The following is a 230,686-nucleotide window of genomic DNA, read 5'->3' on the forward strand; positions in this document are numbered from 1 at the left end:
CTCCTGGGTTCGTGTCTGCTCCTCCAGCGGAGCGTACCGTGCGGTATGCCCGAAGCCACGCCCCGGGGGCGCGGTAACAGAACTTTGTACGGGACGCACAAAGCCCCGTCCCCCCGGGGTGGGACGGGGCCTGGCCGTGGATGTCAGCCGTACATGCCGGGGGAGGTGCCGTCGCCGTCCTTGATCCCGTGGAGGCCGCCCTTCTCGTCGCGCCACATCCGCCAGCCGTTCTGGCTGCCGGTGAACCAGAGGGGCGGGGCGCCGGAGCCGGACACCCGCTTGCCGTCGGCCAGCCTGTACTCACACAGCGAGGCCACCGAGTAGAAGCCGGAGTTCTGGCCCTTGAGGGGGAGCGGCTTGGGATCGGTCACGCAGAAGGACCAGGCGCGCTCGTTCTTGACGTCGGCGTTGCGGCCGGTGGGCAGGTCGAAGACGTTGCCCGGCTTGTCGTGCCGCAGGAAGCCGACCTTCTCCATGCGGGGCGGGAAGGCGAGCCACCAGCCCGACTCGGGAACCTGCTCGGCGGAGATCTGGCCGAGCACCCGGCCGCTGCCCGCCTCCAGCCGGGCGAACCCGCCGTACCGGCCCTCCTGGTCGACCGGGCGGACCACCGGCGCGAAGCCGGGGCTGCCGCTGGGGTAGACGCGGACCACCGACGGGCGCATCCAGTTGACCGTGCCGTCGGCGAGCTTGACGGAGAACAGGCCGAAGGCGGAGACCTTGCTCGTCTTCGGGTTGGTGTACGGGGCGACGTAACCGACGAGGTTTCCCCCCGACGCGCCGAAGGACCAGCCTCCCGACAGGTCGACCCCGGCGCCGAGGGGTTGCTCGACGGGGACCCGCCAGACGACCTTGCCGGTCTTCAGGTCGTGCGCCTCCAGGACGGGATGGCGGGCCAGGCGGAGGAACACCACGCGCGAGGCGTCGGACCACTCGGCCTCGGCGATGCCGGGGATCTTCCACATGGCCCTGCCGGTGGCCGGGTCGAGGACGACGACGCGGGCGCTCGCGAGCGCGGTGTTCTCGGACACGCACACGAACGCCCCGCACCGCTGCGGGCCGAAGGTGGAGTGCACCGGGCGGCTCCACTTACGCGCCCCGGTCCTGGCGTCCAAGCCGACGAGGGTGGCCTTCCAGCGGCCCCGCCTGGCGGGGTCGAGCGTCACCGCGACGGCCTGGCCCGCGGAGGTCTCGACGATCGCCGGGGCGGGCACCCCCATCCCCGGCAGGCGGCCCGCCATGGTCGAGGGGTGGGCCCACAGCCTCCTGCCCGTGGCGAGGTCGAGGGCCACCGTCTCCAGCGTGCCGTCGGGCTTCATGGAGGTCGTCGTGGCGACGCCACCGGCGGTGGTGGTGCGGCTGACCGCGTTCATCTCGGTGTTGTGCCAGGTGGGATGGTCGGGGGTGGCCGCTTCAGTGCCGGAGCAGCCGCCCAGGGTCAAAGCTCCGGCGAGCACCAGGGCCGGTTTCGCGAGGGGCCGGATCACGGGTATTCCACTCCAATGCGGGCGAGGCGTTACGGCTTCGCAGCGGAGGGTGACCGTGTTCAGGCGTCGTTGGGCCGCATCCACGGCCTTCGGCCGAGCATGGTCACCCACCGTCCGTGAAGTCCGGTCGCTCGTCCGGCGACACGGGTCGCGGAGACCTCGGCGCCGGGCTCCTCCGCGGCCTTGGCCGCCGCGAGGTAGATCGACTCAGCGCGCCGGGCCCGGGGCTCGGGCCAGAGTTCCAACGCACTGCATACGGAAGGTAGCACCGCGTAAGCAATCTGGAGATAACCTTGAGCAGATGGGTGATAACGATCAAGGCCGAACATCTCCGCGGGGTTCGTGTCGAACTCCGGTCCCAGCAGGTCGGCGAAGGCCACTGTCCGCCCGCCCGCCTCGACCACGGCGACGGTCTGCGCGGCGGCCAGCTGACGGCTCCACCGGCGCGTCACCCAGCGCAGGGGCTGCGCGATCGGCCGGACCGTGCCCAGGTCGGGGCAGGTGCCCACGACCACCTCCGCCCCCGCCTCCCGCAGCCGTCTGACCGCCTTCTGCAGGTGCCGTACGGCATGGGCGGGCCTGCTCTGCGAGGTGACGTCGTTGGCCCCGATGAAGACGACCGCGATCTCGGGGCGGGCCTTCAGCGCCTCGTCCACCTGCTCGCCCAGCTCCGCGGAGGTCGCCCCCGACCTGCCCGCCACGGTCAGCCGCACCGGCCGCTCGGCGATCACGGCCAGCCCGTTGGCGATCAGCACGGCGGGCGTCTCGGCGGGGTCGGAGGTGCCCAGGCCGACGGAAGTGGAGTCGCCGAGCATGACCATCCTGACGGGCTCGCCGCCGAAGGCCCCGTACGTGCCGTCCGAGGGTGGTCCCTCCATGCCGTGCGGGCGTCCGACGGCGCGGCGGGCCACCAGCGCCTCGGCCAGCAGCAGGCCGTAGGCCGCCACGCCGAGCGCGGTGAGGCCCCCGCCGCCCAGCGCGGCCGCCGCGGCGATGCGGCGGGCCGCTCTCGCCGCACCCGGTGTCCAGCTCACGTGACGTCGCTCCCTCCGTACGGGGCGGTAGCGTTGCCTTTGGTAACACAGCCGAGTCCCCGCCACCCCATGGGATCACGGTGCTCACGACAACAAGCCGACCGAGCTTTGGTATTTCGAGGTGATATCCCGGTGCGCGTACATGACTCGCTCGTCGAGCTGATGGGCAACACCCCTCTCGTCCGACTGAACAAGGTGACGGAGGGCATTTCCGCCCAAGTGTTGGCGAAGGTGGAGTATTTCAACCCCGGAGGGTCGGTGAAGGACCGCATCGCGGTCCGGATGATCGACGCCGCCGAGCAGTCGGGGGAGCTGCGGCCGGGGGGCACGATCGTGGAGCCCACCTCGGGCAACACCGGAATCGGCCTGGCCATCGTGGCCCAGCAGCGGGGATATCGTTGCCTGTTCGTGGTGCCCGACAAGGTGGCCCAGGACAAGATCTCGGTCCTGCGCGCCTACGGCGCCGAGGTCGTGGTCTGCCCGACGGCGGTCTCTCCCGAACATCCCGACTCCTACTACTCGGTCTCCGACCGGCTGGCCAAGGAGACGCCGAACGCCTGGAAGCCGGACCAGTACTCCAACCCGCGCAACACCGAGAGCCACTACCACTCCACGGGCCCGGAGATCTGGGACCAGACCGAGGGCAGGATCACCCACTTCGTGGCGGGCGTCGGCACCGGGGGCACGATCAGCGGCACCGGCCGCTACCTCAAGGAGGTGTCCGGCGGCCGGGTCAAGGTCATCGGGGCCGACCCCGAGGGCTCCGTCTACTCCGGCGGCACCGGGCGGCCGTACCTGGTGGAGGGCGTCGGCGAGGACATCTGGCCGGCCAACTACGACACCACGATCTGCGACGAGGTCATCGCGATCTCCGACAAGGACTCCTTCAACATGACCCGCCGCCTGGCCCGTGAGGAGGCGCTGCTGGTCGGCGGCTCCTGCGGGATGGCGACGGTCGCGGCGCTGCGCGTGGCCGAGCGGGCCGGGCCCGACGACGTGATCGTGGTGCTGCTGCCCGACGGCGGCCGGGGCTACCTGTCGAAGATCTTCAACGACGAGTGGATGGCCGACTACGGCTTCCTGACCACCTCCAGCGAGGAGGGCCTGGTCAAGGACGTGCTCACCCAGAAGAGCTCCGGCATGCCGGAGTTCGTGCACACCCACCCGCACGAGTCGGTCGACACGGCCATCTCGATCATGCGCGAGTACGGGGTGTCGCAGCTTCCGGTGATGAAGGAGGAGCCGCCGGTCATGGCGGCCGAGGTGGTCGGCTCGATCCTGGAGCGCGACCTGCTCGACGCCCTCTACCGGGGCCGGGTGCGGCCGACCGACCCGCTGGCCGCCCACATGTCGCAGCCGCTGCCGACGATCGGCGCGGGGGAGCCGGTCTCCATCGCCGTCGAGGCGCTGGAGAAGGCCGACGCCGCGGTCGTCCTCGACGACGGCAAGCCCGTGGGCCTGATCACCCGCCAGGACCTGCTGGCCTTCCTCGCCAGCCACTAGCGCCCGCCTTTGTGGCCCCGGAGATCCGAAGGTCGTCGTGACCGGCTCTCCGGGGTCGTGTTCTGGGAGCCTTCGAAGGCGGGCGCGCTTTTTGAGGCCAGGCGAGGCGGAGAGCGGGGTCAGAGAGGAAACTCCGCCATCACCTCCCAGGCCCCGGAGGGCGTGGGCCCGGCCGTGAGCCGGCCGCCGAGGGCCTCGACGCGCTCGGCCATGCCCACCAGGCCGAACCCGCCACCGAGACGGGAGATCCTGGCGTCGGCCACCGAGCCGTAGTTGCGCACCCGCAGCCGTACGGCGCCCACGGAGGTTGGGCCGTCCCCGAAGACGCCTCCGCCGGTCGAGGGACCCGTGGAGGCGTAGGCGGTACGCCGCCCCCGGGGGTTCTGGCCGTTCCTCGCCGCCATGCGGGGGTCCTCGGCCCAGGCGCGCAGGTCGGAGCCGTCGGTGAGTTTCAGGTCCGCCTCGACCCAGTCGGTGCCGGGGGCGTGCCTGCGGACGTTGGTCAGCGACTCCTGGAGGACCCGGTGGAGGGTGGTCATCACCTCCGGGGCCACGGTGCCGTCGGAGATGCCCTGGCCGATGTCGAAGGTGACCTGGGGGCCCGCGGCGGAGAAGCGCTCGACCATCGTGCGCATGTCCATGAGCGTGCTGCCCGGTGAGCGGGCCGCCTCGTCCTCCGCGCGCAGCACGCTGACCAGGCGGCGCATCGAGGTCAGCGCGTCGGCCCCGGCGTTGGCGATCGCCTCCAGGGAGGGGACCACGGCCTCCGGCTTCTGCTCGGCGACGACCTTGGCGGCCTGCGCCTGCACCACGATCCCGGTGATGTGGTGGGCGACCAGGTCGTGCAGCTCCCTGGCCAGCTCCAGGCGCTCGGACCGCCGTACCGTGTCGACGGCCTCTCTGCGGCGCTCCAGCTGGAAGCGGAGGTAGGCGCCGATACCGGCGGCGAAGGACCAGCAGACGAAGAGCAGGAAGCCGAGGACCACCGCGGGCTCCGGGCCCGTGGAGCTCAGGCGGCTGGCGGAGGCTTCGAGCACGACCATCGCGGCCAGGGAGAACAGCGCGGCCCGCCGTACCGGCTCGATCGCGCGCAGCCCTCCGACGGTGAGGACCAGCAGCGACCCGATCTCGGCCGCGCCGAGGCTGCCTTCGCCCTTGGCGATCCCGATGAGCAGGGAGGACACGAACGACACCGTCATCAGGGTGACGAACCCGCGGACCCGCCAGCTGCGGCGCCGTACCACCGCCACGATGCCGACCAGGCCGCACACCGGGCTCAGCAGTGTCGCCGGGACGAGGCCGCTCGCCGTCGTCGCCACCACGTCGACCAGCAGGAGCAGGAGGAGCCAGCCGATCAACGCGATCTCGCTGAGTCGTTTGACCCAGTAGACCAGCCGGCTCGTTTCTCCCACGGTCCCCGAGCCTAAGCCTCGGGGAGGATATGTCATATCGGCCGTTCGGCCGAACCGCTCCCGCCGGAACCGGCCCTTCAGCGGAGGCGGCGACGGGCCCCCGGCACCGATCCTTGAGAGGTCGAAGGGGGAAAGAGATGACCATCATCGGGATCGTGCTGCTGGCCGCCGGGCTCGTGGTCGGCGCGGCACTGACGCTCGCCGACCCGGTCCTGCTCTCGCGGATCAGCGGGGAGTACGACGAGGAGAGGGTGTAGGGCCGCGTGGAGCGGCTCCCTCGACTCTGGAGTCCCCGCTGTTACGAGTAGCGTTGACCCCATGAACCATGGATTCGAGACGTTGGCCATCCACGCAGGTCAGGAGCCCGACCCCTACACCGGGGCCGTGGTGCCCCCGATCTACGCGGTGTCCACCTACAAGCAGGACGGCGTGGGAGGGCTGCGCGCCGGATACGAGTACAGCCGGTCGTCCAACCCGACCAGGAACGCGCTGGAGGAGGCCATGGCCGCCGTCGAGGGCGGCAGCCGTGGCCTGGCCTTCGCCTCGGGGCTGGCGGCCGAGGACACGGTGCTCCGCGCGATGTGCAGGCCGGGCGACCACGCGATCATCCCGAACGACGCCTACGGCGGCACCTACCGCCTGTTCGCGAAGGTCCACGAGCGCTGGGGGCTGCACTACGACCCGGTGCCGCTGGGCGACCTCGACGCGGTGATGGCCGCCGTGACCCAGAAGACGAAGATCATCTGGGTGGAGACGCCCACCAACCCGCTGCTCGGCATCGCGGACATCGCGGCCCTGGCCCAGCTCGCGACCGAGTGCGGCGCGCTGCTGGTGGTGGACAACACCTTCGCCTCCCCGTACCTGCAGCAGCCGCTGGCGCTGGGCGCGGACATCGTCGTGCACTCGACCACCAAGTACGTGGGCGGCCACTCCGACGTGGTCGGCGGCGCGCTCGTCGCGCGGGACGCCGGGGTGGGCGAGGAGCTCGCCTACCACCAGAACGCGATGGGCGCGGTGGCCGGGCCGTTCGACGCCTGGCTGACACTGCGCGGCCTCAAGACGCTCGGGGTGCGGATGGACCGCCACTGCGAGAACGCCGAGCGGGTCGTGGACCTGCTGCTCGCCCATCCGAGGGTGACCTCGGTGCTCTACCCGGGTCTGGCCGACCACCCGGGCCACGAGGTGGCGGCCAAGCAGATGAGGCGTTTCGGCGGCATGGTCTCCTTCCGGGTGGCCGGAGGGGAGGCCGAGGCCGTCGAGCTGTGCTCCAGGACCAAGCTGTTCACCCTGGGCGAGTCGCTCGGCGGGGTGGAGTCGCTGATCGAGCACCCGGGCCGGATGACCCACGCCTCGGTGGCGGGCTCGCCGCTGGAGGTCCCCGGCGACCTGGTGCGCCTGTCGGTCGGCATCGAGTCGATCGACGACCTGCTGGCCGACCTCACCCAGGCACTGGGCTAGGAACGAGCCCCGGCCCGGCCTGTGTACGAACCATGACGGATAGGGGCGGGCCGGTCACAGCCGGGGGTCTCCGGGCGGCTCAGGCCGGGTTGCCCCAGACCATCAGCGCCAGGATGACCACCCAGATCAGCACGATCACACCGGAGAGCGCGGCGATCCGGCCGACCTGCACCTTGGCGTCGTCGTCCGGGCTCTCGCTGGCGAGGACCCGGATGGCGGTGCTCTGGTCCCGGTCCACCATGATCAGCAGCACCGCGGCGACGATGAAAAGCGTCATGGACACCGACAGGTACGGCTTTCCGAGGAATTCGCGGCCCAGCAGTAACCCGAACAGGAAGACCCCGACGGACGCGAAACCGTAGAGACGCGTGGTCTTGTGCAGATAGCGCAGGACATCGACGTTCTTGGCGCGGATGAATCGGGGAGTGGACATCGTGGCGGCGGTGATCGGCCCCAGAGCGAAGATCGCGAAACCGATGTGCAGCCAGAGCAGCAGGTCTGTCATGCGCCAGACATTAGTATCCGGTGATCTCGTCTGGGTACGGCTCGCGCGGTGTCACTCGCCTTCGACGGTGTCGTGCCCGTCGCGGGGGTGTGGCATCACGCACAACTCGAAACAGACGCAGACGATGAGCATCAGCGCCACGAGAATTCCCGCGAGCATCAGGCTCACTTCCTCTCCCTTCGGAAACCGTGTTTTTTCCTTCACTGGGTAGACGGCGCTTGTTTCGCCACGGTTGTTACGAAGGGGTCACGGTTGAGAAAAGGACGGTATTGGCCGTACGGGATTGTCGATCTTCGCATTCCGCTCGGAGCACGTGCGCGGGGTCAGTAGGATCGTGGGCGTGCTCGTTCCCGTGTGAGGAGACCTGCGGCGGTGAAGTCGCGGTCGTGCCGGGCGGGCGTTCCATCGGACAGAGTAAGACGGCACAAGGGAGTGCCCGCCGTGGGTGTCAAACATGTTGAGCCGTACACCGAGGAGTGGCGGGACCAGCCGTCCCGCTACGTCGGCCTCGTCGTCGAGGAGCTGGGGGACCAGGTCGAGAGCTGGTGGCAGGGTCCCTGCGACCCGCGCACCGTCACCGTCCGCCTGACCGGCGGCGACGCGCTGGTCTGGGACGAGGAGAGCGGCTGGCGCCGTGGCCGCTACGCGAGCGGCGACCCCGCCACCCCCACGGTCCTCGCCGACGACCGCTATCTCGGCGGCGGTCTCCTGCTCTCCCCGTCGCGGGTCCCCTCCGCGATCGCCGACGCCCGCGCGGGCGTCGGCAACAGCACGGCGTGGCGGCCCTGCTACCGCTCCTACCGCCACTATCGCGACGGCTTCGACCTGGCGCTCGACGGCTACGTCGCCTACGCCGACGCCTGAGGCTCAGCGGGTGCGGCGGGCCCGCAGGAAGTCGCTGACGACGTACTCTCCCAGGCGGTCGGCGCCGGAGGAGAAGACCCGGCCGCCGTTGCGCCGCCCGACCTCGTTCACGAACTCCTTCAGGCGCTCGTCGTCGGCGAGCATGAAGACGTTGAGCGTCGCCCGGCGCCGGGTCATCTTGTCGACCTCGGCGAGGGTCAGCTCCAGCGTCTCCTGGGTCGGCGGCCACTCGAAGGCCGCCGAGCCGTTGCGCCGCAGGTGGGCGGTGGGCTCACCGTCGGTGACCACGAGCACGACCGGCTCGAAGTCGGGGTGGCGGTCCAGGTGCCGTCCGGCGATCAGCAGGGCGTGGTGCAGGTTCGTCCCCTGCACCATGTCCCACTCCAGCCCCGCCAGCTCGTCGGGCTGCAGCACGCGGGCGTAGTTGGAGAAGCCGATGATCTGCACCGAGTCCTGGGGGAACTTCGAGGCCACCAGCGCCTGCAGCGCCATCGCCGTCTGCTTGGCGGCGGCCCAGGTGCCGCGCAGCGCCATCGAGTAGGAGAGGTCGACCAGCAGGCACACCGCGGCCGCCGTGCGCCGCTCGGTCTCGGCCACCTCGAAGTCGTCGACCGTCAGGGTCACCGTGCCGCCGCTCCCGCCGCGCCGGACCCCGTTGACGACCGTACGGACCACGTCAATTGGCTGCTCGTCGCCGAACCGCCAGGGCCGTGAGGATCCGGTGAGCTCACCGGCCGAGCCCGCGTCCACCTGGTCGTGGTCGCCTCGGCGCCCGCTCTCCAGGGAGGAGAAGACGCGGCGCAGCGCGGTCTCTCCCAGGCGGCGTACGGCCTTGGGGGTGAGCTCCAGCTTGCCGCGCCTGCGAAGGAGGTAGCCCTGCTGCTCCAGCTCGCGCTCGACCTGCTTGAGCGCCTCCAGGTCGTCGACGGCCGACCGGCCCAGGGCGCGCCGGATCGCCGCCTCGTCGATGTCGTCCATCCGGGCGCCGGGGTAGTCCTGGCGGAGCGCGGCCTCCAGCTGGGTCAGGTCGGCGAGTTCGTCCAGCGCGCCCACGGCGTCGGACATCCCCATCGGCTCGTCGCCGCTCAGCCGCTCCGGGGTGTTCCAGGCCAGGTCGGGGCGGCGGGCGTAGAGGGACTCGCCCAGGCGGCGCATCTGCTCGTCGAGCCCGGCCGACCGGAGGGTCTGCTCGATCAGCTGGTCGAGCTCCTCGCGCTGGGCCGGGGTGAGGGAGGCCAGCAGGCGCTGGGTGGCCGCGGCCCGCCGGGCCAGGGCGTCGACCAGCTCCTCCAGGTTTCGTGGCGACTCCGGGAACATGTCTCCATATTTCGACATGAAGTTCTCGAAGTCGGCCTGGGTGTGCTCACCCCGGGAATCCCGGTCGAGCATGTCGTTCAAATCGGACATCATCTCCCTGACCCGCTCCATGGCGGCCGGGTCGGGGTTGGCCAGAGACTGCCGCATGCCGCGGAACTGGCTGTCGAGCACCTCCCTGCGCAGCAGGTCGCGCAGCTCCTCGAAGGTCCGCTGGGCGGCGGCCGAGCGCCACCGGTAGGTGCCCAGCTCCCGGATGGCGCTCGCCGTGTCGTCGGGGAGGGCGGCCAGCTCCGCCTCGCGCAGCCGGGCCTCGTCGGAGGGGTCGGGGAACAGCTCGGCCCGCTCCTGGCCGATCGCCTTGTCCAGCAGCGCCCTGGCCCGCTCCAGCGTGCCGTCGAGACGGCCGCGCTCGCGCACCTCGCGCCGCCTCCGGCGTACCTCCCGGAGGAGATCCTCCAGGCCGCGACGGTCCCGCGCGCCCGGCAGGCCCTCCTTGAGCAGGTCGCGCAGGGCGTGCGCGGGGTTGGAACCGGACAGGATCGCGTCGCCCATCCGGTCCAGCGCCGAACGGACGTCGTACGGCGGGGCGAGCGGGTCGGGCCCGTCCCGGTATTCGCCATAGCGATAGCTCATGCAGACACCTCAGGTGCGGTAGACCGCCATGCCGTCCACCTCGTCCTTGGACAGCCGGCGCAGGAGGTAGAGGCCCTCCATGGCGAATTCCAGCGCGGCGGCGGCGTGCCCGGGGGACTCGTCTCCGATGCCGAGCTGGGACATGATCTTTGCCAGGCCCGGGACCGGGCCGATCCTGCGCAGCAGCTCGGCCGCGGGGACCGTCACCCCCGACTCGACCTGGATGCCCTCGGAGAACTTCTCCAGCAGCGGGTTCAGGTCGATGCCGCCGAGCGTGCCGCGGAACGTCTCGGCCGTCGCCCTGCGCAGCAGGTGCGAGAGCACCTCGGTCTCCCGGCCCTCCTCGCTGACCTCGAACTCCACCTTGCCGCGCAGCGTGTGCACGATCCCCGGCAGGTCGGCGACCCTGGCCACCGCGTGGTCCTCGCCGGTCAGCGCCGCACGCCGTACGGCGGAGGCGGCCGCGGTCTCCGCGGCGGCGATGGAGAAGCGGGCCGAGACCCCCGAGCGCGCGTCCACCGCGGTGGACTCGCGGACCAGCCGGGTGAACCGGGCGATCACCTCGATCAGGTGGTCGGGCAGGTCGGCGCCCACCTCGCCGAGCGAGGCCTCCTGGCGGATCAGGACCAGCTCGGTCTCGATCGACAGCGGGTAGTGGGTGCGGATCTCGGCGCCGAAGCGGTCCTTCAGCGGGGTGATGATCCGGCCGCGGTTGGTGTAGTCCTCGGGGTTGGCGCTCGCGATCAGCAGGATGTCCAGGGGCAGGCGCAGGTTGTAGCCCCTGACCTGGATGTCGCGCTCCTCCAGCACGTTGAGCAGCGAGACCTGGATGCGCTCGGCCAGGTCGGGCAGCTCGTTGACGGAGAACACCCCTCGGTTGCTCCGGGGGACCAGGCCGTAGTGGACGGTCTCCGGGTCGCCGAGCGTGCGCCCTTCGGCGATCTTGATCGGGTCGATGTCGCCGATCAGGTCGCCGACGGAGGTGTCGGGGGTGGCGAGCTTCTCGCCGTACCGCTCGTCCCGGTGCTTCCAGGAGATCGGCAGCTCCTCGCCCGCCTCGTCGGCCAGGCGGCGGCAGCGGACGCAGGAGGGTTCGTAGGGATGGTCGTTGATCTCGCAGCCCTCGACGACGGGGGTCCATTCGTCGAGGAGCCCGGTCACGGTGCGGATCAGCCGGGTCTTGCCCTGACCCCGCTCACCGAGCAGGACCAGGTCGTGCCCGGCGAGCAGCGCTCGCTCCAGGTATGGCAGGACGGTGTCGTCGAAGCCCACGATGCCGGGGAACCGCGGCTCTCCTGCCCGCAGGCGGGTCAGGAGATTCTCACGGATCTCGGCCTTTACCGTACGGTGAATATGGCCGCTCGCGCGCAGCTCGCGCAGAGTACGTGGCTCTGGGATTTGAGGCACGGGATCGAGCCTACGTCCACAACGCCCGATCCGGCACTCTCATCCCTCTTTCGGATCTTGACTATTGCGTGGCGGCCAACGTGAGTGCTTGTGTCGGCAGTGGGGAGAATCGCTCCAAGACAAGACGTCGGACGGCTCCCGGCTCAGGGGGCCGCCACGCGGGGTCTCCGGCGTTCGCGGTTTCACAGGTTTTGCGGATTTCACGGGTTTCGCGGGTTTTGTGGCTCTGACGGGTCTCACGGCCCGGCTCACGGCAGTTCACGATGGTTCATGACAGGCTTCAGGGCTTCAGGGGGATCGGTACGCTCCCCGGCGAGCCACAGCCAGGGGACAAGAGGGAGAGGCGAGACAGGTGGCACTGATGACGAGCCGCTTCGCCGACGGTCTCGCGGTGGGGTCCGACCTGGTCTCCGCGGCCGAGACCGCGGTGCGCCAAGCCCTGTCCGGCCTGTCCGGACCGGCCGACCTGCTCTGCTTCTTCATCTGCGGGGACGATCCCGACGACGTCTCCCGCGCCGGGCTGCGCGCGATGAGCATGGCACCCGGCGCCGCCGTCCTCGGGTGCAGCGCCACCGGGGTCATCGGCGACGGGCAGGGGGTCGAGGTCACCCCCGCGGTGAGCGCCTGGGCCGCTTCCCTCGGCGGGGCCCGGCTGACGACCTTCGCGCTCGACACGCTCAGGACCGACGACCGCTTCGTCGTGGTCGGCCTGCCCGACCGCGCCCCCGACGACCACGCCGCCATCCTGCTCGCCGACCCCTACAGCTTCCCCACCGACGGCTTCGTCGAGCGCTCCGAGGAGGTCATGGGGAACCTCCCGCTGATCGGCGGCCTGGCCAACGCGATCCAGGGCCGCGGCGCGGTCCGGCTGTTCGCCGACGGGGAGATCCACACCGAGGGGGCCGTCGGGGTGCTGCTCAGCGGTGCCCTCAACGTCAGCACCGTGGTCAGCCAGGGCTGCCGCCCGATCGGCCCGACCATGGCCGTCACCTCCGTCGAGGACAACCTCCTGCTCGAACTCGCCGGGCAGCCCGCCCTGGCGCGGCTGGAGGAGATCGTCAGCGCCCTGGACGAGGACGACCGCGACCTGGTCGCCTCGGGGCTGCAGATCGGCATCGCCATGGACGAGTACGCCGAGAAGCACGAGCACGGCGACTTCCTGATCCGGGGGGTGCTCGGCATCGACCCCGAACGGGAGGCCGTGGCCATCGGGGACGTCGTCGAGATCGGCCGTACCGTCCGCTTCCAGGTCCGCGACGCCGCCACCGCCGACGAGGACCTGTACGAGCTGCTGGACGCGCACCGCGAGGAGTTCGGCCGGGTGGACGGCGCCCTGCTGTTCTCCTGCAACGGCCGTGGCTCGGCCATGTTCGGCAGCGCCGACCACGACGCCGTCGCCGTCCGCGACACCCTGGGCCCCATCGGGGTGGCCGGGTTCTTCGCCGCCGGAGAGGTGGGCCCCGTGGGGGGCCACAACCACGTCCACGGCTTCACCGCCTCGGTCCTGGTCTTCTCCTCCCACCAACCGGCCGGGAGCTCGTGACGTCAACCGACCTTGAGCTGTTCGTCGCCGAAGTCGGCGATGAGTTTGAGGGTGCCTCCGAGCGCGGCCACGTACCGGTCCAGAACCTCGCGTGTCGAGACGTCGCCCTTTTCGATCTGTGACACCCGGCCGACCGAGATGCCCATGCTCTCCGCGACCTGGTTCTGGCTAAGCCCCCGCCGCTTGCGCATCTCGGCGAGACGCCATGCCTGGTTCTCGTCTCGCAGGTGCCGGACCTCCGCCTCGAAACGCTCCGGCCCGCCAGCGGTCTCGATCGCCCGCTCCAGATGGCCGCTCTCACGCCACCCGCGATGGCTGCTCACGGGGTCATCTCCTTCTGCCGATCCACCAGGTAGATCTCGTACAAACGCTCGGCTCTCGGGATCGCCTCTCGATACCGGCGTTCCCGGTTTCCTGTCCCGGGCCCACCGGCCCGCCACCCCCACGATGATCGGAAGGCAGACCGCCGTCGTCACCACGAGCCGTTTCATGGGGAGATCATCGCCCGGCCGGCCGAAGGACTTCCACCGATTCCGTTCTCCACGTCCTACGAGCGAAGGCGGGGGCCGGGGCCGGTCACGTCACCAGTTGGTCGGCTTCTTCGGGGTGAAGAGCCAGGTGTCGAAGAGGGGGCCGAGTTTCTTGCCGGAGATCTTCTCGGCCATCGCGACGAATTCCGGGGTCGTGACGCTCCCGTACCGGTGCGTGGCGTTCCACTCCTTCAGGAGCTTGAAGAACGCCGGGTCGCCGATCCGCTGCCTGAGCGCGTGGAGCGTCATGCCGCCCCGGGTGTAGACGGAGTTGTTGAACAGGTCGTCCGGCCTGGCCTGGCCGGGGGCGTAGCTCCACATGGGGTCGTCGGCCCCGGCGCTGTAGTGCCTGCGGAAGAGCTGCTCGGCGGTGCCCTGGCCCTCGTGCTCCGACCAGAGCCACTCGGCGTAGGTCGCGAAGCCCTCGTTGAGCCACAGGTCCTTCCACCGCGTGATGCTGAGGCTGTCGCCGAACCACTGGTGGGCCAGCTCGTGGGCGATGATGGCGTCGTCGGGGGCGAACCCGCCGTACATGGGCTTGGTCTGGTTCTCCAGCGCGTAGCCCGCGGGGAAGTCGTCGACCACGCCCCCGGTGGAGGAGAAGGGGTAGGGGCCGAAGACCGTGCTCCAGTAGTCGGTGACCCTTCCCGAGACGTCGTACACCTTCCGCAGCGAGTCGCGGAACCTCGGGTCGACGGCCGCCAGGTTCTTCAGGCCTCCGGGGGTCTTACCCTGGAGCATCTCGAACTTGCCGAGCGTCATGGTGGCGAGGTAGCTGGCCATCGGATGGCTCTCCCGCCAGCGGAAGGTCGTCTTGCCCCCCGTGGTCTTCGGCGTGCCGACGAGCTCGCCGTTGGCCAGCGCGGTCAGCCCGGCGGGCACGGTGATCTCGAAGTCGTAGCTCGCCTTGTCCGAGGGGTGGTCGTTGCCGGGGAACCAGGTCTTGGCGCCGTTGGGCTGGCACGTGACGAACGCGCCGTCCTTGGTCGGGATGAAGCCGTACGTGCCCAGGTTGGAGGAGCCACGGACCGGTTCGGGCTCACCGGCGTACGCGACCTCGACGGTGAACGCGGCGGCCTTCGGGATGGACGCGGCCGGGGTGATGTTGAGCTCGGTCCCGGCCCTGTCGAACTTCGCGGGCCTGCCGTCCACGGTGATCCGGCTGACGGTGAAGCCGGAGAGGTCGAGGTTGAGGCTCGCCAGGTTCTGGGTGGCCCGCGCCGTGATCAGCGCCACTCCCGACAGGTGCTTGGAGGCCGGTACGTAGCCTAGCTTGAGCCCGTAGTGGTCGACGTCGTAGCCGCCGTTGCCGTCGGTGGGGAAGTCGGAGTCGCCGATCCCCGGGGCGCCGGGCACGGCCTCGCGTCCGGCGGTGACGTCGGAGGCGGAGGCGACCGGCGTCAGGGGGCTCACGTCGGAGGCGTCCGGCTTCACGGAACTCACCGGAGGGACGCTCTCCCCGTTCGACACCGAGCAGGCGACCGTGCCGACTGTACCGAGCGTGCAGAGAAGAGCGGCGGTCGCCGTGGTGGCCAGCCGTTTGGACGCCATACGTTGAAGCCCCTTTCCCGGCCGGACGGCCGAGCTCGTGGAATGGCACACTACGCGAGTGACCTGCGCCGATCAGGCGTCTATGACAAGCGTCCTGGCCGCGATGTCGTGTACGGCCTGCCTGCGCGAGTGGAAAAGGATGAAAGCCACATCTATCCAGCCCAGGCAGCAGGTGGAGTACATCAGCCAGGTGACCAGTTCGCGGAGCGCGACCTGTCCGACACCGGCTCTCTGCCCGTTGGTGTCGGCCACGCGTAGCCGGAAGATCTTCTTGCCGAGCGTCTGACCGTTCCAGAAGGCGGTCAGCAGCCAGTAGTACAGGAAGCCGATGACCGCCACCAGGAGGGTCTCCGCGTAGGGTACCTGCACCGACAGACCACTCTCCGCTCCCGTGACGGTGGTGACGGTCCGGTAGGTGAAGGGCGAGGAGACGAGTCCGACGACGAGAATGTCGAAGATTCCGGCGAAGAGGCGCCGCCAGCGCCCGCCCGGTCGCACGGCTCCCGGCCAGGGAAAACCGCCGGACGACTCTCCCGCGGACGGGTGGGACGGGTGACCGATGACGGGATCGGAGCCCGGCCCGTGGCCGGGGAGGGGATCGTGGCCGGGGCCGGGCCTGTGACCTGGGGCGGGGCCGGGGTCAGGGCCGTGACCGGGGCCTGGCCCCGGCCCCGCGTAGCCCGGTCCGGGCGGTGCGGGATCGGACCACGGGTCCGATCCCCGGTCCTCCGGCGGTGGCGGTACTGATCCCATCCAAGGGTGATCACCACAAGACCGCCATCGCAAAGCCAAGAACGGTTACGGGTTGCTCCCGAGCCGGTGTCCCCGGTCTGGTGTCCCTGAGCCGGTGTTCCCGGGCCGGTGTCCCCGGGCCGGTTGGTCACCGGGCCTCGGCCAGGCTTCGGCCGGGCCCGGTCGCGGGTCGCCTCCCGGGGTGCGGGCCGCCGTCGGCGACGGCCCCGGCCGATCGGCGGGGGCCTCCGGGAACGGCCGCTCCCGAGCGCTTTCAGGGTTCTCACCGGCGGCGGCCCCGGTCGCGGGGAGGCTCCCGGGGCGCGGCCGGTTCTCGGTTACAGGTTGCCCCGCAGGTCCTGCTCGCGCTCGATCGCCTCGAAGAGCGCCTTGAAGTTGCCCTTGCCGAAGCCGAGCGAGCCGTGCCGCTCGATCAGCTCGAAGAACACCGTCGGGCGGTCCTGCACCGGCTTGGTGAAGATCTGCAGCAGGTAGCCGTCCTCGTCCCTGTCGACCAGGATCCCGCGCTTCTTCAGCTCCTCGATCGGCGCGCGGACCTCGCCGATGCGGGCGCGCAGCTCGGGGTCGTCGTAGTAGGAGGCGGGGGTGTCCAGGAAGCTCACCCCGGCCTCGCGCATGTGGTCGACGGTGCCGAGGATGTCGTTGGTGGCCAGCGCGATGTGCTGCACGCCGGGACCGCCGTAGAACTCCAGGTACTCGTCGATCTGCGACTTCTTCTTGGAGATCGCCGGCTCGTTGAGCGGGAACTTCACCTTGCGGGTGCCGTCCGCGACCACCTTGGACATCAGCGCCGAGTACTCGGTGGCGATGTCGTCGCCGATGAACTCCGCCATGTTGGTGAAGCCCATGACCCGCTTGTAGAACTCCACCCACTCGTCCATCTTGCCGAGCTCCACGTTGCCGACGCAGTGGTCGACGGCCTGGAACAGGCGGCCGTTGCGCACGTCGGGGGCCGCCACCATGGGCTCCGCCGCGACGTAGCCGGGCAGGTACGGGCCGCTGTAGTTGGACCTGTCGACCAGGGTGTGCCGGGTCTCGCCGTAGGTCGCGATCGCGGCCATCACCACCTTGCCCAGGTCGTCCTCCACGACGTACGGCTCCGCCAGCCCCCGCGCGCCCTGGGCGAGCGCGTGGGCGTAGGCGGCCTCCACGTCGGGGACCTCGATGGCGAGGTCGATCACGCCGTCGCCGTGCTCGGCCACGTGCCGGGCGACCCCGGTGCCGGGCCGCACCGCCCCGCGGAACTCGAACCTGGCGGAACCCGAGGTGAGGACGTACGCCACCTCGTCGCGGCTGCCGTTCTCCGGGCCCCGGTAGGCCACGAGCCGCATGCCGAACGCGCTGGAGTAGTAGTGGGCGGCCTGCTTGGCGTTGCCCACCGCGAAGACCACGCAGTCCATACCGTTCACAGGAAAGATGTCGCTCATGCGCATACTGTCTGTTTTGCTGGGCTCTTTGTGCAACACTGTCTTCAAAGACTGCACAACATGCACACCTACTCACCGGTCATCGCGGAGTATCTGTACATCATGACGATCGACCAGCTCGACGCCCGGCTCATCGCCCTGCTGGCGGCGGAGCCCCGGCTCGGCGTGCTGGAGTGCTCACGGCGGCTCGGTGTGGCCAGGGGGACCGTGCAGGCGCGCCTCGACCGGCTGGCCTCCCGGGGGGTGGTCACCGGGTTCGGCCCGGACATCGACCCCGCGGCGCTCGGCTACGACGTGACCGCGTTCGTGACCCTGCAGATCCGTCAGGTCAGCGGGCACGATCCGGTCGCCGACCAGCTCGCCGCCATTCCCCAGGTGCTGGAAGTGCACACGATCACCGGCGGTGACGACATGCACTGCCGGGTGGTGGCGCGCAGCAATGCCGACCTTCAGCGGGTAATCGACCTGATCGTTGACGTCCGGGGGGTGGTCAGGACCTCGTCGGTGATCGCCTTGGACACCCCTGTGCCATACCGTGTTCTGCCTTTGGTGGCCGATGTCCCGCGCAAGGGGAAGGGCTAGCCGTAGCATGCCAAGCAGGGGCCAGACACCGTTATCCATCGTTTACCCTTAACGGTCCGCAACCGTCGGGGGTCAGCGGCGGGTCCTATCGGGGGGTCACGCGTGTTAAAGGGCGGGACGGGCAGTCCCAGGAGGAAGCTCCTGAGGATCACACTCATCGTCTTCGGCGTCGGGGTCATCTCGGCGATCGGCCTGCTCGGGGTGGTGTGGGCGATCACCCCCATCCCCGACAGCACACAGCCGAGGGCCACCGCGCAGGGTTCGGTGATCTACTACCGCGACGGCAAGACCGTGCTCGCCAGGCAGGGTGTCAACCGCAAGAGCGTGGCCCTCGACAAGGTGCCGCAGAGCCTGCGGAACGCGGTCATCGCCGCGGAGAACCGCTCCTTCTACGAGGACCAGGGCGTCTCCCTCTCGGGCACCTTCCGCGCCATGTGGTCCACGGTCAGCGGCCAGCAGCTCCAGGGCGGCTCCACGATCACCCAGCAGATGGTCCGCAACTACTACAGCGGCCTCAGCCAGGAACGTTCCATAATCCGGAAGCTCAAGGAGGTCATGATCTCCTTGAAGGTGGACCAGTCGAAGCCGAAGGACTGGGTCCTGGAGCAGTATCTCAACACGATCTACTTCGGCCGGGGCGCCGACGGGGTCCAGGCGGCGGCCGGAGCCTACTTCGGCAAGGACGTGGGCAAACTGACCCTCGCCGAGAGCGCCTACCTCGCCGCGGTGATCCAGCAGCCCTCCAGGTTCGCCGACCCGCGGGGCCCCGACCTCGGCGCGGCCAGGGGCCGCTGGAGGTCGGTGATCGACGGGATGGTCGCCACCGGGGCCATCACCTCCCAGCAGGCCGCCACGGTGAGCTTCCCCGCCCTTCGCAAGCCCAAGGCGATCTTCGCGCCCAAGGGTCAGGAGGGCTACATGCTCGACCAGGTGACGGCCGAGCTGAAGAGCAGGGGCTACACCGACGAGGTCATCAACCAGGGCGGGCTGAAGATCGTCTCGACCTTCGACAAGAACCTGATGGCCGCCGCCGAGCGCGCCGTCACCTCGGTCCTGCCGGACGACACCCCCAGGAAGGTCCGCACCGGGCTGGCCGCCGTCGACCCCGCCACCGGCGAGGTCGTGGCCTTCTACGGCGGTCGCAGCTACATCGCCAACAAGTTCGACAACTCCTTCTCGGCCAAGGTGCAGGCCGGATCGACGTTCAAGGCGTACACGCTGGCCGCGGCCCTGGACAACGGCTTCGGCCTCGACACCAGGGTCGACGGCAACTCCCCGCTCCGGATCGCCTCCGCCGACATCCCCAACTCCGGCGACTACTCCTACGGCGAGGTCAACCTCGTCAAGGCGACCCAGAGCTCGGTGAACACCGCGTTCGTCGACCTCGCGCAGAAGGTCGGCCTGAACAAGGTCGTCCAGGTCGCCGAGAAGGCCGGAATCCCCGCCAAGCAGCTCGACCCGCACCGGGGCGCCGCCACGCTCCCGCTCGGCGTGGCCTCGGTGAGCGCCGTCCAGAACGCCTCCGGCTTCGCCTCCTTCGCCGCCGAGGGCGTCCACCGCGAGGCCCACGTGATCCGCTCGGTCACCAACGCCGAGGGCGAGGTCGTCAAGAGCTCCACCAAGGGGAAGCGCGCCTTCGGCGAGCAGGCCGCCATCGACGCCACCTACGCGCTGTCCCAGGTCGTCGAGGCGGGCACCGGCTCCGGCGCCCGCCTCTACGACCGTCCCGCGGCGGGCAAGACGGGCACCACCGACGAGTCGGCGGCCGTGTGGTTCGCCGGGTTCACCCCGCAGCTGGCCGTGGCGGTCGACATGTTCCGCGACGACAACAAGCCGGTGACGGTGAACGGCAGCGCCCAGTACGGCGGCTCCTACCCCGCGCAGATCTGGCGGTCCTTCATGACCGAGGCGATGGAGGGCAAGCCGGTCAAGGAGTTCAAGGAGCCATCCAACTACGGCTACTCCCCGTACGACTACAACTCCGACGACCGGCACGGCGACGAGGAGGGCGACGGCCAGGAGACGGCCACGCCGGGGCCCGACCCCGACGAGGCGGGCACGCCGGGACCCGACCAGAGCGCCACCCCCGGCCAGGAGACCCCGGGCCCCGACCAGACCTCGGCCCCCGAGGACACCGGCGAGGGGCCGGGCGGCCCCGACGACGGTGGCCCCGGGCCCGGCCAGGACCCCGGCGGGCGCGGTGGCGACGACGGCGGGGGCGACAGAGGCGGCGGCGACTTCGGCGTCGGTGACCTGGGCCGCAGGCTCGGCGACCCCATCCAGGGCAACTGAGTTCAGGGCAACTGAGTTCAGGGCGACCGACGAGAGATCCGGCGCGGGCCCGCGAACGACTGGCCCGGCCGGTCCGTTACGTCTCGCCCGCCAGTTCGGCGCGCAGGGCCGCCGGGGTGGTGACGGGCATCCTGCAGGTGAAGCCGCGGCACACGTAGGCCGCGGGCTCGCCGCCCACCAGGCCCCGGCCGGTCAGGAGCGGAACCCCTCCGGCATCGGCATCCGAACCCGTACCGGCATCGGGCTCGCCGAGCGCCAGGACCAGACCGGGCAGGGGGGACAGCAGGGCGGTCCTGTGCAGGGCGGCCGTCGCCGGATCGCCCGCCGGGCCCACGATCGCGACCTCGATCGGGCCGGACACCGCCGCCTGGGCCGCGGCCAGCCCCCACCCGGCGAACCGCGCGTGCCTGTCGGCCAGTACGGTGACCGTGCCCAGGGCCGCCTCGGCCGCCTCGCGGTGCCGGGCCGAGCCGGTCAGCGCGGCGTACGAGAGCAGCGCGCCCGCGGCGGCGAACTGGCCGGACGGCGTGGCGTTGTCGGTCGCGTCGCGTGGGCGCTGGAAGAGCGGCTCGGCGTCGTCGGCGGTGTCGTAGAACCCGCCTGAGCCGTCGGAGAAGCGCTCCAGGACCGTGTCGAGCAGCGCTTCCGCCCGCCGGAACCAGCGGACCTCCCCGGTCACCCCGTACAGGGCGAGCAGGCCCTCGGCGAGGTCGCCGTAGTCTTCGAGGACTCCGGCGTTGCCGCCGGGCCTGCCGTCGCGGGAGGTGCGCAGCAGCCGGTCGCCGTCCGTGTGGAGTTCGTCGACCAGCACGGCCGCCTCGCGCGCCGCCTCGACGAGGTCCGGCCGCTCGAACAGGGCGCCGGTCTCCGCGAGGGCGGCGATGGCCAGGCCGTTCCAGGCGGCCACCACCTTGTCGTCCCGTCCCGGCCGCACCCGGCGGGCCCGCGCGGCGAGCAGCGCGGAGCGTACCCGGGCGAACCGCTCGGCGTCGCCAGGATCGGGGTCGACGAGGAGCTGCAGCACCGAGGTGCCGTGCTCGAACGTCCCGGTCACCTCGAACAGCTCGATCGCCCAGTGCCCGTCCTCCTCGCCGAGGACCTCGCGGATCTCCTCGCGGGTCCAGGCGTAGAACTTGCCCTCCACGCCCTCGCTGTCGGCGTCCAGGGCGGAGGCGAAGCCCCCCTCCGGGGTGCGCATCTCGGCCAGCAGCCAGTCGGCCGTCTCCAGCGCCACCCGCCTGCCCAGGCCGGAGCCGGTGGAGCGCCACCAGTGCGCGTAGACCCGCAGGAGCAGGGCGTTGTCGTAGAGCATCTTCTCGAAGTGCGGGACCACCCATTCGGCGTCCACGCTGTAGCGGGCGAACCCCCCGGCGAGCTGGTCGTAGATGCCGCCCCTGGCCATGGCCTCCAGTGTCCGCCCGGCCATGGACGTCGCCGTCTCGGCGGTCGCCCGCTCCTCGTCGCCCGTGTCCCCGGTGGCCGCCGCGCCGTACCGCAGCAGGAACTCCAGGGCCATCGACGGCGGGAACTTGGGCGCCCCGCCGAAGCCGCCGCGGACCGGGTCGAAGGACTCGGCCAGGCTGTGTACGGCCCGGGTGAGCGTGTCCGGCGTGGGCAGCGGCCCCGACGGCAGCGCCGACCGCTCGTTCAGCGCCTCCACGATCTTCGAGCCCTGCTCCAGCACGGCCTCCCGCTCGCCGGCCCAGGTGTTCGACACCCCGGTCAGCAGCCGCTGGAACTGCTGCCTGGGGAAGTAGGTGCCGGTGTAGAAGGGGTGGCCCCCAGGGGTGGCGAAGACCGTCATCGGCCATCCGCCCTGACCGGTCATGGCCTGGGTGGCCGCCATGTACACCGCGTCGACGTCCGGCCGCTCCTCACGGTCGACCTTCACGTTGACGAAGTGCTCGTTCATCAGCGCGGCCGTGGCCCGGTCCTCGAAGGACTCGTGGGCCATCACGTGGCACCAGTGGCACGCCGAGTAGCCGACGCTGATCAGCAGCGGCACGTTCCGCCGGGTGGCCTCGGCGAACGCCTCCTCACCCCATTCGAACCAGTCGACGGGATTGTCCGCGTGCTGTAGCAGATAGGGGCTCGTCGCGTCCTTCAAGCGGTTCATCAAGACCCTTTCCCGCGTACGCGGTGCGTGATTCTTCTCGCGAGGCGCGCGAAGGTCGCGCGCCATGATTCTTCCCGCACGATCCTTCTCACACTAAACCGAGAGAGCCTCGCGGCTCCCCGGACGGAGCCGGTATCTCAGGTACGGGAGGTGACACCGGGCGGGAAGGTGTGTTCGCCGCGCTTCGGGCGTAGGCTCACTGGGCGTGGATCTCGACTTCGTCTGTGTGCACGCCGGAAGGGCGGCCTCCGAGCTGACCCGGCGTGATGTTGCCCGCGCGCTGCTCGCGGTGCCGTCCGGGGTGGCGCTGGTGGCGCTGCCAGACCTGAGGCGGGCGCTGCTGACAGCGGGCAACCCGCTGTCGGTGCCCTTCTGGGACTCCGCGAAGGCGACGCTCAGCGCGATCGAGTCCGGCGCCGCGACCGTGGGAGACGTGCAGCGCTGGATGGAGTCCACGGGCACCGAGCCGCTCCTGCTCACCCCGAGCTTCTTCGTCTGGCCCGAGGAGGACGAGCGGGGGCCGGTCGGCGAGGAGATGTTCCACGGGCTCGTCACCTACCTGGAAGAGCGGGTCGCCTCGGGCGAGATCGACCCGGACGCGCTCGCCCGGGGCGACGAGGGGGCCAGGGAGGCCTACGCGGACCTGCAGGAGCGCTGGCTCACCGGCCCGCTGCCCGACGGGCGGGTGCCCGGGACCGCGGTCTCCGACGAGCAGGACGAGGAGCTGTTCGCCGCCTGGGACGAGGAGGAGGCGTTCGCCCTGAGCGAGCTGCGGCGCATCCTGGCCGAGCTGCCCGACCCCGAGCGGCCCGTCAGGGAGCTGCGGGCCGCGGCCACCCGGCTGCGCGAGGTGCTGGGCAGGCCCGGCTATCCCGGCAACGTGCTGCGGGCCTGCGCGGGCTACGAGGGGGAGCCGCTTCCGGCCGACGACGAGGAGCTCTGGCTGACCGTCACGGCGGGCATCGCGGGGCCGATCTCCGACCTGCCCGAGGAGGAGGACCGGCTGGAGGTCTTCTCCGACCTGGACGGGGAGCTCAGCCACGAGGACTCGGTGCTGGCCGCCCTGTGCGCGATCCACCACGCCGACTGGCTGGCCGTGGTCGCCGCCCTGGCCAGGCGCGGCCCCGGGGTGCTGGCGTCGCCCGAGCGGATCGCCAGGCTCATCGCCGAGTCGGAGGACATCGACGTCGACCTGGACGAGCCGGAGGACCTGGAGGCGGCCGAGACGCTCTTCAGCTCGGTCACCCCGCTCTGGGCGTGCCTCGGGATCGTCGACAGGACCGAGGTGCTCACCACGCTGGGCCGGTGGGGGCTGCCCAAGGCGCTGGAGCGCGCCTGGTCCTCGACGGACGCCCTCGGCGACTGACGGCGTCCCCGTACGGCCTGGGAGGCCGGGTCAGGCCTCCTCGTCGAGGAGGTCGAGATAGCCCTCGGGCACCAGATCCCGGTATTCGGCGTGGCGCCGGATGTAGCGGGCGACGAACGGGCAGAGCGGCACGACCGACCGGCCGGACGAGCGGCTCGCGTCGAGGGCCGCGGAGGCCAGCCTGCCCCCCAGGCCCTTGCCCTCGTGCTCGGGGAGGATCTCGGTGTGGGTGAAGATGATCTTCCCGGCGCGCAGGCGGTACGCGGCGAATCCGGCGATCTCGCCGTTCAGCAGGATCTCGAAGCGGGAGGCTCCGGGATTGTCGGAGACCTCGATGTCGTCGGTGGCGTCGGCCATGCTCGTCCTCGCTCGTTCTCGGGGTTTCGGCCCGGCCGGTTCCGTCCCCGCGCGTGTCGCGCGGTGGCCGGTCGGGGCCGTGGGTCCGGCGATATGGGCGATCGCCCCCGGGCGGGCCGGGGGAGTACGCGAGGCCGGTGGGGCTAGGGAGCGGTCGGCGTCGTCGTGGTGGGAGCGGTGGGAGTGGTGGTCGTGTCCTTCCGCTCCCTCAGCTCGGCCTCCGAGGGGACCTCGATCCTGGAGATCTGCTTCCTCATCGACTTGACCAGCAGGTAGAGGGCGAACCCCATGGCGGCCACGACGAGGAAACCCAGGAGGCCCGGGCTGACGTCACCCTTGGTGACGGTGTCAAATGCAATCACATGTCAAGTTTGCCACCGTCACCCCACGGTCGTGTCAGTGGCAGGCGTGCGAGACGGTGTCCGCCGGGACCTCCGTGTGGACGCCCGTGAACAGGTCGTCCTCGGGAGTCTCGACGTCCACGAGCGATCGGGCCAGGTGGTAGTCCTCGGTCGGCCAGACCTCACGCTGCAGGTCGCGCGGGCAGACGAACCAGAAACCGTCCGGGTCGACCTGCGTGGCGTGCGCGAGCAGCGCCTCGTCGCGGAGCTCGAAGTAGTCGCCGCAGGGGATCCGGGTGGTCACCGGCCACTTCTGCGGGCGGTCCTCCCAGCGGGAGATCCACTCGGCGTACGGGGAGCCGATGCCACGGTCGTTCATCGCCTCGTGCAGCGCCTCGAACCGGTCCTTGGTGAAGCCCATGTGGTAGTAGAGCTTCAGGGGCTGCCAGGGCTCGCCGGTGCCCGGGTAGCGGTCGGGGTCTCCGGCCGCCTCGAAGGCCTCGACCGAGACGCGGTTGGTCATGATGTGGTCGGGGTGCGGGTAGCCGCCGTCGTCGTCGTAGGTCAGGATCACGTGCGGCCTGAACTCGCGGACGGCCGCCACCAGCGGCGCCGAGGCGATCTCCAGCGGCTGCAGGGCGAAGCAGCCCTGGGGCAGCGGCTCGCTCTCGTCCTCGGGCAGGCCGGAGTCGACGAACCCCATGAAGCGCTGCCGCACGCCGAGGATCTCGCGGGCGCGCTCCATCTCCAGGCGCCGGACCTCGCCGATGTTCTCAAGGATCTCCGGGCGATCCATCTTGGGGTTCAGAATCGACCCGCGCTCGCCTCCGGTGAGCGTACAGACCAGCACGTCCACGCCCTCCGCCACGTAGCGCGCCATGGTGGCGGCGCCCTTGCTCGACTCGTCGTCGGGGTGCGCGTGAACGGCCATTAGCCTGAGCGGTGCACTCACGGGCTCGGTGTCTCCTTATGTCGGTCGCGCTTCGGATCGTCGTCGGCCGCGTCGCGGACGGCCTGCCTGGCCGGATGTTCCGCTCCGCTCGACGTGTTGTCCCGCGCGCCCTCGGCTTACGTCACTCTAGGGAGAGGTTAGTTTCTCTTGGGCGGTCGCGAGGGCGAGGCCCTCGCAGGGGACAATTGTCTCGGATAACACCGAGGTAGTGCAGGGAGATTCCGTCATGGCCACCAGCGAAGCCGAGAAGGGCCGTCAGGACGGTCCCGTCCTCGGCACCCCGGGCGACTTTCCCGACCGCCCGGAGCGCAGGGGGCGCTTCGTCGTGCACGTCGTGATCGCGATCCTCTGCGCCGTGTGCGCCGGGGGTTGGGGCTACGTGATGTGGGCGGCCAAGGGCAACACGGAGGTCATCGACCAGGTCATCGCGTTCGACGCCACTCGCGGCGATTCTCTGCAGATCACCTTCGAAGTGGTCAAACCATCCGATCGCGCGGCGCTCTGCCGCCTGCGGGCCACCGATGTCAGCCACGTCGAGGTCGGCAGCAAGGAGGTCAATATTCCGGCTGGTGAGGGGTATGTTCGGCTTACCGAACGGCTAGAGACCAGTGCTCCAGCCACTTCCGGCCATGTCCAGTACTGCTATCTCGTATAGTGAGACATTTGGGGAGGCGGTCGAGGGGTTAACTTGTTAGCCTTTCGAAATTCGACCGACCGCAACCCCCCAAGCACCAAGCACGAAGCCCCCGAGGAAGCAAGGAGATCCCGTGGCCGACTCCCGCATCGAGAGCGTCACCTGGCTCACTCAGGAGGCGTACGACCGCCTGAAGGCTGAGTACGAGCACCTCTCGGGGCCCGGGCGCGTCGACATCGCCAAGAAGATCGAGGCGGCACGCGAAGAGGGCGACCTGAAGGAGAACGGCGGCTACCACGCCGCCAAGGACGAGCAGGGCAAGATGGAGGCCCGCATCTTCCACCTTCACCAGATCCTGGACACCGCGAGGGTCGGCGAGGCGCCCCGCACAGAGGGCGTGGTCGGCCCCGGCATGACGGTCACCGTCCGCTTCGAGGGTGACGACGAGGAGGTCGCGTTCCTGCTGGCCTCGCGGGAGGAGAGCGGCGCCCCGATCGACGTCTACTCGCCCAAGTCGCCGCTCGGCGCGGCGATCAACGGCAAGAAGATCGGTGAGAAGGCGACCTACACGATGCCGAACGGCCGTTCCAACACGGTCGAGATCCTTGAGGCCGTGCCGTACATCGGCAACTGACCTCCCCATACTCCGATCCATTCGCTGATCCGCCGGGACGGGCGTCCCGGCGGATTGCCGTATGTCGGAGGATTTGGCAGGGTTTCGTAAGTCTTGCGGTCGCATTGCAGATAGGGCGCTTTTCAGTGGGTTCACGTGCATCGTGGGACGGTCTACGGCACCCTCGTAGGGCTGGAGTCCGTGGGGAAGGGGAGATGTCGTGTTCGAGCGGCGGCCACGTGTCTCCGACCTGATCCGGGAAGCCCGGCAGGACCTCGCCTACCGCCCCCGTCTCCGCTACAGCTACCGCACCGCCCGCCTGATGCGGCGGGCCGTCCCGATCCTGGCCGTTCTGCTCGTCGGCATGCTGGCCACCGGCCTGATGGTCTTCAGCCAGATGCCGAAGGCCGAGACGGACACGGACGCGGAGACGGTGACGATGCGCAAGTCCGTCGCCACCGTGCCGACCCAGGTGGCGAAGCCCACCCAGGGCGGGAGCGCGCCGGAGCCGGTGGCGCCGCTCACCTCGATGCGGCAGCCGCACCTGTTCGTCGTCGCGAACAGGCCGCTCGGCGCGACCGTGGTCGCCAGGATCGCCCAGCTCTCCGGGGTACGGGCGGTCGAGCGCGCCGACGCCGCCGAGGTGATCCTGGACGGCAAACCGGTGCAGACGCTCGGGGTGAACCCCTCGACGTTCCGCGCGTACACCCCCAAACCGACCGCGCGCTCCGACAGGCTCTGGCGGAACGTCTCGGCGGGGGAGGTCGCCGTCTCCTTCGTCCTGGGCAACGACGGTGGCATGCCGCTGGGCAAGAGCTTCACCACCGCCGGGCGCCACCTGCGCGTCGGCGCCTACGCGACGATGGGCATGGGCGCGATCGACGCCGTGGTCTCCCGGCCGACCGCCCGCGCGCTGGGCATCCCGGAGAACAACGCGCTCGTGGTGAGCGCGCCGAAGACCGACTCCGCGAAGCTGCGCCTCACCCTCCTGCGCGTCCTGCCCAAGGGGGCGCAGGTCGCGTTGATCAACCCGGTGCTGACGGCCCCCACCAAGACCACCGGCGAGACCGCGGGCAAACCCACGAGCTGGTCCGCGAGCTCCTTCATGAGCGCCTCCCAGGTCACGACCGCCCTCACCGCCGCGATCGGCAAGCTCGGCCGCCCGTACGTGTGGGGTGCCGAGGGGCCGGACAGCTTCGACTGCTCGGGCCTGGTCCAGTGGGCGTACGCGCAGGCGGGGATCAAGGTGCCCCGGGTGACGCACCAGCAGTTCGTCTCCGGCCCCCAGATCCCGCTCGCGCAGGCGCAGCCCGGTGACCTGCTGTTCTGGCGGCACGACCCCACCAACCCCGGCTACGTCTCGCACGTGGCCATCTACTGGGGGGACGGCAAGATGCTGCACGCCCCCAGGACCGGCGACGTGGTCAAGCTCGTCCCCGTCACCACCCGCAACTTCGCCGGGGTCGTACGGATCAGCCCGGGGGTCGCCGCCCGGGTCCGCTAGCCGGGGTCCCGTTCCTCCGGGGTTCTACGGTGTTCCGGGGTTTCTACGGTGTTCCGGGGAGCGGGAGGCCCGCGGCGAGCTGGGCGAGGGCCGCGTCGAGGAGGTCGGGCAGGCTCTCCGAGGGGTTCGCGGCCCAGCGGCCGACGGCGGGGAGCATGACGCCGATCAGCGCGGCGGCGAAGGTCTCCACGGCGAGGTCGCGGGGGTCGCGGCCGGTGCGGGAGGCGATCTCCGCGCACATCGCCGCGTGCGTCCCGGCGGCGGCCTGGAGCTGCCTGGCCCGCAGCGCGGGCACGGACAGGATGAGCCTGGCCTCGGCGGCGGCCCGCGCGAAGTCCCCGGGGCCGAAGTCCTGGAGCGTCACCCGTACGGCCTGCCGGAACGCGTCGACGGGGGCCGTGCCCGGGGTGATCCCGCGCAGGGCGGAGACGATCAGCGCGTCGTACTCGTTCCGCACGACCACGTCCTCCTTGGCGGGGAAGTAGCGGAAGAACGTGCTCGGTGAGACCTCGGCGGCGTCGGCGATCTGCTCGACGGTCGTCGCCTCGTAGCCCTGTTCGGCGAACAGTCGTAGCGCGTGCTCCTGGATCGCCCAGCGGGTCTTCGCCTTCTTGCGCTCGCGCAGCCCTTCCGGGTGCGGTCCCCGCGGGGACGCTCCTTCGGAGCGTGGCCCTTCTGCTCGCGGTCCTTCGGGGCGTGATCTTTCGGGGCCCGGTTCTCCGGGGCGCGGCGGTGAGATCATGCGCTGATTCTCGCGTCCGGGAGGTCCCGTCGGCACCGTCGCGAACGCCTTCCTCCACTCTCTTCGAAGAAACCCGGCCGGGGCCGTCCTCGGCTCCGTACGCGGAGAGGGTTCGTCGCCCGTGGGCCTCCCTCCGGCTCCGGGGCGTTCCGGCTCGTTGCTGGCTTCGTTCAGCGAAGCGTTGTAATATAAATTACATGGAAAACGATGAAGCAGTGAAGAAGCTGCGCGGCTGGTTCTCCGGAAGGCTGCCCGAGGAGTGGTTCGACGGCGCGGTGGAGATCGTGCTCGACCGTGAGGAGATCGCGGTGGTCGGCAGGCTCCGGGCTCCCGCGCTCGGCGGCGACGTCTCGGAGGCTGAGCGCTCCGCCGCCATGGAGGGCGGCATCCTGCGGTTCCGCGAGGAGACCAGGGAGCGGCGCGTCGAGATCGCGCTGGAGGCCGAGCACCGCTTCCGCAGGAAGGTCTCCTGGGGGGTCGCCGTCGGTGACGAGACAGTGATGTTCACCACACTCTCGGTGCCCGTCATGACCCGGCTCAAGCAGTCGGAGCGTCAGGTGCTCGACACCCTCGTCGCCGCCGGGGTGGCCCGCAGCCGCAGTGACGCGCTCGCCTGGTGCGTGCGCCTCGTGGGCAACCACACCGACACCTGGCTGGCCGATCTGCGGGACGCGCTCCAGCACGTCGACCGCGTGCGGGCGGCCGGCCCGGACGTCAATTCCTGATCCTGGGCAGCGGAAATGGTCAGAAAATTGGTCTGAACCTGTTCGCGGATTGGTTTAGACCTTTCTCATTGGCCTATACCACTGCTGGAACGGCTTTTTTTAGAGTCACTTCTTTTGGGTAGGGGTTTCAAAACCTTGCGTTTCCTGCCAGGCCATACGCCGCCGGAGACGTCGGGACCGGAGCGTCGTGACGCGGTGATCGCGCGAATTCACTGGTCTACGCCAATTGGATTGAGCGCGTCCCGGTCGTTAATGATGTTTTGGCCCCGAGAAGTGTAAAGGAGCCCCAGTAGTGTCCGTTACCGTAGATGTCACCGCCGTCAGCCCGACCAGCCACGAGGAGCTCGCCGGGTGGGTCAACGAGATCGCCGAGCTGACTCGGCCGGACCGGATCGAATGGTGCGACGGCTCCGAGGCCGAATGGACCCGCCTGACGAACCTGCTGGTCGAGCAGGGCACGTTCACGCGTCTGGCCAAGCGGCAGAACAGCTTCCACGCGGCCTCCGACCCCAGCGACGTCGCGAGGGTCGAGGACCGGACCTACATCTGTTCCGAGCGTGAGGAGGACGCGGGGCCGACCAACAACTGGATCGCCCCCGCCGAGATGCGCCGTACCTTCGGAGAGATCTTCGAGGGCAGCATGCGCGGCCGGACGATGTACGTGGTGCCGTTCTGCATGGGGCCCCTGGGCGGCGAGATCTCCCAGCTCGGCGTGGAGATCACCGACTCGCCGTACGTGGTCGTGTCCATGCGCGTCATGACCCGCATGGGCGACGACGCCCTGCGGCTCATCGAGGAGCGCGGCGGCTACGTCAAGGCCGTGCACTCGGTCGGCGCCCCGCTGGAGCCCGGCCAGGACGACGTGCCGTGGCCGTGCAACCCCACCAAGTACATCAGCCACTTCCCCGAGACCCGCGAGATCTGGTCCTACGGTTCCGGGTACGGCGGCAACGCCCTGCTCGGCAAGAAGTGCTACGCCCTGCGCATCGCCAGCACGATGGCCCGCGACGAGGGCTGGCTGGCCGAGCACATGCTCATCCTCAAGATCACCCCACCCGAGGGGGAGACGCGCTACGTCGCGGCGGCCTTCCCGAGCGCCTGCGGGAAGACGAACCTCGCCATGCTCCAGCCGACGCTGCCCGGCTGGAAGGTCGAGACGATCGGCGACGACATCGCCTGGATGCGCTTCGGCGACGACGGGCGGCTGCGCGCGATCAACCCCGAGGCCGGTTTCTTCGGCGTCGCCCCCGGAACCGGCGAGTCCACCAACGCCAACGCGGTCAGGACGCTCTGGGGCAACAGCATCTTCACCAACGTCGCCCTCACCGACGACGGCGACGTGTGGTGGGAGGGCCTCACCGACCGGCCCCCGGCGCACCTGACCGACTGGAAGGGCCGCGACTGGACGCCCGGCTCCGGCGAGCCCGCCGCGCACCCCAACGCCCGCTTCACGGTCCCGGCCGCGCAGTGCCCGACGATCGCCCCCGAGTGGCAGGACCCCGAGGGCGTGCCGATCTCCGCGATCCTGTTCGGCGGGCGCCGGGCCAGCGCGGTTCCGCTGGTGACGGAGTCGTTCAGCTGGCAGCACGGGGTCTTCGTGGGGGCCAACATCGCCTCGGAGAAGACCGCCGCCGCCGAGGGCAAGGTCGGCGAGCTGCGCCGCGACCCGTTCGCGATGCTGCCCTTCTGCGGTTACAACATGGGCGACTACTTCGCCCACTGGCTCAGGATCGGCCGGCGTGAGAACGCGCGGCTGCCGCGCGTCTACTACGTGAACTGGTTCCGCAAGGACGACGAGGGCAAATTCGTCTGGCCGGGCTTCGGAGAGAACACCCGCGTGCTCAAGTGGATCGTCGACCGCCTCAACGGCCGGGCGGAGGCGGTACGGACCCCCATCGGCCTGCTTCCCGCCAAACTCGACACCGAGGGCCTCGACGTCTCCGACGAGGACATGCGGACGCTGCTGAGCGTCGACACGGAGATCTGGAGGCAGGAGGCGTCGCTCATGCCCGCCTTCTTCCAGACCTTCGGCGACCATTTGCCCGGAGAGCTCTGGGAGGAGCACGAGGCCCTCGTCGCCCGCCTGGGCTGAGCCACCCGGGGCTGAACGGGGCCTGTGGCCCCCGCCCGAGGCGTCTGCCTGTGCGGGTGCCACCCGGCCGGATCCGGGCTGAGCGTCAGCCTGAGCGCCGGGACCCGCCCGCCCGCGCCCGAGGCGCCCGCCTGGGCCGGTCTCGCCCGGCCGGATCCGGGCCGGGTGCCCGAGGTCGTTCGCCCGGGTTGGGTGTCCGAGGTGTTCGCCCTGGGGGACCCCGTCCAGCCGGGGCCGAGCGCCCGGGTTCGTTCGCCTGGACGGGGATTCGCCCGGCCGGGTTCGTCCGCTCGCGCCCGAGGGCGCCTCGGGCGGGTTGGCCGCACGCCGTCCGGATGCCGTCCGGGATGGGTGTCCTCTGGGCCCTCCACCTCTGGGCCCCCAGAGGGCGGGAACGGCGCGGACGGGGTGCCGTCCTCGGTCCTGTCCGGGCTGGGGACCCGTGTTTTCCCTGGTGACCGACATATCACCGGGGCGCCGTCGAAGTCGGGTAAAACTTCTGCCAGGCTGTGCGCGTCTATACCTGGGTACACGGGACATCACTCCCGTGGCTCACCTTCCCCCCGAGGAGGCGGACATGGAGTTCTCGCTGTTCGTCATCGCCTGTGTCGTCGGCCTGGTCATCCTCTCCACGGCCCTGGCGGTGCGCCGCGAGCACCGCCGGGTTCGCTCGGCCATGGTCGGCCACTACGGCGGGCCACCGAACCCGTACGAGCTCGCCTATCTCTCCGGAGGGCCGCGCCGCGTGATCAACACCGCGCTCGGCCTGCTGGCCAGGGCCGGGGCGATCCGGGTCTCGCGAGGCGGCCAGGCCAGCCTGGTCGCCGGGGCCAGGCCGTCTCCCGACCCGATCGAGTACGCCGTCATGGAGGCGCTTCACCGGCGCGGAGGCTCGGCCCCCGTGGATGAGGTCCGCCGCGCGGTGGCCGAGGGGCAGAGCGTCGACGGCCTGCGCTACCGGCTGCTGGGGCTCGGCCTGCTCGTGCCCGAGGGCGCGCTCGACCACGCGCAGGCGCTGCTGAGCCGCCTCCAGATCGCCTCGCTCATCGAGGTGGTCGTCGTGGCGGGCATCCTGCTCGCCGGGGCGACCGGGGGGCTGGGCACCTTCGCGCTGCTGGTGGGCATGGTCTCGCTGGTCGGTGGTTTCACCGTCCACTCGCGGCAGAAGCGGGCCCTGCGCGACGTCCTGAGCCACGCCGGTCACCAGGTGCTCGTCTCGGCCCGCGGCACCTACGCGCGCGGCGCCCGCCCTCTCAGCCCCGATCTGGCCTTCGCCGTCGGCATTCCCGTCGCCCTGTACGGCCTGAGCGAGCTCAACGAGCCCGGCCTGGAGGAGGAGCTCCAGCGCCAGACCGCGAGTGCTTCGAGCTGCGCCGGGGCCTGTGGCGGCGGGTCGAGCTCGGGTGACGGCGCTTCCTTCGGCTCTGGAGGCTGGGGCGACTCCGGCGGGTCGAGCGACGGTGGCGGATCGAGTGACGGCGGTGGCGGGTCCAGCTGCGGCGGAGGTTGCGGCGGTGGCGGTTGCGGTGGGTGAGCGGCACCCGGCCCCGGCGCTGACGGCCGCCGGATCCGCCGCCGCGAAAGCCGGAGACGCGGTGGTGGCGGGCCGGGGCGGGGGCGCTTCCGGTGGCGGCTGAGCGTCCGGCGCTGGGGGTGGGCATCGGCTGGCGCCCCGAGATCGACCTGACCGTGGAGCGGCTGCCGGGCGTCGACTTCGTCGAGGTCATCGCCGAGAACGTCAACCCCGCCCGGCTCCCCGAGTCGTTGCGGGTGCTCCGCGCCCGCGGGGTGCCGGTGATCCCGCACGGTGTCGGGCTCGGCGTCGGCGGTGCCGAGTCCCCCGACCCCCGGCGGCTGGCGCACCTGGCGGACTGCGCCCGCGCCCTGGACGCGCCGCTGGTCAGCGAGCACCTCGCCTTCGTACGGGCGGGCGGGATGGAGGCCGGGCACCTGCTTCCCGTCCCGCGCACCCGGGCCGCGCTCTCCGTCGTCGCAGAGAACGTGCGGCGGGCGCAGGAGGCGCTTCCGGTGCCGCTGGCCCTGGAGAACGTCGCGGCCCTGTTCGGCTGGCCGGAGGACGAGATGACCGAGGCCGACTTCCTCGGCGAGCTGGTCGAGATGACCGGCGTCGGGCTCCTGATCGACGTGGCGAACCTCTACACGAACCAGGTCAACCTGGGCCTGTCGGCCACCGCCGCGCTGGACGGCCTTCCGCTGTCCGAGCTGGCCTACGTCCACGTCGCCGGGGGCCACTCCCGCCAGGGGGTGTGGCACGACACCCACACCGCCCACGTCCCGCAGGACGTGCTGGACATCCTCTCCGAGCTGTGCGCCCGGGTCGATCCGCCCGGTGTGCTGCTCGAATGGGACGACGACTACCCCAGCGACGGCGCCCTGGAGGGGGAGCTCGGCCGGATCCGCGGCGCGATGGCCCGTGTCTGACGACGCGGCGCGTGAGGCGCTGGCCAGGGCCCAGGCGGCCCTGGTGGCGGCCCTGGTCGCCGGGGAGGAGGCGCCCCGGGGGTTCGACCGGGAGCGGCTGCGGATCCAGGAGTCCAGCCTGATCTCCAAGCGGCGCAGGACGGTGGCCAGGCTGCGGCCCGACCTGGCCGCGCTGCTCGGCGACGGTTTCGCCGGGGAGTTCGACGCGTACGCGCGAGGCCGCCCCAAGCCGCAGGGCGGCTCCCACGCCGACGCCAGTGACTTCGCCGACCACCTGCGCACGGCGGGACGGCTGCCGGAGGAGCCCCGCCCCGAGCCCGCCCCCGAGCCGGACGCCGGGCCCGGCCGGTGGTGGCTCTTCGGCGGGCGCCGCTGAACCGGGCGCACCGGATCGGGCGCCGCCGAACCGGACTCCGCTGAATCGGGCGCACCGGATCGGGCATCACCGAACCGGGCTCTGCTGAATCGAGCGCTGCCGGGCCTCACCGGATCGGGCTCCGCCGAGCCGGGCTCCGCTGAATCGGGCGCTGCCGAACCGGGCCTCACCGAGCTGGGCTCCGCTGAATCGGGCGTGGCCGAATCGAGTGAGCCGAACCGGACTCTGCCCAACAGACCGGCCGGATCGGGCCCCGTTGAAACTTCCGGTCCTCTCCGTTCGTCCACTGGGTAGTGAACCTCACGCAGGGACGCTATCCCGGAGGCCGTCATGCAGACCGTACAGATCCTCGTCGTGGTGGGTTTCGCTCTTCTGGTGGTGGCGGTGCTGATCGCGCTGCGCCTGGCCGTCCGCCCCTCGCGCGTCTACGAGGGGCCCGAGCTGACGCCGTACGAGCTGGCGCTGCTCGCGGGCGGCCGGTCCCGGGCGGTCGACACCGCCCTGGCGTCGCTGACCGTGGGAGGGCAGGTCCGGGCGCGGCGAGACGGGCGGCTGACCCAGGTGTCCGGCCAGGTCGGCGTGCTGACCCAGCCGATACAGGCCGAGATCCTCGGCCTGCTCGGGGGGAAGGAGGGCGGCGTGCCCGTCTGGGAGGTCAGGAGCGCGGTGTCCAGGGGGCCCGCGGTGACCATGCTGATCGCGCGGTTGAGGGATCTGGCGCTGATCGACGCCCCCGGTTCCGGCCGGGCCGACCCCACCCACCCCAACCGGGCCGGGAAGACCGCGCTGGCCCACCACCGCCTGCGCCACCGCGAGGACAGGTCCCTGCCGCCCCGCGCCGGTGGCCATGTCGCCGGTGACGAGCTGAACATCCTGGGTGTCGCCCTGCACGGCCTGAAGCGGCTGGAGGACGGGCGGCTGGCGGCGGCCCTGGCCCTGAGCGGCCCGCCGCCCTCTCCCGCCCAGCGCCGCCGCGCCTCCCGTTCCGGTGCCTCCGGAGCCTCGGCGAGCTCCTCCTACGGCTTCTACGGGGGCGGGGGTGACGGCGGCTCCGACTCCGGCTCCGGTTCCAGCTGCGGGGGCGGGGGCGGTTGCGGGGGCAGTTCCTGAGGGTCCCCGCCCGGCTCCCGCGCCCTGTGCCGGTCCGAGGCCGACGCCGGGCGCTCAGGGGCCTGCCGTGCTGGCGTGGCCGGACGCTGTGCCGGTCCCAGGCTGAGGACGGGCGGTCCGGGTACGGCTGGGCCGAATGGCAGCAGCCGCCCGGCTGGCGGGGACATGGATGGCGTTGATCATGTTTTGGCGGACTGAGGCGGGGATACCCTCTCTGAGGTGGGGGGACTGCGTTGTCTTGATGGTTCTTATCTGACCGTTACGCCGGTGGCGTGCCGTGACAGTGTCGGCACGCCGTACGAGATCACCCTGCAACTGCACCGCGACGGCGCGCTGTACGGCACGGTGGGCGAGCGGTGCGGCTGGTTCCTCACCCGGCTGGCGCGGGGGGTCGCGGAGGCGCGTGCGGGCCACGAGGCGCGGTGGCCCGACCCCGACGACCGCTTTCCCGACGACACGGAACTGTTCGCCTTTCGTTACCGAGCCAGGAACGGTGTCGTCGGCGGGGGCGAACTCCGCTGCCAACTGCGGACCATCCCGGTCTGGGTCCCCGGGCGGCGCGGGCCCGGCGGAGAGTGGCGGCTCACCAGAAGGGCGTTCCTGGAGGCGTGGGGCGACGGCGGGATGGGGATGCGTGCCGTTCTGACATCCTCTGAGCTGGGCGTTTTCGTGGAGGCACTCCTCGCGGAGGCCGAGGACTGCCTGGGGTCCCACAAGCCGGGCAAGCCCGCCAGATCCCTGTAGAGGGGGCCGAGGGGTCCGCGGGGCGGCGATAATTGCCTGTCAGTGCCCATTCGTGGCAGGTGCTGAGGGAGGGGCTTCAGTGGACGTGCGCGATCTCGTCTACCGGCTGTACGAACGCCGGCTTGAGGCGAAACTGTCCCGTCAGAAGGAGATGGCCCCCCGGCACGTCGGCGTGATCGTCGACGGCAACCGGCGCTGGGCGCGCTCGATGGGCATCGACGACGTGAGCCGCGGGCACCGCAAGGGCGCGGACAAGATCTCGGAGCTGCTCGGCTGGTGCCGCGAGGCCGGTGTCGAGGTCGTCACCGTGTGGCTGCTGTCGAGCGACAACATCAACCGCTCCAAGGACGAGCTGGACCTCCTGATGAAGATCATCGAGGACGTGGTCCAGGAGCTCGTGGCCGACGGGTGGCACATCAAGCCCATGGGGGCGCTCGATCTTCTGCCCGATCACACCGCTCGTGTCCTCAAAAACGCAAAAGAAGCGACATCACATCGTCCGGGTTTGATTGTGAACGTTGCTGTTGGGTATGGAGGAAGGCGTGAGATCGCTGATGCGGTGCGCTCCCTTCTCCAGGAGCACGCGAGCAAGGGCGCGAGCATCGAGGACCTTGTCGAGGTCCTCGATGTCGAGCACATCGCGGAGCATCTCTACACGCGCGGCCAGCCCGACCCGGATCTGGTCATCCGGACCTCGGGAGAGCAGCGGCTCTCCGGCTTCCTGCTCTGGCAGAGCGCTCACTCCGAATTCTACTTCTGCGAGGCCTACTGGCCTGACTTCCGCAGGGTCGACTTCTTGCGGGCTCTCCGCTCCTACGCCGCGCGGCACCGCCGGTACGGTTCCTGAAACTCCATATGAACGACCCCTTTCGGTCAGTCTTAAGCAGTTGGAAGTCGGGCATTCAGGACGTACCGTAAGAAGTAGGAGAGCACAGCTCACCTACGCCGGAGAGGGCCCGCCTTTGCGTCACGACCTGCTGAGGAGGGCCGGTCAACGGTCCCTGCTCGACGTTCTCGTGAGCGGGCCCGGGGCCGGTCCGCATCCCAGCTCATGGCAGGGCGCCGTCCATGGCGCCCGGGGGAGAACGCGTGGCAAACCCTTCGTCCTCACCCACGTCGCCGGCAGTGCAGCGGCGCACGTACGTCCTGGACACCTCGGTGCTCCTGGCGGATCCAACGGCGATGAGCCGTTTCGCCGAGCATGAGGTCGTCCTCCCGATCGTCGTCATCACCGAGTTGGAGGGCAAACGCCATCATCCAGAGCTCGGATACTTCGCGCGCAAGGCGCTAAGGTCCCTCGACGAACTCCGGGTGACACACGGACGGCTGGACGAGCCCATGCCGATCGGCGAGGGCACCATCCGGGTCGAGCTCAACCACAGTGACCCGTCCATCCTGCCCGTCGGGTTCCGGCTCGGCGATAACGACACCCGCATCCTGACCGTGGCGAAGACCCTCGCCGCGGAAGGTAAGGACGTGGTGCTGGTCTCCAAGGATCTGCCGATGCGGGTGAAGGCCGCCTCCATCGGGCTCGCCGCGGACGAGTACCGCGCCGAACTCGTGGTGGAGTCCGGCTGGACCGGCATGGACGAGCTCCAGGTGACGTCGGAGGACGTCGAGACCCTCTTCGAGCACGGTACGGCCGACCTGGCCGACGCCCGTGACCTGCCCACCCACACGGGACTGCGCCTGCTGTCCAGCAGGGGTTCCGCGCTGGGCCGGGTGCTGCCCGACAAGTCGGTGCGGCTGGTGCGCGGCGACCGCGAGGTGTTCGGCCTGCACGGCCGCTCCGCCGAGCAGCGGATCGCGCTCGACCTCCTGATGGACCCCGAGGTCGGCATCGTCTCGCTGGGTGGCCGGGCGGGCACCGGCAAGTCCGCGCTCGCCCTCTGCGCGGGCCTGGAGGCGGTCCTGGAGCGCCGCCAGCACCGCAAGGTCATCGTCTTCCGTCCCCTGTACGCCGTGGGCGGCCAGGAGCTGGGCTACCTGCCCGGTTCCGAGAACGAGAAGATGGGCCCGTGGGCGCAGGCGGTCTACGACACCCTGGGCGCGGTCACCACGCCCGAGGTGATCGAGGAGGTCATGGACCGGGGCATGCTGGAGGTGCTCCCGCTCACCCACATCCGCGGCCGGTCGCTGCACGACGCCTTCGTCATCGTGGACGAGGCGCAGTCGCTGGAGCGCGGGGTGCTGCTCACGGTGCTGAGCCGGATCGGCGCCAACTCCCGGGTCGTGCTCACCCACGACATCGCCCAGCGCGACAACCTGCGGGTGGGCCGTCACGACGGCGTCGTGGCGGTGGTGGAGAAGCTCAAGGGGCACCCGCTGTTCGCGCACGTCACCCTGACCCGCTCGGAGCGCTCGCCGATCGCGGCGCTGGTCACCGAGATGCTGGAGGACATCACGATGTGACGGGCGTCTGAACGCCACCGCCGGAGCGCGGTCGCGGGGCTCGTACCGGCCCCGCGACCGCGCTCCGCGCGTCACGCTTCTCGCGGTTGTAACCAGGGCGCCCGGCGTACGGGACGGCGGCGCGGGGTCGCTCAGGGGGGCAGGCGCACGCCGGGTGCCGCGAGGTTGCGGTACTCGAAGCAGCCCCGGTCGCCCATCGTCTGCGGGGTGCCGGGGAAGAGCCGGGTGACCTCGACGCTCCAGATGCTCTCCTGCTTGTTCTGCCGGATGGTGCAGGTGATCTGGGCGAGAGCCTCCTTGGTGATCTTGCCCTCGCCCGTGATGATCACGTTCAGCCGGTAGCCGAGGTTGTCGTCCGGCTCGTTGCGCTGGTCGGTGTTGTCGGAGTAGCGGGTCGTCTTGGTGTCGTAGTGGCTGAAGTCGTTGAGCGCGCTGGTCAGCCCCGCCTTCGGCGGCTGTTTTCCGGCCCGGAACAGGGTGTCGATGATGTTCTTGGCCGAGTCGGAGACCACCGGGATCTTGACGGGCTCCAGCCGTCCGTCGCGGAGCAGATAGACCGTCACCCACGTGGGGCTGTAGCTGATCACCGGCGGGCGGCCGTAGTCCTGGACGTCGGTGGGGGAGATGCCGCATCCGCAGAGCGCCAGGGTGGCGGCGACCAGGCAGGCGAGCCACCTCACGCCGGGGGCGGCCCAGCCGGTGGGCCGTCCTCCATGAGGGGCGTACGGGCGGGTGGGCCGTCTCATGCCGGGGGGAGCCAGACCGTGAAGAGGGTCCCGGGCCGCTGCGCGCGGACCGAGATCGTGCCGCCGTGCAGCTGGGCGTTGGCCCGCGCGATGGACAGGCCGAGCCCGCTGCCGTCGCCCCGGGCGCCGGCCTTGTAGAAACGGTTGAACACGAAGGGCAGATCCTTCGCCGGGATGCCCTTGCCGTGGTCGCGCACCTTCACCTCCAGGCCGTTCGGGGTGCTGCGGGCGGTGATCATCACCGGGAGCTCACCGTGGCGCAGGGCGTTGCCCACCAGGTTGGCCACGATGACGTCGAAGCGCCTGGGGTCGACGGAGAAGGCGAGTCCCTCGGGGACGTTCACCCGTACCTGGTCCGCCCAGCCGCGCATCTCCAGGCAGTCGCAGACCACGTCCACGATGTTCACGGTGTCCACGTTCAGCGTCGCGGTGCCCGAGTCGAACCGGCTCGCCTCGATGAGCTGCTCGATCAGGGTCCGCAGCCGCGCGATCTCGCGCAGCACCAGCCGTACGGCCGCCGCCGGGTCGGGGGGCAGCCGCTCGGCCTCCTCGGAGAGCATGTCGGTGACCGCGGTCATCGCGGTCAGGGGGGTCCTCAGCTCGTGCGAGACGTCGGCGACGAAGCGGCGGGACATCGCCTCCAGCGAGCGCAGCTCGGTGACGCTCCGCTCCAGCGCGGCGGCGGTGTCGTTGAACGTGGCGGTCAGCTCGGCGAGCTCGTCCTGGCCGTGTACGGGCAGCCGGGTGTCCAGGTGACCGGCGCCGAGCGCGCGGGCCGCCGAGCCGAGCCGCCTGACCGGCAGCAGGAGCTGCCTGGCCGACACCAGGCCCAGGGAGAGCGCGATGATCAGCATGGCGACACCGGCGACGGCGAGCGGCTGCCGCAGGCCGCTCAGGAGCCGCTCCTCCTCGATGAGGGGGGCGAACACGAAGACGGTCATCCCGGTGGGCTGGGCGGTGTGTATGGGCTCGATCCGCCAGACGGGGGTGCCGATGAGCAGCCACATGTCACCGCCGATGGTCATGCGCTTGGCGACCATCCGCTGGGTCGCCCTGGCGGCGAGGTCGCCGGGGACGTCCCCGGTGTCGAAGTCGCCGTCGGCGTAGGGGTAGTCCTCGTAGCGGACCACCACCCTGCCGCCCTGGGGGCGCAGGCTCTTCTGCAGCGTGCTGATCTCCTCGTCGGTCGGCGGGCCGTCTCCCGGCCAGAGCGCGCCGACGGGCAGCGTGATGCCCTCCAGGGTGTTGCGCACGTCGCTCACGGCCACCTGCTCGGCACGCCCGATCATGCGGCTCTTGACGAACTCGTAGCCGATTCCCGCGACGACCGCGGAGGCGGTGACGGCGATCAGGGTGAACGTGATCACCAGGCGCCCGCGCAGGCCGGTGTACATCCGCCGCATCGAGAGAGGGAGGATCCGTCTCACGGCGGGCTGAACCGGTAGCCGAATCCCCGTACCGTGTGGATGAACTCGGGCTCGGCGGGGACCGCCTCGATCTTGGCGCGGACCCGCTGGACGCAGGCGTCGACCAGCCGGGAGTCGGCGACGTGGGTGTGGTCCCAGACGGCCCGCAGCAGATATCTGCGGTTGAGCACCTGGCCGGGGTGGCGGACGAGTTCGAGCAGGAGCCGCAGCTCCGTGGGGGTGAGGTGGACCTCGCGGCCCCCCAGCGCCACCTTGAGCGCGCCCCGGTCGATGACCAGGTCGCCGAAGGTGATGCGGTCGGAGGCGACCGACTCCATCCGGCGCAGGACGGCGCGGATGCGGGCGTCCAGCACGCGGGGCTCGACCGGTTTGACCACGTAGTCGTCGGCCCCGGCCTCCAGCCCCACGACCACGTCGAGGTCGTCGCCCCTGGCGGTGAGGAGGATCACCGGCAGCTGGTCGAGCCTGCGGATGCGGCGGCACACCTCGACGCCGTCGATGCCGGGCAGCATGACGTCCAGGATGGCGATCTCGGGGCGGCGGGACTTGATGTGCTCAAGGGCCTCCTCACCGCTGGCGTAGGCGGTGACGGAGTGGCCCTGCCGGGTGAGCGCGAGCTCCAGCCCGGTCCGGACCGAGGGGTCGTCTTCGACGAGGAGGATGCCTGCCACCGGGTAATCATTCTCCCAAGGCTTGGATGGATCTGCCGGGTCACAAAACCCAGACATAAGGCAAACAGTACCTGAATGAGGTGGTCAGACCACGATTCGGGCACTTTCATGATCACCAAAATGTCCGAAGTGGCCTCGTACGGTAAAATGTGAGCAAAATCACTACCACGCTTTCATTGCCCGGAAAGGGGGCGTGGCCTGGCGGTTAGGTCACGGGAAACCCCCGCGGGCCCGGCGGGGTACGGACCAACTCTCCCGTTCCGGTTGCGGACCACCCCCCTCCCCACGGCAAGCTCATAGGTCGTGAGTCCAGGATCACAGCAACTGAAGGAGCGCTCGGCGCCCCGCGGCCGCCGTACGAACCGCAGGGCGGGCCGGGGGAAGGCCTCCGACGGGCCCGCCGGCCCCAGCTCGAAGCGCGGCATGACCTCCAAGCGCGCGCTGATCCTGGGCGCCGCGCTCGTGGTCCTGGTGGGCGGAGGCGCCTTCACCGCCTACACCGCCGTCCAGAACGCCTCGGCGCCGCCGACGAAGCCGCTCACCCTGGACGAGATGGCGCAGATGCTCGGCTCCGACCCGTTCGGCTCCGACCTGGAGTCCGACATGCTGAAGGCCCAGGCCGCTCAGGCGCTCAAGGCCGACAAGATCGCCGCCGAGCGCGACAACCGCAAGGCCCTCAACCAGGTCAAGATCGTTGACGAGGCGCCGGGCGGTGGCGGCTTCAACCCGCAGCAGCTCCCCCCGGGCACCTCAAACCCGACCGGCAACAGGGCGCTGGGCAAGCAGATGCTGGAGTCCAGGGGCCAGGGCGGCGAGTGGGGCTGCCTGGAGAAGCTCTGGATGAAGGAGAGCGGCTGGAACGAGCGCGCCATGAACACCTCCAGCGGCGCCTACGGCATCCCCCAGTCCCTCCCCGGCCACAAGATGGCGAGCGCCGGAGGCGACTGGCAGACCAACGCGGCCACCCAGATCGAGTGGGGGCTCAGCTACATCAAGGGCCGCTACGGCTCGCCCTGCGGCGCCTGGGCCCATTCCCAGGCCAAAGGCTGGTACTGAGAGACCAGGAGTCGGCAAGTCTGATCGTCTCCCGGCGCCGCGCGCCGCACCCTTGGCCGCATGAACGTGAAGGTCAGCGTGGTGGTGCCGGTGCACAACCCCGGTGATGGCGCCGACGCCTGCATCCGGTCGGTGCTGGAGCAGTCGATGGCCTCCGAGGACTACGAGGTCATCTTCGCCGACGACGGCTCCGACGACGGGATCCAGCAGCGCCTCGACACCCTGGCGGCGGTGCGGTCGAACGTCAAGGTGCTCCATCTTGGGCGGACGGGCTCGCCGATGCGCGGCCGCAACGTCGCCCTCATGGTCGCCAGGGGCGAGTACGTCTACCTGCTGAACCAGGGCGACCGCCTGGAGAGGGACGCTCTTGAGCGGATGTACCTGCGGGCCGTGGAGACCAAGGCCGACATCCTCCTCGGGCGGCTGGCCAGTGACCAGAGACCGCCCTTCACGGTCTTCGACGCCGACCGCGAGAACGCCGACGTCGTCAGGGACCGGCTGCTCACCCAGCTCACGCCGCACAAGCTCCTCCGCAGGGCCTTCCTCGACGCCGAGGCGCTGAACTTCTCCGACCCCGGCGGGTGCCTGTCCGAGCAGGCCTTCGTGGTCCGCGCCTACCTGCGGGCCGGGAACGTCGTCGTCATGGCCGGAGAGGTCTGCTGCCACGTCACCGAGCGGCCCGACCCGCCGGAGGACCCCTACGTCTGGGCCGCGGAGCTGCGCGAGCTGCTCGACATCATCGACGACGAGGTCCCCGAGGGGCGGCGGCGCGACCGGATGTACGCCCAGTGGTTCCGCACCGCGGTGCTGAAACGGCTCGGCGGAGGCAGGTTCGCCACCTCCTCCACGGACCGGGCGGCCACCTTCACGACCCTGCGCGAGCTGGTCGTCCAGCGCTTCCCCCCGCGCCTCGACCTCCTGCTGCCCGTCCCGCTGCGGGCCCGCGCCGCGCTGCTCCGCGCGGGCAGGCTCGACCAGCTCGTCATCCTGGCCGGAGCCATGCGCGGCGCCCGCCTCCAGGCCGACCTCGACGAGCTCACCTGGGACGACGGCACGCTCACCCTGGGGCTCACCGTGGAGATGACGCAGGCCGACGGCACCCCGATGCGCTTCGTCCCCCACGGACCCGACGGCCTGCTCTGGGAGCCTCCCGTACCCCTCGACGGGCTCCGCCTGCCCCCCGAGATGGCCGACGTCAGCCAGACCGCCGCCAGGGCGCGGTTCGAGGTCTACGTCAGGCACGAGGACACCGGGGCCGTCCACTTCCTGCCCTCGGACTGCTCGACGGTCCGCTGCCGTCACCGCAACGGGGTCAGGCTCCAGGTCACGGGCACCGCCCGGCTGAACGTCGACTCGGCGGCGGCGGGCGGACCGCTGCCGCCGGGACTCTGGGAGATACACGTGCGCATGTACGGCGGGGTGCAGCAGGCGAGCACCCGGGTGACGGGGTCGCCGCTGAACTGCACCGGGATGGTCGCCGACTGCTCCAGGCGGCTCACCGTCCCCTGGTGGTCCGACCTGGGGGAGCTGGGGATCTGCGTGGAACCGCGCTCGTTCCCCGAGTCGATCGTCCTGGTCTCACCGGGGACGACGGTCATCGGGCAGCGCAAGCACGTCTTCGTCGTCGTACCCGTCCCGTACGTGCCGCCGAGCGGGGGGCCGCCCGCGGAGCTGGTGTTCCGCCAGATCGCGGGCAGGGAACGCGAGGTCGCCGCCCCCGCGCTGGTCGAGCCCGGCGTCCCCGGGGAACTCGCCGGGCGGTTGATCGCCAAGATCCCGACCCGGCTGGTGTACCGGGAGGGGTTCCTCGCGCCGGGTGTCTGGGCGCCGTTCCTGCGGGTGGACGGCAAGGAGACCGGGCTGCGCTTCAAGGTGGAGATGAACCGCGGCGGCAGGGTGGAGATCCACCGGTCCGCCGCGGCCAGGCCCACCGAGCCCTGGTACCCGCTGCTGAAGCGGGTGGCGCTGCGGATACCGCTGGTCAGGAACGCGGTCCGGGTGACCAGGACCGTCCAGCGGCGCTACATGTTCAACTGACATCCGCCCGGTGCCGTACCGGCCCGTGGGGGCGGTACGGCGCCGGGCGGTGGTGTCACGCGCTCAGACGGCACTCGTTGGGCAGGTCGCCGGTCGAGGGCCTCGGCAGGGTCGCGCTCGGCGGCGGGTTCTTCCCGCGCTCCACCCAGCCCTCCAGGGTCTCGAACGCGCTGCGGAAGCACGGCAGCAGCGGGCGGAGCTTGTCGGGGTAGGAGGCGTAGAGGCTGTCCACGTGGGTGCCGTCGGTGATCCGGTAGTAGCGGAACGGCCGGTGCCCGCCGACCATGTCCGCGTAGACGTCGCCGGAGCGGGAGATCGGCAGCAGCGTGTCCAGCGTGCCGTGGATCGTGATGAGCGGCTTGCCGATCCGGCCGGTGAGCCCGATCTTCCTCACCGCCGCGTACGGCCTGCGCGCGTCGTAGTCGTAGTCGGCGTCGCAGGCCGGGGTGCCCGAGGCGCAGAAGGGGGTGCCCGCCTCGGTGTCGCCGTCGAAGGAGGGGTCGAGTTCCTCACGGTAGAGGCGCTGGGTCAGGTCCCAGTAGTACTGGTAGTGGAACGGCCACAGGAACTCCGAGCCTCGGGCGAAACCCGCGTCGTACATCGCCTGGGTGTCGCCCGCCGGGTAGGCCCGCAGCGCCGGGGGCAGGTAGTTGACCAGGTTGTCGCCCTTGACCCGCCAGAGCGTGCCCTCCCAGTCGATCCCGCCGTCGTACAGCCAGGCCCGGTTCTCCAGCTGCCAGCGGACCAGGTAGCCGCCGTTGGAGATGCCCGCGGCGTAGGTCCGCTTGGGAAGCCTGCCGTAGCGCTGGGCGACGACGGCCTTGGCCGCGATCGCGACCTGCGTCACCCGGTCGTTCCACTCGGCGACCGCGTCACCGGGTTTGCGGCCGTCCTTGTAGAAGGTGACGCCGACGTTGCCCTTGTCCGTCACCGCGTAGGCGTAACCCTTGGCCAGCGCCCAGTCGGAGACGGTGAAGTCGTTGGCGTACTGCTCCCGGTTGCCCGGGGTGCCGGTGACCACCAGCCCGCCGTTCCAGTTGTCGGGCAGGCGCAGCACGAACTGCGAGTCGTGGTTCCAGCCGTGCGTCGTGTTGGAGGTCGAGGTGTCGGGGAAGTAGCCGTCGACCTGGATGCCGGGCACGCCCTTCGGGTTGACCGCCCCCGCGGGGTGCAGGCCCGCCCAGTCGGCCGGGTCGGTGTGCCCGGAGACGGTCGTTCCCGCCGTCGTGAGGTCGTCCAGGCACGCCTTCACCTGGCGCTCGGCACCCGGCACCGCCACCCGGTCCAGCCGGGCGCAGTGCGCCGATGTCGTCCCCGCGCTCGCCACGGGCGCCCCGGCCAGAACCGTCAGGACGGCGAGACCGACGGCGGCGACTTTGATGATCCGTGAGGTCGCGCTGTGAACGCGGGCGGCCGGACCGCGACGCGAGGCGTCGTCATCGATACTGCGCATCGTCAGCTCCGCTTCAGGTGGTCGGAGAGGGCGGCGCGGAACTCGGCGGGCCGCTCGATGTGCGGGCTGTGGCCGGTGTCCAGGACGACCTCGGTGTAGGGGCCGTACCGCTCCAGCGCGGCGCGGGTCTGGGTGACCATCGGCTGCGCCGGGGTGCCCGGCGAGCCGGGGACGGCCCCCAGGGCGCCCAGGTGGGCCAGGTCGAACAGCGAGGTGTCGGAGACGATCACGTCGGCCTCGCCCCTGATCCACAGGATCGGCGGCTTCGGGTCGATCGTGTGCAGGTCGTCGATCCGGAAGTGCGTCGGGGCGAACGAGTTGAGCACGCCCCGCGTACCGGGACGGACCCCCGGCCACTCCTCCGACGTCACCGCGTCACCCGGGTAGTGGTCCTCGCCGACCTTCGTGGACAGCATCGACGCGACCAGGGCGTCCTCGTCCTCGATCACCGTGCCGGGCTTCACGTACGTGGCCCGCATCACGTTTCTCGGCGAGGCCGGAGAGTCGTCGGAGGTGTCCCCCGCCGCGAGCAGCCTCACGAAGTCGGGGTTGGCCGCCCCCGCTCCGGCGCCCGTGCCGTCGGGGTGGTTCAGCGTGCCGTCGGCACCGTGCGTGCCGCCGAAGCCGTACGGGGAGATCGGGTTGACCAGGGTCACGCTCCGCACGGCGGACGGCCGGTCGCGCAGCGCCCGCAGCACGACCCCGCCGCCCATGCTCCAGCCGACCAGGTGCACCCCGTCCAGCCCGAGGGCGTCGAGGAGGGCGAGCACGTCGTCGGAGTAGTCCCGCAGGCCGCGGGTGGCGTCGACCGGGGCGGGCTCGGTGTCGCCGAAGCCCCGCAGGTCCACGGCGAGCGGCCGGTGGCCCTCCTCCGCCAGGGCGAGCAGCGTGCCCCGCCAGAAGGTGGAGCTCGACACGTTTCCGTGCACGAACAGCACCGTCTCGCCGCCCTCCGGGGCGTTCCCCGCCACCGACAGGACGTTCTGGGTGATCCGGCCGGTGGGCACCGGCCGGTTCTCGATGCGCATCAGATGTTCTCCGTACGGTTCAGCGGGTGGTCGACGCCTCGTCGCGGGTGCCGATGGTGACGAGGTCGCGGCCACGGGTCTCGCGCGAGACGTACACGGTGATCAGGGTGAGCACGGCGGCCCCGGCCACGTACAGCATGATCGGGAGCGACGACTTGTAGGTGTCCAGCAGGGCGACCGCGATCAGCGGGGCGAGGGCGCCCGCCACGATCGAGGCGAGCTGCGAGCCGATCGAGACGCCCGAGTAGCGCATCCTCGTGGCGAACAGCTCGGAGAAGAACGCGGCCTGTGGGCCGTACATCGCGCCGTGCAGGATGAGCCCGACGGTCACCGCCAGGGTGACGGCGGCGAAGTTCTTGGTGTCGATCAGCGGGAAGAACGCGAAGGACCACAGGCCCACCCCGGCGGCGCCGAGCAGGTAGACGGGCCGGCGGCCGAGCCGGTCGGACAGCGCCCCCCACAGCGGGATCGAGACGAAGTGGATGGCCGACCCGATCAGCACCGCGTTGAGCACGACGGGCTTCGCCAGCCCGGCCTGCGCCGTCGCGTAGACCAGCACGAACGCGGTGATCACGTAGTAGGAGACGTTTTCCGCGAAGCGGGCGCCGATCGCGATGAGGACGTCCCGCCAGTGGTGCCTGAAGACCTCCACGATCGGCAGGGACGCCGAGGGCTCGGCGTTGGCGACCGCCTGCTGGAAGACCGGAGACTCGCTGATGGAGAGCCGGATCCACATGCCGACCAGCACCAGTACGCCGGACAGCAGGAACGGGATCCGCCAGCCCCAGCTCGTGAACGCCTCGTCCGTCTGGACCGCGGCCAGCACGGCAAGCACCGCGGTGGCCAGCAGGTTGCCGCCGGGGGCGCCCGCCTGCGGCCAGGAGGCCCAGAAGCCTCGGCGCGCGGCGTCGCCGTGCTCGGAGACGATGAGGACCGCGCCGCCCCACTCGCCGCCGAGGGCGAAGCCCTGGACGAGCCGGAGCAGGGTCAGCAGCAGCGGCGCCGCCATGCCGATCGCCGCGTGGGTCGGCAGGCAGCCGATCAGGAAGGTCGCCCCGCCCATCATCAGCAGGCTGACCACCAGCAGCTTCTTGCGGCCGATCCGGTCGCCGAAGTGCCCGAAGACCAGCGCGCCCAGCGGGCGGGCCACGAAGCCCACCGCGTAGGTCAGGAACGCCAGCAGGGTGCCCGTCAGCGGCTCCGACTGGGGGAAGAACAGCTGCGGGAAGACCAGCGCGGCGGCGGAGCCGTACAGGAAGAAGTCATACCACTCGATCGTGGTGCCGACGAGGCTGGCACCGACGATCTTTCCGATGGGGGTACGGGTTTTCTCTGCCATCTCACTCACCAGGGGGAGTCGCTGTTGGGGGGATTTCGGCTACCGTACGTAGTGACCGGCGTCACTCCTATGGGTACGACCCCCATAGCCGACGGGCGCCCTATGTGGGTATGTGAAGGCGCCCGGGTCAGCCGCTGAGGCGGTGCAGGCGCAGGGCGAGCTGGATCTCCAGGGCCCGGTCGGGGGCCTGCCAGTCGTCGCCGAGGAGCTGGCCGATCCGGTCCAGGCGCTGGGTGACCGTGTTGACGTGGATGTGCAGGGCCTCGCTCGTCCGCGACAGCGAACCGCCCGTGCCGAAGTACGCGGTGAGCGTCTGCACCAGCGCGGTGCCTCTGCGGGCGTCGTAGTCGATCACCGGGCCGAGCGCCGTGGCGAGGAACGCCCCGATGTCGCGCCCCTCGCCGACCAGCAGGCCGACGAAGCCCAGCTCCCTGGCCCCGGCGCCCTCCCCGGCCCTCCCCAGGGCCACCAGGGCGTCGGCGCAGCGCTGTGCCTCCCGGTGCGCGGCGGCCACCTCCGCGGCGCCGCGTACCGGCCCTCCCGCGCCCGCCGTGGCCGGGTGGCCGAGCGAGGCGCTCAGCTCGGCCGCCACCCGCTTGGCCAGGGGACCCGGCCGGTCCCCGGGAAGCAGCAGGACCACCTCGTCGCCGCGCTGCGCGGCGAGACCGTGGTGCAACGTCGCCTGGGACGACGCCCAGAACGCGGCCCGCTCCCGCCCGCCGCCGTGGCGCACCACGACCACCACGTGGTCGCGGTCCAGGTTCACCCCGACCCGCCGGGCGCGGTCGGCCAGGCCGTCGAGGGCGGGCCGCGAGATCAGGTCGTCGAGCAGCTCGCCCCTGACCCGGCCCTCCGCCTCGGCCACCGTACGCCTGAACAGCAACAGCAACGCGGTGACCAGCGCGGCCCGCTCCAGGATGCGCTGGTCGGCGTCCGACACCTGGCCGCCGTTGCGCAGCACCAGCGTGCACAGCGGCTCCGCGCCCACGTCCACCGACGCGACCAGCAGGTCTCCCTGCCGTACGGTGCGCCCCAGCGCCCTCGACGACCGCGCGGCGTCCGCGATCACGTCGGCGGCGGTCCGCGTCGCCCGCCTGGGGCTTGGCTTCGATCCCGTTCTTGAGCCTGTGCTCAGGGCACTTCCCGAGCCTCTTCCCTCTGAGCCTGTCCCCGGGCCTCTTCCCGAACCGCTCATTGAGGCCGTCCCGGATCCCGACGTCGCCTGGTCGAACGCGTTCTCGCCCGGCGCGTCCTCCTCCAGCACGCCCGCGTCCCCGGCGATCGGGCGCCCGGCGTCGTCGAGGACCGTCAGCGAGCCGCCGAGCACCTCCGTCACCACCGCCGCCACGTCCTCGACCCCGCCGCCGCGCAGCACCAGGCCGGTCATCCGGTCGTGCGCGAGCGCGGCGCGCTCCACGGCCTGGCTGTGCGCGTTCACCTGCCGGTTGGCCTCGCTGAGCTCCTCAAGCGCGTTCCTGGTCTCCTGCAGCAACCGGGCGTTGTCGATCGCCACCGCCGCGTGCGCGGCCAGCGAGCCCAGCAGCACGACCTCGTCCTGGGTGAAGGGCCGCACGCTCCGGTTGGCCGCGAACAGCACTCCGATCACCCGCGCGCCCAGCTTGAGCGGTACGCCGAGAATGGCGACCAGCCCCTCCTCAAGCACCGCGTCGTCGATGTCGGTCTTGTGGCGGAAACGCTCGTCGGCGAAGTAGTCGGCGGTCGAGTACGGGGTGGCGGTCTGGGCCACCAGCCCGCCGAGCCCCGCCCCCATGGCCAGCCGCAGCGCCCGGAACTTCGCCGACACCGAGCCGTCGGTCACCCGCATCCAGGTGTCGCCCCGCTCGGGGTCGTGCAGCGTCATGTAGGCGGCGTCGGTGCCGAGCAGCTGCCTGGCCCGGTGCACGATGGCCTCCAGGACGGCGTCCAGGTCCCGCAGCCCGGCCAGGTCGCCCGCCGTGTCGAACAGCGCCGACAGCTCCGCCTCGCGCTTCGCCCTGCGCCGCAGCAACGCCCGTACCTTCAGCGCGGCGAGCTTGGCCTCCTCCAGCTCCGCCAGCGCCTCCGCGCCGGTCCCGCCGGTCCTCGCCGCGAGAACGGGCCCCTCGAACTCGACCGCCGAAGCCTCCCTGGCCAGCAGTTCGAGAAAGACCCGTGTGCTCATACCAACCATTCTCCGATGTTCGCGACGCCGCTCAGGTCCGGCTCCTTCCCTCGTCACTCATCCGCTTCGCTCCTGCTTACCTGCGACGCTGCTTAGATCCAGCTCCTTCGTTCCTCAGTCCAGTCCCCGGCGCGGTCTCACGGGTTCATGGCGACGCTGGTACGGCCTCAGCGGGCGGTCCAGCCGCCGTCTATGGGGAGGGAGGTGCCGGTGATGAAGGAGCCGTGCGGGCCGCAGAGGTAGGCGACGAGTTCGGCGACCTCCTCGGGTTCGATCAGCCGTTTGACGGCGGCGGGGGCGAGCATGATCTGCTCGACCACCTCGTCCCTGCCGATGCCATGGGTTCCGGCCTGGGCGCCGATCTGGTTCTCCACCAGGGGGGTGCGGACGTAGGCGGGGCTCACGCAGTTGGAGGTGACGCCGTGCGGGGCGCCCTCCAGGGCGATCGTCTTGGACAGCCCTTCGAGGGCGTGCTTGGCGGTGACGTACGCCGCCTTGTAGGGCGAGGCGCGGAGGCCGTGGACCGAGGAGATGTTGACGATCCGGCCCCAGCCGCGTTCGTACATGCCCGGAAGAACCTCCCTGACCAGCAGGAAGGGGGCCTCGACCATCACTTTGAGGATCTTGGAGAACACCTCGGGAGGGAATTCCTCGATCGGGGCGACGTGCTGGAACCCGGCGTTGTTCACCACGATGTCCGTGCCGGGCGGGATCGCCCGGACGAAGTCCGGTTCCGACAGGTCCGCGACGACGGGTGTCCCCGAGATCTCCGCGGCGACCTTCGCCGCCGCCTCGGCGTCGATGTCGACCACCAGCACGTGGGCCCCGGCCCCGGCCAGCCGGTGCGCGCAGGCGCGCCCGATCCCACTGCCCGCCCCGGTCACCACGGCTCGCCGACCCGCTAGGTCAATCATGCTGCCGAATCTAGGCAATGACCCGAATCCCGGCCCATGTCGCCCGTCCCCACACTCCGTTCCGTGCTTATGTGGCGAGCCTCCTCTCCGGCGGAGCGCCGGTCGTCCCTTCCAGCCCGTTCCCGGAAGCGGCTCGTTTCCGGAAGCGCCTCGCCACCCTCCGGCGTACGAACGCCCGTGGCCGGTCGCCGTCAGGGGACGCGCGGTCCTCAGATGGTGACCGGGTACATGAGCGTGAGCTCGTCGCCGGGGAGGCCCCTGATGCCCCAGTTGACCTTGGGTGCCTCCAGGATCACGATCTCCAGGTCCTCGGGGGGAAGACCGAGCACGTCCCCGGCCCTGGTGAACAGGGCGCGGATCAGCGAGCGCTTGGCCTCGTCGGACCGGCCGCTGAAACAGACGATCTCCACGATGAGGTACCGCTCGCTCCGCTGCGGGCAGACCATGTCCTCGGCGTCCAGCAGCAGGAACCGGTGGAACCGCTTGTCCTCGGGAAGCCGCCAGACGTCCACCAGGCAACCGTGGACGGTGTCGGAGATCTCCCGACGCCGGTCGGACCACACGTCCCTGCGGCCGTAGAACTTGATCTGGGTCATGCTCCGAGTCTCCCAGTCGGCCGATCTACGACGACAACCGGGGCGCCGGTCCACGGCCGACGGCCGGATCCGCCCATCCGGGCGACGGTCCTGCCCGGGAGCGGTGTCTACGAGGGCGGCCGGGTCATGGACAGGACGTCGAGCAGCTCGTCGAGCCGTTCCTCGGTGAGGGTGCCGTTGGCGACGTGGCCGCGCTCGATGACGACCTCGCGGATGGTCTTGCGCTCCGCGAGGGCCTGCTTCGCTATCTTCGCGGCCTCCTCGTACCCGACGTACGGATTGAGCGGTGTGACGATCGACGGCGACGACTCGGCGTACTCGCGCATGCGGTCGACGTTGGCGGTGATGCCGTGTACGCACCGGTCGGCCAGCAGCCGGGAGGCGTTGGCGAGCAGCCGGATGGACTCCAGGATGTTGCGCGCGATGACCGGGAGCATCACGTTGAGCTCGAACGTGCCGGAGGCGCCGGAGAAGGCGATGGCCGCGTCGTTCCCGATCACCTGGGCGGCGACCATGGTCACCGCCTCGGGGACGACCGGGTTGACCTTGCCCGGCATGATCGACGACCCGGGCTGCAGGTCGGGCAGGTTGATCTCGCCCAGTCCGGCCCGGGGGCCAGAACCCATCCAGCGCAGGTCGTTGGCGATCTTGTTGAGGGAGATCGCGACCGTGCGGAGCTGGCCGGAGAGCTCGACGACGGCGTCCCGGGCGCCCTGGGCCTCGAAGTGGTCGGGGGCCTCGGAGAACGGCAGCCCGGTGGCGTCGCGCAACCTCTCGATGACCTTGGCCGCGAAGCCGGGAGGGGTGTTGACGCCGGTGCCGACCGCCGTACCGCCCAGGGGCAGCTGGGCGAGGTGCGGGAGCGCGCTCCGCACCCGCCCGATCGCGTTGTCGATCTGCGTGGCGTACCCGCCGAACTCCTGTCCCAGCGTGACCGGGGTGGCGTCCATCAGGTGGGTACGCCCGGCCTTGACCACGCCGTCGAACTCCAGCGACTTGTCGCGCAGCGCGGTGGCCAGGTGCCGCAGCGAGGGGATCAGGTGGTACGAGACCTCGGTCGTGGCGGCGACGTGGATGGAGGTCGGGAACACGTCGTTGGACGACTGCGAGGCGTTCACGTGGTCGTTCGGGTGGACGGGACGGCCGAGCCGCTCCTCGGCGAGGGTGGCGATCACCTCGTTGGCGTTCATGTTGGAGGAGGTGCCGGAGCCGGTCTGGAAGACGTCGACGGGGAACTCGCCGTCCCAGTCGTTCTCCGCGACGTCGGTGGCGGCCTCGGCGATCGCCGTCGCCAGCTCCTTGTCGAGCACCCCCAGCTCCGCGTTGACCTCGGCGGCGAGTGCCTTGATCAGGCCGAGCGCCGCGATGTGCGGGACCTCCAGCCCGCGCCCCGAGACGGGGAAGTTCTCCACCGCCCGCTGGGTCTGCGCCCGCCACTTGGCCCCCGCGGGAACCCGTACCTCGCCCATCGAGTCATGCTCGATCCGATACTCGCTCATGAACCCAGTCTGCGTCCTGAGGAGAGAATCAAACGGCGGGTACGGGGCTCTCCGCGCGGACCGTCCTCAGAAGAAGGCGGCCACCGACAGGATCATGATCACCACGAGGGCGATCGCCGCCACGCCCATGAGGACGAGGACGCCGATCCGGGTCTTCTGCGACGGCGGCTTCCTCGGCCCGGGGCGGCCGGGGTCGGGCTGGGCGTTCTGGTTCGCGATCGCGAACAGGTCGGTGCCCAGACCGGGGGGGCGGTACGCGCCGTCGGACGCCTCGGGACCCGGCGGACGCCAGGGCTGCGGGGACACCGGCTCCGCCTGGACGGGCGGGCCGCCGACGCCGGGGGAGCGGCTACCGGCGACCGGCCGGTTGTCGGAAACGGGCCGGTTTCCGGGGACGAGCCTCAGCGGAGGGGGCGCCTCGGACCCCGGGCGTCCCTGGCCGGGCGTCCCGAACTCCGGGTCGACCGGCGGGAAGCCGTGCGGCGGGGTGGCGGAGAGGTCGGGGCCGCCGCTCACCGGGAACCCGTGGGGCGGTGTGGCCGCCGACTCGCCTCCCGGTTCGTCGAAGGCCGCCGGGGCGTCCGGCTCCCCGAACGCCCCCCGTCCTCCGAAGGCACCAGGTCCTCGCGCGACGGGGGTCCCGAGGTCGGAAGGGGCCTGCCGTCCCGCGACCGGCCTGCCGGGCTCCGCGAAGGGCGGGCGGTCCGGGTAGGGCGAGGTCGTCGGGCGGCCCGAGGCGGCCGGAGGTGACGGGGAGGCGGACGGTGTGCCGGGGATGCGCAGGCCGTCCTTGGGACGGATGACCACCATGGTCCGGTCGGCGTCGAAACCTCCGGCGCCGTCCTCGGGCTCCCCCGGCTCCTCGGGGTCCTCAGGGTCCTCAGGGTCCTCGTCGTCGAGGTCTTCCTTGGCGTACTCCACGAAGGGCGTCTCGGAGGCCGAGGGGGACGGCGCGGGAGGGGGAGGGGCGACGGCGGGCGCCGGGACCGGGGGGAGGGAGTCCGCGAGATGCGAGGGGGTGTCGGCCACCGCCCGGAGCAGCGCGCCCGCCTGGGCGGCCGTCAGCCGCGCCGTGTGGTCCTTCTCCAGCAGTTGTTCGAGCACCGGGCGCAGCGGTCCCGCCTGGGTCGGCGGGTCGACCTGCTCGCTCATCAGCGCGGCCAGGGTCTCCGCCACCGAGGACCGCTCGTAGGCCGGGCGGCCCTCGACCGCGAAGTACAGCGTGGCACCGAGGGACCACAGGTCCGACTCGGGCCCGGTGTGCTCGCCACGGGCCCGCTCGGGCGCGGTGTATCCGGGGGAGCCGATCACCATGCCGGTCTTGGTGAGGCTCGTGTCGCCCTCCGCCTTGGCGATGCCGAAGTCGGTGAGGACCACCCGGCCGCTCTCGGTGATCAGCACGTTGCCGGGTTTGACGTCGCGGTGCAGAACCCCCTGGGCGTGGGCCGCGCGGAGCGCCCCCAGCAGGTCGGCCCCGATCTCGGCGACAAGGCGGGGTGGAAGGGGACCCTCCTCCTCGATCACCTGCTCCAGGGAACGCGCCTGCACGAGCTCCATGATGATCCAGGGGCTGCCGTCCTCGACGATCGCGTCGTGGATGGTGGCGACCGAGGGGTGGCTGATGCGGGCGGCCGTACGACCCTCGCGGATCATCCGTTCCCGAAGTTCGGCGCGCTGCGCCTCGCTGAGGCCGGGCTCCTGACGGATCTCCTTGATCGCGACCTCACGGCCGAGGGAACGGTCGTGGGCTTTCCAAACGGTGCCCATCGTGCCTCGGCCGAGCGGCGCGATCAGCTCGTAACGGTCCGCGAGCACACGCGTCTGCTGTTCCGGCATGAGAAGAAGATAGCCATTCCACCTTGAGAAGCGCTTTACCCGCGCTTACGGAGTTCCCTCGGCCAGAGAAGACGCGGGAGGACCAACCTTATGAAGGGTGTCATAAAACGGACAATTGGGCGATAGGTTGGCGAAATGTCCGCAGGTTTCCGGTGAACGCCCTCGCCGGGACGCCGGTGCGCCCGAAGCTGGGGCGTCGGCCCCGACGCGGGCCCCGACGGCGGCGGGGGTGTCCCCGGAGACGAGGGCCGCGGTGCCGGTGGCGGCGCCGAGCCGACCCGGTGCATCCCCCGGTGCTGGGAACGGCGTCCGAACGGCGGAGCCGACGCCCCGTCGGACCCGCCCGCGGACGGCCTGCCGCCGGGACGCGCGGGGGGCCTGGAGAAGGACTCCTCGACCATCCCGCCGGCCGCCACCCGGGCGAGCATCATCGAGGCCCGTCCCGCGTCGAGCCGGGAGTTCGGGTCGATCGTGAGCAGGCCGCGCAGCACCGGGGTCAGCGGTCCCGCCCGCTCCATGGGGATCGGCTCGCCGCTGGTCAGCGCGGCGAGCGCCGCCGCCGCCGTACGGCGCCCGTGCAGGCCCCGGCCCTCGACGGCGGTGTAGAGGGTCGCGCCGAGCGACCACAGGTCGCCGGACGGGCTGGCCTTGGCCCCCAGCACGCGCTCTGGGGCGATGTACCCGGCGGAACCCAGCACGATGCCCGCCTGGGTGATCGACACGTCGCCTTCGAGCGCGGCCAGGCCGAAGTCGGTGAGCACGGCCCGGTCGTCGGTCACCAGGACGTTGCTCGGCTTCACGTCGCGGTGCAGGATCCCCTTGGCGTGCACGGCGCGCAGCGCCCCCAGGACCTGGCGGCCGATCTCCGCCACCTGACGCGGCGGCAGCGGGCCGTGGTCCTGGAGGAGCTGCTCCAGCGATCTGGCGCGGAGCAGCTCCATCACGATCCAGGGGCGCTCGTCCTCGGTGACGACGTCGAAGACGGTGATGACGGAGGGGTGGGCGACCATCGCGGTCGCGCGCCCCTCGCGCTCGGTCCTGGCGCACAGCTCGGCGCGGAGCTCCTCGTCGAGGACCAGGGGGAGGCGGACCTCCTTGACGGCCACCTCGCGGTTGAGCAACTCGTCGTGTGCCCGCCAGACAGTGCCCATGCCACCGCGCCCAACCGGTTCTGACAGCCGGTAGCGCGCTGCGAGAAGGTATCCGGGCGGCGCACGCATGTGGTGCAGCTTACCGATTTGCGTAATGCGACCAGTAGAGACCGGGCCGAATCTTCTTGCCAACTTGGGTCAGATTTTCGCGCTTGTAACTGTTGAGAAACGATGCGTGACATCTGCCCAGTTGACCAAGGTCCACAGCTTCTCTACATAGTCGGGGCGGACATTGCGGTACTGGAGGTAATAGGCGTGTTCCCAGGCGTCGAACACCAGCAGCGGGGTGGAGCTCATCCCGACGTTGCCGTGGTGGTCGTAGACCTGCTCGACGACCAGGCGGCGGCCCAGCGGCTCCCAGGCCAGGATGCCCCAGCCGGAGCCCTGCACCCCGGCGGTGGCGGCGGTGAGCTGCCTCTGGAGCGCCTCGAAGGAGCCGAAGTGCTCGTCGATGGCCGAGGCCAGCTCGCCGTCGGGGCGGTCGCCGCCGTCCGGGGAGAGGTTCTCCCAGAAGATCGAGTGCAGCACGTGCCCGGACAGGTTGAAGGCGAAGGTCTTCTCCAGCCCGACGAGCCCGCCGAACTCGTTCTTGTCGCGCGCCTCGGCCAGCCGCTCCAGGGTGTCGTTGGCGCCCTTGACGTAGGCGGCGTGGTGCTTGGAGTGGTGCAGTTCCAGGATCTCTCCGGTGATCGCGGGCTCCAGGGCCGCATAGTCGTAGGGCATGTCGGGAAGGGTGTACTCACCCATGCGGGCTACCTCCTCGTTGATCACCTTTTCCCTGGACACTATTGCAAGCTGTTCGCGTTTACATCAGTCTTGCGACCTAGGTCTCCATCTATTGCGAAGGAGTTGCAGTTGCAGCATGATGGCGAGTGTCAGTTTGGTCCAGGAGGTCTCGTGCCACCGGTCCTCGACGACGCGGAGCCTGATGTCGCGGTGTTGAGGACCGGCGGCACGAGACCCCCGACCGGATCGAGGTCTTCGCCGGACGCCTGCCGTCACAGACGGGCAAACCGGGATTCCGCTGCGTGACCGCCCGCGTCGACGGCGAGCCCGCCGGGTTCGCCTACGGCTTCGAGGCCCCCGGCCCCTGGCCCTCCGACCGCCTCTACCGCCCCATCGCGGACGCCCTCGACGGCGACGCGTCGGTGCCGAGGGCCCGCTTCGAGGTCCACGAGCTCGCGGTCGACCCGCGCTTCACCGGCCGGGGGCTCGGCGCCTCCCTGCTCCGCCGCGTCACCGCGGACGCGGGCCCCTCCTGGCTCGTCACCTCCCCCGAGGCCACCGCCGCCGTACGCCTCTACGAACGGCTCGGCTGGTCCCGGCTCCGCGAGTCTTTCCACACCTTCCGCGTCTACCTCTCGCCCGCGCCCTCCGGAGCCTGAGACCTCTTCCCGGCCGTACGGTCCCAGGCGGTCAGCGGCGGCCGATGGTCAGGACGGGGCCGGTGGTGTCGGTGAAGAAGTCCTCGCCCTTGTCGTCCACGACGATGAAGGCGGGGAAGTCCTCGACCTCGATCTTCCAGACGGCCTCCATGCCCAGCTCGGGGTATTCGAGGACCTCCACCTTCCTGATGCAGTCCTGGGCGAGGCGGGCGGCGGGGCCGCCGATGGAGCCGAGGTAGAAGCCGCCGTGGGCCTTGCACGCGTCGGTGACCTGCTTGGAGCGGTTGCCCTTGGCGAGCATGACCTTGGAGCCTCCGGCCGCCTGGAAGCGTTCGACGTAGGAGTCCATCCGCCCGGCGGTGGTGGGGCCGAAGGAGCCGGAGGCGTAGCCCTCGGGGGTCTTGGCGGGCCCGGCGTAGTAGACCGCGTGGTTCTTGAGGTACTCCGGCATCTCGCCGCCCGCGTCCAGCAGCTCGCCGATCTTGGCGTGGGCGATGTCGCGGGCGACCACGAGCGGCCCGGTCAGCGACAGGCGAGTCTTGACCGGGTATCTGGTCAGCTCGGCGAGGATCTCCGGCATCGGGCGGTTGAGGTCGATCTTGACGACGTCGTCGGAGAGGTGGTCGTCCGTGGTCTCCGGCAGGAACCTCGCCGGGTCGGTCTCCAGCCGCTCCAGGAAGACGCCCTCGGGGGTGATCTTCGCCAGGGCCTGGCGGTCGGCGCTGCAGGAGACCGCGATGGCGACGGGGCAGGAGGCGCCGTGGCGGGGGAGGCGGATGACGCGGACGTCGTGGCAGAAGTACTTGCCGCCGAACTGCGCGCCGATGCCGAGCTTCTGGGTGAGCTCGAAGACCTTGGCCTCCAGCTCGGTGTCGCGGAAGCCGTGGCCGGAGGGGGAGCCCTCGGTGGGGATGGAGTCCAGGTAGCGGGCGCTGGCGTACTTGGCGGTCTTCAGGGCGAACTCGGCGGACGTGCCGCCGACGACGACCGCGAGGTGGTACGGCGGGCAGGCGGCGGTTCCGAGTGAGCGGATCTTCTCCTCCAGGAACTGGAGCATCCGCTTCTCGTTGAGCACCGCCTTCGTCTCCTGGTACAGGAACGACTTGTTGGCGCTGCCGCCGCCCTTGGCCATGAACAGCAGCTTGTACTCGTCGGGGTGGCCGCCCGGGTCCTCGGCGTACAGCTCGATCTGCGCGGGGAGGTTGGAGCCGGTGTTCTTCTCCTCCCACATGGTGATGGGGGCCATCTGGGAGTAGCGCAGGTTCAGCCGGGTGTAGGCGTCGTAGACGCCACGGGAGATGTGCTCGGCGTCGGCGCCGTCGGTGAGCACGTGGCGCCCGCGCTTGCCCATCACGATCGCGGTGCCGGTGTCCTGGCACATCGGGAGCACGCCGCCCGCCGAGATCGACGCGTTCTTCAGCAGGTCGAGGGCGACGAAGCGGTCGTTCCCGCTCGACTCGGGGTCCTCGATGATCTTGCGGAGCTGGGCGAGGTGGGACGACCGCAGGTAGTGGGAGATGTCGTGGATCGCGTTCTCGGTGAGAAGCCGCAGCGCCTCGGGCTCGACCTCCAGGAACCGGCGTCCCGCGGCCTCGACGACCCGTACCCCCTCGGCGGTGATCAGGCGGTACTCCGTCTCGTCCGGGCCCATGGGAAGCAGGTCGGTGTAGTCGAACTCGGGCATCGTCGTCGATCCTCCGTGCGGGCGCTGTTTTCCCTAGAGGGTACGGCCTCGATCCCCGGGGTTGGGCCGCACGCGGGCAGGCGGGCATATGAGATGAAAGCCACATATTTGGGGCAAGTATTGATGGCTTATGCGTCTTTTGTACTCATCTGTCCGAAGACACAGGGGAAGCTGGAAGGAGCCGGGCCGAGCGTTCGGCGGAGGCTGGGAGAGAGCATGAACATCGGAAGCACCGTCATGGCCGGGGACATCGTCCTGCTGGCGATCGTGGCACTCTTCGTGGTGGCCGGTCTCGTCGCGTCGCTGATAGCCATCACGCTCACGAGCATCAAGGAAGCCGGAGGCCGCACTCCGGAGTGGCCGGTGAGCTGGCCGGAACCCCCGCTGACCCTCTCCCGGCAGCGGCTCGACGTCGCCTCCGGGCGGGCGAGCCTGCCCTCGCAGCGGGTCACTTTGCCCCTGCGGCGGGCCGGTGAGCCCGCACGGCAGGTCAGCCTGCCCCAGCGGGTCGAGATCCCCCGGCAGCGGACCGCCCCGCCCGAACCGGCCGACGTACCCTCGCAGCGGGTGAGCCCGCGGAGCTGAGGCCGACGACGATGCCGGTGACCACGAGCGCGGCGCCGAGCAGGTCGGGCCCCGTGGGCGCGCCCACGCCGAGGATCGCGCCGGTGGCGATGGCGCCGACCGGGATCAATCCGGCGAACAGCCCCGCGGTTCCCGGGCCGAGCCGGGGCAGGGCGTCGTACCAGAGGAAGAACGCCACGGTCGTCACGACCAGCGACTGGTAGCCCAGGCCCGCGAGCTCGGGGAGCGTCGGCGCGCGGACCATCGCGGTGCCGTCCGCGAGCAGCCCGGCCACCACCAGCATCGGCACGGCCAGCGTCACCGAGTACGCCGAGACGCGCACCGCGCCCAGCTTCGGCAGCAGCGGGATGGCCAGCATGGAGAAGCAGACCTCGCAGCCCAGCGCGCCCAGCGACCAGAGCAGCCCGGCCGGGTCGCCGCTGCCCAGCCCGGTGGCCACCGTCGCCCCGGCCGCGACCATCGCCGCCGCCCAGAGAAGCCGGGGCGAGGGGCGCCCGCCGAGCAGGGCCAGTGCCAGCGGCGAGGTCCCGAGGACGGTCCCGACCAGCGCCGGGCCGCCGTGCCGGGTGGCCTCGATCACGCACACGTTGAAGAGCACCAGCCCCGTCAGGGACAGCGTCGCCAGCAGGGCCGTCTCGCGGAGGGTGAGCCGGACGAACCGCAGCCCCGCGAGCCGGGCGACGGCGAGCAGGATCACGGCCGCCAGCAGGTAGCGCAGGGCCTGGCCGCCGTGGACCGGGTAGTTCCCGATCACCCCGGAGACCCCCGCCAGGGTGCCCACCAGGAACATCGCGGTCGCGGCCTCGGCCAGGCCGCGCGAGTCCGGCCGGGGGGTGGTGCTGACATCCACGTTCATGTGCGGAATGCTAGGAAGCCAATGGCACCCCTGTCGGGTCCAATGTGGCAGCGGAACAGAGGACCAATTGGCCGATCTGCATCTCGTCGTCGACCGGGCGGCGGGCGGCGTCGCCGCCCAGATCGCCCGCGAACTCCGCGAGGCGGTACGGCGCGGGCGCCTGGCGGCCGGGGTCAGGCTGCCCGCCAGCCGCGAGCTGGCCAGGGATCTCGGGCTCTCCCGCGGGGTGGTGGTCGAGGCGTACGAGCAGCTCGTCGCCGAGGGCTTCCTGATCTCCCGGATCGGGGCGGGAACCATCGTGGCCCCGGCGGCGAGCCGCCCCTCGGTTCTCCCCGCCGGTCCCTCACCGGCGCCGGAGGACCCGCCCGTGGCGCGTGCCGCAGATGTTGCACCTGCCGCAGGCGTTGCGCGTGCCGCAGGCGTTGTACGTGCCGTGGAGGGGGATCGCGAGCCGTACCACGGGCGCCGTTCCACCGCGCCCGACCTGGGGGCGTTCCCCAGGGAGCGGTGGCTGGCCTCGATGCGCAGGACGCTCGCCACGCTGCCCGCCGAGGCCCTCGACTACGGCGACCCCGGCGGCGTCCCGGCGCTGCGCGAGGAGCTGGCCGCCTACCTCAGGAGGGTGAGGGCCGCCGACGTGGAACCGGACAACCTGGTGATCGTGGGCGGGGTGGCCCAGGGGGTCAGCCTCACGATCCAGGCGCTCGCGGGGAGGCTTCCCCGGGCCCGGTCGCCCCACGACCTCGGCTGGTTCGTCCGGCGGGCCGCGCACCCCGCGCCGCCCCCCGGCCGGATCCTGCTCGCGATCGAGGACCCGGCGGGCGGGCGCCAGCTCCCGCTGCTGCACGCCGCGGGCGCCGACGTGGTCGCCGTCCCCGTGGACGGCGAGGGCGTCGACGTCGGGGCCCTGGCCGCGACCGGGGCGCGCGCGGTGCTGCTCACCCCCGCGCACCAGTACCCGACGGGGGTCGTGCTGTCGCCCCGCCGCCGCGCCGAGCTGATCGAGTGGGCCGCCGCGACCGGCGCGGCGATCCTGGAGGACGACTACGACGCGGAGTTCCGCTTCGACCGCGACCCGGTGGGCTGCCTTCAGGGGCTCGCCGCCGACCGGGTGATCCTGATCGGGAGCGTCAGCAAGTCCCTCGCCCCCGGGCTCCGCCTGGGCTGGGTGGCCGCCCCGCCCGAGATCGCCCAATCGCTGCGGCTGGCCCGAGGGGAGCTGGACCTGGGGTCGCCCGTCCTGGAGCAGTACGTACTGGCCGACTTCGTCACGACCGGCGGCTACGACCGGCACCTGAGAAGGATGCGCCGGGAGTACCGCGCCCGCCGCGACGCCTTCGCGCTCGCCCTCGGCGAGCACCTCCCCGAGATCACCGTGCGGGGCGTCTCCGCCGGGCTCCACCTGCTCGCCGAGCTGCCGTACGACTGGGACGAGGCGGCGGTCGCGGAGACGGCCCTGGACCTCGGGCTGGCGGTCGAGCCGGTGGGCCCGATGCGGCACGCCCCGGGCCCGCCCGCGCTGGTGATGGGCTTCGCCCGGCTGCCCGCCCGCCACGCCGACGCGACGATCCGCGCCCTCGCGGACGCCCTGCGCCGCTGACCCGTCCCACGGGCACGTCTCCCACCTGCGGATACGTCCTCCGTGAAACGTCCCGTACGGTATGACGAATCGTCTATATGTCCTGACAAATTCTTGACGGCCTCTGACTCGTCGCCTAGAACTGGAGATCGGCCGCTTTCTTCTCCGGAGGCACGATGCGTGTTGGGCTACTGGGACTCGGCAGGATCGGGGCGTTCCACGCCGCGACCCTGGCGGCGCATCCCGGGGTCGACGAGCTGGTGGTGAGCGACGCGGACGGCGGGCGGGCGGCGGAGGTGGCCGCCAGGCTGGGAGCCCGGGTGGGAGACGCGTTCGACGGCGACGCGGTGGTGGTCGCCACCCCCACGGCGACCCACGCCGAGCTGCTGATGCGCGCCTGCGCCAAGGGGGTGCCGGTGTTCTGCGAGAAACCGGTGGCGCCCGGCGTACGAGACACCCTGCGCGTGCTCGACGCGGTCAGGCGGAGCGGCACGGTCGTGCACATCGGCTTCCAGCGGCGCTTCGACGCCGGTTACGCCGCCGCGAGGAAGGCGCTGGCCGTCGGCGAGCTGGGCACGCTGCACCGGGTGCACATGCTCACCGCCGACCCCCGGCCACCCGACCCCGGATACATCCCGACATCGGGTGGTATTTACCGTGACTGCCACATCCACGACTTCGACATCCTGCGCTGGGTCACCGGCAGGGAGGCCGACACCGTCTACGCGACCGGTTCCAACCGGGGCGAGGCGTTCTTCGCCGAGGCGGGGGACGTCGACACCAGCGCCGCGCTGCTCACCATGGACGACGGCACGCTCGTCACCCTGCAGGGTTCGCGGTACAACGGCGCCGGATACGACGTGCGGATGGAGCTGGCGGGCACCCTGGGGACCCGCGCGGTCGGCCTCGACCCGCGCGTGCCGCTGACCAGCACCGAGGGCCTGCAACCGCCGGGCGAGCCCTGGCCCGACTTCGCGGCCAGGTTCGAGCCCGCCTACGTCGCCGAGCTCGGTGCCTTCCTGGGCGCGGCCCGGGGAGAGACGGAGAGTCCCTGCACCGTCGAGGACGCCCTCGCGGCGCTCTACCTCGCCGAGGCCGCGGAGCTCTCCCGGCGCGAGGGGCGTCCGGTACGCGTCACGGAGGTGGTCGTGTGAACGGAGGTGATCGTGTGAGAGGGGGCGACCCCGCACGCGAGGCCGGATCCGCCACTGGAGGCGCCACCGGAGGCGCTTCGGTGAGCGGTGAGGGTGCCCTGGTGAGCGGTGGAGGTGTTTCGGTGGGTGGTGGAGGTGCTCTGGTGAGCGGTGAAGGTGCTCCGGTGAGCAGGGGAGGCGCTTTGGTGAGCGGTGGAGGTGCTTTGTGAGGACGGCCGGAGCGCCCATTTCCTGGGGGGTCTGCGAGGTTCCCGGCTGGGGGCGGCAGCTGGATCGTTCCCGGGTGCTCGCCGAGATGAGAGAGCTGGGCCTGACGGCCACCGAGCTCGGCCCCGCCGGGTTCCTGCCGCCCTCTCCGGCGCGCTGCCGCTCCCTTCTCGCGGAGTACGGGCTGCGGGCGGTGGGCGGGTTCGTCCCCGTCGTCCTGCACGAGGCCGAGCACGACCCGCTCCCGATCGTCCGGGCCGCGATGCGCGCCTTCATGGACGGCGAGGTGGACGTGGTCGTGCTGGCCGCCTCCACCGGCGGTGAGAGCTACGACGCCAGGCCGGAGCTGGACGCCACCGCCTGGAAGACCCTCATGGGCAACCTGCGCCGGATCCTCAGGAACGCCAAGGAGTTCGGCAGGACCGTCACCCTGCACCCGCACATCGGGACCGTGGTGGAGAACCGCGAGGAGGTCCAGCGGGTGCTCGACGGCAGCCCGGTGTCGCTGTGCCTCGACACCGGCCACCTGCTCGCGGGCGGCACCGACCCGGCCGAGCTGGTCTCCCGCGCCGCGGGGCGGATCGCGCACGTCCACCTCAAGGACGTGGACGCCGCCATGGCCGGGCGGGTGCGGGCGGGCGAGCTGACCTACGGCCGGGCCGTGAAGGACGGCCTCTACCGCCCGCTGGGCCGGGGTGACGTGGACCTCCCCGCCATCGTCGGCGGCCTGACCTCGGCCGGATACGACGGCTGGTACGTCCTGGAGCAGGACGTCGTGCTGGGCCCCACCGACGGCGCGCCCGGGGAGTTCGGGGGGCCCGGGGACTCCGGGGATCCCAAGGAGAACGTCCGCGAGAGCCTGGCGTACCTGAGGAGGCTCACCGGAGACGAGACCGGACCGGGCGAACCGGCCGAAAACGGAGAGCCAGCCGGGAGCGGCGGAGTGGCCGAAAACGGAGGGCCAGCCGAAAGCGGATGGCCAGCCGGGGGCGGCGAGCATGCCGGGAGGGGCGAGCCGACCGGGAGCGGCGGAGTGGCCGAAAACGGAGGACCAGCCGAAAACGGAGGACCAGCCGGGGGCGGCGAGCGCGGGGGCGGCGGGGCGCCTCCCGGTGGGCCGCCCGGCGAGGGACGCGCATGATCGAGGTCCTGACCATGGGCCGGGCCGGGGTCGACATCTACCCGCTGCAGGTGGGGGTGTCGCTGCGCGAGGTCGAGACCTTCGGCAAGTATCTGGGCGGCAGTCCCACCAACGTGGCCGTGGCCGCCGCCCGGCTGGGCCACTCCAGCGCGGTGATCACCAGGACCGGGGACGACCCGTTCGGGCTCTTCGTGCACGACGCGCTGCGTGGGTACGGGGTCGACGACCGCTTCGTCACCCCGGTCGCGCACCTGCCCACCCCGGTGACGTTCTGCGAGATCCGGCCGCCCGACGACTTCCCCCTCTACTTCTACCGTTTCCCCAAGGCCCCGGATCTGGAGATCCTCCCCGAGGAGCTGGACCTGGAGGCCGTCGCGGGAGCCCGGCTGTTCTGGGCGACCGTCACCGGGCTGTCCCAGGAGCCCTCCAGGAGCGCGCATCTCGCGGCCTGGCGGGCCAGGGGGCGCGTGCCGCACACCGTGCTGGACCTCGACTACCGCCCGATGTTCTGGTCCGGCGCCGAGGAGGCCCGCGAGCGGGTGCGCGAGGCCCTGCGCCACGTCACGGTGGCGGTCGGGAACCTGGACGAGGTCGAGGTGGCGACCGGCACCCGCGAGCCGTACGCGGCGGCGGTGGCGCTGCTGGAGGCGGGGGTCGAGCTCGCGATCGTGAAGCGGGGCCCGGAAGGGGTGCTCGGCATGACCGCGGCCGAGACGGTGGAGGTGCCGCCGGTGCCGGTGGAGGTGGTCAACGGCCTCGGCGCGGGAGACGCCTTCGGCGGTGCCCTCTGCCACGGTCTCCTCGAACATCGGCCGCTTGAGGAGATGTTGCGGTTCGCCAACGCGGCCGGGGCCATCGTCGCCGGACGGCTGGCCTGTGCCCCGGCCATGCCCCGGCTCGACGAGGTGATGGACGTGCTCGGCGCGGGCGAGAACGGCCGGACAGGGGTGGGAGGCACATGAACGAGCGAGAGCACCGGATGCTCCTCGACACGCGGGCACGGTTTCCCGGCCGGATCGCGGAGGCGGCGGCGACGCGGAGGCGTGGGATCCCGCTGGAGGAGCGCGACCGGCTCCTGATCATCGCCGCCGACCACACGGCCAGGGGCGTCGTCGGCGTCGGAAGCCGCCCCGGAGCCATGGAGAGCCGCGTCGAGCTGCTGGAACGCCTGTGTGTGGCGCTGGCCAGACCCGGCGTGGACGGGCTGCTCGGCACCCCCGACATCGTGGAGGACCTCCTGCTGCTCGGCGCGCTGGAGGACAAGATCGTGGTCGGGTCGATGAACCGGGGCGGCCTGCACGGGTCGGCCTTCGAGTTCGACGACCGCTTCACCGCCTACGACACCTCCTCGATCGTCCGGGCGGGTCTGGACGGCGGCAAGATGCTCTGCCGGATCGGCATGGACGACCCCACCACCGCCCTCACCCTGGAATCGTGTGGCCGGGCCGTCACCGAGCTGGCCTCGCACGGCCTGGTCGCGATGGTCGAGCCGTTCTGGTCCCGGCGGGCGGGCGGCGCGATCACCCACGACCTGTCACCCGAGGGGGTCATCCGGTCCATGCACGTCGCCCAGGCACTCGGCGCCACCTCCGCGCGCACCTGGCTGAAGATCCCGGTCGTGGACGGCATGGAACGGGTGATGCGGGCCACCACCCTGCCGACGCTGCTCCTGGGGGGCGACCCCGGCGGCGCGCCGGAGCTCACCTACGCGGCCTGGCGCGAGGCCCTGCGGCTTCCCGGCGTACGGGGCCTGGTGGTGGGCCGCGCGCTGCTGTACCCCTCCGACGACGACGTGGCCGCGGCCGTCGACACCGCCGCGGCGATGCTGGAGGCGGCATGAACGCGAGACTCCGCCGGGACGGCGACGGCGAGCACGCGAGACTCCGCTGGGGAAGCCGGGGAAGCCGGGGAAGCGCGAGAAGGAGACTCCGCCGGGACGGCGACGGGGTGGACGTGAACGGGAGACCGGGCCGGGACGGCGCCGGGAAGGAGTGGCCATGACCTTCGTTCCCGCGGGAAGCACCGCGCGGGCGCCGTGGACCCTGTCGATCACCCCGGAGGCGGCCGGGTGGACGTACGCGGGGCTCCGTGTGCTCTGCCTGTCCGGTGAGAGCGTGGAGTTCGAGACCGGCGACGAGGAGATGCTGCTCCTGCCGCTGTCGGGCGCGTGCGTGGTCGAGTGCGACGGGGTGCGGCTCACGCTGAACGGCAGGACCTCGGTCTTCCACGCGGTCACCGACTTCGCGTACCTGCCCGTCGGCACGACCGCGCGGATCACCGGCGAGGGCCGCTTCGCCCTGCCCGCAGCCCGCGCGACCAGGCGTTTTCCCGTACGGTACGGTCCCGCGCACGCGGTCCCCGTCGAGGTGCGCGGGACGGGACCGGCCAGCCGCCAGGTCAACAACTTCTGCGCCCCCGACGCCTTCGACTGCGACAAGCTCGTCGCGGTGGAGGTGCTGACCCCCGGTGGCAACTGGTCGTCGTACCCGCCGCACAAGCACGACACTGCCTCCGAGCACGAGGCCGTGCTGGAGGAGATCTACTACTTCGAGGGCGGCCCCGGCTACCAGCGGGTGTACGGGACCCACGAGGTGCTGGCCGAGGTGTCGGGCGGTGACGTGGTGCTCGTCCCCAGCGGCTACCACGGCCCGTCGATGGCCGCCCCCGGCTACGACCTCTACTACCTGAACGTGCTGGCCGGGCCCGCGCCCGAACGGTCGATGGCCTTCTGCGACGACCCCCGGCACGCCTGGATCCGCGCCTCGTGGGCGGAGCGGCCGATCGACCCGAGACTCCCGATGACGAAGGCCCTGTGAGGGGTTGCGATGAGACTCACCGTGGCACAGGCGCTCCTGCGGTTCCTCGCGAACCAGTGGTCGGAGCGCGACGGCGTCGAACACCGGCTGGTGGCCGGATGCCTGGGCATCTTCGGCCACGGCAACGTCGCAGGGATCGGGCAGGCCCTCGCCGAGCGGGGCGCGGGAACCGGCGGCGACCTCCCGTACTACCTGGCGCGCAACGAGCAGGCCATGGTGCACACCGCCGTCGGCTACGCGCGGGCCCGCGACCGGCTGTCCACCTTCGCCTGCACCAGCTCGATCGGTCCCGGCGCCACCAACATGGTCACCGGCGCGGCGCTGGCCACGATCAACCGGATCCCGGTGCTGCTGCTGCCCGGCGACGTCTTCGCCACCCGCGCCGCCGACCCGGTCCTGCAGCAGTTGGAGGACCCCCGTTTCCCCGACGTGACCGTCAACGACGCGCTGCGTCCCGTCTCCCGGTTCTTCGACAGGATCAACCGGCCCGAGCAGCTTCTCGCGGCCCTTCCGGCCGCGATGCGGGTGCTCGCCGACCCGGCCGAGACGGGCGCGGTCACCCTGGCGCTGCCGCAGGACGTGCAGGCGGAGGCGTACGACTGGCCCGAGGAGCTGTTCGCCCGCAGGGTGTGGCACGTGGCGCGTCCCGTCCCCGAACCCGCCGCGCTGGCGCGGGCGGCGGAGCTGGTCAGGCGGTCGCGGCGGCCGTTGATCGTGGCGGGTGGCGGGGTGGTCTACAGCGGGGCGTGGGAGACGCTGGCCGTGTTCGCCGCTGACCACGGCGTCCCGGTGGGGGAGACCCAGGCGGGCAAGGGGGTGCTGCCGTACGACCACCCCTGCGCGGTCGGCGCGGTCGGGCACACGGGCACCGGCGCCGCCAACGACCTGGCCCGCGACGCCGACCTGGTCATCGGGGTCGGCACCCGCTACACCGACTTCACCACGGCCTCCCGCACCCTGTTCGGCGAGGCCGCGTTCCTCAACGTCAACGTCGCGGCCTTCGACGCCGCAAAGCACTCCGGCGAGATGCTCGTCGCCGACGCCCGCGAGGCGCTGCGCGCCCTGGACCTGGAAGGGTGGAGCGCCGACCCCGGCTGGACCGCGAGGGCGACGCGCCTGACCCACGAGTGGCAGGAGCGGGTCTCCCTCCTGACGGCCGGGGACGCGCTGACCCAGCCGGTGGTGCTCGGCATGGTCAACGAGGTGGCCCGGCCCTCGGACGTGGTGGTCAACGCGGCCGGGTCGATGCCCGGCGACCTGCACAAACTGTGGCGCGCGACCGACCCGAAGTCCTACCACGTCGAGTACGGCTACTCCTGCATGGGCTACGAGATCGCCGGAGGGCTCGGGGTGAAGCTGGCCGCGCCGGAACGCGAGGTGTTCGTGCTGGTCGGTGACGGGTCGTACCTGATGATGGCCCAGGAGATCGCCACCGCCGTGCAGGAGGGCGTCAAGCTCGTCGTGGTGCTGGTCGACAACCGGGGCTTCGCCTCCATCGGCGGCCTGTCGGAGTCGGTCGGGGCGGGACGCCTGGGGACCGCCTACCGGATGCGCGGGGCCGGGGGCGCGCTGGACGGGGCCTTCCTCCCTGTGGACCTCGCCGCCAACGCGGCCAGCCTGGGCGCCGACGTGATCCGCGCCGACGGCCCCGAGTCCCTGCGGGTGGCGCTCACCAAGGCGAGGGAGGCCGTCGGCACCACCGTCGTGTACGTCGAGACGGTGCCGGGCCCGGGTCCCGACACCACGGCCTGGTGGGACGTCCCGGTGGCGGAGGTGTCGGGGCTGCCGGAGGTGCGACGGGCCCGCGCGGCCTACGAGCAGGCCAAGCGGGACCAGCGTCCCTACCTGTGAGCCTGTGAGCCTGTGAGTCTGTGAGGCCCTTCGCGGTCGTGGGTGCTCCTCGCGGTGCGGCCGTGCTTCTCGCGTGGCTACGGTCGTGTGGCGGGTTCCGGGTCCGGCTGGAAGCCCCTGGCGAGGAACACGATCAGGGCCACCAGGACGGCGGCGGGCACGAACGCCACCCGGACGCCCACCGTGTCGTTGAGCGTCCCGACCACGGCGGCGCCGACGAGGAAGCCGACGTAGTTGAACATGTTGACCCGCGCGATCGCGGTCTCCGCCCCGGCACCCAGACGGCCCGCGGCCGAGAACGACTGCGGGGCGATGACGGACAGGCCGACGCCGATCAGGCCGAACGACACGACGGCCACCGCGACACCGGGCGCGACGACGACCCCCAGCGTGCCCACGGCCGCGACCACCGCGCCCACCCGGACCACCGGCGCCGGTCCGTACCTGCGTACGGCGAGGTCGCCGGGGACCCGCGCCAGGAGCATGGTCGCCTGGTAGACGAGGTAGGCGAACGGCACCAGCCAGCCACTCGCCGCCAGTGCCTTCTCCATATAGACCGTGCCGTAGTTGGAGACCGCCGCGTCGCCGACGTACAGGAACGCCATCGCCAGGCAGAGCGGGATGATCGGCCGCCACGGCAGCCGGGCCGCCACGCGGGCGGCCCGCTCGCCGGACCTCTCCTCGTCCCGCTCGTAGAGGCGGGGGAGCATGGTCACCGAGATCGCCGCGCCGATCAGCACCGGGACGGAGAAGGACCAGGCCGGGTCCACGCCGAGCGCGCTGAAGGCGGAGTTGAACCCGGCGCCCAGCATCGAGCCGACGCTCCACACGGCGTGGAAGCCGGTCAGCACGCTCATGCCGTACCGGCGCTCGACCGCGACCGCCTGCATGTTCATCGTCGCGTCCACCGCGCCGAGGAACAGGCCGAACACGGCGCTGAGCGCGTACAGCCCGGTGAGCTGCCCGTTCCAGCCCGACAGGACCACGGCGGTGCAGACGCCGACCTGGGAGATCCGCAGGACCGGGGCGCTGCCGTACCGGCTCGCCAGGAGACCCGCGACCGCGCTGCCGACCCCGGCGATCACCGGTACGAGCAGCAGGACCACGGTGAGGTCGCCGTCGCTGAGCCCGAACTTGTGCTGGAGGTCGATCACATGGGTGAGCAGGGTGGCGAAGCAGAGACCCTGGACGAAGAACGCCGCCCAGGTCGCCACGCGCGCCTGCCTGTCACGTGGGGTCGGCATGACGACCTCCGGGGGAACATGAGTGGGATTCAAGTTCCCGTCAGGCTAGGGGCGCCGACCTCGACGGTCAATGGCCCGGTGACGTGCCGAAGTTTTCCGGGGCTGGCGGGAAACGACGGCTTCGCTCCGCGCATAGGGAGGATGTCCGTCCCGGCGGTGGCGGGATTCGGCACCGTCCGGCCGGTGTCCCGTATCCGCTGTCGGGGACATCCGGGAACGGTCTCCACGAGGTGTCACTTGCCGCCGGTGTCGTTCGGCTCTCCCCACACCGGGCGGCTCGTGTCGGGGGCGGGAAGGGCGGAGAGGATCGCGGTGACGTTGTCCCACTCGGCGTTCTTGACCGTGTGGTTCATCAGGCGGACAAGCGCGGGGATGTCCTCGTGGGCCTTCAGCAGCACCTCCGTGCCCTTGATGGCCTGGCTGGAGACGGACTCGTACCCCGTGCCGCCGCCCTGGCCCTTGAAGAACGCCGTCCCCTCCTTGCCGCCGCCCCAGAAGTTTCCGATGCCGTTCAGCTCCGTGGCCGCCTGGCCGACGGCTTTGGCGAGCTCGGTCCTCTCGACGTCGAAGGCGTCCGCGGCGGACCGGAGAAGTTCCGGGGAGATCTCCATGGGCGGGCGGGAAGCGCCGGAAGGCGGGTCGGGTACGGACATCTGGCATCACTTCCTACAGGTCAGCCCGCTGGTTTGTGGGCCATCGTGAAATAGAGGAGGGCTCTGCCCAGGGTCTCCTTCCACGTGGGGACGAGTTCCCCGTAGCTCTCCCCCTTCATGAGGTCGTACGCGGGGCCGTATCCGATCGAGCCTCCGGCCATCCTGCCCAGGAACGCCTGCACCTCGGCGTTCTTGGTGATCATCTTGATCCCCGGGGCGGCGACGTCGGACACGCCGTAGAAGGCGATCGAGGCGGCGAACTCCTTCAGCGCCTTCTTCGCGTTCTCGTCGAACGACCCCGGGTCCTCGCCCCGCAGGGCGTGAACACCGGCCACCGTGGCCACGTCCCCCACGGCGAAGAACATGCTGCCGATCGTGTACTCGGTGAGTTTGGTCAGCACGGTCTTCGCGATGGCGTGTTCGAGCAGCTTGGCGAAGATCTTCGCCTGCGCCCTTCGCATGAGGAACTGCGCCAGCTGCCCGGCGGCCCCGGCCTGCCAGGGAAAGGTGGTGAGGAAGACGAAGCTGGCGAAGTTCGCCAGCGCCGCCGTGCGGTAGGCGTGCTGCGCCGTCTCGATCAGCTCGGCGTACTCCTCGCACGCCTCGCTGTTCCGACGGCAGACGAGGGCGAGCCGGCCGGGGAAACTCTCCGCCGGAGGCTGCGTGTAGAGCTCGGAGGTCATGGCCCTCTTGAACGCCTCCACCCCCTCGCCCTGGTTCTTCTGCCACACCGTCGCGGCGGCCGGGTAGGTGTTGTCGGGGCTCTCCTCGATGCGGTTCGCGAGCTGGGCCCAGACCTTGGCGGCCCGGCGGGCGCCGTCGGGGTCGCCGTCCGGGTAGTCGACCGCGAGCATCTTGAAGACGAACGCCGCGAGGCCCAGCGTTCCGAAGCCGTATACCGAGACGCGCCCGGGACTGATGTTCATCGGAGGGCGGCCTGTGACCGATCACGCGGAGCGCGAGGCCGTACCGCGCTCACCGGCTGTCCAGGGGCGGCAGGGGCGGCAGGGCGGTTTCGAGCAGGGTGTCGGCGATGAACGGGCTCACCAGTTCCCTCGACCGTTCCCCGGCGTCGCGGGCCGCCTCGGCGGACGCCTGGAGAATGGCCTCGGCCAGTTCGCCGGAGCCGAGCCGCATGGCCCGAGGGTCGATCGTGAGGTGGGTGAGCGCGCCCGTCGTCGACGCCTCGGCGACGACGCGGCCCCGCGCCGCCTCACCCCTGCCGCGGACCTCGGAGATGCGCTCCTGAAGTTTCTCAAGCCCGGTGATCTCGTGGCGGAACTGCCCGAGCAGCCTGTTGAGCTCCTCGTCGCCGCTGCCGCCGAGAATTTCCATGGGTGATCTCACAGCGCTCCTGGACATCGGGATGGTCGGGTGCCTGAGGTGAACGGTTACGACCGGGCCCTTTTCCCGCCGTCGGATCGACGAGGCGACCCCGGCCGTCACCAACGTAGATCACAAACGTGGCGATTATCAATCCAACCGGTAGGTATAGCAGGTTTTCCGGCCTGTCTCCTCGGACGCTCCTGTCGGCCCCGCGGGAATTAGGGTCAAGGGGTGGAGAATCCCCGGCCGCTCGCGAACCGCCGTCACAACCATGAGCCCGCTCCCGCCGACCTGCGCGCGGGCGACGTCGACCGTGAACGGGTGGCCGCCGTGCTGGGCGACGCGCTCGCCGACGGGCGCCTCAACCACGAGGAGCACGACGAGCGCACCGGGGCCCTCTACCGCGCCCGCACGCTGGGAGAGCTGTCCGCGCTCACCGCCGACCTGCTCCCGCCCGAGGCGCAGCCGCTCCGCACCGACGTCCCCCCGGTGGCGGCGCTCTTCCGCTCCGAGGAGCGCTCGGGCCGCTGGGTCGTGCCGACCCGGTTCACGGCCACCGCGATCTGCGCCAACGTCAAGCTCGACCTGTGTGACGCGCTGCTCCAGTCCAGCCACGTGACCCTGCACGTCACCGTGATGGGCGGCACCCTCACCCTGATCGTCCCGGAGGGCGTACGAATCGAGATGCCCGCGTCGGCGTTCATGGGGGGCAAGAAGAACCAGGTTCCCGCCTCGCCCGACGGGCCGGTCATCGAGATCACCGGCCTTGTCACGCTCGGGAGCATCGTGGCCAAGTCTCCCAGGCGGCCCCGCCGCTCCTGGTTCCGCCGCTGACCCCGGCTTCCGGGCGGCGGCCGACGCTCGTCTCCGTTCCCGCGTCGGCCACCGTCGCTCTCCCGCCGGGAGTTCATGAGCCCCTCGCCGGGGGCGGTCCCGGCTCCGGCGCCTGTTCTCAGCTGGCGCTGTCGAAGTTGATCGCGCTGTAGGCCCGCAGCTTCCAGAGCTGGTGCTCGCTCTCGATCTTCCGTATCGTCCCCGAACGGCCACGCATGACCAGGGAGTTGGTGATGGCAGCCCCCGCGCGGTAGCGGACGCCCTGCATCAGCTCGCCGTCGGTGATCCCGGTGGCCGCGAAGAACACGTCGTCGGACCTGACCAGGTCGTCGGTGCTCAGCGTGGCGTCGAGGTCGAGGCCCGCGTCCAGCGCCCGGCGGCGCTCGGCGTCGTCCTGCGGCCAGAGCCTGCCCTGGATGACGCCGCCCAGGCACTTGAGCGCGCACGCGGCGATGATGCCCTCCGGGGTACCGCCGATGCCGAGCATCAGGTCGACGCCCGTACCCACCCGGGCCGCCATGATCGCACCGGCCACGTCGCCGTCGGTGATGAGCCTGATCCGGGCGCCGGTCTCCCGGATCTCCCGGATGATCTTTTCGTGGCGGGGACGGTCGAGAACGACCACGGTCACGTCCGAGGGCACCCCGCCCTTGGCGCGGGCCACCGCGGCGATGTTGTCGGCCACCGGCGCGTTGATGTCGACCGACGAGGCGGCCTCGGGCCCGGTGACCAGCTTGTCCATGTAGAAGACGGCCGACGGGTCGTACATCGAGCCGCGCTCGCTGACCGCGATCACCGAGATGCCGTTGGGCATGCCGAGCGCGGTGAGCCGGGTGCCGTCGATCGGGTCCACGGCCACGTCGCACGCCGCGCCGCTGCCGTCGCCCACGTGCTCGCCGTTGTAGAGCATCGGCGCGTTGTCCTTCTCACCCTCGCCGATCACCACCACGCCGCTCATGGACACCGTGTTGATCAGCTGGCGCATGGCGTTCACCGCGGCGCCGTCGGCACCGTTCTTGTCACCCCGCCCGACCCAGCGGGCACCGGCCATCGCGGCCGCCTCCGTGACCCGGACCAGTTCCAGAGCGAGGTTGCGATCGGGTGCGTGCTCTCCCGCGGCGAGGGCGTCGGGAACGGACGTCTCATCGGACATGGTGGGAAACCCCTCTCGTGGTTAATGCAACGATCGTAGTTGGCCCCCCTCTGACCGGTCGGCGGAGGATAATGTGCCCACCATGAGCAGCGACACGGAACGACTGGTGAAAGGCGTGGGTGCGCGGACCTCCGAGCGGGGTGCCGCCACGCGCGTCGCGCTCCTGTCCGCCGCGAGGGAGATCTTCGTCACGAGTGGTTTCGCGGAGACCGGGGTCACCGACGTGGTCGCCCGCGCGGGAGCGAGTGTCGGAAGTCTTTACCATCATTTTTCCGGCAAAGCCGACCTTTACCTCACGCTTTTCGAGGAGTTCCAGACCCGCCAGACCCAGCGGACCAAGCAGGCGGTCCAGGACGCCAGGGCGGAGGGTGAGGGCGACCCGATGCGGCTGTTCATCGCCGGGGCCCGCGCCTACCTGGAGGGCTGCCTGGCCGAACGGGAGATCTCCGCGCTGTTCCTGCGCGGGGACGGGCCGCCGGGGTTCGAGGTCATCATGCGCGACCGGCTCCGGCAGTGGGCCAAGCGCAACGCCGCCCTGTTCGAGGGGGACGAGGGAGCGCTGGTCGTGGTCCTCACCGGCGCGCTCGCCGCCGCGGTCTCCGAGGTCGCCCTGTCCGACGACGAGGACGCCTCCCGGGCCCTCGCCGAGGACGTGCTGACCATCATCGCCCAGATCCGCCGCGCCTGAGAACCGCCCGGATCCGCCGCCCCCGAGGGCGGACCGCCCTCCCGAACGGATAGTGTCGACAGTCGTGCGAAAGTTCACTCAGGGCTTCTACGGCTATGTGGTCGCGATGGCGGTCTGTCTGGGCGCTGTCGGCCTGTTCCTGCTGATCACGCCGCAGAGCAGGACCGAGCACATCCCGAGGGTCGACTACTCGATCGCCCTCGCCGACCTGCGCCGCACGGCGCCCTTCCAGGTGTGGGCGCCCGAGCCCGTCGCCGCCGGGTGGGTCCCGAACAGCTCCCGGAACACGAACGTGAACGGCGTCACGACCTGGAGGCTCGGCTTCGCCACCGCCAAGCGCTTCCACGCGATGCTCGCCCAGAGCGACGAGAAGCCCGCGGCCGAGTTCGCCAACCGGCTCGCCAACACCTCCACGGTCACCGGCACCGTCCAGATCAACGGCGTGACCTGGGAGCAGCGCGTCCGCGAGGACAAGAACCAGCGTTCCCTCGTACGCTTCCTGCCGGACGTCACGATCGTCGTCACCGGCACCGCCCCGTGGGACGAGCTGTCCTCCCTGGCCGGGTCCCTCAAGCGGCAGCCGAGAAACACGTCCTGACGTTCTGGCGTCCGCTTCGCCGTGAGGGGCGGAGACGCGGACGCCGATCGCGGAGGTGGCGCGGCTCGGGGTCGTCCGGGCCGGGCCGCTCAGAAGGGGGCGTCTCCGGCCGGGTCGGGTTGCCGCCGCTGTGCCATGGCCGCCGCGAGCTTCACCCTGGCCCCCTGGAGCCACTCCTCGCAGACCGCGGCCAGCCTCTCGCCGCGCTCCCAGAGCTCGATCGACTGTTCCAGCGTGAGCCCGCCCGCCTCAAGACTGCGGACCACCTCGGTCAGTTCCTCGCGCGCCTGCTCGTACGACGGTGTCTTCTCATCGGCCACGCACCCCACCTTAGGACGTGCCCCGAGGATCTTCAGCCCGTGCCGCCCACCCGGCGCGGTTCCGTCGAGGTGCCCGCACGCGGATGATCCACAGATGCCTCCCCCGGCCGCTCCACCGGGGCGTACGGCTGGAAGAATGCCCTGGTGAACGTTCGTGAGGCGACCTCAGAGGACATTCCCGAGCTGGTGCGTCTCCGCGAGGTGCTGGCCGACCGGATGGCCCAGGACGGCAGTTACCCGATCGAGGAGGCGTGGCAGAGGAGTTACGCGGAGAGCCTCGAAGAGCGGCTGGGTAGCTCCGACACGGCCGTCTACGTGGTCGACGCCCCCGTGGCAGGGCTGGCGGCCTGCGGGATCGGCCTCATCTTCCAGCGCTTCCCCGGCCCCTCCCTCCCCGACGGCCGCTACGGCTACGTCCAGGGCATGACCACCGACCCCCGCCACCGGCGCAGGGGTCACGGCCGGGCGATCATCGGAGCCCTCATGGAGTGGTACCGCGACAGCGGGGTCCGCAGGGTCGACCTGCACGCGACCTCCGACGCCGAACCCCTCTACCGGCAGTTCGGCTTCGTCGACGACGGCTACCCCTCGCTCACGTGGCGGTCTCGCTCCTGACCGTCACCCGGTCGTCGGGGAAGCGCACCGTCAGCTCGTCACCGGGGGAGACCTCGCTCGCGAGACGTACGACATCGCCCGAGGGACGCTGCACGATCGCGTAGCCCCGCTCCAGCGTGGCGGCGGGAGACAGCGAGACCAGACGGGCGCGCAGGTGCTCCAGCGAATCCTGGGCCCGGTCCAGGGAGGCGGTGAGGGAACGTCTCGCCCGGTCCCTGAGCTGCTCGGCCTGCTCGGCCCTGCGCTCCACCTCGCGTACCGGGTCGGCGAGGGAGGGGCGGGAGCGGGCCGCCGCCAGCCAGGCCGTCTCGCGGTCGAGCCAGCCGCCCGCCACCCTGCGGCCCCGGTCGCGGAGCTGGCGGACCAGCGTCATCTGCTCGCCGACGTCCGGAACGACCTTCTTCGCCGCGTCCGTCGGCGTGGACGCGCGCACGTCGGCGACCAGGTCGAGCAGCGGATTGTCCTGCTCGTGGCCGATCGCGCTCACCACGGGCGTACGGCACGCCGCCACCGCCCGGACGAGGGCCTCGTCCGAGAAGGGCAGCAGGTCCTCCATCGACCCGCCGCCCCGCGCGACCACGATCACGTCGACCTCGCCGTCCGCGTCGAACTTGCGCAGCGCCTCGGTGACCTCGCCGACCGCGTACGGCCCCTGCACGGCCACCGGCTCGACCTTGAACCGCACGGCGGGCCAGCGGCGCCGCGAGTTCTCCAGCACGTCGCGCTCTGCGGCCGAGTCGCGGCCGCAGATCAGCCCGACCGTGCCCGGCAGGAACGGCAGCCGCCGCTTCCTGTCGACACCGAAGAGCCCCTCGGACGCGAGCAGCTGGCGCAGCCGCTCCAGCCGCGCCAGCAGCTCGCCGACCCCGACCGGCCGCAACTCCAGCGCGGTGAACGCGAAGGAACCTTTGTTGACCCAGAAGTCGGGCTTCAGATGGGCCACGATCCTGGCGCCGTCGACCGGCCGGGGGAGGGTCGCCTCGTACACGCCGCGCGGGCAGGTGACCCGGGCCGACACGTTGGCCACCGGGTCACGCAACGTCAGGAACACCGTGCCGCCGCGGGCGGTCAGCTCGGTGATCTGCCCCTCGACCCAGACGGTGCCGAGCTTGCCGATCCAGCCGCCGACCATCTGCAACACCGTGCGAACCGGGAGGGGCTGCTCAGGGGTGGTCTTCGAGCTCATGGCCGGGAGCCTACGCGCCGGGCGTGACTATTCCGCGGTCTCCAGCTTGGCCAGGCGGTTCTCGTACATCCGCACGACGGCCTCGCGGTCGGAGGTCGCCCGCTCGTAGGCGATCAGCTCCCGGATCTGCGTGGCCGTCCTGCCACGCATCCGCGCCCGCAGGGACGCGACCGTCAGCTCCGCGTAGCCGGGCAGGGGCTCGGCGGGGGTCTCCGAGACCACGGTGGTGGCCGTCGCCGCGGGGGCTTCGGCCGTCGCGGTGGTCGTCACGGTGGAGGGCTCGGTCGCCGTGGTGGTCGTCACGGTGGAGGACCCGGCGGCGTCGGCCGCCTCGGGTGCGGCGACCCTGGTCTCCGTCACCTCGACCACCGCGGCGTCCGCGGTCTCGGGCTTCGCGGTGTCGACCTTCGTGACCTCGACCTTCGCCGCAGCGGGGGTCTCGATCGCGGTCTCCGCGGTCTCCGCGGTGTTCGCCGTGGCGCTCGTCAGTGCGCCGCTCTCCGCGCTCTCGGCCACGGCCTCCGCCGGGGCGGCCTTGGCGGTCGTCTTGCGGGTCCTGGTCGCCCTGGCCTTCGGGGCGGCCTTGGCGGCCTCGGGCGCGGTGGCCTCGGACTCCACGGTCTCGGCGACCGGGGGCTTGGCCTTGGCCCGGGTGGCCCTGGGCTTCCTGACGGGGGCCTCGGCGACCGCGCTCGCCTCCGCGGCCTGGGGCTCCGCCGCTTCGGGCTTCACTGCTTCGGGCTGCGCTGCCTCGGGCTTCGCGACGGGAGCCTTGGCCCTGGTGGCCCTGGTGGCCCTGGGCTTCTTGGCGGGAGCCTCGACCGGGGCGGCCTCGGGGGCCGTGGCCTCCGGGGTGACGCTCCCGGCGACCTCGGGCTCGGTGGCCGGGACGTCGGTGGCCGGAGCCTCCGCGACCTTGGCTTCGACGGCTTCCGCGGGCTCGACGGTCTTGACGGGCTCGACAGACTCGACGGCGGCCGGGGCTTCCGTGGTGGCCGGGGCCTGTGCGGCCTTCACCTCCACGGTGGCGGGGGTCTCCGTGGCGGCGGCCTCGGGGGTCACGATGGTCTCGGCGGGCTTCGCCGGGGTGGCTTCGGACTCCTGGGCGGTCTCGGACTCCGGGGCGGCGGCGGGGGCCTCGGTGGTGCGAGGGGCGGCCGGAGCCTCGGTGGTTTCCGCTGTGGCCGAGGCGCCGACCGCCTCGGTGGTTCCGGCGGTGGCCGAGGTGGCGACGGCGTCGGTTCCGGCGGTGGCCGGGGCGTCGACGGTCTCGGGAGTCTCGGGAGCCTTGGCCTCGGGAGTGGAGGGCGCCGCGACGTCGGGCTTGGCGGGGCTGAAGATGACCGGGTCGGGGGCGGTCCTGGTCCCGTTGCTCTCGGCGGCGGGCCTGCTCGCGGCCTTCTCAGGGCGCGGCGCGAAGATGACGGGCTCGCGGCGGGTGGGCTTCCCCGCCTGGTCCGAGGTCTCCTCAACGGTCTTCGCGGGCTGGTCGTCGACCGTCCCGGGGGCCTCGCCCTGGCCGGAGGTGCCCTTGAACCTGGTCCGGACGCGGTCACCGAGGAGCAGGGCCTGGCCGACCCCGCTCAGCGCGCTCTGCAACATGTGCAGCGGCAGGTCTTTTGCCTTTTGTGTGACATTGCGAATCATGTCGGGGACTGACATGTCGTCTCCCTGGGAGGTCTGTATCGAGAAGGCTAGTGTGGCAAGACTTGTGCCGCATGAGCTTGTGGGGCGTGTGGGCTGTCTCGCGGGCGTGTCCACGTAGCATAAGAGCATGACTTCAGACACCCCCGCGACCCGACGCGTACTAGTGGCGAAGCCCCGTGGTTACTGCGCGGGGGTTGATCGTGCGGTGCAGGCCGTGGAGAAGGCACTGGAGCAGTACGGCGCTCCGATCTACGTCCGTAAGCAGATCGTCCACAACACCCACGTGGTCAAGACGCTGGAGCAGCGCGGAGCGATCTTCGTCGAGGAGACCGAGCAGGTGCCCGAGGGCGCGATCGTCGTCTTCTCCGCCCACGGGGTCTCCCCGGCGGTCCACCAGGAGGCCGCCAGGCGCAGCCTCAAGACGATCGACGCCACCTGCCCCCTCGTGACCAAGGTGCACAACGAGGCCAAGCGCTTCGCCTCCCAGGACTACGACATCCTCCTCATCGGCCACGAGGGCCACGAGGAGGTCGAGGGCACCGCGGGCGAGGCGCCCGACCACGTCCAGCTCGTCGACGGCCTGCACTCGGTCGACACCGTGCGGGTCAAGGATCCCGAGCGGCTGGTCTGGCTGTCGCAGACCACGCTGTCGGTGGACGAGACGACCGAGACGGTCTCCCGGCTCAAGGAGCGCTTCCCCAACCTGATCGACCCCCCGAGCGACGACATCTGCTACGCCACCCAGAACCGCCAGGTCGCGGTCAAGGAGATCGCCGCCCAGGCCCAGCTGGTCATCGTCGTCGGCTCGGAGAACTCCTCCAACTCCAAGCGGCTGGTCGAGGTCGCCCTCGACCACGGGGCCGACGCCTCCTACCTGGTCGACGACGCCTCGCTCATCGACGACGCGTGGTTCGACGGCGTCACCACGGTCGGCGTGACGAGCGGCGCCTCGGTGCCCGAGGAACTCGTCGCCGAGGTCCTGGCCCGCCTCGCGCGAAACGGTTTCGGGGACGTCGAGGAGGTCGAGTCCGTCCACGAGAGCGTGCGCTTCGCGCTCCCGCACGAGCTGCGCAGGGACCTGCGCGCCACGGTCTGATCACGCAGATCCGGCCAACCGCCTCCCGGGGGCCCGTCACCTGACCGGGGCCTCTGAGAACCGGGGGCCTCCGAACGTCACCCCGCGAGGGGTGACGTACACGCGGGCCGGACGGGCTTCGGCCGCCCGCGCGTCACTGCCCTTCGCGCGGGGTGCCGTACACCTTGGGCTCGAAGTATCCCTCGGGCTCGGGGGCGAAGGCGGTGCCGTCGCCGCCGCTCCTGGGGCGGGGCACCGACGCCTTGGACGCCCTGAGCTCCTCGCGCAGCTCGCGGACGCAGCGGGTCAGGCCCCGGCGCCAGGCGATGACCAGCACCAGGAACGAGCCGCCGAACAGCCACGGGGCCCCCTGCGACAGCGCGGTGTACATGCCCAGGCCGAAGGCCTGCACGGGCGTGGCCGCGAACAGGGACCTGACCGCCTCGATGAACGCGGTGGTCACGAAGAAGACCAGGGGCGGGGACACCACCAGCGACAGCAGGTCCCTGCGGTTCACGAGTAACGCGGCGGCCACGCAACCGGCCACGAACGCCGCCCCGGTCAGCGCCGCCACCCCGAGCAGCGCCTGCAGCACGCTGCCCACCAGCGTGGACGCCAGCACGAAGGCCAGCGCGCCCCGGACGGTCAGCCGGATGCCCGCGGTCCGGTCAAGCTCACTCATGCGATCACCCCGCCGACCGGCGGCACGCCGCCTCGCTCTTCCACCACTCGCCCCCTGACCCTGCCCCTCGCGGACCCCGCGCCGTCGATCCCGCCGTCTCCAGTGTCCGGCCGCCGGAGCCTTCGGGGAACAGTTTTCAGGGCAGGTCGTTGGCCAACCTACCGTTCAGGCGGGATACGAGAGGCGGGCTTGGCTCCTCTCGCGCGAGCAGTTCCGGTGAGGTCAAGGCGCGCGGCAGGTCCTCGACCGCCTGAGGCGTGTCCAGGTCGGTCTCGACCAGCCCCAGGTCGTTCAGCTTGCGGGCGCTCACCAGCACCCTGGTCTCCAGCGAGCCGACGGTCCTGTTGTACGACTCCACGGCCCGGCTCAGCGAGCGGCCCAGGGCGTCGACGTTGCGTCCCATGCTGCTCAGCCGCTCGTACAGCTCCTTGCCGACCTCGAAGATCGCCCGCGCGTTCTCGCCGAGCGCGGCCTGCTGCCAGGCGTACTGCGCGGTACGGAGCATGGTGATCAGCGTGGTCGGTGTGGCGATGTGGACGCGGCGCCGCATGGCGTACTCCAGCAGGGCGGGGTCGCGTTCCAGCGCCGGGGCGAGGAACGCCTCGCCGGGGATGAACAGGACCATGAACTCCGGCGCCGGGCTGAACGCCTGCCAGTAGGGCTTCGAGGCGAGCCGGTCGACGTGGTCGCGCACGTGCCGGGCGTGGGCGTCGAGCCGGGCCGACTGGTGGTCGGGATCGGCCGACTCGGCGGCCTCCAGGTAGGCGGCGAGCGAGACCTTGGAGTCGACCACGATGTTCTTGCCACCGGCCAGCCGCACGATCATGTCGGGTCGCAGGACGCCGTCCGGCGTGGTGACGCTCACCTGCTCGTCGAAGTCGCAGAACCGCTGCATCCCGGCGATCTCGGCGACCCTGCGGAGCTGGAGCTCTCCCCACCGGCCCCTGGCCTCGGGCCGTTGCAGGGCCCGTACCAGCGAGCTTGTCTGGGCGCGGAGCTGCTCGTTGCTCTCGCGGACGACGTCGATGTGCTTGGCCAGCTCGGCGTGGGCGGCCCGCTGGCCCGTCTGGGTGTCGCGCAGCTGTGTCTCGACGCGGGCCAGGGTGTCCTTCAGCGGCTCGATCAGGTGCTCGACGGCCTGCTTGCGCTGCTCCAGCTCACCGGCCGCCTCGGCCCGGTTGGCGGCCAGCCTCGTCTCCGCCAGCTCCAGGAACCGCAGGTTGTTGACGTCGAGTGCCCGGCTCGACAGGGCCTGAAACCGTTCGGAGAGCTGTCCCTCGATGTAGACGACCTTCTCCTCGGCGATCTTCGCGCGGGCCTCGGCGTCGGCCAGGCGCGCCGTGACATCGGCGGCTCCCGAGGCGGCCCGCGCCCGGCCCAGCAGGAACCCGATCGCGAGTCCCGCGGCGAGGCCCACCGCGAGCTGGAAGGAGAGAGCCATGACATCCACCCCGGCATGATTCCAGGCCCGGCCACTCCTGGCGCGCCGACACGCTTCCGCACCGGAACGGGCTCGGCTCGCCCCCGTGGCTCGTCCGCGCTCCCGGGCCGGAACGGGCTCCGTCCGCACCCCCTCCGGGACCGGAACCGGCTCGGTTCGCACCCCCTCCCGCACCGGAACCGGCTTCGTCCGTACCCGTGACTCCCACCTGTGACCTGTCCGTGGCGGGTAGCAGTGGGTCATTCCGCGTAAACTCGGCTCACGTGAGCCTGAGCATCGGCATCGTCGGATTGCCCAACGTCGGCAAGTCAACGCTTTTCAACGCGCTGACGAAGACCGCCAACGCCCTGGCGGCGAACTATCCGTTCGCCACCATCGAGCCCAACGTGGGCATCGTCGGCGTTCCCGACCCGCGTCTTGAGAAGCTGGCCGAGATCTTCGGGTCCGCGAAGATCCTTCCGGCGAAGGTCGAGTTCGTCGACATCGCCGGTCTGGTCCGCGGCGCCTCGGAGGGACAGGGGCGAGGCAACCAGTTCCTCGCCAACATCCGTGACACCGACGCGATCTGCCAGGTCATCCGGGTCTTCAACGACCCCGACGTGACCCACGTGGACGGCGGCGTCGCCCCCGGGCGCGACATCGAGACGATCAACACCGAGCTGATCCTCGCCGACCTGCAGACGCTGGAGAAGGCGATTCCCCGCCTCCAGAAGGAGTCCAGGACCAACAAGGACCGCAAGGCCGCGCTCGACGCGGCGGAGGCGGCCTTCAAGCTCCTCGACGGCGGCACCACCCTGTACGCCGGGGCCAAGGGCGCGGGCATCGACCCGAAGGACCTGCGCGAGCTGCACCTGCTGACGGCCAAGCCGTTCCTGTACGTCTTCAACCTGGACGCCGACGAGCTGGTGGACGAGAAGCTCAGGGCCCAGCTGTCGGCGCTCGTCGCACCGGCCGAGGCCGTCTTCCTCGACGCGAAGATCGAGTCCGAGCTCGTCGAGCTCGACGACGCCGAGGCGCTGGAGCTCCTGCAGTCCGTCGGCCAGGAGGAGTCGGGCCTGACCCAGCTGGCCAGGGTGGGCTTCGAGACCCTGGGCCTGCAGACCTATCTGACCGCCGGTCCCAAGGAGACCAGGGCCTGGACGATCCGCAAGGGCGCCACCGCTCCCGAGGCGGCCGGGGTCATCCACACCGACTTCCAGCGCGGCTTCATCAAGGCCGAGATCGTCTCCTTCGACGAGCTCATGGAGACCGGCTCCATCGCCTCCGCCCGCCAGGCGGGCAAGGCCCGCATCGAGGGCAAGGAGTACGTCATGCGCGACGGCGACGTGGTGGAGTTCCGCTTCAACGTCTAGTGTCCCGCTGTCCCGCGTCAGAGGTTCGCCGGTGATGTCGGGTGAGTGATTCGAGGATCTCCTCTTTCATGTGAACGCAGGTGGACGGCCGAGGGGTGTCGTTCCACCGGCTGATGTCCCTGGCGAGGGCCTGCCCACTGTGGTGGGCTCCGTGCCTGTTCAGCTGGTCGGTCAGGAAGCCTGAGCATCGCTCGGCCTGATCGGTCCAGGAGGAGCCGGTGGGGATGGCGGGCCGGGTCCTGTGGGTGCCGTGGTTGCCGCAGACCAGGTGGATGTTCAGCCCGGCAGGGACGCCCTTGTCGACCGCGCCGGGCCATCAAGGTCCTTGACCGGTGGGCGGCCCCCTTGGGCGTCTGCTCCAGTGTCGCCACCACGACTCGCTCCACCCGGCCTGGTGTGATCAAGGGTGGGCGCTGTTCGTCCATCACCCCCTCCGTCGCGGTTTCACGAACCGGTCGCGCCACGTGGACACCGTGTCGCGATGTACCCGAGGATCCGCGGAGATCTCCCTGTGGTCCCTGCCGTCCGCGCACGTCAACACGATCTTGGATCGCATCGCCAGCACCCGCGGCGCCTTCGCCCGCTCCTGATCGGTCGGTGTCACCTCGGCCTTCGGTCGTCCCGTCCGCGCCGTGACGGCGGTTCAGGCTCAGCCGACAAATTTCCGCAGGACATCGACGGCCTCACCTCGGGCACAGCCGAGGGCGACATCCGCCGCGTCAAGTGCCCCAAGCGGCAGATGCTCCGAAAGCCCGTCCTCTCTCCGGCCTGGTTCACGGTCTCCGCGCTGGAGCGGGCTTGTCATGACCCGCTGCCGCACCTCTATGATGTTGTAACAAGAATAGTTACAAACTTTGAGGGGCTGCCAGTGGAACACACCTCGGAACCCGACGTGACCGGGGCGGCCACCGCCACGGAAGGAGGCGGGGGACCGGCGTCGTTCGCCGTGGCCGACGTGGCCGAGCTTCGTCGCTACCTGCTCCGGCCGGGCGGCTTCCCCGTGCTCAGGAGGCTGTTCGACGACCACTTCATCGCCGGGCAGCAGGACGCCGGAATGCTCGTCGGCACGATCTACGAGGACCTGGACCAACCCGACCGGTTCGTGTGGTGGCGGGCCTTCGCCGACATGGCGGACCGGCGGCGCGCGCTGGAGGCGTTCTACGGCGGACCGGTGTGGGCGGCACACCGCGACGAGGCGAACGGGACGATGATCGACAGCGATGACGTGCTGCTGTTGCGCCACACCGACCCGCCACACGCGAACAGGCTCGCCTCGGACACCCCGCTGGGCGCCACGACGGCGACGATGATCGTGCGCGGCGCCGTCGACCTGGGCGAGGGGACGTGGCTGCCCGACCTTCTCGAAGCCGTTCTGCGGGTTCCGGTGTCCACCTGGCGGACCGAGCCCGCGGTGAACACGTTCCCTCAGCTGCCGGTGCGCCCGGGATCGGCATTCGTCTGGACGGCCGACTTCGGCGACCCCGCCGAACTGGCGGTGGCACTGGACCGGCTGCACGCCCACCCCGACTGGAGGCGCTGGGCCGATGAACACGTCGGCGATGCCGAGCTCATGCGGCTGCGGCGCGTGACCACAGGAGAGGTCCGGCCGTGATTCGACCGCGGCACTCTGTCGACGACCGCCGCAACCGGGTCATGACCTGGATCCGAGCCGCCGACGTCTGAGCCCCGCGACCCCTTGTGCAACGATGATGGTTACACAAGGAGCCGACGTGTCCGCCAACAGCCAGTTCACCACCGCCGTCCACGCGCTGTGCTGGATCGCGCTGGCGGCACGCCGTGGTGAGTCGCCGATCACCTCGGAGCGCATCGCCGAGAGTCTCGCCAGCCACCCCGTGCTCGTGCGGCGGGTGCTCGCCCCGCTGCGCGAGGCCGGGGTGGTCGGTGTCCGACGCGGGCCGGGGTCGGGCTGGTGGCTGGAGCGGCCCGCTGAGCAGATCACCCTTCGCGAGGTTTACGCGGCGCTCGATCCAGGCACGCCGTTCGCCCTGCACCCGCACGAGCCGAAGCCGGACTGCCCCGTTGGTCACGGCATCCGGCCGGCGCTGACCGAGGTGTACGCGAGTGTGGAGATGGCGATGATGCGTGAGCTCGACGGGCACACGATCGCCGGAGTGCTGGAGCGTCTGCTGCACGCCTATCCGTTGCCGCCCGATCACGGGGTCGACTGAAACCCGGACGGGCCCACCTCGAAGTGCCAGGGGGGTACGGGCGTACTCGCCCCCGATCAAGGTGTCCGGCTAGGGCGAGCAAGTCCATTTCAAGGGGTTGTGACCCTGGGTGACGTATTTCGTGTTAAATGCGCAGGTCGCGACAGTCCGGGAGCCGTCTAGTTAGCAATGGGTGGCGTTTGAGTAATCAGCCCATGCGCTGGCCAGGGGTAATGCGTCTTTCACCGGGCATGGTCGGCATCGGCGGCCTCGCCGGGGTTCCAGACCCGGTTTGCTCAGTCATCACGATGCCTGCAGCATAGGCGTGGCTTTCCTGGAAGAATCGGCTGGGCGGCTAGAGTAAGTGCGTCACCATGGCCAAACGGGATCGGCGGCAATACGACACCGCACCGGCCGGGGATTGACGCGAGCGGAGGCGTGATGGCTCGAAGGTCGACGGTCCAGCGTGATCCCCGGATCGCTGGCGACCCTGAGCTGTCGGCATACCCGGACTTCCCCGACGACCCCGATCTCGATCGCGCTCCGGCGCGCGGGCGGGGGGCGTCACGCGGGCGCTGGTCCGGAGGAGGTGGCCGCTGGCTGGTGTGGACCGGCCGCGCCGTGCTCTGGGCGCTCATCGTCGTCATCGTCGTGAACGGGGTCCGCGCGCCCTTCGAGCGCTTCACCCAGCAGAGCGCCCCCTCCGGCGCGGTGCCCGCCGTGGGGAACGGATTCCCCACCGTCCAGGCCTCCGCCTTCGCGGCCCAGTTCGCCGAGGTCTACCTGAACTTCGACGGCGCCCGCCTCGCGGAGCGGGAGTCGAGGCTCGCCCCCTACCTGCCCGAGGGCACCGAGTCGCAGTTCGGCTGGGACGGTTTCGGCAGGATGAGCGCTGGAGCGGTGCAACCGTACGGGATCGAGGTCGTCGACGCCGACAACGCCGTCGTCACCGTCGCCTACCAGTCGGAGAACCGCCGCCAGCTCCTGTCGGTGCCCGTCTACCGCGACCGGGCCGCGGAGAGGTTCGTCGTCGCCGGGCGTCCGGGCATCCTTCCCGCGCCGAAGGCGGCCGACCTGCCGCCGAAGGCCGCGCCCGAGCGCGACCGCGCCGCGGAGCAGGAGCTGCGCACCCCGCTGGAAGACTTCTTCAAGGCATACGCGGGTGACACCGCCTCGCTGCAGCGCTACGCCGACGCCGGGGTCACCCTGGAGGGCTTCGGGGGCGCGTTCACCTTCCAGCAGCTCAAGGACCTCTCCGTCCCCCTCGCCGGTGGCACCACCCGAGAGGTGACCGCGACGGTCCTGTGGGGCGTGCCCTCGAAGGCGGCGCCGTCCACCGACCCGGAACCCGCCGATCCCGGCCAAATGGGGGGCAAACTAGAACAGGCCTACTTGCTCACCATGGTCAAGCAGGGCGACAAGTGGTTCGTCAAGGACATCCGCGGCGCATACCGATCTGTGGCGGGGTAACGCATGATCGGATGGTGCCGGTTTACGGTGAGCAGACCCCCCCTGATCGATGAGCCGTCGGTCCGGGTTCCCGCGCTTACGCGCCGCGGACCCGTCGCCGCCCGGCGGGCACGATCGTGAGTACGGAGGACAAGAAGTGATTCTCAAGACCATGTTGCTGAGCGCGATAGAGCTCGCTCAGCCCACAGCTCCTCCGGCAGGCGTCAACACCGAGGGCCTGGCCGACTTCCTCCGCAGCTTCTTCGCACCACTCTTCCTGGTCATCGTCTCGGTGGTGGCCCTCTTCTTCCTCTTCACCCGTGAGATCACAAGGTTCGTCCAGTTCATCATCCTGGCGATCGCCATCGGAGTGATCTTCTACGTTCCGAACATCATCGAGGTGACTGCCAAGGCGATCGCGGGCGCGCTGGGCATCTCGGGGGGTTGAGACCGGCTTCGAACGGTCAAACAAGGAGAGGCGGAGAGGAGGATCACGTGGATCTGCCCACGTACACCAATATCTGGAGGATCGAGAAGCGGCTCTACAAGCTGTACGACCTACGGCTGCCGATGCCGCTCCCGATTGTCTGGATCGGTGGGTTCGTGGGAGTGCTGGCCCCGTGGTCGCTCCTGCTCTACCTGCTCGGTCTGCCCTTCGCCGCCCCCTGGCACGTGCTCTACCTGGTGCCGCCCGGTGTCGTCACCTGGCTCTCCACCCGGCCGGTGATCGAGAGCAAGAGGCTCACCGAGCTGCTCCAGTCGCAGGTGCGCTACGTGGGGGAGCCGCGCACCTGGTGCCGGATGGCCCCCCTCTCCGAGCCCGCCGAGGTCGCGCTGAACGGCCGGGTCTGGCGGGCCGCGCCGAGGTACGCTGCCGTCCGGGTCAAGGCGTCGCGCAAGGCCCGGCACGCCCAGGCCAGGCGCGCCGCCGCCCGCTCGCGTGAGGTGCGTCCCGCCGTGGCCGCCGCGGCGGCGGCCGCCGCGACCGCTCCCGTGGCCCGCGAGCGCGTCGCCTGGGCCGAGGCCCACGCCTCCCGCCAGGGTGTCGCCCCGGCCCTCGGTCAGACCCTGGCCCTTGGTCAGACCCCGGCCGTCGAGACGTCCCGGGTCGTCGAGACGCCTCCCGTCGTCGTCCCCGCCGTTCTCCCCGTGTCCTCGGCGCCTTCCGCGCCCTCCCTGCCTGTTGTGCCTCCCGCGCCTTCTGCGCCCCCCGCGACCCTGCCCGTCGTGACCCCGACCCCGGTGCCCCAGCCCGTCGCGTTCGCCGACGCCGCCGGGGCCGCGTCGGGTACGCCGGTCCGGGGCCCGGCCTCGCGACCGCCCGCCGACCGCGCTCCGGCGGCCGGATCCGCCGCCGAGGGGAACGCGGGCGACGCGAGAGAGGACGCGGACAACGCGAAGGAGGACGCGGGCAAGGCGAGGGAGGACGCGCCGGTGGCGTCCGGCGCGACCGTGGCTCCGCCCGCCTCCATCGACACCGAGGCGCTGCGGCGCCTGCGCAGGCTCGCGGCCTCCGCCGAGGCCCAGCGCGCCGCCACGGCCCCGGCGACACCGGCCACACCGGTCGCGCCCCCCGTGCCCCCGGCACCGGTCGCGCCTCCCGCACGGGTCGCGTCCCCCGAGGTGGTCGCGCCCGCCGCGTCCTCCGAGACCGTCGCCCCCGCCTCGAAGACCTCCGGCAGGCAGCGGCCCGAGGCTCCGGCCGTGCCGCCGCCCTCGGTCCCCGGGGCGCCGCGGGTGGAGACACCGGCAGGCGCGGTGCCCGCCGAGAGACAGGCCGTCGTGCCCGACCCGGTCCAGAAGCCCTCCGTCCCGGCCGTTCCTTCCTTCGTGCCGAGGTTCGTCGGACCGGCGCCGATCGGGCGCCGCGCCGCGGAGGCCGCCGAACTCCCGCAACAGGACAGGCAGGACAGACAAGACAGGCAGGACGAGGAGAGCGCGCGGCGGCAGCACCGCAAGGGGCAGCCCGCGCCGATCGGGCGTCCTGTGGAACCGGCGAGGCGTCCTGCGGAACCGACGAAGCGTCCGGCCGAGACGGCGAAGGCGTGGCCGCCGGAGAGGCCCGCGGGCGCGCAGGCGGGTCCCGGCGCCCCGGCGGGTACGGGTGCCCAGGGAAGCGGCATGTCGATCCGCGCGGTCCCGTCCGGATCGGCCACGGCGGACCCGGTCACCCCGGCGGTGCCGGTGTCCGGTTCCCCGCGCGGCGAGGCCGAGACCAGGGTCCGCCGGGTGGAGTCGGTGGTCGGCCGAGACTCCTCGGGCGGCTGGCGGCGGCTGGCCCAGGTGGTGATCGGACCCGGCGGCGGTGGCCGTACGGACGGTTCGGAGGTCGACGAGGCGCGGGCCAGGGCGGTGTTCAGCGGCAGCCGACGGGTGGTGGTCCTGGGATGCACCGGCGGCGCCGGGCAGACCACGACGGCGCTCATGCTCGGCCACACCCTCGCCCGCTACCGGGAGGACCGGATTCTCGCGGTCGACGCCAGCACCGGCTCCCACGCCCTGTCCAGCCGGATCCAGGGCGAGTCGCCCGAGACCCTGACCTCCCTGCTGTCCGGGCTCGACAACGTCCAGGGGTATCTCGGCATGCGCGCCTACACCAGCCGCTGCGCCTCGGGGCTGGAGGTCCTCGCCGGAGACAGCGACGCCGGTGCCGAGCAGCGCCTGTCCGACCGCACGCTCTTCTCCGACCGGCGGCTCGGCCAGACGATGGACATGCTCGACCGGCACTACAAGATGATCGTCATGGACCCGGCCGCGGCTCTGGCCGCGCGGGTCCTCCCCTACGCCGACCAGCTCGTCCTCGTCGTCCCGGCCAGCGAGGACGGGCCGGACGCGGTGGCCATGACGTACGAGTGGCTCGACGGGCACGGCTGCGCCGACCTGCGCCACCGGGCGGTGATGGTGGTCAACGGGGTGAGCCGCCGCAGCATGGCCGACGTGGAGCAGGCGGAGGCGGTCGCGCGGGGCAGGTGCCGGGCGATCGTCCGGGTCCCCTGGGAGGACGCCCTCGCCCCCGGCAGGGCCGATCGGGTGGAACCGTCCCACCTGAGGGCACCGGGCCGCCGGGCGTACCTCGCCCTGGCCGGTGTCGTCGTGGCGGGCTTCGGAACGGTTCAGGCGGGTCGACCCAGCGAGGAGGAATTAGCCCAGTGATCCCCCGGGCGCGAGGAGATGTGGTGAGCGGGCGAGACGAGGTGCGGGTGGTGAGGCAGGCCGGGGTCCGTGCGAGCGGGTCGCGCCGGACGCGGGTGAACGGCTCGTACGAGGTCCGTACGAGCGGGCTGGATCAGGTTGGTATGGGCGGTTTGGCGAGGCAGGCCGGGGTTCGTATGAGCAGGCCGGATCGAGTCGGTATGGGCGGTTCGGTGAGGCAGGCCGGGGTTCGTGTGAGCGGGCCGGATCGGGTTGGTACGGGTGGCGGGGTTCGTGTGAGCGGGCTGGATCGGGTTGGTACGGGTGGCGGGGTTCGTGTGAGCGGGCTGGATCGGGTCGGGACAGGCGGCGGGGTTCGGGTGAGTGGGCGCTGCGGGATCCGGATCGGCGAGGGGTCCGGAGGCCGGGGCGGCAGGGCCGCGCGAGCGGTGGGGGAGGGGCCGTGAGCCGCGCCTCCCGGACGCGCAGCCGGCTCGCCGTCCGCTACTTCGACGACCGGATCCTGCTCACCGACTCGTCGGTCTGGGCCTACTTCAGGCTGCCGACCGTGAGCTACGAGTTCATCACCCCCGAGGAGCGGGAGGCGCTGGCCACCAACATCACGATCGCGCTGGCCGCCATCCGCATGCCCGACGCCGAGGTCCACCTGCGCGTGGCGCACCGCACCTACCCCGCCGCCGAGTGGGCGATGGCGCTGAACGCCACCTCCGACGAGGGGCAGGGCTGGCGCGACTACCTGGAGGACATGTACCGCCACGTCTGGGCCAAGGACTTCTGGACCAAGGAGGTCTACCTCGGCGTGCGGCTCGGCACGCGCGGGCGGCAGCTGGGCACCGGCGTCCTCTCGCAGCTCTTCGGCTTCTACCAGCGCAGCGAGAAGGCCCTGGGCATCGAGGACGACCACGTCCCCAAGGCGGAGATCGCCAAGTGGTCCGAGCAGGCGGAGCGGCTGGGCAGGGCGCTGTCCGCCAGCGCGCTGTACGCCAGGCACGCCACCTCCGTCGAGCTCGCCTGGCTGTTCCAGCACGCCACGACCGGCTCCCTCGGCGACCCCCCGGCCTCGGCCAGCCCCAAGCGCAGGTGGGGGCAGGGGGAGATCGAATCCCTCGTCGAGGGGCAGATCCACAACGGCAGGGCGCTGTTGCGGATCGAGCAGCCGCAGGGCGACTCCTACGTGGCGCACATGTCCTTCGCCCGCTTCCCCGACCTGATGCCCTTCCCCGACGGCGAGCCCTGGATGCACTTCGCCGACCAGCTGCCCTTCCCCGTGGAGATCAGTTCGAGGATGCGGCTGATCCCGCCGGTCAAGGCGAGCAAGGACGTGGCGCGCAAGCTCGCCCACGCCCGTGACATGGACATCCACATCCGCGAGGCGGGCGCGGAGGCGCCGCTGGCCCTGGCCGAGCAGATCGACGCGGCCAGGATGCTGGAGCACGGCATCACCAAGGAGCGCCTGCCGTTCGTGTACGGCTGGCACCGCCTCATCGTGTCGGCCCCGACCGAGGAGATCTGCGTGCAGCGGGTCGAGGCGGTCGTGGAGCACTACCGCGACATGGGCATCGACATCGTCAACTCCACCGGCGACCAGTTCTCGCTGTTCTGCGAGACGCTGCCGGGGGAGCGGGTCCGGGTCAACGCCTACGCGCAGCGGCAGCCGCTGCGCACCATCGCGGGCGGCATGGCCACCGCGACCGTCGACCTGGGCGACCGGGTGGACGAGAGCGGTTCGGGCTGGATGGGCCCGTACGTCGGGGAGACCCTGGGCCGGGCCCGCAGCATCGTGCACTTCGACCCGCTGGTGGCGGCGACGCGCAACCGGCCGACGGCGATCGCCATCACCGGCGAGCCCGGCGGCGGCAAGACCACGCTGGCGCTGCTGATGATCTACCAGATGGCGCTGCGCGGGGTGACGGTCGCGGTCATCGACCCCAAGGGCGACGCCGAGTCGCTGGTGCAGCTGCTGCGGAAGCGGGGCAGGAAGGCGCGGATCATCCCCCTCGGTTCCGCGGCTCCCGGCCTGCTGGACCCGTTCTCGTTCGGCGACGACCTGGCGGCGAAGAAGACGATGGCCACCGAGACCCTGCGCCTGCTGCTGCCCCGGATGTCGGAGGAACGCGAGTCGGCGATGATCCAGGCGGTCGCCGCGGTCTCCAACGCCGAGGACCCGTCGCTGGGCAAGGTCGTCGACTTCCTGGAGCAGACCGAGGACGCCGCCTCCAAGAACCTGGGCGCGGTGCTCCGCTCCATGTCTGACATGCATCTGGCCAGGCTCTGCTTCGACCCCTCGGGCGGCGACCAGATCGACACCGAGGGCTGGACCACGGTCTTCACCCTGGGCGGCCTGACGCTGCCCGACGCCTCGACCGGCCGCGACGACTACTCGTACGAGCAGAGGCTGTCGGTGGCGCTGCTCTATCTCGTCGCGCAGTTCGCGCGGGGTCTGATGAACGGCCTGGACCGGCGGACGCCCAAGGCGATCTTCCTGGACGAGGCGTGGGCGATCACCTCCACCCCCGAGGGAGCCAAGCTGGTGCCCGAGGTCAGCCGGATGGGCCGCTCCCGCAACACGGCGCTGGTCCTGGTCTCGCAGAACGCCGGAGACCTGCTGAGCGAGCAGGTGACGAACTGCCTGTCGTCGGTCTTCGCGTTCCGCTCCACGGAGCGGGTCGAGGTGGAGCACGTGATGGCGCTTCTCGGCGTCGAACCCTCCGAGGAGCACAAGGCGGTGCTGCGCTCGCTCGGCAACGGCGAATGCGTCTTCCGGGATCTGGACGGTCGCGCGGGCCGTATCGGGGTGGACCTGATCTCGGATGAGCTGCTGCGCTGGCTGGACACGAATCCGACCCACGACAAACCCGACGAGAAAGTGCATGATCTTCCTGGGGGCGACAGAGTCGGTAGGCCGGGGGCTGCGGCGCTGGAGGTGCGGTCATGAAAGGCTCCCTTAAGGGGCTTCTTGAGGGCTCTCGCGAGAGACGGTCCGGTTTTCGCGGGCTTCGTGAGTTCCGTGAGAGAAGCGGGTTTCGTGAAAAGAGCCCGCTTCGCGGGAGACGGCTGGGCAGGCGGGTCGCCATCGGGCTGGTGGCGCTGACCGCCTTCTTCGCGTTGCCGCTGGCGTTCCCCGGCGGCACGGCCACGGCCGCCGCCGCGGCTCCCTGCGACATGTCCCCCGACCTGTCCCCGGACATGGTCTCCGGAGGCGTGGACGGCCTGATCCAGCCGCCGCTCCCCGACGCCGCCCAGCCGGGCGCCCCGGCGGCGCAGACCCCGACGGCGCAGGCCCCGGCGGTCCAGGGCAACTACGCGACGTACGGCATGAGCGGCCAGTTCTGGCACACCCACCTGCTCGGCTGCGACGACATCGCGGCGGTGATGGGCAACGCGATGGCCAACACGGTCTTCCTGTGGGCCAAGGCGCTGGACCGGCTCACCATCACGACCTACCAGGCGGCGGCCACCGAGGGCCCGCTGGAGTCGATCAAGAACGTCGTCGACGACATGGTGGTCCGCCTGGCCGACGCCATGTACTGGCCGTACCTGCGGCCGCTGGTGATCCTCGGCGCCATCTGGCTGGCCTGGTACGGGCTGATCCGCAAGCGCGCCACCACCACCGCCGAGGGCGTCATCTGGATGGTCCTCGCGGTCACGGTGGCGGTCTGGTTCTTCAGCCGCCCCGGCGACCTCACGGGCCTGGGCAAGGTCGTCACCGACAAGACCGGCGAGGTGGTCAACTCCGCCTTCTCCGGGCTGCCCGGCGCGGGCGGGACCTCCTGCCTGCCCGCCAAGGGCGAGGCCAACCCGCAGGTCAAGGGCAGTGGGTACGGCCAGAGCGGTGTGCCGGGCGTCGACCAGAACTCCGACGCGCTCTGGTCCACCCTGGTCTGCAAGCCGTGGTTGATGGGCCAGTTCGGCACGGCCGACGCCAACGCCCCCATCATCAAGATATTCGGCGCGAAGCTGCTGGAGATCCAGACGATAGACGCGGCCGAGATGAAGGCCGAGCAGATGCCGGAGGCGAACTCCCACCAGGCACGATACGAGACGGAGATCGCCGACAAGCTCCAGAACACGCCGGTCTTCCCCCTTTTCCAGGGCAAGGACTGGACGAGCCGCCTGGGGGTCGCGATCGGCGCCTTCATGGCCGCGATGGTCGCGGGGCTGCTGATCTTCCTGGTGGCGGTCTCGCTGCTGGTCCTCAAGGTGGGCTTCCTGCTGCTGCTGATCCTCGCGCCGGTCTTCCTGCTGATCGGCGTCCATCCGGGATCCGGGCGGATCATCGCGATGCGCTGGGTGGAGATGCTGATCGGCACCCTGCTGAGACAGGCCGTGCTGGCCCTCGTCCTCGGCGTGCTCGTGTACGGCTACGCCCTGATCATCTCCACGGCGATGCCGTGGGGCATGCAGGTCATGTTCATGGCGATCCTGACGATCGCGGTGTTCTTCTACCGGCGGCCGTTCCAGCACCTGTTCTCGTCCATGGACGGGCACACGCTCACCACCCGGATGCTCGGCGACGCGGCGACCGCGCCGACCCTGCAGCGGGCGGCGGCGGCGCTGCCGCCGGTCGCGGCGGTCAGGGCGGGGCGGTGGGGTATGCGCAAGGCCGAGCCGATGCTGCAGGCGGCGGCGATGGCCGGAGGGGCCGGTGTCGGCGCGGCTGCGGCGGCAGCGGTCGCCCAGGGCAGGGTCCGCGGCGAGGACGGCGGTGCCACGCCGACCACACCGTCGGGCACCCGGGTCCCGACCGGCGCCCAGCCTGCGCCGCTCGACACCGACCCCCAGGCGGCGGGCCGACGCAGGGGCACCGGCAGGCCGGTCACCGCGGCCCGTCCCGGCGCGGCGCCGCCGCTCAACCTCTCCGGAGCCGGTACGGGAGGCACCGCGCCCCCCAGCCGGTCCGGGGGCTCCTCAGGGCGCGGCTCGGGCGGGTCGTCGAGCGGTTCCGGCGGCTGGTTCGGCGGCCGTTCGGGTGGCTGGGCCCCGCAGGGCGGCTCGGGATCGCGTAACGGCGGGTCCTCGTCCCCCTCGGTCAGGCCCTCGGCGCCCTCGTCGGGCAGGTCCTCGGGGTCCTCGGGGTCTTCCGGCTCCTCGGGTGGCAGTGGCCGTTCCGGCGGGAGCATCTTCGGCGGAGGCTCCTCCCGGGGCTCTTCGAGCTCCGGTTCCTCCCGGGGCTCCTCGGGCTCCGGTTCCTCGCGAGGCGGCTCGGGATCGCGGAACGGCGGCGGGTCCTCCCGGGGCTCCTCGGGTTCCGGCGGCTCGAGCGATTCCGGCGGGAGCATCTTCGGCGGAGGCTCCTCCCGGAGCTCCGGCGGCTCACGGAACCGTGACTCGGGAGGCAGGTCGTCCGAGGCGCCTCCGCTCTGGATCACCAGGCGGGCGGAGCGCGGCGGGGAGGCCGGTGAGCCGCCGCCGTTCTGGCTGCGCCCGTCCAACCGCGGCAAGGACTGACAATGATCGAGGGAGGCAGCCGGCGGGGAGCCGTCTTCGCGGTGCTGGTCGTGATACTCGCCGCCGTCGGCGTCTACCTGACCATGTGGCCGGACAGCGGAGAGGGGCCGGAGAACCGGACGGAACCGGCGGGCGTCACCCGTACGGTGGCGTCGGGGCAGGAACCGGCCGCGGAGCCGGCGCGTCCGGCGGCGACGGCCAGCAACGCGCCCTTCGACGTCTACTCCTACCTGCCGATGACCAAGCAGGAGCTGGCCGCCGCCGCCGACTACGCGCAGCGGTTCACCGCCGAGTACGGCACGTTCAGCTACGACGAGGACCCGGCGGTCTACGGCGACCGCCTCAAGGGGTACGTCACGGCGGAGTTCTCGGGGGCGCTGCTGCGGACCGTCACCTCGCCGGGCACCGTCGAGGCGAACAAGGCCGACGAGATCGTCTCCGTCGGGGCGGCGCGGGTGAAGGAGATCCGGCAGATCGACAGCGCCTCGGTGGTCTTCGTGGTCGTCGGCACCCAGAACGTCACGGCCAGGAGCGGGGTGAACGAGAGGACCGCGGAGTACGCCGTCACGCTCATCCAGGTCGGCGCCGACTGGCGGGTCCACGATCTCCAGCCCGCGGACTCCGGCCAGGAGGGGGACAACCAGCTCTCCGAGCCCGGTGCGACCGGCGAGACCGGCGAGACCGGATGAGCGGCGAGATCACGTACGGCCGAGAGCGACCGTGCGGGGCCGCGCACCGCCGTGACGGGATCACGCCGGGCGGCGTGATCCCGTACGGACGTGACGGGACGGACGCCGGGGTCGCGTACGGGCTGAAAGGCGTGGTCCCGGACGGGCCGAGGGGGACGGGCGGCGGGGGCGGATGAGGGACAACAAGCACCTCCGCCTCGCGCTGATCCTCGGCGTCGCCGCGCTCTGCCTGGTCACGCTGATCATGGCGCCGATGATGATGATCAGCAGTTTCCCGTCCTTCCCGTCGATCACCGGGGCGGCGCGGCCCGAGTGCGGCGACACCGCGCGGCAGGCGGAGGACCAGTCGGAGACCGCGACGTCCGACATCCCCGAGGAGTATCTGAAGCTGTACCGCGAGCACGGCCGGAAGATCGGCGTGCAGTGGAACGTGCTCGCCGGGGTCGGCAAGCGCGAGACCAACCACGGCCGTTCCACGCTTCCCGGCGTCCAGAGCGGCACCAACTACGCGGGCGCCGCCGGGCCGATGCAGTTTCTCATCAGCACGTGGGGCGGCAAGGCCAAGATCAAGATCCCGTCCACGTTCAACGGCTACGCCTCCGACGGCGACGGAGACGGCTGGGCCGACGTGTACAACCCGGCGGACGCCATCCTAGGCGCGGCCAAGATGCTGAAGCGGAACGGCGCGCCGGAGGACGTGCGGCGTTCGCTGTTCGTCTACAACCGTGCCTGGTGGTACGTCGACCAGGTCATGGAGATCGCCGAGAAGTACGCCAAGGACGGCGAGGTCACCGTCCCGCCCGAGGCGGACGACAGCTGCGACGAGCCCATGCTGGAGGCGGCGCCGACGAGCACGGTGGCCGCGATCCTCGAGTACGCGCTGGCCCAGCGTGGCAAGCCCTACATCTGGGGCGGTACGGGGCCCGCGGGCTACGACTGCTCGGGGATCATCTACATGGCCTACCGGAGCGTCGGCCTGACCATCCCGCGCACCACGTTCGGCCAGTGGCCGTTCGGGGTGGAGGTTCCCGAGGGGGAGGAGCGGGCCGGAGACCTCGTCTTCTTCAACTCCGGTCCAGGAACCGGCCCAGACCGTCCCGGGCACGTGGGAATGGTGGTCTCCCCGGGCAAGATGGTCGAGGCGAGGTGCCGGTTGTGCGGGCCGATCAAGGTCACGACCTACCGGGAACGCACCGGGATCGTGGGATTCACCCGGCCGCTGCAACACCCCCAGATCCTCGCGCAACTCAAGGCGCGGGAGCAGGGCTGACAGAATCGGGAGCCATGGAAAAGGTCGTTGTGGGCGCCGCCATCGTCGACGGCGACGGGAGACTGCTCGCCGCCCAGCGTGCCGATCCTCCCGAGCTGGCCGGAGGCTGGGAGCTGCCCGGAGGGAAGGTCGATCCGGGCGAGGACGAGCACACGGCACTGGTCAGGGAGTGCCAGGAGGAGCTCGGCGTACTGATCGAGGTGGGCGAGCGCGTCGGCGGCGACTGGGCGCTCGCGGGCGGTTACGTCCTCCGGGTCTGGCTCGCGGTGGTCGCCGAGGGCAAGCCCGAGGCGAGGGAGCATCTGGATCTGCGCTGGCTGGCCGAGGACGAGCTCTACGACGTGGCGTGGCTCCCCGCGGACCTTCCAATCGTCCGGGCGGTACAAGGTCGTCTCAACGATGGGCAAGGTCGGTTCAATAAGGATTGATCGACTCCGCAGCGTGACATAACTGCTACTGGACGTGGCGATGTCGCGTGTCCGTACCCGGGGAACGGAGATATGCGGTGACCGTATGGTGGCGTGGTGCTGGGTTCGTGTCAGCGGTCGGAGCGGGGGTGCTCACCCTCGGAGCCTCGGGGGTGTACGCCGTCCAGATGGGCGAGCCGGCACCGCTGCCCCTCGACCTGGCCGCCGTCGCCGACTCCGGTAAGGCCGACTCCGGTACGCGGGCGCGGGGGAACCGCGCCGAGCAGGTGATCCGCTACCGCATCCGGTTGCGGGGACCGGGCGGCGACGCGCGGCTGGCGGTCATGACGACCCCCGCCGAGGCGCTCAGGGGTATCGAGTGCCCCGAGGAGACCAGGTCGTCGGCGCCCCTCCCCAAGGGGGCGGGGGTGTGCGTGATCGGCGCCCTGCCCGCCGAGGGCGGCACCGTCGACGTGTTGCTCGCCGTGCCGAAGCACCCGCGGGACCTCACGGTGTCCGCCCTGGCCCGGATGAGCGGGCCCGACGGCAAGCTGGTGAGGCAGCAGGCCCAGGGCACGATCAGGAGCACGGACGCGGCGATGAGGCCGGGCGGGGGTGTCGCCGGAGGGCTGGAGACGCTGGAGCACGCCCGTGCCACGCGGGAGGACAGGGTCGCCGAGACCCGCACCGACGCGACCGGGTCCGCCGGGCCCCGCGTCCGGCTGGGGGCGCCAGGTGCCGCCAGCATGGTCCTCAAGGCCCCCCAGGCGGCCGAGGAGACCGGGGGTGCCCCGTTGGTCGCGCCCGAGGTTTCGGAGGCGCAGAAGGCCGAGCAGCGCATGTCGGAGTTCCTGCTCGACATCGCCGGGAAATCGTTCGCCGTCCCGGCCCCGGTGCCGGGCGCGGCGGGTGCGGGCCCCGCCGGTCCTGGGACGGGAGCGAACGGCACCGCTGCGGCCCCGGCCCGTCCGGGAACGCAGCCGGTGGGCCCGCGGACGCCCGCGCTTCCCGGTGAGCCGGGAGCGACGGGAGGCCCGGCGGCCTCCCACGAGACGCGGGTCACCGCGCCGGGCACACGCCAGGAGGCCGGTGCCCCGCCAGTGGCCCCGGTGGCTCCCGCCCCGGTTCCGGACGATGCCGCCCCCGGTCGTCCCGCGGGTCCGGTCCCCGGCGGCGTCGCGGCCCCGGACACCGCGCCGGAGGCCGGTACGGGGACACCCGGCCAGGGACCCGTACTGCCCGCGCCCCCCGCGCTCCAGGGACAGAACGGCAGGAACCACGCGGCCATGGGTCCTCAGGCGGGTGGCAAGGCGACCGGGCGGAAGGCCCGCGATCGACGTAACGCGGCCGGACGGCCCGGTGCGCGCGGTCAGGGAGCGAACCGGCAGGGCCTCCGGCAGGCGGTTCCCGGCCGGCCGGGAATCGGCCAGCCGGTGATGGGGCTGCCCGGGGTGCCGCAGCTGGGACCCGGACAGCCGGGACTCCAGCCGATGGGTCCCGTCTACCCCGGAGGCGGCCAGAAGCTGCCCGGACGGCCCGGAGCGCGCCCGCCGGTGGTCGGGCCGATGCCTCCCGGCCAAACGGGTGTCGGCCAGTGGCCCGCCGGGCAACCCGGCAGGCCCGGCGCCGCGCCTCAGATGCCGCTGCCCCAGGTGCCTCCGGGCTATCCGGGGATCGGGCAGCCCGGCGTACCGCAGCAGGGGCCCGGCGGGCCGATGGGCGGGCCCATGCCCGTGCCCGGCTACCCGGGAGCGGGACAGCAGCCGGGTGGAGCGCAGGTGCCGGGCGCGCAGGGGCCCATGACGCCGCCGATCGCGATGGGCATGGCGGGGGCCGGTCAGATGCCCGGTCTGGCGAACGGTCTCCAGCTGCCGCAGGCGGGTCTCTTCCCCGCCGCGCAGGTCCCCCTTTCGCAGGACCCGCGCCCGCAGGGAGCGCCCCTCCCGCAGGACCTCGACGGTCCGAACGGCCAGGTCCAGCCGGTGGCCGAGTCAAGCCCGCTCATGACGGGGGTCCGGGGTCTCCCGGCGGTGGGCGCGGCGGTGGGCGCGCTGCTCGGCCTCCTGTGGCTGCAGAGGAGGATCCAGCGCCGTCGCCGGTCGCGACACGTTTTGTAAAACGCGGTTTACTGTTACTTTTGCCCAACTAGTATTTCTTTGACGTGTTCATGGTTGATTGCGCGGAGGGCACCGGTGACGCGAGCACGGCACAGGGCAGCTGTCTCCGCCGCTGTGATGTCCATAGGACTCAGCGGCGTCGTCCTGCTCGCCCTGGCGCCGCTCACCGGATCCTCCGCGGCCGGGGCGACCATCAGGACGATGGTCGTCGAACCCTCGCAGATCGAGGGCTGTGACGTCGACCCCGCGGGGCCCTGTGAGGAGCCCACGCCGATCGTCACCGTCACGGTCACCGAGGATCCCCAGGGCGGCGCCGAGGAAACCGCGGTGCCGCAGAAGACCGTGACCACCACGATAACCGTCCCGGCGTCGCCGAAGCCTCCCAAGGCCACGAAGACCACGGCCCCGCCGCCCCCGCAGGAGACGGCGGTCGCGCCGCCGCCGGTCCAGGAGACCACCGCCCCGGTGGTCCCGCCCGCGGACACCGGCACGCCGGAGAACAACGACCCCCAGTTCCCGCCGACCACCCCCGCGCCGAACCAGCTGCCCACCGTCACGCCCGCGCCGTCCGACACCGCCACGCTCGACGAGAGCGCCTCAGGCACCTCGGTGTACGAGATCCGCAACGCGGGGTCCGAGTTCGACGGGGCCACGCTGAGCCGCCAGCTCGGCGTCCCGGCGCTGATCCTGGTGCTGCTGGTGCTGTTCGCCGTACTGATCTTCGAGGGCAGGCTGCGCCGCCTGGCCCACGCCGCGGCCGTCCGCCGGGCGGGCCCGCGCGCGATGGGCCGCGACCCGATGGACCCGATGGCCTACCCCGGCGGTCCCGGCTACGGCGCGGGCCCCTACCAGGGCGGCACGGCGTACGCGCCGATCATCAGCTTCGTCCCCATGCAGATGTACGCCCCGGTCTACCCGGAGGGCTACAGCCCCGAGCAGTATCCCCAGGGGTACGACCAGACGACGGCGTACATGCCCGCGCCCGGCTACGAGCAGCAGCCGGTCGCCGGTCACGGTGACCCGTACGACCCGCGGCACGGGCAGTCGCCCTACGGCCCGACGGTCCAGGACGGCACGGCGGCCACGTTCCAGGGCACCTCGCAGTTCCAGGGCACCTCACAGGGGCCCGACCTTCCCGAGGGGCGCCTTCCGCAGGGGGCGCCGGAGTTCCCCGGGGCGCCGTTCCCGCAGGAGCCCGCCCGGGGCCTGGAGTTCGACGGCCCGCGCGACGACTTCCGGCCGTTCGGCACCGCTCCCGGTGACGCCCCCGGCCAGGGAACTTCGCCGGACCGGCCGCTCCACGACGGCTTTGCACCGCTCGGCCCTGAGCGCGAGGCCGGGTCCCTCGGGCCCGAGCCGCAGAGCAGCCCCGGCGACGGGCCTTCCGCCGAGCCGACCCCGACGGCGGTCTATCCGCTCCCCGGCCAGGACACCGGAAAGCCCTCCGAGGAGGACACCGGCAAGCCCTCGGGCGAGGAGACCGGCAAGAAGAAGCGCGGCCTCTTCCGCCGCTCCACCTGACGCACCCTCCGGGCGCGGGGCAGGACGTTCACGGCCGGGCCGTGGACGGGGCGGGAAGCGGCGGGCTCAGCGGCGCGGCGTCGGTGCCCAGCACGTCGTACCCGGTCAGCGGACCACCCAGTAGCGGGGCGCTGACGCCGCCACGCTGAGCGCCGCGCCCAGCGGCGCGAACGCGAGGGTCCGCCCGGCGGGGCCGAACATGGCGACGATGGCCGACATGGCCTGGGGCACCATCAGCGCGGCCACCGCGCCCTAGCCGTCCGCCGACGCGTCATGGCGGCGCCGATCGGGAAGAGCCGTCCGCCGGTGATCGGCAGCAGGGCTTAGCCGACGAGGCTCCAGTGCGCGGCGCCGAGGTCGCGCTGGATGCGGGGCAGCGCGATGCCGGGGATGGCCGCGTCGGCGTTGTCCATGAAGGCCGCGCTCAGCGCGATACCGAGGACGATCCGGCGTCGGCGGGATACGGGTGGGCCGGTCTGGGCAGGGGGCGCTGGCATGACTCCTTCCCGGAGGATCGACTATTCTTTTCGCACCAAAATAGAGACTCTCTATGTTCGAGTCTCTCTATTTTAGAGAGAATAGAGAGAGGGGACCGCCGTGCCAACAGAGCCGGAAGGCCGCCGAGAGATGATCATGGCCGTGTCCGACCAGGGACGCCTGACGGCCATCCAGCTGGCGCTGTTCCACGTCGGCGTGGCCGGCCGGGCCGGGATCAACGTGACCGACTTCAACTGCCTGGCCGTCCTCGACAAGGAGGGCCCGCAGACCCCCCACGACCTCGCCGTACGGATAGGGCTGACGCGCGGCGGCGCCATCACCGCGGCCGTGGACCGCCTGCAGAAGGCGGGATACGTGCGCCGCAGCCGGGACGGCGCCGACCGGCGCCGCGTGCTCGTCGAGCTGGTGCGTGAGGGCCCCTACGGCGCGCTGCAGGAGATCCTGGCGGACGTCAACCGGGCCTACGCGGATCTGGCCGGGAGCTACAGCGACGCGGAGCTGACGATCATCCACGACTTCGCCGTCCGCGCCAACGACATCATGCGGAAGCAGACCCGGCAGCTGCTGCCGGACTAGACCGGGCCCGGCCGCCGACGCGAGACGACGGCGCCGCCCCCGGGAGAGCCCGTGGGCGGCGCCGTCGTGAAACGCGGGAAGAAGGGGGTCAGGTCTTCGAGCTGGAACGCTTGAAGATCTTGTTGCCCAGCCAGACCAGCGGGTCGTACCTCCGGTCGACGACGCGCTCCTTCATGGGAATCAGCGCGTTGTCAGTGATCTTGATGTGCTCGGGGCAGACCTCGGTGCAGCACTTGGTGATGTTGCAGTAGCCGAGACCGTGCTCCTCCTGGGCGGAGTCCTTGCGGTCGGCCACGTCGTACGGGTGCATGTCCAGCTCGGCGATCCGCATCAGGAAGCGCGGACCGGCGAAGTTGGTCTTGTTCTCCTCGTGGTCGCGGATGACGTGACAGACGTTGTTGCACATGAAGCACTCGATGCACTTGCGGAACTCCTGGGACCGCTCGACGTCGATCTGCTGCATCCGGAACTCGCCCGGCTTCACGTCGGCCGGAGGGGTGAAGGACGGGATCTCCCTGGCCTTCTGGTAGTTGAACGACACGTCCGTGACGAGGTCCTTGATCACCGGGAACGTCCGCATGGGCGTGACGGTGATCGTCTCCTCCTCGGTGAAGGTGGACATGCGCGTCATGCACCCGAGCTTCGGCCTGCCGTTGATCTCCATCGAGCACGAGCCGCACTTGCCGGCCTTGCAGTTCCAGCGGACGGCCAGGTCGGGGGCCTGGGTGGCCTGAAGCCTGTGGATGATGTCGAGGACGACCTCGCCCTCGTTCACCTCGACCGTGAAGTCCTCAAGCTTGCCCTCGCCGCCCTCGCCCCGCCAGACGCGGAACTTCGCCTTGTAACTCATGGTTACTCCTTGGCCAGCGCGTCAAAGGCGGCCAGCTCTTCCTCGGTGATGTACTTCTTCAGCTCGTCGCGGTCGAACAGCTCGATGAGGTCGTCCCGCATCGGAGGCTGCACCTGCTCCCGCACCGTGACACCGGAACCGTCCGGGGTGAGGGCGCAGAGCAGGATCTTGGTCCGCCACTCGGGCGACATGCCGGGGAAGTCGTCGCGGGTGTGGCCGCCTCGGCTCTCCTGGCGCAGCAGCGCCGCCTTCGCCACGCACTCCGAGACCAGGAGCATGTTGCGCAGGTCGAGGGCGAGGTGCCAGCCCGGGTTGTAGATGCGGCTGCCGGCCGCGCCGACGCCCTGGGCCCGCTCCTTGAGCTTCTCCACCGCCTCCAGCGCCTCGGAGACCTCCTCGGCCTTGCGGATGATGCCGACCAGCTCGTTCATCGTCCGCTGCAGCTCGTGGTGGACCTCGTAGGGGTTCTCACCCGCGCGCTCCAGCGGGGCCAGCGCCTCCGCGCTCGCCTCGGCCACGGCCTCCTCGGAGATCCTCGGCCGGGCCGCCAGGCCGTCCACGTACGAGGCCGCTCCGGCTCCCGCGCGGCGGCCGAACACCAGCAGGTCGGACAGCGAGTTGCCGCCCAGCCGGTTGGAGCCGTGCATGCCGCCGGAGACCTCACCGGCCGCGAACAGGCCGGGCACGGCCGCCGCGCCGGTGTCGGCGTCGACCTCGACGCCGCCCATGATGTAGTGGCACGTCGGGCCGACCTGCATGGCCTCCTTGGTGATGTCGACGTCCGCCAGCTCCTTGAACTGGTGGTGCATCGACGGCAGCCGCCTGATGATCTCAGCGGCCGGGAGGCGGGTGGAGACGTCGAGGTAGACGCCGCCCTGGGGTGATCCGCGGCCCGCCTTCACCTCGGAGTTGATGGCCCGCGCGACCTCGTCGCGGGGGAGCAGCTCCGGAGGGCGGCGGTTGTTGGCCTGGTCGGTGTACCAGCGGTCGCCCTCCTCCTCGGAGGTGGCGTACTTGTCCTTGAACACGTCGGGGATGTAGTCGAACATGAAGCGCTTGCCCTCGGAGTTCTTCAGCACCCCGCCGTCACCGCGGACGGACTCGGTGACGAGGATGCCCCTGACCGAGGGCGGCCAGACCATGCCCGTGGGATGGAACTGGATGAACTCCATGTTGATCAGCTTCGCGCCGGCCAGCAGGGCCAGCGCGTGACCGTCGCCGGTGTACTCCCACGAGTTGGACGTGACCACGTACGACTTGCCGATGCCGCCGGTGGCCAGCACGATCGCGGGGGCGTCGAACAGGATGAGCTTGCCGTTCTCCCGCCAGTAGCCGAAGGCCCCGGAGATCGCGCCGCTCCCGCCGGGACCCGTCTCCTTGAGCAGGCGGGTGACCGTGCACTCCTGGAAGACCTTGATGTACGCCTCGGCGTCGCCGTGCAGTCTCTCGTCCTCCTGCTGGAGCGCGACCACCCGCTGCTGCAGGGTGCGGATCAGCTCCAGGCCCGTGCGGTCGCCGACGTGGGCCAGCCGGGGGTACTCGTGCCCGCCGAAGTTACGCTGGCTGATCTTGCCGTCCTTGGTGCGGTCGAACAGCGCGCCCCAGGCCTCCAGCTCCCAGACCCGGTCGGGGGCCTCCTTGGCGTGCAGCTCGGCCATCCTCCAGTTGTTGAGGAACTTGCCGCCGCGCATGGTGTCGCGGAAGTGCACCATCCAGTTGTCGTCGCTGTTGACGTTGCCCATTGCGGCGGCGGCGCCGCCCTCGGCCATGACCGTGTGCGCCTTGCCGAACAGCGACTTGCAGACGATCGCCGTCCGCTTGCCCTGCTGGCGGGCTTCGATGGCCGCCCGCAGACCCGCACCGCCGGCGCCGATGACGACGACGTCGTATTCGTGACGCTCGATTTCCACAGGAGATCCTTATGCGAACGGGAAGGCGATGATGCCCTTGGCGACCAGGCGCACGTAGAGGTCGGCGCCCATGACGGAGAACATGGAGACCAGCGCGAGCTGCGAGTGCCTGGCGTTGAGCTTGGAGACGAAGCCCCAGGCCCGGTAGCGGATCGGGTGCTTGGAGAAGTGGTTCAGGCGCCCGGCCGTGATGTGCCTGCAGGAGTGGCACGACAGGGTGTACAGGTTGATCAGGATCGCGTTGACGATCAGGATCCACGTGCCCAGCCCCGCGGGCCTCTCGATCAGGGCCTTCACGGCGTCGTACGCCAGGATGAGGCCGACGACGATCGCCGCGTAGAAGAAGTAGCGGTGGACGTTCTGCAGGATCAGCGGGAACCGCGACTCACCGGAGTACTTCTTGTGCGGCTCGTTCACCGCGCAGGCCGGGGGCGAGAGCCAGAACCCCCGGTAGTAGGCCTTGCGGTAGTAGTAACAGGTGAAGCGGAACCCCGCGGGAAGGCCGAGGATCAGCAGGCCGGGGGGCAGGGTGTACCAGTCGCCGAAGGGGGCGAAGCCGAACAGTCGTGCGTCCGGCGGGCAGCTCGTCGCCAGACAGGGCGACGCGAACGGCGCGTGGTACGGCGACACGAAGTAGCTTGTATCAAAGATCGCCCACGTGGCGTAGACGAGGAATGCCGTGAAAATGATGAAAGTGACCAGCGGATAGCGCCACCACTGGTCGGTTCGCAGAGTGCGCTCCTTGATCTGCGCACGTTGCCTTCTGGCCGGGCTCTCGGCCGTTGTCTGGGTCATCGAGACCTCTCCACCTCCCGCGGACCCCGCTCGCCCAGGGGTCCGGGTTGTTTCAGTTGTGCCGCGCGCTGGCCATGGTCGCGCCGGCTCACACGTGCGCGCGCATGTTGGTGGGGGCTACGTTACGACGGCGCCTAGGGGTTGTGTGCAAGGGGTCTCTCACAATTTCACCGACCCGGTGTGATTCCTGTCACGTTCGCCTGCCAAGGGTACCTCGCCTGCGACGTCTCACGAGGTGGACGATCACAGGGAGGTCTCGGGGGGCCATAGACACAGGCGCGGCGGGTGGGCAACCCCTAAAATTCGTCCCCGCGCGCGCCCCCGGGGCCGTCAGTAGTGCTGGCCGGAGTTGGGCAGTTTGACGACGGTCACGAAGAAGTCGTCGATCCGCCGGACCACGCTGATGAACTGGTCGAAGTCGACCGGCTTGGAGACGTAGGCGTTGGCGTGAAGGTTGTAGCTGCGCAGGATGTCCTCCTCGGACTCCGACGTGGTCAGCACGACCACCGGGATCCCGCGGAGCCTCTCGTCGGCCTTGATGTCCTGGAGCACCTCCCGGCCGTCCTTGCGGGGCAGGTTGAGGTCGAGCAGGATCAGGTCGGGCCTGGGCACGTCGGCGTAGTCGCCCTCCTTGCGCAGGAAGGCCATGGCCTGCTCGCCGTCGTTGACCACGTGCAGCTTGTTGCGGACCTTGTTGAGCTCGAACGCCTCCCGCGTCAGCAGGACGTCGCCCGGGTCGTCCTCGACCAGGAGCACGTCGATCCAGCGCAGGTCATTCATCGGTTCCTCCAGCGTGAAGATCCCGGCCCTCGGGCCGGGGGGAGCGCGGCACGGTGCCGCGCGACTCGGTGACGTGTTCGGCGGCGCCTTCGGTGGCGTCTTCGGCGGTGGCGGCGACCAGGCCACCGTACGCGTGACCAGCGGTGATCAGGCCACCGCACGGGTGACCGGCGGTGATCAGGCCACCGCACGGGTGACGGGCGGTGATCAGGTCACCGTACGCGTGACCGGTGGCACCCTCGCCGCCGGGACGGTGGCGGGGTGGGACGCCCGCGGAGCCGGGGTGAGACCTCGGAGGGCGGGCACCGGCGGTGGGGCGGGAACTCTCACGGATGACCGTGGGACTCCCCTCCCTCCAGGGCGGGGAGGACGTCGGCCAGGTCCTTCGCGGGAAGGGTCCAGCGGAAGGTCGTGCCCGGCGTGGCGGTCCTTTCACCACTCCCGGCGGCTTCGCCGTTCTCGCCGTTCTCGCCGTCTCCGGTGTCGACCCAGATGTGGCCGCCGTGGTACTCGACGATCTTCTTGCAGAGCGCCAGCCCGATGCCCGTGCCCGCGTACACGTCCCGCCCGTGCAGGCGCTGGAAGATCAGGAAGATGCGGTCGGTGTACTTGCTGTCGATGCCGATGCCGTTGTCGGCGCAGGAGAACTCCCACATGTCCCCGTCGCGCCGCGCCCCGACGTGGATCACCGGCGGGTCCTGGGAGCGGAACTTGATCGCGTTGCCGACGAGGTTCTGGAAGAGCTGGGTCAGCTGCGCCCGGTTGCCGTAGACCTCGGGCAGCTCGTCGTGGGTGACCGTCGCCTCGCTGTCCTCGATGGTCGCGCCGAGGTTGTTCAGCGCGGCCCTGAACGGCACGGCGGTGTCGATCCCGGTGCGCTCGCCGCCCATCCTGCCGACCCGGGAGAAGTCGAGCAGGTCGTTGATCAGCATCTGCATGCGCTTGGCGCCGTCGACGGAGAAGGAGATGTACTGCTTGGCGCGCTCGTCGAGCTGGTCGCCGTAGCGCTGCTCCAGCATCTGGGTGAAGCTGGCCACCTTGCGCAGCGGCTCCTGCAGGTCGTGGCTGGCCACGTAGGCGAACTGCTCAAGCTCGCCGTTGGAGCGCTTCAGCTCCGCCGCCTGCTCCTCCAGCTTGCGCTGCGTCTCCGAGGACCGGCGCCACTCGGCGAGGATGCGGCGGCGCATCGCGTCGACGTGGCCCGACAGCTCGGACAGCTCGGCCGGGCGCTCGACTCTGAGCTTGTGGTCGAAGTCTCCCTGGGCGACCGCGCGGACCTGCTGGTTCAGCTCCGCCAGCGGGCGGAGCACCGCGTACCGCACGATGAGCACCGCGACGATCCCGGCCACGACCAGTGCCAGGGCCACCCCGATGAGCGCGGCGTAGAGGGCCTGCCAGCCGAGGTCGAGCCGTACGACACCGGCCTCGTGCAGCCGGTTCAGGTGGCTCTGGAGCGTCGCGAGGGACTGCCGGACCTGGTTGAAGCGGGTGGCGTTGATGGTGGCGTTCTGCCGGGCGGCCTCGGTCTTCAGGGTCGGTACGGCGGCGATGACCGTCTCCGCGTAGTCGCGCCGCCAGGCCTCTCCCGCGGCCTTCAGCGCGGCCACCTCGGCGCCGACCGTCTGCCGTTCCGGTATCCGGGGGAGCAGCGCGGTGAGCGTGTCCAGCGAGGTCCGCTCCGCGGTGATCGCGTTCCGGTAGTCCTGGAGGGAGACCTCCTCGTTGGTCCTGCCGTACGCCCGGACCGAGCTCTCCTGCGAGGTCATCGCGTTGGAGATCTCCAGGAGGCGCAACGCCGACGGGTCGATGACGTCGACCAGCGTCTCCCTGGCCTCCCGGGTCTCCTCGATCGACTTGATCGTGACGACGGCCGAGAGCATGAAGACCAGCGCGATGCCCACCCCGGCGAACGTGAACCAGCGCCCCACCGGGAGGTTCCCGAACCCCTTCGAGGGGGTGAGGGCGGGCAGGGGATGAGGGCTGGAACCACGGCCAGGACGGTCGGAACGATCTGTCATCGGTTTCCGCTCCGGGAGATGAGCACGGTCGCGAGGTCGTCGCTGAGCGCGTCGCGGTTCAGCTCGATGACGCGTTCGATGAGGCGGTCGAGCTCGATCCCGCCCTGTTCCTGGACGAGCCTGAGCAGGCCCTCGGTGCCGAGCAGGTCGGGCCCGCCGCCCACGGTGGCCTCGATCAGGCCGTCGGTGTAGAGCAGCAGCGACCAGTCGTCGCCGAGCGGGACGTCGATCGCCGACCACCGGACGTCCTGGAAGATCCCCAGCGGAGGGCCGGAGGGGGTGCCGGGCACCACGCCGATCACGCCGTCGCGGATCAGCAGCGGAGGCGGGTGGCCGACCACGTGCATCCGGGCCGCGCTGAGCGCGGGGTCGATCGTGACGATGCACAGGGTGGTGAAGATCTCCGCGGACTTGCGCTCCAAGCGGAGCACCGCCTCCAGGGTGGAGAGCAGCTCGTTGCCGGTGTGCCCGGCCAGGACCAGGGTCCGCCAGGCGATCCTGAGCGCGACCCCCAGCGCGGCCTCGTCGGGGCCGTGCCCGCACACGTCGCCGACCACCACGTGGACGGCGCCGTCGGGGCTCTGCACGGTGTCCCAGAAGTCACCGGCGAGCAGGGCGCGCCTGCGTCCCGGCAGGTAGCGGGCCTGGTGGTCCAGGACCCCTGGGGTCAGCAGCGGGACCGGCAGCAGCCCGCGTTCGAGGCGGGAGTTCTCCTTGGTGAGCAGCTCGGCCTCGACCAGCCTGCGCTGGGCCAGGTCGGCGCGCTTGCGCTCTATCGAGTAGCGGATCGCCCGCGCCAGCAGGCGGGCCTCCACGTCCTGCTTGACCAGGAAGTCCTGGGCGCCCGCGGAGACGGCCTCCACGCCGACGTGGGTGTCGTTCAGACCGGTCAGCACGAGCACGGCGGCGTGCGGCGCCATCGACAGCACCTGCTCCAGTGCCTCGAGGCCGGACGCGTCGGGCAGGGAGAGGTCGACGAGCACGCACTGCACGTCCTGGGTGAGGCGCTCCCGGCTCTCGGCCAGGCTGCGCACCCAAATGATCTTGGGTGGGTTGTCCGCCTCGCTGAGCAGCTCCTCCACGAGGAAGGCATCGCCCGCGTCGTCCTCGATGAGGAGAAGCGTGAGCGTTTCATTGGCGGGGGCGGTCACGGACGCCTCTTCGTTGGATCGGGAGAACCTGTCGACGCTACGTAGAATAGTGTGACACCGGGACTTAGAGGGTGTTGATCAGCCACCTTGATCCACCCGGCCGCTATTGTGCCCGCCGCACGTCGGGAACGCGCCAAGGGTGCCCGCCGGACGCGAGCCGGGTGCCTGTCCGGTCACCCGCCGCGACTGCCCGGCGCCGGAGGCGGCAAACCCCCGGCCACCACGCGAAACGAGCACCTCCGCCGCCCGCCTCGCCCGCCGTGTCGATCAAGTATTGGTGATCAGGTCGAGTCCCTGGGGGAGGCTGCCGTCGCGGGCGGCCTCGGTGAGGAAGAGGAGCAGGGTCGCGCGGAAGGCCTGGGCGGCGCGGGTGGGCTCGACGTCCTTGCGGTGCGCGATGGCTATGGTGCGGTGCAGCCCGGGGGGCGCCAGGGGCGTCCCGGCCAGTCCTGGGCGGCCGTCCAGCACCATCGAGGGGACGAGCGCGATCCCCAGCCCGGCCTCCACGAAGCGCAGCACGGCGTCCATCTCGCCGCCCTCCACCGCGAACCTGGGCTCGAACCCGGCCTGCCTGCACGCGCTGAGCGTGGCCTCCCGCAGGTCGTACCCGCGCCTGAACATCACCATCGGCCGCCGCCGCAGCTCCTCGATGCGCACGTACGGCCTGCGGGTGTGGTCGTCCGAGGGGGAGGCGACGACGAGGTTCTCCCGCAGGATCTCCTCGGTGACGAGGGCCGGGTCGTCGCTGTGCAGCGGCATGATGATCAGCGCCAGGTCGAGCTGGCCGCGGGCGAGGGTGCGGACCAGGTCGCGGGAGCCGCCCTCCTCGACGAACAGCTCGATGCCGGGGTAGGCGTGATGGAACCTGGCCAGCGCGTCGGCGAGCAGCCCGGCGCAGAGCGAGGGGGTCGCGCCCAGCCGGACCCGGCCCCGGCGCAGGCCCGCCAGCTCGCCGACCTCGCTCCTGGCTGTCTCGGCGTCGGCCAGCATCCTGCGGGCCAGCGGCAGCAGGGCCTCGCCCGCCGGGGTCAGCGTGACGTTCCCCCGGGCGCGGCTGAACAGCGGCGCGCCGAGCTCGGCCTCCAGGGCCTTGATCTGCTTGCTCAGCGAGGGCTGGGCGACACGCATCCCCTCGGCGGCCTGGGTGAAGTGCCGGGCCTCGGCGACCGCCACGAAGTAGGCGAGTTGCTGGAGCTGCACGTTTCCCAAGCGTAGGGGGTCCCCGGCGGACGGCCTCACCGGCGTGCGTGTTCCCGGGCACCTGGGGTCCCGGGCGCGTGGGGTGTGGGACATATGGGATGCACGGGACGTATAGCGCACGGACCCTCCGGCCTCGGATCCGGGACCGGTGACGACGTGGGAGACGATGGGAGATCGCGGTGGGGGAGCTGTGAGATTGCTCGCACCGCGCGGGGGACGCGCCCCCGGAAGCGGCGGGAACGCACAGCTGATAGCCACAGGCTATGGAAACCACATCCACGATGACTTGGACGGCGGTAAAACCTCCTACCTAGCGTGACAAACGTGACTGCCACGATTGAGCGCGGATCCGCCACCGCGCCGGTGAAACCCCCGGCGGACGCCCCCGCGAAGCCGAAGCGGCCCACACGGCCCACACGGCGGGGCGGCTTCCTGCGCTCCTCCAACGGCAAGAAGGCCGTGATGGCCGTCACGGGTGCCGTGATGGTGCTCTTCCTCGTCGGCCACATGGCCGGGAACCTCAAGAGCTTCTTCGGCGCGGAGTCCTTCAACTCCTACGCGGCCTTCCTGCGGACCATGGGCGAGCCGATCCTCCCGCACCGCGTCCTGCTGACCGTCGTCGAGATCGGGCTGGTCGCCGCCGTCGGGCTGCACATGTGGGCGGCGGTCTCCCTGGCCCGGCGGGCGCGCAAGGCCCGCCCGGTCAGGTACGCGGCCAGGCGCAGGTCTCGGGCGAACGGCTACGCGGTCCACACCATGCGCTACGGCGGCGTCGTCATCGTGCTGTTCGTGATCTACCACCTGCTCGACCTGACGTTCGGCGCGGTCAACCCGGCGGGTTCCGGCTCCACCCCGTACGAGCGCCTGGTCGAGGGCTTCGCGCCCTCCCGCTGGTGGGTCACCCTGTTCTACGTGCTCGCGGTCGTCATGGTCGGCCTGCACCTGCGCCACGGCCTGTGGAGCGCCTTCCAGACGCTCGGCCTGGCGGGCCGCCGAGGCTACCGTCCGCTGAGGGCCGCCGCCACGGGGCTGTCGGCCCTGCTGGTCGTCGGCTTCCTCGCGGTCCCGGTCGCGGTCGCGGCCGGAGTGATCAAGTGAGCGGGACCCGGTGCGACGGGAGCGTCGGCGTACAGGAGGCGGGTCTTCCGTACGCAGGTCTTCCGCACGTTGGTTTTCCATGCGCGGGTTTTCCGTACGGCGAACGAGAAGCGGGTCTTCCGCGTGGTGGGCGAGGAGCGGTGAGCGGGTCATGAGCGCGAGATACACAGAGGGCGAGCCGATCCGCGACACCAAGGCCCCCGACGGCCCGATCGAGGACCGCTGGGAGAAGCGCAAGTTCGGCGCCAAGCTGGTCAACCCGGCCAACAAGCGCAAGCTGAACGTCATCGTCGTGGGCACGGGCCTGGCGGGCGGCTCGGCCGCCGCGACCCTCGGCGAACTGGGCTACAACGTCAAGTCCTTCTGCTATCAGGACACCCCCCGCCGCGCGCACTCCATCGCGGCCCAGGGCGGCATCAACGCGGCCAAGAACTACCGGGGCGACGGCGACTCGATCTACCGGCTGTTCTACGACACGGTCAAGGGCGGCGACTTCCGCGCCCGCGAGTCCAACGTCTACCGGCTCGCCCAGGTCAGCGTGAACATCATCGACCAGGCCGTGGCCCAGGGCGTGCCGTTCGCCCGCGAGTACGGCGGCCTGCTCGACACCCGCTCCTTCGGCGGCGCGCAGGTCTCCCGTACCTTCTACGCGCGCGGCCAGACGGGCCAGCAGCTCCTGCTCGGCGCGTACCAGGCGCTGGAGCGGCAGATCGCGGCCGGTACCGTCGAGATGCACACCCGCCACGAGATGCTCGACCTGATCGTCTCCGACGGCCGGGCGCGCGGCGTCATCGTCCGCGACATGGTCACCGGCGAGATCGAGCGGCACCTGGCCGACGCGGTCGTGCTGGCCAGCGGCGGGTACGGCAACGTGTTCTTCCTGTCGACCAACGCCAAGGGCTGCAACACCACGGCGATCTGGCGGGCGCACCGGCGCGGCGCGATGTTCGCCAACCCCTGCTACACCCAGATCCACCCGACCTGTATCCCGGTCAGCGGCGACTACCAGTCGAAGCTGACCCTGATGTCGGAGTCGCTGCGCAACGACGGCCGCGTGTGGGTGCCGCTGGAGCGGGGCGACACCCGCCCGGCTTCGGAGATCCCCGAGGAGGAACGTGACTACTACCTGGAGCGCATCTACCCGGCGTTCGGCAACCTGGTCCCGCGTGACATCGCCTCCCGCGCCGCCAAGAACGTCTGCGACGAGGGGCGCGGCGTCGGCCCCGGCGGCCTGGGCGTCTACCTCGACTTCGCCGACGCGATCCGCCGCCTGGGCCGCGACGCGGTGGAGAAGAAGTACGGCAACCTCTTCGAGATGTACGAGCGCATCACCGGCGAGGACCCCTACGTCCAGCCGATGCGCATCTACCCTGCCGTCCACTACACGATGGGCGGCCTGTGGGTGGACTACGACCTGCAGTCCACGATCCCGGGCCTGTTCGTGATCGGCGAGGCCAACTTCTCCGACCACGGCGCCAACCGTCTCGGCGCGTCCGCGCTGATGCAGGGCCTGGCCGACGGCTACTTCGTGCTGCCGACCACGATCGGCGACTACCTCGCGAACGGCCCGTACGGCGAGGTCGACGAGGAGGCCGTGGCCGAGGCCGAGGTCGCGGTGCGCGAGAAGATCGCCAGGTTGCTGTCGAACGACGGGGACCGCACCGCCGACTCCTACCACCGCGAGCTGGGCAAGCTCATGTGGGACTACTGCGGCATGGAGCGTACCGAGGAGTCGTTGCGCAAGGCCCTGGAGCGGATCCCCGAGCTGCGCGAGGAGTTCTGGAGGAACGTGAAGGTCTCCGGCGAGGCCGGGGAGCTCAACCAGGCGCTGGAGCGGGCCGGGCGGGTGGCCGACTTCTTCGACCTGGCCGAGCTGATGTGCGTCGACGCGCTGCACCGCACCGAGTCGTGCGGCGGCCACTTCCGCGCCGAGTCGCAGGACGCCGACGGCGAGGCCCTGCGCGACGACGAGCACTTCGCCTACGTCGCCGCCTGGGAGTACGGGGAACAGGGCCCGGTCCTGCACAGGGAAGATCTCGACTACGAGTACGTCAAGATGAGCCAGCGGAGCTACAAGTGAGTGCACCCGACGTAGTGAGCGAAGTGGCTCGCGAGGAACGAGGCGTCGTGTCGGAGACGCGCCAGGCGAGTTCGTGCGCAGTGAATTTCGTGTGCAGTGAATGAGGAGCGGTAAGCGAACCATGGGCATGAATCTCACCCTCAAGGTCTGGCGGCAGAGGGGCCCCGAGGACAAGGGCCGCATGGTCACCTACCGGGTCGAGGACGTGTCACCGGACATGTCCTTCCTGGAGATGCTCGACGTCCTCAACGAGCGGCTCATCCTGGAGGGCGACGACCCGGTCGCCTTCGACCACGACTGCCGCGAGGGCATCTGCGGCATGTGCGGCATGGTCATCAACGGCGTCGCGCACGGCGAGCAGGTGGCCACCACCACCTGCCAGCTGCACATGCGGCACTTCGAGGACAACGCGGTCATCACCATCGAGCCGTGGCGCGCCGCGCCCTTCCCGGTGGTGAAGGACCTGGTCGTGGACCGCTCGGCGTTCGACCGGATCATCCAGGCGGGCGGCTTCGTCTCCGTCCCGGCGGGATCGGCCCCCGACGCGCACAGCGTCCCGGTGAAGAAGGTCGACGCCGACGCGGCGTTCGACGCGGCCACCTGCATCGGCTGCGGCGCCTGCGTCGCCGCCTGCCCGAACGGCTCGGCCTCTCTCTTCACCGCCGCCAAGATCACCCACCTGGCCCTGCTGCCGCAGGGCCAGCCCGAGCGCGACTCCCGCGCCAAGGCCATGGTCGAGCAGATGGACGCTGAGGGCTTCGGCGGCTGCACCAACACCGGAGAGTGCACGGCGGTCTGCCCCAAGGGCATCCCGCTGGATACCATCGCCCAGATGAACCGCGACTACCTGCGGGCCGCGAAGTAGGTTCTCCCGGGAGCCGCCCCGGTCGCCGGGGCGGCTCCCGCTGTTCGCGTCCCGGATCGTCGCCACTCTCCGGTCGATGGTCGATGGTCGATGGGTGATGAGTGACGGTTGATGTTTGACGCGACGCACGTCCCGCGCCGGGCCGCTACCGTCGATCGTCCGCGATGTGACGGCCGGGCCGGTCGCGGACCTCGATCCCGCCGGGTGACGCGTGGAGTCCGCGTGTCGTCGACACGAACCGATCACCCAGGAGAGAACCCGCGATGAGTCCCGAGCCGACGCCGCCCCAGGAGCTCGCCGAGCCCATGATCGAGATCCCCGCCGGGAAGATCTTCCTGCGGGACGAGGGGACGAAGGCGATCTGGAAGGTCGAGGTCGGGGCCTTCCTGCTGGCGTCGTACCCCGTGACCCGCGAGCTGTACCGCGCCGTTCTGGGGGAGGAGGGCGAGGTGTCCGCGAGCCCGGCGGGACCGCGGACACCGATGACCGAGGTCTCCTGGCTGGAGGCCGTCCGGTTCTGCAACCTGCTCTCCGAGGCGGCGGGCCTCGACCCCTGCTACTCGGCGGGCGACGACCGCGACGGGCAGGACGTGGTCTGCGACTGGAAGGCTGGCGGCTATCGCCTCCCGTCCGAGGCGGAGTGGGAGTACGCGTGCAGGGCCGGAACCTCCGGCGTCCGCTACGGAGAGCTGGACGAGATCGCCTGGTACCAGGAGAACTCCGGCGGCCGGGTGCACGACGTCGCGACCAGGGCGCCGAACGCGTGGGGCCTGCACGACATGATCGGCAACGTGTGGGAGTGGTGCTGGGATCTCTACGATCCCGGCGTCTACGGCCCGTACCGCGTGTTCCGCGGCGGAGGCGCGTACGACCTCCCCCGAGGATGCCGGGCGTCGTGCCGCCGCAAGAGCCACCCGACCTTCCGCGTCGACGACCTAGGGTTCCGGCTCGCCCGGTCGCGCTGAGCGTTGAGCGGCCCCGGGCCGGGCCCGGCGGCATCGGCGCGCCCGAGCCCGTACCCGATCTCAAGCGGAGAGCGGGGAGACGCCCCGCGCCGGGCCCGACGGCATCGGCGCGCCCGAGCCCGTACCCGGCCTCAAGCGCTGAGCGGTGAGAGGGAAGACGCCCCGGACCGGGCCCGACGGCACCGGCGCGCCCGAGCCCGTACCCGGTCCCCCGGCTCGGTGTAGCTAGCCCAGCTCGCTGACGATCTCCTGCCGCAGGCTCGCGAAGTCGAGGCCCGCGTCGGTCAGGACCTTGCCGCCCAGCCCTCCGCCCTCGCGCAGGAGGCCCAGGAGGATGTGGCCGTCGCCGATGTAGTTGTGCTTGAGGTTGACGGCCTCGCGCAGGGACAGCTCCAGGGTCTTCTTCGCCCGGGGGCTGAAGCGGATGTGGAAGCCGCCGAGCACGCGTCCCCGCCGCTCGACGTCGGGCCTGCGGTCCAGGGCGCCGGGCCCGAAGGCCGCCTCGACCTTCTCCCTGATGGCCGACAGGTCGATGCCGATCGACTCCAGCGCCTCGGCGTCGAGGGCGTCGCCCGGCTTCTGCGGGGTGAGGCGGACGACCGACCGGTAGGCTCCGGCGTGGTCGAGGCCGTGCCGGCCCAGCACCCGCGCCGAGAGGCTCTCCGGCTGGCCGAGCAGGCCGAGCAGGATGTGCTCGGTGTCGATGATGTCGTGCCGCAGTCTGCGGGCGTTCTCCTGTGCGAGGGTCACCGCCTGGCGGGCCTCACGGTGGAACCGTTCGAACATCGCTATCTCTCCCGTCTCAGCAAACCTCGGCCGCCCGCGTACTTCTTGTGCACCGCCTGCCGGGTCACTTCCAGGCAGTGCGCGATCTCCTGCCAGGACCAGCCCTGCTCCCGGGCGTTCTCCACCTGGAGGGCCTCCAGCCGGTCGACCAGCGTCCGCAGTGCCCGTACGGCCCGCAGGCCCACGGCCGGATCGCGGCTACCGGCGTCGGATGCCAGCTGCGCCGTATCACTCATGCATGTCAATCTAGGTTGACGCGGACCATCTGTCAACTCCGATTGACGACGACACGCCGGGAAGGCCGAAAATGATTTGCCTGGTCAGGGCGGAGTTTGTGACCCTTGCAGGGACATGCGCTCCTTACCCACCGCCGACCCCGGCGTTCCCGATGCCCGCAGCCCGGTCCGTTACCTGCGGTGGGTGGCCCGCATGCAAAGGGGCCCGCTGCTCCTCGGCATCGTCTACGCCATCCTGTGGTGGCTCGCGATGGCGCTCGTGCCGTACGCCATGGGCAAGGGGATCGACGCCATCAGGGCCGACGACGCGTCGTCCCTGACCACCTGGGGCGGGGTGGTGCTCGCCCTGGGGATCACGCAGGCCGTCACGGGCATCCTGCGCCACCGGCTGGCCGTCTACAACTGGCTGGCCGCCGCCTACCGGACCGTGCAGGTCACCGCCAGGCAGTCGACCCGGCTGGGCGCGACCCTGCCCAAGCGCATGTCCACCGGCGAGGTCGTCAGCGTCGGCAACTCCGACATCGCCCACATCGGCAACGCGATCGACATCCTGATCCGGGGCAGCGGCGCGATCGTCGCCATCGCCGTCGTGACCGTCATCCTGATGACGAGTTCGCCGCCGCTCGGCCTGACGGCGCTGGTGGGCCTGCCCCTCATGGCGGCCGCCGTCGCCCCCCTGCTCAAGCCGCTGCACCACCGTCAGAACGCCCACCGCGACCTGCAGGGCGACCTCTCCACCCGCGCCGCCGACATCGTCGCCGGACTGCGGGTGCTGCGCGGCATCGGCGGTGAGCGGGTCTTCGCCGACCGCTACGGCACCGAGTCCCAGCGGGTGCGCCGGGCCGGCGTGCGGGTGGCCTCCGTCGAGTCGATGCTGGAGGGCGCGCAGGTGCTGCTGCCGGGGCTGCTGATCACCGTGGTGACCTGGCTCGGCGCGACCTTCGCGATGCGCGGCGAGATCAGCGCCGGTCAGCTCGTCGCCTTCTACGGCTACGCCGCCTTCCTGATCGCCCCCGTACGCACCCTCACCGAGGCCGCGGACAAGCTGACCAAGGGGCACGTCGCCGCCCGCAGGGTGGTGCGCATCCTCTCGCTGAAGCCGGAGGTGGAGGGCGGCACCGGCCGCTCGGAGGGCGGCCTGCTGCGCGACGTGACCTCCGGGGTCGCCGTGCGTCCCGGCATGCTCACCGCCGTCGCGGCGGCCGTCCCCGAGGAGGCCGTGGCCATCGCCGACCGGCTCGGCCGCTACAGCGAGGGCGACGTCGACTTCGGCGACGTGGCGCTGGAGACCCTGCCGATCTCCGAGGTGCGCCGCCGGATCCTCGTCGCCGACAACGACGCCAAGCTGTTCGCCGGGGTGCTCAGGGACGAGCTCGACGTCACCGGCCGGGCCACGGCCGAGGAGCTCGGCCAGGCGCTGCGGGCCGCGTGCGCCGAGGACATCGTCGAGGCGCTGCCCGGTGGTCTCGACGGCCGCGTCGCCGAGGCGGGCCGGGAGTTCTCCGGTGGCCAGCAGCAGCGGCTCCGGCTCGCCAGGGCGCTCACCCTCGACCCGGAGGTGCTCATCCTCATCGAGCCTACCAGCGCGGTCGACGCCCACAGCGAGGCGCGCATCGCCGACCGGCTGGCCAAGGCCCGCGCGGGCAAGACCACGCTGGTCTGCACGACCAGCCCGCTGGTGCTCGACCGCACCGACCACGTCGTCTACGTCGAGGGAGGCGTCGTGCGCGCCGAGGGCACGCACCGGGAGCTCCTGGCCGCCCACCCGGGTTACACCGCCGTCGTCACCCGAGGGGAAGAGTCATGAGCAGGCAGATCCTGCCCGTCGCCGACCAGGCGCAGGTCCGGGCGTACGCCCGCAGGCTCACCCTGAAGTACCCCCGCGACCTGACCGTGGCCCTGGTCCTGCACGCCCTGGCCGCCGTCGCGGGCCTGGCGGTGCCGTGGCTGCTCGGCGGCCTCGTCCAGGGGGTCCACAACGGTTCCGGGGTCGACGTCACCCAGGTGGCGCTGGCCATCGGCGGCTTCGTGGTCGCCCAGGCGGTGCTGGTCAGGTTCGCCGTCTACGCCTCCTCCAAGCTCGGGGAGAAGGTCCTCGCCGAGCTGCGCGAGGAGTTCGTCGGGCGGGTGCTCGGCCTGCCGCTGTCCACGGTCGAGCGCGCCGGATCCGGCGACCTGATCTCGCGGACCTCCCGCGACGTCGACTCGCTGTCGCGCACCGTACGTCACGCCGTGCCCGAGACGCTGATCGCGCTGGTCACCTGCGCGATCACCGTCGGCGCGCTGGTGGTGGTCGGGCCGCTGCTCGCGCTGCCCTCGCTGCTGGCCGTCCCCATCCTGTGGATCTCCACCCGCTGGTATCTCAAGCGGGCCAGGGACGGATACCTGCGTGAGAGCGCGGCGTACGCCGACATGACCGACGGCCTGGCCGAGACGGTCAACGGCGCCCGCGCCGTGGAGGCCCTGGGCCTGCAGCGGCGGCGCCACCGCCGCACCGACGACGACATCGCCGAGTCGTGGGCGGCCGAGAGTTACACGCTGGGCCTGCGCACGGTCTGGTTCCCGTCGGTCGAGCTCGGCTACGTGATCCCGATCGTGGCGACGCTGGTCATCGGCGGCCTCTTCTACATCCGGGGCTGGGTCTCGCTGGAGCAGGTCACCGCCGCCACGCTGTACGTCCAGCAGCTCATCGACCCGCTCGACCGGCTGCTCATGTGGATCGACGAGCTCCAGGTCGGCGGCGCCTCCATGGCCCGCCTGCTGGGCGTCGCCGAGGTGCCCGACGACCGCGAGGCCGGTTCCAGCGCCCCCGAGGGCAGCGAGCTGCGGGCCGACGACGTCCGCTACGCCTACCGCGAGGGCCACGACGTGCTGCACGGCATCGACCTCACGGTCAGACCGGGTGAGCGGCTGGCGATGGTCGGCCCGTCCGGGGCGGGCAAGTCCACGCTGGGCCGCCTGCTCGCGGGCATCCACGGCCCCCGCACCGGCTCGGTCGCGGTCGGCGGCGTCCCGCTGGTCGAGCTCCCCCTGGACGACCTGCGCGGCCACGTCGCCCTGGTGACCCAGGAGCACCACATCTTCCGGGGCACCGTACGCGACAACGTGCTGATCGCCCGGCCCGACGCCGACGACGCGCGGGTCCGCGAGGTGCTGGAGGCCGTCAACGCCTGGGAGTGGGTCGAGGCCCTGCCCGAGGGGCTCGACACGGCCGTCGGCTCCGGCGGTGAGTCCATCCCCGCGGCCCAGGCGCAGCAGCTCGCCCTGGCCCGGCTGGTGCTGGCCGATCCGCACACTCTCGTCCTGGACGAGGCCACCTCGCTGATCGACCCCCGAGCCGCCCGCCACCTGGAGCGCTCGCTGGCCGCCGTCCTCGACGGCCGTACGGTCATCGCCATCGCCCACCGCCTCTACACGGCCCACGACGCCGACCGCGTCGCGGTGGTCGAGGACGGCCGCATCACCGAACTCGGCTCCCACGAGGAGCTCGTCGCGGCGAAGGGCTCGTACGCGGCACTGTGGAGCAGCTGGCACGGCACATCCAGGTGAGACCAGGCGCGGGTCGCGTACGACGGCGCGGTTCCGCTTCGTCGCTAGCATGATCTAAATGCTGACAATCCATGAAGCGCCGCGGCGAAACCGACGGCGCCTGGCATGGCTCGACGCTCTGCGTGGCATCGCCGCTCTGATAGTGGTTTTCGAGCACGCGCTTGAGCCGCTGCTCCCCGAGGCGCGACTGCCGGTCAAAGCGGTCTTCGAGCCCGGCTGGTACGGGGTGATGGTGTTCTTCCTGGTCAGCGGCTACATCGTGCCCGCATCGCTGGAGCGGCGAGGCAGCATGCGGGATTTTTGGATATCTCGTTTCTTTCGGTTGTATCCGCTGTTCGGGGTGTGCGTGGCGGGCATGGCGCTGCTGGCCGCGGTGGGCTGGGATGAGCCGCACATCTGGTGGAGTTCCCGGTCGGTTTCCCTGGCACTGGGGCATCTGACGATGCTGCAGAACCTGCTGTATATGCCGAACCTGGCCAACGTACTGTGGACGCTCTCGTACGAGATGGCCTTCTATCTGCTGCTGACCGCGATGTTCACCCTGGGCGTGAACCGAAGGAGCACCACGGGCGCGCTCGGCTTCGCCGCGGTGGCCGTGCTGGGCGCGGGCGCGCTGCCGGTCACGCTGCTGTCGGCCGGAGGGGCGGGCCGGATGCTGACGGTCGCGCTGCTGGTGATCGCACTGGTGGCGGTGGGCCTGACCGCCGTGCTCAAGGGGTCGGGCGTGCTACGGCAGGCGGGCGCGATCGTCATCGGGGCTACCGTGCTGGTGCTGCTGGCGGTCAACCAGAGCTATCCCGGCCCTTGGCAGGGGCTACTGATCATGGCCAGCATGTTCGCCGGTACGGCGCTGTATCGGGCCGAGGCGGGCGAGATCTCCTGGAAACACGCTGGATGGGTGGTGCTGGTTCCGCTGGCCGGGGTCTGGCTGGCACGAGACGAGTTCGGTCTGCAGACGGCTACGGTCGCCGCCTGGATCACCTTCGCCGCCGGAATGGCGCTGCGGCACCGCAGGATGCCGCGGGCCCTGGCCTGGCTGGGGCTGGTCAGCTACTCGATTTATCTGCTCCACCCGCTGCTCCTGGAAAGCGTCGAGCGATTCTGGCCTGAGCCGCTGGCTGTGCCGCTGGGTCTGCGACTGGTGGCACTGGTGTGCGTGCTGGGGCTACTCCTCGGAATCAGCGCGCTGACCTGGCGTTTCGTGGAGGCTCCAGCACAACGGCTGGGCAGGCGCCTCGCATCAGGCGACGGGTAGCGAGAAACCCCAGGCGTACACGGCCGGGCACCCGGGAAATCGTTTCCGGTTTTTTCGGGTGCCCGGCTTCTCCGCGTACCCGACGTGCCCGCTGCCTCCGAATGACACGTCCTGTTCCGGACCTGTTGCGACCCTTCACGGGGGTAACGACGCGGCTGTCTCGTGTCGGGAGGCCGGCTCCCGGGGGTGGCCTTCCGCTTACCCGGACAAAGCTTGAGGATGCCCCGTGCCAAACGGCACCTCGGCAACACGGCGCCAGTCCCACGAGGTCTCCGGGCCGTCCTGAACAACAAGACTGATGCCGCCTATGGTGACCTCGCGGTCCGGCAACCGCCGTCCCAACGCTGCGATGATCGGAGCTGACGGTCCGTCCGCGCAGCTGTACGCCACCGTGACATGAGGCGTCCACGGCTCGTGGGCGAGCGCACCTTCTCGGCCGGTAGCGGTGCGGGTCGACGCCCGCACCGCTTCGAGCATCGGAAGGAGACGCTCGGCGGGCCGAGCTTCCAGCACAATGGCCTCGGGGTGGTACAGCACGCGCCCGAGGGTCACGGTGATCGGCGATACCCGCGCGAGCAGTTTTCCGGCCTCCCGCACCATCATGTCCATCTGGTCATCGGTGATCTCGTGGGAGAACCCCGCGATGAACGTGGTCAGATGAAGGAATTCCGGCGGGACCAGGTCCAGGCCGGGGATCCCCGCCAGCCGTTCACGGGCTTCCCGTACGGCGGCACACGCCTCGGGGTGATCCCGGAGCAGGACATGCCAATAGAGCTGCCCCTGCCCCGGAGGCAGCATCCGCCGCCTCTGCCAGCGGTTGACCATACGTTCCGGTAACGGGCTCACACGTTCTCCTCGACGACTGCGGACATGGCGGCGGTGATGAACTCTCGGATCTGCTCCCGAAGACCGGCTGCTATTTCGGAACCGTCGAAGCGACGATCTTGCAAGCGGACATCCATCTCCACCAGATAGTTGATGATGGTGGCCATACGGAGTTCCGGGGGCATAGTCATCACAGGTGCGATCTGGTCGGCCGCGCCGTGAAGATCACCCATCATCACGTAGGCGTTGGCCGCGCCGAACCTGATCTGCGCCCATGTCCCGAGCACGTATGGTTCCCCTGAATCCCATGCGGCATCCGCCATCTCCGCAGCTTGTAGTGCCGCCTCCGAGTCGCCCGCTTGCAGGGCCACCGACAGTCCGAACAGGGCCTGGCGAGGACGGGGACATGACCATGGGGACACCCCAGAGTCGGTGGTCACCGTTCCGGCCGCTTCTTCAGCCCGCCGCAGTGCTTCACGAGCTCGGTCGAAATCGCCGAGCAGTCCAGCGGCATTGGCCTCCTGGCTGGCAAGCAGGATCCGTAGTGGCGTCGATGGGCTGCACTCGAAGCCTCGCCGCGCCACATCCGCAGATACCGCATACCGGCGGCGCCATCGTTCCGTCTTCGCCTGTGCGCTCAGGGCGGGAGCCGTGTTGGCTCCAGCTTCGTCCGCACACAGAGCCGCCGTCATCCCGCTGACGATGGCGGCTTCGTCGTTGTGGAGATCTCCCAGGAGGATGCAGGCGTGCGCAAGTAGGTCGGCGTCGATTCGCAGCAGTTCACGAGTCTGGCGTAGTCGCTGCTTGCCGCTACACAGCAGAGCTTGTGTTTGCCGGTGAAGACGAGTGACGTCGGTGAGCATTCGTCCTGGGGGCGTCCGCGTGTGATGCTCGGCGAGGCGGTGTGTCGCTTCGTCGAGCATGGCGATCGTGCTGTCTCCAACATTGGTCTTCTCGATCCAGGCGGCGAGTTCGATCGCTTCACCGGAGAAGGACGATAGACCGTGCGGGTGAGGGCTCGACTCGCCGAACAAACCGATCTCGTCGACCCCGAAGGCCCGAGCGAACAACTGGGGATAAGGCTCGCTTGGCCGGTGCTTACCGGCTTCCCAAGAGCGGACCATGCGGATCAACGATTCGTGAGTCGGCAGATGCGCGCGTGTGCGGTCACCTGCCGCATTGACCAGTTGCCGGGCCATGTCCTTTAAGGACCATTCGCGGGACCGCCGCTCATCGCGCAACCGGACAGCCCACACAGGAAGATCATTCATGTGCGCACCTCGTGGGAAACGCGGGGGATATCCACCCGCCTCCAAAGTATCCCCTGCCACGAAGCGATCACGCAGCGTTCTCATGGAGTCCCGATGAAAAGGCGAACCTGCCCGGCTTGCGATGTCCGGACGAGTTCTTGATGAGGAAGCGAGTCCTGAGCCATGGCCAAGGTTGGAGCTATCCGGATCCGCTGGAGTGGCGCTCTCGTGGGGAAGTGCGCGGGTGTTTCCCAGGCGCGGGCTGCTCCCTCGGCCGTTGTCGAGCGTCTGGTGCTCCCACTGACCGAGAAGCAGAGTGATGGCCGCATCGGTGGCGCTCGACGGCTCTCCGCCCTGTGCCGCGCCGCGAAACTGGCCGCCGTGCTGAACGATGTTCACGGCATCTCGGTGGATGTCCACGAGCTTCGTTCCGGCAAGGCCGTGGTGTCGGTCTACTACGGGCTGCTGGTCCACACCGATGGTGAGAGGTTCTGGTGGACCAGTCCTGAGCGCGGACACTCCGGCGGTCTTCTGCCCTTCTCCGAGGCGGAACCGGGCCTGGCCGCCGAACGGCTCGCCCAGCACTACGGGATCCTGCGCGCCCGTCCTGTCGTCACATTGCTGGGCGGTGAGCTGCCGTTACTGGCCGACGTGATGCTGGCCGAACATGTCGCCCCGCGCTGACGCCGACGCGGTGCCGTCCGCCGGACGGCTTGGTGGGCACTACGCCAAGCCGGTGAATCCCCTGTAGCAGCGCGGTGGCACGGAGAACGCCGTCTCCCGTGCCGTCGCGCCCAACTCCCGCGAGCGGTGGTGCGCGACCAGGGGCCGCTCGCGGGGCCGGACGCGACCGGATGACGCCCAGGGCCTGGGTGTCGTCGAGCACACGGTCGTGGCGGTGCCCTCGTCTTTGGAGGGAGGCGAGGGCACCATCCGCCACTCCCGGAAAAGCCCGCGATGAGACCCACGGAACAGCGCGTCCGGGTGTCTCAACGCGGGGCCGAGACGGTGAGGCGGGCGAGGGTGCCGGTTTCCAGGGCGGCCCACAGGGTGCCGTCGGGTCCGGCCGCGATGCCGTGTGGTTCCGAGGCCGGGGTCGGCAACTCGTACTCGTCGATCCGGCCGTCGGGGGTGATCCGCCCGATGCGGTTGGCCCCCCATTCGGTGAACCAGCAGTCGCCGTGCGGGTCGGCGACGATGGCGTGGGGGCGCGCCGCGCGATCGGGGAGCGGGAACTCGTCGATCCGTCCGCCAGGCTCGATCCGCCCGATCTGACCGGCGCCGATCTCGACGAACCACATCGCGCCGTCCGAGCCGAGGGTGATGCCCACGGGAGCCGCGTCGGCGGTCGGCAGCGGGTGAACCGCGACGTCGCCGTCCAGGCCGATCCGGCCGATCGCGTTCGCCTGGTTCATCGCGAACCACAGCCCGCCGTCGGAACCGGCGGCGATCGCGGACGGGAACGCCCCGGTGACCGGGAGGGGGAACTCGGTGACCGCTCCTTCGGTGGTGATCCGGCCGATACGGTCGGCGCCGGTCTCGGTGAACCACAGGGCGCCGTCGGCTCCCGCCGCGACGCCGAACGGCCCGGCGTCCGGCGTCGGCAGCGGAAACGAGCGGATCTCCCCGGTCGTGGTGATCCGGCCGATCCGGTGGCTCTGGTACTCGGTGAACCACAGGGCGCCGTCCGGGCCGGTGGTGATGACCGTCGGCCCGCACGACGCCGGGTCGAGCTGGTAGGAGCCGAGTTCTCCGCCGGGGGTCATCCGGCCGATCCGGCCGTGGTGGACCATCGTGAACCACAGCGCCCCGTCGGGGCCGGTGGTGATCCCGTACGGCCCGGCGTCGGGACCGGACACGGGAAACTCCTCGATCGACACGGTCAGGTTGTGTGGCATGGGGTGGGTTCTCCTTCGGGACGGTCTCAAGGAACGGGTGTCTTCTAGGACGAGCATGACAAATAGGTCCAAATAGGTTAGGGAGCGTCCGTGATGGGCCTGGTGGGTGGGGTGGCGGGGCCGGGACGTCAGCTGAGGCGGCCGTCGCGCATTTCGATCTCGGTGCCGGTGAACCGGCCGCGTAGCGCCCGGTCGTGGGAGACCACGACGAGGGCACCCCGATAGGCGGCGAGGGCCTCCTCCAGCTCCTCGACGAGGGTGAGCGAGAGATGGTTGGTCGGCTCGTCGAGCAGCAGCAGGTCGGCCTCGCGGGTCAGCAGCCTGGCCAGGGCGAGCCGCCGCTGCTGGCCGACCGACAGCGCCCCGGCCGGGGTCCGGAGGTCGCCGGGCTTGAACAGGCCCATCGACAGCAGCCGCGTACGGTGCTCGTCCGGGTAGCCCGGACGGCCCTCGGCGAACGCGTCGAGGACGGTCCGTCCCGGCCGGGCCGGAGGTGACTCCTGCGGCAGGTAGCCGATTCTTCCCCCGTGCCGTACGGTCCCGTCGTCGGGTTGGAGGTCACCGGCGAGGACGCGCAGGAAGGTCGACTTGCCCGCGCCGTTGGGGCCGTGGATCAGCAGCCGCTGTCCCGGTTCGACGCCGAAGGAGTCGACGGCGAGCCGCTCTCCCACCCGTACGGCGTCCAGTTCGGCGACCGGGCCCTCGGCCGCGCCGCGTCTGAAGAGTCCTTCGAACCGCAGGGGCTCCGGCGGCCTGGGCACCCGGTCCTCCAGGAGCCGGCGCAGGCGTTCCCGCGCCTGGCGGATCCGGCCCGCGACCGAGCTCTGCACCCGGCCCGCGTCGCGGTCGTAGGCCAGCTTGTTGTTGTCCCTCATGGGACGGCCGGGCGCGACGCGGTGCGCGGTGGTCGCCGCGAAGGTCTCCACCCGCCTGATCTCCTCGCGCCAGTCGGCGTAGTCCTGCTCCCACCGCCGCCGGGCCGCCGCCCGCTCGGCCAGGAACCCGGTGTAGCCGCCGCCGAACCTGGTGACCCCGCCACCCTCGACCTCCAGGATCGCGGTGGCCACCCGGTCGAGGAAGAGGCGGTCGTGGGAGACGGCGACCACCGTGCCCCGGTGGGCGCGCAGCCGCTCCTCCAACCAGGCCGTCGAGGGGTCGTCGAGGTGGTTGGTCGGCTCGTCGAGCAGGAGGACCTCGGGGGAGGCCGCCAGCAGGCAGGCCAGGCCGAGCCGGGCCTGTTCGCCGCCGGACAGGGTGCCCAGCGGGCGGTCGCGCCCGACGTGCCCGAGCCCGAGGCCGTGCAGGGCCTTGTCCACGCGGGCGTCCGCCTCGTAGCCGCCGCGCGCCTCGTACGCGCTCAGCAGGTCGCCGTACTCGGCGAGCCGGTCCTCGGTGAGGTCGTCCTCCAGGGCCCGCATCCGCCGTTCCATGGCGCGCAGCTCCGCGAGCGCGGTGTCGACGGCGTGCTGGACGGTCTGGTCGGCGGGCAGGTCGAGGCTCTGGCCGAGGTAGCCGATCCCGCCGTCGGCGGAGACGGTGATCTCGCCGTCGTCGGGGGCCTCGACTCCGGAGATCAGCCGCAGCAGGGTTGACTTGCCCGAGCCGTTCTCCCCGACGATCCCGGCGCGCTCGCCCGGCCTGACGGTGAAGGAGACGTGGTCAAGAAGCGGTCGTTCGCCGTACGTCTTGGAAACCCCGCGAAGGGTGAGCTGGGTGGACAGGACGGGCCTCCGGAACAGGGTGTGGACAGGTTTTCGCGATGCCGGGTGAGTGGTCCACGTCTGCTGCGCTCCTTCGGTTCTGGTCTTAATGCTACTGAGTTGTATTAAGCTGAAGTATGCCCGATGTGCCGCGACCCACGCAACCGGAGGTGATCGTGACGTCGAGCGGGACCGTGCGGCCCGGTGGGCGTACCGCGCGGGTACGCGAGGCCGTACGCGCGGCCACCCTCGCCGAGCTGGCGGAGAAGGGGTACGAACGGATGACCGTGGAGGGCGTCGCCCTGCGCTCCGGGGTGCACAAGACCACGGTCTACCGGCGCTGGGGCAGCGTGGAGGGGCTCGCCGCCGACGCGCTCGACCTGGCCGGTGCCGAGCCGTGGCCGATCCCCGACACCGGCACGATCGACGGGGACCTGCGTGAGCTCACCCGCCTGGTGCTGACCGGCTTCGCCGACCCCGAGACGGGCCCGGTGTCGACCGCGTTCATCAGGGCCTCCGCGCGAGACCCGGTCGTCGCCAGGGCGCTGCGCGCGTTCTTCGCCGCCCGCCACGAGCAGTCGGCGCTCCTCGTCACCCGGGCGGTCGAACGCGGTGAGCTGCCCGAGGACGTCGACGCCGCCGACCTGGTCCGCACCGCCGTCGCGCCGCTGTACTACCGGTTGTTCGTCAGCGGCGAGCCGGTGGACGAGAAGGTCGCCGACCGCGCCGCCGCCGCGGCCCTGGCGGCGGCCCGCGCCGGGGTGTTCGGGACCCGATGAACCTCGGACGCGCTCCGTGTCCGGGGGCGGCGTGGCCCTGTTTAGTGATCAACTGGGGTACGACCGCGCCATGTGGGGGTTGTTGGGGAGATTGGGGCTTGACTGTAGGTAGGTGATCATGCGGTGAAGCTGCCGCACGCGGGTGCGACCGGGGGGCGTCGAACAGCGGGTCGCGGCGGTGTCTCGGCTTCCCGGATCCCTTTGGCCCGGGAAGCTACACTCTCGCCCCATGGGTATAGGCCGCATCCTCTATCTCTCCTTTGGCTGCATAGTGCTGTTTTTCGCACTTATGCTGGCCACGAATGAGAACGACCCCGAGAACATGCAACGGGCAAACGTCCTCGCGCTGGGAGCCATCGGTCTGATGATCGCCGGAGCCGCCTGCGGAGCCGCCGAGCGCCGGAGGCCCCACCTTCCGCAGGCTCCCCCGCAGCCCCCGGCTCCGCAGCACTATCCCCCGCAGGGCCACAACCCCCAGCAGGGGTACGCGGCCCCGCAGGGCTACGACCTCCAACAGGGCTACACCGCCCCGCAGGCGTACAACCACCCGCAGGGCTACCCCGCCCCCCACCCTCCCGCGCAGAACCACTGAACCCTTCGGGAAGGCCCGGGGCGGGGCCTTCCCGAAAAGCGGTCAGGACAGGGCTTTCCTCAGGAAGTCGACCTGGAGCAGGAGCAGGTTCTCCGCCACGGTCTCCTGCGGGGTCATGTGGGTGACCCCCGACAGCGGCAGCACGTTGTGCGGGCGGCCCTCGGCCAGCAGGGCGGAGGACAGGCGCAGGGTGTGCGCGGCGACCACGTTGTCGTCGGCCAGGCCGTGGATCAGCAGGAGGGGGCGGTCCAGCTTCTCGGCGTCGGCGAACAGGGACGAGGCGTCGTAGTGGCCCTCGTCCGGGTGGCCGAGGTAGCGCTCGGTGTAGCAGGTGTCGTACAGGCGCCAGTCGGTCACCGGGGCCCCGGCGACGGCCGCGTGGAACACGTCGGGGCGGCGGAGCACGGCCAGGGCCGCCAGGTAGCCGCCGAACGACCAGCCCCGGATGCCGACCCGCGACAGGTCGAGGTCGTCGGGGAATTGCGCGGCGGCGCCGTGCAGGGCGTCGACCTGGTCGTCGAGGATCGGGGTGGCCAGGTCGTGCAGGATGGCCCGCTCGAACTCGGGACCGCGCCCCGGGGTGCCCCGGCCGTCGGCCACGACCACCGCGAAGCCCTGGTCGGCGAACCACTGGCTGGTCAGGTGCGCCCCGGCCGCGGCCAGCACGCGCTGGGCGTGCGGTCCGCCGTACGGGTCCATGAGGACCGGCAGCTTCGCGGAGCCGAGCTCGTGCCCGGTGGGCAGGAGCACGGCGGTGGCCAGGTCGCGCTCGCCCGCCCTGATCAGGGAGACCCGCAGGTCCAGGCTGGGGCGCTCGGCGTGGGAGGTGATGTGGCCGCGGGATTTGCCGTTGTGCAGGACGCGGGTGACCGAGCCCTCGCTGTCGAGGGTCTGGCCGGTGATCACCAGGGTGCCGCCCGAGGTGTGGCCGCTGTAGACGCCGCCCTCGGTCGGGCTGACAAGGGTGATCCGGCCCCTCCGGTAGGCCCAGACGGCGATCTCGGTGGACTCCCCGCTCGCCCGGAAGAGCACGGTCTCGCCGTCGATGTCGAGGATCTCGCGAACCTGGAGGGTGGGCGGGGTGACGGGGGAGTCGCCGACGATCAGGCGGTGGCCGCCCTCCGAGGGGGCGGCCCAGACGAGGCTGCCGTCGGACAGGTGGCCGGGTACGCCGGTGACGATGTCGACCCAGGCGGGGTCGGTGTCCTCGCGTACGACCGTGGAGGTGCCGGTGGCCGGGTCGACGGTGAGCAGCCGCATGGTCCGCTGGTCGCGCGTCATGGTGACGATCGACAGGCTGTGGGCGTCCCAGGTGGCGTTGACCAGGTACTCGTCGTCGAAGGGCACGGCGACCCGGGCCCCGCTGAGGGTGAGGACGAAGAGCTCGACCCCGGCGTTGGCCGTACCGGCGGAGGGGTAGCGCTGCTCGGTGGCGGGGCGGGCCGGGTTGGCCGGGTCGGCGATGTGCCAGCGCTGCACCGGCGACTCGTCGGCCCGCTCGACCAGGATCGCGTCGCCGGACGGCGACCACCAGTAGCCCCGCATGCGGTCCATCTCCTCGGCGGCGATGAACTCGGCCAGGCCGTAGGTCACCTCCGGGGACTCCGGGCGGGCCAGCGCGTGGTCGACCTCGTCCTCCAGGTCCTGGATGTGGAACGCGCCGCCGGTCACGTAGCCGACGTGGACGCCGGTGGGGGACATCCGGGGGTCGATCACCGGCCCGGAGGTCTTCAGCCGCCGTACGTGCCTGGTCTTCAGGTCGACGACGTAGAGGCCGCCGGAGAGCGCGAACGCCGCGACGGTCACTGCGGAGTCGGTGCTGTATCCGACGATGCCCCCGGCCTGTTCCCGGCTCCGCTCGCGGCGCGCCCGCTCCTCGGGCGGCAGGTTCTCCTCGTCGGCCGCCAGGGCGCGCGGGTCGGCGATCAGCCGCTCCGCGCCGCTGAGGACGTCGTACTCCCACAGGCAGGTCACCGGGTCGAAGCCGCTCCTGGTCCTGAGGAAGACGACGCGGTCACCGCCCGGGGCGATCGTGAAGCCGCGCGGCACTCCGAGGGTGAATCGACGGGTTCTGGCGTGCAGGCGAGGGAAGCTCTCACTCATACGAGCCATCTTGCCAGTTCCGCATCGAGTGTCTTGTTTTCCGGGGGCCGACGGACAGGGAATCCGGAGGTTCTGGACGATGCCCGGCATCGATACCCTCGGACGCATGACTGATCGGCGCCTGATGCTCGTGCACGCCCACCCGGACGACGAGACGATCGGCAGCGGAGCCACCATGGCCAGGTACGCCGCCGAGGGCGCGCACGTCACGCTGGTGACCTGCACCCTGGGGGAGGAGGGTGAGGTCATCCCTCCGGAGCTGGCCCACCTGGCCGCCGATCGCGACGACATCCTGGGCGGGCACCGCGCCGGGGAACTCGCGGCGGCCTGCGCGGCGCTCGGCGTCACCGACCACCGCCTCCTGGGCGGCCCCGGCCGCTGGAGGGACTCCGGCATGATGGGCGTCGCCTCCAACCACGCGGAGAGCGCCTTCTGGCAGGCCGATCCGGACGAGGCGGCGGGCGAGCTCGCGAGGATCATCCGCGAGGTGCGGCCCCAGGTGCTCGTCACCTACGACGAGAACGGCTTCTACGGCCACCCCGACCACATCCAGGCCCACCGCGTCGCCCGGCGGGCCGTCGAGCTGGCCGCCGACCCGGGGTTCACCCCACCCGCGGAAACGTCCGGCGGAGTGTCCGCCGAAACGGTCGGAGAGGCGTCCGACGGGGTGCCCGGCGGGACGGGCGGCGGGGTACTCGGTGGGGCGGGTGGTGAGGGCGGGCCGTGGCGGGTCGCGAAGTTCTACCACACCGCCACCCCCAGGTCCGTGCTGTACCGGACCGAGGAGGCGATGCGCGAGAGAGGCGCTCCCTTCCTCGCCGAGCCGGTCGACGACATGCCGTTCGGCTGCGCGGACAAGGACGTCACCACCGAGATCGACGCCCGCGCCCACGTCGGCCGGAAGATCGCGGCGATGCGGGCGCACGCCACCCAGATCAGCGTGAACCCGCCCTGGTTCGCCCTGTCCAACAACATCGGCCAGGAGATCCTCGGGGTCGAGCACTTCATCCTCCGCTCCGGCGTGCCGGGTCCCGCGGGTCCCGGGGCACCGGTCGAAGTGGGAGGGCTCGGCGAGCCGTACGACCGTGAGGACGACCTCTTCGCCGGGATCCACTAGCCTCGATGCTTGTGATGGAGCAGGTCCCAGCTGTGCGCGAACCCTCGGAGACGGTTGTCACCGTGGCGGCCAACGCCGCGCTCTTCATGCTCGGGCTCCTGCTGGGCGTCCTCGGCGGATTCCAGCACTCCTGGTACCTCAGGCCCGTCCCGGTCTCCGCCGTCGGCTGCCTCGCCCTGCTGTTCGCGATCACGTACGGGGTGGGCCGGATGACGCGCGGCAAGTCGGCGGCCCTGGCGTTCACGGCGGGCTGGGCGCTGGTCACCATGATCTGGATCTCCGGGCGGCCGGAGGGCGACCTGATCATCGCGAACGACCTGTCCGGCTACCTCTACTTCTACGGGGGGGTGGCGGTGGTCACGATGGGGGTCCTGTTCTCGCCGTCGGCCGCCGTGGGCGGGTCGTGGCTGCTCACCCCGCACGGCTACCGCTCCGGCCCGGAAGCCTCACCGGTACCGCCCGTACCATCGGGTTCCCAGCCTCCGCTCGCATCGCCCGACCCGCGAATCCCGTCCGGCCAGATCCCGTCCGGCCAGATCCCGCTCGGCCCGGTTCCGTCCGATCCGGTTCCGTCCAGCCAGGTTCAGCCGGATCAGGTCGAGTCCGGCCGGGGCAGGCCGGACCAGGCCCCGTCCGGCCGGGTCCCGCCCGACTCCCAGGCCCCGCCCGTACCACCGGGCCCGGCCGCTCCCTGACGGCCCCGTCCCGCACCCCGGGAGCCGCTACCGCAGGCCGTCCTGATGACGCACAATCCCGGTATGCGGCGGTTGCATCGGGCGCGGCGGACGCTCAACTACATCAACCTGTCCACACCGCTGGGGCTGCTCCTGGCACGCCTCGGCCGCGCCCAGGTGACCGCAGGGCCCGACGGGCTCCTCCTGGCGTACGGCTACCGCTTCCGGTTCCCGATCGCCTCGGCGTTCACCGTGGGCAACGTGGTGCTGACCAAGCACCCGGAGGGCTTCCTCACCGGTTCCCTGCTCAGGCACGAGGACCGGCACGCCTCCCAGTACATGTGCTGCGCGGGACTGCCGATGCTCCCGCTTTACCTCGTCGCGGTGGCCTTCTCCATGGTGGTCTGCGGCAACCAGGCCTCGTGGAACCTATTCGAACGGCTGGCGAACCTGGAGGACGGTAACTATGTCCGTAAATCTCCCTGGTGGTTTCACACTAGACCCCCGCAAAAGGAATGAATCTCTCTGGGAGGGGATCTACAAGGGGTGAGCTGTTGATGACCGAAGGGGGCCGCCCATGTCACAGACGTCCCACCCAGCACCCGCCTCCCACGTGCCCGCGGAACCCGACGGTCTCGTCGAAGAGCCCCCACGGCGTTCCGGGTGGTCGGCCCGCTTCGCCACGCGACCGGCGCGCGCCCTCAGGCAGCTGGGCCGGGCCTCCGGCCGGGCGGTAAGGGATCGCCCCTCCAGGCTGCGGACGGCCGTGGCCGAGGCGGCGTCCCGCCCCCCGCTGCTCTCCGCGCCCTCCACGGGAACGGGGCTTCCCGTACGGCCCACGACACCCGTGCGCCCCGCACGACCCGCGCCCCTGCCTCGGCGGTCGTGGCCGGGGGGTTTCAGGGATCGGCTGACCTCGCCGCTCCCGACGTTCCAGGAGCTGCTGGCGGTCGCCTGGCACGGCACGTTGCGGCCCGGGGTCGGGGACGCGGACCGCATCCCGGTCCACCGGGACGGGCTTCCCCGGACGACGGGGACCGAGGCGGTCGTCACCTGGGTGGGACACGCGACGTACGTGGTGCAGATCGGCGGGCTGACCATCCTCACGGACCCGGTGTGGGCGAGGAAGATCGTCGGTATTCACCGGCCCCGGCTCACCCCGCCCGGGGTCGCCTGGGCGGACCTGCCCAGGATCGACGCCGTGGTGATCAGCCACAACCACTACGACCACCTGGACGCGTGGACCGTACGGCGGCTGCCGCGCGGCACGCCCGTCCTCGTACCGGCGGGGCTCGGGTCCTGGTTCACCCGGCGCGGGTTCCGCGACGTCACCGAGCTCGACTGGTGGGAGAGCACCTGGGTGGGCGGCGTCCGCTTCGACTTCGTCCCCGCCCATCACTGGAGCCGCCGGTCACTCTGGGACACCTGCAAGACCCTCTGGGGCGGCTGGGTGATCGCCTCCGACGACCAGACGATCTACTTCGCCGGGGACACCGCGTACGGTGAGCGCTTCGCCCAGATCGGGGCCCGCTACCCGGGGGGCATCGACCTGGCCCTGATGCCGGTGGGGGCGTTCGAGCCCCGCTGGTTCATGAAGGCGGCGCACGTCGATCCCGCGCAGGCCGTACGGGCGTGCCGGGACGTGGGGGCACGCCGGATGGCGACCATGCACTGGGGCACGTTCGTGCTGTCCGGCGAGTCGCTCCTCGCGCCGGTGGAGGAGGCCAGGGCGGCCTGGGCGGAGGCCGGGCGGGACCGCGCCGACCTCTGGGACCTGGCCGTCGGCGAGTCCCGCGTCCTGACCCCCTGATTTCCCGGTGCCCTGACGGCGGCTCGGGAGGCGGGGGCGGGGATCCGGGCCGCGAAGGCTCGCCGCGCGGCCCGTAAGCGGGTCAAGGCGGCCCAAGCCAGGCCCTCGGGAGCTTCGGGGAGGGGAGCCCCCGAGGGCGTTCGCGCTCTCAGGGGCTGAGCGTCAGGGTGTGGGTGGCCGCCTTCTTGATGGAGTCCTGGCGGGCGAGCATGGGGGTGGTGTCGCCGTGCGCCCACAGCGGCGCCTGGTCCCAGTAGTTGTCGTGGAACGCGTGACCCGAGGCGCCGGTCAGGTTGATCCACCGGGACTTGTCCGGGTCCGCCAGGTCCACCACCATCCGCATGGACGGCAGCCAGCTCACCGCGTAACCGTCCTGCACCTCCCACCCGGCGGCGTTGACCGCGTCGTCGCTTCCGGCCACCGGGAACGGGCCCCGGTTGAACAGCCACTCGACCGGGCCGATCCCCGAGGTGCCGAAGGTCTGGTGGACGAGTTCCAGGGAGTGCAGGTCGCCCCAGCGCCAGCTCTTGACGTCCGGGCCGAGCAGGTCGTTCAGCTCGTCGTAGGCCCCGGCCATCGCCCGCCGCAGCATGTCGTCGCGGGTCTCGGCGCGCGGGGTGGCCGTGTCGTTCCAGAACGCCTCGTTCGGTTTGTCGAGCATGACCCGTACGACCTCGAACCAGCGGTCGCCGCCCCCGGGCCGGGCACCCTCGGGGAGATCGTCGTTGAAGGTCTCGATGAGCAGGTGCCGCCAGACGGCGTTGAAGTACAGCGCGGGACCCGACTCCGCGCCCTGCGCGTGGTCCCAGTCGCGCAGCAGCTCGCGGGCGCCCTTGGCGGGCCCGGCCATCTCGACGTCCAGCAGCCTGGGCACCAAGAACTGGGCGAAGCCGTTGTCGCTGTCCTGCTGCACCGCGCTCATCGCCGCCGCGTCCACCTTGCCGCCGTCCTTCAGCGCCTCGCGGAGACGCTCCAGGATGCGCTGGGAGCGGTATCCGTACGCCCAGTCCCTGGTGAGGGTGTACGGGTAGCGGGAGGGATCGATGACCGCGTTGTTGGCGGTCACGATGTAGCCCTCCGGCGGGTTGTAGACGCTGGGCAGCTCGTTGAAGGGGATCGTCGACTGCCAGGCGTACTCGCCGGTCCAGCCGGGCACCGGCCAGGTGCCGTCACCGCGGGTCCGCACCGGGATCCGCCCGGGGGCCTGGTAGCCGATGTTGCCCGCGGTGTCGGCGTAGACCAGGTTCTGCGCGGGCACCTCGAACCTGCTCGCCGCGGCCCTGAACTGCTGCCAGTCCTGCGCGGTGTTCAGCTCGAAGATCGCGTCGGCGGTCCTGCCGGGCTCCAGGGCCGTCCACTTGAGCGCGACCGCGTCGGCCTTCTCCTCGAAGACCGCGTCCATGCCCGGCAGCGTGTTCTTCGCGTTCTCCATGACGTCGGAGATGATCGGCCCGTGGATGGTGTCGCGCACCTTGAGCCGTACGTCGGCACCTCCGGCCACCTTGATCGTCTCGGTCCTGACGGTCAGCGGCTTCCACTCGCCCATGGACAGGTACGAGTCGTCCTTGATCCGTTCCAGATAGAGGTCGGCGACGTCCGGGCCGAGGTTGGTGAAGCCCCAGGCGATCTTGTCGTTGCGGCCGATGACCACGCCCGGCACGCCGGAGAAGGTGAATCCGGTGACGTCGAACGGGCACTCGGGGCTCTTGACGCGGCAGTGCAGCCCCGCCTGGTACCAGACCGAGGGCATGCCGGGGCCCAGGTGCGGGTCGTTGGAGAGCAGCGGTTTGCCCGACGTGGTGTGCGCGCCGCCGACCACCCAGGAGTTCGAGCCGATGCCGCTGCCGCCCGCCGGGTCGCCCATCAGGCTCGGCACCGCGCGCATCGCCTCGGCCGCCCTGGTCAGCGCCCCGGTGACCGGTGTGGCCGAGGACGGTTCCGTGTCGGCCTTGGCCGCCGTGGTCGGCGCTCCGGTGACCGGTGTGGCCGAGGACGGTTCCGTGCCGATCTCGGCTGCTCTGGTCGGCGCCCCGGTGGCCGGAGCGACCGCGAACGGTTCCGTGGCCGTCCGGATCGGCGCCCCGGTGGCCGGAGCCACCCCTGACTGCTCCGTTTCGACCCTCTTGGGCTCCTGGGCCTGGTCGAACCCGCGCTCGCCGACCGAGCCCCGGGTGACGATCGGCTGGTGGGTGTCGTACGGGTAGCCGGGCCAGAGCTGCTCCACCCGGCCGCGCGGCAGCTTGCTCGCCGCGAGCGCCCGGCCGATCTCGTCGGTCATGTTGGAGCGCAGGTCCCAGGCCATGGCCTTGAGCCAGGCCAGCGAGTCGACCGGGGTCCACGGTTCCGGCCGGTAGTCCGGGCTCGTCGCCCGCAGCAGCACGTACTCCAGACTCCTGTCGGCGAGGCCGTCGTTCCGCTTCATCCAGGCGTTCACCCCGCCGGAGTACGCGTCCAGGTAGCGCCGGGTCCGCTCGTCGAGCAGGGGCAGCTCCTTCTCGGCCACCTTCCGCCAGCCCATGGTCCGGATGACCCTGTCCTCGGTCAGCGTCGCCGAGCCGAACATCTCCGACAGCCGCCCGGCGGTCACGTGGCGGCGGAAGTCCATCTCGAAGAAGCGGTCCTGGGCGTGGACGTAGCCCTGGGCCAGGAACAGGTCCTCGGGGGAGTCAGCGTAGATGTGCGGAATACCCGCCTTATCGCGATATACGGTGACTTTTCCCTTTAAGCCGCTCACCTTGAGGTCGCCTTCGAGCTGCGGGAAGGACGCCCATACGCTCCACACGCCCGCCCCGGCGAGCAGCAGCCCGAGTACCAGAAGAACGGTGAGCACCCGCGCCAGCCACGTGAACGGGCGGGGCATCCAGGCGTACGGGCGAAACCTCACAAAAACCTCCTCGGCGACATGCTCCCGCAAGTGTGGCACCACCCCCGTGGTGTCGGCGCAGGCGTCATTGTGAAGATGCAGGCATGAGACTTTCCACGGCCGACCTGGTCGACGCCCATGGCGCGGCGGTCGCGAGCTGCCTGACCCAGTTCCGCTCCTACGGCCCGAGCCCCCGGTTCGCCGGGCCGATCGCGACCGTCCGCTGCCTGGGGGACAACGCTCTCGTCAAGCGGGTCCTGGCCACCCCGGGCAAGGGCCGCGTGCTGGTCGTGGACGGCGCGGGTTCCCTGCGCACCGCCCTGGTGGGCGACCTCCTCGCCGCCTCCGCCGTCTCGTACGGCTGGTCCGGCCTCGTCGTCAACGGCGCCGTCCGCGACACGGCCGCCCTCGCCGGACTGAACCTGGGGGTCAAGGCCCTCGGCTCCAACCCGGCCAGGAGCGCGAAGGAGGGCACCGGCGAACTCGACGTGCCCGTCACCTTCGGCGAGGTCGTCTTCACCCCCGGCGCCTGGCTCTACAGCGACGAGGACGGCATCCTCGTCAGCCCCGCCGAACTCTCCTGAGGCTCTTCCCGCGACGCCGACGGGCCCCTCCCCGCAGAGGAGCTTCTACTCGCTCCCGTACAAGAGTTCCCGCGCCTCCGACGAGCCGCTCCGCAGGGCCCGGTCCGGCGGCCGGGTGTCGGACGTCAGACCGGGCCGATTCCCCAGTGGTGGACGGCGCGCTCGCCGGGGGCGAGCCGGACGACGTCCTCACCGGTACGGAAGGCGTTCGGCGGGCAGGTCATCGGCTCCACCGCCAGCCCCTGGCGGCGGTGGCCCTCCGGCAGGGTGTCACCGGTGTAGAGCTGGAGCCACTCGATCCCCTCGCCCGCCCACAGCTCGACCCCGGTCCCGTCCGGGGCGGCCAGCGTGACCCGCACCCGGCCGTCGGCGCCGCGCTCCAGGCCGGTGAAGGCGGTGTCGAGCTCCGTCCCGCCGATCGGGCGGGCGGTCCTGAAGTCGTACTCGGTGCCCGCGACATGCTGGCGTCCGGTGGGGATCTTCCGCTCGTTCACCGCGATCCACTGGGCGGCGGGAAGCTCCAGGAGGGCGTCGTCGAGGGCGCAGAGGGCGCCGAGGGACAGGTAGGGGTGGGCCCCGAAGCCGTACGGCGCGTCGGTGGCGCCGACGTTCTCCGCGCCCACCTCGACCTCCAGGCCGGAGGCGCCCAGCGCGTACCGGATGGAGAGGTCGAGGACGTGCGGGTAGCCGAGCTGGGGGAACAGCCGCAGTCCCAGCCGGATCGAGGCGTCGTCATGGGAGAGGACCCGCCAGGGGAACGAGCGGGAGAAGCCGTGGATCGCGTTGCCGGTCTTGGGCTCGCTCAGCGCGAGCTGCCGGTCCTCGCCGTCGAACGTGTAGCGGCCGTCCTCGACCCTGTTCGGCCAGGGAAGCAGCGGCAGCCCCGCCCCGCCGAGCGGGGACTGGTCCTCGGGGAAGTCGACGACGAGCGGGCGGCCGTCCAGGGTGAGGCTCCTGAGCCCGGCCCCGAGCTCGGTGATGACGGCCTGGAAACCGCCGTCCGCGATGGTGTGCTGGGCCCCGGTGGGCGCGATGTTTGTCACCCGGCAATTCAACACCTATCCCTCCCGCTCCCTATTCACCATCGCGCCTCATCCGTGTACGGGAAGCCGGAAGACGCCGGGCCCCGACGTTTCCCGGTCACCTGTCCGGCCGGAGTCTTACCCGGTGCCGAATCCCGTGGAATCGTGGGGACGACGGCGGACGAGGGGGCCGAGGATGCCGAGGATTACGTCGGACATGCCACGCGCACGCCTGCGGCGACGGCTGGGAGCGGGCGTCATCTCGATCACGTTCTCCCTGGTCGCGGTCACCGCCACGGCCTGCGCTCCGCCCGACCGCGCCGACACCGCCATCCCACCCTCGCCGTCCGTGTCGCCGACGGGGCCCACTCCCCGCCCGTGGCCGCCCGGCTTCGGCGCGGACGTCGAGATCCAGGAGAACTCGCCCTCCGCGACCTGGCCGCCGGGCAGCCGGGGCGACCTCGTCCGGCGCGCCCTCCTCGAACGGTTCCGCGACGCGAGAGCCCTGGACCGGCCTCCGCCGGAAGCGGCGCCGTTCGGCAGCGCGAGGATCTCGGTCATCGGGGAGACGCAGGTCGGCAGCGCGGCCGTGGACCGTCCCGAATGCGGGCAGTGGAGCCGGGGCGTCTGGAGCGTCACCGGCTCACTCGGCGGCGAACGCGACGGCATACTCGGGGGCGCCTTCCTGGTCGACGTCACGAAGGGCCCTTTCTCCGGGCCGATCGTGAGCGAGGCGATCGTGCACGCCTCCGATCCCACCCTGCGCCGCCTGATGACCGCCGATCCGCCGAGCCGGTGCCGGACCATGAGGATGACCGACGGGCGGTCCACGTGGACGATGCGGTACCACCGCGTCACGCTGCCCGATCCACCCGGCGAACAGACCCGGGCATACCGCCTGGAGGACCCGTCCGGTGGCAATCCCGTCACCTGGGCCGCGCTCACCCGTCACGGCGACTATCTCATCGAGGTCCGCCTCGTCGTGCTGCCCCTCACCGGCGACTCGACCGGTCAGCGGGACATCCTCGGCGATCTCCTCCGTCAGGCCCACGACAGGGCCGGGGCGACCCTGCGGTGACCTGGTCAGCCTGCCCAAGGGCGGACAGGCGTCAGGCAGGCGGTCACCGCGCGATCCCCGTCGATCACGCGGTGGCCGATCTCACCGGGGTCTCAGCAGAGGAACGTCCAGCACCGGGAGCGGTAGACGCCCGGAGTGTTTTTTATGGTGTAGACGACGGAGCCACCTCCGGTGAGGGTCGGGGTCAACTCCTCCTGGGGAAGCCGGCGAGGGGACGGCGAGGTCGGATTCCAGATGGCGAGGCCGCGGTTCGCGTCCGCGCTCGTGGTCGCGCCGGGCATGTACGCCACGTTGGCGCCGATCTCGTCGATCAGGAACGGTGTCTCGCCGCAGCCGTATGAGCCGGGCGGGCAGTTGACCACCTTCACGTCCGCCAGCCCGAGGACGGAGACGGGAGCGCGGACCGTCGCGATCGCCACGGACCCCATCGTGCTGGGGATGCCCCTGACTCGTACGGCGAAGGTGGCCCCGTCGCCGGAGACCCGCACCGACTCGAATTTCGGCTGCTGGCTCGCCCGTCTGCTGGTGAACATGAGGGTGGCGGCATTGGTGCGGAAGTCGTAGGTGTAGACGCCGTCGCAGGTGCCGGTGTCCTGGTTGCACGGAACCAGGCCTTTCTGGACGTACGCCATCCGGTTGCCGTCGGAGGTGATGTTCCCCAGCGAGCAGTACGCCGTGCCCTCGATCCTGCACCCCAGCTGGGCGGCGGTGTAGGCCCTGTCCACGCCGAGGACGGAGCGGTGGTAATTGTTGCCGGTTCCGTCGTGGATGGCCACCGAGCCGTCGGCGCTCAGCTCCCTGACCGGCGCGGTGGTCTCCCAGGTGCTTCCCGCGGCGATGTTGTGGACGTAGTGCCTGCCGGAGTAGATGTCGGGGCTGTAGGACACGACGCTGCCGTCGCGGTTCGCGTGCAGCCCCACGGACGACGCCACGGAGATGGTGAGGGGCGTCCTGCCGTCGGCCCCGCGGGAGGCGAGGTCTATCCGGCCGGTGACCAGGTCCTTGCGGGCCAGGTAGGTGTTCCCGCTCTGCAGGGTGAACACCTCCCGGGGTGCGAGGTTGCTGTTGGCCCTGGCGAAGAAGAAGATGAACCGGCCGTCGGAGGAGGCGGTCGCGGCTCCGAGTCCCGCGGTCAGCGTGTCGTCGCGCTTGCCGTTGGCGTCCGTGGCGAGGTCGTCGGGTGAGTCCTGCCCGAAGTTGACGTAGATCGGGGTGACCTGGGCGCTCGCGGACGGGCTCCCGGTCCCGAACGCGTTGATCGCCTGGACGGTGAGCGAGTACGGCACGCCGGGGGTCAGGTCGGCGACGTATCCCCAGTAGTGGGACTGGCCGGGGGGTGACGGGTTGACGAAGACGACCTTCGGGCCGACCGGCGTGACGAGCGTGGGACCGATCAGCGAGGGCGTCGCGGTGATGGCGTATCTCGTGACCGGGCCGCCGCCCGGGGTCTGGGGTGGCGCGAAGATGGCGAAGGCGCCGTTGACGCCCGGCCGGGCCTGGGCGATCGACGGCGCGCCCGGGGTGGAGTCGATGCGTATCGAGGCCCTGGCCTTCAGTTCGGGACGCAGCCCGGGGACGGCGGGACTCGTCGCCTCGATCTGCACGAATCCCGGCCGTACGGCCGTGACCTTGCCGGTGTTGTCGACGGTGGCCGCGGCGTTGAGGGGCGGGATGGTCGACCAGCTGGTGGTCAGCAGGGCGTCGGGGAAGCGCGGGGCCTCCGCCCTGAGCTGGACGACCCCGTCCGGCCGCAGATCGGCGTGCCGCGGCACGATCTTCATGCCGGAGAACGGCCCCTCCGAGTGGAGAACCGTCACGAACGTCTTGAGGATGTCCTGCTTCTCGTACAGCGTGGGGTCACCGGGGAAGATCGCCGACAGGTTGACCGCGATACCGGCGTTGATGCCGAGCCGCAGTTCCCACCAGGGGTTCTGGGTGGTGTCCGCCTTGAACTCGACGTAGGGCGAGCCGGTGAGCGCCGGTCCGACGACGCCGTACAGCAGGAACGACATGGCGACGGGAAGCGTCACCGTGAGGGAGGCGTCGCCGTACGCCTCCACCGGGGTCGGGACGTCGGCGTCGGTCGTGGCGGTCGCGTCGCAGGTGTCGGGGGTGGTGCCCCCCACCTGGCAGCTGACGACGGCCTTGTACTCATGGCTCGCCGCGATGCTGACGCCCGCCGAGCCCGCCGTGTCGATGCCCAGCGTGGCGCTGAACTGTGGGCAGAACACGATCGGGGTCTGGCCCGCGGGGATGGTGACGCACCTGGCGTGCACCGAGCCGAGCTCGATCTCCTTGTCCCATTTCAGGGTGGCGCCGCCCTTCACCCTGACCTCCTCCTTGGCGAGGAGGTTGAGCGTGGACTTGAAGATCGACGTCTTGCTGTTGACGTCGAAAGTGGGGTCCAGCCCGATCTCCGCCTGCGCCTCGACCTTGCCGAACACGCCGTTCTGCTCGTTGACGAACTCGCGGGAGACCTCGATGACGAAGTGGCCGTCGCGGATGCCGACCTGCGTGTCCGGCGGGGCCTGCGCGAGCTGTGCGCGGGTCTTGCCGTCGATCAGCGGCTCCCGGACCGTGATGCCGGGTCCGGAGGGCGCCATCTGGGTCAGGTCGTCCGAGGTGATCGCGAGGTCGGCCGCGACGGTGCCCTCCGAGAGGGTGTCCCCGATGGAGGAGCGTTTCGTCATGACGGTGAGGAAGCCGCCGCCCTCGGGGGTCACCGCGACGACCCGGCCCATGAACCCCGTCCTGACCTTGCCCGAGGCGCCGAAGACGATCAGGTCGTCCTTGACGAGGCCGGTCACGCTTGACGGCGGGTCCTTGAAGATGAGAGTGCCGTCCGTCCTGATCTCCTGGAGGCTCTGGACGGCGTCGGCGGCCATCACCTTGGTCGCCTTCTTGACGACGATCTTGGCGGTGATCGGGCCGAGGGGGGCGCTCGGCTCTCCGGCGCCCGCCGCGTTCAGGGCCTTGACGGTGAAGGTGTAGGCGGTGGCCGGGGTGAGCCCGTCGACGACCGCCTTGCACTCGGCGGGGGTTCCGGTGCAGGTGGTGGCGGTGACGCGGCGCCCGCCGGGGTTGACGGTGACCTCGTATCCCGTGATCGGGCCGGTTCCGGTGTCGGCGGGCGGGGACCAGAACACGTTGAGGACGCCGTCGCGCTCGGGGGCGGCGCGTACGTCCGCCGGTCTGCCCGGCGCGCGGGCCGCCGACGGGGTGACCGGCGCGGTCACCGCCGGCGCGCCGCGTCCCGCCTTGTTCGTGGCCTCGATGGTGAAGGTGTACGCGGTGCCGTTGGTGAGCCCGGTGAAGGACGTGACCGTGGTGTCGGCGGGGATGTTCTTGATCTGGCCGCCGGGCTGCGCCGTCACGACGTAGCCGGTGATGGCCGATCCGCCGTCGGCGGGCGGCACCCACTGCACGTCCACGCGCCCGCCGAGCGGGGTGGCGAGCAGTCCGAGCGGCTTCAGCGGCACGTCCGCGGGCTGCGGGATGGCCGGTTGCGACGGCGGCGAGGGGTCGCCGGGACCGTCGCCGTTGACCCCGCTGACGACGAAGGTGTAGGGCGTGCCGTTCGTCAGCCCGCCGAGGATCCACTCCGTCGCGTCGGCGGGCACCTCGGTGACCCCGCCGCCGGGCTGGGTGACGATCCGGTACGAGGTCAGGCCCGCCGTACCGGTCTCGGCCGCCGCCCACGCGAGCCGGACCGCCGAGTCACGCGGGTAGACATCGGTGACCAGCGGCGCACCCGGCCGCCTGGGCGGGGTGGGGACGACGGCGGGGGAGGGGGCCGAGGGCCTGGACGTGCCCGCGGCACCGGTCGCCGCGACGGTGAAGGTGTACGAGGTGCCGTTGGTGAGCCCCTCGACCACGGCCTGCCCGGCCGTCCCCTGCACCGTGACGCTCCTGCCGTCCGGCCGCGACGTCACCGTGTACGACGTCACCTGCCCGGCGGGGGCGGTCCAGGTGACGCTCGCCGAACCGTCGGCGGGGGTGGCGCCGACGGCGGTGGGCGGCTGCACCGTGAGCGCGGTGGCCGTGCTGATCTGCAGGTTCTGCCAGGCGAGCCAGGCCGAGGCGACGCCCGCCTTGGTCGCACGAGCGCGCCACTGGACGTGCCGCCCGTCGGTGAGCCTGCCCTCAGGTACGGTGACCGCGCCGGACGTCCCCGACAGCAGGTGATCGACCGCGCCCGACCAGATCGGGCCGCTGCCCTCGGCGGGGAACGCCGGGTCCTGCCGGACCTCGAACTCCGCCGTGAGCCGCCCGCCCTCCGGGTCGGACACCTTCGCCAGGAGCTGTGGGGTGAGCGCCGGACTCAGCGTCCTGCCGCCGGAGATCTGTGCCGGGACGACCTGGGGCCGGTCGGCGACGGGAGCCGGTAGCGCGATCCTGACGACCTGCCAGTCCGACCAGGCGGAGGACGGCGGGGCCGTGACGTCGGAGGTGGCGCGGACGCGCCAGCGGACGAGCCAACCGGCCTGGAGCCTGCCGCCGGGGACGACGAGCGCGGCCTCCGCGCCGCTGGACAGCCCGGTGACCTGCGCGGTGTGGATCTCCCCTGTTCCCTGGGCCGGTACGGACGGGTCGTGCTCGATCGCGAAGTCGGCCCTGAGCGTGCCCTCGGCGGGGCCTGCCACCCTCGCGGCCAGTCTCGGGGTGAGGGACATGGCCACGGCCCTGCCCGCGATCTCCTCGGAGGGGGTGGTCCTCGGCTGGGTGACGGCGGGGTCGGCGAGGTCCACGGCGACCGCGTGCCAGGCCGACCAGTCGGAGGTGTCGGTACCGGCGACCGCGCGGGCGCGCAGCCGCACCCGCCAGCCGTCCCTGAGTTTGTCCTGGGGCACCGTCAACGTCGCCTCGGTGCCGGTCTGGACCGCGGGTGAGGTCCCCGACCAGATCGCTCCGGTGCCCTGGGCGGGTACGGCCGGGTCGTGCTCGATCTGGAACTCCGCGGCGGTCTGACGACCGGCGAGGTCCTGAACCTTGGCGAACAGGGCGGGCCGCAGGGTGGAGGTCGCCACCCCCGGGCTCCGGGGGACGGCGGGCGTGACGCGCAGCTGGCTCAGCAGCGGCCTGGGGTTCGCACCCGCGTACGTGACGGTCAGGATCGGCGGCTTGGCGCCGGAGACGGTCGTGTGGGCCGAGTGGAAGTAGCGTTCGTACACGACACCGGTCTCGGGGGTCACCTTGAGCTGGACGCCGTGGTTGGCGGCGCCGCCCGCCCACGCCTGCGCCATCGGGGTGACCGGCCAGACGACCTGCACCCCGTTGCCGCACGCCTGCGCGTCGGTCACGGTCACCCGGCCCGCGTCGGTGGTCTGCGGCTGGGCGTTCCAGAGCATGTTCGCCGGGTTCCACGGGGTGGTCACTCTCGACAGGGTCAGCCCGGCCCCCGCGGTGCCGCAGCCCGTCGACCAGTCGTTCCACATGGTCAGGCGGGCGTCGGAGACCGTTGTCCCGGCCAGTACGGAGGTGTCGAAGGAGAGGTAGTCGACGATGCCGGTCACCGGCGTCCCGTCGCGGCGGTCGTAGGTGCCCGCGACGAGGAAGTTCCAGCCGGGGTAGGCGCCCTCGTGGTCGACCATGGTGTCCACCGAGGTGCCGAGGGTGACGGTCGGGTCGACCGTCACGGGGTAGGTGGTCGCCGGGTCGTTCAGGAAGCCCCGGTCGGGCTTGAGGACCAGGAAGGACCTGCCGTCCTTCGACGTCACCGCCGTGTCGATCCTCCCCGGCGGGCGCCTGACCGGCCTGCCGTCGGCCGCGTGTCCCTGGGCCGCGAGCATCCTGGGCGCGGGTCCCGACGCGAGGACACGCGTCCCGTCCCTCACCTCCAGGCCGCCGTGCTCGGTGGCGGCCACCCGGAGTCCGGTGGCCGTGACCTCGACCCGGAACTCCGGCGCCTCGGCGGGCCGCTCCCTGAGCACCACGTCGTAACTGAATCCCGTCGGCAGAACGGTGACCACGAGCTCGGTCCCCGGACCCGCCGCGTCCGCGTAGGTGGCGACGTTGGCCTTCACCGACGGTCGCGGCAAGGGCGTCGGCCAGGTCAGGTCCACCGACTTTTCCGCACCCAGTCCGAGGCTCAGGAATGGCCCCGTTCCCCCCGCCGACACGTCAATGTCGGCGGCTCCCGCCTTTGGACGCAACCGGCCGTCGCGCTCGGCGAGCGTCACGTCGACCGGTGCCCATACGCCGTCCTGCCGAACTCGCTCGGGAATCGCGGAGATGCGCGCGGTGTACGTTTTTCCGTCGGGATCGGCGAGGACCTGACGTGTCGCGGTGGTCAGCGCGGCGACCTCGACCTGACGGCGCTCGCGTGCCGCCTGCCCGGAGGCCGCCGCCAGCGCGGCCGCGGTACGCGTCTTCTCCAGAAGCGCGGGATCCTGGAGAACGACGCCCTGTTTTCCCAGCTCGGCGGGCTCCGGCCGCGCGGAGGGGGACGTCGGCGGCGAAGGGGCGGGCGTCGCGGCGGCCGGCGGCCGGATGGGCGGTGCGGCCGGGCGGGAGGCGGCCTCGGCGCCGCCCGGCGCAGCCATGGCGATTCCCATCGGAGCGAGTATCGCGGTCAACGCGATTCCGGCGACGAATGCACGTGGCCGGGAGTGGCGGAGGGATTTCGACAACGGTACCAATGGGGAACTGTGCGACCCGCGCATGACAGCCTTCTCCCGTAGCCGACGATGGTTGCCCTGGCCGCCCGATGGTAATTGAGTAAATTGCTGTAAAAACAGGAGTTGACGAAAGTCGTCAATGGTGCCGTGAGTGGGTGCGCGTCACACCACCTGGCGCCATTACCCTGCGTGGTCGGCCTGGTTTGGAAAAGGGAAACGGGAATGACGTGATCTCGGCGGGCCGCCGGTGGTTGGTTGTGCTCGAAATGGTGAGGGCGGAGATGTCGCCGATTCCTCCGGGACTGACGGTGGCGTGCCGCAGGGTCCCCAAACGGCCTTTGAACAGGGCGAAGCCGCACACCCGGATGGCGTGGGAGCCGGTCGCGGGTGCGGTCGTCCGATCGGCTGGTGGATGCCGATTTCGTCGCCCGAGCCTTTTCGTCGGGATCATCTGAGTGTGCAACCGGTGAGAATCAGCGGTTGCACACACTTCCCGCGGTGAGATGATTTCGATAAGGTCGGCCCAGGATCGACGGCGCCGTCAAAGCCGCGTTTGTTCTTCCCCATTTCGAGCACGACCACCTGACGTGAAATTCATTGAGATCACCTCAATATGGTGCGGTCGTTCTTCGGCACGACAAAAGCCGGTGCGCCGGGTGGGTGCTTTGTGACCGGTCAGGTCGAATCCGGTCAGAGCGCCGTTTCCAGGACCGTCGACTGTACGGCGAAGCCGTTGGTGCGGTAGAAGCGGACGGCGGCCTCGTTGCTCGCGTAGGCGGTCACTCCGGCGTAGCGGGCGCCGTGGTGGCGGGCCCACTTCCTGAACTCCTCCACCAGCCTGGCCCCGATGCCCTGGCTGCGGTGGGACGGTTCGACGTACATGCTGCCCAGGGTGGCCACGGTGACCGGGCGCATCGCGGTGGGCCCGGACAGGGACCCGGTCAGGTGGCCGACGATCCTGCCGCCCTCCTCGGCGACCATCACCAGGCGGCCCGGGTCGCCCAGCGCGTCCACGAAGCGGGCCCGCCCGTGCTCCTCGGGCCAGTTGACGTTCAGGGCGGGGTCACGGGCCCCGGCGTCCTCGACGAACAACGCGGAACTGCAGGCGACGATGCCGTCCAAGTCCGCGATCGTGCCGGGTCGTACGGCAACGGCGATCTCACTCATGATCAGGACGCTATCGGTCGCGACCGACATTACGAGTGATCTGCTGCTTTCGCCCCTCCCGGCGGGGCGGGAAACCCGCTCCGGCGGGGTGGAAACCCTTCCCCGCCGTCCAGGAAATCCCTACCCGGGACGGTTCCCAAGCCCGCTCCAGAGCCTCCTGGGCCTGTATGGACCCGCTTCCGGACGGGAAGACCGGTCCGGGGCGGATGACCGTCAGGACCAGGTCTGGCCCTCCGGGGTGTCGACGACCTTCACGCCGAGGGCGGCCAGCTCGTCGCGCAGACGGTCGGAGGCGGCCCAGTCCCTGGCGTCGCGGGCCCGCGAGCGCTGTTCCAGCAGCTCGGCGGCGCCCTCGGGCAGGGGCTTCGGCCTGACCGCCCTGCCGATGTCGAGGGAGAGGTCGAGGGCGAGGACCTGGTCGAGGTGCAGGAACGCCTCGAAGCGGGAACCGGGGGAGATCGAGCCGTCGCGCTCCAGCTCGCGCAGGAGCCGCAGCGCCAGCGGGGTGTCGAGGTCGTCGTCGAAGGCGGCCTCGATCCGGGAGACCCGGTCGGCGGGCATCGGGCCGCTCGGCGACTCCGACCACTCGGCCACCTGGCCGCGCCAGCGCCGCAGGGTCTTGTCGGCGGCCCGCAGGGTGTCCCAGGTGAGGTTCATCTGCTGGCGGTGGCGGTGCTCCAGCAGCGCCAGCCGCACGGCCAGCGGGTCGAGACCCGCGTCCGCCACGTCCTTGAGCAGGACCACGTTGCCGGTGGACTTCGACATCTTGCGCCCGTCGAAGAGCAGGTGCTCGCCGTGGACCCAGTGCCGTACCACCTCGTGCCCGGCGGTGGCGTCGGACTGGGCGCGCTCGTCCTCGTGGTGCGGGAAGCGCAGGTCGATCCCGCCGGTGTGCAGGTCGATGTGCTCGCCGAGGAACCGCAGCGACATGGCCGAGCACTCGATGTGCCAGCCGGGGAAGCCCCGGCCCCACGGGGTCTCCCAGGTCAGCCCCTGGTCCGAGGGCTTCCACAGCGCCCAGTCGGCGTGGAACCGCTTGCGCGGGTCGACGGCCTCGATCCGGTGACCGGGCCGCAGCTGGTCGAGCCGGTTGCCGGAGATCTCCCCGTACGTCGGGAAGGAGGCCGCGTCGAAGAAGACCGACCCGTCGGGCACCGCGTACGCGTGCCCCTTCTCGATCAGCTTGGCGATCATCTCGACCATCAGGTCGATCGTCTCGCTCGCCCGTGGGGAGTGCTCGGGCGGGCGGATGTTCAGCGCGGTCGTGTCCGCCACGAAGGCGTCCTCGTAGAACCGCGCGACCTCCAGGACACCCCGCCCCTCGGCCCTGGCCTGGGCGAGCACCTTGTCCTCGCCCGAGGGGTCGATCTCGGTGTCGTCCACCAGGTGCCCGACGTCGGTGATGTTGCGGCAGGCCACCACCCGGACCCGCTGCCGCTCGCTGACCCGCCTGATCAGGTCCGCCAGCAGGTACGACCGCATATTGCCCACGTGGGCCGACCTGTAGACGGTCGGGCCACAGGTGTACATCCGCAGGGAACGGGCCCCCTCGGGAACGATCCGCTCAACCCGGCGATTCCGCGTGTCATACAGGCTCAACATGTGTCGAGCCTACGCAACCACGCCCGATCCCACAGCGTACGAGTGCACACGGACGCGACCGCGCCGCCCCGGACCGGAGCGCCTCAGCCCTTAAAGAAGGCTCAGCCCTCAAGGAAGGCGAGGATCTCGCGGTCGCCCCGGTCGCGCAGGCGGGCGATCACCTCTTCGCGGGTGCAGCCCTCCGGCAGGCCGATGCGGGCGCCGATCAGGCGGACGCCCTCGGCCTCCGACGCCACCGGCGCCGTGTAGCCGATCAGGTGCAGCGCCCGGTTCAGGGCGGGCAGGGTCGGCGAGGCCGCGGGCAGGTAGCGGGTCAGCAGCTCGCCGCCGTCGGAGACCGTGAGGAAGACGTGGTCGCCCTCGGAGGCGTTGGCCGCGATCAGGACGGGACGGATGGAGCCCATGGTCGGCTGGTTGTGCCAGCTGATCACCACGTCGCCCGAGGGGGTGGCGGCGGTCAGCTGGCCGCCGGGGGCCATGCCCAGGTGCGCGGCGAAGCCGGTCGGCAGCGGGGAGCCCGAGCCGCGCAGGTGCTCGGCGTTGACGTCCACCCGGTGCCACCAGCGCCCGTCGCGGCTGCGGAAGCAGCGCCGGGTCTCCGAGACGTCCCGGCGCGGCTGGTAGTCGGCCTGCTCGGCCCCGGCCACCCTGATCCACCCGCGCTGCGTACGCTCGAAGCCGGGCCCGCCCGCGTACGCGCGGACCGAGCTCTCGCTCACGTCGTAGCGCGCGGTGAGGTTGGTGACTATCGTGTTGACCGACGCCTCGCCGTTGGACCGCTCGATCTCCCTGACGATCATCTCCCGGATGCCCAGATACTGCTCGCCGCCCCAGCGCGACAGCCCGTACTTGTTCCGGTCGACCCGCAGGAACCGGTCGTCGGCGGTGAGCTGGTTGCGGATGCCGACGAGGCTGTAGTCCTCGCCGATGCGTTCCTGGATCTCCTCGGGCGTCAGCGGGCCGCCCGCCACCGCGAGCACGGCCTCCGCCTTGTCGTTGACGCTGCGCGGCCAGGGAACCACGTGGTTCTCCAGCACCCGCAGCTGGGGCACCGCGATGAGCCAGCGCTCGGCGACGTCCTCGCGGATGCCGAGCTGGCTGGCCAGCGTCACGGCCTCGTCCAGCGGGCGCGGCCCGTCGGTGAACAGCTGCCGGGTCTTCTCCCTGAGCTCGTCCGCCCCACCGGCGACCAGCCAGCCGTCCACCTGCTCGTAGCCGGTCAGCAGGGTCCGTACGAACCGCCAGGAGGGGATGCCCAGCGTGGCCAGGTCGGTGCGGTGCCACGGCACGGCGGCGGCCAGGTCGTCGGCGGGCACGGCGGAGCCCAGCCGGCCCCGCAGCCACGACACGTGGGCGATCAGCGGCGCCGCGTCATCCTTGGCGAGCCAGGCCTCGACGTGGTCGCGCAGGTCGCGCTCGATCTGCCGGATGCGCTCCCTGGTGACCGAGAACCGCTGGGCCAGGTCGTCGAGCGTGGCCCGCTGGGAGGCGTACAGCCGGTCCCTGGCGATGGCCCGCTGCCGCTCGTCCAGCGTGGCGAAGACCTCGTCGATCAGCTCCGGCAGCGGCCGGTCGGGCCGGGAGGGGCGGATCCTGGCGACGCTCTCCTCGGTGACCGGTTCGAGCAGCCGCTCCAGCACCCCGGTGAACAGCTTGTGCACCACCTCGCGGCCGAGCCCCTCGGGGGTGCGGGCGCTCGCGGCGGGGTCGGCGAACCTGAGCACGGGGAGGACGTCACCGAGCATCAGGTGACCCCAGCACGCCAGGGCGAGGTCGGTCAGGCGACCGGCGACCTCGGACGTCCCGATGGTCGAGCAGGCGGTGTCGAGCGGAAGCGCCTGCCACCACGCCTCGGGGAGGCGGGGGTCGGTCGCGATCGGCGCTACCTGGCCGGGAGAGGTCCAGCGCAAGGGTGGCGCGATGTCGCTCAGGCTGAGGTTCATTGAGGTCCTACCGGCAAAGGGGAATATATCCGCAGTTCAGACTATGTGGTCAGGTAGGAAGGAAGGGACTTGCCCGTCCGTAATGAGAAACGTAAAGGAGTTCCCTGGCCCGGGTGCAGGCCACGTAGAGCAGGCCGCGTTCCCGCTGGAGGTCGTGTGCCCTGGCCGAGGGGTCCTCGCCGACCGGGGTGAGGGCGTCGGGGTCGGGCACGATCCCGTCACCCACGCCGATCACCGCGACCCGCCGGAACTCCAGCCCCTTCATACCGTGCAGTGTCGTCACCCGTACCCCCAGATCACGCAGAGCGGCCCGTGCGTCACGCACGAGGCCGGCGGTCCTGGCGGCCACCGCTATCTCCTCGGGCGTCACACCCTCATTCACCCACTGTCCCACCTGTGCCACCAGACCCGTCAGCTCATCCTGTGGTGAATCGTAGGCGCGGACCATCGGCCGGAGCCCGTGCCGGGTGCCCCTGAAGCCGTAAAGCTCCTGCACACCCTTGACGAGCCCGTCGGCGGGGCCACCCCCGCGTAACCGGACCCCCCAGGACAGGATCTCCCGTGGAAGCCGGTACGACACCTGCAGCCGCTGCTGGATCGCGTCGATCCCCACGGCGCCGAGCGTCACCCGCGTGTCGAAGATGCGCTGGTGCGGGTCGCCCACGATGAACATGTCGTCGCGGGCGTGCGGCACCGCCGCCCGCAGCAGTCGCCACTGCGCCGGGTGCAGGTCCTGCGCCTCGTCCACCACGATGTGCCGGTACGGCTCCCGCGCAGGCTCCGTCTCCTCCAGCAGGTCGCCCGTCGTCTGGCCGAGCAGCACCGACGCCTCGGAGGCCAGCTGCAGCAGGGTCCGCTTGCCGCGTTCCCGCAACCGCTCGGTGACGTGCTCGATGGCCTTCCACACGGAGGCGCGCTCCTCGCCCGCCAGCTCGACGCTGCGGCCGGGGCGGGGGGCGTCCAGGTACTCGTCCAGGGTCCGCAGGTTCTGCGCCAGGACCACCTGTTCCCACTCGCGCAGCAGGAACGCCGGACTGTGGCCGGTCTCGGTCTCCTCCCAGAGCGCGGTCAGCTCGGCGCCGCCGACCAGCGAGGGCGGGCGCCCCTCGGCCTCGGCGACGATGCGGTGGGCGAGCCGGTCCACGTTGCCGACCTCGATCCGCTTGCGGATCACCTCGTCCTCGATCAGCTGGTCGAGCCGGGTCGCGAGCTCGGCGCTCAGCCCCTGGGAGAAGGTGACGAGCAGTATCTGCCCGCTCGCGCGCCCGGCCAGGTAGGCGGCCCTGTGCAGGGCGACGAGCGTCTTGCCGGTGCCCGCGCCACCGGTGACCAGCGTCGGCTGCTGGTAGGACTCCCAGTACGCGAGCCGGTGCTGCGGCGGGTACAGGAACACGCACCAGCCGGGCGCGTCGAGCACGCGGTTCAGGTCGCGCGGATGCTCGGTGAAGACCGCGCGGTCCGGGCTGCGCCGGAGCGCGGCGCCGAAGTCCTCGGGATTGACCGGCTCGGGGTCCGCGGCGACGGCGCGGCAGTTCTCCAGCTCCCGCCAGGCCCCGGCCATCGACTCGCCCCTGGCGAGCGCCGCGAGCGGCTCGTACTGCGTCGGGGGCAGCAGCGGTTCGAGCGCCTCCAGGGTGAGCTGGTCGGTGATCTGCCTGACCAGCGGCAGGAAGCGGCCGTCGACCCCCAGCTCGGCCAGGTCGCTGTCGCAGATGTCGGAGAACAGCCGCGTCGCGGACGCCTCGGCCGCCCTGCGCACCGCGGGCCGCACCCGGTCCAGCGCCTCGGCGTCCCACATCTCGACCACGCCCAGCGCCGTGTTCACCCCGAACCGGTAGCGCTGCGCGTACGCCCACGCCTCCGCGTCCGGCAGCACGGTCAGCAGCCAGTAGACGTCCCGCTGCTTGACCACGACGCCCCGGTGCCGGTCGGCCAGCCGCAGGGTCGCCACCCGGGGGTCCCTCGCGCCCCTGACCCGCTCGGGGTGCGGGGCGCCCGCCACGTTCTGCAGGAACCTGCGCGCCGAGACCACGACGTCCCGGCGCACCGGCTGGGCCAGGGCGCCGAGTTCGACGGGGAAGTCCGGGGAGATGGCGAGGCGGGGCATCGGTCAGGCCAACAGTGACAGGAGGTCGCGGTCCCCGCGTTCCCGCAGCCGGGTGAGGAGCTCGGGGGTGCCCACGGGTCCCGTCATGCCGACCCGGGTGGCGATGACCCGTCCGGCCTGTTCCGGGGTGCCGCCCGTCGCGGTGTAGCCGACCAGCCGCAGCGCCCGCGCCGTCGTCTCCACCTCCTCGCCCGCGGCCGGCAGGTGCCTGGCCCGCAGGACCCCCTCGTCCGACAGGGTGAGGAACAGGTGGCTGCCCTCCCTGGCGCCCACGTCCTCCAGGAGCGTCATGAGCGACTCCAGCACGGGCCTGTCGTGCCAGCTGAGGACCAGCTCACCGACCGCGCTGCTGACCGTGCGGCCGTCACCGGGCGACATCCCGAGGTAGGCGGCGAACCCGCTGGGCAGCGGGCACTCGGCGCCCCCGAGGTGCTCCCCGGTGACGTCGATCCTCAGCCACCAGCGGCCGTCGGGCTGCCGGAAGCAGCGCCTGGTCAGCGAGACGTCCTTGAGCGGGCGGAACGGGGCCTTCCTCGGCTCCTGCCCCGGGTCCCCGCCGTTCCCGTCGCCGGGTTTCTCCGCGGTCAGGGCCGGGGCGCCGTTCGACCGCTCGGCCGACCGCTCGTTCGACCGCTGTGGAGGCCGCTCGCCCGCGCCGAGGATGCGGAGCTGCGGGACGTTCTCCAGCCACTCCTTGGACACCTCGGGGTGGATGCCCAGCGAGGAGACCATGTCGAGGGCCTTGTTGATGGTCAGCGGCGGCTTGGCACCGCTGATCATGTCGCGGGTGCGGTGGCGCAGCTCGGTGATGTCACCCTCCACCAGCCACTCGTCGACCAGGTGGTAGCCGGGGAGGGTGGCGAGCACGAACTGCCAGGCCGGCACGTCGAGGGAGTGCAGCTCGTCGGTGTGCCATTCGGCCGCGTTGACCAGCCGTTCCCTGGGGGCGGCCTTGCCGAGGATCCCCTTCACCTCTTCCAGGTGCTCACGGTAGGGGGCGGCCTCGTCGGAGGCGATCCACTCGGCGAGCTCCCGGCGCAGGTCGGTCTCGATGTCGCGGATGACGTCCGGGGACACCGCGAAGAGCTTGGCCAGCGCCTCCACGGTCGCCGGGGCGTCGCTGAACAGCCTGTTCTGCGCCACCGCCCAGCGCTTGTCCTCCACGTTGGCGAAGACGCCGTCCACCAGCCCGTGCAGGCTCCTCGGCACCGGCCGCCCGGCCCTGTCGGCTTCGTCGGCGCTGTCGTCCCTGTCGTCCTCGTCGCTTTCCGCGACCGGCTCGGGGACGTCGTCGGGCTCGGGTACGGGGTCGTGCTCGCGGTCGTCCCCGGAGCCGTCCTGGAGGTCGTCCCGGGAGTCGGCGACGGGTCCGGCTTCGGCTTCCACAGGTCCGGCGTCAGCGGGTCCCGCCTCTCCTGCCTCGTCCGCCTCGAAGGCGGGTCCGGCTCCCGCTCCCGAGGATCCGGTCTCGGCCTCGGAGAGGGCCTGAGCTTCCGCGGGTTCGGCCCCGGTTTCGGGGAGGGCCTGGGCTTCCGCGGGCCCGGCCTCGGCGACCGCCTCCGCGTGACCTGCCTCCGGGACGGCCTCCGCCTTGGCGGATCCGGTCCGGGAGGTGCCCTCCGCTTCCGTATGACCGCCCTCGGAGGGTACGGCCTCGGCGGCGAATTCCGTTTCCGCGGGTTCTGCGGGCTCCGCCTGATCGGCCCACGGCACCGGCCGGGGGAGGAGGCCGGGCGCGCTCTCGGCGCGGGCCCCCGCCACCGGGATGTCCCGGCGCCCGGATCCGGCGGCCTCCGCCTCCTCGGGAGCGTTCGCGAACCGGCCTTCCCGTACGGGGTCGCCCGCCGGACGGTTCTTCCTCGCCGAGGCGGGCTGGAAGAGCGACCCGGGGGCCTCCCCGGTCTCCGTCGTACGACGGGCGTCGGGCACCACGGCGTCGCGCTCCCGGGGGCCCTTGCGCTTCGGCAGGGGCATCGGCGCCGCGAGGGCCGCGCGCTCCGGCTCGGGAGCGCTCTCGGCGTGAGGGTCCGCCACGGCGGGCGGCCCGTCCGGCACGGAAAAGCCCCCGGCGACGGACCCGCTCGCGACGGGCCCACCCGTGACGGACTCGCTCGCGACGGGTGCGAGGGAGGCCACCGGCTCGGGGGAGGCGTCGGCCGCGTGCGCCGAGGACGGGACCGAGGGGGCCGCCAGGCGCGTGAAGACCGCGGTGAAGAGGGCCTGCAGCAGAGGGACCGGCTGGATGAACGGCTGGTCGCGCAGATCGTGGCCGGTCAGCGAGAGAAGACCCGGCCAGGACCCGGCACGGTCGAGGGCGATGGCCGTGTAGGGCTCGTCCGCGTCGTCCGGGTCCAGGACGTGCAGGGCGGGGAGCACGTCACCCACGGCGGCGGCCGGCCAGTGGTTCAGGGCGACCGAGGCGAGGATGTCGGCCAGCCTCTCCGGGCCCAGCACGGCGAGCACGCGGGCCATCGGCAGGCTCCGCCACCAAGCGTCCGGTAGGTCGGGCTGTTCGCGCAGAAGTGGGATCGTGGCCGCGTCGCTCCAGCGCAGCGGCGGCACGAGGTCACTCAGACAGAAGTTCATCCGTTCCCTTCACCAGCCCCTCAAGCCGCCCGAGTCACTCCATGTGGCCGGGGAACGAGACTCATGGAACAGACCATAGTCTGGCAAATCACCCCGGCGCATTGGGTCGGTTCAGCGGCGTACGGCCGCGAACCGCAGTCTCACGTAGTCGGCCATCCAGCCGCTCTCCCGCCGCAGGGCGGGGGCGGCCAGCTCGTTCACCCGGCGGAGCAGCGGGTCGACCATCTCCGCGGGCACCTCCTTGAGCAGCGAGCCCGCGAACATCCGCACCCAGTCGGCCGCCCCGCCGGGGCACTCGTCGAGCGGGGTCGGCCGGTCGAAGTATTCCAGCAGGCGGACGGTGAAGCCGCCCTTCTCCAGCCGCGTGGCGTATTCGGCGGGGGTGGGGAAGTACCACGGCAGGTCGGGCTCGCGCAGCCCGTACTCCCGCCAGGCGGTGGACAGCGCCGCCGTCAGCGCGGCGCAGTTGCCCGCGCCGCCCATCTCGGCCACGAACCGCCCGCCCGGCGTGAGGGCCTCGCGGACGCTGGTGATCACCGCGTCCGGCTCCTGGCCCATCCAGTGCAGGGCGGCGTTGGAGAAGACCGCGTCGTACGGCTGGGCCACCGTGAAGGTGCGGCCGTCGCCGACGATGAAGTCCAGCCCCGGATGCTGGGCCAGGGCCTTCTCGATCATCGCCTGCGATCCGTCGATCCCGAGGACGCGGGCACCCCGGGAGGTGATCTCGGCCGTCAGCACTCCCGTGCCGCAGCCGAGATCCACGATGCGTTCCCCCGGCTGCGGGTCGAGAAGCTCGACGAGGGGGGCGCCATGTGCTGAAACGTACCCAAAGCTGCTGTCATAGGCGCGAGCGTTCCACCTCATCAAGCTCGGGGTGTCGTATCGCAAGACGATCAGCTCACATTCTGAGACGCGAGGCCTCTTATCGGTACTCTCCAGACACTTTAGAGCCTCTGGGAAGTCGCGACATATCAGTCTCGGCAGCCTCAGGTTCATCTCACCTTTTTGGCCCACTCCCGCTGGAGGTAGGCCCTGGCCCTGTCGATCTCCGGGATGGAGAGGATCACGGGCCTCGCGTTGGTGGCGGGGAGCTTCGCGGCCAGCTCGTGGTCGAGGGTGCCGTGCATCTGGAGGGCCTCCATCCTGGCGGGCCTGGCGTACCCCTTCAGGAACAGGTTCTGTCCCCTGTCGGAGAACAGGAACTCCTGCCAGAGCCGGGCCGCGGCCGGGTGCGGGGCCTGCTTGCTGATGGCCTGGACGTAGTACGCGCCGAGCACGGCGTCGCCGGGAATCGTGACCTTCCACGTCTTGTCGACGGCGGCCCGCTCGGCGTTGTGGTAGTCCCAGTCGACGAGGACCGAGGCCGTCTTGGGGGTGGCCGCGAGGTTGCCCGCGCTCTTGAGGCGCTGGAAGAACTCCACACCCCGTTCGGCCCTCGCCTCGCCGCCCCTGAGGGAGACGGCCATCACCCCGTTGAAGGCCGCGGAGACCTCCCGGGGGTCGCCGGGCAGCGACACGCTGTGGCGCGGCTTGAGCAGGTCGGAGAAGGACACGGGGGCCGCGATCCTGGTCGGGTCGTAGCCGATGGACATGTAGCCGCCGTATCCCGCGTACCAGAAGCCCCGGTGGTCCTTCAGGCTGTCGGGGATGTCCTGCCAGCCCTGGACCCGGTACGGGGCGAAGAGGGCGGCCTTGGCCGCGGCGACGTCCATGCTCAGGTCGAACACGTCCGGCTTGAGCTCGGCCGCGGCCGCGATCTCCCTGGCGCTGTTGGCGTCGGGCTCCAGCTGGTTGACCTTGATCCCGTACTCCTCGGAGAAGGTGTCGATGATCTCGCCGTAGTTCACCCAGTCGCGCGGCAGCGCGATCACCGTGAGTGCCCCCTCCTTCCTGGCGGCCTCGACGAGGCGCTCCATTGTCGAGAAGCCCTCCTTCAGGGAGGCCGCCTGCGCGTTGAGGGGCGGGAATTGGACGTTTTGAGGAGCCGGGGCGCCACATCCGGCGATCGTGGCCGTGAGGATCACGGCGGCTGCGGCGCTGGTACGTACGGTCACGAAGTGAATACTCTCCGCTGCATTTCGCCTGGTCGAGCAGGCGCGACCCTTCTTAGCGAACGGCTTACACGTGTCTTGGCGAGCGGCTTACCCGGCGGGCGTCCAGCCGTCGTTCACGCGCGGGCGCGAGGGTGCCCCCGTAACCTCCTCACGCGCGGGCACGTGGGCGCGAGAGGTCGAGAGGTCCCGGGCACCGGAGAGAAAACGGATTCGCACGCGGGGACTCCGAACGCCGGGGCGCGCACCGGGCGGCGCGCGGGAATTCACCCGGGCGGACGCGGGCGCGGGGGCCGGGGGGAGTCCGGGACGACCTTCGCCGCGGCGAGAGTCTCCTCGTCGATCTCGACCAGGACGCCGTTTCGCCTGCGCACACCGAGCACGCCGTCGCGCCAGAACTCCAGCTCGCCGACCGCGTCACGGAATCCTTCGGGAACCCTTCTCCGAGTGGTGACTCTTTTGCCCACGTCGGAAGGGGTTATGGTGATGTTCAGGCGAGCGCTGAAACCAAAGGCCACCGGCTTTTGCCCCCTCCGGTTTCAGGCACATGGCGGGCACGGCAATACTAGGGCTTAGCAACTCGCGGTCGAAGTCGTGCCTAGGTGCGTAAAGAAGAAGGAGCCCGAGGTGACCTACGTCATCGCGCAGCCTTGCGTGGACGTCCTGGACAAGGCGTGCATCGAGGAGTGCCCCGTCGATTGCATCTACGAGGGTGAGCGGATGCTCTACATCCACCCCGACGAATGCGTCGACTGCGGCGCGTGCGAACCCGTCTGCCCGGTGGAGGCCATCTTCTACGAGGACGACCTGCCCGAGCAGTGGAAGGACTTCTACAAGGCGAACGTGGACTTCTTCGAGGACATGGGGTCGCCCGGCGGCGCCTCCAAGGTCGGCAAGATCGAGAAGGACCACCCGGTCGTCGCGGCCCTGCCCCCGCAGGCCGAGAGCCACTAGGAGCCGGTGCGGAGGGGACGGCCGCGACGGCCGTTCCCTCACCACCGCCATCGGCAGACCCGTTCCAGTGAGAGACGACGGCTGATCACCATGAACGCCATTACCGGCAGCGCCCCGGCGAGGCTCCGATGAACGGCCTGCCGGACTTCCCGTGGGACCGCCTCACGCCGCTGAAGGAGCTGGCGGCGTCGCACCCCGGCGGGATCGTCGACCTGTCGGTGGGCACGCCCGTCGACCCGGTGCCCGACGTCGTGCGGCAGGCCCTCGCGGACGCCTCGGACAGCCCCGGCTACCCGTTGACGTACGGCACGGAGCGTCTCCGCTCGGCCGCCGCCGGGTGGCTGCGCCGCAGGCACGGCGTGCTCCTCGACCAGGCGAACGTGCTGCCGCTGATCGGTTCCAAGGAGTTCGTGGCCTGGCTGCCGACGCTGCTCGGCGCCGGCCCCGGGCAGCGGGTGATCCTCCCCGAGCTGGCCTACCCCACCTACGACGTGGGAGCGCGCCTCGCGGGCGCCGAGCCGTACGCCACCGACGGGCTGCTCACGCTCGGGCCCGAGCGGGTGCCGCTGGTCTGGGTGAACTCCCCGTCCAACCCGACCGGCAGGGTCCTGCCCGCCGAGCACCTGCGCAAGGTCGTCTCGTGGGCGCGCGAGCACGGCGCGGTCGTGGCCTCCGACGAGTGCTACATCGAGCTGGGCTGGGAGGAGCGGCCGGTCTCGATCCTGCACCCGGACGTCTGCGGCGGCTCGCACGAGGGCCTGCTCGCGGTGCACTCGCTGTCCAAGCGCTCCAACCTGGCCGGTTACCGGGCCGGGTTCGTCGCGGGCGACCCGGTGCTGGTCAAGCGGCTGCTGGAGGTACGCAAGCACGCGGGTATGATCATGCCCGCGCCGGTCCAGGCGGCGATGGCCGTGGCCCTGGACGACGACGGGCACGCCGAGGAGCAGCGGGCCCGCTACGCCGCCCGCCGCGCGGCGCTCCGTCCCGCCCTGGAGGCGGCCGGCTGGAAGATCGAGCACTCCACCGCGGGCCTGTACCTGTGGGCCTCCAACGGGGCGGGCTGCTGGGACCAGGTCCGCGCGCTGGCCGGGAAGGGGATCCTGGTCGCCCCCGGCGACTTCTACGGGACCGCGGGCGAGCGGCACATCAGGATCGCCGTGACGGCCGGCGACGAACGCATCAGTGCGGCGGTGCGCCGCCTCCAGTAGGATCGCGCGGCATGACCCCCGAGGTCGCCGTGATACTCGGACTGAGTGCGGCCACGCTCGTCCTGCTGTTCGTCGCGTTCTTCGCGACGACGCGTCAGGACAGGCGGGCCGGAGAGTCCGGGCGTTCCGGCGAGACCCCCCTCCCCTCGGTTGAGGCCGCGCTGTCGCCGGCCCAACCGTCCACGGGCCATGTCGGCATCGACTACCCCGACCCTCGTACGATCAAGGTCGGCGACACGATCGAGTGCCAGGGGGTCCGCAGCAGGGTCCTCGGCGCGCTGTACCTGTCGTGGCAGGGCAGCCAGTGGACCGAGTATCTCCTCGACGACGGCACCCGTCGTTACCAGTGGCTGTCGATCCAGATGCGCGCCGGTCTGGCCGCCGGTGATCCGCCGCACCTGGAGGTGCTGCTGTGGACGCCGGTGCCCACGGAGGGCATGGTCCCCGCCAAGGCGACGCTGAGCGTCGAGGGGGTCGACTTCTTCCCCGTCGACCGGGGCACCGCGGCCTTCCGCGGGGAGGGCGTCACCTCGATGCCCGAGCGGGGCCTGCTCGACTTCGCCGACTACCGGGCCGCCGACGGCCGCCTGCTCAGCTTCGAACGCCTCCAGGGCAAGCGCTGGAGCTCCTCCCACGCCCAGCCCCTCGCCCCCGGGACGATCAGAATCGAGAAGAAGAAGGGCGGCTAGGACAGCTCGACCTTCCTGGCGGAGGACCCCGGGTCGGCCTTCCAGCCGTCGTGGCTGTTCGCGGCCACCCACGACTGGCCGTCGTAGCGGATCCTGGCGACCCCGAACGTCTTGGCGTGGGCGATCGACCAGGCGGCCACCAGCCAGCCGCGCCTGCGCGAGGGCGCCTCGAAGGTGTCGCCAGGACCGAGCGCCCTGGCGAGCCCGCGCTCCGCCCCGCGCGCGTCGGGCAGAGGGGTCTTGCCCGTCGGGGCGGGGAACCAGCAGTGCACGGCCTTGGGCACCCGCCCGGTGAACCCCGCGGCGAGGATCTTCCCGTCGTCCTCGTGCTGGGCGTACGCCGTCCCGTCGGCCGAGCGCTGCACCTCCTGGGCCGCCTCGTGGAGCGGCAGCTTCCGGTAGCCCTTCACCTTCACCAGCGCGGCGAAGAACTTCCCCGAGGAGTAGACGGGGTCGATGAGCTGGTCGGGCCTGCCCCAGCCCTGAGAGGGGCGCTGCTGGAACGCTCCGACCGAGTCGCGGTCGCCACCCCGCAGGTTCTCCAGCTTGGACTCCTGGATGGCGGTGGCGTAGGCGATCACCACGGCCCGCTCGGGCAGTTTCCTGCGGGCCGCCACGGCCGCGATGACCGCCGCCACCTTGGCCTGCTCAAGGTCCAGCTCCACCGAACCCTCCGGTGTCGTGACCTTGCACCCCTCGCCGAGGTCGACCAGCGGTGTCACCCGTCTGAGCAGGCTGAAAAGACCCACGGTGATGGCCACCGCGAGCACGACCACGATCACGACGATCGCGATAACCCCTTTTGAGAAGCGCCCTCGCACGGTCAAGAACCTACAGGTCCCCAGCGATTGCGCGGGTTGGCGGAACGCCGTGAACGTAGGCTCCGAGCCATGATCCAGAGCGATGCCAGCCCGCTGCCCGCGGCCGTCGACGAGCTGTGGTGGCGCAGGGCCGAGCTGAGTCCCGCCGACACCGAGGCCCGCGCCGTCGTCGTGAGCGCGGTGGACATGCTCGACAGCGGCAAGGTCCGGGTGGCCGGGGTCTCCCGTACCGGCGAGGTGGTCGTGGACGAGCGCGCCCGGCGGGCCGTCCTGCTCGCGTTCCGGGTGCTCGGCACGGTCAGGTCCCAGGTGGGCGACTTCCACCACCACGACCGCGTCCCGCTGAAGACCTCCGTCGAGGGGGTACGCGTCGTGCCGGGGGCGATCGCCCGCTGGGGCTCCTACCTGGCGCCGGGCGTCGTGCTGATGCCCTCGTTCGTCGACATCGGCGCCCACGTGGACGAGGGCAGCACGGTGGGTACGTGGGCCTCGATCGGCTCGTGCGCCCAGATCGGCAGGAACGTCCACCTGTCCGGGGGAGCGGGCGTCGGGGAGACCGGCGGCCGGGACGGCGCGGAGGACTCCCGCGCCACCGGGGAGGCGCCGCGGACGGCGCCCGCGATCGTCGAGGACGGCGCGCTGATCGGTAGCCGGGCCGTGATCGCCGACGGGGCCCGCGTGGGCCGGGGCGCCGTGGTCGGCGCCGGGACGATCCTGTCGGCCTCGACCCCGGTCGTCGACGCGCGGACGGGCGAGGAACTGGGCCGCGGGCACGTCCCCGGCTGGTGCGTGGCGACCGGCGGCACCCGGCACCGCGAGTTCCCCGGCGGCACCTTCGGCCTGCGCTGCGTTCTGGTGCTTGAGCGCCTGGAGGAGGGTCACCGGCCCGGCCGGGCCGAACTCGACCGCATCCTGTACGGATCCCACGGGGGTGCACGGGCGTGACGGGTCGGGCTCGGCCGCGTCCTGTACGGGTCCCACGGGGGTACGCGGGCGTGACGGGTCTTCCACAGGCCGGACTCGGCCGGATCCCGCGCGGGCACTAGGGTCGCGGGCATGAGTACGCGTCTGGACCTCACACAGGATGTCGGGGAGCTCACCGCCCGGATCGTGGACGTCGAGTCGGTCAGCGGCGGCGAGAAGGCCCTGGCCGACGCCGTGGAGGAGGCACTGAGGCCACTCCGGCACCTCACCGTCGAGCGCGACGGCGAGTCGGTCGTGGCCCGCACCCACCTGGGCCGCGCCGAGCGGGTGGTGATCGCCGGGCACCTCGACACCGTCCCCGTCGTCGGCAACCTGCCCAGCCGGGTCGAGGGCGACCGGCTGTACGGCTGCGGCACCTCGGACATGAAGGCCGGTGTCGCGGTCGCCCTGAAGCTGGCGGCCACCCTCCCCGAGCCCAGCAGGGACGTGACGTACGTCTTCTACGACTGCGAGGAGATCGAGTCCGAGCGGAACGGGCTCCTCCGGCTCAGCCGCAGGCATCCCGACTGGCTCGCGGGTGACTTCGCCGTGCTCATGGAGCCCACCGACGGCGTGATCGAGGGCGGTTGCCAGGGCACGCTCCGGGCCCAGGTCGTCATCCGGGGCAAGCGGTCGCACAGCGCCAGGTCCTGGTTCGGGGTCAACGCGATCCACGCCGCCCAGCCGGTGCTCGCGATCCTGAACGCTTACGAGGCGAGGCTTCCCGTCGTGGACGGGCTGGAGTACCACGAGGGCCTGAACGCGGTGGGCATCGGCGGCGGCGTCGCGGGCAACGTGATCCCGGACGAGTGCGTCGTGACCGTGAACTACCGTTTCGCCCCCGACCTGTCGCTGGACGAGGCGCGCGCCCACGTGAGCGAGGTGTTCGGGGGGTACGAGGTCCGCTTCACCGACGCCGCCGCCGCGGCGCGGCCCGGCCTGACCCATCCGACGGCGTCGGCCTTCGTCGAGGCCGTCGGCGGCACACCCCGGGCCAAGCTCGGCTGGACCGACGTCTCGCTCTTCTCCGGACTGGGTGTGCCCGCGGTCAACTACGGTCCCGGCGATCCGAATCTGGCGCACCAGAAGGATGAGTTCGTCTCGTTGGAGAAGATCGCCGACTGCGAGCGCGGAATGCTCGGCTGGCTGTCCTGAAAGGCCGGTAGGCCCTGTTCGCGGCCGGTGCGGGCCTCGGCGTACTCCACGCGCGAGAGCCGGGAGGGGCGCGGTACAAATGAAAGTGGCTTTCCTCGCCGGCCATTTGGCGGGGAAAGCCACTTTCAGTCCCGAGCAGCACCCTCGCCAGTTAGACGTGCACTGTTCAAAATACGGTTCCATGTTTTCGTAGAGATTTTTCAAGATTTTTCTGGGACGGCGCTACGGTGACCCGCATGAAGAAAAAACGACCAGAACGTCGCCAGGGAGCCGCGGTGGTTCGTGGTGATCTCCTCTCCGACTCCACCCACGACCAGCGGCTTCTTGATCGAAGGGGCCCGGCCGACTGGCTGCACATGGACCCGTGGCGGGTGATGCGCATCCAGGCCGAGTTCGTGGAGGGCTTCGGCCAGCTCGCCGAACTCCCCCAGGCGGTCACCGTCTTCGGGTCCGCGCGCACCCCCGCGGACACCCCCGAGTACGAGATGGGGATCCAGCTGGGCAGGAAACTGTCCGAGGCGGGCTACGCCGTGATCACCGGTGGCGGCCCCGGCTGCATGGAGGCCGCCAACAAGGGCGCCGTGGAGGCGGACGGCGTCTCGGTGGGCCTGGGCATCGAGCTGCCCTTCGAGCAGAGCATGAACGAGTACGTCGACCTCGGCATCGAGTTCCGCTACTTCTTCGTCCGCAAGACCATGTTCGTGAAGTACTCCTGCGGATTCGTCACGCTGCCCGGCGGTTTCGGCACCATGGACGAGCTCTTCGAGGCGCTCACCCTGGTCCAGACCCGGAAGGTCACCTCCTTCCCGGTGGTGCTGATGGGGACGGAGTTCTGGGGCGGCCTGATCGACTGGATCAAGAACACCCTCGTGGGGACGGGCAAGATCTCTCCGGCGGACGTGGATCTCATTCACGTCACCGACGACGTGGACGAGGCGGTCCGGATCATCGTGGAGGCCGACAACAAGAGGGGCGGTCGACTGGAGGACGAGCGGAAGGCGACGATGACCACGGTTGGTGATGCCGAATAGGGTCAGTGCGTGTTTATTTGTGTATTCCTCGCATCGAGTCAGAAGATCGACAAGAAGTACCTGGACCTGGCGGAACAGGTCGGCACCGAGCTCGCCAGGCGCGGGCACTCCCTGGTGAGCGGTGGGGCCAGGGTCTCCTGCATGGGAGCCGTGGCCCGCGCGGCCCGCGCGGGCGGCGCCCGCACCGTCGGGGTGATCCCCCAGTCGCTGGTGGACATCGAGCTCGCCGACGAGGGGGCCGACGAACTGGTGGTCACCACCGACATGCGCGAGCGCAAGGGCATCATGGACGCCCGCTCCGACGCCTTCCTGGTGCTGCCCGGCGGCATCGGGACGCTGGAGGAGCTGTTCGAGATCTGGACGTCCCGCACGCTCGGCCTGCACGACAAGCCGCTGGTGGTCCTCGACCCCTGGGGGATCTACACGCCGCTGCGGGAACTCGTCGAGGGCATGGACGAGGCGGGCTTCACCCGCCCGAACGTCTTCGACGCCATCTCCTGGACCACCACGGTCGACGAGGCGTTCCGGCTGCTGGAGAAGTCGACCAGGCACCTGGAGCCGAGCGCGGAGGAGCTAGGCGAGGCCACGGCGGGTTAGCGCGGGCGGGCGCCGCCCGGCGAGGGACTCGGTCATCTCGACCGCGAGCCGCACCTGCTCGACGCGGTCCGTACGGAAGACGCGGGCACCGGCCCAGGCGCAGATCGAGGCCGCGGTGAGCTCCGCGGCCTCGGCGTCCCGCTCCCTCGCGGTGTTTCCGGCGTCTCTCCCGGCGTTCTCGGTGTCTCTCCCGGCGTTTTCGGTGTCCCCGGTTTTCCAGGCGGTTTCTCCGGCCGACGCGGTGGGCGGGACGGGTGAGGCGACGGCGGCGAGCCGGGCGGGGGTGACGACCACGGTGTGCCCGGCACGGACGAGCTCCTCGACCTCCCCGACCGAACGGGCCTCGACCCAGCCGGGCTCGCCCGGATCACCGGGACGGAGCACGACGAGGGCCGTCACCGGACATCCAGGGCGGACGCCCTGTCCTCCGGAGCGGACGGGAGGCGCCTCTCGCCGGGTGGGAGCGGCCGGGGGCCGGGTGAGATCGGCCCGGCGGGGACGGGAGGTTCCGCGATGACCAGGTAGGACATGTTTCTCCGAACGCGGCGGGGTGTGCGGTGTCTACGCGGGGAGACTCCGAGGGTACCCGTCCCGTGAACCGCGACCCGGTGGACCCCGCGGGAAGGCCGGACGCGGGGATTCCCGGCCTCCGGGCCGGGGGAGGACGTCATGATCCGATCCTAGGTCAGCGCGAATGTGGCACGATTCGTATGTGCTGGTCGTATTAGCTCTCGCTGCCGTAGCCGTTATCGCCGGTGTCACGGTGGTCGCCATGGGCCGGGGAGGTGAGCTGAGTGAGTTCGCCCCCGACGTGCCCCCGCTGAACCTGCCCCAGGCGGGTCAGCTCGGCGCGGCCGACTTCATGGCCCTCCAGCTCCCGGTGAGCCTCGTCGGATACAACACGCAGAGCGTGGACGAGACGCTGAACCGGGTCGCCGCGGCCCTGAGCGAGCGTGACACCAGGATCGCCGTGCTGGAGCAGCGGGTGTCGGAGCTGCTCGCCGGCAGGCTCCAGGCCCGCCACGAGCTCAACCCCGGCTCCCAGACCCCGCCGCGCGGGCCCGAGGCGCCGTACGAGCTTTCCGGGAGGGACGGGTTCGGGGCGTCCGAGGAGCTGTCCGCCGGGCCGACGGCCGTTTCGCGCACCGAGACGCTGCCCGGGTCCTCCGACGAGGACGGGGTCGAGGCACGCGAGGAGCTCTCCAGCGAGTCATGGGCCAAGCCTTCCAAGGTTTCCAAGCCTTCTGAGACTTCCAAGGCTTCCGAGCCCGCCACGCTGTCCGAGTCCTCCGAGTCCTCCGAGCCGGAGAAGCTTCCCGAGGACTCCGAGCCGTCCGGTGTGTCGCGGTTCGCCAGGCCGTCCGAGCCGTCCCAGGTGCCGGATTCCCCCTCCTCGCCTTCCTCGTCCTCTTCGTCCGGGGCCTCGGACGCGAAGGAGTCGTCTCCCGGTTCCGTCGGCCTTCGTACGGGGGAGCGGCAGGAGAAGGAGGACCCCCGATGACCGAGACTTCGCGGGCCGTGATCCCGGCGGCCCCCCTTGTAAAGTCCGTGGGGTCCGTGGGGTCCGTGGAACTCGTGCGCTGCGGCTGGGCGACCTCGGCCCCCGACTACGTCGCCTACCACGACGAGGAGTGGGGCCGTCCGGTCACCGGTGACGACCGGGTGTTCGAGCGGGTCGCGCTGGAGTCGTTCCAGTCCGGCCTGTCGTGGATCACCATCCTGCGCAAGCGGGAGAACTTCAGGGCGGCCTTCGCCGGGTTCTCCATCCCGGCCGTGGCCGCGTTCGGCGACGAGGACGTCACCCGCCTGCTCGGTGACGCGGGCATCGTCCGCAACCGGGCCAAGATCGAGGCGACGATCGCCAACGCGCGGGCCGCGCTCGACGTCGGCCTGTCCGACCTCGTCTGGAAGCACGCGGATCCCGGCGCGCCCGTCCCGAGGACCCTGGCGGAGGTGCCCGCCCAGACCCCCGGTTCCAAGGCCCTGGCCAAGGAGCTCAAGGCGTGCGGCTTCCGTTTCATCGGCCCGACCACCGCCTACGCGCTGATGCAGGCCATCGGCCTGGTCAACGACCACCTGGCCGACTGCTGGATACGGCCCGACGTCTCCCCCTCCTGAGTGTGAGCCTCACGGCCGACGGCCTCCGCTACGCCTCGTCAAGGTGGCGGTCGACGAAGGCGGCGGCGGCCGGGAGCAGCCGTCCGGCCTCGTACTCGAAGTAGATCCTGGCCTTCTCCCCCGGCCAGCCCCTTGGCAGAAGCTCGGCGGGGAGCCCGGGATCGCGGAACAGGAAGTTGCGCCAGCCGTGCAGCAGCCTGCTCCGGGTGGCGAACACCTGGTCGCCGCTCGCGTTGTCGGGCAGCCCGCCGACCAGGTCCATCGCCTGGGCCATCCACTCCTCGTAGGCGGCCCCGATGCCGTCCAGGTCCCATGTCCTGGCGACCAGCGCCGCGGGGTCACCGTCGAGCACCGCGTCGAACCGGTCGACGGCGAGGGCCTCGCCGTCGAAGATCGCGTCCAGCTCGGGGGAGGGCCTCGGCCCGATCCAGGTCGTCTCCGACAGGGGCGCGTACCCGATGAAGGCCAGATCGGAGCGCAGGCGCTCCCGCCTGGACCGCTCGCGCACGGGCTCCACCACGAGGATGTGCCACCGGCCGTTCCACGTGATCGTCCCGACTCGGTAAATTCTCAGCGCGGCTTCGTCGAGGCGGTGCACGCACTTGGGGGTGACCTCGTAGCCGGGCCCCTTGGGCAGCCGGGCGGGCGCGAGCCAGCCCTGCCGTACCATCCGCGAGACGGCGGTGCGTACGGCGGGAGCCGCGATGTCCAGCGGGGCGAGCAGACGGACGAGGGCGGCCACGGACGCGCGACCGCCTCGGGACCTGAGGTGGTCCCCGTACAGATCGAAGAGAGCGGCGCGGGCGTTCACGAGGACAAGTTTGGTCGTCTGAGGGGTCTCGGACAACGGTCTTGATCGCCGGATGAGCCGACGCTAAGACTGATCGTTCCCATTCTCCGTGCGGAGGCGGGATAATAGGACATCACAGAAGACGTGAATGCGTCGGCCACCCTCGGGTCAGTCGGAGATCCGGAGCCCGAAGCAGGAAGGGATACACGCATGGCGGCTATGAAGCCGAGGACCGGTGATGGTCCGCTGGAGGTCGTCAAGGAAGGCAGGGGGATCGTCATGCGGGTTCCCCTGGAGGGTGGCGGCCGCCTTGTCGTCGAGCTTTCGGCGGACGAGGCAAGTGCCCTCGGCGAGGAACTGAAGAAAATCGTCGGTTGATCCCGATCTAAACCAGAAGTGGTGGAGCCGGGCCCTATTTGAGCTTGCTCGGGGAGCATGACACCTGCGACGGCCCGCGAGACCGACGATGAACACGGCCCTGGCCGTCGGACCGCCTCACGGTGGCTCGCGCCAGGGCCGCGGTGTTCTCCCCGGTGCCCTTCGCCACACCGGGCCTGATGACTGGAGTTACCCCTATGCCCATCTCCCCCTACCTGCTCCTGCCTCGCGTTCCCTACGCGCGGGGGCTGTCCGCCGCCTCCTCCGGGTCCTCCGGGAGCGCGCTCCCCGGTGACGCCGAGTTGCTGGCCGTCCCCTTCGACGGGGACCTCGCGCCCGAGATCGAGTTGCCGGTGCCCGCGGCGGCGCTGCTCGCCCACCACAAGGCCAAGGGCGAGGCGGGTGAGATCGTCGAGGTTCCCGTCGCGAACGGCGACGCCGTCGGCCGGGTGCTCCTCTACGGGGTCGGCGACGGTTCGGCGACCGCCCTGCGCAGGGCGGGCGCGGCGGTGGCGAGACGCGGCAAGGGCAGGGACGCCATCAGGATCGTGCTCCCCGGCGGGCCGGTGGCCGCGTTCGTCGAGGGTGCCCTCCTGGCCACGTACGCCTTCAGGGTCGGCGAGGCGAAGTCCTCCCCGGTGACGCTTGAGTTCGTCGGCGACGGGGTCGAGGCGGAGGTCGCCGGGGCCGAGGTGATCGCCGGGGCCGTGGCGCTCGCCAGGGACCTGACCAACACCCCCTCCTCGGTGAAGTCCCCCGCCTGGCTCGCCGAGCGCGCCGCCGAGCGGGGGGTCGCGGTGCGGGTGTGGGACGAACGGGAGCTGCGGTCCGGCGGATTCGGCGGCATCCTCGCCGTCGGCCAGGGGTCGGCGAACCCGCCCCGGCTGATCCAGCTCTCCTACGAGCCCGAGGACGCGACCGGCCACGTGGTCCTGGTCGGCAAGGGCATCACGTACGACACCGGCGGAATCTCGCTCAAGCCGACGAGCAACATGGTGTTCATGAAGACCGACATGGCCGGTGGAGCCGTGGTCATCGCGGTCCTGGACGCGCTGGCCGCGCTCGGCGTGCGGACCCGGGTCACCGGCCTCGTCGCCGCCGCCGAGAACTCCTTCTCCGGCACGGCCCAGCGCCCCTCCGACGTGATCACGCAGTACGGCGGCCGGACGGTGGAGGTGCTCAACACCGACGCCGAGGGCCGTCTGGTGCTGGCCGACGCGCTGGCCTACGCCGACGCGGAGCTGGACCCGGACGTCATGGTCGACATCGCCACGCTGACCGGGGCGATCGGCATCGCGCTGGGCAAGGATCTCGGCGCGGTCTTCGCCTCCGACGACGAGCTGGCCGGTGCGCTGATCGGGGCGGGGGAGGGCAGCGGGGAGCGGCTCTGGCGGATGCCGCTGATCGACGACTACGTCCCCGCGCTCGAATCGTCCGTGGCCGACCTGACCAACGTCGAGGTCGGATCGACCTACGGCGCCGGTTCCATCACCGCGGCGCTGTTCCTGCGCGAGTTCACCGGCGGACGGCCGTGGGCGCACCTGGACATCGCGGGCGTCGGCCGCAGTGGCGCCGACGAGGGCGTTCTCAGCAAGGGGGCCACCGGGTACGGCGTGCGCCTGCTGCTCGAATGGCTGTCGGCGCTCGACGACGGCGACCGGGCGCGGTGACCGGAAGACGGTGACCGGAAGATGGCGCCCAAGTGACGGCGACCAGGTGGCGATGACCGGAAGACGGCGACCGGAAGACGATGATCAAGGGGCGATGATCAAGGGGCGGTGACCGGGAGGCGGTGACCGGCGCCAGGCCCGCGAGCCTGGCGCCTGCCCCGGTGCGCGGGCCGCCGCCCGGTGCCTCGCTACCTGCTCGCCTCGGAGAGGCTGACGATGGCCTCCGCGGCCCGGAAGTGCTTGTTGCGGCCGAGGTCGCCGATGGTCTTGATACCGAATGCCTTGGCCAGGTCCTTGGCGTCACTCTCGCTGACTCCGGAGAGCGCGCTGACCGGGGCGTTGGGAAGCGCGCTCAGCTCGGCTCCCTCGTACTCCTTGTCGAGCAGCTTGTCCAGTTTGGCGGCAACCGTCATGGTGCACCCCTGTATGTCGATGATCATGGAAAAGGCCCGTGTTATGGCCTTAACCGGCATCGTTTCCGGCCAATGAGGGATCGACCCGCCTCTTTCGGGATCTTGGTGATCGCTTGCCGGACCCGGGTGAACGGCATTGCCCAATCCTGGGGCGTGTCGTGGGCGGCGTCGGCCGGAGTCAGTCGGCGAGCTTGACGGCCGCCAGGATGCCGTCCCCCAGGGGCATCATCAGCGGGCGGAGCCGCTCGTCGGAGCGGACCAGCTTGCCCAGCTCCCTGATGGCGACCGTGTCGGGGTCTCGCTGCACGGGGTCGGCCACCCTGTTGCCCCAGAGGGCGTTGTCGAAGACGACGATGCCGCCGACCCGCAGCAGCCGGACGGACTCGGCCAGGTAGTCGGCGTACTCGTGCATGGCGCCGTCGCAGAAGACCAGGTCGTAGCCGCCGTCGGAGAGGCGGGGGAGCACGTCGAGGGCGCGGCCGGTGATCAGGCGGATCCGGCCGCCGGAGAATCCGGCCTGGGCGAAGCTCTGCCGGGCCAGCCGCTGGTGCTCGGGCTCGACGTCCACGCTGGTGAGCGTGCCGTCCTGGCGCATGCCGCGAAGCAGCCACAGGCCGGAGACGCCGCAGCCGGTGCCGATCTCCACGACGGCGCGGGCGTTGATGGCGGTGGCGAGGAAGCAGAGAGCGGCGCCGCCGCCGGGCAGGATCGGGGGCGCCCCCACCTCCGCGCCACGCATGCGCGCGGCACGCAGGATGTCGTCCTCCCGGTGGAACTCGTCGGCATAGGCCAGAGTGGCCTCCAACGGACTTGTCGGCGTCTCTGCCATCGGCCTCTCCTCCCGCTTTCTCCGTACACAGTCATATAGGCGCTGGGTCGCAGCCTAAGGGAGGCAGGCCCGATCGGGAACTCATGTCACCCCCGGTGCGTTGCACGGTTTAAGCGGCCTTTGCCGGTCCTGAAGGTAGTCAGTGCGCACGAAGGGACGAAACCAGGCACTATGGCGATAGCGGTGGCCCCGGAGAGAGGAGTGCTGGTGGAGGAGTCCGACCACCAGGCCGAAGCTCCCGTGTCTGATTGGACGCCTCCTACATGGGAGGAGGTGGTCCGGACGCACTCGGCGCGCGTCTACCGGCTGGCCTATCGGCTGACCGGCAACGTGCACGATGCGGAAGATCTCACACAGGAGGTCTTCGTCCGGGTCTTCAGGTCGTTGTCGAACTACACGCCAGGCACTTTCGAGGGCTGGCTGCACCGCATCACCACCAACCTGTTCCTCGACATGGCGCGGCGCAAGCAGCGCATCAGGTTCGAGGGGCTCGCCGACGACGCCGCCGAGCGGCTGCGCGGGCGCGAGCCGTCTCCCGCGCAGGTGTACGACGACACCCATCTGGAGCCCGACATCCAGGCGGCACTCGACGCGCTCGCGCCCGAGTTCCGCGCGGCCGTCGTTCTGTGTGACATCGAGGGGCTGTCCTACGAGGAGATCGCGGCGACGCTGGGCGTGAAGCTCGGCACGGTTCGCAGCCGGATCCACCGCGGACGGGCACAGTTGCGCGAGGCGCTGGAGCACCGCGCGCCTCGGAACGACCAATTCCCCCCGAGCGTTACTCACGGGGAGGAACTCGCATGAGAAACCACAGTCATGACGAATGTCACGACGAGCCACTTGGCAAGGAGTGCGCATGAGTCACCTTGGAGAACGCGTTTCCGCACTGGTCGACGGTGAGCTGAATCACCACGAGCGCGACCGTGCCCTGTCGCACCTGACCTTCTGCGCCGCGTGCAGGGCCGAGGTCGACGCCGTACGGGCGCTGAAGAGCCGGTTGCGGTCCCTCGACGGTCCCGCGATGTCGACCGACCTGACGATGTCCCTGCTGCGAATGGCCGAGCCCGGCGGCCCGTTGCCGCCGCGTGAGCGCCCCTTTCCGGCCTCACGCACCTTCGGCGGCGCGCCCATTCCGAGCATGCACAGCATCGCTCCCCCCGACAACCGGCCCCGGGGCCGTGCCGGGGGCCCGCGCCGAGCGCGGAGGGCGGGTTACGTCGCGGTGGGCGTCGCCTCGGCGGCCGTGGCCATCGGGACCCTGTTCGTGGTAGGCGGGGCCGACCCCAACCCGCGTGTCGTGCCGCCGGTCGACATGTTCGCCAACCAGCACCGCAACACCGCGCCCTATGGCGGGTCGGCGACGCCGACCCTCTCCCCCTCTCCGTGACCCGGCTGCCCGCCACGGTCATCCTGGCCGCTGTCATGCTGCTGGGGCTGGTGGTGGGCGGCCCGGCACACGCCGTCCGGTCTCCGCACGCCGTGCCGCCGGACGACGTCGAGAGCGAGGACACCGGCCTGCACCTGCTCCGCGAGGCGGCGGTCGCGGGCCGGTCCCGTGAATACTCCGGCACCCAGTACGTCACCTCCTGGGGCGCCTCGGGCGCCGTCTCCGCGGTGCTGGAGGTGCGCAACGTCCCGGGAAAGGGCCTGACGGTCCGTACGGCGCCCTCGGGGCCCTCGGGGTCCTCGGACTCCGTGCGGAAGGCCGTCGCCTCGGCCTCGGTGCGGCACGCCGACCCCGGCACCCCCGCCGGGGGCATGTCCAGCCCGTCCGAGGTGATGCTCGAGGTCCTGGCCCGCAACTACCGGGTCGTGGCCGCGGGGGAGGGGTTCGCCTGCGGGCGCCCGGCCCGGCTCGTGGACGTCCTGCGGCCGGACGGCACGGTCGCCGCCCGCTACTGGCTCGACGAGGCCGGGGGGCCGGTGCTGCGCCGCGAGCTCATGGACGCGGGGGGCCGGGTCGTCAGCGCCGCGGCCTTCGTCGATCTCACCCTCGACCCGGTGGCGCGGAACACGGCGCCCGTGATGGCCGCCGGTGGCCTTGACCTGGCCGAACTGCCCCGTCTGGCGGCCGACGGCTGGCGTTTCCCGCGGGCCCTGCCGGGGCGCCTGGAGCTGTTCGCCGCGCATGACACCCCTCCTGGATACTTATATCTTGGGTATTCAGATGGATTGTCAGTTGTGTCGGTTTTTATCCAGTCTGGGATGCTTGACGAAGAACGTCTTCAAGGTTGGCATGCGGAGCGGCGTGGGGGGCATACGATCTGGGTTCGAGACCCAGCTGGGCAGGAGACGATCTGGGCGAGTGGGGGTCATGTCTACACCGTCTTTGCCGACGCGCCGGCCGACATGGTCGACGCCGCCGTCGCGGCGCTGCCGCACGAGCCCGTTCCCGATCTCTGGACGCGGCTCGGCCGTGGTGCGAGCCGCCTGCTCTCCTGGGTCAATCCCTTCGGATGACACGTGCTTTACACATCGCGTATGCCGCTCGGGAGAAGATTGCCGGGTTGACCCGGTGAGCGGCCGCCCGTGAGGCAAGGAGTAGTGAGTATTCGATGACCGACGATGCCCGTACTACCCACGAGGCACACGATGCTGAGGGGCGTACGCCGTCGGACTTCGCCGACGGCGGACACGGCACTCCCGAGTCCCGCCGCGCCGACTCCTCCGGCCCGGAGTTCTCCCGCCCCGAGTTCCTGCCCGCGGGGGAGGGCGCGCCCTACCAGGCCGACCAGCCCCGCGACGACGGCTGGAGCCAGCTGGGCGCCCAGCCCGACCGTGCCCGGTGGGGCCCGCCGCGGGACCAGCCCGAGCTGATCCGCCACGACGACAGGGACGTGCCGCCCGGCGAGGGCGTCCAGGGTCCCGGTCCGGCGGGGGAGAGCTGGGGAGATCCCTCGGGCAGGCCCAGGTACGACACGATGGTCTTCTCCTCCCAGCCCGGCCCGCCCCCGCCGCCCTCCCAGGCGTTCGGCATGGGACCCGGCTGGGCGCCGCCTCCCGCGGGCCCGGTGGGCCCCGGAGGCCCCGGAAGCTTCGTCGGCCCGCCGCCCGCGCCCGTCCGGCGCGGGCCGCGTACCGCCACGATGGTGGTCCTCGCCGTGGTGATCGCGCTGCTCGCCTCCACGCTGGGCAGTGTCGGCACCTACCTCCTCACCAAGCCCACCGGCTCGGGGCGCGACCCCTCCTTCAGCCTGGGCGGGGCGCCGACGGGCTCCAACGTCCGGCCCCCCGAGTCGGTCGCGGGCGTGGCCTCGAAGGTTCTGCCCAGCGTGGTGTCGCTCGCCGTCGAGGGCGGGGCGAGCTCCAGCACCGGCTCCGGCTTCCTGATCAAGGGCGGCTACGTGGTGACCAACAACCACGTGGTGGCCAGCGCCGACCCGAGCGGCCAGATCCAGATCCAGTTCAACAACCGCAAGTCCACCTCGGCCGTCGTCGTGGGCCGTGACCCCGAGTCCGACCTGGCCGTGGTCAAGCCCGCCGAGACCTTCGGCGCCCCCGAGATCGTCCTCGGCAACTCCGACAACGTGGTCGTGGGCGACCCGGTCATCGCCATCGGGTCCCCGCTGGGCCTGACCGGCACCGTGACCTCCGGCATCGTCAGCTCGCTCAACCGCCCCGTCCAGGCGGGGGAGGAGAACAGCTCCGACACCACCTGGCTCAGCGCCGTGCAGACCGACGCGGCCATCAACCCCGGCAACTCGGGGGGCCCGCTGGTCAACGTCAACGGCGAGGTCATCGGCGTCAACTCGGCGATCGCCACGCTCGGCAGGTCGGTCGGCGGCCAGAGCGGCAGCATCGGCCTCGGCTTCGCCATCCCGGTGAACCACGCCCGCCGGGTCGCCCAGGAGCTGATCACCACGGGCAAGGCCAAGAAGTCGCGCATCGGCGTCGCCATCGACCCGACCTACCAGGGCGTCGGGGTGCGCATCGCCACCGAGTCCAGGCAGGGCGCCCAGCCGGTCGAGCCGAACGGCCCCGCCGCCCAGGCGGGCCTCAAGCCCGGGGACGTCATCCTGGAGGTCGAGGGCGTCGTGCTCCAGGACGGCAACGAGCTGATCGCCATGATCCGCAACAGGGCCCCCGGCGAGAAGCTCGCGGTCAAGTACCAGCGTGGCGGCCAGGAGAAGACCGCGACCGTGACCGTCGGCACCGCACCCGACCAGCCCTCCCCCGCACCCTCCTGAACGGCAGGGCGGGGCGCGTGCTCACGAGTCGGGGCGTTAGTGTGGAACCTCTCCGGTGTATGACCGGAGAGGTGCTTCTGGCATCCTCCCGGTAGGAGATCACCGTGTTCGGACTCGGCTGGCCTGAGATCGTGGCGCTGGTGGTGATCGCCCTTCTCGTCTTCGGCCCGGAAAAGCTGCCCCAGGCCGCCTCACAGGCGGGCAAGACGCTGCGCAACCTGCGCCGGATGGCCAACAACGCGAGAGACGACCTGCGGACGGGGCTCGGGCCCGAGTTCGCCGACTTCGACCCGGCCGACCTCAACCCCAAGAACTTCGTCCGCAAGCACCTCACCGCCGACCTTGAGGACGACTGGAACGGCACCGCCACCGCCACCGCCACCGCCGAACCGGCCGCCCACGCGATGAACGGCGCCGACGAGCTGGGCTACGGCGAGATTCCCCCGTACGACTCCGACGCGACCTAGGCCCCCTCGCGGGGCCGGTCCCGCGCCCGGCACGCCGACGGCGGCGCCCCCTGTCCGGGGCGCCGCCGTCGTCATGTCGCAGGTCTCCCGGTTCCCCTGTCCTCGTGGACCCGGGTTCGGGCTCAGCCGCGCCGGGTGGGCGAGATGCCGAGCTGGAGGCCCTTGAGGCTGGCCGACTTCTTGCTGAGAGACGCGGCGATGCGGCTCAGCTCGGTCGCGGCCGGGGCGTCCGGGTCGGTCAGCACGAGCGGCTTGCCCTCGTCGCCGCCCTCGCGCAGGCGCATGTCGATGGGCACCTGGCCCAGGAGGGGCACGCGGGAACCCAGGGTGCGGGTCAGCGCGTCGGCCACGGTCTGGCCGCCGCCCTCGCCGAAGACCGAGATCCGCTCGTCGCAGTGCGGGCAGGGCAGCCACGACATGTTCTCGATGACCCCGGCGATCTGCTGGTGGGTCTGGACGGCGATCGATCCCGCGCGCTCGGCGACCTCGGCGGCGGCCTGCTGCGGGGTGGTCACCACCAGGAGTTCCGCGGACGGCATCCGCTGCGCCACGGAGATCGCGATGTCGCCGGTGCCCGGGGGCAGGTCCATCAGCAGCACGTCCAGGTCGCCCCAGTAGACGTCGGCGAGGAACTGGTGCAGGGCACGGTCGAGCATCGGGCCGCGCCACACGACCGGGGTGTTGCCCTCCGGCTTGAACATGCCGACCGAGATGACCTTGATGTCATGCGCCACCGGCGGCATGATCATGTCCTCGACCTTGGTGGGGCGCTCGGAGACGCCGAGCATGCGGGGAATGCTGTGGCCGTAGATGTCGGCGTCGACGACGCCGACCTTCAGGCCGCTCGCGGCCATCGCGGCGGCCAGGTTGACGGTGACGGACGACTTGCCGACGCCGCCCTTGCCGGAGGCGACCGCGAAGACGCGGGTCAGCGAGCCCGGCTGGGCGAAGGGGATCTCCTTCTCCGGCCCCTTGTTGCCGCGCAGCTTGGTCTGCAGCGTCTTGCGCTGCTCGGTGCTCATGACGTCCATCTCGATGGAGACGCCGGTCACTCCGTCGACCTTGGAGACGGCGCCCGTGACGTCCCGGGTGATGGTGTCCTTCATCGGACAGCCTGACACCGTCAGGTAGATCGCGACACGTACGGCTCCCTCGGGGGAGATGTCGACACTCTTGACCATGTCGAGTTCGGTGATCGGCCGACGGATCTCAGGGTCGTTGACGGTCGCGAGGGCGGCCATCACCAGTTCCGGGGTAGGTGCCATCGAAGTGTCGGCAGTCGCGTCACCCGGGGGCGACGAGGATGCCGTCCCTCCTTGTCTGTTATCGATGAGGCGTCTCACGGGCGGGACCCGCCCGTCGTGGCGCCCGTATGGCTTGGCAGGAGGCCGATCCCGTCAGGGAACGGTCGGCGTCGTGAGCTCATGGTATGAACCCGGGGACACCGGAAGGAATTCCGAAACCGGTGACGATCTCTGGATTCGGACAAATCGCTGTGTAGGTGCGCGTGCAACGTTCTAAGGTTACTCCGTGACCCTCACGGCGGGCGAGTCAAGAGAGAGCATCGGCTCGGAGGAGCTGATGGTCTGGCGCATGCTCCAGCGGGCCCAGGTCCGGATCACCCGGGTCCTGGAGGCGGATCTGCTGGTCGAGCACGACCTGGCCCTGGCCTCGTACGAGGTCCTGTGGCAGCTGGCCGAGGCGCCCGACCGGCGGCTGAGGATGAACGACCTGGCCGACAGGGTGCTGCTGTCGCGCAGCGGGCTGACCCGGCTCATCGACCGTCTCCAGCGCGACGGCCTGGTCGAGCGCGAGGCCTGCACCAGCGACGCGCGGGGCCTGTTCGCGGTCCTGACGGACGGGGGCGCCGCGCGGCTGGCCGAGGCCGGTCCCACCTACCTGCGCGGGGTCCGCGCCCAGTTCCTGGACAGGCTCGACGCCGACGAGCTGCGGCGGTGCGCGGCCATGCTGAACAAGCTCTTCCCCGACCCGCGCACGGACGCGGACCTCTGCTGAGCCCCGCGATCCCGCGCTGACACGGACCCGTTCGAGCCCCGTGATCTCGTGCTGGCACGGGCCCGTGGAGCCCCGCGATCCGCTTACGGGCGCGAACCCGTGCCGGGCCTCGCGACCCGCGCCCCGGCGACGATCCGTACCGAGATCCCACGGTCCCGCGTGGTCCCGCGTGGTCTCGCGGCTCCGTGGCTTCGCGGCGGTGGTGTCCGGGTTGACTCCGGTGTCCTTTCGGCGAGCCGTTCCGAGGTGAAATCGCCCTTGGGATCCCGCTCCCGGCCCTTTTCGGTGGCGTTTTCCGCCTGTCGCGGCCCGGTTCGGCCATCTTGACCGCTCTCTGGACAAGACTGTCGTGCGATATGTCACGTGCCAGCTCCAGAGTGATGTCGAACGCATAAAGGATCTTGCCGGTTATACGGACACTCATGGAGATTGCGGATATTCACGACTAATGCGGAGGCTCGATGCCAAAGTTACGAGCAGCCCTCATCGCCCTCATGGTGGTCGCGGCGGGCGTCACCCCGGCCCACGCGGCGGACCATCCCTCTCCCACCGTCGAGCGAGGGCGGACCCAACCGGTCTTCTCGTACATCGACGCCGTCCGTGAGCACGTCTACGTCGAGTCGAGCGTCGACAGCGACTCCGACGGGAGGCCGGACCGGGTCCGTGTCGACATCATCAGGCCGAAGGAGTCCGGCCCCGGCCTCAAGGTGCCGGTGATCATCGACGAGAGCCCGTACTACGACAACTCCGGCCGGGGCAACGAGGCCGAGCGGAAGGTCTACGACGCCGCCGGGAACGTCACGAAATTTCCCCTGTTCTACGACAACTACTTCGTACCGCGCGGGTACGCCGTCCTCAACGTCGACATGATCGGGACCACCAGGTCCGACGGCTGCCCCGACGTCGGCGGGCGGGCCGACGTGCTGGGCGGCAAGGCCGTCATCGACTGGCTGAACGGCCGCGCCACCGCCCACCGCCCCGACGGCACGCCCGCGGTCGCGGACTGGACCACCGGCAAGGCCGCGATGATCGGCAAGTCGTACGACGGCACGCTGGCCAACGCCGTGGCGGCGACCGGTGTGCAGGGGCTGGAGACGATCGTCCCGATCTCGGCGATCAGCTCCTGGTACAGGTACCAGCGCTCCAACGGGGTGATCTACAACTACGACTACATGTCGTGGCTGGGCAACAACGTCGACAGCGACCCCACGGCCAAGTGCGCGGCCACCTGGGCGCGGCTGGACGCCCAGGACGGCGACGACACCGGGAACTACAACGGCTTCTGGGCCGAGCGCGACTACCTCGCGGGCTCGCTGGCCGACGTCTCCAAGGTGCGCGCCAGCGTCTTCGCCGTGCACACGGTCAACGACCTCAACGTCATGCCCGACAACTTCTCCACGTGGTGGAAGGCCCTGGCCGACAGGAACGTGCCCCGCAAGATCTGGGTCGGGCAGTACCAGCACGTGGACCCCTTCGACTTCGAGGGGCGTCGTGACCTCTGGGTCGACACGCTGCACCGCTGGTTCGACCACTGGCTGCTCGGCGTGCGGAACGACATCATGCGCGAGCCCCGCGCCGACGTGCAGAGCAGCCTCGACCGCTGGACCACCCAGCGCGACTGGCCCGCCCCGCTCGCCCTGAAGATCCCCTTCCGTCCCGCGGCCGACGGCTCGTTCGGCCTCGTACCGGCGAAGAAGGGGCAGCTCGCCACGTTCACCGACGTCCGTCAGTCGGAGGAGGCGATGGTGGCCGACGTCGGCACGGCCAAGCCGGGGAGGGTGGCCTTCACCACCGGCGCGCTGCCGCTGGACCTGCGCCTGTCCGGCACGCCCGTGGTGGACCTGCGCGTCGCGCTCGACAGGCCCACCTCGAATCTGACCGCGCTCCTCGTCGACTTCGGCGAGGACACCCGGATCGACTGGCGGCGCGGCCAGGGCATCACCACGGTCGCCGAGGAGAGCTGCCACGGCGAGAGCACGGTCTCCGACGACGCCTGCTACAAGCGGGTCGTCACCAACCGGGTCACCCGCCCGCTGGAGATCGTCGCTCGGGGCTGGATCGACGTGCAGAACCGCGACTCGCTCAGCACGCCCTCGCCGCTGCCCGCGGGCACGTACGGCAGGGTGAGCTGGGAGACGCTGCCGCAGGACTACGTCTTCAGGAAGGGGCACAGGCTGGCCCTCGTGATCGCGGGCACCGACTCGACCTACAGCGACGAGCGGGCCACCGGCGCGAACGTCACCGTCGACCTGGCCGGGAGCAAGGTGCTCCTCCCGCTGGCGCTCGACACCCTGCGGAGCACCGACGTGCCGAAGGACACGGGCAGGTGGCACGGCCCGCAGCAGCTGGACCTGCCGGAGCCGGAGCCGGAGAACCGGTTCTTCTGACCGCCGGGAGCCTCCGAAGGTCCGCGGGGGGTGAGCCGGGCGTCACCGGCCCACCCCCGTCCCGTGTCGCCGCGGGGCTCAGAGCGTGTCTCCGGCGGACTGGAGGCCGTGAGCCGGGGGAATTGCCCGGCTCACGGTTCCACGGACTCCTGGGGCTCCTGGAGGTCCTCCTGCAGGCGTTGCAGCTCCGAGCGGATGTAGTCGCGGGTGGCCACCTCGCCGAGCGCCATGCGCAGGGCGGCGATCTCCCGGGTGAGGTAGTCCAGGTCGGCCTGGTTCCGCTCCGCCGCCCTGCGGTCGTGCTCGTTCTGGACCCGGTCGCGGTCGTCCTGCCGGTTCTGGGCGAGCAGGATCAGCGGCGCCGCGTACGAGGCCTGCAGCGACAGGATCAGCGTCAGGAAGATGAACGGGTAGGGGTCGAACTTCAGCGACTGGGGGGCGAGGACGTTCCACAGGACCCAGACGGCGACGAAGCCCGTCATGTACACCAGGAACCTGGCGGTGCCGAGGAAGCGGGCGATCCGCTCCGACAGCCGCCCGAACGCCTCGGGGTCGTAGTGGGGGCGCAACCGCAGGCCGGGCTGCCTGGGCTGGTCGAGACGGTCAGGCATGCTCGCCCTCTCTCGGCCGGTCGTCCCGCTCACGCCAGTCGTCCGGCAGCAGGTGGTCGAGCACGTCGTCCACGGTGACGGCGCCGACCAGGCGTCCCGCCTCGTTCACCACGGGAGCCGCCACGAGATTGTAGTTGGCCAGGTAGGAGGTCACCTGGTTCAGGGTGAACCCCGGCCTGATCGGGTCGAGGGAGGTGTCCAGGATGCCGCCGAGCAGCGTCGAGGGCGGCTCGCGCAGCAGCCGCTGGAAGTGGGCCAGGCCGAGGAAGCGGCCGGTGGGCGTCTCGACGGGCGGCCTGGCCACGTAGACCTGCGCGGCCACCGCCGGGGTGAGGTCGCGCTGGCGGATGTTGGCCAGCGCCTCGGCGACCGTCGCGTTCGGCGGCAGGACCACCGGCTCGCTCGTCATCATCCCGCCCGCGGTGTTCTCCGGGTAGATCAGCAGCCGCCTGACCGGCGCGGCCTCCTCGGGCTCCATCAGCGCCATCAGCGCCTCGGCCTGGTCGGCGGGGAGGTCCTGGAGCAGGTCGGCCGCGTCGTCGGGGTTCATCTCCTCCAGCACGTCGGCGGCCCGCTCGGGGGCGAGCCTGCTCAGGATGCCGATCTGGTCCCGTTCGGGAAGCTCCTCCAGCACGTCCGCGAGCCGTACGTCGTCGAGGGCCGCCGCCACCTCGACCCGCCGCTTGTCGGGCAGCTCGTGCAGGGCGCCGGCCAGGTCGGCGGCGCGCATCGACTCGAAGGCGACCAGCAGGTTGGCCGCGCCCTGGTCCTTCTGGACGGCGCCGAAGCCGCGCACCTCACGCCAGTCGACGATCCTGGTCGCGCCGCGCCTGCGCAGCCCTATGCCGGGAGGGCTGCCGAGCACCGCCACCTTGGTGATCAGCCACTCCGAGCGCCTGGTCTCCTCCATGGCCAGGTCCAGGACCGTCATCCGCTCGCCGTCGACCTCCACGCCGAGGTCGAGCAGCTCGGCGATGGCCAGGGTCTCGGTCGCCCGCTGCTCGAACCTGCGCATGTTGAGCTGGCCGCTGAAGACGACGGCACCGGCCTTGGCGGACCGTATCCGGGTGATCGGCAGGAAAACCCTCCGCCGGGGCTGCACCTCGACGACGAGCCCGTGCACGTGTGGCGGATCGCTTCCGGCGATGGCCACCACCACATCGCGGACCCGGCCGATCTGGTCCCCGGCGGGGTCGAAGACCGGGGTTCCGGCGAGACGCGCGATGAAGATCCTCACATCCGAAGCGTAGGCCGCGTCCCGGACCGGCCGGTCACTGCCACGCTCCCCGGCTCACGATCTGGAATCGGCTTGCTGTCCAATATGCCGACATGACAGCATCAAACGTGCTTAACGGTAATTACGGAAACGGTGGGTCATGAGACGTGCAGGACTTCTGATCGCGCTCGCGTCGTCCCTGTGCTTCGCCTTCTCTGGCCCGATGGCCAAATACCTGGGCGCGGCGGGGCTGGCTCCGCTGGAGGCGGTCTGGATCCGCATGGCGGGCGCCGGGCTGCTGCTCGCCGGACTCCTCGCGGTCGCCCGGCCCTCGGCCCTGCGCATCCCCCGCGCGCGGCTGCCGTTCCTCCTGGCGTACGCGGTGATCGCGGTCGCCGGTGTGCAGGCGCTGTTCTTCGCGGCGATCACCCGGCTGCCGGTCGGCGTCACCCTGCTGATCGAGTTCACCTCGCCGGTGGTGGTGGTGCTCTGGGTGCGGTTCGTCCGGCGGGTACGGCTGCCCCGGGCGGCCTTCACCGGTGCCGTCGTCGCCGTGGTCGGGCTCGGCATCGTGGTGGAGGTCTGGTCGGGTCTCACCCTCGACCCGGTGGGCCTGCTGCTCGCCTTCGCCGCGATGACGGGCTGCGCCGGATACTTCCTGCTCAGCGACAGCTTCGGCGACGACGTCGACCCGCTCGGCCTGATCGCCTGGGGCCTGCTCGGCGCCGCCGCGGTGCTCCTGCCGATCTCCCGGCCGTGGAACATCCCGTGGGGAGCGATCAGCGGGACGGCCACCCCCGAGGGCGGCCAACCGCTGCCGGTCGCCGGGGCGCTGGTCTGGCTGATCGTGGTCGCCACGGCCGCCGCCTACGTCCTCGGCGTCCTCGCGATCCGCCGCCTGTCGGCCGCCGTCGGCTCCACGGTCGCCTCGCTGGAGGTCATCGCCGGGGCGGTGGTCGCCTGGATCCTGCTGGGCGAGGCGCTCGGCCCCTTCCAGATCGCGGGCGGTGTGATCGTCCTGGCCGGTGCCTACCTGGCCCAGCGCGCCACGGCCTCGCTGCCTTCACCCGCACGGGAGGTCAGGGAACCGGCCCGCGTGGGATGAGTTGTCAGGCGGGTTCGCGCGGGACGAGCCGTATGACCTTGGAGGCCGAGGCCCAGCGCTCCAGAAGCCTCGTCCCGTCGGGGGCGTTGAGCCGCTCCTTGGCGAGCGCGGCCACCGCGTCGGGGGCCCGCGCCTGGTCCACCACCTCCACGGAGGCGTCGAAGGCCACCAGGCGCCCGCCGTTGTCCTTGCTGCGCAGCGTCACCCGTACCTCCCCGGCCTCGGCCAGTCCCGGCAGCGGCTGCTCGCCCCCGCCGGTGACCAGGTAGATCGCGCCGTCGTGCCAGGTGTGCCAGGCCAGCCGGGGCCGGTCCAGCGACAGCCACAGGACGCTCGACTTCTTCGCGCCCTCCTCGATCACGCCCATGAGACGAATGTACGGCCTGTACCTCCCCGAACGGCGGTACGGGCCACACGCGCCGCCGGGTCAGCGCCGGGAGAACTTCCAGGCCGCGGGGAGCAGTCCCGCCGCGACGACGATCTTGAGGGCGTCACCGAGCAGGAAGGGCATCACGCCCAGGGCGAGGCCCGTGGCGAGGTCCACCTGGGCGACGGCGACGAGGACCGGCAGGCCGAAGGCGTAGATGACCAGGTTGCCGAGGATCATCGTGCCGATCGTGCGCGGCACGGTACGGTCGCCGCCGCGCTCGGCGAGCCTGCCGACGACGGCCGCCGCGGCGATGAAGCCGATGACGTACCCGAAGGACGCTCCGCCGAAGCCGGAGGCGCCGTCGGCGAACCACGGCACGCCCGCGACACCGGCCAGCATGTAGAGCGCCAGGCTCAGCACCGCGCGGTTCATGCCGAGGGCGGCGCCGACCAGCACGACCGCGAAGGTCTGGCCGCTGACCGGCACCGGCGAGCCCGGCAGCGGGAAGCTCAGCTGCGCCGCCAGGCCCGTCAGGGCGGCGCCGCCGACCACGAGCGCGACGTCGCGGACGCGGGAGGCCGGGATGAGGTCGGACAGTACGGCGGGCCCGGCCACCGAAGAGGCGTTTGTCATCGTGTGTGTCTCCCTTGGCAGATTCTTAATGTCCATTCTTCTGACATCCCCGGCAAGGGTCCTACGAGATCGGTGCCAAGAACACGGCGGGGTCTTTGTGCGGACACCACAGCATGTCTGGCCGGTTGTCCGGTCCGCTGTCTGGTTCGTCCCGTTACGAAGGCCGCAGCGTTCCCGGTCTGTCGTCCGGCTTTTCCGGCATGGAGGCCGCAGCGTCGTCCGGTCTGTCGTCCGGCTTCCGCCGGGCGTTAGCGTGTTCCCCATGCGTTCCCGACGTTCGTGTCTCGCGGTGCCCGGCAGCAACCCCAGGTTCCTGGAGAAGGCCCAGGGGCTCCCCGCCGACGAGGTCTTCCTCGACCTGGAGGACTCCGTCGCGCCGCTCGCCAAGGAGGGCGCGCGCAAGAACATCGTGGCGGCCCTGCGCGAGGGCGACTGGTCGGGCAGGACGAGGGTCGTCCGGGTCAACGACCTCGGCACCCAGTGGACCTACCGGGACGTCATCGAGGTCGTGGAGGGCGCGGGGGAGTTCGTCGACTGCCTGATGCTGCCCAAGGTGGAGGACGCGGCGCAGGTGATGTGGCTCGACACGCTGCTCACCCAGATCGAGAGGGCGAACGGCCTCCCGGTCGGCCGGATCGGCATCGAGGCCCAGATCGAGAACGCCAGGGGCCTGGTCAACGTGGACGCCATCGGCGGCGCGTCCCCGCGCCTGGAGACGCTCGTGTTCGGCCCGGCCGACTTCATGGCCTCGATCAACATGCGGACCCTGGTGGTCGGCGAGCAGCCGCCCGGCTACACCGAGGGCGACGCCTACCACTACATCCTGATGCGCATCCTGATGGCCGCCAGGACGCACGACCTGCAGGCCATCGACGGCCCGTACCTGGCGATCAAGGATCTCGACGGTTTCCGCCGGGTGGCGGGGCGGGCCGCGGCGCTCGGGTTCGACGGCAAGTGGGTGCTCCACCCCACCCAGATCGAGGCCGCGAACGAGGTGTTCTCGCCGCCGCAGGAGGACTATGACCACGCCGAGCTGATCCTCGACGCGTACGAGTACTACACGACGGTCGAGAGGCGCGGCGCGGTCATGCTCGGCGACGAGATGATCGACGAGGCGTCCAGGAAGATGGCGCTGGTGGTCGCGGCGAAGGGCAGGGCCGCCGGTCTGCGGCGCACCACGGCCTTCACCGCACCTACAGCTTGACCCCGATGGTGGTGAAGAACCAGAACGACGAGGTCAGCCAGAGGCCGGTCAGGGCGACGAAGGTCAGCCCGCCGAGGACCGGGAGGGTCCAGCCGGGCAGCCCCCGCTTGGGCAGGGACAGCATCTTCGCGGTGAAGACACCGTAGAAGAAGCAGCCGAGCAGCGAGTGGATCATCACGCGCGGCACGTCGAACTGGGTGCCGAGCGCGTACAGGCAGTGGAGTGCCACCGGGATCGTCAGGATGAACGCCACCCGCCCCGACCAGCGGTGCAGGGTCCCGATCCACGGCACGTCCAGCTTGATCCGGCCCCACATGACCAGGGCCGAGAAGAGCTGGACCAGCGCCAGCAGGAACGCCCCGGTGGTGAGCCAGGCCTTCATGGCCAGCGCCCCGGAGAATCCGGCCAGCCCGATCGCGTACCCGGTGGGCGCGTGGACCCGCCCGTAGACGCCCAGCCCGACCGCGACCAGCCCGCCGACGACGAGCGGGACGAGGAGCGGCGCGACGGTGTTCGGCTGCCGGTGCTGGACCGGTGTGATCTGCGTGTCACCCATCAGAACCCCTCGATGAACTCGTCGACGTCCTGCGGATCGACTTCCACGCCGTTCACGACGGCGTTCTCGCCGGGCTCGGGGATCGGCACGTCGGCGATCTCGTCGCCCACGAGGGTGATGCCGACCCTGGTGCCGTCGTCGAGGTAGATCCATCCGGCGCGGACGTTCGCGCCGCGGACGAGCGCGGTCGCCCGGTAGAGGCCCGAGGGCTTCTTCACGGTCGGAGCCTTGAAGCTCCACTTCTTGCCGCCGAAGCCGAGGGTCCCCGAGGCCCTGCCTCCGGCGAGCTGGGCGGTGATCGAGGCGTTGCCCCGGCCGGACAGGGTGACCTTGCCGTCGGCGGCCTTGCCCTTCATCCAGGCTTCGATCTTGCCGTCGCAGAAGTAGCCGACCGCCTTGCCGTTCCTGACGGAGATGGCGACCAGCCCGCCGTTGCCGGTGACCCGCCCGGCGTAGTCGGCCTTGACGGGGGTGGGCTTGACCGTCTTGACGGCCTCGGGCTCCTGCTCGGGCTCGGCCGACGCCTCCGTGGTGGCCTGGGCCACCGGGGCGGGTACGTCGTCCTGCGCGTTGACGGTCTGTGTGGTGGGTGAGGTGGTGGCGCTGGCCACGCCGAGGGCGACAGCCATCACCGCTCCTGCCGCCAGCGTGTATACGGGCCCCAGCCGTGTCATATCCGCTCCCTGGGGTGGTGGGTTGTGAAGTCAGGTGTACATGCCGTCGTTCCGGGAGTCTGTGAACTAATCCGCACATGGAGGGACGAAGACGGGTTCTCGCCGGAGGCGGCTGGTGATCCGCGACTCTATGGGGATCGACGTGTCGTTTCATGAGGATTCAAAGGAAAAGCTCTAGTTGGGGGCCGGAAGGTGGGATGTCCCGTCCGGGAGCCGGAGGTCTGACGGCTCGTCCGAGACTTGAGGCCGACGTCCAGCAGGGGGGCCGGAGGCTCGGCGGTCCGTTCGGGAGCCGGGGGCCGGTGTTCCGTGTCGCCGGGACTCGTGCGTCCTTCGCGGGCGCGACGGTGATCCCCGGCCCGGCCCCGCAGCCCCCCGGTCCCCGCGACGAGGGGTTCAGGGGATCTTCCAGGGACTGATGTTTTTCAAATTTAAAGGATAAAACCTGACAATTCAGGCGCTTGGTTGATAAATCTGACTAGAGAGGTCTCGTCATCGCGGCCCGGACGTGTTGCTCTTGACTGTGTACGGCCGGGGGCCAGGTATCCGGCCGTGGGAGGTGATCGTTTCCGGAGAACGGGGTAGTAGTAGGGTCGCGTGCGATTTGCCGCATCCATAGGGGTTGCGGCCTGCTGTTACGGAGACGACTGGAACGGTCCGGGGTGGTGACTCCGGGCTGGAACGGGCTTCCTGCAAGGAGGTGCTGAGCGTGGCCTCGGGCCCCCACGACCCGCGCTCGCGAGAGTGGCCGGCGGATGACGACGGCGTCGTTCACGACGACGCCATACACGAAGGCAGGTCCCAGGAGCCCCAGACGTCCCCGCCGACGATCCAGCACTCCCCGCCGGGTCCCTCCGACGAGGGCGCGCGAGGGCTCTCCATGGCCTCCCCGTGGATGCTCCCGCCGTTCGCGGCGCCGACCCCGGACGACAGCGAGCCGCCGCAGGCCCGCCCCGAGGGCCTCGGAAGCGAGCGCCGCCGCCCGTACACCCGTCCCTACGCCCCCGCGCCCCAGCCTCCCTCGTCCCAGCCCGCCGAATCCCAGCCCGCCGACCCCCCGGCCGCGGAGGAGAGATCCGCGGGCCCGGGGCGCCACGCCACGCCCGAGCAGGGGCGGCCCCGTCTGGTGGACCGCCCCGACCTCCTGGTCGCCTCCGGACCGGCCCCCGAACGCGGGGGCAGGAGAAGGGCCGACCGGCCCGATCTCCTCGTCGCCTCGGGGCCACCCCGGCCGGGGAGGAGACGGGCGGAGCCCTCGCCGCCGGAGGAGCGGATCAGGGTCGAGCCGAGCATCGCGGCGACACCGGAACCGGCACCGCGCCCCGACCCCGACTTCGGCCCCGACCCCGGAGCGCCGTCCTGGCCGGACGCCGATCAGGACACCGGATCCGCGCCCGAGCCCCCCGCCCCCGAGCGGCCTTCCAGGCCGGTCGAGGACGACTTCGAGCCCGTACGACGGGTGGGACGCCCGCCCGGTGGCAGGCCCGCCAGGCCCGACCTGCTCGTCGCGCAGGGCCCGCCCGGCAGGCGGGGGCCGAACGGCGGGCGGCACCACCGCCCGGCCACCGCGCCCTCCGCCGTGCGCCGCTCCAGCCCGACCAGGCGCAGGCGCGGCCGTGGCCTGGTGATCCCGTTCCTGATGGTCCTGGTCCTCACGGTCGCGGTCGGCGGCGGCCTGGTCCTGTGGGGCTGGGTGAGCAGCCCGTTCGCCACCGGCCTCCGGCTGGTCGGCGACGAGGTGACGTCGGGCGACGACAACTTCGTGCCGCAGGCCGGTGTCGGCGGCAACGGATCCAACCAGGTCCTCAACGCGGTGGCCTCGGTGGGCTCCGTCATGGTCGCGGTCGGCAGCGACACCACCAGCCCGGTCCCCAGGCCGCTGTTCCTGGTCTCCCCCGACGGGGGCACGACCTGGCAGCTGGGCAAGGTGACCGGTCCGGCGGGGTACGAGACGGGACCGACCACGGTGGGCCGGGTGGCGGGTGGCGACGGCCTCTGGCTGGCGGCGGGGAACGACCCCCTCGGCTCCGGGCACGGCCTGTGGACCAGCTCCGACGGCTACGGGTGGACCGCGGCCGACCCCGGCGAGCTGGGCGCCTTCGCGCGTGGCGACAAGATCATGGATCTGGCCAGGACCGACTCCGGTTTCGTCGCGGTCGGTGCCGCCGTACTGCAGGACGGCACCACCGGGGCCGTCGCCTGGGTCTCCTCCGACGGGCGCGCCTGGGACCGGGTGGAGACACGGGAGATCGGCATGCCGGACAAGGTGCGCGGCATCAAGGCGGTCGTCGCCAAGGGTGACGCCGTCGTCGCGCTGGCGGACCCGGCCCAGGGGCAGTCCACCTCGGTCATCCTGCGCTCGGCCGACGGGGGCAGGAGCTGGCAGCGGACCGGCACCGCGCTCAACGACGTCGTCCCCGAGCCGGGCGCGCTGGCCGTGGCCGCCGGTGGGTTCGTGCTCGTACCGACCCAGCAGCGCAGCGACAAGGGAGAGGTCCGCGTCTACTGCTCGTCCGAGGGCGCCGACTGGAAGGCCTGCGGCGCCATCACCGGCCTGGGCCCCGAGGGCACGGGCGTCAAGCGCCTCGCCTCCTCCTCGGCGGGGGTGGCCGCGGTCGTCGAGTCCGGCTTCGAGCGCTACACCGTCCACACCAGCAAGGACGGCCGCGACTGGGACAAGACCACCGACCTGGGCGAGGTGCCCGGCTCGCTGCGGGCACTCGCGCTGTCCGACAACGGCACACTCGTCGTCGGCGGCGACGAGCGCGCCGCGGACGTGGACAACCGGGTGGTCCTCATCACCGCGCCCCGGGGCGGCGAGCCGAAGGCGGTCTCCCTGAGCGGGATCCAGGGCCTCGCCAGAGCCGCCAGGGAGACGGCGAGGGTGGCCGCGGGGGAAGGCGGGTTCGTCGCGGTGGGCGCCGTCTCCGGCGACGCCGGGATCTGGAGCAGCACCGCGGGCGAGAACTGGAAGGCGGGCGGCCCGGCGCAGCTCTTCGGCGGCCCCAGGCGCCAGGCGCTCGCCGACGTCGCGCACGGCAGGCGGGGCTGGCTGGCCGCGGGCAGCACGATGACCGACGCCTCCTCCACCGAGCCGCTGCTGCTCACCTCCTCCGACGGCCAGAGCTGGCGCAGGGTGCCGGTGCTGGGCCCCCTCGCCCCCGCGGGCGACCACGACTTCCTCGCCCCGCACGCGGTGGCGGCGGGGCCGTCCGGCTACGTCATCGCGGGCGAGGACCGCGGGCCCGCAGCCACCGTGCCCGTCCTGTGGTTCTCCGCCGACCTCAAGCGCTACTCCAGGGCGGCCAAGCTCCCCGCGGGCGGTACGGGGGTGCGGCTGCACGACGTCTCGGCGACCTCGTCCGGGTACGTGGCCGTCGGCGGCACCGGCACGGCCGAGCGCGAGACCGGTGTGGTCTGGGTGTCGGCCGACGGGGTCAACTGGACCGCGCGCAAGCCGGTCCTGCCCCCGGGCGCGACGTCCGCGGGCCTGCGGCACGTGGTCCTGTACGGCGGGTACGTCGTCGCGGCGGGCACGGCCCAGACCGAGGACGGCAGGAAGGCCTTCGGCGCGGTGTCGGACGACAACGGGGCGAGCTGGGAGTTCTCCTGGTTCCCCGCGGACCGGGCGTCCGCCGTCCAGGACCTCGCCGCGACGCCGGAGGGCGTGGTGGCCGTCGGCTGGCACGGGGTGGCGGGGGCGGGTGACAGCGCGGCCTGGACCTCCGAGGACGGGCTGAACTGGCAGCGCCACACCCCCAGCCAGGGCAGCCTGGACGGCGACGGCGCCCAGTGGCTCGGCGCGGTGGCGGTCTCCGGCGGCCAGGTCGTGGCCCTGGGCCGCTCCACCACCTACAGCGCGGACCACCTCACCCTGTGGCGCTCCACACTCACCTCGTCGCGATGACCGGGAACCGCGGCGCCTCCACACCCGCCGCGGTCCCACAGGTTCCCGGGAGGCTCACGACGGTCCCGCGACCGGGGTCTCGCGGTGTCCAGCCTCGCTGTGTCCACGCCGCTCCTGTGGACCCTACGGTGCTCAGCCGGGCGCGATGACCGCCCATTCGACCAGCGCGTCCAGCAGGCCCGGGGTGAGGGGGAGCCGTGGAAGCTCCTCGCGGGTGAACCAGCGGGCGTCCGCGGCGTCGTCTCCGGCGGTGAGCGTGCCACCGGAGACCTCGGCGAGATAGTCGCGGATCTCGTAGACGGCGCCGCCGGGACCGGGGCGGTCGACGGTCCCGGCCAGGCGCCCGGGGACGACCGTCAGCCCGGTCTCCTCAAGGACCTCTCTGACGACCGCCTCGGAATCGGACTCCCCGGACTCGACCCGCCCCCCGGGGACGGACCACAGGCCCTCACCGGGCGGGCGGCCACGGCGGACCAGGAGCATCCGTCCCGAGCCGTCAAGAACGATCGCTCCGACACAATTTACGCGCACGTGAACAAGATTACGTTGTGATAACGACCCAGCCTCTTGACGGATGGGCCGTGGAAGAAGCAGCGTGGGTAGGCGTGAAAGCCGCCCCTACGTGCCCACGGTGTTTCGGCCCGCTTCGTCCGCCGAGTGCTTGGTCAAGCTCCTGGAGATGCGGTCCGCACGGCGATGTCCTGCCGTTCCATCCGCCCAGACCCCCGTCCACCGCCGCGGTGGAGGCCGTCACCCGGGATTCCCGCGTCCCCGCCTGGGTGCCCTGGCCGCTGCCCACGGGGTGGCTGGTCACCGGGTTCGCCGAGGCGGGCGACGAGCGCAGCGGCGTACGGGCCACCGTGGTCGCGGTCTCCGGCCCCTCGCTGACCCAGGGCCCCGCCGACCTGCTGATCATCGCCGAGGAGCCCGGGGTGGGGCTCGGCGCGGCGTTCGCGGGGGTGGAGGGCACCGACCCCGGCACCGGGTTCGACAAGGGCCCGCCGCACGCCAAGATCGACGTCAGGGGTCATCCGTGCGCCCTGTGGTGCGTCACCGCCGCCCCCGACCGGGCCGTCTACGCGGGTGAGGCGCTGGGAAACTGGTTGTGGGCGGTCGTGTGGCCCGCCGAGGCCGGTTACCTCATCACCCTGGCCGAGCTGTCCCTGCGCGACCTGCGTGACCACGACCAGACCCTCGACCTGCCCTTCGGGGCGTTCTCCCCGCGCCTGGACGTCCCGGCGTTCTGACACGGCCCGCGCGCCCGCGCCTCCACGCGGGCCGCCCGCGTACCCCTTATTCGGAGCCTTGACCGTTCCGTCCGAACCGGGGGGCGGGGGGAGGCAGTAAAGTTCGGAAGCGTGACAGCGCGTATCGAGCGAGTGGTGACCGAGGGCGTCGTCGATGTCGACGGCGTCGAGCACAAGGTCGAGAACAACACGTGGATCCTGGGTGACGACGAGGATGTCATCGTCATCGACGCCGCGCGCGACGCGGAGAAGATCCTGGAGAAGGTCGGCGAGCGGGAGGTGCTGGCGATCATCTGCACCCACGGCCTGCCCGACCACGTGGGCGCGGCCATCGAGGTCGCGGCCAGAGACGAGGCGGTGGTCGCCCTCCACCCGAAGGACCGGCCGCTGTGGCGGCTGACCTGGCCCGACACCTGGCCGGACATCGACATGGAGGACGAGGGCCTGTTCGAGGTCGGCGGCGTCCAGCTGGAGGTCATGTCCACGCCGGGCATCTCCCACGGTGGCGTCTCGCTGTACTGCGAGGCCCTGGACGTGGTCTTCACCGGCAAGACCCTCCAGGCCGACGGCCCCGGCAGGATCGGCGGTGAGTACCCCGCCCTGGCCGACCAGCTGACGGCCATCGGCGGTCGGCTGTTCACCCTGCCCCACCGCACCCGGGTGCTGCCCGCGCACGGCGAGGAGACGACCGTCGGCGATCTGGAGCCCCAGTTCGACGCCTGGCTCTCCGGCTCGCTGACCCGCGGCGTCGAGGAGCCGGAGGAGGAGGGACCGCTGACCGACGGCACGCGCGTGGCGGGGATCCGGCTGAACCCCCGAAACGATCTGCTCTAAATGGACCAACTTCCCCTGGAGGGCATGCCGCGGCGGCTCTACGCCTGCACGCCGTCGCGGCTGAACAACTGGCTCGACTGCCCCCGCCGCTACCGGTTCACCTACATGGACCGGCCCGCGCCGCAGAAGGGCCCGCCGTGGGCCCACAACAGCGTCGGCGCCAGCGTGCACAACGCCCTGGCCGCCTGGTGGCGCGAGCCGCACGAGCGGCGTACGCCCGAGGTCGCGGCGAGCCTGCTCGTCAGGGGATGGATCAACGAGGGGTTCCGCGACGCCGAGCAGTCGCGGACCTGGCGTGACCGGGCCGGGGAGATGGTCTCCGGATACGTGGCGAGCCTCGACCCCTCCGCCGAGCCGGTCGGCGTCGAGCGTACGGTCGCCACGCGCACCTCCGTCGTGGCGCTCTCCGGCCGGGTGGACCGCCTCGACCGGCGCGGCGAGGAGCTGGTCGTGGTCGACTACAAGACCGGCCGCCGCCCGCTGACCACCGACGACGCCCGCTCCTCGCTCGCGCTCGCGGTCTACGCCATCGCCTCCTCCCGGATGATGCGCCGCCCCTGCCACCGGGTCGAGCTCCACCACCTGCCGACCGCCTCGATCGTGGAGTGGGAGCACACCGACGAGTCGCTGGCCCGCCACCTGGGCCACGCCGAGGAGATCGCCGTCGAGGCCTCCGAGGCCGACGAGGGCTACAAGCGGTGGTCGGCGGGGAAGGCCGCCCCGGCCAGGGCACGCGGCGGCGACCGCACCCCGCCCGAGGTGCCCCCCGAGATCGACGCGGCCTTCCCGCCCCGTACGGGTCCCCTGTGCTCGTGGTGCGACTTCCGCCGCCACTGCCCCGAGGGGCAGGCCGTGGGCGGCGACCGCGAGCCCTGGGCGGCCCTCGCCGACTGACCCCGCGCTCAGCGGGAGGGCCAGCGGCGCGGATCGGTCAGCCCCCTGAGCCCTCCGGCCATGTCGTAGCCCGCCGCGCCGAGCCGTTCGCGCGAGGCCGTGAGCATCCCGCGGGTGGCGGGCATGAACGCCCGGTCGTGGACGTGTTCGGGAAGCGTGTCCATGACCAGCCGGAACGCTCTCAGCGCTGCGGTCACCGCCCCTCGCGGCACCTCGGGCAGCACCCCGTACATCCGCCTGGCCCAGCCGGGCAGCGCGTAGTGGCAGAGCGCCCCGAAGGGGAGGTAGGCGAGCTTTCCGGGGGCGAGGAGGCGCAGCTCGGGAGGCAGGCGCGGCCACATCAGGAAACGGACCGTGGACACGGCCTCGGGGGTGACCCTCAGCCGGGGACGCATCGAGGCGAGATAGCGGTCCAGCTCCGCCACGGAGCCGGGCACGTCCTCGGCGCGCAGGCCGACGTAGGTGGCGCTGCGGCGCTGCTCGGCCAGGTAGCGGTCGGCCTGGCGGTCGCTGAGCCCCAGGCCCGCCCGCCGCGCCACGGACAGGTAGGAGGAGACCTCCGCGCAGTGCACCCAGAGCAGCAGCTCGGGGTCGTCCACCCGGTGGGTCCGGCCGGTGGCGGGGTCGTCGAAGCGCAGCCGCCGGTGGATCCCCCGGACGCGGCGGCCGATCTCGGCGGCCTCCGCGGGGCTGCCGAAGGTGACCCTGCCCACGAAGTCCGCCGTGCGGTGGAGTCTCCCGAACGGATCCCGGCGGAAGCCGGAGTTCTGCCAGACCCCGCGCATCGCGAGCGGGTGCAGGGCCTGGAGCATGAGGCCGCTCACCCCGCCGATCCACATGGAGCGGTCGATGTGCACCAGCCACGACACGGTGTGCGGAGGCTGGACGACGAGATCCTCGATGTCGGCCATGGTCGGCACATGGTGACACGGCGGCCGGCGACCCGTCCAACGGGGCCGTCCCGGCCGGTCAGCTCCTCAGACGGCTCTCGGCGGCGTTCCAGAAGCGGATGAGGGCGGCGGCCGTGGTCTCCGGGGCCTCCACGGCAGGGGAGTGGGCGGAGCCGGGGACGACCACGCAGTCGGCGTCCAGGCGGCGGGCCATCTCCGACTGCAGGCGCGGCGGCCAGCCGTCGTCGTGCTCGCCGTACAGGACCAGGGTGTCGACCTCGACCTGGTTGAGCTCGTCACACCGGTCCGGCGCGTTGAGCACCTCCTCGGTCATCGTGAGCATGCCGACGGTCGAGTTGGCGAACAACCGCTTGCGCAGGAAGGAGATGATCTCGTCGGACACCCCCGAGGACAGGGCCTCGGGCTCCATCCGGGTGTGCCACAGGTGCTCCAGGCCGATGCCGGGCAGCTCCGAGAGCATGAAGCGGCCCGCGCGCTCGCGGGGCCCGACGATCGCGGCGGGCCCGGAGCTCATGATCGTGTAGGACACGAACCGGGTCCGGCCGCCGATGACCGCCTCCCGGGTGACCAGGCCGCCGAACGAGTGGCCGACGAGGTGGATCGGGCCGCCGTGGCCGATCACCTGGGCCAGGACGTCGACGTCGTTGCCGAGCGCGGCGCAGGTGTAGGCGCTCCTGTCGTCAGGGCCGTTCGTCTCGAACTGGCCGCGCATGTCGATCGCGACGACCTGACGCCCCGACTGCGCGAGCGTCTGCAGGACCGCGATGAAGTCTTCCTTGCTGCCGGTCAGGCCGGGCACCAGCAGGGCGGGCCACCGCTCGGGGATGCCGCTGACGGGCAGGGCCTCCAGTACGGCGAAGGCGCCCACCGCCGTCTCGATCTGGCGAGAACGGACGCCAGGAGGCAGGGTCAGAAAACGCGGCGTACTCACGTGGCCCCACGATACCTCTCTTGGTGACATCGCTCCGTGCGTCCGGAAGGGGCCGGGAGCGTGAAAAGGGGCGCCACCGACATGGTCGCGCCCCTTTTCCTGGTGGTACTTGCTAGTTGGGGCGACGCGTTCCTCGCTGCTGCTGACCGCCGTTGCGCACCGGGGGGCGGCGGCGGCTCTGTACGCGCTCCGAGGCCGCCGATGGGGCGATCTCGTCGTCCTCCGACGCCAGGTCAGGCGACTTGAAGATCACCGAGAACGGGCTCGGAGGGATGATCTTCTCGGGCTGAGGCCGGGGCGCGGGAGTCTCCGCCACGGGCTCGTCGTCCCAGCGCTCGGCCATGGTGTCGTCGTCCTCTCTGAACTCCGTGAACTCCGCCACCCGTTCCCCGGCCCGCGAAGGAGCCTCCGCGACCACCGGGGCCGCGGGAGTCACCGGGGTCTCCGGGACGTCCGCCACCTGCTCGCGCCTGGCCCGGCGCTGCCGGCGAACCGGCTCCTCCGCCACCGGCTCCGGATGGGCCGGAGCCTCGGACGGGCCGGTGAGGCTCACCTCGGGGTTCAGCCCGGCCTTGCGAGCCCGGCCCCTGCGGGGCGCGGTCTCGGCGGGCTGCTCGTCACGGATGTCCTTGCGGGGTGCCACGTCCGTCTCCACCTCGGCGATCTCGACGACAGGGGGCTGGAGCTCCTCGGCCACGACCGGCGCGAGGGTCTCCTCGCCGGTACGGCCTCCGCGGGTGCGACGGCGCTCGCGGGACGTGCGCGCGGGGCGCTCGCGGCGCTCCTCGCGATCGTCCTCGCGTCCCCTTCGGGAGTCGTCCTCGCGCCCCTTGCGGGGAGAGCGGGAGCGGATGCGGCCCGTCTCGCCGAGATCCTCGACCTCCTCGGCGGCCAGGCCCGCCCGGGAGCGGTTGGCGCGCGGCAGCACGCCCTTGGTGCCCTCGGGGATGCCCAGGTCGCTGAAGACGTGCGGGGAGGTCGAGTAGGTCTCGACTGGCTCGGGGAAGGCGAGCGAGAGCGCGTTGTTGATGACCTTCCAGCGAGTGAGGTCCTCCCACTCGACGAAGGTCACCGCGACACCCGTCTTGCCGGCCCGGCCGGTGCGGCCGATCCGGTGGACGTACGCCTTCTCGTCCTGCGGGCAGTCGTAGTTGACGACGTGGGTGACGTCGTCGACGTCGATGCCGCGCGCCGCGACGTCGGTCGCGACCAGCACGTCGATCTTGCCGTTGCGGAAGGCCCGCAGGGCCTGCTCGCGCTGGCCCTGGCCGAGGTCGCCGTGGACGGCCGCGGCGGCGAAGCCGCGCTCCTTGAGCTGCTCGACGACCATGTCGCAGGCGCGCTTGGTCTCACAGAAGATCATCGTGAGCCCGCGGCCCTCGCACTGCAGCAGGCGGCCGACGATCTCGATCTTGTCCATCCGGTGCGTGCGCCAGACGAACTGGGTCGTCTGCGGGGTCGCCTCGGACTCGATGTCGTTGTTCTCCGCCCGCACGTGGGTGGGGCGGGTGAGGTAACGCCTGGACAGGGCGACGATCTCGCCCGGCAGGGTCGCGGAGAACAGCATCGTCTGCCGCTCCGCGGGGATGAGCTTGATAATGCGCTCGATGTCGGGCAGGAAGCCCAGGTCGAGCATCCGGTCGGCCTCGTCCAGGACGAGCATCCCGATCTGGCTGAGGTCCAGGTGCTTCTGCTTGACCAGGTCGAGCAGGCGGCCCGGGGTGCCGACGATGACGTCGACGCCCTGCTTGAGCGCCTCGATCTGGGGTTCGTAGGCGCGCCCGCCGTACACGGTGAGGATCCGCGAGCCGAGCTTTCCGGCCGCCGTCACGAGGTCCTCGGTGACCTGGACGGCGAGCTCGCGGGTCGGCACGACGACCAGCCCGCGGGGCTTCTTGCGGTTCTTCCTCGGCTTGCCGACACGTTGCAGCATCGCCACGCCGAAGGCGTAGGTCTTGCCGGTGCCGGTGCGCGCCTGGCCGATGATGTCCTGGCCGTTGAGGGCCAGGGGGAGTGCCATTTCCTGGATCGGGAACGGCGCGATGATGCCCTCGGTCTCAAGGGCATCGGCGATCTCTGGGGTGACTCCGAGGTCTCGGAACGTCGTCAGCTTGGCCTGCCTAAATCTCCGTTGAAGGCAGGCCTGCCGGGACCACGGGCAGAAAACGTGTTCCCCGTGCCGGGTCCTCGCGGAAGGTCCAGCCCTCTCATGTCATCAGCGACCGCTGCGGCGTCACGCCGACTTTTGGGGGCGTCCGAGAGTGGATATCCCGGATTAACACGGTGCGGTCGCACTTTCACAGAGCAGTGTACTCGATACCACAACGGGGAACCGATTTCTTCTTATTCCCGGTGAATCGCGAGGTCGCTCAGCTCGTAGGCTGCGTCCATGAGCGATTCCCCTCCCGGTGTCTTTGACCTGCTCGGCGTCCTCGCCTACGCCGAGCTGACCGCGTTCCTCAGACTCGCCGAGGATGCCACCCGGTACGCCCCCTCGCTGACCGATCAGGCGGCCCTCGGCGGCCTCGCGGCGGCCGAGTACGCCCACTTCGAGTTGCTCCGCGACCGGCTCGCCTCCCTGGGGGCGGATCCCGAGGAGGCGATGGCGCCGTTCGCCAAGCCGCTGGACGCCTGGCACGCCCAGACCTTCCCGGGAGACTGGCTGGAGGCTCTGGTCAAGGCGTACGTCGGTACGGGGATCGCGCTCGACTTCTACCGCGAGGCGGCCATCGGCGTGGACGACGAGACGCGGGACCTCGTCGACGAGGTCCTCGCGGACGAGGGGCGGTCGCAGTTCGCCGTCGAGCGGGTCCGCGCGGCGCTCCAGCAGGACCCCAGGCAGGCCGGGCGGCTGGCGCTGTGGGCCAGGCGCCTGGTGGGGGAGGCGCTGAGCCAGGGACAGCACGTGGCCGCGGCCAGGCCGGAGCTCGCGACCCTGCTGGTGGAGGCGGCCGGGGAGGACATCGGCCGGATGTTCGCCCGGCTGACCGAGAAGCACGGCCACCGGATGTCCGCCCTGGGACTGACCCCGGGCCCCTAGCGGGCCCGGCAGGGGCGTTTTCCGAGGCCGGGGTTGCGACGGTGGCCCGGGAGGCGGTCACGGAGCCCCGGGAGGCTGTCACGGGGCCCGGCTCGGGGCCTCCCGGCCGCACCGGAGCCTGTTCGCCGGGGGCGGAGCCGGGAAGCCGGTCCGCGGATCACGACGCGTGGGGCGCCGAACGGCTGTAGCGTGCGAGACATGAGGGCCTCGCGCCGCTATGGCAGTTCCTTGACGAGATGTGGGCCGAACCGCTGGACTTCGCGTCCCGTGCTGCGCAGGGGAGGCGCGGGCTGCCCGGCGGTGAGCCGGGGACGGGAGCATCTCCGCCGCGTCAGACGCCCGCGCTGCTGCGGGCTCGACGAGCGGGACGAGTGCTCGGACATCTGAGGGCGACTCGGGCGTCTAAGGGCGAGCGTTCCCGGGCGGGTGTCCCTGATACCCGTGTTTCCTCCGCCGGTTCCCACGGCACGCTTTTTCGCGGCACGTCCGCGCCGGACCTTGGGTTTCGCGCCGGTTCTCGGGGCACGCTCGTGCCGGATCCGCGGACCGCGCCATGTCGGCGAAGGACGACGACCTGGCGCGAGCCCGGGATCCGTCAGAGAGTGCCGCCGAAGCCGACGGGACGCGCCTCCTCCTCGCCGATCTCGACGAAGCCCAGTGAGGCGACCGGAACGATGATCTTCCGGCCGTTGACGTCGGTGATGGTGAAGACCCCGCCGCTGGACGCGAGGGCGGCGGTGATCTCGCCCTCGACCTGCTCGGCCGTGAGGTTGGTCTCCACTACGAGTTCACGGTGTACGGAACGTACGCCGATCTTGATTTCCATCGTGCTCCCTTTCGATCTTTCGATGAGGGCTGCTCGTCCCATGGTCGCCCCATCGGAGACCCAGCGCGCCGGTTGATCGCGCGAAGCGAACAGCCGGGGCGCCCGGGAGGTTTCCGACGGTCGGCGGTGCGGGGGAAAGGCGCGGGGAAACCGGTCCCGGCCGGTGGCGGGAGCGCCGGTGCCGCCCGGCGGTCCTCAGTGGTCGGCGACGGTGCGGGGGAAGCCGGAGATGCCGCGCCACGACAGGCGGGCGATGAGCTGGGTGGCCGCGTCCTTGGGGATGGAGCCGTTGCTGCTGATCCAGTAACGGGCGCTGACCTCGGCCATGCCGACGAGCCCGACGCCGAGCAGGCGCGCCTCGTCGCTGGAGCAGCCGGTGTCCTCCTGGATGACCTGGCTGATCATCTCGGCGCTCTCGCGGAGGTTGCGCTCCATGCGCTGGCGGACCGGGGCGACGTTGCGCAGGTCCGACTCGAACACCAGCCGGAACGCCTCACCCTGGCTGGAGACGAAGTCGAAGAAGGCGCCGATCGCGGCCTGGACGCGCTGCTTGTTGTCCGTGGTGGAGGCGAGGGCGTCGCGGCAGCGGGCGATCATGTCGTCCACGTGCAGGTCGAGCAGGGCCAGGTAGAGCTCCTGCTTGCCAGGGAAGTGCTGGTAGAGGACCGGCTTGCTGACGCCCGCCCGCTCGGCGATCTCGTCCATCGCGGCCGCGTGGTAGCCGTTCTCCACGAACACCTCCTGCGCCGCGCTGAGCAGCTGGCGGCGGCGGGCCGTCCGGGGCAGCCGGGTGCCCCGGGGCTTGGCGTCCGGGGTAGCGGTCACGTGGTCTCCTCGTGTCAAGCTCCTGGCGTCTGGGGCCATCCTACGCGTGGGTAACCGAGGTCAGCGATAATCGTCCTCGTCGAGCTCGACGGTGCGTCGCTGCTCGAAGGCGTCCGCGGGATCGACCTCCAGGGGGACGGAGTCGGGCCACTCCGGCTCCTCCTCGCGCACCGTGCGGCTCTGCTCGGCGGCGTCGGCGGGGTCCACCTCCATCGGGAGGTCGGCGGGTGTCTCGGAGCCGTTCTCGCGTGCCGTCCGGTGTCGCTCGGCGGCGTCGGCCTCGGACGTCTCGAAGGAGAGCTCCTCGGGAAGGTCGTCGACCGTCTTCCCGTACGATCTGTCGCCGCGCGCGTCCATGTCTGACATCCCCTGTCGTCATCCGGGCTTCGGCGTGTTCTCTCTCCTGACCCGGCTCCTGCAAACGTCGGACATCGCCCAGCGTACGGCCTCGGATGCCGCGCGCTGAGAAAGACGCGGCATCGAATCGCCCATGGGGGTGCCTGCCGCGCAGACGGTCTTTCCCATCTGTCCGGCGACGTTCACGAACGTGTGTGCGGTGTCCGGGTGAGGTGGTTGCCGGGACGTGAGGGAGAGCGGTGGTGCGGGGGGCTGAGGGGGGGGCGGGGAGGTACGGGGAGATGCGGGGAAAAGAACCGTGCGGGGGACATCACAGGGCGGGGGCTCCGCGGTCGGAAAACCGCGGAGCCCCCGCCTGTAATTCGTGAGAAATGAGAACTCGCACTTTGTCGAGAGTCGGAATCCCGGGGAGATTATCCCCGGCTTTCCGTGCTCACCGTTCGGGCCGACGTCTCTCCGTGGAGGAACGCGGTCCTGGTGAATACGGGATCCCTACTTCTCCGTAACGGTTTCGGAGCCGCTGTGAAACGCGGTTCCGGCCGCTGTCGGTCTCGTGTCCCGCCCCGTTTCAGACCTGGATCAGGACGTCGTGGTGGTCGAGCCCGGGACGGGCGGAGGCGGCGGCGGCTGGTTGTTGTTCGTGAGAGGCACGAGACGGTCGGAACGGGTCCTGTTGTGCAGACGGTTCCGGTTGCAGTTGTCCTGGTTGAGCGTCAGCCGGAAGCGGTGGTGAGTGCGACGGTATTCGCGGCTGCCCCTGCAGCAGCCGCCGCCGCCCCAGGTCGTGAAGGTTCCGGCGGTGACCGCGGTGGTCATCGCGTTGGCGCTCGTGACGGTGGTCGCCGCGCCCATGGCGACGACTCCGCCGGCCAGTGCCGTGCTGATCGCGAGCCCTGCGAGGACACTCTTGAACTCGGGCATTGCGTTTCCCCCTTGAAAGGATCGATTTACCAATTTTTGGCATTTACCGTATGAGTCGGAAATTGCCAGAGATGGTTAGAGATAGCCGGTGATGAGCCATCCCTGGTTGTCATAGTTTCCTCGCATGTCTGCTGACAAACGGAGATCGAAGGCTTTTACCCTACTCTTAGCTATTTATCGTCGATGTTGGATGCTTATTGGTCGCTTTAAAGCGAAATGTATTTAATGTCGGATTTGTTCTGTGAAGACGAGGGGTGCTGCCGGGATGTCGCCTGGGGCGGGCGGGTGTGGCTCACGCGGGCCGGGGTGTCGGCGTACGGCGCCGGAGCCGGGCGTCTCGGCCGCGGAGTGCCCGCGAAGGGGGCCGGTCCTTTCTGGGGCGATCTGGCGCCGTGTGGGGTGGGAGGAAAGACGGTGCGCCAGAAATGGGACATAACAGACGAAGGCCCCGCGGTATGGAAACCGCGGGGCCTCGCTGTGACGTCGTGAAATGAAAAACTCGCACTGTGGTTGAGAGTCAGGGGCCCGTGGATCTCTCCTCAGGTTCCCGCTGTCGCTGTTCGGCCGGTTCCTCTGGGTGAGAAGCGCGGCTGTGGCGAACGCGGGCTTCCTGTCTCTCCGTCACGGTCTCGAAACCGCGGGAAATCGCGGATCGGGCCGTGTTGACCTCGTTCTCCGGCCGTGCCCCGGTCGGGGTCGCGGCCTCGGTCCGGCGACTAGCCGGCGGCGACGCCCCCGCCGAGAAGCGGCACGATGCGGTCGGTACGGCTGTCGTTGAACAGCTCGTTGTCGTTGTTGTTGTGGTTGTTGATGATCAGCCTGAAGCGCTTGCGGCTGTGGTGACGGTGGCAGTGGCCACCGCCGCAGCAGCAGCGACGCTCGCAGCCGCCGCCGCCACAGGTCGGGAAGGCGGCGGCGGTGACCGTGGTGGTCATCGCGCTGGCGCTCATGACAGTGGTCGCCGCGCCCATGGTGACGACCCCGCCGGCCAGCGCCGTGCTGATCGCGAGCCCTGCCATGACACTCTTGAACTTGGGCATTGCGTTTCCCCCTTGGAAGAACTAATTATCCCTGTTTTCGGCATTTCCCGTATAAACCGGAAATTGTCAGAGATGGCCGGTGATGAGCCATCCCTGGTTGTCATAGTTTCCTCGCATGTCTGCTGACAAACGGAGATCGAAGGCTTTTGCACTCCTCTTAGCTATTTATCGTCGATGTTGGATGCCTATTGGTCGTTTTGAAAGGAAATGTATTTAATGTCGGATTTGTTCTTTGGGGAGGAGGGCGGAGGCGCGGGACGCCGCCGGGGGTGAGCAGGTGCCGTCCTCGCGCACCGGCGCCCGGGTGACGGAGGGAGGGGCGCGCGGCGGCGGGAAAGGCGGCACACGCGAAGCCGTGAAGGACGCGCGAAGGCCCCGCGGTCCGGAAACCGCGGGGCCTCGCTGTCACTTCGTGAAATGAGAACTCGCACTGTGGTGAGAGTCAGGGGCTCGGGAATCTCTCCTCAAGTTTCCGCTGCCGCCGTTTGGCCGGTTCCTCTGGGTGAGAAGCACGGTCGTGGCGAACGCGGGGTTCCTGTCTCTCCGTCACGGTCGCGAAACCGCGGCGAACCGCGGATCGGGCCGTGCGTGATCCTGTCCTCTGACGGTGCCGCGCCCCTTTTGAGGTACGCGGTCCCGGGCCGGTGACTACTCGTCGTCGTCGCCGAAGGTCAGAGGCCGCAGGATGCCGCTGCGGTTGTCGTTGCGCAGCTCATTCTGGTTGTTGTTGTGGTTGTTGATGATCACCCTGATGCGGTGGTGGCTGCGATGGTGGTGACGGCGACCCCAGCCGCCGCAGCCGCAGCCACGACGCCAGCCGCAGCCGCCGCCACAGGTCGGGAAGGCGGCGGCGGTGACCGTGGTGGTCATCGCGCCGGCGCTCGTGGCGGTGGTCGCCGCGCCCAGGCCGACGACTCCGCCACTCAGTGCCGTGCTGATCGCGAGCCCTGCAAGGACACTCCTGAACTTGGGCATGCGTTTCCCCCTTGAAATGATCGGTTACCCCGATTTACGACATTTCCTGCATAAACCGGAATTGCCAGAGATGGCCGGTCGCCGGCCATCCCTGCTTGTCATGATTTCCACCCATGTCTGCGGAGAAACAGGAATCAAAGAGCTTTACGCTCCTCTTATCTATTTATGACATGTGATGGACTCTTATTAGTTACTTTGAAATGAAATGTCTTCAATGTCGCTTTTGTTCCACCGAGGACGACGCCGGAGTGGCCCTCGACGAGGTGCGGCGGCGCTGAAGTGCCGTCGAATTAATGATGATAAATCGTGCAATAAAAGACATCTGGCGAAAACTGCCTTATGTGTCTTTTGTGGCATCAGGAGGCTGTCGCCGGGCATGTCACGAGCCGAACTATCGTGGAAGGGCAGTGGAACGACAGGAGGCGAGTGGTGAACAACCCGATCCCCAACTGGCCGGGCGAGACGATCGACCTCGGCGAGCAGCGGGTCCACGTGCGGTCGACACCGCGAGGGCCCGCCGAGACCGCCGTCTACGTGCACGGCCTCGCGGGCTCCGCGACCAACTGGACCGACCTGATGGGCGAGCTGTCCGGCGTGGTGACCGGGCACGCCCTCGACCTGCCCGGCGCCGGATACTCGCCGGAGCCTCCCGGCCGCGACTACTCCGTCGACGCCCACGCCCGGACCGTCACCGCCCTGATCGAGCGGGTCTCCGATACTCCCGTACACCTGTTCGGCAACTCCCTGGGCGGCGCCGTCTCGGTGCGGGTCGCCGCCACCCGCCCCGAGCTGGTCCGCTCCCTGACCCTGATCTCGCCCGCCCTGCCCGACCTCCTGCCCCGGTACGGCCCGGCGCGGGTGGCGCTGTCCACCGTGCCCCGGATCGGCGAGTGGGCCGCGGGCAGGCTCACCCTCGTGCCCGCCGAGCGCAGGCTCGGCGTCACGCTCGCCATGTGTTACGCCGACATCGGGCGGATCCACCCGGACCGCCTCAGGGAGGCGGCCGACGAGCTGCGCCGCAGGGACGGCCTCCCGTACGCGGTGGAGGCACTGATCAACTCGGCCCGAGGCATCGTCGCCGAGTACTTCAGGCGCGGGGAGACGAACCTGTGGCGGCAGGCGGCCCAGGTGAAGGCGCCCACGCTGGTCATCCACGGCCGCCACGACCGGCTCGTCAACCCCCGGATGGCCGCCCGCGCCGTCCGGACGTTCCCGCACGCGAGGCTGGTGCTGCTGCCCGACGCCGGGCACGTGGCCCAGATGGAGTTCCCCGGGCGGGTGGCCCGCGAGGCCGGGCTCCTGATCGCCGAGACGGTCCTCGCGCCGGTTGGGGAATGACGGGGGCACCGGGTTAGGTTGTGAGTGGAGCGTGCTGCGCCAGCCGCATCAAGAACCCCTGAAACGGGAGCAGAACTGTGTCGTTGCCACCGCTGGTAGAGCCGGCAGCCGAGCTGACCGTCGACGAGGTGCGCCGTTACTCGCGCCACCTGATCATCCCGGACGTCGGCATGGCCGGGCAGAAGCGCCTGAAGAACGCCAAGGTGCTCTGTGTGGGCGCCGGAGGCCTGGGTTCCCCCGCGCTGCTCTATCTCGCGGCCGCGGGAGTGGGAACGCTCGGCGTCATCGACTTCGACGTGGTCGACGAGTCCAACCTGCAGCGGCAGGTCATCCACGGCCAGTCCGACGTCGGCCGCCCCAAGGCGGAGAGCGCCGCCGACAGCGTCAGGGAGATCAACCCGCTGGTCAAGGTGGTCGTCCACAACGAGGCGCTCACCACGGACAACGTGATGGAGATCTTCGCCGCCTACGACCTGATCGTGGACGGCACCGACAACTTCGCGACCCGCTACATGGTCAACGACGCGGCCGTCCTCCTCGGCAAGCCGTACGTCTGGGGCTCGATCTACCGCTTCGACGGCCAGGCCAGCGTCTTCTGGGCCGAGCACGGCCCCTGCTACCGCTGCCTCTACCCCGAGCCCCCGCCGCCCGGCATGGTCCCCTCGTGCGCCGAGGGCGGCGTGCTCGGCGTGCTGTGCGCGTCGATCGGCTCCATCCAGGTCAACGAGGCCATCAAGCTCCTCGCGGGCATCGGCGAGCCGCTGGTCGGCCGCCTGATGATCTACGACGCCCTGGAGATGAACTACCGCTCCGTCAAGGTCCGCAGGGACCCCGAGTGCGTGCTCTGCGGCAAGAACCCGACGGTCACCCAGCTGCTCGACGACTACGAGGCGTTCTGCGGCGCGGTCTCCGAGGAGGCCCAGGAGGCCGCCTCCGGCTCCACGATCACCGCCGCCGAGCTCAAGTCCTGGCAGGACAGGGGCGAGAGCATCTACGTGATCGACGTCCGCGAGCCGAACGAGTACGAGATCGTGTCCATCCCCGGCGCCGTGCTCATCCCCAAGGGGGAGTTCCTCAACGGCTCCGCGCTGGAGAGGCTCCCGCAGGACAAGAAGATCGTCCTGCACTGCAAGTCCGGTGCCCGCTCCGCCGAGGTCCTGGCGGTCGTCAAGAGCGCAGGCTTCTCCGACGCCGTCCACGTGGGCGGCGGCGTGCTCAGCTGGATCAAGACGGTCGACCCGAGCCTGCCCGCCTACTGAGCGGGCCCCGCGCCCCGTGGAGCCCGCGCTCCGCGGGGCGCCTGCCGTCCGTGGCGTGTCCGGAGGGTGCCGCCGAGGTCACCAAGTGCTCTCCACACTGACGGATCTGGACGGAACGGCGGATGACACCCTCCTCACCGCATTAAGGTCGGGGACGTGAATGAAGTCCCACGTCAGCGGCGGCGTTCATGGCCGACGCTGGTCGTGGCTTCGGCCCTGACACTGCTCTGCGCCATCGTGGCCGGGGTGGCGAGCAGTGCCGCCGCGACGGAGCTCACCCGGGGGCCGACCCAGGCGGAGCTCGACCGGGCCGCCCTCGACGAGGTCGCCAGGCGCTGGCAGGCCTGGCCCGCCGGTCGCGTCTTCCCCGCTGCCGTCCCCTACGCCCCCGAGCAGGGCGGCGAGGAGAAGGCCCGCAGGGTGGGCATCTCGCCGGAGACCCGCTGTGACGGCGCGGTCGACGCCCGGCTGCGCAAGGCGCTGCGGCGGGCGGGCTGCCTGGGCGTCCTGCGGGCCACCTACATCGACGCGCTCCAGGGGATCGTCGTCACCGTCGGCGTCGCGGCCTTCGCGGACGAGATCGGCGCCACCAGGGCCAAGGCGGCGCTGCCCAGGGGCGGCAGGCCCTCTCCCGGCCTGAGGGCGCTGGCCTTCCCCGGCACCGTCACCGACAGGTTCGTCTCCGCCGGGCGCCAGGCGGGCCTCGCCCGGCAGGCGGGCCCGTACGTGGTGATGGCCACGGCCGGCCAGACCGACGGCAGGCCCGCCAGGGCGGTCGGCGAGCAGCGGCCGACCCTGTTCGCGTTCACCGGGGACATCGCCGACCGCATCCTCGCCGACCTGTCCATGCCCGCCCGTCCCGACTGCGTCTCCACGGAGTGGCGATGCTGACCACCGCCGGGCCGCCCGCGAGGGCGGAGCCGAGGGGACTTCCGGTGCCCCCGAGGGCCCTGAGGAACACGGTGACGCGGGTGGTGCTGACGGTGCTGGTGGCGCTGGCGGTGCCGGTGGTCCTGGCCCCGGTCCTGGCCGCGCGGGCCGACGACGTCAGGGAGAGCCAGCGGGAGGTGCTGCGGACCCTCGGCCTGCCCGACGCCTGGCGGATCTCCGAGGGCGAGGGCGTGACCGTGGCCGTGCTCGACTCCGGAGTGGACCGTGCCCACCGGGACCTGGTCGGCTCGGTGACCGAGGGCGAGGACTTCACGGCCGGGGCCAACCCGCCGGGGGTGAGGCCCCTCAGGCTGCACGGCACGTACATGGCGTCGCTGATCGCCGGGCACGGGCACGGGCCCGGCGGCGCCGACGGGGTGATCGGCGTCGCGCCCCGCGCGAAGGTGCTGTCGGTACGGGTCATCCTGGAGGACGAGGAGCCCGGCTTCCGGGAGTTCAACACCGCGGAGCGCTACGAGAACGTGGTGGCCAGGGGCATCAGGCACGCGGTGGACCGCGGTGCCGACGTGATCAACATGTCGATCTCCAAGGAACTGGCGACCCGGGAGGAGCGGTCGGCGATCCGCTACGCGATCTCCAAGGGGGTCGTGCTCGTCGCGGCGGCGGGCAACGAGGGCGCAGAGGAGCCCGACGCCAGCGGCTACGCCCCCTACTCCTACCCGGCGGCCTTCCCCGGCGTGGTCTCGGTCGCCGCGACGGACCGAGGGCTGCGCCGGGCCTCGTTCTCCAACCGCAACCCCTCGGTCCTGGTGGCCGCGCCGGGGGTGGACATCCTCGGCGCCGGTCCGGGCGACGAGTACTGGGTCGGCCGGGGCACCTCGCAGGCGACCGCCCTGGTGTCGGGCGTCGCCGCCCTGATCAAGGCCAGATATCCGAAGATGTCGCCCGTGCTGGTCGTCCAGGCGATCACCGCGGGAGCCACCCGGCGGCCCACCGGCGGCTACGACACCGGTACGGGCTTCGGCGTCGTCAACGCCACCCGGGCACTCGCCGCCGCCGCCAGGATCTCCCGGCACACCCTCACCGCCGAGGGGGCCGGGGGCGCCGGTGGGCACGACCCCGCCCGCCCGCTGGGCCTGGCGGTCGAGCCGGTACGGGTGGTCCACCGCGACCGGGACCGGATCACCCTGTACGGCGGGGTGGCCGTGGCCGCCGGGCTCGGCGCGGTCGTCTCCCTGATCGCGCTCGCCGTGTTCGTCGGCCGTACGCGCTCGCCGGAGATCTTCGAGGACCCCGTGCGGGACCCGTTCGCGGGGCCCTGGAGCTGAGCGCCCGGCGGTGCCGCACGGACTCCGCACGGCCCGCGATCCGGGGTTTCGGACCCGAATCCGGGGCCCCGCACGGCCCGCGGTCCGAGGCCCGGCGCGGGCCCTGACGCGGGTCCCGGCGCGGCTCCCGGTTCGGGAGCCGGGCTCCGGTTCGCGCGGACACCGGCCCCCGCCTGGAGAGTGGCGCGAAAATACCCGCCGCCGATAGGGCGGGGAGGTCCTTCGACGTAGCATCGGAGTATGTCGCAGCAAGGGCGGTCCCAGGAGCCGGAGCGGCCCCCGGGAGCCCCGGCCCCCCGCGCTCGCGGCGGCTGGCCGCCGTCCGGCTCGCGGGCGGGCGGCGTCGGCGGTGCCGGAGGTGGCCGGATCCGGCGAGCGCCCGCGCCGGGCTCCTCCTCCGCCAGGCGGGCCCGGGTGCGATCCTGGCCCGCGGCGGGCCGCGACCGCGGGGCGGTCGGGCGCGCCGAGCTGGCGACCCTGGAGCAGGGCATCCGCTTCCGTACGATCTTCCTGATCCTGATGGGCACGATCCTCGCCATCTCCGCCACCAACGTGCTGACCGGCACGGTCGGGCTGGTGCGCGAGACGAGTTCGCGCCCGCTGACCGCCGCCGAGCAGGCCCGCTACATCCAGGACGACATCGCCAGGCGCTGGTACACCTGGACCGCCGACCTGGTCTTCCCCGCCGAGTTGCAGTACATCGGCCTCGGCAGCGTCCAGCAGTACGCCCGCAGGGTCGGCCTCGCCCCCGAGGTGGCCTGCGCGGCGGGGACGGACGCGCCGGTGGGGTCGGTGCTCTCCGAGTACGGCTGCCGCACCCTGCTGCGGGCCACCTACGTCGACCAGACGTCCTCGTTCGCCTTCACCGTGGGCGTCGCCGTGCTCGGCGACGAGGAGCGGAGGATCGCCGCCTCCGCCCAGCTGGCCGTGGACGACCGGGTGGGGGTGCGCCCGGTGGCCTTCCCCGGCACGGCGACCGAGCTGTTCGGGGCCGCGCAACGCCAGCGCAACGCCTGGGTGGGCGTCGGCCCCTACATCGTCTTCTCCACCGCCGGTTACACCGACGGACGCACCCGCCAGGCGGTCGCCCCCGAGGAGATCCTGCACAGCGAGCTGTGGCCCGCGGCCCAGGCGGTCGCGGGGCGCATCGCCCGCGCCCTCGGCGACGAGCCCAGCGCCGTGCCGCAGTGCACCCAGGGGAACGTGTGCTGAGGCTCCGGCGGTTCTGGGCGGGGGGAGCGCTGGCCGCGCTCTCCGTGGCGGGGCCGGTGGCCGGGCCGGTGCCGGTCGCCGCCCCGGTGACGGCGGTCCCCGCGCTCGCCGGGCTCGCGTCGACCGCGCCACCCGAGCCCGCGCCGTCGGTGCTGCCCGAGCCCGCGCCACCCGAGTCGGCACCGCCGGAGTCGGCGCGGCCAGGGGGCGTGGCGGACGTCCGCGAGGACCAGCGCTGGGTGCTGGAGATGCTCAACACCGAGGAGGCGTGGAAGGTCACCAAGGGGTCGGGCGTCATCGTGGCACTGGTCGACAGCGGGGTGGACGACCAGGTCGCCGAGCTGCGGGGACGGGTGATCTCCGGGCCCGACATGGGGTCGGTCCGGTTCGACCGGGACACCCCGGACGCCGGGCGGCACGGCACCGCGATGGCCTCGCTCATCGCCGGAGCGGGCAACGGGGAGGAGGGCCTTCTCGGCGTCGCGCCCGAGGCCAGGATCCTCTCGCTGCCGCTGATCGTCGAGGAGCGACCGGAGAACGGGTCCGCCCTGCCCGGCGAGGACCTGCGCTCGCGCGACGACAGCCCCCTGGCCCGCGCGATCCGCTACGCCGCCGACCACGGGGCCAAGGTCGTCAGCATGTCGCTGGGCGCCTACGGGCCGCACCGGAGCGAGCGGGAGGCGGTCTCGTACGCGCTGTCCAAGGGGGTGGTGCTCGTCGCCGCGGTGGGCAACGACGGGGACTCCCGGTACGCCATGGACAACGACACCTCCTTCTGGAACTTCCCGGCCGGATACTCCGGGGTCATCGGGGTGGGCGCGGTGGACGACCTCGGCAGGCCCGCGACGTTCAGCAGCGACAACCTGTCGGTCCTGGTCTCGGCGCCGGGTGTCGACGTGCCGGTGGTCGTTCCCGGGGGGAAATACGGATCCTCGGAGGGGACCAGTTCGGCGACCGCGCTGGTGGCCGGAGTCGCCGCCCTTATAAAAGCAAAATATCCGGATATATCTCCCCAAATGGTGTCGCAGGCCCTGACCTCCACGGCCACGGCCCGGCCCACCGGCGGTTATGACGACCACGTCGGGTTCGGCGTCGTCGACGCCGCGGCGGCCCTGGCCAGGGCGGACCGGCTGGTGACCGGCGTGGCGGAGGTCCCGGTCCCCGACGGCAAGCGCTTCGGCGACGGCACCCTGCCCACCGAGCCCAGCAGGCCGGGCCCCGAGCCGGTGCGCCTCTGGCTGTACGGTACGGGCCTCGTGGCCGGTCTGCTGGCGTTCGCGGCGGCCGTGGCGATGCTCAACCGGCACTCCGGAAGGGGAGGGCCGATGATGGCCTCCCCCGAGCCGATCCGGCGTAGGAGATCGCGAAGATAACCGTAATTCGACTGCGATTCGAACGCGTTTTGGACACCGTTCGGATGCGGTAGCCCTGATGTCTGGATTCACGCCCCGGAAAACCTGGAACGTTCGCTAGTCTCGCGCGTTATGGGGTACGAGTTGCGCGTGGAGCGCCCTGCGCCTCTCGCCTTCGCGGAACTCGCGACTGTGCTGGGGCAGGCGGGGTTCGAGTTCAGGGGCTCGCAGGAGTCCGGGGAGATCCTTGCCCGCCACAATGGCGCGGTCCATGCCATAGCGGTATGGAACGGACGGCTTTCCGGCGCCCCCGGATCCGACTGGCAGGTGGCCCAGCTGGCGCGCGTGTCCGCCCTCCTGGGGGCGCGGCTGGTCGGCGAGGACGGCGAGTCCTACGCGATCCGCGGCGGCCTGGTCGAGCAGCTGAACGGCTCGGCGGCCTACGAGTTCGGCAAACTCGACGAGATCCTCTCCGCCGGGCCGACCGTATGGAGTCAGTAGGCCACCCCACCCCGTACGCCGAGCGGGTGCTCGACCTGGTCGAGCGCATCCCGTCCGGGATGGTGATGTCCTACGGCGACATCGCCGAGTATCTCGGCGAGGGGGGGCCGCGCCAGGTCGGCAGGGTGATGTCCACCTGGGGCGGGGGCGTGCCCTGGTGGCGCGTCGTGCACGCCGACGGCACCCCGCCGCCCGGCCACGAGCAGCGGTGCCTGGCGAGCTGGCGCGAGGAGCGGACCCCGCTGAGGGGCGCCCGCGCCGACATGCGCGCGGCCAGATGGGACGGGAACCCGCAATAGTACGACGGGTCGGGGCGGGAAAACCCGGTAGATCACAAATGCCTGTAAATCCCGCAAGCCCGTAAATCACGGCGTAACCGGCCCTGCTGTGGCGCACTAACATGGCCTAGGACAGCGCTCTGTCCGAAAGGCGGTGCTTTCCCCATGGCCACCGGTGCCACTCCCGTACGAGCCAGCGGCGACCCCGTCGCTGATCGTCTGCGGGCTGTCCAGGATCTCTGCGACCGGGGAGAACCACTCGACTCGATCATGGCCGCGGTGCTGGCGGACGGGCTGAAACCGGCTGAGCGTCGCCGCTTCGACGCCGACGCGCTGGCCGGTCCCCTGGGGTCCCGGCTGGAGATCGCGGCCAAGCGGGGCGCCGCCAGGCGCCGCGAGTTCGTCACGCTCCTGAAGCCGTACGTGACCGGTGTCGACGCGAAGGTCAAGCGCGACCTGCCGGTCGCCCGCAGGATCGCCTTCCACCTGATCGAGCATCGGGGGATCGACGACCTCGCCGACGGCGACGCGCTGCAGAAGCTCGTGACCGCCGCGGCCGAGCCGTCCAAGCGGGTCCGCAAGAGCCTCCGCTGGTACGCGGACCTGCCGCTCCAGGACGAACTTCCCGAGGCCCTGTACCGCCTGCGGGCGGCCGACCTCATCCCGGTGACCCAGGTCGAGGACGTCTCCTGGTCGGGCGGGAGGCTGCACGTCAGCGGTCACGCCTACCTGGCCGGACTGTCCGTGCGCAGCCGCCGCCTCAACCGGGCCACCGTGGTGCTGCGCGGCCCGCGCTGGCTGCCGCCGGTGCGGTTGCGCACCCGCAGGGTCTTCCACCCCGAGGCGACCCACGGCGCGGAGGAGGCGGGCTGCAACTACGACTGGTCCGGCTTCACCGCCGAGATGAGCCCCTGGCCGCTGCGCTGGCGTTCGGCCGTACGGGCCGTGATGCGCGGCGGCAAGCGCCTGCTGCGCCGCCGCGCGACCGTCCAGGACACCACCACCTGGCGCGCCGAGATCGTGATCTGGAGCCGGGGCGCCCGCGCCGGAGGTCTCCTGCGCGGTCCCTCCACCGGCCGCACCGAGCGCCCCTCGGGGCTGGACCTCGGCAAGGGTTGGTGGATCCGTCCCGTCTGGACCTCCGACCGCGCCCTCCAGGTCGTGCTGCAGCCCACCCGGGCCGAGCTGGTCGGCGTGCGGCTGGACGGCGAGCGCCTGGAGGTCGAGGTCTTCCTGCCGGGCAAGGGCGTCACCAGGGGGCAGGCCCGCCTGGACGGCCACCGGATCGCCGCCGAGTTCACCCCCGCCAAGGGCGGCACCACCGTCGTCGTACCGCTCGCGACGGCCTCCCTGCTGCAGGAACGCGACGGCGGCAGGCTCTGGATCGAGCCCAAGGGCGACCCCGCGGCCTCCGTCATGATCGGCAAGGCTTTGGAGAGCCGTACGGTCGTCGGCGACCGGGAGATCACCGTGCTGCGCGACCGGCGCGACCGCGTGAGCGTCTCCGCGCACCGGATCCGCCCGGTCATCACCGCGGCGACCTGGGACGAGCGGGGCGTGCTCACCCTGGAGGGCTCCTACCCGGGCTCCGGCGAGGCCGCGCTCACCCTCAAGCACCGAGGCGGGCTGATCCACGCCATCCCCCTGGAGCGCGAGGACTCCCGCTTCAGGGTCGCGCTCGCGCCCGCCGCGATGCCCCGCTTCGGCGACACGGCCCCGCTGAGCAGCGGCACCTGGAGCATGGCGGTCCGCGACGAGGCCGGGCAGATCGTCCCGTTCCGCGTCGACCACGCCATCCTCGACGGGCTGGACGAGGAGACGAAGATCCGTGACGGCCGCGAATACCGGCTGATCTCCACCCGCTTCGACATCCCGGTGCTGTCCGTCGCCGAGCACCTGCCCGACGACGAGAAGGGCGCCGGCGGCCTGTTCGCCCTGCGCCGGCACTTCTACCCCGCCGAGCGGACCCGCGAGCTGAACGACGCGACCGTCTACGTCGCCTACGACGGGCGGCAGTACGAGGGCAGCGTCCGCGCGGTCTACGAGGAGCGCGTGCGGCGCGGCGACGACGGCGAGCACATCTGGGTGGTCAAGGACGGCGCGTTCGTGCCGCCCGGCCCGAAGGAGCTCGGCTTCGGCACGGGCACCGGCCCGACCGTGGTGCGCGCGGGCAGCCGCGAGCACTACGCGGCGCTGGCCCGGTCGCGCTACGTGGTGACCAACGGGTTCCTGCCGCCGTGGTTCCGGTCCCGCGAGGACCAGGTGGTGGTGCAGACCTGGCACGGCACCCCGGTCAAGCGCCTGGGCAACGACCTGCCGCACATGTCCCGCGACCCCAAGCCGCCGGCCTGGCACCGGCAGGCCGTCGAGGTGCGCGGCTGGGACCTGCTGGTCTCCCAGAGCCCTTGGGCGACCCGCGTCCTGCGCAAGGCGTTCGGCTACCAGGGCGAGGTCCTGGAGAGCGGTTACCCGCGCAACGACGTGCTCGTGGCCCCCGACCGCGACGAGCTGGCCTCGGCGGTGCGCGCGCGGCTCGGCATCGCCGAGGGCGCCAAGGTGGTGCTCTACGCGCCGACCTACCGCGACTACGACCGCAAGAACGCCTCGATCCGCCTGGACCTGGCCGAGGCGCACCGGGTGCTCGGTCCCGGTTACGAGTTCCTGATCCGGGGTCACTCGATGCAGGCGGCGCCGAACGTGCGCGCCGGTCTGGGGCGCGACGTCACGACATATCCGGATATTACGGATCTGCTGTTGATCGCGGACGTGCTGATCACGGACTACTCGTCGGTCATGTTCGACTTCGCGGCGACCGGCAGGCCGATGCTCTTCTTCACCTACGACCTGCAGCGCTACTCGTCCAAGCGGGGCGTCCACCTCGACCTGGCCGCCGAGGCCCCCGGACCGCTGCTGTCCACCGGGGCGGAGGTCGTCAAGGCCCTGCGGTCGATCGACGAGGTGACCGCCACGTACGCCGAGAAGTACGACCTCTTCCAGCGCACCTACGCCCCCCGCGACGACGGCAAGGCGACGGCGAGGCTCGTCGACCGGGTCTTCTCGACCTGACCGTCCCGCTTCGACCTGGATGATCCGGGGGCCGTCTCCCTGAGACGGCCCCCGGATTCGTTTTCCGGTTTGTCCCCGGGTTCTCATCCGGGTTCGTTCCCGGCAGGTCTCGCGATCCCTGACCGGTTTCCGGTGGTTCCGGGGAAGGCCCGCACGACCGCCCGTCCCGCCCGCGAACCCGTCCCTGGCCGCCCTTCCGGGGGCTCCGTCCCAGGTCCGCGCGATGCCCGGAGGACCGGCTCTCCCGGGAACCGCCCGCCGCCCGCCGTACCCGGTGAAGAATCCGCCATGCCGTACCCGCCGACTCGGCACGATCATCGTCCGGGATCTGGTGGAATGGCGAGTTGTGAGTGGTCAGGACTGGCGGCTGATACGTCGTGAGGGTGCGGGGAGGGCTGTTGCCCCTGTGCTCGACGAGCACCAGCGGGCGGTGGTGGCCCATGGGAGCGGCCCGCTCCTCGTGCTCGCGGGGCCCGGCACCGGCAAGACCACCACGATCGTCGAGACCGTCGTCGACAGGATCGAGCGCCGGGGCGTCGACCCCGAGCGGGTGCTCGTCCTCACCTTCAGCCGCAAGGCCGCCGAGGAGCTGCGCGAGCGCATCACCGCCAGGATGCGCCGCACCACCCGCACCCCCCTCGCCCTCACCTTCCACAGCTACGCCTACGCGCTGCTCCGCCGCGAGGCCGTGCTCGCCGGAGGGGTGCCGCCGCGCCTGCTGACCGGCCCCGAGCAGCTCCTGGAGATCCGCCGCCTGCTCCACGGCGAGCTGGAGGACGGCGCCGCGCACTGGCCGGACGACATGCACGAGGCGCTCAAGACGCGCGGCTTCGCCCAGGAGCTCCGCGACTTCCTGGCCCGCGCCGCCGAGCGCGGCCTCGATGGGCCCGAGCTGCGCGAGCTGGGCCGCCGCCACGGCCGCGCCGACTGGACGGCCGCCGGAGGGTTCGCCGACCGCTACCAGGCCAGGTTCGACCTCGACCTCGAACCGGTCCTCGACTACGCGGAGCTGATCCGCGCGGCGGGGGCGCTGCTCTCCGACCCCGAGGTGCGCGCCCGCGAGCGGTCGGCGTACGACGTCGTCTTCGTCGACGAGTACCAGGACACCGACCCCGCGCAGGAGTTCCTGCTCCAGCAGCTGGCGGGGGAGGGCCGCGACCTGGTCGCGGTCGGCGACCCCGACCAGTCGATCTACGGCTTCCGCGGCGCCGACGTCCGGGGGATCATGAGCTTCCCCGACCGGTTCCGCGACGCCGACGGCGCGAAGGCCACCGTCGTCGCGCTGCGCGTCTGCCGCCGCAGCGGCCGGGACCTGCTGAGGGCCACCCGCCGCGTCACCGCCCGCCTGCCCGCCACCCCCGGCGGCGCCGCCCACCGCGACCTGCGCGCCCTGCCGGACGCCGAGCCCGGCGACGTACGGGTGCTGGTGGCCGACGGCGCCACCCAGGAGGCGGCGATCGTCGCCGACACGCTCCGCAGGGCGCACCTGCTGGACGGCGTCCCCTGGTCGCGGATGGCCGTGCTGGTGCGGTCGGCGACGCGCCAGGTGCCGCTGCTGCGCCGCGCCCTGGTCACCGCCGGGGTGCCGGTCGTGGTCGGCGGCGGCGAGGTGCCGCTGTTCCAGGAGCCGGGCGTACGGCCGCTGATCAGGCTCATCCAGGTGGCGCTGCACCCGGAGACCCTCGACGAGGGGGTGGCCGAGGAGCTGCTGACCGGCGCGCTCGGCGGCACCGACATGATCGGGGTGCGCCGCCTGCGCCGCGCCCTGCGGATCGCCGAGCACGAGGCGCTCGCCAACCCCGGCGAGCACGACGCGCCGGACGGTCCCGGCGAGCACGACGCGGACGGCGCGGACGTGGCCGAGATGGCGGAGCGCGAGGTCTCCGGCCCCCGCTCCTCGGGCGAGCTGATGGTCGCGGCGCTGAAGGACGCGCGGGAGCTGGTGAGGGTGGAGCCGCACGTGGCGCTGCCCGCCGAGCGGCTCGCCGGTCTCATCTCCGCCGCCACCGAGGCCGTACGGCAGGGCGGCACCGCCGAGGACGTGCTGTGGGCCGTCTGGCAGGCCACCGGCCTGGCCAGGAAGTGGACCGACGTCAGCCTCAGGGGTGGCGTCAGGGGCACCATGGCCGACCGCGACCTCGACGCCGTCGTGGCGCTGTTCGACCACACGGCCAGGTTCGTCGACCGGCTCCCGCACGCCGGGGTGGACGTGTTCGTCGAGGACCTGGTCGCCCAGGAGATCCCCGGCGACTCCCTCGCCGAACGCGCCCCCGACGGGGACACGGTCCGCATCCTCACCGCGCACCGCTCCAAGGGCCTGGAGTGGGACGTGGTGGTCGTCGCGGGGGTCCAGGAGGGCGCCTGGCCGGACCTGCGGCTGCGCGGGTCCATCCTGAGCACCGACGACATGGTCGCCAGGGCCGAGGGCTCCGAGCACGAGAACCCGGCGGCCGTCTCCGCGGCCCTCGCCTCCCAGCTGCTGGCCGAGGAGCGCCGCCTGTTCTACGTGGCCGCGACCAGGGCCAGGAAGCGGCTCATCGTCACCGCCGTGGGCGGCGACGACACCGAGGAGCGGCCCTCCCGCTTCCTCACCGAGCTAGTCCCCGGCTCGGCCGAGGACGCGGGTGTCGACGAGCGTTCCCGCTGGCTCAGCATGTCCGCGCTCGTGGCCGACCTGCGCTCGGCGGTCGCCGACTCCACCAGGCCGGAGCCGCTGCGCAGGTCCGCGGCCGAGCACCTGGCCAGGCTCGCCGCCTCCGGGGTGCCCGGCGCCCACCCCAACGAGTGGTACGCCCTCACCCCCATCTCCGACGACCGCCCGCTCAGCTGGCCCGACGACATCGTGCGCGTCTCGCCCTCGGCGGTGGAGAGCTTCAGCAAGTGCGGCCTGCGCTGGCTGCTGGAGACCTCCGTGGGCGCGGGCGGCACCGACGTGGCCCGCGGCCTGGGCACGGTCGTGCACGCGCTCGCCGTCCTCGCCGCGACGGGCATGCCCACCGAGGAGACCCTCGGCAAGCGCCTGGACGACGTCTGGCACGAGCTCGACTTCGGCGGCGTCTGGTACAACCGCAAGCAGCGCGCGGTCGCCGAGGAGATGATCTCCAAGTTCGTCCGCTGGCACGAGGAGAACCCCAGGGAGCTGGTCGGCCTGGAGGAGGCGTTCACGGCCATGGTCTCCGAGGGGGTGCAGATCAAGGGCCGGGTCGACCGGGTCGAGCGCGACGGCGACGGCCGGGCCGTGATCATCGACATCAAGACCGGCAAGAACGGTCCCAAGGACGCCGACCTCGAACGCCACCCCCAGCTCGGCGTCTACCAGCTCGCCGCGCTGCTGGGTGCCTTCCAGCGGCACGGTATGACCGAGCCGGGCGGCGCGGCCCTGGTCCAGGTGGGCGACGCGGCGGGCAAGAAGGCCGCCAAGGAGCAGACGCAGCCTCCCCTGGCGGACGACACCGACCCCGGCTGGGCCCGCGACATGGTCGACACCGTCGCGATCGGCATGTCGGGACCGTTCTTCCAGGCCAAGGTGAACGACGGCTGCCGCACCTGCGCCGTACGGGCGAGCTGCCCGGTCAGCAAGAACGGAGATCAGGTGTGCTGAGCCGCACGACCCCGGGGGACGCCCCGTGCTGAACCGCGTCACGCGCACGGGGAGCCCGCGCCCCGCGCCCGGTCGTGTCGTGTGCGCGTGGGGCTTGGGTTCGTGTCGCGTACCGGGCGGGGGCACGCGTGCGGGGGGGCCGGGCGCGTGTCGCGCGTTCGGTCGTGCCGCGCGTACCGGAGTCCCGGGCTCGCGCCGCGTACCGGACGGTGTCACGCGTACGGGAGGATCGGGCCCGCGCCGCGCGGACCGGCACGGGGGCGCCACGTGCTGAGCCCGGTCCAGCTGGCCGCCAAGCTGGGCATCCTGCCGCCGACCCCCGAACAGGCCGCCGTCATCGAGGCCGGTCTCGAACCGATGGTCGTGATGGCCGGAGCCGGGTCGGGCAAGAGCGAGACCATGGCCGGGCGCGTCGTCTGGCTGGTCGCCAACGGGCTGGTCCGCCCCGAGCAGGTGCTCGGGCTCACCTTCACCAGGAAGGCCGCCGGAGAGCTGGCCGCCCGCGTGCGCGAGCGGCTCAACGGCCTGGTCGAGACCAAGCAGGTGCCCGCCGACCTGATGGAGGGCGAGCCGACCATCTCGACGTACCACGCCTACGCGGCCCGCCTGGTCACCGACCACGCCCTGCGCGAGGCGCTGGAGCCGACCATGCGCCTGGTCTCCCCGGCCGTCTCCTGGCAGCTCGCGGGGCGGGTGGTCAGCGCGTACGACGGGCCGATGGAGCAGGTCGAGTGGAGCCCGGCGACCGTCACCCGGGCGGTGCTGGAGCTCGCCGGTGAGCTGGCCGAGCACCTGCGCACCCCGCGGGACGTACGCGACGTCGGCGCCTGGCTCACCGCGCGGTACGCCGAGCTGCCCGGTACGCCGATCAAGGACCAGCGCAGGCCGCTGGTCGTCCAGCGGACCAGGGAGCAGCTGCTGCCGCTGGTCGAGGCGTACGACCGGCTCAAGCGGGGCAGGGAGGTCGTCGACCACGGCGACCAGATGGCGCTCGCCGCCCGGATCGCCGCCAAGCACGCCGACGTCGGCGAGATCGAACGCGGGCGGTTCGCCGTGGTCCTCCTGGACGAGTACCAGGACACCAGCCACGCCCAGCTCGTCCTGCTGCGCGCGCTGTTCGGCGGAGGCCACCCGGTGACGGCCGTGGGCGACCCCTGCCAGTCCATCTACGGCTGGCGCGGCGCCTCCGCGGGCAACCTGACCCGCTTCCCCCGCGACTTCAGGACCGCGTCCGGAGAGCTCGCCCCGACCAACCGCCTGTCGGTCAGCTTCCGCAACGGCGACGCCGTGCTGGACGTCGCCGCCCGGCTCCAGCTGCCGCTGCGGATGGAGGCCAGGGAGGTGCCGGTCCTGGTGCCCGGCGGCAACCGGGTCGATCGCGGCCGGGTGGTGTGCGCCTTCCACGAGACCGCCGACGGCGAGGCGGAGTGGATCGCCTCGGGGATCGCCAGGGTGCTGGGCGCGGAGAGCGCGCCCGACGGCATGCCCTGGGGCGAGGGTGAGCGCAAGAGGGCCAAGCAGAGCGCCTGGGGCGGGCCGCAGTGCCTCCAGCCGCACGACGTGGCGATCCTGGCGCGCAAGCGCTCGCAGTTCCCCGCGCTGCGCAGGGCGCTGGAGGCGCGCGGCATCCCGGTCGAGATCGTCGGACTGGGCGGCCTGCTCACCGTGCCCGAGGTGGCCGACATCGTCTCCACCCTGCGCGTCATCTACGATCCGAGCGCCGGGGACGCCCTGGTGCGGCTGCTGTCCGGCCCCCGCTGGCGGATCGGCCCCGCCGACCTCAAGGAGCTGGGCGAGCGGGCCCGCGAGCTGAACCGGGAGACCCGCGAGGGCTCCTCGCCGGTGGCCGACCCGCTCGACCAGGTCGTGGCGGACATGGCCGAAGAACGCGGCAGCCTGGTCGACGCCCTCGACGAGCTGCCCGACCGTCCCGCGTGGCAGGACCTGTTCTCTCCCCTGGCCGCGGTGCGGCTGGTGGCGATGGCCCAGGAGCTGCGCGTCCTGCGCGCGCACACCGGCCAGCCGCTGCCCGACCTGATCCTGGAGATCGAGCGCAGGCTCGGCCTGGACATCGAGGTGGCGGCCAGGGGGACGGCCGTCGGCCCGTTCGCGGCCCGCGCCGACCTCGACGCCTTCCTGGACGCCGCCGCCCGGTTCGCCGGAGACTCCGAGGACCCGACGCTGGGCGCGTTCCTGGCGTTCCTGAAGGCGGCCGACGAGGAGGAGAACGGGCTGGACGCCGGGCGGGTGGGCGAGAGCAACAGCGTGAAGCTGATGACCGTGCACGCCTCCAAGGGCCTGGAGTGGCCGGTCGTCGTGGTGCCCGGCCTGTCCCAGGCCCTGTCCAAGGCCGGGACGCTCACCGTCGGCACGATGTTCCCCGCCCGCGCCACGACCAGCCCGAAGTGGACGGAGAACCCCCGCAAGCTGCCCTACCCGCTGCGCGGCGACGCCTCGGACCTGCCGGGGCTCACCGGGCTCTCCAAGGAGGAGCTCGCCGACTTCGACGAGCGCTGCCGTGACCGAGACCTGCTGGAGGAGCGTCGCCTGGCGTACGTCGCCGTCACCCGCGCCCACTACCTCCTGATCGCCTCCGGCTACCGCTGGGGTACCGCGGCCAAGCCGCTGGAGCCGTCCGACTTCCTGGTGGAGATTCGCGAGACCTGCGGCCGGGTGGCCTTCTGGGCACCGGAGGTGGAGGAGGGGGCGACCAACCCGCTCCTCGCCGAGCCCGCCGAGTCCGTCTGGCCGATCGCCCCGGAGGACGTCCGCTACGCGGCCGTTCTCGACGGCGCCACGATGGTCGAGGCGGCTCTCGCCGCTTTGGCGGGGGGAGCGGTTTCCACGACCGGGAGCGGTTCCGTTTCCTCGTCCTCTTATGAGGATGTTCCCTTCCCGGAGTTTCCCGAGGCCGCGCCGGGCGGGGGGGACTTTCCCGAGGACGTGCCCTTCCCGGAAGACGCGAGCGTGCCTTTCCCCGATGACCCGTGGGACGAGTCCTTCGGGTCCTTCGAGTCCTTCGAGTCCTTTCCCGACGATGCGGACGCCTCTCCCGGAGTGTCCGAAACCGTGTCCCCCGCCCGGCGAAACGAACCGGCCGGGACGGGCCAGGGGGCCGTACCCGAGCGGGGAGCGATGCCCGGAACGGTGTCCGAGCCGGTGTCCGGGACCGAGCCGGGAACGGTGTCCGAAACAGCGACGGCGTCCGAACCGGGAACGGCGACGGAGCCCGAGGCCGAGTCTGAGCCCTGGGCCGGGTTCGAGGCCGGGGCCGAGGAGCAGGGCGCGCGGCGGACGGCTCCCGTGGCCGACCTGCGGGGATGGGACAGGGAGCGGGCGAAGGCGTGGGAGCGCGACATCGAGCTCCTGCTCAGGGAACGGGAGCTGAACCGGCGGCGCGGTGGCGGCCGGGTGGAGCTGCCCACCCACCTGACCGTGTCCTCCCTCGTCACCCTGGCCTCCGACGCCAAGGCACTGGCCCGGCAGATCCGCCGCCCGGTGCCCAAGAAGCCCGCCCCGCTGGCTCGCCGGGGCACCTCGTTCCACCGCTGGCTGGAGGGGCGCTGGGGTCAGCAGCGGCTGATGGACGAGTTCGAGCTGCCCGGCGCGTCCGACGACTTCGAGGAGCCCGACGCTCACCTCGACGAGCTGCGCGCCCGCTTCGAGGAGAGCGAGTGGGCGGGCAGGGAACCGCTCGACGTCGAGGTCCCCTTCGAGACCATGATCGCCGACCGGGTGGTCCGCGGCCGGATGGACGCGGTGTTTCAGATCTCCGACGGCCGCTACGAGGTCGTCGACTGGAAGACCGGCCGCCGCCCCAACGGGAAGAAGGCCGAGGCCGCCGCCTCCGTCCAGCTCGCCGCCTACCGGCTGGCCTGGTCCCACCTGGCCGCCGTCCCCCTCGACCGGGTGAGCGCGGCCTTCCACTACGTTCTGCTCAACGAGACGGTCCGCCCCGTCAACCTCCTCGACGAGCGCGGCCTCGTCACCCTCGTCGAGTCGGTACCGGCCCTCGGCTGACCCGGCACGGAAACCCGTCCGGCGAACCGGCTCCCCGGCCGTAAGACACGGTCCTTCAGCCCCGGCCGATCGCTCCGGCGCGGCGGACCTCCGACGGCCCCGTACCGGCCGCACCGGTTTCCAGAGAAAACGGCACCCGAGCCGAGGGTTGTCCGCGCCCGGAAGGAGGTCTACTCTCTGACTTGTTGACCAGATTTCATAATTGGTCACGAAGTCAGAGTGATCAGAGCGAATCAGCGTGGTTCAGGGTGAAAGAGGTGCCGGATGGCGGAGCGAGCAGGGCAGGCCGACGGTCGCGCCGACCGGATCCTCGACGCGGCGGCCGAGTTGCTCGTGCGCCTCGGCTACCGGAAGGTGACGATCGAGGACATCGCCCAGCTGGCGGGCATCGGCAAGGGCACGGTCTACCTGCACTGGCGGACCAAGCAGCAGTTGTTCGAGGCCGTGCTGCTGCGCGAGTCCATCGCGTACGTCGAGCAACTCCTCGACGGGCTGCGCCGGGATCCGGAGATGCTGCTGCCGCATCGTTTCGTGGCGGAGTCCTTCCTCATCGTCGGTGACAGGTCGGTGCTGCGGGCGCTGTCCGAGGCGTACCTGCAGCAGAAGCAGAGCAGGTTCGCCGACGCCTTCCTGCACAGCCAGGAGCTGCTCGCCTCCGAGCGGTTCTACGACCTGATGATCCGGCACGGCCTGTTCCGCGACGACGTGCCGAACCTGTCGTACACGCTGAGCGCGATGATGATGGGGTTCCACCTCAACAACGCCGCGTACCTGGTAGACGTCGAGGTGGACACGCGGGCCAAGGCCGAGTCGATCTCGTTCATCATCAGGCACGCCTTCGAATCGCCCGAGCCGCCGGATCCCGAGGAGCTGGCCAAGGCCGCCTCCGAGGTCATCGCCGTCTTCGAGGCTCTGATCCCGCCCTACCGCACCTGGATCTACGCGTACGAACGCACGCACGAGCCCGGCTGATCCCGGACCCGTCCCGACCAGAAAGGCAAACCATGACCACCATCGCCGACACATGGGGCCTGCACGAGGGGCACTTCTGGCTGCGCGGGCGGCATCCGGACCAGCCGGTGAGCTTCGACGCCACCACCGGGATGTGGAACGTCTTCGGCCACCCCGAGGCGCTGCGGATCCTGAGCGACCCGAAGACGTTCTCCTCCGACACCGCTCGCGTAGTCCCCAGCCTGCAGATGAGCAGCGAGGGCATGCTGACGCAGATGGACCCGCCCGCGCACGGCAAGCTGCGCAAGCTCGTCAGCCACGCCTTCACCCCGAAGGTCGTCGCGGACCTCGAACCGCGGATCGCCGAGCTGACCCGCGAGCTGCTCGACGAGGTGGCCGACCCGGACCGCCTGGAGCTGGTGACCGACCTCGCGTACCCGCTGCCGGTCATCGTCATCGCGGAGCTCCTGGGGGTGCCCGGCAGCGACCGTAACCTGTTCAAGCAGTGGGTGGACAGGATGTTCGAGAACACCCAGCAGTTCTCCCTCGTCAACCAGAGCGAGGAGCAGGAGCGCAGCGTCTCGGTCGCCATGGAGCAGTTCAAGCACCTCGCCGACTACATCGGTGAGCACGCCGACGACCGCAGGCGCCACCCGCGCGCCGACCTGCTCACCAAACTCGTCGAGGCAGAGGTCGACGGCGAGCGTCTCACCCAGGCCGAGGTGGTGAACTTCGCGAACATCCTGCTCGTGGCCGGGCACATCACCACGACCATGCTGCTGGGCAACACGGTGCTGTGCCTGGACACCCATCCCGAGCAGCTCGCCAGGACCCGCGAGGACCGGTCGACGATCCCCGCGGTGATCGAGGAGTCCCTGCGCTTCTTCAGCCCGTTCGCGGCGCTCGGCCGGGTCACCAACGTCGACGTCGAGCTCGGCGGGCAGCACATTCCCGCCGACCGGCTGCTCATGGTGTGGATCGCGGCGGCCAATCGCGACCCGAGGGAGTTCGCCGACCCCGACGTGTTCGACCCCTCCCGTACCCCCAACCCCCACCTCGGCTTCGGCAGGGGCATCCACTTCTGCATCGGCGCGCCGCTGGCACGCCTGGAGGGCAAGGTCGCGCTCAACATCCTGCTCGACCGCTTTCCCCACCTGCGCACCGACCCGGACGAGTCGCCGCTGTTCATCCCGGGCCCGACCATGACCGGGGTACGGAGGCTGCCGCTGCTCACCTCCGGTTCCTGAACGGGCCTTCCGAGGCTGGACGCGCGGTCGCCGTGGGGTTCCCGTTCCCACGGCGACCGCCGCCGTACGCGCTCCCGCTCGTGCGGGCGTCACCTCGGCGGAACCGCGAACGAAGAGCAAACCGGCACGTCACGCGCGCCGGGAGGGCATGACTGTCAGAGCTTGCGGCCCACTCCGACGTAGCCGATCGGGGCTTTCCGCTGGCCGAACAGGGGCGGATCGGTGGGGCGCCAGTCGTTGGGGAACACCAGGCCGGGCTCGGCCAGCTCGTAGCCGTCGAAGAAGCGGGAGATCTCCGCGTGCGTGCGCAGGCTCAGCGCCTCGGTGGCCCGCCTGTAGATCTCCAGCGCCTCCGGCGTGCTGTCGGGGCGGGAGTCGATCGCGTGACTGAGAACGAGATGGCTGCCCGGCGCGCTCACCTCGCGCAGCCGCTCGATGACCTGGTACGCGCCCGCGCCGTCGGGGTTCTCGTCCGGGACGAAGTGCAGGATGGCGAGCAGCAGGAACGCCACGGGCCGGTCGAAGTCGACGTGCTCGCGCAGCCCGGCCAGCAGCGTCTCCGGGGCACGCACGTCGGCCTGCACGACGGCGACGTTGTCGCCGTTTCCCAGGATCGCCCGGCTGTGCGCGCACACGACGGGGTCGTAGTCCACGTAGACCACGCGGGTGTCGGGTGCGACCGCGTGCGCGATCTCGTGGGTGTTGCCCCGCGTGGGCAGCCCGGAGCCCAGGTCCACGATCTGCCGGACACCCGACTCGACGACGTGGCGTACGGCACGTGCGAGGAACGCCCGGTTCTCCCGCGCGGAGTCGCGGGTGTCGGGAAAGAGCTTCAGCATCCGCTCGGCCGCGGCCCGGTCGGAGGCGAAGTTGTCCTTGCCGTCCAGGTAGTAGTCGTACATCCGGGCGACGTTGGGCACACTCGGGTCAACCCCGGCCGGCGAAGCCTGATCGTCCACGCTCTCTCCAGACTCTCCAGCGTTTATCTGGGTTGGATCTTAGAGAGTTTTTCACATTTTGGTAGTGGGGAGAGGCGATCTGTGCTCTGACTGACCGTTCGTCACCTCCGCCGACTGAGTGGGCTGTCCTGTCGCTGTTCGTTCCGGTTAAAAGTGGCGAGAGCAAAGTCGATGAGGTGGGAGGTGTCAGCCTGATCCAGGCAACGCGGGGTGAGGTTGTTCGGATTCAGGCGGCGTTTTCGGTGGATCTTGGTGTTGTGGCCGTACCGCTCGGTGAGGGTAGAGCCGCGAGGTGGTCTTGGAGTTCGGCGTGACGGAACTGGTAGATCGGGCCGACGGTGCGGAGCAGTCCGAGGCGGTGGGCGTCGTCGAGGAACGCCATCAGCTTGCGGGGTAGATGCCTCTTCCTGGCCAGTCGCCGGACGGCGATGGTGTAGGCCAGCCAGGCATGGTGGTTTCCCCTGGCGATCCCGAACGCGAGCCCGACCATGAGCCCGTCCGCGATCCCGCCAGCGAGCACGCCCGCGATCCCGAACGGGAGCCCGAACGTTATGGTTCGTAGCAGTGTCAGGGTTCTGTCGGCTTTCCAGCTCGTCAGCGGTGTGGTCGCGACCGTGGAGGACGCGGGCTGTTCCGCCCACTCCATCACTCCGGCCGCGAGTACGGCCGCGAGCATGGTCGTAAGCACGACCATGAGCCCGACCATGAGCCCGACCGTGAGCCCGGCCGCGACCCCGACCGTGAGCCCGGCCGCGACCCCGACCGTGAGCCCGGCTGCGATCCCGGCCGTGAGTACGACCGCGAGCACGGCCCCGATCCCGGCCGCGAGCACGTTTCGCACGTGTTTGATGAGGTCGGCTGTTCTTCCTGGCAGATGCAGATTGGCATATCCGGGGGTCTCGCCGAACCACGTACCGCCCGCGATCCCGGACCCGAGTCCGGCCGCGATCCCCTCCGTGATTCCGCCCGCGAGCACGACCGCGAGTCCGACGGCGATCCCGCTCAGGAGTCCGACCTGCCCGGTGACGCGGCGGCGTTCGCTGTGAGGGATGGTGTGCCGGGCGAGGTGCCACCAGGCCAAATTGTAGGTGTCGTGGTCTCGCAGCACGCGGGCCAGGTAGCCAGGTGGTCGCGAGCGCGGTCGGGATTCCAGGCGACGCGGGGCCGGAAATGGTCGGCGGGGTCGCGGCTGGGGAGGCGGTCGTTGATGACGGCGACGATGAGATGGTCGAACAGATGAGCCCGCAGCGTCGCGTCCTGCCGGGCCAGGGGGCCGGTCAGCGGGACGGGGTCGGCGGCGGGGGTGATGTAGACGGTGCGGATCAGCCACAGTCCCAGCGCGGTTTCCGCCAGTCGGCTCAGGCCCGGGTGGGAGGCGTCGTGCAGCGCGCTCCAGATCGGGGTCCAGTCGTGGCGGGGTACCGGCGGCAGGCAGGTGCGCAGGTAGGTTTCCGCGTTGGTCGCGGTGATCGGGGCCGGGGCGATGACGGCGGCGGTGTTGAGCACGTCACCGGCCTGTTTGACCGCGCGGTCGTATTCGGTGGTGCGGCTGGTGAGGATGAAGGAGTCGTCGTTACCCAGCCACCGGTTCAGTGCGTTGATCACCTGGGTGCGGGCGTCGTCGGGGATCTCGTCCAGGCCGTCCAGGATGGGCAGGATGTGGCCGTGATCGAGCAGGGCCTGAGCGGCGTCCGTTCCGAACTGCGGGGCGGTCAGCGCCGGGTAGTCGCGGGGCAGACGGACCGCGAGCCAGTCGTGCAGCCGCGGGTGGGCGGTGGTGTCCCAGCCGTTGACCGGGACCAGCACCGGCACCGGATCGGCCGCGTCACGGCCGGGGGCCACCAGGTGCCGCAGCAGCTGGATGGCCAGGGTGGTCTTGCCGGTGCCGGGGCCGCCGGTGATGACCAGCCGCCGGCGCCGCAACCCGCGAAAGGCATCGGCGAGTCTGGGGATTTGGTCGCTGGATCCTCTGAACGTCAACAGGTGCTCGCCGACCAGGCGCGGGTGGTCCATCATCGCGGCGTCGTCGACCAGGTGCCAGGAGATCGGGATCGGTTCGGGATTGTCCAGGGCGCGGATGGCCGCCTCGGTACGCCACTGCCGGGCCACCAGGACGGTCAGCGTCTTCTTGGCCGCGGTGATGGTCTCCTCGGGGGCGGTCGGCGTCGAGGGCGAGCGGGCAAGGCGGTCGGCGAGCATTCCATAGAGCGTCAGGGCCAGGCTGCTCAGCGTGAGGAACGCGCCGATCACGCTGGCTGACTGGTCGGCCACTTCCAGCCTGTCCCGGGTGAACAGGTAGAGGCTCATCGCACTCACCGTGGTGATGAACACAATGAGGCCGACCCATTTCAGAACGCGTCCTGACATAACCTCATCGTGGCGTCACGACTGGATTGCGGAGGGCGATCGGATGCAAGGTTAATCCGAACGTTGCAAGGTCTGGTGCCGCTTAAATCCGGAAGGTACAGGGTTCCCTCGGCAGGACAGTCACCTCTGCGGATGTCAGGATTTGTTGTGTGATGGAATCGGCAGCATCGCGGGCGGGCTGGTGGCGGCTTGTCGTGAGAGGGGTTCTATTCCTCGCGGCGATCGCCGCCGCCTGGTGTTTCAACGGTTTCCTGTTCGCCCTCGACTCATGGTGGTGGCGGCTGCTGGGAATAGCTCTCTCCTGCGTCCTGGTGCTCGGCCCCGCCGTGGCGCTGAGAGCGATCTCCGAGGGCGTTCCCTGGGCGATGTGGGGCGCGCTGCCACTTCTGGCCGTGCTGACGGCCACCAGCCTCTACCTACCGGGTGATCACTACCTGCGCGTCTACGGCGAGTCGGTGATCACGACCGTCGCGGAGCAGACGCGGATCGATGTCCGGAAGGGATCCGACTACTACGAGCACGTCCTACGCCTTCCGGACGGACAGCTGCTGGAG

Annotated in this window: 195 protein-coding genes and 4 pseudogenes (1 of these 199 cut by a window edge); 105 read left to right on the forward strand and 94 right to left on the reverse strand. The window is 71.2% G+C overall.

The window, feature by feature from the left end; translation table 11 throughout:
* Positions 1–143: 143 nt before the first annotated feature.
* Together ACW9TB_RS15675 and ACW9TB_RS15680 are read right to left on the reverse strand one after the other, a co-directional pair.
* Positions 144–1,487 carry an outer membrane protein assembly factor BamB family protein gene (locus ACW9TB_RS15675; protein WP_472748751.1) on the reverse strand — a complete coding sequence of 448 codons (1,344 nt, stop codon included), beginning with the start codon at positions 1,485–1,487 and terminating at the stop codon, positions 144–146.
* A gap of 59 nt (positions 1,488–1,546) precedes the next feature.
* The gene (locus tag ACW9TB_RS15680; RefSeq protein WP_472748752.1) at positions 1,547–2,521 is read right to left on the reverse strand and encodes an SGNH/GDSL hydrolase family protein; all 975 of its coding nucleotides are present in this window, start codon (positions 2,519–2,521) and stop codon (positions 1,547–1,549) included.
* Between the two features lie 132 nt (positions 2,522–2,653).
* Between ACW9TB_RS15680 and ACW9TB_RS15685 the strand changes: the two genes are divergently transcribed.
* Positions 2,654–4,024 carry a cystathionine beta-synthase gene (locus tag ACW9TB_RS15685; RefSeq protein ID WP_472748753.1) on the forward strand — a complete coding sequence of 457 codons (1,371 nt, stop codon included), beginning with the start codon at positions 2,654–2,656 and terminating at the stop codon, positions 4,022–4,024.
* Between the two features lie 119 nt (positions 4,025–4,143).
* Here the strand turns inward: ACW9TB_RS15685 and ACW9TB_RS15690 are convergent, their stop codons facing one another.
* The gene (locus tag ACW9TB_RS15690) at positions 4,144–5,436 is read right to left on the reverse strand and encodes a sensor histidine kinase (protein ID WP_472748754.1); all 1,293 of its coding nucleotides are present in this window, start codon (positions 5,434–5,436) and stop codon (positions 4,144–4,146) included.
* Positions 5,437–5,754: 318 nt separating this feature from the next.
* Here ACW9TB_RS15690 and ACW9TB_RS15695 point away from each other — a divergent pair, with 318 nt between their 5' ends.
* Positions 5,755–6,894: a cystathionine gamma-synthase gene (locus ACW9TB_RS15695; RefSeq protein WP_472748755.1), complete on the forward strand. Its 1,140-nt coding sequence runs from the start codon at positions 5,755–5,757 to the stop codon at positions 6,892–6,894.
* A 79-nt stretch (positions 6,895–6,973) separates the two neighbouring features.
* Here ACW9TB_RS15695 and ACW9TB_RS15700 read toward each other — a convergent pair whose 3' ends face one another.
* A complete protein-coding gene (locus ACW9TB_RS15700) occupies positions 6,974–7,399 on the reverse strand; it encodes a hypothetical protein (RefSeq protein WP_472748756.1) in 426 nt (141 codons plus the stop codon).
* 441 nt (positions 7,400–7,840) lie between these two features.
* Between ACW9TB_RS15700 and ACW9TB_RS15705 the strand changes: the two genes are divergently transcribed.
* The gene (locus tag ACW9TB_RS15705; RefSeq protein WP_472748757.1) at positions 7,841–8,263 is read left to right on the forward strand and encodes a DUF6292 family protein; all 423 of its coding nucleotides are present in this window, start codon (positions 7,841–7,843) and stop codon (positions 8,261–8,263) included.
* A 3-nt stretch (positions 8,264–8,266) separates the two neighbouring features.
* Here ACW9TB_RS15705 and ACW9TB_RS15710 read toward each other — a convergent pair whose 3' ends face one another.
* Both ACW9TB_RS15710 and ACW9TB_RS15715 read right to left on the reverse strand, forming a co-directional pair.
* Complete coding sequence (locus ACW9TB_RS15710) at positions 8,267–10,213, reverse strand: vWA domain-containing protein (RefSeq protein WP_472748758.1); 1,947 nt, start codon at positions 10,211–10,213, stop codon at positions 8,267–8,269.
* Between the two features lie 9 nt (positions 10,214–10,222).
* Positions 10,223–11,620, reverse strand: a complete 1,398-nt coding sequence (locus ACW9TB_RS15715; protein WP_472748759.1) for a sigma 54-interacting transcriptional regulator — start codon at positions 11,618–11,620, stop codon at positions 10,223–10,225.
* A gap of 361 nt (positions 11,621–11,981) precedes the next feature.
* Here ACW9TB_RS15715 and ACW9TB_RS15720 point away from each other — a divergent pair, with 361 nt between their 5' ends.
* Positions 11,982–13,163: an FIST signal transduction protein gene (locus tag ACW9TB_RS15720; protein ID WP_472748964.1), complete on the forward strand. Its 1,182-nt coding sequence runs from the start codon at positions 11,982–11,984 to the stop codon at positions 13,161–13,163.
* 2 nt (positions 13,164–13,165) lie between these two features.
* On the opposite strand, the gene ACW9TB_RS15725 is transcribed toward ACW9TB_RS15720, so the two are convergent.
* From ACW9TB_RS15725 to hppD, 4 genes are all read right to left on the reverse strand, one after another.
* Entirely contained in the window at positions 13,166–13,486 is a 321-nt protein-coding gene (locus ACW9TB_RS15725; protein ID WP_472748760.1) for a helix-turn-helix domain-containing protein, read from the reverse strand.
* A 258-nt stretch (positions 13,487–13,744) separates the two neighbouring features.
* Positions 13,745–15,244, reverse strand: a complete 1,500-nt coding sequence (locus tag ACW9TB_RS15730; RefSeq protein ID WP_472748761.1) for a M1 family metallopeptidase — start codon at positions 15,242–15,244, stop codon at positions 13,745–13,747.
* 72 nt (positions 15,245–15,316) lie between these two features.
* On the reverse strand, positions 15,317–15,742 hold the full coding sequence (locus ACW9TB_RS15735; protein WP_472748762.1) for an RDD family protein: 426 nt from the start codon (positions 15,740–15,742) through the stop codon (positions 15,317–15,319).
* A gap of 572 nt (positions 15,743–16,314) precedes the next feature.
* Positions 16,315–17,424, reverse strand: coding sequence for a 4-hydroxyphenylpyruvate dioxygenase (gene hppD, locus ACW9TB_RS15740; protein WP_472748763.1), 1,110 nt, complete (start codon positions 17,422–17,424; stop codon positions 16,315–16,317).
* A 102-nt stretch (positions 17,425–17,526) separates the two neighbouring features.
* Between hppD and ACW9TB_RS15745 the strand changes: the two genes are divergently transcribed.
* On the forward strand, positions 17,527–18,006 hold the full coding sequence (locus tag ACW9TB_RS15745; RefSeq protein ID WP_472748965.1) for an Lrp/AsnC family transcriptional regulator: 480 nt from the start codon (positions 17,527–17,529) through the stop codon (positions 18,004–18,006).
* A 102-nt stretch (positions 18,007–18,108) separates the two neighbouring features.
* Complete coding sequence (locus ACW9TB_RS15750; RefSeq protein ID WP_472748764.1) at positions 18,109–20,298, forward strand: transglycosylase domain-containing protein; 2,190 nt, start codon at positions 18,109–18,111, stop codon at positions 20,296–20,298.
* Between the two features lie 76 nt (positions 20,299–20,374).
* Here ACW9TB_RS15750 and ACW9TB_RS15755 read toward each other — a convergent pair whose 3' ends face one another.
* Complete coding sequence (locus ACW9TB_RS15755) at positions 20,375–22,414, reverse strand: thioredoxin domain-containing protein (RefSeq protein WP_472748765.1); 2,040 nt, start codon at positions 22,412–22,414, stop codon at positions 20,375–20,377.
* A 205-nt stretch (positions 22,415–22,619) separates the two neighbouring features.
* On the opposite strand from ACW9TB_RS15755, the gene ACW9TB_RS15760 reads away from it, so the two are divergent.
* The gene (locus tag ACW9TB_RS15760; protein ID WP_472748766.1) at positions 22,620–23,780 is read left to right on the forward strand and encodes a hypothetical protein; all 1,161 of its coding nucleotides are present in this window, start codon (positions 22,620–22,622) and stop codon (positions 23,778–23,780) included.
* A gap of 30 nt (positions 23,781–23,810) precedes the next feature.
* Here the strand turns inward: ACW9TB_RS15760 and ACW9TB_RS15765 are convergent, their stop codons facing one another.
* From ACW9TB_RS15765 to mca, 3 genes are all read right to left on the reverse strand, one after another.
* On the reverse strand, positions 23,811–24,137 hold the full coding sequence (locus tag ACW9TB_RS15765; RefSeq protein WP_472748767.1) for a GNAT family N-acetyltransferase: 327 nt from the start codon (positions 24,135–24,137) through the stop codon (positions 23,811–23,813).
* Between the two features lie 143 nt (positions 24,138–24,280).
* On the reverse strand, positions 24,281–24,499 hold the full coding sequence (locus tag ACW9TB_RS15770) for a hypothetical protein (protein WP_472748768.1): 219 nt from the start codon (positions 24,497–24,499) through the stop codon (positions 24,281–24,283).
* 34 nt (positions 24,500–24,533) lie between these two features.
* The gene (gene mca, locus ACW9TB_RS15775; RefSeq protein ID WP_472748769.1) at positions 24,534–25,430 is read right to left on the reverse strand and encodes a mycothiol conjugate amidase Mca; all 897 of its coding nucleotides are present in this window, start codon (positions 25,428–25,430) and stop codon (positions 24,534–24,536) included.
* A 226-nt stretch (positions 25,431–25,656) separates the two neighbouring features.
* On the opposite strand from mca, the gene ACW9TB_RS15780 reads away from it, so the two are divergent.
* From ACW9TB_RS15780 to ACW9TB_RS15790, 3 genes are all read left to right on the forward strand, one after another.
* Positions 25,657–26,085, forward strand: a complete 429-nt coding sequence (locus ACW9TB_RS15780; protein WP_472748770.1) for a DUF4307 domain-containing protein — start codon at positions 25,657–25,659, stop codon at positions 26,083–26,085.
* 112 nt (positions 26,086–26,197) lie between these two features.
* Positions 26,198–26,698, forward strand: coding sequence for a transcription elongation factor GreA (greA, locus tag ACW9TB_RS15785; protein ID WP_472748771.1), 501 nt, complete (start codon positions 26,198–26,200; stop codon positions 26,696–26,698).
* A 199-nt stretch (positions 26,699–26,897) separates the two neighbouring features.
* Positions 26,898–28,181: a C40 family peptidase gene (locus ACW9TB_RS15790; protein ID WP_472748772.1), complete on the forward strand. Its 1,284-nt coding sequence runs from the start codon at positions 26,898–26,900 to the stop codon at positions 28,179–28,181.
* 43 nt (positions 28,182–28,224) lie between these two features.
* Here ACW9TB_RS15790 and ACW9TB_RS15795 read toward each other — a convergent pair whose 3' ends face one another.
* The gene (locus tag ACW9TB_RS15795; protein WP_472748773.1) at positions 28,225–28,923 is read right to left on the reverse strand and encodes an acyl-CoA-like ligand-binding transcription factor; all 699 of its coding nucleotides are present in this window, start codon (positions 28,921–28,923) and stop codon (positions 28,225–28,227) included.
* A 197-nt stretch (positions 28,924–29,120) separates the two neighbouring features.
* On the opposite strand from ACW9TB_RS15795, the gene ACW9TB_RS15800 reads away from it, so the two are divergent.
* From ACW9TB_RS15800 to ACW9TB_RS15820, 5 genes are all read left to right on the forward strand, one after another.
* Complete coding sequence (locus ACW9TB_RS15800; RefSeq protein WP_472748774.1) at positions 29,121–29,648, forward strand: hypothetical protein; 528 nt, start codon at positions 29,121–29,123, stop codon at positions 29,646–29,648.
* Positions 29,649–29,940: 292 nt separating this feature from the next.
* The gene (locus ACW9TB_RS15805; RefSeq protein ID WP_472748775.1) at positions 29,941–31,740 is read left to right on the forward strand and encodes a phosphoenolpyruvate carboxykinase (GTP); all 1,800 of its coding nucleotides are present in this window, start codon (positions 29,941–29,943) and stop codon (positions 31,738–31,740) included.
* Between the two features lie 577 nt (positions 31,741–32,317).
* Complete coding sequence (locus ACW9TB_RS15810; protein WP_472748776.1) at positions 32,318–33,274, forward strand: TIGR04222 domain-containing membrane protein; 957 nt, start codon at positions 32,318–32,320, stop codon at positions 33,272–33,274.
* 92 nt (positions 33,275–33,366) lie between these two features.
* Positions 33,367–34,182, forward strand: coding sequence for an MbnB/TglH/ChrH family RiPP precursor modification enzyme (locus tag ACW9TB_RS15815; RefSeq protein WP_472748777.1), 816 nt, complete (start codon positions 33,367–33,369; stop codon positions 34,180–34,182).
* Positions 34,175–34,558: an SCO6045 C-terminal-like domain-containing protein gene (locus ACW9TB_RS15820; RefSeq protein ID WP_472748778.1), complete on the forward strand. Its 384-nt coding sequence runs from the start codon at positions 34,175–34,177 to the stop codon at positions 34,556–34,558. Before ACW9TB_RS15815 ends, ACW9TB_RS15820 begins: the two co-directional genes overlap by 8 nt.
* A 66-nt stretch (positions 34,559–34,624) precedes the next feature.
* Here ACW9TB_RS15820 and ACW9TB_RS15825 read toward each other — a convergent pair.
* Positions 34,625–34,750 (reverse strand): annotated as a pseudogene (locus ACW9TB_RS15825) (hypothetical protein); the annotation flags it as partial.
* A 138-nt stretch (positions 34,751–34,888) separates the two neighbouring features.
* Here ACW9TB_RS15825 and ACW9TB_RS15830 point away from each other — a divergent pair.
* The 4 genes from ACW9TB_RS15830 (at position 34,889) to ACW9TB_RS15845 (ending at position 38,824) form a co-directional block, all read left to right on the forward strand.
* Entirely contained in the window at positions 34,889–35,668 is a 780-nt protein-coding gene (locus ACW9TB_RS15830; protein ID WP_472748779.1) for a TIGR04222 domain-containing membrane protein, read from the forward strand.
* A 267-nt stretch (positions 35,669–35,935) separates the two neighbouring features.
* Positions 35,936–36,412: a hypothetical protein gene (locus ACW9TB_RS15835; RefSeq protein WP_472748780.1), complete on the forward strand. Its 477-nt coding sequence runs from the start codon at positions 35,936–35,938 to the stop codon at positions 36,410–36,412.
* 79 nt (positions 36,413–36,491) lie between these two features.
* Positions 36,492–37,259, forward strand: coding sequence for an isoprenyl transferase (locus ACW9TB_RS15840; protein WP_472748781.1), 768 nt, complete (start codon positions 36,492–36,494; stop codon positions 37,257–37,259).
* Between the two features lie 221 nt (positions 37,260–37,480).
* Positions 37,481–38,824: a PhoH family protein gene (locus tag ACW9TB_RS15845; protein ID WP_472748782.1), complete on the forward strand. Its 1,344-nt coding sequence runs from the start codon at positions 37,481–37,483 to the stop codon at positions 38,822–38,824.
* A gap of 131 nt (positions 38,825–38,955) precedes the next feature.
* Here ACW9TB_RS15845 and ACW9TB_RS15850 read toward each other — a convergent pair whose 3' ends face one another.
* The 3 genes from ACW9TB_RS15850 to ACW9TB_RS15860 are packed head-to-tail and all read right to left on the reverse strand — an operon-like array spanning position 38,956 to position 41,668.
* On the reverse strand, positions 38,956–39,570 hold the full coding sequence (locus tag ACW9TB_RS15850) for a hypothetical protein (RefSeq protein ID WP_472748783.1): 615 nt from the start codon (positions 39,568–39,570) through the stop codon (positions 38,956–38,958).
* Positions 39,567–40,973: an ATP-binding protein gene (locus ACW9TB_RS15855; protein ID WP_472748784.1), complete on the reverse strand. Its 1,407-nt coding sequence runs from the start codon at positions 40,971–40,973 to the stop codon at positions 39,567–39,569. Before ACW9TB_RS15855 ends, ACW9TB_RS15850 begins: the two co-directional genes overlap by 4 nt.
* Before the next feature lie 20 nt (positions 40,974–40,993).
* Positions 40,994–41,668, reverse strand: a complete 675-nt coding sequence (locus ACW9TB_RS15860) for a response regulator (RefSeq protein ID WP_472748785.1) — start codon at positions 41,666–41,668, stop codon at positions 40,994–40,996.
* A 423-nt stretch (positions 41,669–42,091) separates the two neighbouring features.
* On the opposite strand from ACW9TB_RS15860, the gene ACW9TB_RS15865 reads away from it, so the two are divergent.
* Both ACW9TB_RS15865 and ACW9TB_RS15870 read left to right on the forward strand, forming a co-directional pair.
* Positions 42,092–42,724 carry an aggregation-promoting factor C-terminal-like domain-containing protein gene (locus ACW9TB_RS15865; RefSeq protein WP_472748786.1) on the forward strand — a complete coding sequence of 211 codons (633 nt, stop codon included), beginning with the start codon at positions 42,092–42,094 and terminating at the stop codon, positions 42,722–42,724.
* Positions 42,725–42,784: 60 nt separating this feature from the next.
* Positions 42,785–44,761, forward strand: a complete 1,977-nt coding sequence (locus ACW9TB_RS15870) for a glycosyltransferase family 2 protein (RefSeq protein ID WP_472748787.1) — start codon at positions 42,785–42,787, stop codon at positions 44,759–44,761.
* A gap of 55 nt (positions 44,762–44,816) precedes the next feature.
* On the opposite strand, the gene ACW9TB_RS15875 is transcribed toward ACW9TB_RS15870, so the two are convergent.
* The 10 genes from ACW9TB_RS15875 to ACW9TB_RS15920 all read right to left on the reverse strand — a co-directional run bounded on the left by ACW9TB_RS15875 (position 44,817) and on the right by ACW9TB_RS15920 (position 57,485).
* Positions 44,817–46,214 carry a tannase/feruloyl esterase family alpha/beta hydrolase gene (locus tag ACW9TB_RS15875; RefSeq protein WP_472748788.1) on the reverse strand — a complete coding sequence of 466 codons (1,398 nt, stop codon included), beginning with the start codon at positions 46,212–46,214 and terminating at the stop codon, positions 44,817–44,819.
* 2 nt (positions 46,215–46,216) lie between these two features.
* Positions 46,217–47,242, reverse strand: a complete 1,026-nt coding sequence (locus ACW9TB_RS15880) for an alpha/beta fold hydrolase (protein ID WP_472748789.1) — start codon at positions 47,240–47,242, stop codon at positions 46,217–46,219.
* Positions 47,243–47,261: 19 nt separating this feature from the next.
* Entirely contained in the window at positions 47,262–48,581 is a 1,320-nt protein-coding gene (locus ACW9TB_RS15885; protein WP_472748790.1) for an MFS transporter, read from the reverse strand.
* A gap of 127 nt (positions 48,582–48,708) precedes the next feature.
* On the reverse strand, positions 48,709–50,742 hold the full coding sequence (locus ACW9TB_RS15890) for a helix-turn-helix domain-containing protein (protein ID WP_472748791.1): 2,034 nt from the start codon (positions 50,740–50,742) through the stop codon (positions 48,709–48,711).
* Between the two features lie 167 nt (positions 50,743–50,909).
* A complete protein-coding gene (locus ACW9TB_RS15895) occupies positions 50,910–51,656 on the reverse strand; it encodes a 3-hydroxybutyrate dehydrogenase (RefSeq protein ID WP_472748792.1) in 747 nt (248 codons plus the stop codon).
* A 209-nt stretch (positions 51,657–51,865) separates the two neighbouring features.
* Positions 51,866–52,252 (reverse strand): tautomerase family protein, encoded by a 387-nt coding sequence (locus ACW9TB_RS15900; protein ID WP_472748793.1) that lies wholly within the window; start codon positions 52,250–52,252, stop codon positions 51,866–51,868.
* 107 nt (positions 52,253–52,359) lie between these two features.
* The gene (locus tag ACW9TB_RS15905) at positions 52,360–53,751 is read right to left on the reverse strand and encodes a class II fumarate hydratase (protein WP_472748794.1); all 1,392 of its coding nucleotides are present in this window, start codon (positions 53,749–53,751) and stop codon (positions 52,360–52,362) included.
* 66 nt (positions 53,752–53,817) lie between these two features.
* Positions 53,818–55,587, reverse strand: coding sequence for a serine/threonine-protein kinase (locus tag ACW9TB_RS15910; protein WP_472748795.1), 1,770 nt, complete (start codon positions 55,585–55,587; stop codon positions 53,818–53,820).
* 35 nt (positions 55,588–55,622) lie between these two features.
* Complete coding sequence (locus tag ACW9TB_RS15915) at positions 55,623–56,738, reverse strand: serine/threonine-protein kinase (RefSeq protein ID WP_472748796.1); 1,116 nt, start codon at positions 56,736–56,738, stop codon at positions 55,623–55,625.
* Positions 56,739–56,876: 138 nt separating this feature from the next.
* Complete coding sequence (locus tag ACW9TB_RS15920) at positions 56,877–57,485, reverse strand: superoxide dismutase (protein WP_472748797.1); 609 nt, start codon at positions 57,483–57,485, stop codon at positions 56,877–56,879.
* A 245-nt stretch (positions 57,486–57,730) separates the two neighbouring features.
* Between ACW9TB_RS15920 and ACW9TB_RS15925 the strand changes: the two genes are divergently transcribed.
* Entirely contained in the window at positions 57,731–58,123 is a 393-nt protein-coding gene (locus tag ACW9TB_RS15925; RefSeq protein WP_472748966.1) for a GNAT family N-acetyltransferase, read from the forward strand.
* 31 nt (positions 58,124–58,154) lie between these two features.
* On the opposite strand, the gene ACW9TB_RS15930 is transcribed toward ACW9TB_RS15925, so the two are convergent.
* Positions 58,155–59,807, reverse strand: coding sequence for a fumarate hydratase (locus tag ACW9TB_RS15930; protein WP_472748798.1), 1,653 nt, complete (start codon positions 59,805–59,807; stop codon positions 58,155–58,157).
* Positions 59,808–60,023: 216 nt separating this feature from the next.
* On the opposite strand from ACW9TB_RS15930, the gene ACW9TB_RS15935 reads away from it, so the two are divergent.
* Positions 60,024–60,392 carry a hypothetical protein gene (locus tag ACW9TB_RS15935; RefSeq protein ID WP_472748799.1) on the forward strand — a complete coding sequence of 123 codons (369 nt, stop codon included), beginning with the start codon at positions 60,024–60,026 and terminating at the stop codon, positions 60,390–60,392.
* On the opposite strand, the gene ACW9TB_RS15940 is transcribed toward ACW9TB_RS15935, so the two are convergent.
* Positions 60,298–61,248, reverse strand: a complete 951-nt coding sequence (locus ACW9TB_RS15940; protein ID WP_472748800.1) for a DMT family transporter — start codon at positions 61,246–61,248, stop codon at positions 60,298–60,300. The genes ACW9TB_RS15935 and ACW9TB_RS15940 overlap by 95 nt on opposite strands.
* A 67-nt stretch (positions 61,249–61,315) precedes the next feature.
* Between ACW9TB_RS15940 and ACW9TB_RS15945 the strand changes: the two genes are divergently transcribed.
* The 7 genes from ACW9TB_RS15945 to iolD all read left to right on the forward strand — a co-directional run bounded on the left by ACW9TB_RS15945 (position 61,316) and on the right by iolD (position 69,996).
* Positions 61,316–62,848 carry an aminotransferase-like domain-containing protein gene (locus ACW9TB_RS15945; protein ID WP_472748801.1) on the forward strand — a complete coding sequence of 511 codons (1,533 nt, stop codon included), beginning with the start codon at positions 61,316–61,318 and terminating at the stop codon, positions 62,846–62,848.
* Positions 62,849–63,003: 155 nt separating this feature from the next.
* Positions 63,004–63,981 carry a Gfo/Idh/MocA family protein gene (locus ACW9TB_RS15950; protein ID WP_472748802.1) on the forward strand — a complete coding sequence of 326 codons (978 nt, stop codon included), beginning with the start codon at positions 63,004–63,006 and terminating at the stop codon, positions 63,979–63,981.
* 205 nt (positions 63,982–64,186) lie between these two features.
* Positions 64,187–65,329: a TIM barrel protein gene (locus ACW9TB_RS15955; protein ID WP_472748803.1), complete on the forward strand. Its 1,143-nt coding sequence runs from the start codon at positions 64,187–64,189 to the stop codon at positions 65,327–65,329.
* Positions 65,326–66,291 carry a 5-dehydro-2-deoxygluconokinase gene (iolC, locus tag ACW9TB_RS15960; RefSeq protein WP_472748804.1) on the forward strand — a complete coding sequence of 322 codons (966 nt, stop codon included), beginning with the start codon at positions 65,326–65,328 and terminating at the stop codon, positions 66,289–66,291. Before ACW9TB_RS15955 ends, iolC begins: the two co-directional genes overlap by 4 nt.
* Entirely contained in the window at positions 66,288–67,169 is an 882-nt protein-coding gene (locus ACW9TB_RS15965; protein WP_472748805.1) for a class I fructose-bisphosphate aldolase, read from the forward strand. The genes iolC and ACW9TB_RS15965 overlap by 4 nt, the downstream gene beginning before the upstream one ends.
* 157 nt (positions 67,170–67,326) lie before the next feature.
* On the forward strand, positions 67,327–68,145 hold the full coding sequence (iolB, locus tag ACW9TB_RS15970) for a 5-deoxy-glucuronate isomerase (protein ID WP_472748806.1): 819 nt from the start codon (positions 67,327–67,329) through the stop codon (positions 68,143–68,145).
* A gap of 9 nt (positions 68,146–68,154) precedes the next feature.
* Positions 68,155–69,996 carry a 3D-(3,5/4)-trihydroxycyclohexane-1,2-dione acylhydrolase (decyclizing) gene (iolD, locus tag ACW9TB_RS15975; protein ID WP_472748807.1) on the forward strand — a complete coding sequence of 614 codons (1,842 nt, stop codon included), beginning with the start codon at positions 68,155–68,157 and terminating at the stop codon, positions 69,994–69,996.
* 77 nt (positions 69,997–70,073) lie between these two features.
* Here iolD and ACW9TB_RS15980 read toward each other — a convergent pair whose 3' ends face one another.
* From ACW9TB_RS15980 to ACW9TB_RS15995, 4 genes are all read right to left on the reverse strand, one after another.
* The gene (locus tag ACW9TB_RS15980) at positions 70,074–71,240 is read right to left on the reverse strand and encodes an MFS transporter (RefSeq protein ID WP_472748808.1); all 1,167 of its coding nucleotides are present in this window, start codon (positions 71,238–71,240) and stop codon (positions 70,074–70,076) included.
* 233 nt (positions 71,241–71,473) lie between these two features.
* Positions 71,474–71,893, reverse strand: coding sequence for a hypothetical protein (locus ACW9TB_RS15985; RefSeq protein WP_472748809.1), 420 nt, complete (start codon positions 71,891–71,893; stop codon positions 71,474–71,476).
* 20 nt (positions 71,894–71,913) lie between these two features.
* The gene (locus ACW9TB_RS15990) at positions 71,914–72,819 is read right to left on the reverse strand and encodes a WXG100-like domain-containing protein (RefSeq protein WP_472748810.1); all 906 of its coding nucleotides are present in this window, start codon (positions 72,817–72,819) and stop codon (positions 71,914–71,916) included.
* Positions 72,820–72,868: 49 nt separating this feature from the next.
* Positions 72,869–73,240, reverse strand: a complete 372-nt coding sequence (locus ACW9TB_RS15995) for a YbaB/EbfC family nucleoid-associated protein (protein WP_472748811.1) — start codon at positions 73,238–73,240, stop codon at positions 72,869–72,871.
* 210 nt (positions 73,241–73,450) lie between these two features.
* On the opposite strand from ACW9TB_RS15995, the gene ACW9TB_RS16000 reads away from it, so the two are divergent.
* A complete protein-coding gene (locus tag ACW9TB_RS16000) occupies positions 73,451–74,053 on the forward strand; it encodes a DUF1707 SHOCT-like domain-containing protein (protein ID WP_472748812.1) in 603 nt (200 codons plus the stop codon).
* A 118-nt stretch (positions 74,054–74,171) separates the two neighbouring features.
* Here ACW9TB_RS16000 and glpX read toward each other — a convergent pair whose 3' ends face one another.
* A complete protein-coding gene (gene glpX / locus ACW9TB_RS16005; protein ID WP_472748813.1) occupies positions 74,172–75,206 on the reverse strand; it encodes a class II fructose-bisphosphatase in 1,035 nt (344 codons plus the stop codon).
* An 82-nt stretch (positions 75,207–75,288) separates the two neighbouring features.
* Between glpX and ACW9TB_RS16010 the strand changes: the two genes are divergently transcribed.
* Together ACW9TB_RS16010 and ACW9TB_RS16015 are read left to right on the forward strand one after the other, a co-directional pair.
* Entirely contained in the window at positions 75,289–75,894 is a 606-nt protein-coding gene (locus ACW9TB_RS16010; RefSeq protein WP_472748814.1) for a TetR/AcrR family transcriptional regulator, read from the forward strand.
* A gap of 64 nt (positions 75,895–75,958) precedes the next feature.
* Positions 75,959–76,492, forward strand: coding sequence for a DUF4245 domain-containing protein (locus ACW9TB_RS16015; protein WP_472748815.1), 534 nt, complete (start codon positions 75,959–75,961; stop codon positions 76,490–76,492).
* Between the two features lie 89 nt (positions 76,493–76,581).
* Here the strand turns inward: ACW9TB_RS16015 and ACW9TB_RS16020 are convergent, their stop codons facing one another.
* Positions 76,582–76,812 (reverse strand): exodeoxyribonuclease VII small subunit, encoded by a 231-nt coding sequence (locus tag ACW9TB_RS16020; protein ID WP_350971911.1) that lies wholly within the window; start codon positions 76,810–76,812, stop codon positions 76,582–76,584.
* Positions 76,813–76,956: 144 nt separating this feature from the next.
* Between ACW9TB_RS16020 and ACW9TB_RS16025 the strand changes: the two genes are divergently transcribed.
* The gene (locus ACW9TB_RS16025; RefSeq protein ID WP_472748816.1) at positions 76,957–77,427 is read left to right on the forward strand and encodes a GNAT family N-acetyltransferase; all 471 of its coding nucleotides are present in this window, start codon (positions 76,957–76,959) and stop codon (positions 77,425–77,427) included.
* On the opposite strand, the gene xseA is transcribed toward ACW9TB_RS16025, so the two are convergent.
* A complete protein-coding gene (gene xseA, locus ACW9TB_RS16030; protein ID WP_472748817.1) occupies positions 77,405–78,613 on the reverse strand; it encodes an exodeoxyribonuclease VII large subunit in 1,209 nt (402 codons plus the stop codon). The two genes, ACW9TB_RS16025 and xseA, sit on opposite strands and share 23 nt — an antisense overlap.
* A 27-nt stretch (positions 78,614–78,640) precedes the next feature.
* Positions 78,641–80,275, reverse strand: coding sequence for a hypothetical protein (locus ACW9TB_RS16035; protein ID WP_472748818.1), 1,635 nt, complete (start codon positions 80,273–80,275; stop codon positions 78,641–78,643).
* Positions 80,276–80,387: 112 nt separating this feature from the next.
* Here ACW9TB_RS16035 and ACW9TB_RS16040 point away from each other — a divergent pair, with 112 nt between their 5' ends.
* Entirely contained in the window at positions 80,388–81,356 is a 969-nt protein-coding gene (locus ACW9TB_RS16040) for a 4-hydroxy-3-methylbut-2-enyl diphosphate reductase (RefSeq protein WP_472748819.1), read from the forward strand.
* A gap of 133 nt (positions 81,357–81,489) precedes the next feature.
* On the opposite strand, the gene ACW9TB_RS16045 is transcribed toward ACW9TB_RS16040, so the two are convergent.
* Positions 81,490–82,017 carry a DUF6542 domain-containing protein gene (locus ACW9TB_RS16045; protein ID WP_472748820.1) on the reverse strand — a complete coding sequence of 176 codons (528 nt, stop codon included), beginning with the start codon at positions 82,015–82,017 and terminating at the stop codon, positions 81,490–81,492.
* Positions 82,018–82,153: 136 nt separating this feature from the next.
* Positions 82,154–83,458, reverse strand: coding sequence for a DNA recombination protein RmuC (locus tag ACW9TB_RS16050; protein ID WP_472748967.1), 1,305 nt, complete (start codon positions 83,456–83,458; stop codon positions 82,154–82,156).
* A gap of 263 nt (positions 83,459–83,721) precedes the next feature.
* Here ACW9TB_RS16050 and ychF point away from each other — a divergent pair, with 263 nt between their 5' ends.
* The 13 genes from ychF (at position 83,722) to ACW9TB_RS16115 (ending at position 103,032) form a co-directional block, all read left to right on the forward strand.
* On the forward strand, positions 83,722–84,810 hold the full coding sequence (gene ychF / locus ACW9TB_RS16055; protein ID WP_472748821.1) for a redox-regulated ATPase YchF: 1,089 nt from the start codon (positions 83,722–83,724) through the stop codon (positions 84,808–84,810).
* Between the two features lie 868 nt (positions 84,811–85,678).
* Entirely contained in the window at positions 85,679–86,422 is a 744-nt protein-coding gene (locus ACW9TB_RS16060; RefSeq protein ID WP_472748822.1) for an NIPSNAP family protein, read from the forward strand.
* Between the two features lie 118 nt (positions 86,423–86,540).
* Entirely contained in the window at positions 86,541–86,999 is a 459-nt protein-coding gene (locus ACW9TB_RS16065; protein WP_472748823.1) for an Rrf2 family transcriptional regulator, read from the forward strand.
* A gap of 420 nt (positions 87,000–87,419) precedes the next feature.
* Entirely contained in the window at positions 87,420–88,448 is a 1,029-nt protein-coding gene (locus tag ACW9TB_RS16070; RefSeq protein ID WP_472748824.1) for a conjugal transfer protein, read from the forward strand.
* Positions 88,449–88,599: 151 nt separating this feature from the next.
* On the forward strand, positions 88,600–88,875 hold the full coding sequence (locus tag ACW9TB_RS16075; RefSeq protein WP_329093688.1) for a hypothetical protein: 276 nt from the start codon (positions 88,600–88,602) through the stop codon (positions 88,873–88,875).
* Between the two features lie 47 nt (positions 88,876–88,922).
* Entirely contained in the window at positions 88,923–91,580 is a 2,658-nt protein-coding gene (locus ACW9TB_RS16080) for a TcpE family conjugal transfer membrane protein (protein ID WP_472748825.1), read from the forward strand.
* A 442-nt stretch (positions 91,581–92,022) separates the two neighbouring features.
* Entirely contained in the window at positions 92,023–94,515 is a 2,493-nt protein-coding gene (locus tag ACW9TB_RS16085) for an ATP-binding protein (protein WP_472748826.1), read from the forward strand.
* Positions 94,516–94,661: 146 nt separating this feature from the next.
* Positions 94,662–97,028: a type IV secretion system protein gene (locus ACW9TB_RS16090; RefSeq protein ID WP_472748827.1), complete on the forward strand. Its 2,367-nt coding sequence runs from the start codon at positions 94,662–94,664 to the stop codon at positions 97,026–97,028.
* Positions 97,029–97,030: 2 nt separating this feature from the next.
* Positions 97,031–97,717 carry a hypothetical protein gene (locus ACW9TB_RS16095; protein ID WP_472748828.1) on the forward strand — a complete coding sequence of 229 codons (687 nt, stop codon included), beginning with the start codon at positions 97,031–97,033 and terminating at the stop codon, positions 97,715–97,717.
* Positions 97,718–97,889: 172 nt separating this feature from the next.
* Positions 97,890–98,987, forward strand: coding sequence for a C40 family peptidase (locus ACW9TB_RS16100; protein ID WP_472748829.1), 1,098 nt, complete (start codon positions 97,890–97,892; stop codon positions 98,985–98,987).
* A 14-nt stretch (positions 98,988–99,001) separates the two neighbouring features.
* Positions 99,002–99,415: a (deoxy)nucleoside triphosphate pyrophosphohydrolase gene (locus ACW9TB_RS16105; protein WP_472748830.1), complete on the forward strand. Its 414-nt coding sequence runs from the start codon at positions 99,002–99,004 to the stop codon at positions 99,413–99,415.
* A 107-nt stretch (positions 99,416–99,522) separates the two neighbouring features.
* A complete protein-coding gene (locus ACW9TB_RS16110) occupies positions 99,523–101,511 on the forward strand; it encodes a hypothetical protein (RefSeq protein WP_472748831.1) in 1,989 nt (662 codons plus the stop codon).
* Between the two features lie 117 nt (positions 101,512–101,628).
* Positions 101,629–103,032 carry a DNA polymerase III subunit gamma/tau domain-containing protein gene (locus tag ACW9TB_RS16115; RefSeq protein WP_472748832.1) on the forward strand — a complete coding sequence of 468 codons (1,404 nt, stop codon included), beginning with the start codon at positions 101,629–101,631 and terminating at the stop codon, positions 103,030–103,032.
* 105 nt (positions 103,033–103,137) lie between these two features.
* Here the strand turns inward: ACW9TB_RS16115 and ACW9TB_RS16120 are convergent, their stop codons facing one another.
* Both ACW9TB_RS16120 and ACW9TB_RS16125 read right to left on the reverse strand, forming a co-directional pair.
* Complete coding sequence (locus tag ACW9TB_RS16120) at positions 103,138–103,278, reverse strand: hypothetical protein (RefSeq protein WP_472748833.1); 141 nt, start codon at positions 103,276–103,278, stop codon at positions 103,138–103,140.
* Positions 103,279–103,355: 77 nt separating this feature from the next.
* Positions 103,356–103,529, reverse strand: coding sequence for a hypothetical protein (locus tag ACW9TB_RS16125; RefSeq protein ID WP_472748834.1), 174 nt, complete (start codon positions 103,527–103,529; stop codon positions 103,356–103,358).
* Between the two features lie 142 nt (positions 103,530–103,671).
* On the opposite strand from ACW9TB_RS16125, the gene ACW9TB_RS16130 reads away from it, so the two are divergent.
* On the forward strand, positions 103,672–104,106 hold the full coding sequence (locus ACW9TB_RS16130) for a MarR family transcriptional regulator (RefSeq protein ID WP_472748835.1): 435 nt from the start codon (positions 103,672–103,674) through the stop codon (positions 104,104–104,106).
* 88 nt (positions 104,107–104,194) lie between these two features.
* Here ACW9TB_RS16130 and ACW9TB_RS16135 read toward each other — a convergent pair whose 3' ends face one another.
* From ACW9TB_RS16135 to ACW9TB_RS16165, 7 genes are all read right to left on the reverse strand, one after another.
* Complete coding sequence (locus tag ACW9TB_RS16135) at positions 104,195–104,956, reverse strand: succinate dehydrogenase/fumarate reductase iron-sulfur subunit (protein WP_472748836.1); 762 nt, start codon at positions 104,954–104,956, stop codon at positions 104,195–104,197.
* A 2-nt stretch (positions 104,957–104,958) separates the two neighbouring features.
* Positions 104,959–106,866, reverse strand: coding sequence for a fumarate reductase/succinate dehydrogenase flavoprotein subunit (locus tag ACW9TB_RS16140; protein ID WP_472748837.1), 1,908 nt, complete (start codon positions 106,864–106,866; stop codon positions 104,959–104,961).
* 9 nt (positions 106,867–106,875) lie between these two features.
* Positions 106,876–107,661, reverse strand: coding sequence for a hypothetical protein (locus ACW9TB_RS16145; RefSeq protein WP_472748838.1), 786 nt, complete (start codon positions 107,659–107,661; stop codon positions 106,876–106,878).
* Between the two features lie 330 nt (positions 107,662–107,991).
* Positions 107,992–108,441, reverse strand: a complete 450-nt coding sequence (locus ACW9TB_RS16150) for a response regulator (protein WP_472748839.1) — start codon at positions 108,439–108,441, stop codon at positions 107,992–107,994.
* Positions 108,442–108,767: 326 nt separating this feature from the next.
* Positions 108,768–110,459, reverse strand: coding sequence for a sensor histidine kinase (locus tag ACW9TB_RS16155; protein ID WP_472748840.1), 1,692 nt, complete (start codon positions 110,457–110,459; stop codon positions 108,768–108,770).
* A complete protein-coding gene (locus tag ACW9TB_RS16160) occupies positions 110,456–111,610 on the reverse strand; it encodes a PP2C family protein-serine/threonine phosphatase (RefSeq protein ID WP_472748841.1) in 1,155 nt (384 codons plus the stop codon). The genes ACW9TB_RS16155 and ACW9TB_RS16160 overlap by 4 nt, the downstream gene beginning before the upstream one ends.
* A gap of 267 nt (positions 111,611–111,877) precedes the next feature.
* Positions 111,878–112,810 (reverse strand): LysR family transcriptional regulator, encoded by a 933-nt coding sequence (locus tag ACW9TB_RS16165; RefSeq protein WP_472748842.1) that lies wholly within the window; start codon positions 112,808–112,810, stop codon positions 111,878–111,880.
* A 324-nt stretch (positions 112,811–113,134) separates the two neighbouring features.
* On the opposite strand from ACW9TB_RS16165, the gene ACW9TB_RS16170 reads away from it, so the two are divergent.
* From ACW9TB_RS16170 to ACW9TB_RS16185, 4 genes are all read left to right on the forward strand, one after another.
* Positions 113,135–113,908, forward strand: a complete 774-nt coding sequence (locus ACW9TB_RS16170) for a succinate dehydrogenase cytochrome b subunit (protein ID WP_472748843.1) — start codon at positions 113,135–113,137, stop codon at positions 113,906–113,908.
* Between the two features lie 151 nt (positions 113,909–114,059).
* A complete protein-coding gene (locus ACW9TB_RS16175) occupies positions 114,060–115,988 on the forward strand; it encodes a fumarate reductase/succinate dehydrogenase flavoprotein subunit (protein WP_472748844.1) in 1,929 nt (642 codons plus the stop codon).
* Positions 115,989–116,115: 127 nt separating this feature from the next.
* Positions 116,116–116,853, forward strand: coding sequence for a succinate dehydrogenase/fumarate reductase iron-sulfur subunit (locus ACW9TB_RS16180; RefSeq protein WP_472748968.1), 738 nt, complete (start codon positions 116,116–116,118; stop codon positions 116,851–116,853).
* Positions 116,854–117,116: 263 nt separating this feature from the next.
* A complete protein-coding gene (locus ACW9TB_RS16185) occupies positions 117,117–117,818 on the forward strand; it encodes a formylglycine-generating enzyme family protein (RefSeq protein WP_472748845.1) in 702 nt (233 codons plus the stop codon).
* A gap of 225 nt (positions 117,819–118,043) precedes the next feature.
* On the opposite strand, the pseudogene ACW9TB_RS16190 reads toward ACW9TB_RS16185, so the two are convergent.
* The 3 genes and pseudogenes from ACW9TB_RS16190 to ACW9TB_RS16200 all read right to left on the reverse strand — a co-directional run.
* A pseudogene (locus ACW9TB_RS16190) lies at positions 118,044–118,247 on the reverse strand (Clp protease N-terminal domain-containing protein); the annotation flags it as partial.
* 201 nt (positions 118,248–118,448) lie between these two features.
* Positions 118,449–118,604: pseudogene (locus ACW9TB_RS16195) on the reverse strand (Clp protease N-terminal domain-containing protein); the annotation flags it as partial.
* A 2-nt stretch (positions 118,605–118,606) separates the two neighbouring features.
* A complete protein-coding gene (locus ACW9TB_RS16200) occupies positions 118,607–118,840 on the reverse strand; it encodes an RNA polymerase subunit sigma-70 (RefSeq protein WP_329085846.1) in 234 nt (77 codons plus the stop codon).
* Positions 118,841–118,955: 115 nt separating this feature from the next.
* On the opposite strand from ACW9TB_RS16200, the gene ACW9TB_RS16205 reads away from it, so the two are divergent.
* The 3 genes from ACW9TB_RS16205 to ACW9TB_RS16215 are packed head-to-tail and all read left to right on the forward strand — an operon-like array spanning position 118,956 to position 123,644.
* Positions 118,956–120,647, forward strand: coding sequence for an ABC transporter ATP-binding protein (locus ACW9TB_RS16205; RefSeq protein WP_472748846.1), 1,692 nt, complete (start codon positions 118,956–118,958; stop codon positions 120,645–120,647).
* On the forward strand, positions 120,644–122,389 hold the full coding sequence (locus tag ACW9TB_RS16210; RefSeq protein ID WP_472748847.1) for an ABC transporter ATP-binding protein: 1,746 nt from the start codon (positions 120,644–120,646) through the stop codon (positions 122,387–122,389). The genes ACW9TB_RS16205 and ACW9TB_RS16210 overlap by 4 nt, the downstream gene beginning before the upstream one ends.
* Positions 122,390–122,447: 58 nt before the next feature.
* Positions 122,448–123,644, forward strand: a complete 1,197-nt coding sequence (locus ACW9TB_RS16215; protein WP_472748848.1) for an acyltransferase family protein — start codon at positions 122,448–122,450, stop codon at positions 123,642–123,644.
* 198 nt (positions 123,645–123,842) lie between these two features.
* Here ACW9TB_RS16215 and ACW9TB_RS16220 read toward each other — a convergent pair whose 3' ends face one another.
* Together ACW9TB_RS16220 and ACW9TB_RS16225 are read right to left on the reverse strand one after the other, a co-directional pair.
* A complete protein-coding gene (locus ACW9TB_RS16220; RefSeq protein ID WP_472748849.1) occupies positions 123,843–124,490 on the reverse strand; it encodes a 2'-5' RNA ligase family protein in 648 nt (215 codons plus the stop codon).
* Positions 124,487–125,740, reverse strand: coding sequence for a helix-turn-helix domain-containing protein (locus ACW9TB_RS16225; RefSeq protein ID WP_472748850.1), 1,254 nt, complete (start codon positions 125,738–125,740; stop codon positions 124,487–124,489). Before ACW9TB_RS16225 ends, ACW9TB_RS16220 begins: the two co-directional genes overlap by 4 nt.
* Before the next feature lie 360 nt (positions 125,741–126,100).
* Between ACW9TB_RS16225 and ACW9TB_RS16230 the strand changes: the two genes are divergently transcribed.
* Complete coding sequence (locus ACW9TB_RS16230) at positions 126,101–126,403, forward strand: hypothetical protein (protein ID WP_472748851.1); 303 nt, start codon at positions 126,101–126,103, stop codon at positions 126,401–126,403.
* Positions 126,404–126,708: 305 nt separating this feature from the next.
* Here the strand turns inward: ACW9TB_RS16230 and ACW9TB_RS16235 are convergent, their stop codons facing one another.
* Complete coding sequence (locus ACW9TB_RS16235; protein WP_472748852.1) at positions 126,709–127,617, reverse strand: Vgb family protein; 909 nt, start codon at positions 127,615–127,617, stop codon at positions 126,709–126,711.
* Positions 127,618–127,745: 128 nt separating this feature from the next.
* On the reverse strand, positions 127,746–129,356 hold the full coding sequence (abc-f, locus tag ACW9TB_RS16240; RefSeq protein ID WP_472748969.1) for a ribosomal protection-like ABC-F family protein: 1,611 nt from the start codon (positions 129,354–129,356) through the stop codon (positions 127,746–127,748).
* Positions 129,357–129,493: 137 nt separating this feature from the next.
* Here abc-f and ACW9TB_RS16245 point away from each other — a divergent pair, with 137 nt between their 5' ends.
* Both ACW9TB_RS16245 and ACW9TB_RS16250 read left to right on the forward strand, forming a co-directional pair.
* Positions 129,494–130,096, forward strand: a complete 603-nt coding sequence (locus ACW9TB_RS16245; RefSeq protein WP_472748853.1) for a TetR/AcrR family transcriptional regulator — start codon at positions 129,494–129,496, stop codon at positions 130,094–130,096.
* A gap of 289 nt (positions 130,097–130,385) precedes the next feature.
* Positions 130,386–130,688 carry a hypothetical protein gene (locus ACW9TB_RS16250; RefSeq protein ID WP_472748854.1) on the forward strand — a complete coding sequence of 101 codons (303 nt, stop codon included), beginning with the start codon at positions 130,386–130,388 and terminating at the stop codon, positions 130,686–130,688.
* Positions 130,689–130,730: 42 nt separating this feature from the next.
* Here the strand turns inward: ACW9TB_RS16250 and ACW9TB_RS16255 are convergent, their stop codons facing one another.
* Complete coding sequence (locus tag ACW9TB_RS16255) at positions 130,731–132,791, reverse strand: prolyl oligopeptidase family serine peptidase (protein WP_472748855.1); 2,061 nt, start codon at positions 132,789–132,791, stop codon at positions 130,731–130,733.
* Between the two features lie 106 nt (positions 132,792–132,897).
* On the opposite strand from ACW9TB_RS16255, the pseudogene mshB reads away from it, so the two are divergent.
* The 4 genes and pseudogenes from mshB to ACW9TB_RS16275 form a co-directional block, all read left to right on the forward strand.
* Positions 132,898–133,389: pseudogene (gene mshB / locus ACW9TB_RS16260) on the forward strand (N-acetyl-1-D-myo-inositol-2-amino-2-deoxy-alpha-D-glucopyranoside deacetylase); the annotation flags it as partial.
* Between the two features lie 524 nt (positions 133,390–133,913).
* On the forward strand, positions 133,914–134,603 hold the full coding sequence (locus tag ACW9TB_RS16265) for a DUF6113 family protein (protein ID WP_472748856.1): 690 nt from the start codon (positions 133,914–133,916) through the stop codon (positions 134,601–134,603).
* 63 nt (positions 134,604–134,666) lie between these two features.
* The gene (locus ACW9TB_RS16270) at positions 134,667–135,101 is read left to right on the forward strand and encodes a hypothetical protein (RefSeq protein ID WP_472748857.1); all 435 of its coding nucleotides are present in this window, start codon (positions 134,667–134,669) and stop codon (positions 135,099–135,101) included.
* A gap of 58 nt (positions 135,102–135,159) precedes the next feature.
* Entirely contained in the window at positions 135,160–136,392 is a 1,233-nt protein-coding gene (locus ACW9TB_RS16275; RefSeq protein ID WP_472748858.1) for an MBL fold metallo-hydrolase, read from the forward strand.
* 148 nt (positions 136,393–136,540) lie between these two features.
* Here the strand turns inward: ACW9TB_RS16275 and ACW9TB_RS16280 are convergent, their stop codons facing one another.
* Positions 136,541–139,276: a penicillin acylase family protein gene (locus tag ACW9TB_RS16280; protein ID WP_472748859.1), complete on the reverse strand. Its 2,736-nt coding sequence runs from the start codon at positions 139,274–139,276 to the stop codon at positions 136,541–136,543.
* An 83-nt stretch (positions 139,277–139,359) separates the two neighbouring features.
* On the opposite strand from ACW9TB_RS16280, the gene rraA reads away from it, so the two are divergent.
* Complete coding sequence (rraA, locus tag ACW9TB_RS16285; protein WP_472748860.1) at positions 139,360–139,839, forward strand: ribonuclease E activity regulator RraA; 480 nt, start codon at positions 139,360–139,362, stop codon at positions 139,837–139,839.
* A gap of 125 nt (positions 139,840–139,964) precedes the next feature.
* On the opposite strand, the gene ACW9TB_RS16290 is transcribed toward rraA, so the two are convergent.
* Positions 139,965–140,882, reverse strand: a complete 918-nt coding sequence (locus ACW9TB_RS16290; RefSeq protein ID WP_472748861.1) for an aldose 1-epimerase family protein — start codon at positions 140,880–140,882, stop codon at positions 139,965–139,967.
* Between the two features lie 196 nt (positions 140,883–141,078).
* On the opposite strand from ACW9TB_RS16290, the gene ACW9TB_RS16295 reads away from it, so the two are divergent.
* Complete coding sequence (locus tag ACW9TB_RS16295; RefSeq protein ID WP_472748862.1) at positions 141,079–141,939, forward strand: hypothetical protein; 861 nt, start codon at positions 141,079–141,081, stop codon at positions 141,937–141,939.
* A 92-nt stretch (positions 141,940–142,031) separates the two neighbouring features.
* On the opposite strand, the gene ACW9TB_RS16300 is transcribed toward ACW9TB_RS16295, so the two are convergent.
* From ACW9TB_RS16300 to ACW9TB_RS16340, 9 genes are all read right to left on the reverse strand, one after another.
* Positions 142,032–148,493: a fibronectin type III domain-containing protein gene (locus ACW9TB_RS16300; RefSeq protein WP_472748863.1), complete on the reverse strand. Its 6,462-nt coding sequence runs from the start codon at positions 148,491–148,493 to the stop codon at positions 142,032–142,034.
* Positions 148,494–149,246: 753 nt separating this feature from the next.
* Positions 149,247–149,723, reverse strand: coding sequence for a GNAT family N-acetyltransferase (locus ACW9TB_RS16305; RefSeq protein ID WP_472748864.1), 477 nt, complete (start codon positions 149,721–149,723; stop codon positions 149,247–149,249).
* A 213-nt stretch (positions 149,724–149,936) separates the two neighbouring features.
* On the reverse strand, positions 149,937–151,325 hold the full coding sequence (gene cysS, locus ACW9TB_RS16310) for a cysteine--tRNA ligase (protein WP_472748865.1): 1,389 nt from the start codon (positions 151,323–151,325) through the stop codon (positions 149,937–149,939).
* A 101-nt stretch (positions 151,326–151,426) separates the two neighbouring features.
* Positions 151,427–153,268 (reverse strand): sigma factor-like helix-turn-helix DNA-binding protein, encoded by a 1,842-nt coding sequence (locus ACW9TB_RS16315; protein ID WP_472748866.1) that lies wholly within the window; start codon positions 153,266–153,268, stop codon positions 151,427–151,429.
* Positions 153,269–153,317: 49 nt separating this feature from the next.
* Positions 153,318–155,375 (reverse strand): UvrD-helicase domain-containing protein, encoded by a 2,058-nt coding sequence (locus tag ACW9TB_RS16320; RefSeq protein ID WP_472748867.1) that lies wholly within the window; start codon positions 155,373–155,375, stop codon positions 153,318–153,320.
* Positions 155,376–155,378: 3 nt separating this feature from the next.
* Positions 155,379–157,961 (reverse strand): hypothetical protein, encoded by a 2,583-nt coding sequence (locus ACW9TB_RS16325; protein ID WP_472748868.1) that lies wholly within the window; start codon positions 157,959–157,961, stop codon positions 155,379–155,381.
* A 111-nt stretch (positions 157,962–158,072) separates the two neighbouring features.
* On the reverse strand, positions 158,073–158,825 hold the full coding sequence (locus tag ACW9TB_RS16330; RefSeq protein WP_472748869.1) for a class I SAM-dependent methyltransferase: 753 nt from the start codon (positions 158,823–158,825) through the stop codon (positions 158,073–158,075).
* Between the two features lie 128 nt (positions 158,826–158,953).
* Complete coding sequence (locus tag ACW9TB_RS16335) at positions 158,954–160,015, reverse strand: ABC transporter substrate-binding protein (protein ID WP_472748870.1); 1,062 nt, start codon at positions 160,013–160,015, stop codon at positions 158,954–158,956.
* Between the two features lie 263 nt (positions 160,016–160,278).
* Entirely contained in the window at positions 160,279–160,479 is a 201-nt protein-coding gene (locus ACW9TB_RS16340; protein ID WP_472748871.1) for a putative acetyltransferase, read from the reverse strand.
* Positions 160,480–160,639: 160 nt separating this feature from the next.
* Here ACW9TB_RS16340 and fdxA point away from each other — a divergent pair, with 160 nt between their 5' ends.
* The 3 genes from fdxA to ACW9TB_RS16355 all read left to right on the forward strand — a co-directional run bounded on the left by fdxA (position 160,640) and on the right by ACW9TB_RS16355 (position 162,863).
* On the forward strand, positions 160,640–160,966 hold the full coding sequence (gene fdxA / locus ACW9TB_RS16345; protein ID WP_386244006.1) for a ferredoxin: 327 nt from the start codon (positions 160,640–160,642) through the stop codon (positions 160,964–160,966).
* 128 nt (positions 160,967–161,094) lie between these two features.
* Positions 161,095–162,174 (forward strand): succinyldiaminopimelate transaminase, encoded by a 1,080-nt coding sequence (gene dapC, locus ACW9TB_RS16350; RefSeq protein WP_472748872.1) that lies wholly within the window; start codon positions 161,095–161,097, stop codon positions 162,172–162,174.
* A gap of 11 nt (positions 162,175–162,185) precedes the next feature.
* Positions 162,186–162,863, forward strand: coding sequence for a DUF4178 domain-containing protein (locus tag ACW9TB_RS16355; protein ID WP_472748873.1), 678 nt, complete (start codon positions 162,186–162,188; stop codon positions 162,861–162,863).
* Here the strand turns inward: ACW9TB_RS16355 and ACW9TB_RS16360 are convergent.
* Positions 162,860–163,645: a hypothetical protein gene (locus ACW9TB_RS16360; protein ID WP_472748874.1), complete on the reverse strand. Its 786-nt coding sequence runs from the start codon at positions 163,643–163,645 to the stop codon at positions 162,860–162,862. The genes ACW9TB_RS16355 and ACW9TB_RS16360 overlap by 4 nt on opposite strands.
* A gap of 108 nt (positions 163,646–163,753) precedes the next feature.
* On the opposite strand from ACW9TB_RS16360, the gene ACW9TB_RS16365 reads away from it, so the two are divergent.
* The 4 genes from ACW9TB_RS16365 to ACW9TB_RS16380 all read left to right on the forward strand — a co-directional run bounded on the left by ACW9TB_RS16365 (position 163,754) and on the right by ACW9TB_RS16380 (position 167,430).
* On the forward strand, positions 163,754–164,629 hold the full coding sequence (locus tag ACW9TB_RS16365; RefSeq protein ID WP_472748875.1) for a 2,3,4,5-tetrahydropyridine-2,6-dicarboxylate N-succinyltransferase: 876 nt from the start codon (positions 163,754–163,756) through the stop codon (positions 164,627–164,629).
* A 111-nt stretch (positions 164,630–164,740) separates the two neighbouring features.
* Entirely contained in the window at positions 164,741–165,802 is a 1,062-nt protein-coding gene (dapE, locus tag ACW9TB_RS16370) for a succinyl-diaminopimelate desuccinylase (RefSeq protein WP_472748876.1), read from the forward strand.
* A gap of 236 nt (positions 165,803–166,038) precedes the next feature.
* Positions 166,039–166,833, forward strand: a complete 795-nt coding sequence (locus ACW9TB_RS16375; protein WP_472748877.1) for an LOG family protein — start codon at positions 166,039–166,041, stop codon at positions 166,831–166,833.
* A gap of 9 nt (positions 166,834–166,842) precedes the next feature.
* A complete protein-coding gene (locus ACW9TB_RS16380; RefSeq protein WP_472748878.1) occupies positions 166,843–167,430 on the forward strand; it encodes an LOG family protein in 588 nt (195 codons plus the stop codon).
* Here ACW9TB_RS16380 and ACW9TB_RS16385 read toward each other — a convergent pair.
* Positions 167,407–167,829 (reverse strand): hypothetical protein, encoded by a 423-nt coding sequence (locus ACW9TB_RS16385; RefSeq protein WP_472748879.1) that lies wholly within the window; start codon positions 167,827–167,829, stop codon positions 167,407–167,409. The two genes, ACW9TB_RS16380 and ACW9TB_RS16385, sit on opposite strands and share 24 nt — an antisense overlap.
* A gap of 295 nt (positions 167,830–168,124) precedes the next feature.
* On the opposite strand from ACW9TB_RS16385, the gene ACW9TB_RS16390 reads away from it, so the two are divergent.
* Both ACW9TB_RS16390 and ACW9TB_RS16395 read left to right on the forward strand, forming a co-directional pair.
* A complete protein-coding gene (locus ACW9TB_RS16390) occupies positions 168,125–168,931 on the forward strand; it encodes a hypothetical protein (RefSeq protein ID WP_472748880.1) in 807 nt (268 codons plus the stop codon).
* 65 nt (positions 168,932–168,996) lie between these two features.
* A complete protein-coding gene (locus tag ACW9TB_RS16395) occupies positions 168,997–169,548 on the forward strand; it encodes a DNA-3-methyladenine glycosylase I (protein WP_472748881.1) in 552 nt (183 codons plus the stop codon).
* 28 nt (positions 169,549–169,576) lie between these two features.
* Here ACW9TB_RS16395 and ACW9TB_RS16400 read toward each other — a convergent pair whose 3' ends face one another.
* Entirely contained in the window at positions 169,577–170,359 is a 783-nt protein-coding gene (locus ACW9TB_RS16400; RefSeq protein ID WP_472748882.1) for a PaaX family transcriptional regulator, read from the reverse strand.
* A gap of 189 nt (positions 170,360–170,548) precedes the next feature.
* On the opposite strand from ACW9TB_RS16400, the gene ACW9TB_RS16405 reads away from it, so the two are divergent.
* On the forward strand, positions 170,549–170,716 hold the full coding sequence (locus ACW9TB_RS16405) for a DUF3117 domain-containing protein (RefSeq protein ID WP_084195322.1): 168 nt from the start codon (positions 170,549–170,551) through the stop codon (positions 170,714–170,716).
* Between the two features lie 197 nt (positions 170,717–170,913).
* On the forward strand, positions 170,914–172,386 hold the full coding sequence (locus tag ACW9TB_RS16410; RefSeq protein ID WP_472748883.1) for a leucyl aminopeptidase family protein: 1,473 nt from the start codon (positions 170,914–170,916) through the stop codon (positions 172,384–172,386).
* Between the two features lie 188 nt (positions 172,387–172,574).
* Here ACW9TB_RS16410 and ACW9TB_RS16415 read toward each other — a convergent pair whose 3' ends face one another.
* On the reverse strand, positions 172,575–172,799 hold the full coding sequence (locus tag ACW9TB_RS16415) for a hypothetical protein (RefSeq protein WP_472748884.1): 225 nt from the start codon (positions 172,797–172,799) through the stop codon (positions 172,575–172,577).
* 178 nt (positions 172,800–172,977) lie between these two features.
* Positions 172,978–173,628 (reverse strand): O-methyltransferase, encoded by a 651-nt coding sequence (locus ACW9TB_RS16420; protein WP_362685333.1) that lies wholly within the window; start codon positions 173,626–173,628, stop codon positions 172,978–172,980.
* 171 nt (positions 173,629–173,799) lie between these two features.
* On the opposite strand from ACW9TB_RS16420, the gene sigE reads away from it, so the two are divergent.
* The 5 genes from sigE to ACW9TB_RS16445 all read left to right on the forward strand — a co-directional run bounded on the left by sigE (position 173,800) and on the right by ACW9TB_RS16445 (position 178,282).
* Complete coding sequence (gene sigE / locus ACW9TB_RS16425; protein ID WP_472748885.1) at positions 173,800–174,432, forward strand: RNA polymerase sigma factor SigE; 633 nt, start codon at positions 173,800–173,802, stop codon at positions 174,430–174,432.
* Between the two features lie 52 nt (positions 174,433–174,484).
* Positions 174,485–175,015, forward strand: a complete 531-nt coding sequence (locus ACW9TB_RS16430) for an anti-sigma factor family protein (protein ID WP_472748886.1) — start codon at positions 174,485–174,487, stop codon at positions 175,013–175,015.
* Positions 175,012–176,088: a sigma-E factor regulatory protein RseB domain-containing protein gene (locus ACW9TB_RS16435; RefSeq protein WP_472748887.1), complete on the forward strand. Its 1,077-nt coding sequence runs from the start codon at positions 175,012–175,014 to the stop codon at positions 176,086–176,088. Before ACW9TB_RS16430 ends, ACW9TB_RS16435 begins: the two co-directional genes overlap by 4 nt.
* A gap of 95 nt (positions 176,089–176,183) precedes the next feature.
* Positions 176,184–177,815, forward strand: a complete 1,632-nt coding sequence (locus ACW9TB_RS16440) for a S1C family serine protease (RefSeq protein WP_472748888.1) — start codon at positions 176,184–176,186, stop codon at positions 177,813–177,815.
* A gap of 104 nt (positions 177,816–177,919) precedes the next feature.
* Complete coding sequence (locus ACW9TB_RS16445; RefSeq protein ID WP_472748889.1) at positions 177,920–178,282, forward strand: sec-independent translocase; 363 nt, start codon at positions 177,920–177,922, stop codon at positions 178,280–178,282.
* Between the two features lie 122 nt (positions 178,283–178,404).
* Here ACW9TB_RS16445 and ACW9TB_RS16450 read toward each other — a convergent pair whose 3' ends face one another.
* On the reverse strand, positions 178,405–179,547 hold the full coding sequence (locus tag ACW9TB_RS16450; RefSeq protein ID WP_472748890.1) for an Mrp/NBP35 family ATP-binding protein: 1,143 nt from the start codon (positions 179,545–179,547) through the stop codon (positions 178,405–178,407).
* A 265-nt stretch (positions 179,548–179,812) separates the two neighbouring features.
* Between ACW9TB_RS16450 and ACW9TB_RS16455 the strand changes: the two genes are divergently transcribed.
* Both ACW9TB_RS16455 and ACW9TB_RS16460 read left to right on the forward strand, forming a co-directional pair.
* Positions 179,813–180,298 carry a MarR family winged helix-turn-helix transcriptional regulator gene (locus ACW9TB_RS16455; protein WP_472748891.1) on the forward strand — a complete coding sequence of 162 codons (486 nt, stop codon included), beginning with the start codon at positions 179,813–179,815 and terminating at the stop codon, positions 180,296–180,298.
* 461 nt (positions 180,299–180,759) lie between these two features.
* A complete protein-coding gene (locus tag ACW9TB_RS16460; RefSeq protein WP_472748892.1) occupies positions 180,760–182,685 on the forward strand; it encodes a Xaa-Pro dipeptidyl-peptidase in 1,926 nt (641 codons plus the stop codon).
* A gap of 131 nt (positions 182,686–182,816) precedes the next feature.
* Here ACW9TB_RS16460 and ACW9TB_RS16465 read toward each other — a convergent pair whose 3' ends face one another.
* Both ACW9TB_RS16465 and ACW9TB_RS16470 read right to left on the reverse strand, forming a co-directional pair.
* A complete protein-coding gene (locus ACW9TB_RS16465; protein WP_472748893.1) occupies positions 182,817–183,296 on the reverse strand; it encodes a DUF1003 domain-containing protein in 480 nt (159 codons plus the stop codon).
* Positions 183,289–184,533: a magnesium transporter MgtE N-terminal domain-containing protein gene (locus ACW9TB_RS16470; protein ID WP_472748894.1), complete on the reverse strand. Its 1,245-nt coding sequence runs from the start codon at positions 184,531–184,533 to the stop codon at positions 183,289–183,291. Before ACW9TB_RS16470 ends, ACW9TB_RS16465 begins: the two co-directional genes overlap by 8 nt.
* Positions 184,534–184,672: 139 nt before the next feature.
* Between ACW9TB_RS16470 and ACW9TB_RS16475 the strand changes: the two genes are divergently transcribed.
* Positions 184,673–185,617: an EamA family transporter gene (locus tag ACW9TB_RS16475; protein WP_472748895.1), complete on the forward strand. Its 945-nt coding sequence runs from the start codon at positions 184,673–184,675 to the stop codon at positions 185,615–185,617.
* 4 nt (positions 185,618–185,621) lie between these two features.
* On the opposite strand, the gene ACW9TB_RS16480 is transcribed toward ACW9TB_RS16475, so the two are convergent.
* Both ACW9TB_RS16480 and ACW9TB_RS16485 read right to left on the reverse strand, forming a co-directional pair.
* Positions 185,622–185,984: a hypothetical protein gene (locus ACW9TB_RS16480; RefSeq protein WP_472748896.1), complete on the reverse strand. Its 363-nt coding sequence runs from the start codon at positions 185,982–185,984 to the stop codon at positions 185,622–185,624.
* Positions 185,985–186,044: 60 nt separating this feature from the next.
* Complete coding sequence (locus tag ACW9TB_RS16485) at positions 186,045–186,620, reverse strand: biotin transporter BioY (protein ID WP_472748897.1); 576 nt, start codon at positions 186,618–186,620, stop codon at positions 186,045–186,047.
* 262 nt (positions 186,621–186,882) lie between these two features.
* Here ACW9TB_RS16485 and ACW9TB_RS16490 point away from each other — a divergent pair, with 262 nt between their 5' ends.
* A complete protein-coding gene (locus tag ACW9TB_RS16490) occupies positions 186,883–187,824 on the forward strand; it encodes an HpcH/HpaI aldolase/citrate lyase family protein (RefSeq protein ID WP_472748898.1) in 942 nt (313 codons plus the stop codon).
* Here ACW9TB_RS16490 and ACW9TB_RS16495 read toward each other — a convergent pair.
* Positions 187,814–188,380, reverse strand: a complete 567-nt coding sequence (locus tag ACW9TB_RS16495) for a DUF6529 family protein (RefSeq protein WP_472748899.1) — start codon at positions 188,378–188,380, stop codon at positions 187,814–187,816. The genes ACW9TB_RS16490 and ACW9TB_RS16495 overlap by 11 nt on opposite strands.
* The gene (locus ACW9TB_RS16500; protein WP_472748900.1) at positions 188,380–189,009 is read right to left on the reverse strand and encodes a hypothetical protein; all 630 of its coding nucleotides are present in this window, start codon (positions 189,007–189,009) and stop codon (positions 188,380–188,382) included. Before ACW9TB_RS16500 ends, ACW9TB_RS16495 begins: the two co-directional genes overlap by 1 nt.
* A gap of 754 nt (positions 189,010–189,763) precedes the next feature.
* Between ACW9TB_RS16500 and ACW9TB_RS16505 the strand changes: the two genes are divergently transcribed.
* Positions 189,764–192,961, forward strand: a complete 3,198-nt coding sequence (locus ACW9TB_RS16505; RefSeq protein WP_472748901.1) for a beta propeller repeat protein — start codon at positions 189,764–189,766, stop codon at positions 192,959–192,961.
* Positions 192,962–193,093: 132 nt separating this feature from the next.
* On the opposite strand, the gene ACW9TB_RS16510 is transcribed toward ACW9TB_RS16505, so the two are convergent.
* On the reverse strand, positions 193,094–193,492 hold the full coding sequence (locus tag ACW9TB_RS16510; protein WP_472748902.1) for an NUDIX hydrolase: 399 nt from the start codon (positions 193,490–193,492) through the stop codon (positions 193,094–193,096).
* Positions 193,493–193,566: 74 nt separating this feature from the next.
* On the opposite strand from ACW9TB_RS16510, the gene ACW9TB_RS16515 reads away from it, so the two are divergent.
* The 3 genes from ACW9TB_RS16515 to ACW9TB_RS16525 all read left to right on the forward strand — a co-directional run bounded on the left by ACW9TB_RS16515 (position 193,567) and on the right by ACW9TB_RS16525 (position 195,936).
* Positions 193,567–194,208, forward strand: coding sequence for a DUF6758 family protein (locus tag ACW9TB_RS16515; RefSeq protein ID WP_472748903.1), 642 nt, complete (start codon positions 193,567–193,569; stop codon positions 194,206–194,208).
* A 111-nt stretch (positions 194,209–194,319) separates the two neighbouring features.
* On the forward strand, positions 194,320–195,042 hold the full coding sequence (locus ACW9TB_RS16520; RefSeq protein WP_472748904.1) for an MBL fold metallo-hydrolase: 723 nt from the start codon (positions 194,320–194,322) through the stop codon (positions 195,040–195,042).
* On the forward strand, positions 195,043–195,936 hold the full coding sequence (locus ACW9TB_RS16525) for a RecB family exonuclease (RefSeq protein WP_472748905.1): 894 nt from the start codon (positions 195,043–195,045) through the stop codon (positions 195,934–195,936).
* Positions 195,937–195,944: 8 nt separating this feature from the next.
* On the opposite strand, the gene ACW9TB_RS16530 is transcribed toward ACW9TB_RS16525, so the two are convergent.
* From ACW9TB_RS16530 to ACW9TB_RS16540, 3 genes are all read right to left on the reverse strand, one after another.
* Positions 195,945–196,847 (reverse strand): oxygenase MpaB family protein, encoded by a 903-nt coding sequence (locus tag ACW9TB_RS16530; protein ID WP_472748906.1) that lies wholly within the window; start codon positions 196,845–196,847, stop codon positions 195,945–195,947.
* Between the two features lie 58 nt (positions 196,848–196,905).
* Positions 196,906–197,778: an alpha/beta fold hydrolase gene (locus tag ACW9TB_RS16535; protein ID WP_472748907.1), complete on the reverse strand. Its 873-nt coding sequence runs from the start codon at positions 197,776–197,778 to the stop codon at positions 196,906–196,908.
* 112 nt (positions 197,779–197,890) lie between these two features.
* Positions 197,891–199,798, reverse strand: coding sequence for a DEAD/DEAH box helicase (locus ACW9TB_RS16540; protein WP_472748908.1), 1,908 nt, complete (start codon positions 199,796–199,798; stop codon positions 197,891–197,893).
* A gap of 369 nt (positions 199,799–200,167) precedes the next feature.
* Between ACW9TB_RS16540 and ACW9TB_RS16545 the strand changes: the two genes are divergently transcribed.
* A complete protein-coding gene (locus ACW9TB_RS16545; RefSeq protein ID WP_472748909.1) occupies positions 200,168–200,818 on the forward strand; it encodes a ferritin-like fold-containing protein in 651 nt (216 codons plus the stop codon).
* A 595-nt stretch (positions 200,819–201,413) separates the two neighbouring features.
* Here ACW9TB_RS16545 and ACW9TB_RS16550 read toward each other — a convergent pair.
* The 6 genes from ACW9TB_RS16550 to ACW9TB_RS16575 form a co-directional block, all read right to left on the reverse strand.
* Positions 201,414–201,644 (reverse strand): DUF3107 domain-containing protein, encoded by a 231-nt coding sequence (locus ACW9TB_RS16550; protein ID WP_472748910.1) that lies wholly within the window; start codon positions 201,642–201,644, stop codon positions 201,414–201,416.
* A gap of 195 nt (positions 201,645–201,839) precedes the next feature.
* Positions 201,840–202,469 carry a TetR/AcrR family transcriptional regulator gene (locus ACW9TB_RS16555; RefSeq protein ID WP_329085733.1) on the reverse strand — a complete coding sequence of 210 codons (630 nt, stop codon included), beginning with the start codon at positions 202,467–202,469 and terminating at the stop codon, positions 201,840–201,842.
* A gap of 60 nt (positions 202,470–202,529) precedes the next feature.
* Positions 202,530–202,826, reverse strand: a complete 297-nt coding sequence (locus ACW9TB_RS16560; RefSeq protein WP_472748911.1) for a hypothetical protein — start codon at positions 202,824–202,826, stop codon at positions 202,530–202,532.
* A 579-nt stretch (positions 202,827–203,405) separates the two neighbouring features.
* The gene (locus ACW9TB_RS16565; protein WP_472748912.1) at positions 203,406–203,747 is read right to left on the reverse strand and encodes a hypothetical protein; all 342 of its coding nucleotides are present in this window, start codon (positions 203,745–203,747) and stop codon (positions 203,406–203,408) included.
* A gap of 716 nt (positions 203,748–204,463) precedes the next feature.
* The gene (locus ACW9TB_RS16570; protein ID WP_472748913.1) at positions 204,464–204,787 is read right to left on the reverse strand and encodes a hypothetical protein; all 324 of its coding nucleotides are present in this window, start codon (positions 204,785–204,787) and stop codon (positions 204,464–204,466) included.
* Positions 204,788–205,435: 648 nt separating this feature from the next.
* Entirely contained in the window at positions 205,436–205,762 is a 327-nt protein-coding gene (locus ACW9TB_RS16575; RefSeq protein ID WP_472748914.1) for a hypothetical protein, read from the reverse strand.
* On the opposite strand from ACW9TB_RS16575, the gene ACW9TB_RS16580 reads away from it, so the two are divergent.
* From ACW9TB_RS16580 to ACW9TB_RS16645, 14 genes are all read left to right on the forward strand, one after another.
* Positions 205,755–205,931, forward strand: a complete 177-nt coding sequence (locus ACW9TB_RS16580) for a hypothetical protein (RefSeq protein ID WP_472748915.1) — start codon at positions 205,755–205,757, stop codon at positions 205,929–205,931. The two genes, ACW9TB_RS16575 and ACW9TB_RS16580, sit on opposite strands and share 8 nt — an antisense overlap.
* 260 nt (positions 205,932–206,191) lie before the next feature.
* Positions 206,192–207,100 (forward strand): alpha/beta fold hydrolase, encoded by a 909-nt coding sequence (locus ACW9TB_RS16585; RefSeq protein WP_472748916.1) that lies wholly within the window; start codon positions 206,192–206,194, stop codon positions 207,098–207,100.
* A 77-nt stretch (positions 207,101–207,177) separates the two neighbouring features.
* The gene (gene moeZ / locus ACW9TB_RS16590; RefSeq protein ID WP_472748917.1) at positions 207,178–208,359 is read left to right on the forward strand and encodes an adenylyltransferase/sulfurtransferase MoeZ; all 1,182 of its coding nucleotides are present in this window, start codon (positions 207,178–207,180) and stop codon (positions 208,357–208,359) included.
* A gap of 156 nt (positions 208,360–208,515) precedes the next feature.
* A complete protein-coding gene (locus ACW9TB_RS16595; RefSeq protein WP_472748918.1) occupies positions 208,516–209,250 on the forward strand; it encodes a hypothetical protein in 735 nt (244 codons plus the stop codon).
* Positions 209,244–210,578 (forward strand): S8 family serine peptidase, encoded by a 1,335-nt coding sequence (locus ACW9TB_RS16600; protein ID WP_472748919.1) that lies wholly within the window; start codon positions 209,244–209,246, stop codon positions 210,576–210,578. Before ACW9TB_RS16595 ends, ACW9TB_RS16600 begins: the two co-directional genes overlap by 7 nt.
* 240 nt (positions 210,579–210,818) lie before the next feature.
* Positions 210,819–211,790 (forward strand): hypothetical protein, encoded by a 972-nt coding sequence (locus ACW9TB_RS16605; RefSeq protein WP_472748920.1) that lies wholly within the window; start codon positions 210,819–210,821, stop codon positions 211,788–211,790.
* Entirely contained in the window at positions 211,784–213,163 is a 1,380-nt protein-coding gene (locus ACW9TB_RS16610) for a S8 family peptidase (protein ID WP_472748921.1), read from the forward strand. The genes ACW9TB_RS16605 and ACW9TB_RS16610 overlap by 7 nt, the downstream gene beginning before the upstream one ends.
* A gap of 129 nt (positions 213,164–213,292) precedes the next feature.
* Positions 213,293–213,643 carry a hypothetical protein gene (locus tag ACW9TB_RS16615; RefSeq protein ID WP_344921237.1) on the forward strand — a complete coding sequence of 117 codons (351 nt, stop codon included), beginning with the start codon at positions 213,293–213,295 and terminating at the stop codon, positions 213,641–213,643.
* Entirely contained in the window at positions 213,631–213,942 is a 312-nt protein-coding gene (locus tag ACW9TB_RS16620) for an MGMT family protein (protein ID WP_472748922.1), read from the forward strand. Before ACW9TB_RS16615 ends, ACW9TB_RS16620 begins: the two co-directional genes overlap by 13 nt.
* A 144-nt stretch (positions 213,943–214,086) precedes the next feature.
* Positions 214,087–216,987: a CDP-glycerol glycerophosphotransferase family protein gene (locus ACW9TB_RS16625; protein ID WP_472748923.1), complete on the forward strand. Its 2,901-nt coding sequence runs from the start codon at positions 214,087–214,089 to the stop codon at positions 216,985–216,987.
* A gap of 406 nt (positions 216,988–217,393) precedes the next feature.
* The gene (locus tag ACW9TB_RS16630) at positions 217,394–220,588 is read left to right on the forward strand and encodes an ATP-dependent helicase (protein WP_472748924.1); all 3,195 of its coding nucleotides are present in this window, start codon (positions 217,394–217,396) and stop codon (positions 220,586–220,588) included.
* Positions 220,589–220,855: 267 nt separating this feature from the next.
* Positions 220,856–224,608, forward strand: a complete 3,753-nt coding sequence (locus ACW9TB_RS16635; protein WP_472748925.1) for an ATP-dependent helicase — start codon at positions 220,856–220,858, stop codon at positions 224,606–224,608.
* Between the two features lie 264 nt (positions 224,609–224,872).
* Positions 224,873–225,580 (forward strand): TetR/AcrR family transcriptional regulator, encoded by a 708-nt coding sequence (locus ACW9TB_RS16640; protein WP_472748926.1) that lies wholly within the window; start codon positions 224,873–224,875, stop codon positions 225,578–225,580.
* 32 nt (positions 225,581–225,612) lie between these two features.
* Positions 225,613–226,806, forward strand: a complete 1,194-nt coding sequence (locus ACW9TB_RS16645) for a cytochrome P450 (RefSeq protein WP_472748927.1) — start codon at positions 225,613–225,615, stop codon at positions 226,804–226,806.
* 155 nt (positions 226,807–226,961) lie between these two features.
* On the opposite strand, the gene ACW9TB_RS16650 is transcribed toward ACW9TB_RS16645, so the two are convergent.
* The 3 genes from ACW9TB_RS16650 to ACW9TB_RS16660 form a co-directional block, all read right to left on the reverse strand.
* The gene (locus tag ACW9TB_RS16650; RefSeq protein ID WP_472748928.1) at positions 226,962–227,765 is read right to left on the reverse strand and encodes an SAM-dependent methyltransferase; all 804 of its coding nucleotides are present in this window, start codon (positions 227,763–227,765) and stop codon (positions 226,962–226,964) included.
* 226 nt (positions 227,766–227,991) lie between these two features.
* Positions 227,992–228,873: a hypothetical protein gene (locus tag ACW9TB_RS16655; RefSeq protein ID WP_472748972.1), complete on the reverse strand. Its 882-nt coding sequence runs from the start codon at positions 228,871–228,873 to the stop codon at positions 227,992–227,994.
* A complete protein-coding gene (locus ACW9TB_RS16660) occupies positions 228,768–230,072 on the reverse strand; it encodes an NACHT domain-containing protein (protein ID WP_472748929.1) in 1,305 nt (434 codons plus the stop codon). The genes ACW9TB_RS16655 and ACW9TB_RS16660 overlap by 106 nt, the downstream gene beginning before the upstream one ends.
* 254 nt (positions 230,073–230,326) lie before the next feature.
* Here ACW9TB_RS16660 and ACW9TB_RS16665 point away from each other — a divergent pair, with 254 nt between their 5' ends.
* A protein-coding gene (locus tag ACW9TB_RS16665; RefSeq protein ID WP_472748930.1) for a hypothetical protein crosses the window boundary here: on the forward strand, positions 230,327–230,686 show its start. The gene runs 366 nt beyond the window's last position; 360 of the gene's 726 nt are visible here — the first part of the coding sequence; it begins with the start codon at positions 230,327–230,329; its stop codon lies beyond the right edge, outside the window.

Source organism: Streptosporangium sp. H13245, from assembly GCF_055690525.1.

Excerpts from the sequence above, each read along its gene's own strand:
- ACW9TB_RS15695 (WP_472748755.1), top strand. The coding sequence starts at position 5,755 with ATGAACCATGGATTCGAGACGTTGGCCATCCACGCAGGTCAGGAGCCC.
- ACW9TB_RS15700 (WP_472748756.1), bottom strand. The coding sequence starts at position 7,399 with ATGACAGACCTGCTGCTCTGGCTGCACATCGGTTTCGCGATCTTCGCT.
- ACW9TB_RS15710 (WP_472748758.1), bottom strand. The coding sequence starts at position 10,213 with ATGAGCTATCGCTATGGCGAATACCGGGACGGGCCCGACCCGCTCGCC.
- ACW9TB_RS15720 (WP_472748964.1), top strand. The coding sequence starts at position 11,982 with ATGACGAGCCGCTTCGCCGACGGTCTCGCGGTGGGGTCCGACCTGGTC.
- ACW9TB_RS15730 (WP_472748761.1), bottom strand. The coding sequence starts at position 15,244 with ATGGCGTCCAAACGGCTGGCCACCACGGCGACCGCCGCTCTTCTCTGC.
- hppD (WP_472748763.1), bottom strand. The coding sequence starts at position 17,424 with ATGAGCGACATCTTTCCTGTGAACGGTATGGACTGCGTGGTCTTCGCG.
- ACW9TB_RS15745 (WP_472748965.1), top strand. The coding sequence starts at position 17,527 with ATGACGATCGACCAGCTCGACGCCCGGCTCATCGCCCTGCTGGCGGCG.
- ACW9TB_RS15755 (WP_472748765.1), bottom strand. The coding sequence starts at position 22,414 with ATGAACCGCTTGAAGGACGCGACGAGCCCCTATCTGCTACAGCACGCG.
- ACW9TB_RS15765 (WP_472748767.1), bottom strand. The coding sequence starts at position 24,137 with ATGGCCGACGCCACCGACGACATCGAGGTCTCCGACAATCCCGGAGCC.
- ACW9TB_RS15780 (WP_472748770.1), top strand. The coding sequence starts at position 25,657 with ATGGCCACCAGCGAAGCCGAGAAGGGCCGTCAGGACGGTCCCGTCCTC.
- ACW9TB_RS15795 (WP_472748773.1), bottom strand. The coding sequence starts at position 28,923 with ATGATCTCACCGCCGCGCCCCGGAGAACCGGGCCCCGAAAGATCACGC.
- ACW9TB_RS15800 (WP_472748774.1), top strand. The coding sequence starts at position 29,121 with ATGGAAAACGATGAAGCAGTGAAGAAGCTGCGCGGCTGGTTCTCCGGA.
- ACW9TB_RS15810 (WP_472748776.1), top strand. The coding sequence starts at position 32,318 with ATGGAGTTCTCGCTGTTCGTCATCGCCTGTGTCGTCGGCCTGGTCATC.
- ACW9TB_RS15830 (WP_472748779.1), top strand. The coding sequence starts at position 34,889 with ATGCAGACCGTACAGATCCTCGTCGTGGTGGGTTTCGCTCTTCTGGTG.
- ACW9TB_RS15845 (WP_472748782.1), top strand. The coding sequence starts at position 37,481 with ATGGCGCCCGGGGGAGAACGCGTGGCAAACCCTTCGTCCTCACCCACG.
- ACW9TB_RS15850 (WP_472748783.1), bottom strand. The coding sequence starts at position 39,570 with ATGAGACGGCCCACCCGCCCGTACGCCCCTCATGGAGGACGGCCCACC.
- ACW9TB_RS15855 (WP_472748784.1), bottom strand. The coding sequence starts at position 40,973 with ATGCGGCGGATGTACACCGGCCTGCGCGGGCGCCTGGTGATCACGTTC.
- ACW9TB_RS15865 (WP_472748786.1), top strand. The coding sequence starts at position 42,092 with ATGACCTCCAAGCGCGCGCTGATCCTGGGCGCCGCGCTCGTGGTCCTG.
- ACW9TB_RS15870 (WP_472748787.1), top strand. The coding sequence starts at position 42,785 with ATGAACGTGAAGGTCAGCGTGGTGGTGCCGGTGCACAACCCCGGTGAT.
- ACW9TB_RS15875 (WP_472748788.1), bottom strand. The coding sequence starts at position 46,214 with ATGCGCAGTATCGATGACGACGCCTCGCGTCGCGGTCCGGCCGCCCGC.
- ACW9TB_RS15880 (WP_472748789.1), bottom strand. The coding sequence starts at position 47,242 with ATGCGCATCGAGAACCGGCCGGTGCCCACCGGCCGGATCACCCAGAAC.
- ACW9TB_RS15885 (WP_472748790.1), bottom strand. The coding sequence starts at position 48,581 with ATGGCAGAGAAAACCCGTACCCCCATCGGAAAGATCGTCGGTGCCAGC.
- ACW9TB_RS15890 (WP_472748791.1), bottom strand. The coding sequence starts at position 50,742 with ATGAGCACACGGGTCTTTCTCGAACTGCTGGCCAGGGAGGCTTCGGCG.
- ACW9TB_RS15895 (WP_472748792.1), bottom strand. The coding sequence starts at position 51,656 with ATGATTGACCTAGCGGGTCGGCGAGCCGTGGTGACCGGGGCGGGCAGT.
- ACW9TB_RS15900 (WP_472748793.1), bottom strand. The coding sequence starts at position 52,252 with ATGACCCAGATCAAGTTCTACGGCCGCAGGGACGTGTGGTCCGACCGG.
- ACW9TB_RS15905 (WP_472748794.1), bottom strand. The coding sequence starts at position 53,751 with ATGAGCGAGTATCGGATCGAGCATGACTCGATGGGCGAGGTACGGGTT.
- ACW9TB_RS15910 (WP_472748795.1), bottom strand. The coding sequence starts at position 55,587 with ATGCCGGAACAGCAGACGCGTGTGCTCGCGGACCGTTACGAGCTGATC.
- ACW9TB_RS15915 (WP_472748796.1), bottom strand. The coding sequence starts at position 56,738 with ATGGGCACTGTCTGGCGGGCACACGACGAGTTGCTCAACCGCGAGGTG.
- ACW9TB_RS15920 (WP_472748797.1), bottom strand. The coding sequence starts at position 57,485 with ATGGGTGAGTACACCCTTCCCGACATGCCCTACGACTATGCGGCCCTG.
- ACW9TB_RS15930 (WP_472748798.1), bottom strand. The coding sequence starts at position 59,807 with ATGCCCGAGTTCGACTACACCGACCTGCTTCCCATGGGCCCGGACGAG.
- ACW9TB_RS15935 (WP_472748799.1), top strand. The coding sequence starts at position 60,024 with ATGAACATCGGAAGCACCGTCATGGCCGGGGACATCGTCCTGCTGGCG.
- ACW9TB_RS15940 (WP_472748800.1), bottom strand. The coding sequence starts at position 61,248 with ATGAACGTGGATGTCAGCACCACCCCCCGGCCGGACTCGCGCGGCCTG.
- ACW9TB_RS15950 (WP_472748802.1), top strand. The coding sequence starts at position 63,004 with ATGCGTGTTGGGCTACTGGGACTCGGCAGGATCGGGGCGTTCCACGCC.
- iolC (WP_472748804.1), top strand. The coding sequence starts at position 65,326 with ATGATCGAGGTCCTGACCATGGGCCGGGCCGGGGTCGACATCTACCCG.
- ACW9TB_RS15965 (WP_472748805.1), top strand. The coding sequence starts at position 66,288 with ATGAACGAGCGAGAGCACCGGATGCTCCTCGACACGCGGGCACGGTTT.
- iolB (WP_472748806.1), top strand. The coding sequence starts at position 67,327 with ATGACCTTCGTTCCCGCGGGAAGCACCGCGCGGGCGCCGTGGACCCTG.
- iolD (WP_472748807.1), top strand. The coding sequence starts at position 68,155 with ATGAGACTCACCGTGGCACAGGCGCTCCTGCGGTTCCTCGCGAACCAG.
- ACW9TB_RS15980 (WP_472748808.1), bottom strand. The coding sequence starts at position 71,240 with ATGCCGACCCCACGTGACAGGCAGGCGCGCGTGGCGACCTGGGCGGCG.
- ACW9TB_RS15985 (WP_472748809.1), bottom strand. The coding sequence starts at position 71,893 with ATGTCCGTACCCGACCCGCCTTCCGGCGCTTCCCGCCCGCCCATGGAG.
- ACW9TB_RS15990 (WP_472748810.1), bottom strand. The coding sequence starts at position 72,819 with ATGAACATCAGTCCCGGGCGCGTCTCGGTATACGGCTTCGGAACGCTG.
- glpX (WP_472748813.1), bottom strand. The coding sequence starts at position 75,206 with ATGTCCGATGAGACGTCCGTTCCCGACGCCCTCGCCGCGGGAGAGCAC.
- ACW9TB_RS16010 (WP_472748814.1), top strand. The coding sequence starts at position 75,289 with ATGAGCAGCGACACGGAACGACTGGTGAAAGGCGTGGGTGCGCGGACC.
- xseA (WP_472748817.1), bottom strand. The coding sequence starts at position 78,613 with ATGAGCTCGAAGACCACCCCTGAGCAGCCCCTCCCGGTTCGCACGGTG.
- ACW9TB_RS16035 (WP_472748818.1), bottom strand. The coding sequence starts at position 80,275 with ATGTCAGTCCCCGACATGATTCGCAATGTCACACAAAAGGCAAAAGAC.
- ACW9TB_RS16040 (WP_472748819.1), top strand. The coding sequence starts at position 80,388 with ATGACTTCAGACACCCCCGCGACCCGACGCGTACTAGTGGCGAAGCCC.
- ACW9TB_RS16045 (WP_472748820.1), bottom strand. The coding sequence starts at position 82,017 with ATGAGTGAGCTTGACCGGACCGCGGGCATCCGGCTGACCGTCCGGGGC.
- ACW9TB_RS16050 (WP_472748967.1), bottom strand. The coding sequence starts at position 83,458 with ATGGCTCTCTCCTTCCAGCTCGCGGTGGGCCTCGCCGCGGGACTCGCG.
- ACW9TB_RS16070 (WP_472748824.1), top strand. The coding sequence starts at position 87,420 with ATGGCTCGAAGGTCGACGGTCCAGCGTGATCCCCGGATCGCTGGCGAC.
- ACW9TB_RS16075 (WP_329093688.1), top strand. The coding sequence starts at position 88,600 with ATGTTGCTGAGCGCGATAGAGCTCGCTCAGCCCACAGCTCCTCCGGCA.
- ACW9TB_RS16095 (WP_472748828.1), top strand. The coding sequence starts at position 97,031 with ATGATCGAGGGAGGCAGCCGGCGGGGAGCCGTCTTCGCGGTGCTGGTC.
- ACW9TB_RS16100 (WP_472748829.1), top strand. The coding sequence starts at position 97,890 with ATGAGGGACAACAAGCACCTCCGCCTCGCGCTGATCCTCGGCGTCGCC.
- ACW9TB_RS16105 (WP_472748830.1), top strand. The coding sequence starts at position 99,002 with ATGGAAAAGGTCGTTGTGGGCGCCGCCATCGTCGACGGCGACGGGAGA.
- ACW9TB_RS16115 (WP_472748832.1), top strand. The coding sequence starts at position 101,629 with ATGTCCATAGGACTCAGCGGCGTCGTCCTGCTCGCCCTGGCGCCGCTC.
- ACW9TB_RS16125 (WP_472748834.1), bottom strand. The coding sequence starts at position 103,529 with ATGCCAGCGCCCCCTGCCCAGACCGGCCCACCCGTATCCCGCCGACGC.
- ACW9TB_RS16135 (WP_472748836.1), bottom strand. The coding sequence starts at position 104,956 with ATGAGTTACAAGGCGAAGTTCCGCGTCTGGCGGGGCGAGGGCGGCGAG.
- ACW9TB_RS16145 (WP_472748838.1), bottom strand. The coding sequence starts at position 107,661 with ATGACCCAGACAACGGCCGAGAGCCCGGCCAGAAGGCAACGTGCGCAG.
- ACW9TB_RS16150 (WP_472748839.1), bottom strand. The coding sequence starts at position 108,441 with ATGAATGACCTGCGCTGGATCGACGTGCTCCTGGTCGAGGACGACCCG.
- ACW9TB_RS16155 (WP_472748840.1), bottom strand. The coding sequence starts at position 110,459 with ATGACAGATCGTTCCGACCGTCCTGGCCGTGGTTCCAGCCCTCATCCC.
- ACW9TB_RS16175 (WP_472748844.1), top strand. The coding sequence starts at position 114,060 with ATGAGCGCGAGATACACAGAGGGCGAGCCGATCCGCGACACCAAGGCC.
- ACW9TB_RS16180 (WP_472748968.1), top strand. The coding sequence starts at position 116,116 with ATGAATCTCACCCTCAAGGTCTGGCGGCAGAGGGGCCCCGAGGACAAG.
- ACW9TB_RS16185 (WP_472748845.1), top strand. The coding sequence starts at position 117,117 with ATGAGTCCCGAGCCGACGCCGCCCCAGGAGCTCGCCGAGCCCATGATC.
- ACW9TB_RS16200 (WP_329085846.1), bottom strand. The coding sequence starts at position 118,840 with ATGAGTGATACGGCGCAGCTGGCATCCGACGCCGGTAGCCGCGATCCG.
- ACW9TB_RS16205 (WP_472748846.1), top strand. The coding sequence starts at position 118,956 with ATGCGCTCCTTACCCACCGCCGACCCCGGCGTTCCCGATGCCCGCAGC.
- ACW9TB_RS16210 (WP_472748847.1), top strand. The coding sequence starts at position 120,644 with ATGAGCAGGCAGATCCTGCCCGTCGCCGACCAGGCGCAGGTCCGGGCG.
- ACW9TB_RS16215 (WP_472748848.1), top strand. The coding sequence starts at position 122,448 with ATGCTGACAATCCATGAAGCGCCGCGGCGAAACCGACGGCGCCTGGCA.
- ACW9TB_RS16225 (WP_472748850.1), bottom strand. The coding sequence starts at position 125,740 with ATGAATGATCTTCCTGTGTGGGCTGTCCGGTTGCGCGATGAGCGGCGG.
- ACW9TB_RS16235 (WP_472748852.1), bottom strand. The coding sequence starts at position 127,617 with ATGCCACACAACCTGACCGTGTCGATCGAGGAGTTTCCCGTGTCCGGT.
- ACW9TB_RS16250 (WP_472748854.1), top strand. The coding sequence starts at position 130,386 with ATGCTGGCCACGAATGAGAACGACCCCGAGAACATGCAACGGGCAAAC.
- ACW9TB_RS16255 (WP_472748855.1), bottom strand. The coding sequence starts at position 132,791 with ATGAGTGAGAGCTTCCCTCGCCTGCACGCCAGAACCCGTCGATTCACC.
- ACW9TB_RS16265 (WP_472748856.1), top strand. The coding sequence starts at position 133,914 with ATGCTTGTGATGGAGCAGGTCCCAGCTGTGCGCGAACCCTCGGAGACG.
- ACW9TB_RS16270 (WP_472748857.1), top strand. The coding sequence starts at position 134,667 with ATGCGGCGGTTGCATCGGGCGCGGCGGACGCTCAACTACATCAACCTG.
- ACW9TB_RS16275 (WP_472748858.1), top strand. The coding sequence starts at position 135,160 with ATGTCACAGACGTCCCACCCAGCACCCGCCTCCCACGTGCCCGCGGAA.
- rraA (WP_472748860.1), top strand. The coding sequence starts at position 139,360 with ATGAGACTTTCCACGGCCGACCTGGTCGACGCCCATGGCGCGGCGGTC.
- ACW9TB_RS16295 (WP_472748862.1), top strand. The coding sequence starts at position 141,079 with ATGCCACGCGCACGCCTGCGGCGACGGCTGGGAGCGGGCGTCATCTCG.
- ACW9TB_RS16300 (WP_472748863.1), bottom strand. The coding sequence starts at position 148,493 with ATGGGAATCGCCATGGCTGCGCCGGGCGGCGCCGAGGCCGCCTCCCGC.
- ACW9TB_RS16305 (WP_472748864.1), bottom strand. The coding sequence starts at position 149,723 with ATGAGTGAGATCGCCGTTGCCGTACGACCCGGCACGATCGCGGACTTG.
- cysS (WP_472748865.1), bottom strand. The coding sequence starts at position 151,325 with ATGTTGAGCCTGTATGACACGCGGAATCGCCGGGTTGAGCGGATCGTT.
- ACW9TB_RS16315 (WP_472748866.1), bottom strand. The coding sequence starts at position 153,268 with ATGAACCTCAGCCTGAGCGACATCGCGCCACCCTTGCGCTGGACCTCT.
- ACW9TB_RS16320 (WP_472748867.1), bottom strand. The coding sequence starts at position 155,375 with ATGCCCCGCCTCGCCATCTCCCCGGACTTCCCCGTCGAACTCGGCGCC.
- ACW9TB_RS16325 (WP_472748868.1), bottom strand. The coding sequence starts at position 157,961 with ATGAACTTCTGTCTGAGTGACCTCGTGCCGCCGCTGCGCTGGAGCGAC.
- ACW9TB_RS16330 (WP_472748869.1), bottom strand. The coding sequence starts at position 158,825 with ATGAGGTGGAACGCTCGCGCCTATGACAGCAGCTTTGGGTACGTTTCA.
- dapC (WP_472748872.1), top strand. The coding sequence starts at position 161,095 with ATGAACGGCCTGCCGGACTTCCCGTGGGACCGCCTCACGCCGCTGAAG.
- ACW9TB_RS16355 (WP_472748873.1), top strand. The coding sequence starts at position 162,186 with ATGACCCCCGAGGTCGCCGTGATACTCGGACTGAGTGCGGCCACGCTC.
- ACW9TB_RS16365 (WP_472748875.1), top strand. The coding sequence starts at position 163,754 with ATGATCCAGAGCGATGCCAGCCCGCTGCCCGCGGCCGTCGACGAGCTG.
- dapE (WP_472748876.1), top strand. The coding sequence starts at position 164,741 with ATGAGTACGCGTCTGGACCTCACACAGGATGTCGGGGAGCTCACCGCC.
- ACW9TB_RS16375 (WP_472748877.1), top strand. The coding sequence starts at position 166,039 with ATGAAGAAAAAACGACCAGAACGTCGCCAGGGAGCCGCGGTGGTTCGT.
- ACW9TB_RS16390 (WP_472748880.1), top strand. The coding sequence starts at position 168,125 with ATGTGGCACGATTCGTATGTGCTGGTCGTATTAGCTCTCGCTGCCGTA.
- ACW9TB_RS16405 (WP_084195322.1), top strand. The coding sequence starts at position 170,549 with ATGGCGGCTATGAAGCCGAGGACCGGTGATGGTCCGCTGGAGGTCGTC.
- ACW9TB_RS16410 (WP_472748883.1), top strand. The coding sequence starts at position 170,914 with ATGCCCATCTCCCCCTACCTGCTCCTGCCTCGCGTTCCCTACGCGCGG.
- ACW9TB_RS16415 (WP_472748884.1), bottom strand. The coding sequence starts at position 172,799 with ATGACGGTTGCCGCCAAACTGGACAAGCTGCTCGACAAGGAGTACGAG.
- ACW9TB_RS16420 (WP_362685333.1), bottom strand. The coding sequence starts at position 173,628 with ATGGCAGAGACGCCGACAAGTCCGTTGGAGGCCACTCTGGCCTATGCC.
- sigE (WP_472748885.1), top strand. The coding sequence starts at position 173,800 with ATGGCGATAGCGGTGGCCCCGGAGAGAGGAGTGCTGGTGGAGGAGTCC.
- ACW9TB_RS16430 (WP_472748886.1), top strand. The coding sequence starts at position 174,485 with ATGAGTCACCTTGGAGAACGCGTTTCCGCACTGGTCGACGGTGAGCTG.
- ACW9TB_RS16440 (WP_472748888.1), top strand. The coding sequence starts at position 176,184 with ATGACCGACGATGCCCGTACTACCCACGAGGCACACGATGCTGAGGGG.
- ACW9TB_RS16450 (WP_472748890.1), bottom strand. The coding sequence starts at position 179,547 with ATGGCACCTACCCCGGAACTGGTGATGGCCGCCCTCGCGACCGTCAAC.
- ACW9TB_RS16460 (WP_472748892.1), top strand. The coding sequence starts at position 180,760 with ATGCCAAAGTTACGAGCAGCCCTCATCGCCCTCATGGTGGTCGCGGCG.
- ACW9TB_RS16465 (WP_472748893.1), bottom strand. The coding sequence starts at position 183,296 with ATGCCTGACCGTCTCGACCAGCCCAGGCAGCCCGGCCTGCGGTTGCGC.
- ACW9TB_RS16475 (WP_472748895.1), top strand. The coding sequence starts at position 184,673 with ATGAGACGTGCAGGACTTCTGATCGCGCTCGCGTCGTCCCTGTGCTTC.
- ACW9TB_RS16480 (WP_472748896.1), bottom strand. The coding sequence starts at position 185,984 with ATGGGCGTGATCGAGGAGGGCGCGAAGAAGTCGAGCGTCCTGTGGCTG.
- ACW9TB_RS16485 (WP_472748897.1), bottom strand. The coding sequence starts at position 186,620 with ATGACAAACGCCTCTTCGGTGGCCGGGCCCGCCGTACTGTCCGACCTC.
- ACW9TB_RS16490 (WP_472748898.1), top strand. The coding sequence starts at position 186,883 with ATGCGTTCCCGACGTTCGTGTCTCGCGGTGCCCGGCAGCAACCCCAGG.
- ACW9TB_RS16495 (WP_472748899.1), bottom strand. The coding sequence starts at position 188,380 with ATGGGTGACACGCAGATCACACCGGTCCAGCACCGGCAGCCGAACACC.
- ACW9TB_RS16500 (WP_472748900.1), bottom strand. The coding sequence starts at position 189,009 with ATGGCTGTCGCCCTCGGCGTGGCCAGCGCCACCACCTCACCCACCACA.
- ACW9TB_RS16525 (WP_472748905.1), top strand. The coding sequence starts at position 195,043 with ATGGACCAACTTCCCCTGGAGGGCATGCCGCGGCGGCTCTACGCCTGC.
- ACW9TB_RS16530 (WP_472748906.1), bottom strand. The coding sequence starts at position 196,847 with ATGGCCGACATCGAGGATCTCGTCGTCCAGCCTCCGCACACCGTGTCG.
- ACW9TB_RS16540 (WP_472748908.1), bottom strand. The coding sequence starts at position 199,798 with ATGGCACTCCCCCTGGCCCTCAACGGCCAGGACATCATCGGCCAGGCG.
- ACW9TB_RS16545 (WP_472748909.1), top strand. The coding sequence starts at position 200,168 with ATGAGCGATTCCCCTCCCGGTGTCTTTGACCTGCTCGGCGTCCTCGCC.
- ACW9TB_RS16550 (WP_472748910.1), bottom strand. The coding sequence starts at position 201,644 with ATGGAAATCAAGATCGGCGTACGTTCCGTACACCGTGAACTCGTAGTG.
- ACW9TB_RS16560 (WP_472748911.1), bottom strand. The coding sequence starts at position 202,826 with ATGGACGCGCGCGGCGACAGATCGTACGGGAAGACGGTCGACGACCTT.
- ACW9TB_RS16565 (WP_472748912.1), bottom strand. The coding sequence starts at position 203,747 with ATGCCCGAGTTCAAGAGTGTCCTCGCAGGGCTCGCGATCAGCACGGCA.
- ACW9TB_RS16570 (WP_472748913.1), bottom strand. The coding sequence starts at position 204,787 with ATGCCCAAGTTCAAGAGTGTCATGGCAGGGCTCGCGATCAGCACGGCG.
- ACW9TB_RS16575 (WP_472748914.1), bottom strand. The coding sequence starts at position 205,762 with ATGCCCAAGTTCAGGAGTGTCCTTGCAGGGCTCGCGATCAGCACGGCA.
- ACW9TB_RS16600 (WP_472748919.1), top strand. The coding sequence starts at position 209,244 with ATGCTGACCACCGCCGGGCCGCCCGCGAGGGCGGAGCCGAGGGGACTT.
- ACW9TB_RS16605 (WP_472748920.1), top strand. The coding sequence starts at position 210,819 with ATGTCGCAGCAAGGGCGGTCCCAGGAGCCGGAGCGGCCCCCGGGAGCC.
- ACW9TB_RS16620 (WP_472748922.1), top strand. The coding sequence starts at position 213,631 with ATGGAGTCAGTAGGCCACCCCACCCCGTACGCCGAGCGGGTGCTCGAC.
- ACW9TB_RS16625 (WP_472748923.1), top strand. The coding sequence starts at position 214,087 with ATGGCCACCGGTGCCACTCCCGTACGAGCCAGCGGCGACCCCGTCGCT.
- ACW9TB_RS16640 (WP_472748926.1), top strand. The coding sequence starts at position 224,873 with ATGGCGGAGCGAGCAGGGCAGGCCGACGGTCGCGCCGACCGGATCCTC.
- ACW9TB_RS16645 (WP_472748927.1), top strand. The coding sequence starts at position 225,613 with ATGACCACCATCGCCGACACATGGGGCCTGCACGAGGGGCACTTCTGG.
- ACW9TB_RS16660 (WP_472748929.1), bottom strand. The coding sequence starts at position 230,072 with ATGAGCCTCTACCTGTTCACCCGGGACAGGCTGGAAGTGGCCGACCAG.